Raw genomic sequence first — 230,127 nt, forward strand, 5'->3', positions numbered from 1 at the left:
ATACATCGGGCACTTGGCCGGAGCATCAATAAATGGCTTTAATTCCTCGTCCATTTTTAAAAGTGTGATAGAGCACCCTCGCATTTCCAGGGATGTACAATAATCCCCTACATAGGAAGTATAGATATTTATTCCTTTTTCATTCAGGAGGCTTTCCACCTTGTCGTACATGATGTAAAGCTCCATTCTGGTTGTGGACCCGAGGCCGTTAATAAGCACCGAGACCTCCTCCTCGGATGTAATATCCATTTCATCAATAATATTGTTTAAAATACGCTCAGTAACCTCGTTTGAAGTAGCCAGCTTGGTTTTTTCCACGCCCGGCTCCCCGTGGTGGCCAAGGCCGATTTCCATTTCATCCTCTTCGAGACTGAAGCTTGGCTGTCCGGTTTGCGGAAGTGAGCATGGGGAGAGGCCGACGCCCATGGAGCCTACATTCTGGTTGGCCTTTTCGGTTATACGGTACACCTCGTCGAGCGAAAGACCCTCCTCAGCGGCTGCTCCAGCCACCTTCGTCACAAAGAATTCTCCGGCGATCCCTCTTCGTTTTTCCGCTTCCTCCCTCGGTGCGGACGCAATATCATCCTTTACGATGATCTGCTTTACTTCTATGTTTTCTTCCATGTCTGCAATATCGGCTGCCATCCCGAAATTCATAATGTCTCCCTGGTAGTTCCCGTATAAAAGCAGAGCCCCCTGATCGGTATGCGTTGCTTTTATGGCCTCCACGATTGGATCCGGAGGCGGAGAAGAAAAGATATTTCCCACCGCGACACCATCAGCCATCCCTTTGCCTACATAACCCATAAAAGCCGGTTCATGGCCGGAGCCTCCTCCAATAATTAAACTGACCTTCTGCTTTAAGCCAGCATCTGTGCGGACGATCGTTCGCGAATGCGCCTCTATCCCCCTCACAAGATGAGAATGCGCTTTCAAATAACCATTAAGCATTTCTTCGACGACCATATCCGGGTCATTAATTAACTTTTTCACCGTTAAACCTCCTGAAATTTATTTTTTCATAAATTCTTTTTCTTTTTCTGAAATTTTATTGATTTTCCGCTCTGAATTGCCTCCCTGAAATTCTACACTTAAATACGTCTGTACAATTTTTTTAGCATGCTCTGCACCGATAACCTGGGCGCCCATCGTAATAATTTGAGCATTGTTGCTTAATTGGGCCCGTTCAGCAGAGTAGGCGTCATGGCATTGAGCCGCGCGAATGCCTGGGACTTTGTTAGCCGAAATAGCTACCCCAATACCGGTGCCGCAGATCAGAATTCCCCGGTCAGCTTTATTATCGTTAATGTCCTGCGCCACTTCAAATGCAACATCCGGATAATCCACCTCTGTACAGTTATAGCAGCCGTAATCAATGACCTCATGATTGAGCTCTTCCACGTGTTTTTTTACCGTTTCTTTCAAATCGTATGCGACATGATCACTTCCAATAGCAATTTTCACTATTTTCAATCCCCGTTTCTGTTAATATTTGATTAAATTTTCGCATTTCATCTTTTGTTTGTCAATTTTTATTTTTATTTACTTTCGAAAATGATCATTTATTCAAAAATAAGTGATATAAGGTGAACAAGACAAAATGAAATATTTCAGAGGAATTTATATTAAATATTTTGCTAAAAGTGAATTTTTCTTCTACTATTAGAAAGAGAATATGAGTCGAAGGGTGAAACGATGACTAAATTATTTGTAGCGGAACGCCGGCAAAAGATCCTCGAATACTTAAATGTTGACCGCCGTGTAACTGTCCGCGGTCTGGCAGAGAAAATGAAGGTATCAGAAGTGACGCTTCGCTCCGATTTGAAGGACATGGAAAACGAAGGGCTGCTTCGCAGAACTCATGGCGGGGCTGTTCTGCCTGAAGCAGAAGATAACGAAATTAACTTTTCATCAAGGGAAAAGAAAAACAAAACAGAAAAAATTACGATGTCCTATATGGCAATGTCGTTGATTGAAGACGGCCAATGCATACTTTTGGACGCCAGTTCAACGGCGCTTGAGTTTGCCCGGCTGCTGAAGGAAAGCCAGATGCGCCTTACTGTAGTCACCAGTGGTATTTACACTGCGCTGGAATTAAGAGAAAACCCTAATTTAACAGTCATTCTTTTAGGAGGGGTGGTCCGTCACGGTTCCAGTTCTTTAGAGGGCGTGCTGGGAATTGATATGTTAAATAAAATTCATGTTGATTTCATGCTTACTTCCGCCAGTGGTTTTACAGTAAATACAGGGCTTACGGACTTTAACGTCTACGAAGTCGATTTGAAAAAACATATGGTGTCCAAAGCCAGTAAAGTTGTCGCTCTTATCGACCATTCAAAAATCAACAAAAGCTCTATTTCTTCCTTTGCCTCTTTAAATGAGATTGATTATTTTATTTCAGACGAGCCCGTCTCGGGGGATATACTTACTGAGCTGGAGAAGCATAATGTTCAAACGCTTTTTTCCCTGGTGGATTACAGCTGACTTCCCCGCTCTTAAAACCACTACCATTGAAATGCAAACGAGCCGGCTCCTGAATTGCAGGAGCCGGCTCGTTCTGTTTAACCGTAATAGTAGTAATAGCTTTGATCCATACCTTTTTTCTGGTTCAGGATGCAGCCAAGAATGGGCACGCCGCTTACTTCCAACAGGTCCTTCGCCTTCCGGGCGGCATCGTTTTCGGTTTCTCCGGCTTTGACAACGAGAATGCTTCCGTCGCAGTGGCGGGAGATAACCTGAACGTCTGTCACTGCGAGCACCGGCGGCGCATCAAACAAAATCACATCATACTGCTCGCGGGCAAGCTCCACCAGGTGCGCCATTGAACGGCTGCCCAGAATCTCAGACGGGTTCGGCGGAATCGGGCCGCTCGGCAGAATATCGAGGTTCGGCACTTCGGTTTCCTGGACGTAGCCCGCGTATTCGCCGTGATTGGTTAAAGCATTAATCATTCCGTGGGTGTTCATCCGGCGGAATGTATAGTGCACGGTCGGTTTACGCAGATCAGCATCGATGAGAAGCACTTTCTTTTCCTGCTGGGCCATTGTTACCGCAAGGTTTGCCACCGTGGTGGACTTTCCTTCCCCCGGGCCTGCCGACGTGACTACTATTGCCTGCATTTCTTTATCCACCGAGGAATATTGAATATTAGTACGAATCGTGCGGTACTGCTCGGATACCGGGGATTTGCTATTCAGCCAGGTAATGAGCTTCCGCTGATTCGTGTTCGTCTCTTGCTTTCTTTTTCGTGCCAAACGCGCACACTCCTTTTGATTTCTGTTCGTTACTCCTTATATCGGCCGGGTACTGTATTCATTATAGGCGTAGTATAGCATATTCCCGCGTGCCCCGGTCCGTTTTTCCAAAAAGCAGGACCTTTTTATGACCCGCTTTCTGTCCACTGCTGCCAGATGCCGTCCGTCCAGGCTGTATGCCCCTGTTCCGTCGGTACCGGCGTGTCTTCGCCGACATAGTCAATCAGCTCTTCATCATCCACCGCGGGCCAGGCGCTCCAGTGATTCAGGTAGGTGACCCCGGCCTCGTCGGCATATCCTTCTACGGCGTCGAGCTGTTCTAAGTAGTACTGCGCCTCGTACCACGGCTGCGGCGCACTGATATAGTACGCGCTGTCGTTTTCCTGCACCGCTTCCGTAATTTCACGGGTAGCGTAAATGGTATCGTCGCTGCTGACCGTGCCATTATCACTCACCGCAAACGGCACAAAGATAAATAAATCGGCATCAGCACCGGCCATTTCCTCCGGCCCGCCTTCGTTCAGCACTTCAAGGGACGTGCTGTCATCATATGTAATCGTTTCTACTTCAGTACTGATTCCGTTCCAGTTCTCCTCGATCCGATCAGCCAGCTGCTGCGGAAAGCTGTTGTCGCCCTCTGACGTCACCGCACCTGGGCCGGCCACTACGAGCCGCAACGGATCGCCGGACTGCTTCGCTTCTTCCAGCTGGCTTTGCAGAGCACCGTCCAGCCCTTCGGCGTTAATCCCGCTTCCGGCTCCGCCCTCCGAAGAGGCGCTGCCGCTGTTCTGCTGTTCGCCGCTGCTTTCACCGGCTCCGCCAGCGTTATCGATGCGGTCCTGGTAATACAGCCATCCTGCTATCAGCACCACCGCCGTGATCAGGACGAGGATAAATAACCCAATTGATCGCTTCATGAGATCTCCCCTCGTTCATTATTCCATTCTTAAGTATTACGAAAATCCTTCAAATTGTAAAGACGAAATCCGAAAATTTCCATAAAAGAACATATACTTCAGCTTGTTTTAACAGCTAAAAATAAAACGTATACACAATACCGACAGTCATCACCATCGCAATGACCGTAAGCGGCAAACCGACTTTAATATAGTCGGAAAATTTATATCCGCCTGGCCCGTACACAATCAGGTTCGTCTGATACCCAATCGGCGTGACGAAGCTTGCCGAAGCGGCGATCGCAATAATGACGGCAAACCCCATCGGATCAGCATTCAGGCTTTCGGCAATACTAAGTCCGATCGGAATCATCAGCACGGCTGCCGCACTGTTTGTAATCAGCTCCGTAAAAAGGTTTGTCAGGGCGTAAACAAAAAACAGAACTACAATGATACCAAGCGGTTCCCCGAAGGCAAGCAGCCCCTTCGCTATCCAGGCGGCAAGTCCCGTTTCGGTCATGGCTGATCCTACCCCGAAGGCACTCGCAATTAACAGCAGCACCTGAAACTGCACATAGCGCTTCGCTTCCTCGGGTGTAATAATACGCGCCACTAAAAAAATGAGTACCGCAAGCGCCATTGCCTGAAACATACTGAGCCATCCGACTGTAACAATCGCAATCATCGCCAGCAGCACCCCGAGCGAGAACCATCCTTTCACAGGCTTCTCTCTGATGGAGCCCGGCGTCTCCAGGGCAGAAACAACGTAAAAATCATTCGAGCGCTTGTATTTCTGCAGAAAATCCGAACCGGCGAGAAGAAGAAGTGAATCCCCGGGACGCAGTCGGATGTCTCCGATTTTACTCTGGATCCTTTCATTGTTACGATGCACCGCCACTACACCTGCATCGTAGGACGAACGAAACTGCGCCTGTTTGATCGTTTTAGCCTGGAGTGACGACTGGTGGGAAACGACCGCTTCCACCAGCTGATTCGATCCGTTTTGCAGGTCATCGAGCGTCAGCTCGGTGCCCGTTTTCAGTGTAAGCCCAGCCGTCCGCTGCAGGTCAGCCATTTTCTCGAGTACCCCGGTGAAAATCAGACGGTCGCCCGCCTGCACAACGGTATTGGAGCTCACCGGCGATATCCGTTCATCCCGGCGGATAATTTCGATCAAAAACATCCCCTGCAGGTCCCGAAGCCCTGCTTCCTGAACGCTTTTCCGTACATATGGAAATGCAGACTCAACCTTCATTTCACACAGGTACTCCTTGGCCTCATCCTCCATCCGTCTCTGCGTTCCTTCATAGGCTGGCAATATACGGTAACCAATCGTAAACAGATAAATGAGCCCAACGACCGTAAGCGGCAGGCCGACGATCGCCAGCTGGAACATGCCGAACCCCGCCATATCGTAATCCAGAAGCATCCCGTGTACCACCAGGTTGGTCGAAGTTCCGATCAACGTAATTGTGCCCCCCATAATTGTCGCGTACGACAACGGGATTAAAAACTTGGAGGGAGCGTAACCACGATCTTCGCACCATTTTTTGATAATTGGGGTGAAGGCCACTACAATCGGGGTGTTATTTAAGAAGGCCGACATGCCGGATATTGGTACAAAGGTGCGTACCATTGATGACACCGGTCCGCGGCTCTTCTGCAGCCAGTGAGTCATAAACCTTTCTACGAGCCCGCTCTTCTGCACTGCTCCAGCGACAATAAATAAAAGCGCAACTGTCAGCATCCCTTCGTTGGAAAAGCCGATCAGGGCCTGTTCCGTCGTAAGGATACCGCTGATCAGAAGAATAACCAGCACAGTAAATACGATCATATCCGGCCGCGCGACTTCAAAAAACAGCGCCAAAAGCATCCCTACGATTAATACTAATACAACACCCATTTCAATGGTCATATGAACCCCTCTATTTCCTACCATTCTTATAGGGATGATTATACAGCAAAAGAGACCCACTGCGGGAGTCTCTTTTCATCAGTTTATAGTTTTAAAAAAATTATGATTAAACCAATTTTACAATAAACCAGCCGTTGGTCTGGTCTTTTCTATTATAATAGAACCTTTCATTGTCTTCGTATCTTACTACCGTTCCTCCGGCGGCTTCTACAATCGCCTGTCCCGCTCCTGTGTCCCACTCCATCGTCGGAGCGTATCGCGGATAAAAATCGGCCTTCCCCTCTGCGATCAGGCAGAATTTCAGTGAGCTGCCGGCGGACACCACGTCTACGGCGCTGTATGTTTCTTTTAGTTCATTAATGAATGCTTCCGTTTCCGTTGACATGTGTGACCGGCTTGCCACCACATGCGCTTTGTCTTCAGGCCTGGAAACGGCAAGCTTTTCGCCGTGCTGCCGGAGCAGCTCTTCGCTGAGGGGCAGCTTGGAGGTAACGTCAGTCACTTTATATGCCCCGAATGATTGCCCGCCGATGTACAGCACGTCCTGTGCAGGTACATAAATAACTCCTATAACCGGGTATTTGTTTTCAATTTTTGCGATGTTAACCGTGAATTCATCATTCTTTTTCACGAATTCCTTTGTACCATCCAGCGGATCCACGAGCCAAAACGAGTCCCAGTCTTTACGCTGCTCGTAATCTACGGTATTTCCTTCTTCGCTTATGACCGGAGTTTCCGGATCTGCTTCGTGAAGCCCTTTGGCAATAACGTTATGGGCGCGCTTGTCCGCTTCTGTCAGCGGGGAATCGTCCTCTTTATGCTCGACCGTAAAATCCCGCCCGTACACATCCATGATTTCCTGTCCTGCTTCTACTGCAACTGAAATGATTGCGCTTGTAATTATAGTTGGCATTTGTTTTCTCCTTTTTATTGCGGTTCCTTAAGGCCAGCCAGCTTCTCGTGAATCTTCTCTTAATTCCCTCAGTTCACTAGAATAAGCCGAGAAACTTTTTCTTGCTCTTGATCTTTAGCGGTTCGTCGAGCAGTGGATCTTTGTTTTCAATAATACGCCCGGCGTTTTCCAAAAAGGTATCCACGTATTCTGATCCCAACTGATCGCCGATGTACTCATAGGCTTCGCGCAGGTCAAACGGGCGCAGGTCAATGTTGTGAGCGTCCGTCGACACGATATGCGTCAGGTTATGGCTCACCATGTCTTCAGCAAACTGCTTGATGCTTTTATGGACTTTACCGGTAAAGCAGTGAGCGGTAACCTGCGTGAGGGCACCGTTTTTCACAAACTCATGCAAAAGGTCCGGCTGCTCGCGGAACGCCTTCGTCCGCTCGGGGTGTACGATGATCGGCACATAGCCCTCCACCTGCAGCTCAAACATCAGCTGCTTCGCGTACCGTGGCACCTGTGCGCTCGAAAATTCAACAAACACGTAACGGCTGTGATTCAGGCCGATCGAGATGCCTTTTTTCAAATCATCGACCAGCTCTCCGTTAATCCGGTTCTCCTGGCCCGGGAGCACCTTCACGTCAATACGGGCGCTTTTCAGCGACTCGTTGACGTAGTCCACCAGGTGGGGAATGTCCTGGCCGCTGTTATCCCAGGCGCCGTTTTTATGGTGAGGTGTAGCAACTACGGTATGTATGCCGTTCGCCTGCGCGGCTCTTGCCATTTCGATGCTGTCCTGAATGGTTCCGGCCCCGTCATCTATGCCGGGGAGTATATGTGAATGCAAATCAATCATAATCGTTTGCTCCTTTGCGTTTTTTCCATAACAACAGCTTATCATATTTTCGTAATTTTATGCATAAGGCTTGCGGCGAGGCCATAAAAAAGCCCGGAAGACATCATTAACCGAGGTCTTCCGGACTGTAAATTCCGTAATGTTCAAATTGTCAGCTTAATTGTTTTGAGCTCATACGGTTTGAAGTGGAGCTTTAAACTGGACCCGGCGGCGAGCGTTTTTTCCGGTTCTTCCAGCAGATTGCATTCCATGCAGGAGGAAAAGCTATGGGCACTTGTAAACGTTACTTCCCCGCGCATGCCCCCGTGCTCATGCAGACGCACGATAATTCCTTCATCATCCTCTGCCTGCTTGACGGCGTCCACGGTAATATTGGCTGCATCCGGCTGCAGAAAGCTGTATTCCTGCGCTTCCATGCCTCCGGAAACACTTTCTGACGGCACGTTCAGCTCAGTCGCTTCCTGAACGGTGCCTCCTTCAAACCAGTCTCCCTGGTGAGGGAAAAGGCTGTACGTAAAAACGTGCTCACCCTGATCCTGGGTCGGGTCCGGAGCTATCGCGGATTTTAACAGCGTCAGCTTCATGACGTTGTCTTTAATGTCATAGCCGTACTTGCAGTCGTTAAGCAGGCTGACCCCGTAATCCCGCTCCGAAAGGTCTGCCCATTGATGGCCCACTGTTTCAAACATGGCCATATCCCAGCTTGTATTCCAGTGGGTTGGGCGCGTGACATTGCCGTATTGAATATCATAGGTCGCTTCAGTGGCACGAATCTGTACTGGAAACGCTGCTTTCAGCAGCTGCTGATGCTCGTGCCAGTCAACTGTCGTTTCAAAATCGATTCTTCGTGAATGGCTGTATACGATCACCCTTTGATAAATCGCCGAAGACTGATAGCTCCATTCCAATTCGATGACTGCTCGAAGCGGTCCGTTTTCGATCAGGCGTATTGCTTTCAAGTCAGAGACGGTGTACTGTTTCTCTTTATAGAAAATATCAATATCCCAGGCATCAAATGCGAGCGGCTTATCCTCAAACACTTCGAGAACATTCGCCGGGCCGGCCAATGCTTCGCGCCTGGATTTTTTATCATACACGCTCACGAGCTGGCCATATTCATTAAAATCGATCGTATAAAAAGGCGTTTCCATCCGGTGGTTGTCGTATTGGAACGGCGTGCCCTTTCTTTTCTGAGCCGCCCCGGCGGAATAGATCACCTTGTACCCGAGCGCCGGCAGGTCCGGCACATGTACGAGCACTTCTCCTGATTCTGCTGTCTGCATATCCAACTGCTCACCCGTATGGTCGGTCCAGCTCTTTTCTGCATCCGGCACCTGGACCAGTGCCCCGCGCGAGTGGGAGGCTGGATTAAAAATAGTCTGCGCCTCTCCGGCATGTTCATGCTTCAGCAGCTCCGTCTTCGCTTCCTGTTCATTTGCTTCGACGAGCTCCAGTGCCTTTGCATATTCCTTTGTGCTGTCTTCATACACTTCCCGAATCGAAGAGCCCGGGATAATGTCATGAAACTGGTTGCGCAGAATGATTTTCCATCCCTTCTGCAGCCTTTCCTGCCGGTCCTTGTGCCACGAACCGTTCTGAAGATACGCGAGTGTGTCGAGCCATTCCGCCCGGCGGTAACGCTGCTCTGCGGTGCGGTTCATTTTTTTATTGTACGCCTGGCTGGTGTACGTGCCCCGGTGATACTCCAAATACAGCTCCCCGTCCCACGTATGAACATACTGATCGGTTTGCTCCATGCGTTCATGAAGCCCGTCAAGATACTCGTCGACCCTGCCCGTTTTTACATTCGGAAGTCCGGGCATTTCATCAAACCGGCGGATTTTCTCCAGCATATCCCGGTTCACCCCGCCTCCTCCGTCTCCGTATCCGTAGGACAGAAGCAGCTCATTATTAAAGGAACGGTCCCGGTACTGATCCCAGATCCCCTGGATGCTTTCGGCTTCAATTTCACCGTTGTAGGTATATTTATTTGACCCATCCGGCGTCGTAATAAAATGAGCAGCAATCTCAGTGCCGTCGATTCCGCGCCAGGTGAAGGTGTCATGAGGCATACGGTTGTACTGGTTCCAGCTGATCTTGGTCGTAATAAATGTGTCGATCCCTGCCTGCTTTAAAATTTGCGGCAGTGCCCACGAGTAGCCGAACACGTCCGGAAGCCACAAATAGCGGCACCGCTCCACCCCCAGCTCCTGTTCGAGGAAGCGCTGGCCGTACAGCAGCTGCCTGCTTAAGGATTCACCGGAAGGAATGTTGCAGTCAGCTTCAAGCCACATCGCTCCCCCGGCTTCCCAGCGTCCTTCAGCTATGCGCTGTTTGATCTGTTCGTAAATCTCCGGGTAGTCGTTCTTTATATATTCATACAGCTGGGGCTGCGTCTGCAGAAACTGGTATTCCGGATACTGGTCCATTAATTTCAGGACAGTGGAAAAGGAACGTCCCGCTTTTTCCCTCGTATGCTTAAGACGCCAGAGCCAGGCGACATCAATGTGAGTATGACCGACGGCCCGCACGGTCAGCGGATGCTCCTCCTGCAACGGCTTCAGGTCGTTATGAAGCTTGTCATTCGCTTCTTCCACCGACTCGTAAAACGCCCCGTTCCCCGGCACGCGCCAGTCGATCTGCTGAAATGCCCGGTCGATCGCCTGCAGCAGCAGTGCCCGTTTAGCATCCCGTTCGTCTAGCACAGCCACGGTTTCCAGCGCCGCTTCTGCTGTGTAATACAGATCATCCGCCGGCTCATGCAGGCAGGAGATAAAGGCAGTCTGCAGCCGGTGCTCCTGAATCTCCCGGTTTCCTTTAATTCCTTCGAGCCCGGACCAGAGCCGGAATTCCAGCGTAAGTTTCTGCCCGATCAACCGTTCTGGAAAAAACACCTCTTTGTGGTTCCCATCAACGGCCTGCAACGGCTCGCCGTTCACGTACAGCAGTGACTCAAATCCGGAATTGTGGCCGCCGCCCGTTTTCCCGAAGTCAAACACGCCGACGACCCTTTCTCCCTGCCACTCGCCCGGCAGCTCCACTTCTGCTTTCAGCCAGAGGTAGCGGTCCCTCCCTTCCCAGCGGTCGCCAATGTTCATTTCGGTCGTTTCCTGCTCCGGCATGGCCTGTATGATTTCTTCTCCCGTTTGTTCCTCCACCGTTTGAAAACGCTCGATCGACTGCTTTCCGGTATATCGGAACTGCTTTAATTCGCTTATCCGCTGTGCTAATTTTTCTTCTGTCCAAAACATGGTTCTCATCCTCTCTGAAGTAAATCCCTGCTATCCTTTAACAGCTCCGCTTGTCAATGCTCCGACAATGTAGCGCTGCAGCAGGACGAATAAAATGACTACTGGAATAATGGACATAATGCTTCCTGCAGCTAGCAGGTGGGTCGTAATCTGGGTCTGGGTGGACTGGAGATTCACCACGCCAACCGAGACCGGGTACAGCGACGCATCATCAATCAGAATGAATGGAATGACAAACTGCGACCAGCTCTGCACGGCGACAATAATCACGACGGAAACGATACCTGGCATGCTGACCGGAAACAGGACCCGGCTCAGCATCTGCCATTTGTTGCACCCGTCAATAATTGCCGCCTCGTCCATATCCACCGGGACGGTATCAATGTAGTTTTTCAAAAACCACGTGGTAAATGGAAGCACGACGGCGACGTATACGAGCACGACCAGCCACAGCTGGTTCAAAAGCCCCCAGCTTGCAAACAGCCGGTACAATGGGATGGTGATAACTACTGCTGAAATCATCTGTGTCATTAACACGGCGACCATCAGCTGATTTTTAAACTTCATCCGGTACCTTGATAAGGCAAACGCTGCCGGTACTGCGATGATCAGTGTCAGTATTACCGTTGAAGCTACAATCCGAAACGAATTCCACAAATATTGCAGCACCGGGGCTGTATCAAGCACCTCCCGATAGTTCCCGATCGCAAAGCTTGTCGGTATGATACTTGGAGGCACCTGCAGCACCTCAAACCTTGTCTGCAGGGACAGGGAAAGCACCCAGAGAAGCGGAAATAAAAAGCTGAGGACGACAAGCACATAGCTTGTATACAGCCCAATCCTTATCCATCGCTGTTTTTTCGCACCTACCATCATTTATTCTTCCCCCCTTCGGCCGAGTACCTTTAAGTACACAAGCGTCATCACTACGTTCACAACCAGCAGTACTACGGCGGTCGCGGCGCCTTCTCCGAGATTAAACTCCCTGAAAATAGCTGTGTAGATACTTAAAGCGATAACTTCTGTGCTGTTACCCGGCCCGCCGCCTGTGAGGGCCATCACCATATCGAACGTGTTAAAGGTATCAATCGAAATAATGATGAGGTTGACCAGGATAATAGGGGCGATCGCTGGAAGAATAACATTTTTCATGCGCTGCAGCGCACTTGCCCCGTCGATGACCGCTGCTTCCAGCACATCCTTTGAAACCGTTTTCAATCCTGCATACATTAAGATCATGCTGAACGCAGTACCCCGCCATATATTTGCAAGCGTCACGGACAACAGCGCCATGGTCGGGTCGGAGAGAAAGGAAACGGGCTCGAGGCCGACGGTGCTCAGGGCATAATTGATAATGCCTGCGTCTGTTTCGTTATACAGCATGCCCCAGATTACCCCGATCACGACGCCCGGAATGGCCCAGGCAACGAGGACAGAGGTACGCACGATAACCGTTCCCCGCAGGTTCATTTTTTCGCCCTGCACAATGAGAAGCGCAACGATAAAACCGGCAAAGAGCTGAAAAACAACGCTGAAAAACACGAAGAATGCCGTCGTTCCGATCATTGGGAAAAAACCCGGAAGCGTAAACATGCGAAGGTATGATTCCAGCGTATAGTCGTACCCCACCTGAATCATATTTGCATCAGTGAAGCTCAGCCGCACTATCTGGAGAATCGGATAAAGAAACACTGCAGCGAGCACCAGCAAGAGAGGGATCAGCCAGGGATACGGAGTGTCCCAAATTGTTTTTCTCGGCCTCCTCTTTTGCTGCGTTTGCTGAGGGGGAAACGCTTTGTCGTATGTGCTCATTCGCTCTCACCGCTTTCTCCAAAGGTGACAATCTCCCATGCATCATCGACCGCCTGTTCCGGCTCCTTGCTTCCGGATATTACCTGGGAAATAGCCGTTTGCAGCTGTACCGAAATTTCGTTATATTTTGAGGCTCCTGGGCGGGCTTCGGCCTCTGTTTCCAGAGATGTTAGAAACTCGTCATTGAAAGCGCCCGGATTGTAGGAATCAGATTCATATACCGACTCCCGGGCCGGCAGCGATCCCTGAATCGAAGTGAATTCACCCATTCCCTCCTCGCTGATAAAGGAGTTCACAAGGAAATCAAAGGCGGCCTCCTGCTTTTTTGGATCCTCCGCAAAAATACCCCATGCCCAGCCGCCGGCGCTTGATACGGTTGGATCATTTTCCTCAACAGTCGGGAGGGAAGCTACTTCCCAGTTCTCAAAATCATCACCAAGTATCTCCTCTATCGTGGCTGCCTGCCAGCTTCCACCTAAAAACATGGCCGTATCGCCGGCAGCAACTTCCCCGTTGGCATCATTTTCCTGTCCAGAGCTTGCCATGCGTTTGGAAACCGCTCCTTCCTCCTGGGCCCGGTCAAGCGTTTCAAACGTACGGATCATGGCCTCCCGGTTCTTTCCTTCGCCAAACGTCGGGTTGCCTTCCTCATCCACCAGCTCGCCGCCCTGCGACCAGAACAACGGCCATAACGACGTCACTGAGGTGCCTTCTCCAATTCCCAGTGGAAGCACAAGTCCTTCATAGCCTTCTTTTTGTACTTCATTGGATACTTCAATGACTTCGTCCCAGGTCGATGGAGGTTCTTCAATGATTTCCTTGTTATAATAAAGCATTCTCGTATCTGTGCTCATATACAGGCCGTAAATCTTTCCATCATCGCCCCGCAGCACCTTTTCCGCAAAGGGAAGGTAATCATCCGGATCGATGCCGCGCTCTTCCATCAGCTCATCCAGGGGCTGCAGGTATTCCTTGTAACGATCCAGCATATAGCCGTCAATCGCAGCCATATCCGGGGCCCGGCCGGTATTTGCCTGTTCAAGCAGCCTGGCCATTGCTTCATCAATGTTGCTCGATTGAAGACTTATTTGAATATCCATATCCGGGTGCTCTTTTTCAAACGACTGAATGTTTCCTGAAATATACTCTGAAGTTGCGGCTGATGGGGCTTCAGGTGAATACCCTGCTGTCGTATACCAGGTGAGCGTTTCTTTCTCTTCAGCGCTGGGGTTTTCGCTGCTGCAGCCAGTCATACCTGCTATTACCAGCATAGATATTCCGATTGGTATTGTTTTTTTCATGAGGCTCCGCCTCCGATCTGCAGTATTTTGTAGATCTTCACTTCTTAAAACAATTTTAATAAGTCTCTAAAAGCTAAAGGCTGCAGAAATTTTTTAGTGCAGCGCTCGTTTTAAAATCAGGGAAGCCGCTCCCATCGCTTCCGCTTCCTGCCCGAACTTGGACGAAATAAACTCCATGGCGCCTGCTGTTTCAGGATAGACGCATTCCCTGACTATTCTTTCCGCTTCTTCAGGAAAGTCCGGCACAGCTGTAATCAACCTTCCGCCAATGACGACCAGCTCTGGATTAAGAAAATTGACTTTATCTGCAATGGCACAGCTGACGTCCTCCATGCTTTCCTGAATGATCTCCTGTGCCAGCGGGTCCCCTTTTGCCAGGCCTTCAATGAATTCTTCTATGGAATGTAAATCTTTCGGCAGTGATGTTGAATCGCCTCGATGTATCCGGCCCTTGGTTTCTTCTATGATTGGAAGAATGGAGTATAATGCCTTCCCTGTTACATTGTTTTTCGGACGCAGTCGGCTGCTGTCGAATCCGACCTCCCCCGCCAGGTGGGTCGTCCCACGGAAAAGTTGGCCATTAATGATATAGCTGCTCCCGATACCAAAATCGATCATGAAATATAGAACGTTTTCCGCCTCCCGCGCATGACCGTAATGCCATTCCCCGAGCAGCATGCAGTTCGCGTCTTTTTCAAGGCAGACAGCTGCAGCAAACGCTTCTTCAAATAAAGAAACGACTTGGATGTTCCGCCATAGAGGCAGGTGTGGCGGGGATAAAATGGTACCTTTATCCGCATTGACCGGGCCGGGTGAACTAATACCGATACCTACCATTTTTTTTAACCGGAATTCGGGCGTATTTACGATTTTTTGTAGTTCATGTATCACTCTCCCTATTACCGTTTCAGGCTCTTCCGTCAGAGAAAAGGATTCTGTCTCCCGGTAAATTATCTCCCCCTTTAACGTAGTAATCACAAGCACGACCTCTTCAACCGAAATACTCACGCCAACCAGGTAGTGCCATTCGCCGTCCAATGTGTACAGTGTTGGTTTTCTTCCTCCGTTAGACAGCGCCTGTCCTGCTTCCTGAAGAAGTCGTGCTTTTTCCAGATCAACCAGAATATTTCCTACGGAGGCCACTGTTAAGCCTGTCGTTTTAGCCATTTCCTGCTGGGTCATCGGCTCTTCACTGCGGTGCAGCAATTCAAATACACGCCGTCGGTTTGCTGTTTTTAACATATTTGCGTTCGTTACCGTCATGATAGCCACCTATACTTTTTAAAATTGTTTTAATAAGTAACTAAATGTTAACGCTTTCATTTAAGAAAGTCAACATTTTCTTTTTTGATATGACTCTATTACAATAAACTCATCTGAACCATTGGAGTGATTATATGGACTACCGCCAGCTCGTCTATTTCATGGAGGCTGCCCGGCTTGAAAGCATCACACGCGCCGCTGAACACCTGTATGTTACCCAGCCCACTATCAGCAAGATGCTGCAGCAGCTCGAAGAGGAATGGGGAGTAACACTGTTTGACCGCTCGCGTAAAAAGCTGACCCTCACTGATGCGGGTGCTGTCATGCTTGAGCAGACCAAAAAAATACGGCACGCCTACCACGGGCTTGAGCATGAGCTTGATGCCCTGCGCGGCTTGAAGCGGGGACAGCTCCGTATAGGTCTGCCGCCGATCTTAAGCTCCTCCTTTTTCACGCAGGTGATCGCGCCTTTTCACGAAAGGTATCCGGAAATCACTCTGCACCTTGAAGAAAATGGATCGAAAAAAATAGAAGAAGCCTTGCTGCACGGCGATCTCGACATTGGCGCCGTGGTCCTCCCGACAGAGGAGTCGCTTTTTCATACGCACCCGTTTGTCGACGAACCACTCCAGGTCGTGCTTCCTGCCAGCCACAAGCTTGCGGCTCAGCCGTCTGTGAGCCTTGCCGGGCTCAGTCAGGAGCGCTTTCTGCTGTTTAACCAGGATTTCTCCCTGCGCCAGCAGATTATTACTGCCTGCCGGGATATCGGATTTATGCCCAATATTCTCTCAGAAAGCTCACAGTGGGACTTTATTGAGAAAATGGTTGCGAGCGGCCTCGGCATTACCCTCCTTCCTGAAAGCATCTGCCGGGAGCTTGGCGGCGAGGTCGTTATCCGCCCGCTTGCCGGAGAGGCGCTCCGTTGGAGGCTCGGCCTCATCTGGCACCGCGAGCACTACCTTTCGTTTATCGCTAAAGAGTGGCTCGATTTTTCCATTCCGGTGCTTTCCCAAATGAAGCAGGGCGATTAATGTATTTATCATAGACAGTGGTTATGATAATTATATTAACCATTCATTTTCATTATGATTATGTGTGGAGTATCCTTATAAATGAAAGGAGACTTCACTATGCAGGCACGGAAAATGCGTGAAAGCCGTATCGTCAACACTGACCAGGTACTGCTGAACGATTTAAATAACTATAATTCTCTTTTTGGCGGCGTTTTGATGAAAAAGCTCGACAGCTGCGCCACGCTGTCGGCCCGCCGGCATTCCCGCGCAAAGGAATGCGTTACCGCTTCGACCGATTCCATCGATTTTCTCTGTTCGATTTTCCAGACGGATTCGGTCTGCATTGAATCATTTGTGTCCTACACCGGCACAAGCTCGATGGAAATCTTCTGCAAGGTCATCGCTGAAGACATGATGAGCGGGGAACGCCGCATTGCTGCAACTGCCTTTTTAACCTTTGTCGCTCTCGGCGACCATGGCAAACCAGTGCCGGTGCCGGGGGTCATTCCGGAAACCGATGAAGAAAAAACACTGTTTGAAACTGGTAAAGACCGCGAAACGGACCGGAAGCACCACCGGCAGAAAAGCAAGGAGCTCGCAAAATTCATTACGCTGGAAAAACCGTGGGATGAACACGAGGAGGGTATGTACTATGATCACATTAACTAGTATCCAGACGCTCCGGAGCGTCGATGAAGAACGGAGCGCGTTCAGTCACAATAACGAAGAGCTGTATACGCTTTGGACACATGCGGTTCAGCTGACCCGCAAGCTGCAGCTCCGCTACCAAAGCCTTTGCTCGCTGCTCCAGCCGGCAGGAGAACTGCCGGCAGACGTCCAGGCGCTTCCTGATTCTGTACGCCGTCTTTATATCGAGGAGGTAGAGAAGCTGCGCAGGCAGGCGGATGACGAGCAGCTGCAGCAGTTTATCCAGACACTTTCTCCGGAAGAGCAGGAAGCCTTCTGCGCGATGACTGCTGGTGCCACGCCGGAATCCATTAAAGGGTTGAGCAAATAACGACACGAATCCAGGCAATTACATTGTCTGGATTTTTTTGTAACCTCCCTGTCTTTTAGACGACTATTATTTGTGGCAGCTATCATATAATTACAGCCTATTGAACTATTGCTGAATTAACTATAAAATAAAGCGATACTACATAATTAGGCAGACAGGAGAAATGAACACATATGAAAAAAGCATTGCTTATTATTGGCGGGCTGTTTCTGGCGCTTCTTATAGCCGTCGGCATTTACGCCTGGTATCTCTATGACTCCGTGGCAGATACCGCAGAAAATATTAACGAAGGCAATGACCGCCAGAGTGACCTTCGCGACGTGGACGTAGACATGGATTCGAGTGAGCCGATTTCCATTCTGCTTATGGGCGTCGACGCCCGGAATGGAAGCACCTCGGGCCGGACCGACACCATGATTGTGGCGACCATCAACCCGGAAACAGAGTCAACCAAAATGGTCAGCATTCCGCGTGACACATATACGGAAATCATCGGACGTGGAACGAAGGATAAAATCACACACGCCTACGCATTTGGCGGCGCCGACATGGCCATGAACACGGTGGAAAACTTCCTGAACGTACCGATTGACTACTATGCTACCATCAACTTCGAAGGATTCGAGGACATCGTAGACGCTGTTGGCGGTGTTACGGTGGAGAACGATTTTGCTTTCAGCGATAATGGATATGATTTCCCAGAAGGCGAAATTGAAATGGACGGAGAAAAAGCACTTACCTACGTGCGCATGAGAAAAGAGGATCCGCGCGGGGATCTCGGGCGCAACGAACGACAGCGCCAGGTGATTGAAGCTGTCGCAAATAAAGGACAGAGCGTGACATCCATTACGCGTATTGGTGACTACCTCGACGTCGTGGAGGAAAATGTGCGCACAAATATGACCTTCGAGGACATGAAGGATTTGCGTTCGAATTACTTCAGCGCCCGGAATGATATTGAAAACATTAACTTTGAAAACGGACAGGACCGGAACATTGACGGTATATATTACATGGAACAGGACCCGGCTGAAGTACAGGAAATCTCAAGCATGCTCCGGGAACACCTCGAGCTTGAAGACGGCGAAGAAGCGCCCGCAGAATAACGAAAACGGTGTCCTCGTTGAGGACACCGTTTTTTATTTGGCCTTGGAGCGGTTTGGCATAAACCACTTCCGCTTCTCTTTTAAGGGAGACGGTTCTTCGGTGCTGACATACCGGTTATTCAGTACGCAATCTGCATTGTCCTTCAGCATTTGGGCATACTCTCTGCCGGCAAGCTTTTCAATGCTGTCGAAAGCAGCTTCCATGGAAGGGTCCTCTACGGAATCAATGGTTACATTTGCCACAATATTTGCCCACCGGTGCTGAACCATTTTTTCAGCCAGATGCCTCCGCGGCTTTGGCGCATTTTTGCTGAGGCTTCCCGCGTTCACCTGTGCCAGTGATCCATTTTTAACCAATCGGTACAGCTCCTCTGGATGCTGCTGGAAGCCGGCATCCTTCTCCGGTTCTGCCAGGATCGGCATGTACCCTTCCATACGCAGTTCATGTAAATGCACATGCATCTGATGATAGGACAGCTCTTCGTTCCAGTCCACAAGCACGTACCGGCTTCCATTCAGCGTTAATGCCTCTTCCGTTTTTAATTCATTTACCAGTGTGCCCATCAGCCTTACGCACTGTCCTGGATGAATACGGACAGTGCCCAATTCACCGCGCCACTGCTTCTGAAACTGTTCAATTAAGAACGGAATCGTGTCTCCGGGATGTTTGTTGTTACCGTGCCATTGCTTTGGAGCAGCAATAATATCTGTCATTCCTGCCTGCTGGTACTCTGCGAGTAATTGCCTGACATTGTTCTCTTTCTCGGTCGTTTCGTCTTCATCATTTAAGATGTAGCTGTTAATGTCAATCAATTCTTCCACTCCTTTGGGCCGGCTCTAGGCCTTCATTATTTCTTCGGCATGGAAAACAGACTAAGTAATTTAAGTATAGCACACAACCCCTCAAACAAAGTAAAAATATCTTAGTTTCATATTCTCTGCCAAATACGACTTTTATCACAAAAAAGAGGCTGCAAGCAACTACTCTGCTTTCAGCCTCACGGATATTTATTTTATTTAGAAGCGGCCCGCACCAATATAACGGGATTTCCAGTAGGAGCTGTTCATGTCGGAAATAGTGACGCCTGTCGAGGCCCCGGCATGGAGAAACTTGCCGTTTCCAACGTAAAAGCCCATATGGGAAGGTCCGGTTCTTGTTTCGTAAAATACTACATCACCAACGCTCGGACTTGAAACTCTGGAGACCTGTGTCCACATCTGTGCGACCGTCCGCTTCGTTGTTACTCCGTGCTGCTTCATGACATACTGAACAAAGCCACTGCAGTCAAAGCCGCTTGGAGAAGTCCCGCCCCATACGTACGGAGTGCCCATATACTGCTTGCCTGTATTGACTACTGCTGACGAAGAACCTGTCGATACTCCGGCTACCGCACTGCCTGAATTTGAGGAAGAGTTTGAACTTCCCGACGAAGCTGTTATATTGCTGTTCAACGCCTTCCGGGTAACCGGACCGACAACTCCGTCCACTCCGATGCCAGCCGTACGCTGGAAGTTTTTTACGGCTGAATCCGTTACAGGACCGAACACTCCGTCCACAGAGCTGTTATAAAATCCTTTGCTTTTCAGTTTTCTCTGCAGACTGCTTACTTCACTCCCGCGATCGCCCTGGCGGAGACTTGAAGATACGCTCGAGCTTGAAGTATTCGAAGAGACAGTAGAGGAAGAGCTGCCGCCAAGGTTCATTTTACTGAACGTGATTGGCCCTGCGACACCGTCTACGCCGATACTCTTCGCACGCTGGAATGATTTCAGTGAACTCGCTGTTACCGGGCCGAATACGCCGTCAATGGATCCGGTGTGAAATCCTTCGCTTTGCAGATACTCCTGCAGTTCTTTTACATCGGAGTTCCGGTGGCCCACTTTTAATGTCTGGTCTCCGAGCGCTGCGTCTGCGACAGTCGGTGTGGCAAGAAGTCCTGCTGCAAGCGCAGCGCTGAATAAGAATTTTTTCATTATGTTTTCGTCTGTCAGGCCTCTTAATATCCGGAGTTTGTATGTTATGATTCTAAAGTTTCAGATAGAAGCATCTGAATAGAAATATATGTAATAAAAGGGATATTTTTTATTATTAAGAGTTTAAGACGATTACACCTCCTGTTATTTTATTTTTAAATTATTTAATATGTTTTTTCCGTTTTTATAAGCTACTCGTATTATATGTTGGCGGTTTAACTAATTCAATAGAACGAGCACTTTTGTTACACAAATGTAATTTTGCACATAAATCCGTAACTTTATTAGTGATATTGGACCTACGTAAAACTTTATACCCGTTATAATAGACTTATTAAATTGAAAATAGCTTCCTCCGCCGTAATGCAGGCGGAGGAAGCTATGCTTTATCTTTATATTACATCTGCAGTATTCTATGTTCTTTAATATAGTCGATGATCTCTTCAACGCTGATACCGTCTGCCAGAATATATCTGCTGCGCTGATGCACCTCCGGCTTCTCAAGAATATCAAGCTTTACACAATAGCGGAACAGAAGTGTTATAAACTGGCGCAGCGTCGAGGCCTGATAGGTGGATTTCTCTTTCAGGGAATCCCCGAAGGCTTCAAAGTAATCCTTGGAGGAAAAAGGAGACTTATTTTTCCAGGAAACCAGATTCTGCAAAAACGTTCTGAAAAAATCAACGCTTACAGCATATGTCTGTGGTGCTTTTTTAAATTTCAGCAGTCCTTCTTCTTCAATGTAGTATAAAAGGAGCGTTTCCCTGCCCCGTCCTGCAGAAATGCTGTTTCCGTTCACCCGGGGCTGCTCTCTGAAGGAGACTGTGGGAGCGGACAAGTCGACCAATCCGTTTTCTCCAGCACCTGCGGCCTCTACGGCGGTTCGCTCCGGGTAGCTGACGTCCTCCCCGGCGATAAAGGCCTCCATCCGATCGAGGTTACGCATATGGTGTACGGCCTGCTCGGCGCGGTCGTAGTTATGCTCCTGAATCGCCTCGTGCAGAATTTCCTGTAACTGTTCTTCATATTTTGCTGGCATTAAGGGTAAATCTCCTTTCTTCAGTGACGGGCTCCGTAATATTGATCGTTTTGCACCTGTATAGAAATTGATTCATTTTGCTGCACAAATACAAAAACAATTAAATATTTAAATTATACTTAATATATTTTTTCATATTGGCGCACCTGCGTCTATACCTTCCTGCTGTATAATTATAAATTTTACACGGATCCTCTTCTATCGTACTTTATTCTTCTATTACTTTCATCGGTCTTCATTCTCGATATTTACAGCTGCCTATATTAATTATTTTTATATGAATGTAAAAAGCCGGAAAAAAGCGTGAATACGCTCCTTTCCGGCTTATATATACAAAATTATGCACCTTACAGTTTAACGTCCACCGGACGGCGCTTCCGGAAAAACCTCCAGGAGCGGTAGCCGATCTGCTTCAGACGCTGCCGCACTTCTTCCAGATCGTCCCCGATCCTCTCCGGCACATGCGCATCGGAACCAAACGTCACAGGAACATTGTAATACAGGGCGCGTTCGAGCATATCGTCCGATGGGTACCAGCCCCCGCAGTATTTGGTCTTGCCGGAGGTGTTAATTTCAATGGCGGTCCCTTCTTCCCCGATTATCCGGAGAGTCTTCTCCACCTCCGGGGTCTCAATCTCTGCCGCATACGGAAAATAACCCTTCAGGGCATCGATGTGGCCCAGAATATCAAACATGCCGCTTTTGGCGGAAAGCGCAACCTGGCGGTAGTATTCCTCCTTTACCTGACGGATATCCGCATCATCCATGCCTTCCCATCTGGACGTTTCGAAAATGTTGACGCCGTTTACAAAATGAACCGAACCGATTACGTAATCCATCGGATATTTACCATACTGCTCCCGGTACGGTGCTTCCTGGTCCGGAAAATAGTCGGATTCCACACCGATCAGCACTTCAATATCGTTTATGTATTTTTCTTTCAGCTGCCGGATTTCTTCAATATAAGCCGGGAACTCCCCTTTTGCCATCGTAATGCGGGGATGCGGGCGCTCTTCGTCGCTTGCAAAGAACGGGGAATGATCGGAAATACCGATCACGTCGAGATTATTCCGGATCGCTGCCTGAATGTAGTCTTCAATTGTTCCTTCCGCATGGCCACAGCGATCGTGATGATTATGAAGGTCAAATTTCACTTTGATCACCTTTCTTTTTCTTTTTATCGTACCATCTTTGTGTTAAAAATCTATTGTAAAAATGGTATAGACATCTATATATAATATGTTACTATGTTTGTAAGCGTTACCTTATGGATGTCGTCAGATTCTTTAACAGAGTTTTTAAATTTTTAAGAAAATTGGTATAGACATCTATAACTAAAATAAGGTACATTTTCATCATACATTCTTTTAAAGGGGGATCTACTTATGCTTGGAAATCTTCAAATCATGGGCAAGTTCCAAAAGCTCGGGCGTTCATTGATGCTTCCGATCGCAGTCCTTCCGGCTGCTGCTCTTATACTGCGTTTCGGGCAGGAGGACCTGCTTGATATCGCCTTTGTTGCAAACGCCGGCCAGCTTATTTTCGACAACCTGGCACTGCTGTTTGCGGTAGGACTGGCGATTGGTTTTTCCAGGGACGGCAGCGGTGCCGCTGCACTTGCGGGCGTTGTCGGTTATTTAATTCTAACTGGAGGACTGGAAGGGATAAACGAAGATATTAACATGGGAGTATTCGGCGGCGTTATTGCAGGTATTACAGCCGGACTATTATATAACCGTTTTTATAACATTCAGCTGCCGCAGTTCCTCGGCTTCTTCGGAGGCAGGCGGTTCGTACCTATTATTACCGCCGTCACAATGCTTGTATTTGCTTTTATCTTCGGCTATGTTTGGCCTCCGGTTCAGACCGGAATTGATCAGGTTACCAGTGTTATTACAAATACAGGAGCTGCCGGGGCCGGATTGTACGGATTTTTGAACCGGCTTTTGATTCCCACCGGTCTTCATCATATTATCAACGTGTATATATGGTTTGATTTTGGTTCCTTTCAGGGCTATAACGGGGAAATCACCCGTTTCTTAAACGGTGACCCGGACGCTGGCGCCTATACAGCCGGATTCTTTCCAATCATGATGTTCGGCCTACCGGGCGCGTGTCTCGCTATGATTATGGCTGCGAAGCCGGCGCGCCGCAAAGAAGTGGCCGGCATGCTCGGCAGCCTGGCTCTAACTTCTTTTTTGACCGGCATTACAGAACCAATTGAATTTACATTCATGTTCCTTTCCCCACTGCTTTATGTCGTGCACGCACTTATGACCGGGCTTGCAATGATGGTAACATTCCAGTTGGGGATATTAGACGCCTTTGGTTTTTCCGCCGGCTTCATAGACTACCTGCTCAACTTCGGCATTGCGACCAAGCCTGTGCTGCTGCTCGGAGTCGGATTAATATTCGGTGTTCTTTACTTCGTGGTCTTCTCAGCGCTGATCCGGCTGCTGAATATAAAAACACCAGGCCGCGAGGATGAAGAAACGGTCACCACAGCCAATACGTTCAGCGGTGATGACAAATATGAATCCCTCGCCAAAAATTACGTGGCTGCCCTCGGCGGGTATTCCAATATTCAATCGATCGATAACTGCGTGACGAGGCTCCGGCTTCAGATGAATGATATGGATGAAGTCGATGAAGATGGGCTGAAGCAAAACGGGGCACGCGGCGTCGTAAAAGTAGATAAAACCAACCTGCAGGTCATTATTGGCACTGAGGTGGAGTTTGTCGCAGATGCCATGCGCTCCCAGCATCCTGATTCCAATGCAGAATAACCATTGCCCCCGCTTCAAAGGCGGGGGCTTTTTCTCTGTCAAAAAACAGGTATACTTTTAACGTGAAGAAAGGATGATATATATGATGATAGAGAACTATTTTTCCCAAATCCGCGAGCAGTTGAGCACTGTCGAAGCACAGGAATACAGCCAGATGGAGGCTTGCGCCAAAGCGATCGCCAACACGCTTACGCAGGATGGGGTCATTCACCTATTCGGATGCGGGCATTCGCACCTACTTTCACTTGAAGTCTACTACCGGGCCGGCGGCCTCGTGCCGCTCCGCCCTATTCTTCATGAACCGGTGATGCTTCATGAAGGGGCTCTGCGCTCCTCCAAGCTTGAGCGGACAAACAATTACGCCTCCACGTTTTTAGCGAACGAAAATATTCAGCCGGAGGACACTGTTATCGTTATTTCCACCTCCGGAAGAAACCCTGTACCCATCGATGTCGCCCTCCACGCCAAAAAAGCCGGCGCTGCGGTAGCCGGCCTGACATCAGTTGCTTATTCTTCGGGCCAGCCCTCCCGTCATAAGGACGGCTTCAGGCTGATGGATGTCGTCGATATCGTCCTCGATAACCATGCGCCGCCCGGCGACGCCCTGCTGACGCATCCGGATCTTACGACTCCTTTTGCCTCAAGCTCTACAGCAGTAGGAACCGCTATGCTGCAGGCAGCTATTGCCCGTGCAATCGAAATAACGGCGGACCGCGGAAAAACACCGCCTATTTTTGCGAGCGGCAATGCTGACGGCGGGGATGCCCAAAACGAACAGTGGCTGCAGAAATACCGGGACCGGCTTGGGTTTTAAAGACAGTCAGGGCTAAGGGACATTGAAGCCTCTTTCATGCCTTTTCACCACAATTTTCAGCCGGATGAAAAACCCGATGGCGGCACTTGTAAGCCCAACGGTGATACCGAGCCAGAGGCCAAACGGCCCGAGCGGCGTCGTGACCGCAAGCAGATACCCGGCCGGCAGACCGAGCGCCCAGTAGGAGACAAGTGCCGTGAAAAACGGAACGGTTACGTCTTTATAGCCCCGAAGCACGCCCTGAAGCGAGGCCTGGGCAGCATCTGAAATCTGATAGACGATCGCAAACAGGAAAAACTGGGCAGCAAGCTGCACTACTTCCTCATTGGTTGTGTAAATGTAGGCGATCGGCTCACGCAGGAGAAATATCCCTATGGAAGCGACGCCAAGTATGCCCATGGCTGAGGCTACCCCGAGGCGCGTATACGCTTTGGCCCCTTCAAGATAGCCGCCGCCGACTTCAAAGGCGACCACAATCGTCAGCGCAATGGAAATACTTAACGGCACCATAAATATCAGGGACGTGAAGCTGAGCGCCACCTGGTGGGCAGCGACCGTGACGGTGCTGAACAGCGACGCCATCAGAAGACTCACTGCCGAAAAAATACTCGATTCAAAAAACAGTGACATTCCCATCGGCACGCCGATCCGCAGCTGCTCCTTCCACACCTGCCAGGAAGGCCGGTACCAGTCCAGAAAGATACGGAACCGCCTCATCGATGGGATCCGGAACGTCATCAAAATGCTGAACGCAAAAATGATCCAATAGGAAATTGCCGTGGCGTATCCCGCGCCGATGCCGCCAAGCTCCGGAAAACCAAATTTCCCAAAAATTAATACGTAATTAAAGAACGCGTTAAACGGAAGCGTCCCGAGCATGATCACCATCGTAATCCGCGTATGACCCTGAGCATCAAAAAAGTTCCGTAGAACGATCGATAAGAAGAAAGGAATAATTCCAAAAGCGAGGCCGATTAAATAATGGGCCGCAATCCGTTCGACGCCAGGCTCGAGCGACATAAAAGAAAGAGCCGGGCTTAACGCCGCCGCTCCGAGCGTAATGACAAGCACCCCGAAAAGCACGCCCAGGTACAGTCCCTGCGTAATCGTGCCGGCAATTTTTCTTCCTTCCCCGGCCCCGAGCTGTTGGGAGACGATCGGTGTGATGGCGAGGAGGATGCCGTTCACCGCTGTAAATACCGGCATCCACAGATTCGCCCCGATCGCCACGCCCGCCAGGTCGTCTGTGCCCGCCCGTCCGGACATGATGGTGTCTATTAAATTCATGCCAAAATAGCTCAGCTGTGTGATCAAAATGGGTCCTAAAATAACCATAAACAGCCGCAGCTTTTCTTTAGTCGTTTCTGCGTGATACATATTCTGCCTCCTGCTGACATCCCGTCCGTTCTGTTCATCTGTATAGAATAACATCGATCAGCCAGAAAGGGCACCGTATTCATGCAGGCGGCTTACTCGCTGTCCATATTTCCATAGGTGACTTCCGTGCTGTGCGAATACAGCTCGATGATATTGCCGAACGGGTCCTCCATATACACAAGCCGGTACGGTTTTCCCTCCCGCGGTGTCCATATCCGGCTCCGCTGTTTTCCTCCCTCTGCTTCTATACGCGCAGCGGTTTCCCTGATATCAGCCACGAGCAGACAGAGGTGAAAAAATCGCTGCTGCCACGGCGGGCTCTCCTGCGGGGCAGGCCTGGGATCAACAAATTCAAACAGCTCAAGACCCACCTGGTTCGCTGTAGTCAGATGCGCGTTACGCATCTCTTTCACCTCTTCGCCGAGAAGATCCATCGTCATATTCGTGGAAGCATCGTCCGTCTCCTCAGCCTTCGCTGTAAACGGACCGGCCAGAAGCTCAAAATCTAGCACCCCCGTGTACCATTCGACAGCTGCGTCAATATCCGGCACGGTTAAACCGATATGGGTTATTCCAGTCATAATCTCCCTCCTTTGTCATACAAAAGCCGTTCCCATTATGGAAACGGCTTAACCCTGTACAAAAGGAACGTATAAGTGAAACATCCGGCCAAAAGCCGGAGAGTTATTCCATATAGCGGTATTTGCCTTCAAAATAAACGAGTGGTGCTTCATCCTGGACGGTTACGTTTTCCACGGAACCGATAAACAGCGTATGGTCTCCAGCATCGACTTCGTTATATTTCGTGCAGGCAAGCTGTGTGATGGCCCCTTCAATGACCGGGCGGTCTTCAAACCGCTCAAAGCTCACTTCTGCGTCATCTTCGGACTGGCGGGCAAAGTAGCGCGACACTGCCTCCTGGCCGTTCCCGAGAACGCTGATGGCAAACTGGTCCGACTCCTGCATATATTCGTGCATCGATGCCGTTTTCGAAACGGAAATGAGGATCAGCTTCGGCTCAAGTGAAACAGACATGAACGCGTTGGCCGTCATGCCGTGAACTGTCCCTTCATGCTCCGTCGTAAGTACCGTAACACCGGTCGTGAATTTTCCCATGGCTGCTTTAAACAATCGATCATCCATCTGTGCGGCCTCCCTCATTATCAGCTAATCGTTATCCTGCGAGCATTTTAACGTATATCAGCCCAGAAAACCAGGAAAGCTGCTTCGGCGCCCTTACCGCGGCATATGGATTCGGAATTTGTACCGATCCCCGCGGTAGGAGGAAATAACGTGTTCAAACGGTTCTCCGTCCGCAGTATAGGTAGTCCGGGAAATTAACAGAACCGGGGCTCCCGGGATGATGCCAAGAAGCTCTGCCTCGCGCTCCGAAGCAAGGGAGGCCTCCAGGGATTGGTCGGCGGATCCGATCGTGATGCCGTAATCCTGCTCGAGCCGGTTATAAATAGAGCCTGACGCCGCTTCTTCTCCAAGACCTGGAAACATATCTGCATGCAGATATGAATTTTCAAGCGCCATCGGCTTATGGTCCGCGAGCCTAAGCCGCTCCATCCGGTAGACCGAGCCGCCCTTCAGCTGAAGCAGCCTGGCAGTTGCTGCGTCCGCTTCCTCCATTTGAAACAGCTGCAGCTCGCTGCTTGCTTTCATGCCGCGCGCCTTCATATCTTCGGTAAAGCTTGTAAGGCCCTGGAGCATCTGTTCAATTTTAGGTTCAGCTACAAACGTTCCTTTGCCTTTTTCCCTCGTCAGCAGCTGTTCGCTTACAAGCTCTGTAACCGCCTGGCGGACTGTCATGCGGCTTACATCAAATTCTTCAGCAAAAATACGCTCGGATGGAAGCATATAGCCCGGAGGCCATTCGCCGCTCTCAAGCTTTTCGCGGATCATTTCCTGTATTTGATAATAAATGGGCAGCGGGGATTTTTTGTTAATTTTCATATACGGCATCCTCCCGTTTTCGCGTTTTCACCCGGCAAAGTGCTTCATCACTTCTGCAGGCACCTCCGACAGCGCTTCGTTATCAGCAATCACCGTTACGCTGGAGTGTTTTTTCAGTACGGAAGCCGGAAAGTCTTCCTGCACCTCTCCTTCAAGCAGACGAAGAAGTGCTTCCTTTTTACGTTTGCCAAATACAAGCAAAAGAATTTCACGGCTTTCCATAATGGTTTCAATTCCCATCGTTACTGCCTGCTTCGGCACGTCTTCGATACGCTCAAAATACCTGGAGTTGGCTTCTCTGGTTGACGGCTTCAATTGTATCACATGCGTCCGGCTCGAAAAGGAAGTGCCGGGTTCATTAAACCCGATGTGCCCGTTTTCGCCAATGCCGAGCAGCTGCATATCAATACCGCCGGCTTCTGCAATTTGCTTTTCGTAGCGCCGGCATTCCTGCTCCAGGTCATCGGCTGTCCCGTCCGGAAGATGCGTCTGTTCCGGACGCAGCTGCAGCGGCTGAAAGACTTTGTGCTGCATGTACGCGTGATAGCTTTGCGGATGGTCTTTCGGCATGCCGGCATATTCATCAAGATTAAAGGTCGTAACGAGGGAAAGGTCCAGGCCCCCGCGGTCATAGATATTCTTCAGCTGCTGGTACGTGCCCTCCGGTGTGCCTCCGGTAGCAAGACCGAGCACACTGTCCGGCTTCTGCTGCACCTTTTTGGCGATCATTTCCGCCGCATGCACATTCAATGCTTCTCTGTCAGTCACGCGGATAAGCTTCACGGCTTCACTTCCCCTCTCTTTTCAGGCACCGCAGCGCTCCCGCAGCACCACACCTTCTGTATATGCATACTGTCGTCCATCCAGACAATATCGGCGTCTTTACCGGCCTGAATGCTGCCTTTTCGCTCTGCAACCCCTATTTCATGAGCTGCGTTCCATGAGGTCATGCGCACTGCTTCCTCGCGGCTGCAGCCTGTAAACGCCTGAATATTGCGGAAGCCCTGATCCATAGCGAGCATGCTGCCGGCAATCGTGCCGTCTGCCAGATACGGCTTGTCTCCAGCTACCGTTACCTGCTGGCCACCGAGATCATACGTACCATCAGGCAGATTTTTGGCCCGCAGGGAATCCGTAATGACGCAGATTCGGCCCGCCCCGGCTGCCTGGTAGGCAAGCCGGACCATGTCCGGATGGCTGTGAACACCGTCTGCGATAATTTCAATTGTAAGACCCGGGTTTAACAATGCTGCGGCAGCAATGCCGGGCTCCCGATGATGCAGCCCGCTCATGCCGTTGTACAGATGGGTAATATGCGAAAGACCGTTCTCTGCCGCCTCGTCTACAAGCGCTTTGGAGGCATTCGAATGTGCTGCGGACGCGACGACGCCGATGCTCTGCAGGTGGCTGGTGAGCGTAAAGCCCGGATCATGCTCCGGAGCCAGTGAGACAATCCGGATCGCGTTGCCGGAAGCACGGCGCCATGCTTCGAATAAATCCACCGAGGCTGGAACCATAAATTCAGCCGGCTGGGCCCCTGCCTTGGAAGGTTCAAAAAACGGGCCTTCCACGTGTGCACCTGCAATTTCCGCCTGGCCGTCCGCCGGCATGGTTTGCCGGTGGTCAGCGACCGCCTCCAGGGCTCTTGTAATATCCTCGTTCTTCTGGGTAATCGTAGTGGGAAGAAATGTCGTGGTGCCTTCAGCCGGCAGCGCCCGGGCCATCGTTTCCAGTGCCTGTGTGCTGCCGTCCATCGCATCCGCTCCCTGGACGCCGTGAATATGCATATCAATCATTCCCGGTATAAAGAAGCCCCGGGAGCCGTCCACCATAACTGCACCGCGGCGTGTTTCCTCCGGAACCTCCTGCAGGCGCTCCATGCTTCCTGTCTGTTGGACTGCCTGCCCGCGGATCCAGATGAACTGCCCGGTTGAGGTATGATCTGCGTTTACAATAGTCGCTGAATATATAATAGTATCTTCCACTACGAGTCCCCTCCTTTTCTATATCGTACCAGTATAAAATATAGTTGTCTATACCAATTATGCTAAAAAAACAGGATAGCTTTTCTGTTTTAAAGCTGATCCTGAGGCTCCTGGCCATTTAACACCTGCAGCACATTTTCCGCCGCCCGCAGCGACATATTGTTTTCATTTTTTTCTGTAAAGGAGCCGATATGCGGAAGCGTCACCACGTGTGGAAACGCCAGCAGCGGATGGTCGGCAGGCACCGGTTCCTCCGAAAATACATCCAGACCGGCACTCCGTATCCACCGGTCCCGCAGCGCTTTGACAAGTGCCTCTTCATCCACAACGCCTCCCCGCGACCCGTTAATAAATACAGCAGACGACTTCATCCGGCGAAACGCTGCTTCGTCCATTAAATGGTGCGTTTCCTTTGTGAGCGGCGTCATCGTACAGACAAAATCCGACTGCTCGAGCAGCGGTTCAAGCGCTGTCCACCTTGCCCCGTATTTTTCCTCCGCCTCGCGCTTTCGCGAACGGTTATAATATAAAACGTCCATGTCAAAGCCAAAGCGGGCCCGTTTGGCAATCGCTTCCCCGATCCGGCCCATGCCGATAATACCGAGCGTCCGGTGGTGCACATCCACCCCGAAATAATCATCCGGGAGCGTGTTCTGCCATTTTCCGTCTTTCACGTAGCGGTCGGTTTCCGGAATACGTCTGGCCGCCGCCAGCAGCAGACCGAAAATAGCATCTGCGGTCGTGTCGTTTAACACCTCCGGCGTATTGGAAGCATACACCTCCCGGGCTTTTAAAGCCTCCAGGTCCAGATTATCGTAGCCAACAGAAACGTTGGCGGCAATACGGAGATGAGGAGCCTGCTCCAGAAACGCTGCATCGATTTCATATTCGATACCAATAATGGCTTCAGCCTCCGCCATCGTTTTGCGGAACGCCGGATCTTCGAGCGTTTCGCTTCGTTCAAAATACCGGACCTCACACTTTTCTGCCAATTTTTCACGGGCCTCTCTGCTCACCCGGTTGTAGGCAGCGACTAATGGTTTTCCCATACATAGTCTCCTTTCGCTCCATTTTCAGTGATTTTCACCGTTTGTTCAGTGATAGCTGCCTTATACACTCATTTTCTTTAAAAACGATGTTTTATCTTCGTTTTAACCTGGGAATAGCCCCTGTACAATATTCAAAGGAAAGGGGCATTTTCATGTTATTTATTGAAGCCCGCAAACGCATGCAGGAAGACGCTGTCAAAAACGGAGAACAGCAGGTAAAACAACCAAAGCACGCCGCGAAGCGGAAATTCCGTAAGCACAAAAGCAGCTGAAGCCGAACTTCATGATTACAACGTCCTTCAACAGGGTATTCGTTAAATAAGAATTTGAAGATGGAGGACGTTAAACTACTATGAGAAAATTAATTAAAATGGCTGTCAAAGTTGGACCTTTTGTTTATCCGTATGTACGAAAATGGTGGAAAAACCGCAAACAAAAGCGCTGAAGGTATAAAGCGCTCAAATAAACGCTGAAAAAGACAGCCGTTCTCGCATAAAGAGGGCGGTTCTTCTTATGTCCAAAAAACCGCCTCATCCATGTTCGACGCCTACTCTCTGCCTTTGCCCCAAACCTTTTTGTTGACAAGCGCTTCCGGTTTTTCTCCCGCCAGAGCCTTTACACACTGCCCGGCGGCCTCCATATACATTGCTTCCCGGGTTTCGGTCGTCCCGGTGCCGATATGAGGAAGCAGTGTCACTTCAGGCATCGTGAAAAACGGATGGTCCGAGGGGAGCGGTTCCTCTTCAAATACATCGAGGCCTGCCGCGAAAATCTCTTTTTCCTGAAGGGCGGTGATCAGTGCCTGCTCATCGACGACAGACCCGCGCCCACCGTTTAGAAATACCGCTGTTGATTTCATTTTCCGGAAGGCCTCTGCGCCGATCATATGCTTTGTTTCACTAGTTAATGGCAGCAGTACCATTACCATATCTGACGAAGCGAGCAGATCACCTAGCTGTTCATAGACGGCCCCGGTTTCTTTTTCTGCCTCTTCGTGCCGGGAACGGTTATAGTAGCTGACCTCCATCCGGAAGCCTTCCTTTGCCCGGCGGGCGATTTCTTTTCCTATGCCGCCCATGCCAATGATGCCGAGCTTTTTATGATGAACGTTCAGGCCGAACCACTCCTTTGGCGCGTTCCGGTCCCATTGTCCATTTTTCACAAGTTCATGCATCTCCATCAGACGCCGGGAAGCGCCGATCATCAGCCCAAACATCGTGTCTGCCATCGTATCAACGACCGCCGATGGAGTATTTGTGACCACAATGCCCTCCTCTGTAAGCAGGTCTACATCGAGGTTGTCCACCCCGGCTGAAGCATTACTTACTACCCGAAGCTCCGGTGCCTGGTCCAGCAGCTCCTGATTCACCGGGAGACCCGCTCCGATAAGCGCCTCCGCTTTCGGCAGCATTTCCATGAATTTTTCCCGTTCTTTGTTCGGGCGGATCACATGAAGCTCTGCATTTTCTTCCAGGTACTTCCGGACGTGCTCCGGGGGATTCGTATAGGCAATAATAACAGACATACAGGCATGCTCCTTTGCGTACGTATTTTTGTTGAATCATTTGTTTTATCCCAGGCTTCACCGGGAATGATTCCAGTAGGAACCTAAAACAGGAGGTATTCATTTATGGCAGATAAAAAAGGCTTCAGCGATAAAGTAAAGGGCGCTGTCAATAAAGTAAAAGGCGAAGCAAAGGATCAGGCAGGCAATGCCAAGGACGATCCGAAAATGCAGCGTGACGCCAAGAAGGATAAAGTAAAAGGCGAAGTGCAGAACAAAGCCGGCGACGCCAAAAGGCAGGACGAGGAAAAATAAGCAGCATTGGTGAAGCCGGAATCCTTAGCATTCCGGCTTTTTACGATATTCCGAGCTCTTGGAGCATTTCCTTCACCGTAGCTGCGGTCCGCAGATAGGAAAGCGAAATGTTCTGCGACGTAAACGCCATCGAAAGCTCCGGTCTGATGCCGGTTACAATCAGCTCCGAGCCAAGCAGGCGGAGAAGATGATGCAGATTCATAATGCCGTCGGCCACCTGTTCGTCATACTCGTCCATGCCGGAAAGATCAAGAATCAGCTTTTCATAATGAATATTTCCGTATGCTTCGGAAATTTTATGAAAAATCATTTCAAACCGTTCATAGGATAAATCCCCGACCACCGGAAGCACAGATATTTTCTCTGTGATTGGCACAATTGGTGTTGAAAGCCGGTCCACCTGGCGTTCGCTTTTGTCCAGATCGTCTTCGTATTTTTTCTGACGGGTAATGTCGCGCTGAACGCCAAGAAAATACAGGCGGCTTTCCATATAAATGGGCTCAATGTAAATTTCATTCCAGAACGGCGTGCCGTCCTTCTTAAAATTTTCGAGCTCCAGGACGCATTCCTCCCGGGCAGCCACCGCCCGTTTCATATTTTCTATTGCCTGCTCGTTTCTATTTTCCCCCTGGAGAAACCGACAGTTATGCCCTACGCTTTCTTCATACGTATAGCCGGTAACATCAGTGAAACCCCGGTTTACATAAACAATGGGGTTATCCTCCTTGTTCGGGTCTGTGATAACAAGCCCGACCTTCGAATGATCGATCGCTTTTAAAATTAACGAGTCTGTCAAAATATCATCGTTAAACTCATCCATGAGGCGTGCAATCCTTTCCTAATCCAATTGTTTATTATGTACCTCATATCTGCTATTCCTTTTTTCTGCTGCGCTGTAAACTTCCATTTTTTTCTCCCGGGTACATTCCTTTTCCATTATAATAGAGAGACGATTTTAAAGAAATTGCTCCCGTTGTAAGTTTTTAAAAAACGGGTATGCTGTGCGTAAGCAGCCTCTGTTAAAAAATTGTCGTTTAAAGGAGCTTCGATATGTACGATTATATCATTATCGGCGGCGGAATCGTCGGGCTTGCTGCAGCTTATGCGCTGCTTGAAGAAGAACCCGGCGCCGGAGTAGTCGTTTTAGAAAAAGAATCCCATCTGGCCTCGCATCAGACAGGCAGAAACAGCGGCGTTATTCATTCCGGCATTTATTACCGTCCCGGCAGCCTGAAGGCCCTGCTTACGGAAAAGGGGCGGAAATCGCTCGCTGCTTTCTGCGATCAGCACGGGGTCGACTATACGATTTGCGGAAAGATCATTGCCGCCAGAGACGAAAATGAATTACTGCAGCTGCGGAAGCTATACGAGCGCGGCAGGCAAAACGGCCTGCAGCCGCGTTATCTGTCGCTTGAAGAGCTTGCAGAAAGAGAGCCGTACGTAAGTGCCCAGCACGCACTGCTTGTGCCCGAAACCGGTATCGTCGACTACGGTGAGGTGGCCCAGGCTCTTTCGGCCGAAATCCGCCGGCGGGGCGGAGACATCCTGATCGGTCAGCAGGCCGGACAAATTCAGGAAATGGAAGAGAGCGTGAGTGTCACTACCCAGGACCAGACGTTTTCCGGCCGGAAGCTCGTCAACTGCGCCGGGCTGCAAAGTGATAAAATTGCCCGTATGGCCGGGTACCATACAGATGTCCGCATCGTCCCGTTCCGCGGGGAATACTATACGCTCGCTCCGGAGGCTGAACATAAAGTCTCCTGGCTCGTCTACCCGGTACCGGACCCGGCGTTTCCATTTCTCGGCGTTCATTTCACCCGGATGAGCCAGGGCGGCGTAGAGGCCGGCCCGAACGCCGTATTAAGCTTTGAGCGGGAAGGATACGGAAAAATGGCCGTAAACCCGGCAGATGCCTGGGAGCATCTTCGTTCCCCCGGACTAAGGAAGCTTGCTTCCCGGTACTGGAGGGAAGGAGCGCAGGAATACGTTCGTTCGTTTTCCAGGCAGGCATTTACCGCAGAGCTGCAGCAGCTGATTCCTTCTCTTGCAGCGGATGATCTAATGCCCGGCGAGCCAGGAATACGCGCCCAGGCCATTCAGGAGGACGGGACGCTGATGGACGACTTCTTTTTTATTACGGGATCCCGCAGCCTGCACGTATTAAATGCCCCGTCGCCCGCAGCAACAGCTTCGCTTGAAATCGGAAAAACGATAGCCCGAAAAGTGAAAGGATGACTCTCTTATGACATTGTTTACCGGGATTGATCACGTACAGCTTGCCGCCCCACCGGAAAGTGAAGAACAAGCCCGCCATTTTTTCCATACTATCCTTGGTATGCCCGAGATACCAAAGCCCGAGGATCTGGCCAAGCGCGGCGGTGTTTGGTTTGACTGCGGCGGCCTTGAGGTCCATATTGGCATTGAAGAGCCGTTTTCCCCGGCCCGAAAGGCCCATCCGGCGCTCCGGGTACACAGCCTTGAGCTTGCCAGAGAGCGCCTGCAGGAGTTTAACTGGCCTGTAAAGCCCGAAGAGCCGCTGAACGGCTCACCCCGCTTTTATACGGAGGACCCGTTTGGCAACCGCATCGAACTGATTGAAAGATAGTAAAAAGCCCCCGGCGGCAGATGCCGGGGGCTTCTAATATCAGCTTTACAGACTGAGCATTTTCACCGAGTTTGGATACAATTCTTCCTTCAACTGCTCATACATCGTCGTCGCACAGTCTTTTCCCTCTAAAATTAATTCTTCTTTTGCCTCCCGGCCCTTATAGTTCTTTAATGAAATCTCATGGCCGTCCTGGTCTACCGCGATCAGCATATACTTTTGCTTCATGGATGCTCCCCCTTTTTCACTTCCCTCTCTTTTTTCAGCCGTTGTGTGTTTCTTCTGCTCAGATATGCCGTTACTGGTACATTTCTGTTGGTTTAAATTACTGGTTGTTTGTTTAAGGTTAAATGGGCTGTCAGAAATATTATTTTCCCGCATACCGCCCGGTGTAAACTTTCCCCGCTTAATACTATCTGCTTACAGTCCATGGTTTTCTTTTTTGTTGTTCCGGGTACATAGTCTTTAAGTAAATTATTATATACCGCTCTTATTCATGATATTTATTATACGCCGAGGGAGTGAAATACGATGGACTACTCCATGTCGCGTCAGGTTATTTACTGCTCGATCACGAACCAGAAGGTGCTTCACGAATTATCCTACGTTTATAAAGACGGTGTGTTTGACTCTGTTGCTACGTGCACAGGAGTGTCAGAGGCCTGCACTGATTGTCCTCTGCTGGAATTCAACCGTGTATACGAAGCAGCACCCACCCCCAGGAAACAACTGGTCAGTGGATGATATCTTTGTTCATAAAAAATCTTCCTTTCCACTTGCGCGTGGTCAGGAAGATTTCTTTTGTTTATTTTTATAATAGCGCAGGGTCTTCTGGGTATCATTTAAATCCCGCATCAGCCGGTAGGGCTTGCTTGCCAGCCGGAACGGCATCCGTACGACAAACGGCGTCCTGCTTTCTTTGTATTCCTCTGTCAGGCGTGTGGGCTTGGTAGTCACGCGGTCATACACTTCGCTGTACCATTCCTTCATGATATCGCGGTTTAATGTGAGCTCCCGGCCGCACGTGCGGCACTCCATGCTGTACACGTCCCCATTAATATATTCCACGTTGTGGGGCGTCTCTTCCTTACAATGAGCACACTGTAAGTAAATAAGCTCCTTACGTTTTTTCATCGCTTCAGCCCCTCCTTTACTTATTACTCTTTTATTATACCACGATTTGAAGACGGAAAAAGAAGCGGCCGCTAATTTCGGCAGCGCTTCCTTCTCCTTTTATTTCCACTCATGATCCTGCATTTTCCTAAGACGCCAGATCGTTGATTCCACTGTCTGCTCGACATCCTGATACGTAATGATTTCTCCTTTTTTTACAGGGCGTGTCATTCGTACATTTTTGTCCACCAGGCCAATCGGAAGTGCTCCCTTCTCTTTTGCTTCGGGAGCTTCCATCACAGTACCGTAAATGGTAAAGCCGCCAATCGAATCCAGATGCTCATCCGCTTCCAGATCACGCTTCGCCACAGCCACTGTTTCAGCAACATGGCCCGCGTCGGGAGCAATCGTTGCCTGACCGTCCAGGTAAGCGCGTGCCACGGAAAGCGGCGTTTCCAGGCTTGTCAGGTGGTATGGCCGGTACAGTACGTAGTTCGGGCCGTCTCCCATTTTTAAATATTTCATTTCCGCATTCACTTCCTCCATGCCGGAAGCAACGATGGCAAACACGCCCGGGGCGATGCCGTTAATGTATTCCACAATGTGCTGCTTTGCGACTTTTCCTCCCTGCTCCCGCAGCTGGAAGAGCTCCGGCAGATCGGCGACTCCGGCTTCGAAGCCGTTCATGCCCGGCTTCTCCGGCACAAACCCGGTCGCGTTCGCTACGGCATTCATTTCCACCATCGTTTTTGTGCCATCCTGGAAGGAGGCAAGCATTTTCGGGCTTGATCCCTTCTCTTTGGCTTCCGCTGCTGCCGTGTCCGGATTCGCTTCAACATTTAACGGATTGTTTTTGCCCTTCCCAAGCGCCACCACCTCAAAGCCAATCGCATCGGCAAAATCATACAGCTCCATAATCGCTCCCGGCTCATCTCCTGCCGACCCGGTGTACACGACGCCGCTTGCATCCGCCATCCGTTTCAGCAGCGGCCCGACAGTAACATCCGCCTCGACGTTCAGCATGACGATATGCTTCCGGCTCAAAATCGCGTTCCAGGCAATTTCTGCGCCGATATTCGGTACCCCGGTCGCATCCACAATCACATCCACTTCATCGAGTGCGCATACGAGCAGTGCTTTGGTGGAAGCCACCACTTTGTTCATGCGGATAGCCTGCGAGGCTTCTTCTTTATCGTTAGTAGAAACAATATTTCCCCGCTCAATGCCGGCATGCCCGTACGCGTTAATGACGTTATCTTCATTTATGTCAGCGGTAATGACGACCCGCATGCCCTTCATATTTTCAATCTGCGCGATCATGCCGCGACCCATCTGGCCGGCGCCGACAAGACCCACCTTAATGTAGCGGCCCTCTTTTTCGAGCGCCTGCAGCTTTCGGTTAATTCCTATCATTGCTCTCCACTCCTATCCAGCTTTATTTTTTACGAAATACGATGGTGCTTCCCACCTGTATCGCGGGCAGCGGCTTGGCTTCTATACAGACCGTCCCCGGCAGATCTGAATTTGTCTCTCCGTTAAACTGGAAGGTCGCATGCCCGAGATCCCGCAGCGTTTCATTTGCTTTGCCGCCAACAAACGTCAGGGCAAACACTTCTCCATCAATGATCAGCTCATCCCCGGCTTCCAGATCCCCGTTTAACCCTTCGGCATTATGAACGAAGCTGATGTCGTACAAATCCTTCGGGGCTGTTTCGTTGAATAAAATCATCATGCCATCGTCCATCAGCATCTGGGCGTCCTCTCCAATGCCAACCACAGTGGCTGTAAATACCTCTGCTTTCATCTGCACGGTCACTCCTCCTAAGAAATACAGAGCGGGCAGCGCGTGCCCGCCGTTTTTATTTTTATGAATACAGGCCGAAGCTGAAAAGATAAGCGATCACAACGGCAAGCGGTCCGGTAATAACCCTCGAGAACAGGACGGCCGGTACGCCGACGGAAATGGTCTCCGGCTTTGCTTCTCCGAGTGTCAGGCCAACCGGTACGAAGTCTGCCCCCACCTGCGGGTTAATGGCGAAAAGTGCCGGAAGCGCCATTGCCGGCGGAATATTTCCCATGCCGATCTGAGTACCGATAAGCACCCCAACCACCTGGGCAATAACAGCGCCCGGACCGAGCAGCGGAGATAAAATTGGAATCGCACATATAAAGGATAAAAGCAGCAGCCCGAAAATATTGCTGGCGAGCGGCGATACAAAGTTTGCAATCAGATCCCCGATACCGGTAAATGTGATGATCCCGATAATCGTACTGACAAAAGCCATGAATGGAAGAATATTTCGGATGACGGTATCAATTGTTTCCCGGCCGGCCTGGAAGAATACGCTTACTACGTTGCCGACGGCGCGGCCGATACGTTCGATAATATTTGCCTTTTTCGGCCCGGATCCTTTGGCTTTCATTTTCGCGTCGTCTTTAACCTGCCTGGCCACGTCCCGGTCCATCAGGGAGTTGTACGGGGAGGCTTTGTCCTCTGCTTCCGCTTCGGCAGCCGGCACCTCGTCCTCGCTGATAGCCTTCATGTCCCTTTCAGCTACACCCGAGACAAAATTCTCTTCGTTAATATACTGTGCCAGCGGCCCGGCCGGTGACGTGCCGTGGATATTGACCGTCAGCACGCCCATTTTCGGGTAGACCCCGCAGCGTGCGGTGCCACCGCAGTCAATAACTGCTGCGGCGATATTTTCTTTATCATAGGAGGCTTTGAACCCGTCGACCGCTTCGCCGCCTGAAAGCTCCGCCAGGCGCTCGGCGACCGGGTGAATACCACCTCCGGTTACCGACATAATATACCTTTTCTGATCGTTTGGATGAATGACGAGCGGGCCTCCCCAGCCGCCTCTTCCCTTTGTTACCTCTACCGGTTTATATTCAGCCATTGTTCTTCCCTCGCTTTTTCTTTTAAATTTTCATTTATGCGCTGGCGCTTTTTTCCGTGGAATCATCCTCTGTATTGGCTGCCTGGCGTCTTAGCATGATTGCGGTAATCCATTCGGTCACAACGCCGCGAATTAAGATAACGATCAGGCCGACAATAAAGAAGCGGATGGCCAGTGGACCGGCAGACAGACCAAGCGTCGTAATGCCCGCTGAAATTCCTGTATAGACAAAAAGCTCAGCCGGGTTCGCGTGAGGAAACAATCCGGTAATCGGATGCACAAATGATACGGCGGAGTCGTAAAACGCCGGCTTCTGCCGCTCCGGAAGAAAGCGTCCGAACGTGTAGCACATCGGGTTGGTCAGGAAAAACACGGCCAGGACTGGAAACAGCGTATAGCGCAGAAAGAAATATTTGGTGCTTTTCTGGGCCAGTGAATAAATTCGTTCTTCGCCGATGAATTTAATCATGGCGTTAACAGCGAGAATTAAACATATAAGTGTCGGAATAATACCTGTTACGAGCCCGACGAACGTTTCGCCGCCTGCCTGGAACATTCCGATAAAGCCTTCTGCTAGCGTTACTAAGAAATCCATTTGTTATCCCCCTTTTTGTGTTTGCGTTTCTGTTCTGCAAGAATCTGCTGGGCTGCCATGAGATGAGCCCGCTTCGGATGCTTCTTCTTACCAGGAGCGCCTTCTGTTTCCCACTGCTTTTTTAATTCATGGATGTTTTTATCCATCAACTCAGGCGCTTCAGCGAACCTGGCGAACACCGTCACTCCTCTCATTATCTTGGCATCGATCACTGTGCCTGCTTCGTTGGTAACAAGCAGAATGACCGTGCCGATGCCAAGCAGGCGTTTATCAACACCTGTGCCGAGATAGCCCGAAGGACGCCTGCCCATTGAAGCAATCATGCCGTTATAGTATTTCATCTGGCGGAATGTCAGATAAAATTGCAGCAGCCATATTACGACGAACGCGGCGATAAAATAACCCCACATCCTCACTCCTCCTTTACATTTGTAACAACTTGTAACCTTTGTAATCATATTAAAGCGTTTTCATATAACCGTCAATCTATTTTTCAGATATTTTAAAAATTTATTTTTGTGGGGGGTTTTCCAAAACACATGTTAATTATTTCTTTTATTTTACATATGTTTTTATTTTCACATTTGTTCAAATATATATTAAAAAATATGCCAAAAGCTTCATTGGCATAAAAAAATGGCTCCTTCGAAAGGAGCCGTGCGTTATTCGGTTAAAGCTTCTGCAATTTGGTTATCCACGATCAGCACGTCCAGATAGCCGCCCTTCAGCGCAGCCTCGATGCCGAGCACCTTGTGGGAGCCCTGGGCTACGCCGACGACCTCAGGAATGCTTTTAATTTCCTCGAGAGTCAGACCGATGACCCGGTTGTTGATCGGGTGGTTTACGCCCTGGCCGAGAGCGTCGAAAAACTTCGAGCTGATATCTCCAACTGCTCCGGCTTTTCGGAGCGTGACGATATCTTCCTCCTGCAGGTAACCCATCGTTTCCATTGTGGAATGCTGCAGCGGGTTGCCGAGGCCGACAAGGGCAAGCTCTACGTTCCTGCCTTCCTCGAGCACCTGGGCGATGTCCCTGGACTGCACGAGCCGCTCCTTCAGGTCGTCGGTTTCGACCATCGCCGGAGCGTATAGATATGAACAGGAGGCGTTCATTTTCTGCGCAAAATGAAACGCCAGCTGATTGGAATGCAGATGCACGTATTTGTTTCCCATTCCTCCGATCAGCGGCGTAATCTGGATATCTCTATGCTCGACATACGGATATTCTTCAATCAGTGAACGAAGCGTCGACCCCCAGGAAATACCGATCCGCTTTACCTGCTCGGATCTCTTGGCCACATAAGAAGCGGCCGCTTTTCCGATCAGGCGTTTACCAAGATCAGGCGTGAACCCTGTCGTCGAAACGACCACCGCTTCTTTCAGTCCGTACTTTTTTTCAAGCTTCTGCTCCAGATCAACGGTATGCACACTTTCATCTTTAATATATATTTCAACGATGCCTTCATCCCGGGCCCGCTGCAGCATTTTGGAAATGACCGGACGGGAAACGCCCTGCTTTTTGGCGATCTGCGCCTGGGTCCATCCATCAAAATGATACAGCTTCGCTACTTTTACGGTTTCTCTTTTTTCTTCCCAGTTGAGCATAATTCTTCCCTCTATTCCATAAATTCATCTGATGCCAGTATATCACTCCCTGCCAAAAAACTATATACGCTTACATCGCTTTTTATTGATGAACCGGACGTCCGAAGAGAGCAGACGCCCCTTCAAACAGCGTCTCCGACAGCGACGGATGCGCATGCACCTGGCTGCTCCATTCTTCGATGGTGCCTTCCAGATGGATATAGGCCGCGGGCTCTCCAATCATTTCGGTAACATGCGGGCCGGCCATCACCACGCCGAGAATTTCGCCGAACATTTCCCGGGAAATGATTTTAATAAACCCCCGGGACTCTCCCATTGTCATTGCTTTCGCATTGCCACGCAGCGGCACAGTTTTTACTTTGATGTCGCTGTACGCTTCCCGTGCTTCCTGCTCAGACAGGCCGACGGAGGCTATTTCCGGAAAGGTGTAAATGCACCGCGGCACGAGCGAGAGATCCATGGAAGGAGAAGCTCCCGCAGCATGCTCTGCAGCAATAATGCCCTCGGCACTTGCCGCATGGGCCAGCTGCCAGCCGCCGACAATGTCGCCTGCAGCATAAATTCCCGGCACCGATGTCTGCATCGAACCGTCCACCTCCACAAAGCGGCCGTACATACGTAAATGGAGGTCCTCAGCAGCAGCGATGACAGGCGTACGCCCGGTGGAAATCAGCAGCAGATCTGTCGTTAGCTGCCGGCTGTTTCCGGAGGCGTCCTGCACATTGATGACCGCCTGCTCCCCCTGCTGGCGGACGGAAGTAACCGAGGTTCCTGCAAGAATAGTCACCCCAGCCTCTTCAAGTGCACCGGCCAGCATTTTCGCAGCGTCTTCATCCTCCTGGGGAATCAGCCGTTCCGCCGCTTCCACAACCGTCACCTGTACGCCAAGCGACTGATACAAACAGGCATATTCAGTACCAATGAAGCCGCCCCCGACGATCGTCATCGACGCCGGAAGTGAACGGCGTTCATAAATCGTATCACTCGTGTAGTAATCGGTCTCATCAAGACCAGGAATAGGAGGCACCGCCGGCACGGAGCCGGAAGCAATAATGACGGCTCTGCCGGCCACTATAGTTTCCTTTCCGTCTGTACCGGTGACCGTGACCTGTTTATTTGTATGAACCCTTCCCCGCCCGGAAAACACCTGGATCCGGCCTTTTTTCATCAGCGACTGGACGCCCTGGCGGAGCTGCCGGATCACCTGGTCCTTTCGTTCAAGCATTTCTTCGTAGCGCAGATGAAAGCCTTCAATCTGGATCCCGTATGCTGAAGCATTTCGTACACAGTTTACGGCTTCTGCGTTCTGGAGAAGCGTTTTAGACGGAATGCATCCACGATTTAAGCATGTGCCCCCAAGCTCGCGGTCCTCCACGAGGGCAGTGGACTGGCCCAGACCGGAAGCCCGGAGCGCAGCTACATATCCTGCCGGTCCGCCGCCGACAATTACCTGGTCAAACGTTTCCATCGGTCCGCCCCCTTCTAGACAAACAGCTGATACGGCTGTTCAAGCATTTGTTTAAAGTCTGTTAAAAACGCAGCCGCCGGAGCTCCGTCAATAATACGGTGATCAAAGGACAGGCTTACCGCCATCATCAGGCGTACCTTGATTTCCCCGTCTATGACTACCGGCTTGTCCTGCATGCGTCCCACACCGAGGATAGCCGCTTCCGGCTGATTGATAATCGGAGTAAAATGGTCAACTGCATACATTCCTAAATTACTAATCGTAAACGTGCTTCCCGAAAGGTCCCTGCCGGGCAGGGTTCCGTTCCGGGCTGCCGCCGCGGTCTGTTTAGTTTCAGCAACCAGTTCTGCCAGTCCTTTTGTTTCTGTATCGCGAATAACCGGGACCAGCAGCCCACGCTCTGTGGCTACAGCGACTCCCATATGCACAGACGACTGCTTTGTGATCCGGTTATCTGTTATGGAGGCATGTACGTCCGGATGCTTCTGAAGCGCCCGGCTGCCCACAAACATCAACAGCTCTGTCACCGACAGCCGCTGGCCGGTCTGCTTTTCAATAACCGGAAGCAGCTGGCTCCGTAAATCCATCGCAGCCTCCATATTAATTTCAGTGTGAAGCGTCACGTGCGGCACTTCACCCGCACTCTGCTGCATGCGCTCTGCAACCACTTTCCGGACGCCCTGGAGCGGCTCGGACCCAAGCTTCTCTTCTGCGGGCAGCGAAGTGACATCGGCCCGCATGACTTTGCCGTAGCTTCCGCTTCCTTTCACAGCAGACAGGTCCACATTATTTGCCTGTGCTTCTTTTTCCGCAAGCGGCGTACTGCGCACGTTCTCCTTGTCTGCAGCAGCGTGAACATCCGCAGCGTGAATACGCCCTTTCGCTCCGCTTCCCTGCACCAGGGAAAGCTCTACGCCGCTATCCCGTGAAAGCTTCCGTGCCGCCGGTGTGGCACGCACGCCTCCCTCTTTTTCAGTTTCCACTGTCTGCTCTGCCGCTGTTTGGGCCGGCGTTTCCGGAAGGCTTTCCGGCTCTAATTTATCTTCGGTTCCCGGTCTTTCCTTCGGTACCTGCTCGTCCTTTTCGCCAATATAGCCGACGATGCCGTTTACCGGTACCTCTTCGTCTTCATCGTAGTACCGTTTCAGCAGGACACCTTCTTCATACGCTTCCACTTCAATATTTATTTTATCAGTCATTACCTCAAGCAGCGGCTCTCCAACCTCCACCGGGTCCCCCTCCTGCTTAAACCACTGCAGAAGGGTTCCGGTTTCCATCGTGCTGCTTAATTTGGGCATAAATACTTCCTTCGCCATGAATGCTGCCCTCCTTTACCGGCGGTGGACGCTGTCGCGCGCCGCCTGCATAATGTCATCCACCTGCGGAACCATTGCTTTTTCGAGTGCCGGATTGTACGGCACAGGAATCGGCAGTGCCCCGAGCCGGCGAATAGGGGCATCCAGATAATCAAAGGCTTCGCTTTCTGCGATCATACTGGCAATTTCACCGCCGTATCCACCTCTTTTGACGGCTTCATGCACGACGATCACCTTGCCGGTTTTTTTGACGGAATCCACGATCGTCTGCTCATCGAGCGGTACGAGGGTCCGCGGATCAATCACTTCCACGTCTATGCCTTCCTCTGCCAGCTTCTCTGCTGCCTCGAGCGCTTTATGCACCATTACAGCGGTCGCAACGATCGTCACATCTGTCCCTTCACGCTTTACGTCCGCCTCGCCAAGAGGGATGGTATACGCTTCCTCCGGTACGTGTTCCTGCGTTTTGTACAATAATTTGTGTTCGTAAAAGATCACGGGGTTCGGGTCGGCAATAGCAGCCTTTAACAGCCCTTTAGCGTCTGACGCTGTCGACGGCTGCACCACCTTTAAGCCGGGAACGTGGGCCACCCAGGCTTCCAGACTCTGCGAATGCTGAGCCGCAGCTCCGGTTCCGGAGCCTGAAGGCGTCCGCAGCACCATCGGCACATTACCTTTGCCGCCGTACATATACCGAAGCTTTGCTGCCTGGTTGGCCAGCTGGTCCATCGCAATCGTGATAAAATCCGAAAACTGCAGCTCGACAACCGGCTTCATACCTGTAAGCGCGGATCCAATGGCAGCACCTGTGATCGCTGCTTCAGAAATCGGAGTGTTACGTACCCGTTCCGGACCGAACTCTTCAATCATTCCACGGGTAACGCCAAAGGCACCACCGTAAACCCCTATATCCTCCCCGAGAATGAAAACGTCCTGGTCCTCCCGCATTTCCTGCGACAGCGCTTCGCGGACGGCTTCAGCAAAGGTAATGCTCCGTGTCGTTTCCTTATTATTTGAAGAATTTACTGCGCTCGACTGCATCGTCAGGCACTCCTTTCTGTATTAAGCGTATACATCCTCAAGCAGTGTATCCGCAGATGGTTCGGGACTCTGTTCCGCAAATTCCACTGATCGTTCAATGCTGGCTTTAGTCGCTTTTTTTACCGTATCTGCTTCTTCTTCGGTAATGATGCCCCGCTCAATCAAGGCGTCCTGGAAAAAACGGATCGGGTCTTTGTCCTTCCATTCTTTTTCTTCTTCTCTTGTCCGGTATTTTTTAGCGTCGCTTTTGGAGTGGCCCTTCCACCGATAGGTCTTCGCTTCGATAAGCACCGGCCCGCTTCCGTTCCTTGTATACTCCACGGCTTCTTTCATAACGGTCATTACCTCGGGAAGGTTATTGCCGTCAACGACATGTCCCGGAATGCCATAGCCCAAAGCGCGGTCGGCAATATTTTCGATTTTTACCATATCCTTTACCGGGCCGGACATGCCGTACTGATTGTTTTCGCAGACAAAGATGACCGGAAGATCCCAGATGGCGGCCAGGTTCACTGCTTCGTGAAAGCTGCCTTCATTTGCCGCCCCGTCCCCGAAGAAACAGACGGTAATATACCCCTCCTGGCGCATTTTTGACGTGAGTGCCGCTCCTACGGCTAAAGGAATGCCGCCTCCGACGATGCCATTTGCGCCCAGGTTGCCTTTTTCGACATCCGCTATATGCATGGACCCGCCTTTACCCTTACAGTAGCCGGTCTCCCGTCCAAACAGCTCAGCCATCATCCGGTCCGGGTCTGCCCCCTTGGCAATGCAGTGCCCGTGGCCGCGGTGAGTGCTCGTAATTTTATCTTTATCTTCAAGCATCGCACATACACCGACGGCTGAAGCCTCCTGTCCCACGCATAGGTGGGTCGTACCGTGAATCATTCCTTTAGCAAAAAATTCATCTACTTTTTCATCAAACCAGCGGATGCTCCACATCTGCTCGAGCCATCCGACCAGCTTTTCCTTCGGCTCTTCCCACACCCAGTCTGCCTGCGTCACAATAACGCCTCCTTTTACATTTGTTCTATATTATAACCTTTGTAAACATAATAGCTTTATTTCATTCGTTCGTCAACTAAACATTTGTAAATTTTCATTGATTTCAAAATATTGTTTCCGTTTTCATGTTCAGGGCCATTTGTTGCAATTGCAGACTGGAGAGACATTTGTTTACTGCAAATAAAAAAAGAGACGCTGCTACGCCTCTTTTCCCTGCCGTTCTTTAATTTCTGCCTGGTGGCTGACAACGAGCTCCACCACCTGCCTCACATGTTCATCATCAAGGGAATAGTACACCGTTCTTCCTTCCTTCCGGAACTTCGTCAGCCCCAGCTTATGCATGTACCGGAGATGATGGGACGCCGTGGCAATGGAGGAGTCAATGATTTCGGCAATACTATGTACACTCAATTCCGGCGTCAGGGCCAGCGCCTGGGCGATCTGCATCCGCTTGCCGTCAGCGAGTCCCTTCAGCATGTCTGTCATAATATCAAGCGACCGCTCCTGAATCTGCTGCTGGATCCAATATACATTTGCCTGCGCTTCTTTGTCTTCGTTTGGCATTTCTGTTCACCTGCCTGATCGTAATCATTCTTATTTCAATTGTACGCTTTCTTCATCTGCTTTCAACCAATCTGCTTTATTTTCTCATATACCGGCTTGGCGTTTCCTATATTTTGAAAGCTTTGTTCTTTTCTATAATACAACGCATTCATCAGGATTTATCCATACATAGCGCCCCGGCAGCATTCCCATTCTTTAGATATGCTGAGTCTACCATGGAATAAACAAGAACCGCGCGCGGCTTCGCAGGAGAGACCATTGACTGATACAATTCCTGCTTCATTTGAAGAAGCATATGAAAAATATACTCCGCTCGTCAAACGAATGATTACACGCCTCCGCATTTATCAGCAGCAGGAGGAATATATGCAGGCCGGATACGTAGGATTATGGAAGGCCTATTCTACCTTTTCTCCGGAAAAAGGAGCTTTTCCGGGATACGCTTTTATGCTTGTGCGCGGAGAAATGCTGATGATGCTCCGCAAAGAGGTCCAGTTTTCCGAGCGGCATCAGCTGTTTGATGACCACCAGCCCTTCGAGCAGTCGTTGGAAATGGAGGACCGCTTTGAGCTTGAAGCTTACTTCCCCCTTCTTTCAGAACGGGAGCGAACCTGGCTCACTGATTTTTCCGTACATTCTCTTCCTATACGCGACATTGCTGCCAAACACGGAGTAGCTGCTTCTACAGTCAAATCATGGCGGAAATCCGCATTGCGCAAGCTGCGGGCACATGCTGAAGAAGAGCAGCCGGATTAATACGTCTTATTCTCCACTGGCTAGAGTTTTTTTCGCTGTCCAGCTTCCCCCCCCCACCGGCTCGGGGTTACATTTCATCCTTTCAAAAATAAAAGAGCTATTTTTTCCAAGGCTGAATTGTACCTGTCGCCGGTGAGCAGGTGGAGAAAGCTTTTCTACTTGTCCAGTTCTATCCACTGCCGGCTCGAGGTCGCTGTCTCCTTCATGCAAAATGAAAAAGCCATTTTCCAGAAGGCGGACAGCGCTTGTCGCCGGCTTGCAAGTGGATAGAACTTTTCTTTGTATGATACAATTTAAATGCTGTTACCAGTAGAGATATAAATGGAACGATAAATACATAGGAGTGATGTTATTGTGGCTGAGTCATTGACCATTGAACGTACAAAATCTCCGAAAACGAAGCCGGATTTCTCTCAGCTCGCTTTCGGGAAAAACTTTACCGATCATATGTTTGTCGTGGATTATGTAGAGGGAGAGGGCTGGATCGATCCGAGAATTGTGCCGTACCAGCCACTTACCATGGATCCTTCCAGCCTCGTATTTCATTACGGCCAGGCTGTATTTGAAGGAATGAAGGCCTATTATTCCGGCGGCAATATTATGCTTTTCCGTCCGGAAAAAAACTTCGAACGGCTGAACCAGTCCAACCGCCGGATGAGCATTCCAGAAATCGACGAGCAGTTACTGATAGATTCTCTAAAGGAGCTCGTATCACTTGAGCGTGACTGGATCCCGCGCGGCGAAGGACAGTCGTTGTATATCCGCCCATTTGTGATTGCGACAGAAGCAAGTCTCAGCGTAAAACCGTCCTCCTCCTACAAGCTCCTGATTATTTTAACCCCTGTCGGCTCTTACTATGGCAGCGGCGGCGATGCCATGAAGCCGGTTAGCATCTATGTGGAAAATGAGTTCGTCCGCAGCGTCCGCGGTGGTGTTGGGTTCACTAAAACGGCCGGTAACTATGCGGCCAGCCTGAAGGCCCAGGAGCAGGCCGGAAGCGCCGGGTACGACCAGGTGCTGTGGCTCGATGGCGTAGAGCAGCGTTACATTGAAGAGGTCGGCAGCATGAATATTTTCTTTAAAATCAGCGGGAAGGTTGTAACTCCTGCGCTGAATGGAAGTATCCTTGAAGGAATCACCCGTGACTCCGTCATTGAACTCCTCCATTACTGGGATATTCCTGTGGAGGAACGCCGCATCGATATGGAAGAAATACGTACGGCGTATGAAGCAGACACCCTGGAGGAAATTTTCGGCACCGGGACGGCAGCTGTCATTTCTCCTGTAGGTAAGCTGCGGTGGGACGCCCAGACCTACAAAATCAATGATGAAGAGACTGGTCCTCTCGCCAAACAGCTGTACGATACGATTACCGGCATTCAGACCGGGGACAAGGAAGACGTGCTGCACTGGACCCGCACAGTATAAAATTAATCAACCACGGCTCTCCATTACGGAGGGCCGTTTTTGTTCTGAATGAAATTCTTCCGTTTTTCTTATTGTATGCTAGAATGTACCTACACATGATTTCCAAGTGATACTGCACGGAAAGAGGAGGAGGGAACAGTTGAAACAATTAGCGCTTTCTTTACGCGATGGCCGTATGCTTAGTATTTCCCTGTTCGGTGATCCGGACGGAACACCTGTCCTTTATGTACACGGAGTCGGAAGCTCCCGGCTTGAAGCCGCCATTGGAGAAGAGGCCGCTGCTTCCAACTCCCTTCGTATTATTTCTGTAGACCGTCCGGGCTATGGCCTGTCCACTCCCGATCCCCACGGCACCTTTCTGCAGTTTTCCAAGGACATTGATGAAGTCATGAATCATTTTGAGATTCAGCGCTGTTCCTTAATCGGTGTCGGCTGCGGAGGCCCCTACGCAGCGACCAGCACCAGTCTTCTGAAGGGACGCATCAGCGAGCTCCATTTGGTTGGTTCGCTTGGTCCCACAGAGGACCCTGAATTGTTTCGTTTACTTGATACTTCGTTAAAAGCACCGCTGCAGACGATCCAGGAAGCACCGGATCTCCTCCGCACCCGGTGGGAACAGACGAATATGGAGGATAAGATTTTCCAGACGGAGTCCGAACAGCTTTCCAGAGAAGAACGCCAGTACGTGACTCCGTTTATTCTGGATAAATGGAGGTTTGCGGTTCAGGAATCTGCCCATTCTGCTGAAGGGTACCTCCGCGACCTTCAGACACTGATGACGCCCTGGGCCTATCATTTGGAGAACATCGACACGCCGACTTATATCTGGGCGGGAGAAGAGGACGAGATTATCCCCCTCCGGCACGCGGTCTATCTTGCCAACCATATCGAGAGCTCCAAGCTTGAAACATTTCCCGGCATGGGCCATATTGCGACAGAGGTCCTCGGCATCAATACAGCTCTTCAGCAGATCAGTAAAAACCGCGCCCTGTTATAAAAACGAAGCTGCCCCAATCAAAGGACGGCTTCGTTTATGGTTTAGCGGATCGCTTTTAAAATAAAAACTTAAAATGAATCAACGTCCCCCATCTTCACTCCCCAATCGGAAAAGTTCATTCCGGCAGTATTATCGTTATTACTGTGAACCACCAGCGGGTTTATCGTTTCCCTTTTATTTATATATAAATGTTTTTTCAAAACATTGTTTAATGTAGGATTGGCGGGCTCCCATATTTGAATAAACAATGCTTGTTTTAAATAGCTTTCTGTAATATTTAAAAGTTTTTCAAAGGTATAAGTATCTTCATTTTTCAATACATTCCAATCAACAATAAAACCTACAAATACTCTTTTATTAAATATTTTTTTAACTTCCATTTTTAACACTACGTACCCTTTTATCCGACCGAACTCGCTGATCGCAAAAATTTTGTATTCATTTGAAGGATTAATCATATAACGCCAGTTAAGAAAGTGATGGTTTTTTCTCAGTGTGACAGCCTCCGGATCTTCCTTTTCCTGCTCAAACTGATCGAATCTATCGTCAAACCAATGTATTTCTTCCAATACTTCGCCTCTGTTTGAAAAATGATAAGTAAAATTATTTTTCTTAATTAAATTCACTTTAATCTTTCTGGTAAGGTCTCCAAGATGCTCAGCTCCTGTGGACTTTACAAGCACATTTTTTGCTTTTTCTGCTGGCAGGCCGTATAAAAACGAAATGTCTTTTCTATGTTCCTTTACGTCCTTAAGCAGCATATTTGTAAGCCTTTGATATAATCCCCGGCCACGATATTCAGGATCTACCATCGTATCAATACGGAGCGCTACGTTTATGTTTTTATTGTTATATCTTGCAGGAAATATCAGCACTGCCACATGTCCCACTACCGTTTCGTTTTCTACAGCTACAAAAATTTTTGACTCCCGCGCTTCGCTTTCATCGCTATATTTCCATTGCCATACTTTTAAAGGCAGTTCTTTACCAAAAACCTTACGAAAAAGGGTAATGATACCTGCTTCATCACCCCTTTCATACTTTCTAATAAGCATCCAATTTTTCTCCTTCGATAAAATTTTCCAGGATGTTCAGCATCTGAGTATTATCTGCAGTGAACACTTGAGGAGTAAAGGTTTTTAATTGTTCAATAACGTTTTCGAGTCTGTCTTCTTCATAGCAGGGGAGTACATAACCGTTTCGGGAAAACGTCTCCGATAATTCGAGCTGATGATCATCATTATGTTCATTGAATTTTTGCAGACGGGGCACAATAATTACTTTTTTTCCAAGCTTTAAGCTTGTTGTTATTGATCCGGTTCCCGCATGGCTTATCACAAAGCTGCTGTTTTTAATGTAGGTTTCCATATCCTCCATAGACATAAACGGGATCAGTTGCAGATAATCGCTGCTAAACCTTGTATTTCCATTCTGTACGATAACTTCTTCTTGAATCTTTCCCTCTTTCTTCAAACCTTCCAGTTCTTTCAACAATCTCGTGAAATGCAGCTCATGTGTGCCAAGAGTTACGAAAATCAATAGATACTACCTCCATAGACTGCCTTGGGATAAAATTCCTTCATAGACTCCCACTGGACAATGAATAAATCCGCGATCGGATAAACCATTTTTCCAGCCATATTTGGAGAATGAGATTTGGCAAAGCTTTCGATATAAACTACCTTTTTTCGGAACAGTTTTGCTATATAACACATAGGCACTGCAGTATGGGTGCCCGTAGTAATTACTACATCTGGTCTATGCCTTAAAAAAAGAAAAAGGGACTTAAATATGTTGTAGGAGAATTTAAACATATACCTAAAAGGATAGTTTCGGGCCCCATAAGTTAAAAAGGAAATAGGATATTTTGCTTTTAAGCTTTTTGTCACGTCTGTTTTTTCAGTAACAATATGGTAGTTATATTTTTGGAATAATGGCTCCAGCTGAAGAAGCTGCGTCAGATGTCCCCCCACAGAGGAAATAAGCAGTATTTTTTTCATGTTTACCACTTTCTATCAATTTTTTTTGAATTAAAAACGGAGTACTCGTCGTTTTCTTTTTTTGAAAAGCCGACAAGGGCAGCGTATACTAAAGCGAGATATAAACCAGCGCCAGGGTAGGACAGCACGTGGCCGGCAATGAAGGCTGCACCGGTGCCCATGCCAGCGCATAAAAGAGAGGTAACTGCATACATATTGAATGCACTTCTTCCTGCCCTTACAATATTTCTAACATAAGCAGCGATCATATAGAAAAAAGGCAGGATTAAAATAACAAATCCGAGAATTCCAAAGTTGAAAAACCAGTCAAAAAAGTCCATTTCAATTGATTTTGCGGAGTCTGCCGATACGTAATTCCCACTCCTCCCCATGCCAAAGGCTTTTTGGGCTGTCGGAGCATTTACATACTGCTGCATCGATTCAGCCATAAAACCTACCCGGCCACTGAATAAAACCGAGTGCATAGGAATATTGCTTAAGCTTTCCTCGAACCTTTGTTTTGTGGTCTCGTCCTCTGATTCTATCTCCTCACTGCCACCACTGCCGCTGCTTTCGCTATCTTCCTCTTCTTGAGCTGCACTATCATTTTCACTTGTTTCAAGAGCAAGTCCTAAATTATTTCCAATAGGGGAAGAAGGGATAAATCCAACTAAGCCTATAATAAGTAGTATCATTAATATAAAATTTAACCATTGTTTATGACGCAGCCTGGCAATACTCAGGACCAGCCCTAATCCAGCCGATACTACCACACCAATTAACGTAACTTTGGTTCCGACAGTAAGCATCGCCCACATTGATAAAACTATGACGAAAAACACGATAATCTGCTGGATAAAATTAGTTTTTCTTAATAAATAAATGACCACAAAGGGAAGAATCATTGTCATAATTGCACTAAGTTCATTTCCTGAAAAAAACCAGCCTGTTTGCCCTTCTTTTTCTAAAAACCCGTATGTTCGTTTGCCTGTGTCTGTTACTCCTGCAAGGAAAACGATTAAGCTTATGAATGCTAAATTAATAGTGAATACTAACGGGAGCCATTGCTTTAATGAGGATTTTGAAAAATATTGTTTGAAAAATGTATAATATACAAACATTACTGTAGGAAAATAAATTGTTTTCACAATATTTTGGAGCTCGAACGTAATGGAAAAGGGATCTTTTAAATAATAGTTTAAAATAGTATGCATCCCAAAGTAGATTAGTAAAAGCACAAAATAACCGACGACGTACTTTTTTTGATTTCCTTTTAAGAAAAACAATATATAAAGCATGCCTGCGGGTATTACTGCAGCTCTCACCAAAGTCGAGACTGGCAAACCTATAAACACCAGTAAATCCAGTACAGGCTGTATTAATATATATGCTAATAATATTAATTGCATCACATTTGCCATTGGACGTCTTTCCTTGTTTATAAGCATAAAGCTCCCCCTACATTTACGTTAATCGGTTTTTTAAAGTTTCCTTCTTGTATTATAACCTATACAGCCTAGCACAGCTCTCCTATGAAAAATAGTGGCTTTGGAAGCAGTCACTTTCTCTTTCAGCCACTTCACTTATCCTTTAACTGTGCCTGAATGCTCGCATATGATATGCCTTCCTTATAAAGCTTTTCTTTGGCTTTTTTGTTTTGAAAATAAGCCCATAGCAAAGTTACTGTTTTATTTGCCTGTTTAAAAAGCTCAGGAAAATTTTCTTTTTTATTTTTTATATATTCAGCGAAGTTTATAAAATCTCCTGCCTCCTGCCCCAGAAAAACTTCTCCCGCTCCTATTGATCGATCTGCACTTAAATTGCTCTTTACTATATTTAGATTAATAAACCCGTCAAAATCTATAGCCTGTGAAGCGAAGACGTTGATTGTTTCTTGTTTTAAAGGCAATTCTTCTGTAATATCGATTAACGTGTTTATGTAAGCGACAGGAATTGGACAATTTATCTCGTACATATATATTTTCAATGAATCTTGCAGATTAAGCTTTTTTAACGATTCGGCTAGCAGCAGTGACGTATTTACATGATCCAAATGAGCATCCACTAACACATTTGTATAGATAACATCCGGCTGAAAATCCTTAACGATGTTAAGGACTTTTTCAATATTGCTTTCACTGATTTCTACATTGCCATCAGGGAGGGTTAAATATTCTATCGAATCAAACCCCAGCATATGCTGCACCTTTTCCATTTCACTCCTGCGCTGACTCGATAATTCCTCTCCCGGTAGAGAAGAGACACTTTTTGAACCATCCGTCACTAACACTACTTTCACTTCCGCTCCAAGAGAAGTGTATTTTTTAATCGTCCCTCCCAAACCAATAGTTTCGTCATCAACGTGCGGGACAAACACTAACACTTTGTTTGAGCTTAGAGTTTTTACAGGCACCTGCTTTGCCCGGTACTCGTTGTTTAATACTTTCAGCGTAACATTATTAATCGCCGGTTCCATGTATTTTATAAGATGCTTAAGCTGCTGTTTCAACATTTATGCCTTCTTTCTAAAATTAGTTATTAATACCTTAAGTGCCTTCACTTTAAAAAGCCAGATACATATTATATATATAAGTGCCCCTGCCAACGCGATGACTATAATAAGAAGAAAGTCGCTGAAATTGTGCAGCACCTGAGTTTTGAGTAAATAAGCAGCGAGGCCCATTATTACTACGCTTAATGTTATTTTGGTGAATTCTTTCAGAACATGCTTATGATCCAATCCATTAATCGTTTTTGAAAAGACAATATAGCAGGCCAGCGCGTAAAGCAAACCAACAGCAGAAGATGCTAAAGGAATGCCCACATAACCCATCCAGGTGGTAAATATATAATTAAACACGGCGTTCAGAACCACAGTAATTAAACCGATAATTAAAACGTAGTGACCTTTTTTTAAAGTATAAAGTCCTTTGTTAGATACGTTGTTCAAACTAAAAAACAGCACAGACCCAAAATAATAATACGCCACTTCACTTGTGTTTATTACTGCCTCTTCACTAAAGGCTCCTCTTTGATAAACCAGGCTTATAATATTAGGCATTAACACAAACATGCCGACAATAGCAGGAAGCACTACTAAGTACATCACGTTTAATCCGTTTTCTATCCCCCGCTTAAAGGAAGGTTCATCATTTGCCGCCATTGCTTTTGCCAGCATGGGAAACATGATCGTGGCAATGGTAATACCAAAGATTTGCTGAGGAAAGTGAACTAAGTTCTTTGCATAATTAATATATGTAACGACGCCTTCCTGAAAGTAGCTGGCAAACACATTATCTACTGCCAAATTAATCTGGCCCACCATCACAGTCATAGCAACTGGAATGAAAACCCGGTAAAAGGCTGAGAGTTCAGGGAAGTTTAATTTAGTGCCCAAATTTATCATATTCCGTTTAGATAAAACAGGGATTTTAAATATCAGTGAAATAATAGAACCCACAAGATAACCGAGTGCTAACGAATAGACACTTAGCTCTCCAGCAAAAAGCACTGCGCCTGCTATACTGGAAAGGATCACAATCATTTGTGAAAAAGCAGATAAAGAAAATAAATTTTCTGCATCCAGATATGCTTCCATCACAGAATTTATCCCTACAAACATAAGAGCGGCAAAGAGTATAATAGATACATTGACTGCGATGCTCGTAGCTTCACTATTAAAGGCAGGATATAAAACCCTAATAAGAACAGGCGACAATAGTGCTCCAAGGAGTCCAAACAGAATACCTATATACACAATACTTTTAAGGATCTGATTCAGATAATTTTTTCCCTGATTAGCATGCTTCGCATCAATATACCCCGGGACCAGAGCATTTTTCATACCATTAATCATAAACAAAAATAGCATGTTAGGAATGATAAAGGCCGCTAAATACGCATCGGCTAAATAAGAATCACCAAAATAGAAGGCTATGGTCATATCCCTTAACAAACCCGAAATTTTCAAAAAAAGTGTTACAGTAATAAAAATAAGACTTGTAATACCTAATTTTCTCGTCAATGGCTCTCCCTCTCTATCTGGATGTATTGCCACAGCAAACCTACCATTTATTTTACCATATGTGTTTTGACGGGTTTTCTCCCAATTCGCTTTACAATCCCTTCCCACTACTCTTAAATAGTATCAGACAATTATAAAAATGAGGTATCTTACACATGAGGATCGAATCTATTTATTATTTACGATTTGCAGCAATGCTTCTGGTGGTGTTCGTCCATGTGACAGGCACATTTTCCACCACCCTACCCCTGGAAAGCGGGGCTTATGAAAAATATCATTTCATTAACCGCATTGCCCGTATTGAAGCAGGCATTTTTATTATGATTACAGGGCTCGTATTCTTCTATAATTTATTTCCCAAAACATTAAATAAATTTACTTTAAAAGATTATTATAAAAAACGAGTCACTTTTATAATCATACCTTATCTTATTTGGGCCTTATTTTACGAGATGTATTCTGTCGCTACTGGCGATAGATCTCTGGCTATAACAGAAATACCTCAAAGAATTCTTACAGGGACCTCCTATTATCAGTTACATTTTATATTTCTTATAGTGCAATTTTACCTTTTTCTTCCTTTATTCGTTTATGCTGCTCAATCCAGCATATGGTTACGCAAATACCTTTGGCTCGTTGGCTTTGTAATTGAATACATATATTATTTTCTCAATTTAAAATTCGGCTTCGTCGAATTCAGTTTGTTTTTCAATAGTCTTTCGACTTTTCTTTTAGGCGGCTGGTTTGGCATTTATTATGTACAACAAAGAAAAAAAGCTTATTCAAATAGTAATTGGCTTTTAGGCATCGTAACGTTACTTTTTGGAAGTCTGGCTGCTGTCTACTATTACCAGGTCTACGAGATGAACAATTATTATTTTGCCTGGGATCCCTACAAGCTGATTTCAATGATTTTCTTATTTATAGGCAGCTTATTTTTCTTTCGTCTGGCAGAGTGGGCCGCTCAAACTGCTTCTAACAAAATTACTGAACACATAAAGAGAGTAGCGTTGTATTCCTTTGGCTTTTACTTAATTCATCCATTCATTTTAAAGGAAGCAGCAAGGTTTATCCCTATGCACAGCAATTATCTTTTTCATATTGACATCGTTCTTCGCTACATCACCGTGGTTGTTTTATGCTATTTAGTCATATTTACTGTTCATAAGCTCTCACCAAAAGCAGCCAGTCTGCTATTTGGAAAGATGCCTCCTGAAGCTGTATTTCTTCTTTCTCCCTACAGAAACAGATCAAAATAATAAACGTAATTAAAATCACAAAACTACTGGCCTTTATTGCTAAAGAGCCAGTAGTTTTTATTATTCTTTCGTTCCCCCAGAAATTTTTTTTAAAAACCTTAGGAACGGCTTATAAGAATTACTTACTAATCCTACACTTTCCGCTAAGATTTCAATAGCAATAATCATTACCAGCAATGCTACAATAGAAACCCATAGCGTTGAAAGTGTAAATACAACAGCAGCTACACTGCAGATAGCACTAATCAAATATATGATTAAAACTGTCTGTCTATGTGAATATCCCAGGCGAAGCAGGCAGTGGTGCAAGTGTGATTTGTCAGGTGTTGAAAAAGATTGCTTCTGCAATGCCCGTCTGATGATCGCAAACAATGTATCAGAAATAGGAACGGCTAAAATGAGCAGAGGGACAATTAGTGAAAAAACGGTTACGTTTTTAAAACCTAACAGAGCAATCACAGCAATCATGAAGCCAAGAAAAAGGGCTCCAGAATCTCCCATAAATAGCTTTGCCGGATGAAAATTGTGTACCAGAAATCCTAAAGTGCCGCCTAACAAAGCGATAGCCATAGCTACGATGAAAATATCACCCTGAACAATGCTCAGAGCTGAAATAGTGGCTAGCACAATCGCTGAAACCCCTGCTGATAAACCATCAAGACCATCAATTAGGTTTATCGCATTGGTAATACCAATAATCCAAAGCAATGTAATAGGAATGCTTAAAAATCCTAATTCTAAAACGCCACCAAATGGCAGGTTAATAAATTCTAACTGCACTCCGCCAACTATCACGATAATGGCAGCAGCAAGCTGAGCAATCAATTTCACTTTAGCTGATTGTTCTTTTATGTCGTCCAAAGCACCTATCAAAAATACTAAAGTTCCGCCTGCGAAGATAAAAGGAAGATATTCATTTTCTGGTTTCAAAATGAAAAGGCCCAATATAAAAGAAACGTAAATAGCCAAACCGCCTAAGCGCGCCATTTCACCTGTATGAACTTTTCTGTCGTTAGGATTGTCTGTAGCTCCTATCAAAAAAGCCAGCTTTTTAACCAAGGGAGTTAATATCAACGCCGTTAAAAAGCATGAAACCAGAGCAATCGCTGTAATCATTAGGAATCCTCCCCGATTTGCCTGCATAAGAAACTTTATAAAGATTTTGAGCTTAACCTATAAAATTATACCATTAAAACCGCAGTATAAATAGTTAGTTTGTGCTTATATTTAATTATAATAATTTATGACTTCTTTATATATATTTATAACCTTTTTATTTAAATTATTTACTTCGTTTTCCTCGACAAATATGAGTGCTTCCTTGATCATTGCCTCTTTTTCATCTTCTTTAAAGTTTAACATAGCAGAGATTTGTTCACTTAAGCTCCCGGGGCTGCCAGCATTGGCCATCAAGCCTCTGCCTTCTGCAGTTATGTACTTTAGCCCTCCAGCATCTGTAGTAACAACAGGTGTCTTGCAGGCCATTGCCTCTAAAGCCACTAAACCAAAGCCTTCATTTCTTGAAGGCACTACCAGCATATCTGCAGAGGAAAACCAATTTTTTAGTTCCGGCTGAGGTCTGGCGCCATGAAAACTGACCGAAGCCTCCATGTTTTCTGTATGGATTAAATCTGTTATTTTCGACTTGTAAGCCTCACTCTTGGCACTGCCCACTATATGCAGCTTTATATTATTCTCTTTTGCCACTATAGTTTTCCACGCCTTCAGCAAGTCTTCTATTCCTTTTTCTTCTACTAAATTCCCTACAAATAAGATATTTTTTTCATCTGAATTTAATTGCGTAACCCGCAGAGCTTCTTCCTTGGGGACTGGGTGAAACATTGCTTTATTTACACCCATACTTATTTGATTGATTTTATGGGAAGGTATTTCGTATTCGTTTTGAACCTTTTCCCGTAATTCCGGCCCCACCACTATTACATGATCCGCTTTTTTCAGAATAATCGAGGTAATACGTTTAAGATACTTATTTTTTTCTGCCATTTTATTTATATCACCCCCGTGGCAAGTAACTACGTAAGGAGTTTTAGTTAATTTTTTAAACATCAGCGCCAGCATACCGGAAGGAAAAGTATAATGCGCATGCACAATATCTACTTTTGGTTTTAAAGAGCCTAAAACCATCCGGCCCCACCTGTATCCCCACTGAAAATATTTATTTATTACTTTCTTTTTACTTGAGGACGGTTGATTAATACCCAGAACCAGTACTTTCTGGCCCTGGTTTGTTAAAGCTTTAACCTGGTTTTCAACAAATATTCCAAACTGCGGATGGTCTTTTGACGGAAACATATTTGTAATAAATAAAATATTCATGAGCGCCTCCAAATTTATGATTATAATTTATAGTTCTTCCATTATGTCACGTTAACTCAAAAATAAAACAGCCTTTGCTAATATAATTATTAACAAAGGCTGTTACTTTAAAGCTTACTTTTTAAATTCTAATGCACTATTGGATCCTACTGCTGCTGTTCCCCCTATTACATAAAGTTCACTTGCAGTAAAGGAGGATTTCAGATCCTTCGTTTCTGAAGGCAGACCATTCGATTTCGTCAGGAGCAGCGGTGCCTGATTCTTTGCTGCTAACACTGAACCTGTCAGCGCATCCGGGAAGTTCTCTCCATTCACCATAAAGGCATTGTCTTTATTAAAATCTAATTGTTTTACAATCTCAGATGCCGTTCCGTAACGAGTGGAACCGCTTATACGTTCAGCATTAGGGAGCTCTGAATACAGCTGCTTTGAAATTACTGCTGTGCCACCTACAGCTAATGTTTCATCTGCACCTTTTAATGTGTCTTCCGTTGACTGCGGAAGAGTTATCTCACGAGTGAGCAGAATAGGCTTTCCGGAATTAGCAGCATATGGTGCAACCGCCAGGGCATCCGCAAAAGAAAAACCATTAGCTACTACATAATCATTGCCTGGATTCTTTATTTTTTCCGAAATTTTTTGAGCTGTTTCGAAACGATCCTTGCCTGCTAGTCTTGTCGATTGGACACCAAGACCATTCAATTCATTCTCAACGCTGCTGGAAACTGCTGCTTCTCCTCCTAAAATAATAATTTCATCTGGAGAAAGTCTTTTAATTTCATTTAAAGTTTCTTCAGGCAGGCTTTCTTGTTTAGTTAACAGAATCGGAGCATTTTCCTGGTGGGCTAACGGTGTACCTGCCAACGCGTCTGGAAAATCTACTCCTGTAGACAAAACGACAGTGTCTGCCTGGTTCCATCCTTCTTTAGACACTTCCACAGCTGTTTCGTAACGAGTAGAGCCATCAACTCTATTATCGTCAATTTCGCCTGAGCGCACGTACCCACTTTTTCCACTCGGCAATTCTACATTGTACCAGCCAAAATGATGAAGACGATCAGAATCATACTGAATTGTATTTTTAATTTCTGCTACATCACTTTTACTAATGCCGCTTATAATCTCACCATTAATTCTATTGTATACAGGTGCTTCGCTTTTTGTGGAGATAATGTCTTCTTTTTCAAAATTATGCTTTGTCCGGGTCAATTTATAATCAAGATTATATTGTTTCTTTTCGTCGAAGGACATTAATGTAGGTCTGCTTTCATCCGGATAGGTAATGTTCAATTCTTCTGTAGGGAAGGATTCAACATTTAATTCTCCAAACGAACTTTTCATGTGCTGAAAAATAATATCCTGATAGGCTCTATTTGTTTTAGCAGGATCATTTCGGTCTGAGATACCATTGTAGGCCATAACTGCAAAATACCAATTATCAATAACTTCCTTCGAACCGTCATTCACTTGAGGCAGACGCCCCATATCCCACTTATTCAGTAAGATCTCTATACCTACTTCAATGTTAAACTCGATATCATTCTTTAATTTTTCTTGGAAAGCTGGATCATTTTCATTTGGCAAACCAGTATATCCTGGAGAGACCTGCATAATGCCGATTCCGATTCCGTCAAAACCAATTAATGGCTCTCCGCCTTCAAACTGACGCCAGGAGCTTTCCTGCCAGGCGATAGCTTTTAATATTTCCGGTGGAATATTATTTTCTTCTGCCTTTTGAGTTAACAATTTATTTATTTCTTCTGCAGAGGGATTACTCTGCGAAGAAAAGGTTGTTACTTCTTTTTCATTTCCAATTTTATCCTTAAAAGCCTCGTTCGATACTTCTTGTTCTTCTGTTTCTTTAAATCCTTCTTCATTTCCTTGTAATACTACCATATCAACAGTTGATGGTGACGCTTCGTTTTCTTCCCCACTGAATTCAGGCTCACCGTATATAATTTCTCCATCTACTACATCCACTAGTCCATGATTTAATGAACCGGATTCATAGAGCTTTTCATTACCCTCAGAAATGTTATAAACTTCGAAAATTAACTCATTAGCACTTCCGGGTAAACGATATTCTGTTAAAAGCAATGTTTGTTCATTTAAAGAAAGCTCGGTTACTTGAGAGGTTTTCAGAAATTCTTTATCAGTTATAGTCTCTCCCTCAATTGACACCTTCGTTTCTTCTGGACTGTTGCTGACCTCTACCGAAGTGCCGTCTTCTAAAGAAATAGAGTTGTTCCCACTTAAAGTCTCCGACTCCTGCTTTACTTCCAATCCAGACGCCTGCACAATTGTGGTGTTGAAGACAAAGAATAAACCTGCAACCGATAAAACACATAATAATTTTAATTGGGTAAGCATTTTTACGCCTCTTTCTTTGTTACCTTTTTTTAAGATCCGGGTTTGATAATCTATTCATGTAATAGCCTGGGTAAATGAGAGAATCCATCTGCCAGAGAACTGGACTGGTAATCGCAGCTTTTCCCCCAAGGGTGTAAAAATCGTCTGGGGTATTGGCTTCATATTGTTTATTAGCTACAAATGCTCTTACGGATTCCGGTATAGAATTGCTCCGTGATAAAAGCAAAGCATGATTTTCTCTTCCAGCTAATGCCCCGCCAGCCAGAGCATCAGAAAAGTTTTCACCGGTTGCCAGAAGATAAGAATCTGCATCCTCATTGAACCTCTTTATTACCTCCAGTGCTGTTTCATACCTGGTGCTCCCAGAAATTCTTTCGGCATTTGGCAGCTTATTCTTAACTGTATCGCTGATAACTCCTGTTCCACCTATTACATAAGCTTTAGAGAAATCGTATTCGTTTAAAAATTCTTGTGTAGCTTCTGGGATCATATCTTCTTTTACAAAGACAATTGGAATCTCTTGTTGATTAGCATATGAAGACACTGCTAAAGCATCCGGAAAGTTTTCCCCTGAAACTACAATGACCTCTCCATTTTTTTCTGCGCTGTAAGCATTCATTTCGGCTGCTGTGGAGTACCTGGTAGGTCCTGACAATCTTATTGGATTGAAATCATTTTCCGCCAAAGCTGCTTCTACTTTCCTGGAAACTGCTGCGGTGCCGCCAGCTATAATGACATTATCCACTTGCAGACGTTCTAATTCTGAAACTGTTTCTTCACTTATCCGGTTAGGAAAAGTTAATAATATAGGCGCGTCTAATTGTCCGGCTAAAGTATTGGCAGTTAATCCATCTGCAAAGTTAGAATTATTCGCAAGAATCGCAGTATTACCTGAAATATTTGTTAATCCCTCGCCATTGATTTCAGTGTCGGTGACTCCCTCTGGCCACCCTTTCATTGATATTTCGATTGAGGTATCTACAGAAGTTTCCCCAGATAAACGCGATTCCGTCTGATATTTACTAAGCGATGACAACGCATCGATGGTGCCAAACCTGACAGCGCTATTACTGATGGAAGATTCTTCAATCAAATACCTTATCTGTTCGTTCGTTAAAGAGGGGGTGTGCGATTTCATTAAAGCAGCATAGGAGGACACAACGGGAGCTGCCATACTGGTGCCGTTAGCTTCCACATATGGAGAGGAGCTTTTACAGTTGCTAAACGGCCATCGGTCTCCTTTTGTACATGAGCTCAATATACTGTCTCCAGGAGCCGTAACGTCTACCCAATCTCCGTAATTGGAGAAAGAAGCCAGCTTTTTCGTCGATTCTTCTACTGCGCCTACAGATATTACGTTTTTTAAAGCTGCCGGGTATTGCTTTGTCGTTGAAGAATCGTTTCCCGCTGCAGCCACTACTACTATGTCTTTTTCTACAGCTTCCTTTACAGCATTTTCGACAGCCAGCGAAGGATTGTCTCCTCCAAGACTTAAATTGATGACGTCTGCGTTATTTTCAGCAGCATAATTAATTCCTTTAGCAATATTTACACTGCTGATGCCTGTGGAATCGCCGACTTTAACGGGAAGAATATTCACATTTCTGCCAATCGAAGCTCCGCCTGTATTATTATCAGTGATTGCTCCTGCGATACCAGCCACGTGTGTCCCGTGTCCAACGTTGTCAATGACTTCATTACTTTTTTCTATCACATTGTATGGCTTGATAATGGCTTCTGAGAGGTCTTCATGCTCCTGATTGATTCCACTATCCAGCACCGCAACTGTTGGCTTATCTGAATGCGTATAGCTATCCCACACTTCCGGGAGATTGATGTTTTGAAAATAGCCTTGCTGCTGGCTATATAGTGGGTCATTTGGAGTTTCAAATAACTCATAAAACACTTCAAATTCTGCGTATTCCACTTCTGGATTTTCCTTTAATTCTTTCATCTTTTCTTCTGCTTTTTCTACTGGCACTTCGATAGTATTTATATCCTGATCAGTATTAGCAGAGAATGTTTTCTCTTTATCATTTTTAAATTCTACTATGATTGTTTTAGTCTCTTCTGCATACGTCATATGAGGAACAAATAAAAATACGAAAGCCCCTAAAAAAGCCAGAGAAATAAATTTCACATCATCAACTACTTTCTAACATGCATTATAGATATACTTAGAAAAAAGGAGCCCCAATTTGAAGGCTCCATTTTCTTATTTAATTCTCTTCGTGATATTTTTCGATTCCTTTATAAATTGCAGTCGCAGCTTTGTTTTGGAACTCGCTGGTTTTCATTAATTTAGCTTCCTTTTCATTAGTAATAAAGCCAAGCTCTACCAGGCTCGCTGGCATTGCTGTATTTCGGAGCACGGAAAAGTTAGCATCCTTAGTCCCTCTGTCATTTGAACCGACTGCTTTTATTAACTCACTCTGAATAGCTTCAGCTAACTCTTCTCCTTCTTCACTGCCAGGATAATAAAATGTTTCCTGACCGACTACAGAGTTGTTGTAAACGGCATTAGCATGAATGCTTACAAAGGAATCCGCATTAGCACGGTTGGCGATGTTTGCTCTTTCCCTAAGCTCCACAAAGGTGTCGTTAGAGCGGGTCATCACTACTTCTGCCCCGGCTGCTTCCAATTTGTCTTCAAGCCTTGAGCCCACACTCAATACAATATCTTTTTCCTGGATACCGTTCGCTGTAGCACCAGGATCTTTACCACCATGCCCTGGGTCAACAGCTATAAGCTTGCCATCTAAAGCACTTGAGGCACTACTTCCCGTATTAATATAGCTCATACTAATGTATCCATAACCGTCACCGTATTTGATTTTCGCCCAGTTATCACTGATTTCGTATATTTCTACAGTTTGGCCATTCAATAAATAACCGATACGCTCGTCGCTACCCGAAGGGCCTGAACGGACATTCAACGAATAGCTTACATCAACAGTGCCTGTTTCAATAACCTTCTCTTCTGCTTTTCCTGTGTCAATGTAACTCATGCTGACATAACCATACGAGCCATTATAATTAATTTTTGCCCAGTTATTACTTGTGATGTCGTAAATATCTACTTTTTCGCCTTTTGCCAGGGAACCGATCCAACCATCACTCCCGGAAGGACCATTACGCACATTTAAAGCACTGCTTACGTTTACGACAGTACCTGTTTCAATGACTTTACCATCGCTTGGCTTTTCCTGTTCTTCGCTGCTTGAATCATTACTGCCTGAAAGGCTCACTCCAAGATCACTCAGAGCACTATCTGATACTGCTGCGCTTCCACCGAGAACGTATACCGGCTTAGAACTGATATAATTTTTCACTGTGCTGTTAGAAGAATCCGGCGGTGTAAGAACAATCGGCGCCTGGATTTTGTTTCCAAGCCCTACCGCTGCTACTGCATCTGGATAATCTTCTTTGCTTGAGCTAGTGGAAGTACCCCGGGCTAATAGGTTAACTCCTCCAGATAATTTCGCCCATTTCGCCGCATTTACACTGGTTTCGTACCTTGTGCTTCCATTAATACGTTCGGTAGTGATTCCTTTACTTTTTAACGAAGATTCCAGGGAATCACTTATCGCTGCGGATCCTCCGAAAATGATAACCTTTTTAACACTGCCCGGGAGATCGGAGGGCAGGCTGGAATTTCTGGATAAATAAATAGGAATGTTTTTATTAGCGGCAATGCTTGAAGCGCTTAAAGCATCGGCCACTGTCTGACCGTTAGCGATAATAGCTGTACTCGAAGCAGACAATCCGGCTTGTTTATTTATCTCCGCTGCAGTACTGTAACGAGTATCGCCAGATACTCTTGTTACATTCAATCCATTGTTCGCCAACTGGCTTTTAACGTTATTGCTTATCGCCTTAGTACCACCTAGTATGTAGACATTTTTTGCATTAAGCCGTTTAATTTCCGATAAAACTTCTGTATCAATACTGCTGGTTTTTGTTAATAGGACTGGTGCATCTGTTTTTCCTACAAGCCCAGCTGAAGCTAAAGCATCTGCTGGTTCATCAGATCTGGCTAAGATAACCGAGTTACTTGAAGACCATCCTTCTTTGGAAAGCTCGACCGCGGTGCCTATTCTGGTATCACCTTTTATCCTTTTGGAACTCGCTGCCTCTGTATCTAAAGGCACGAGTGAAAACAATAAAACAAATATCAGAACAGGAAAAACTATCATACGAAAAATGTTTTTCATTCTTACCCTCTCTTTCTTAAATTTATTCTAGTTCAATAATACTAGAATTATTTAAGAAAAAATACACTGTAAAAAGGGTAAAAATGTATGCACAAAAATAAAACTTTCATTTTCTCTTTTTTACTTATTTATGCTCGTTTTTGCTTTTATATTAGTTAAAAGTTACTCAATTAAATTAATTCATTATTACTGTATGTTTTTTACACATTTGCACCTGTTATGAGGTTATATTTTCTTACTGCTTAACTTAAAATTGAGTATTATTAAAATGTATTCGGAGCGGCTTCGTTTACATGTGGTAAAATAATGTAGAATAAATAGAAAAAAGGGGCGGTTTGATAAGAGAATTAAAGAACAACTGTTAAGTACATAAAATAATTCATAGCTAACTGGATTAATGTTTCATTTATACTTAGAAAAGCTTAACGCATGGAGATGTTTATAATGAATGATTTGAGAACGCCCGAAAAGAGATTTCGGCCCGAAATCGAAGGCGTACGTGCTGTAGCTGCTTTATTAGTGGCTGTTTATCACATCTGGCTGGGCTCGGTCTCAGGCGGGGTGGACGTATTTTTCGTCGTTTCCGGCTACTTAATTACTACGTCGCTGCTATCGAGGTTTGAACGGGAAGGAACAATTAACCTCCCTGAATACCTGCTTGGCCTCGGTCGCCGGCTGCTGCCTCTTGCTGTAATCGTTATTTTATTTACAATGGCCGGCTCTATTCTGCTCCTGCCTCAATCCCAGTGGGACCAGATTGTTGGAGAGATGTTTGCTTCAGCGTTGTATTTTCAAAACTGGGAACTGGCTACGAGCGCAGTAGATTACCTGGCTCAAAATAACGATGCCAGCCCATTCCAGCATTTTTGGGCTCTTTCTATTCAGGGACAGTTTTATGTCTTCTGGCCTCTACTTATACTGGCTGCTTATTTTCTTGCCAGAAAATTATTTAAAACGCCTGTTCGTAAAACCCTGCTGAGTGTATTGGCTCTTGTATTTGTTGCATCTATTAGTTATTCCATCTACATTACTTCCGTCAATCAGCCATGGGCTTACTTTGACACATTTGCCCGGGTGTGGGAATTCAGTCTTGGCGGCATTGTCGCTTTGCTTCTCCCGTACCTGACAATGAGGAAATCAATTGGTTTTGTTCTTGGCTGGCTGGGACTGGCAATTGTCGCTTTAACAGGGCTTGTTCTTCCTGTGTCCACCATTTTTCCTGGATTTGCTGCTTTGCTTCCAACCACCGGGGCCCTGCTGATTATCACCGCAGCTGAAAACAGCAGCCGTTTTGGTGTGGATAAGCTGCTGGGATCCAGGCCGTTTCTGTATTTCGGCAGCATTTCCTACGGGTTTTATTTATGGCATTGGCCGATGCTTATCTTCTATTTCGCCTACTTCGACAATACGACAGTATCGATCAAGGGCGGCATCGCGATTATAGCTCTTGCATTCATCGCTTCGGCGCTCTCTGTCAAAATAATTGAAGCACCTATACGAAAAATTAATCTCAAACAATCGAAAACAAAAGTAGTAACCGCCCTTATTGTGTTTCTGCTTCCTGCCCTTGCAGCTGCCGGCGTGTGGGATAATTACGTCGAAAAAAGCCAGTCCAGTATCAGCGAGGATTATACAGTAACTGACTACCCCGGGGCCCGCGCAATATCAGAGGATATTGAACCGAACCCTGACATCGATCCCCTGGATAACGTGGCACAGGCTGAAAGCGAGATGCCGGAATTTTATTCTGAGAGTGAGTGCTATTCCGATCTTGAAGAGACGGAAATCAGCATGTGCTCATACGGGGACACGACCGATCCCGAATACACCATTGCTTTAGTAGGCGGCTCTCATTCCGGCCACTGGTTTCCGGCCCTTGAAAAAATGTCTGAGGAGCTGAGCCTGCAGATCGATGTGTTTAATAAAGACGGCTGCCGCTTTTCGACAGACGATTTCGATGGCACTTTGTCTGACTCGTGCATGCAGTGGAATGAAGATTCCATTGAACCGCTGAAGAAAAACGATCCTGATTTACTTTTCACTACCGCCAATGTAAATGCCGGAGGTACTATACCCGAAGGATACCTTGAGATTTGGAAAGAATTCGAAGGCGATACGGAAATATTCGCAATACGGGACAATCCAAGAATGCAGGAGGACATTCCTTCCTGCCTGGAGGAAAGCGAAGATCCGGCCGATTGTGCCGTACCAAGAGATGAAGTGTTATCTGAAAACCCTCCGTGGGAAAACACAGAAGAGGAAAAGATTCCGGACAATGTAACCTTTGCTGATATGTCTCCTTACTTTTGTGATGACGACACGTGTGACCCTGTGATAGGCAACGTTATTACTTTCCGGGACAACCACCATATTTCCACTCTCTATTCCCGCACAATGGGACCGGCGCTTAAAGAACACATTGAAGACGCGTTAGAAGAAAATGACGAATAACAGCATACAACAAAAAAGGACTGCAGCCCGCTCTGGCCGCAGTCCTTTTTACTATTGAATCGCAAACATCAGATCCGCTTCTGCAACGACCTTGCCGTCTACGGAAGCTGTTCCTTTTCCTTTCACAATGGAGCGTCGCTGTTTGGTGACTTCCATCTCGAGGCGCAGCTGGTCTCCCGGCATCACCTGGCCTTTAAAGCGGCATTCATCGATGCCTGCAAACAGGGCAAGCTTTCCCTTCATATCCTCCTGCTGCATCAGTGCGACGCCGCCAGCCTGGGCGATCGCTTCAATGATAAGCACTCCCGGCATCACCGGATAGTCGGGGAAGTGTCCGTTGAAAAATTCTTCATTGGCGCTGACATTTTTAATGCCTACCGCCCGCTCCCCGGGCTCTACCTCGATAATTTTATCGACAAGCAGAAATGGGTAACGGTGGGGAATAATCTCTTTGATTTGTTCTATTGAAAGCATTATTTTTTCCTCACTTTTTATGCTAATTTCCTCGAATTAACCGATAAATCTCCAGCCAGGTCGCCGGGTTTAAAGCCTGAAAAGGATTGCCTCCCCCGACCGCATAGCCAATCATCAGGCCGATAACCGAACAGATAAAAGCCAGAATTAAAATAATAATCAGCCAGTGCCACCAGAGCAGGTGCTGAAGACGCGCACGCACCTTCTGCGCTCCTCTTTTCAGCTGTTCTTTTCTATTCGGTTTGGAACTCCTTGTATGGTTGTCCTGATTGCTCATATGTACTATCTATGCTCCCTTAACCGCAAAGACTTATCGAATACTGTTAATTAATCCAAGCATCTGGTCTCCCTGCGTCAGTGCACGGGAATTAAACGAGTATTGTCTTTGGGCATTCATCATATTTACTAATTCATTCGATAAATCCACATTAGACTGCTCGACCATTCCCTGCTTTACGCTGGACGGGTCAGCTTCTATAACCATATCATTTTCCGCTGCCCCGAGTCCATCTAAATCCTCAAAACGGTACCGATTGCCTCCGACCGACGTCAGCGCCTGCGGACGCTCCACCTGAACCACGCCAAATGAACCAAGGTTCACGTTATCCCCGGCCGCCGTTACAGCTGTCAGCTCCCCGTTTTCCTGCATCGAAAATTCCGAAGCCCCTGCGGGAATATCAAATCTCCCTCCGGCTTCATTTAATACAAAGCCCCCATTTTGATCAACGAGCGTATAGCTTCCGGGAGCCTCCGGGTTTTCTGACAGATACAGCTGCCCGTCCTTCGTATATTCAACCGCTCCGTCTTCCGCCTCTATCTGAAAAAAAGCGTCCGGGTCTTCAAGCGCAAAATCCAGCTCACGCTCACTCTCCTTCAGTGAGCCCTGCTCCATCCGAAGTGCTGTCTGGCCGATGGCTGCACCACCCCCTGTCCGTATACCGGGCGGTGTAAGCCGTCCAGTACCGTTTTCCGGCATCGGCATATTGTCCTCCTGCTGATACATCATTTCACTGAACGTCGCCTGTCTTGATTTAAATCCGGCCGTTTCCGCATTGGAGAGGTTGTTGCTGATGGTGTCCATCTGCTGCTGGACTGATCCCATGGACTGAAATGGTATACGTAATCCCGAGTACATGCTGTGTTCCTCCTGAATTCAATTTTTTATATGGTCTAACCGAGGCGTCCCACTTCATTCACAGCCTTTTCCATGCTGCGGTCATACGTCTGCATCACCTTCTGGTTGGATTCAAACATCCGGTATGCTTCCATCAACTCCGTCATCGCCTGGGTGGAATCGGTATTGGACTGTTCGAGAAATCCCTGCTTCATCTGATAGCGGACGTTTTCGTTGTCCACTGCCGCACCAAGCTCCTCCTCCGCTTCAAAAAGACCCGCTTCGGTTTTGACTAAATCGTTAGTATCAGGAGCATACGCCACCCCAAGCTGTCCGGCTTCCCCGCCATTTTCAAGCCGTACTGTGCCGTCTTCGGAAATCTGAAAATTTTCGTTTCCGGTTTCTACCGGAGTTCCTTGGTTATTTAATATGTACTGGCCTTCCGCTGTTGTTAAAAACCCTTCTGCATCCACTGTCCAGTTGCCGTTCCTGGTGTAGGCCGTCCCGTCTTCCCCCTGGACCGTGAACAGCACTGCCCCGTTTTCATCCGGCACCTCTGCTTCAAGCAGAGCGACATCGGCTGGGGCCTTCGTTTCCTGCAGCTCTCCCGGAGTAAATGAAGGGGCCTGGTCCTGCATGTAGACGCCTGTTCCAAGTGAACCGATCGTGTGTGGGCCTCTCCCGGCATTCTCCGCATGCAGAAGCTGCTCGGGAAATGTCCGGATCGCACTTTGATCAGATTTGTAGCCCGGCGTGTTGGCGTTGGCAATATTATTGTTCAGCATATCCGTTTTTCTCTGCTGGGCTGTCATCCCCGAAGCAGCGTTATAAAAACCCCTCAGCATAATTGTATTCCCCGTTTCCGTAAATGCAGGCCGGACGCAAGCCGGCGAGCACACTTTTCTCTTCAAATTGTCCACATTTATAATTAGTTCTATTTTACCACATAAGCCTTTACCGAGGAATATAAGTCAGCATTTAGTGATGTATATCCTATTTTGTCAGATACTATATACCCACTATTGCCATATAAAAAAGACCACCACTGAATAGTGATGGCCTGCGTCATTGAAAAACTAGGAGCGCTCAGCTGTTTTTAGGGACGTATCTGATTGCTCGTCTGCATTCACACGCTTTATATTCGCGCCGAGACCCTGCAGTTTTTTATGAAAGTCTACATATCCACGGTCCAGATGGCGAAGCTCTGTTACCGTTGTTTCTCCCTCTGCTACGAGACCGGCAACGATTAAAGCTGCGCCTGCGCGGAGGTCGGTAGCCGACACTTCAGCACCCTGCAGTTTTTTCGGACCGCTGATGATTGCGGTGCGTCCTTCGATCTTGATGCTTGCGTTCATACGCTGGAATTCCTCTACGTGCATAAAGCGGTTTTCAAAAACCGTTTCTGTAATAAGGCCGGTTCCCTTTGCCTGGGTTAGAAGCGCCATAAACTGCGCCTGCATGTCTGTTGGAAAGCCTGGATGCGGCATCGTTTTAATATCCACCGGCTTTAAAATGTCCGGGCCGGTGACAAGCATGCCTCCGTCGCTTTCTTCAATCTTTACGCCCATTTCGCGCATTTTCGCTACAAGCGGACGCAAGTGTTCATGCATTGCACCTTCGACGAATACTTCCCCTCCGGTAATGGCAGCAGCAATCATAAAGGTGCCTGCTTCAATCCGGTCCGGAATAATCGTATGCTCCGCTCCGGTTAATTTATCTACACCCTCAATGCGGATAGTGCCGGTTCCGGCGCCGCGTACTTTGCCGCCCATCGCATTAATAAAGTTGGCAAGGTCCACGATTTCCGGTTCCTCTGCTACATTTTCAAGCGTGGTAGTACCTTCTGCAAGAGCAGCGGCCATCATGATATTTTCAGTTGCGCCGACGCTTGGAAAATCGAGATAAATGCGTGCTCCCTGCAGGCGTTCCTCCACCTTCGCTTCGATATAGCCATTGCCGATTTCAACGTGAGCGCCCATCGCTTCAAAGCCTTTTAGGTGCTGATCGATCGGACGTGAGCCAATTGCACATCCCCCCGGAAGCGCAATATGGGCGATCCCTTTTCTCGCCAGAAGCGGACCCATGACAAGAAACGAGGCCCGCATCTTGCTGACATACTCAAACGGAGCTTCTGTGGAAAGGTCACCCGTGGCGTCAGCCGTCCAGCGGTGGTTCTCGTAATTAACTTCTGTTCCGACGTGGCGCAGAACATTCGAGATCGTCTCTACGTCTGCAAGCGGCGGTACATCATAAAGTGTACTTTGTCCTTCTTCTGCCAAAAGTGTAGCTGCAATGACAGGCAGAACTGCATTTTTTGCTCCTTCTGCTTTGACGGACCCCTTTAGGCGTCTGCCTCCCTGTACAATAATTTTATCCAATTTAATTCCCTCCGCTATACTTATGCATATTATCTTTTTGTGCTGCGTACTTTACCTAAATAGCTGTGCAATTCTTTCGTCCACTTTGTCTAACCTTTTCATTAGTCGCTTCCCGTCTCAAAACGTTACAGCGGGAAAGAAACAGTTTTTCCGTGTCAATTCCGGCAGCATCGATGATTTTCATACAGAATCCTTTACCCGCTCCCGCATTTTCATAATCTTTTATGCCAAAAGTGTGAAAAACAGGTAACGGAGGTACAAAGAAAAATCAAAATAATCGATAAAGAAACTGCTTACAGAGTAGCTGATTGCAATAGCGAACAATATAATCAAAAGTCTCCCCTTCAGGCTTTCCGGTCTCCGGATAAAAACGTCAAACCGAAACGCCTGCAGACACCACCAGGTCAGGATAAAAAAAGAGAGATGGAGCAGGATATGTATTAGTGCTTCCTGGCCGTCCGGATTCATGCCATCATGCCTTTCTTTGTTGCCGTACAACGTTCTTTGCAAATTTTGGGCCACGTTTCAGAATAATCAAATGCATCTGGGAAGACAAGAGACCAAGGTTCTGCTACTATGTGCGGCGGTCGTTGGGTTCATGGAGTCCTGTACTATTATTATAAAAATTTGTATAACTATAAGCATATTTTATTATAAAGGATTCGTAATCAAACATCTATAGTTCTATCTTCTATAGAAAAGCAGATACTGCTGTTGTTTAATTTCACTATTCCCCCTGCCGTATACAATACAATTTAAAAAAGAACCGTTTCTCCGTTGGGAAAAACGATTCTTCGGATGTTTCTTTATGAGCCTTCGGAAACCTTCAGGCGGGTGTTTGCCCGTTTTAAGGCAAGGCGTGCCCGCATGACGTCAATTTCCTCTTCATTTATCCGGTCCAGTCGTTCCTCTGCCCGCTCTTTGGCGATGCGGGCCCGTTCCGGATCGATCTCTCCTGGAGTTTCTGCAGATTCCGCCAAAATATTAACGGCGTCAGAGCGGACTTCTACGAATCCTTCACTCACGGCCAGTAGCTTTACTTTGTTTTCGTACTTAATGCGGACTGCATCGATTTTTAGAGGAGCCACGGTTGGAACGTGGCCGGGGAGAATCCCCATTTCGCCACTTTCCGCACGAACACTGACCATCTCTACTTCTCCATCAAAGACGGACCCGTCCGGAGTCACTACGCTGAGATGCATCGTTGCCATCTGTGTTCTCCCTCCCCCGTGTCGTCCTTAGGACATAGATTTTGCTTTTTCCACTACATCTTCAATCGGGCCGACAAGGCGGAAGGCGTCTTCCGGCACGTCATCGTGCTGCCCGTCAAGAATTTCCTTGAATCCACGTACTGTATCCTTCACGGATACGTACGTACCCTTCTGGCCGGTAAACTGCTCTGCCACGTGGAAATTCTGTGAAAGGAAGAACTGAATGCGGCGGGCACGGTTTACCGTGAGCTTGTCTTCTTCGGAAAGCTCTTCCATCCCGAGGATGGCGATAATATCCTGGAGCTCATTATATTTCTGGATCGTTTGTTTTACCTGCTGGGCGACATCGTAATGCTCTTCGCCAACAACCTCTGGTGCAAGCGCACGTGATGTGGAAGCGAGCGGATCCACAGCCGGGTAAATACCCATTTCTGTTAACCGGCGCTCCAGGTTGGTGGTGGCATCCAGGTGGGCAAACGTTGTTGCCGGTGCCGGGTCCGTATAGTCATCGGCCGGCACATACACTGCCTGAATCGACGTAACCGATCCTTTTTTCGTGGAGGTGATGCGCTCCTGCAGCTGACCCATTTCTGTCGCAAGCGTCGGCTGGTACCCAACGGCGGACGGCATCCGGCCGAGAAGGGCGGATACTTCCGAGCCTGCCTGCGTGAAACGGTAAATGTTGTCGATAAAGAGAAGCACATCGGCCCCTTCTTCATCACGGAAATGCTCTGCCATTGTCAGGCCGGTCAGGGCTACGCGCATCCGGGCACCCGGCGGCTCGTTCATCTGGCCAAACACCATGGCTGCTTTGTTAATAACACCGGAATCGCTCATTTCAAAGTAAAGGTCGTTCCCTTCACGGGTACGCTCCCCTACTCCCGCAAACACGGAAATCCCGCCGTGCTCCTGGGCAATGTTGTTAATGAGCTCCTGGATAAGTACGGTTTTCCCTACGCCGGCACCGCCGAACAGGCCGATTTTTCCGCCTTTTACATAAGGGGCAAGCAGGTCTACGACTTTAATGCCTGTTTCAAGCACCTGCGTCTCTACGGCGAGCTCGTCAAACTTCGGCGGCTTGCGGTGGATCGGCTTGCGCTCCACGCTGTCTGCCACCTGCTCTTTCATATCAATCGGCTCCCCGAGGACGTTAAATACACGACTTAGTGTATCGTTTCCGACAGGAACTGAAATCGAGCCTCCTGTGTTGCTCACTTCGGTTCCGCGAATAAGACCGTCTGTCGAGGACATGGCGATTGTACGCACGGAGTTGTCGCCCAAATGCTGCGCAACTTCGAGGGTGACTTCTATTGCTTCTTTATTTTCAGTTGCCGGCTGTGATACGCGGAGCGCGTTGTTTAGTTCCGGAAGCTGGCCGCTTGGAAACTGAACATCAATAACCGGTCCCAAAATCTGAGTAATTTGACCGTTTTCTTCACTCATGGTAATCGTTCCCCTCCTTACTGTCCGGCAGGGCCGGACGAAATGATTCTTTTATTCAAGCGCAGCTGCACCGCCGACGATTTCGGTAATTTCCTGCGTAACTGCTGCCTGGCGGGCACGGTTGTAGGAAAGTGTTAAATCATCGACCATGTTGTTGGCGTTATCGGTCGCTGCACTCATCGCTGTCATCCGGGCACCAAACTCACTCGCTTTAGCATCGAGGAGGGCACCGTAGATTAAGCTTTCCGCGTACTGCGGGAGAAGCTGCTTTAAAATCGCTTCTGGTGACGGCTCGTACTCATACTGGGCACTGCCTTTATTTTCCTCTTCACTTACTTCCTCCGTCAGCGGCAGCAGTTTCTTCTCTGTCACCTTCTGCTGAATCGGATTAATAAAATGGTTGTACCAGATATACAGCTCGTCCACATCTTCGTTTGCGTACAAATCGACCGCAAGACGCGTGACGTTTTTAATATCGTTAAAGGACGGCTGGTCCGGCAGGCCCGTGATTTCGTCGAACATTGGAATACCGTAGCGTTTTAACAGGTCTCTTCCTGTCCGGCCAATCACAATGACGCTGTACTCGTCCTTTGACTGGTGGCGCTCCCGAAGCTTTTGCATTAAGTCCCGAAGAATATTCGAGTTGTATGCCCCCGCAAGCCCCTGGTCTGTAAATATGGCAATATAGCCGGTCTTCTTTACAGGCCGTTCTTCAAGCATAGGGTGGGAGATACCGCTGCTTCCGGCAGCGATGCCGGAGACAACATCTTTGATTTTTTTCGTGTACGGCTCATACCGCTGAGCATTTTGCTGGGCCTTATTCAGCTTCGACGCAGAGACCATTTCCATGGCACTTGTAATCTGCTTCGTTTTTTTTGTCGACTGAATACGGCCTTTAATTTCTTTTAAGGAAGCCATCTGTTCACCACCTTTTGAACCTTTTTACGTTCGGCAATCTTTATTTTGAAGGGTTAAATGACTTCTCAAACGACTGAATCGCCTGTTTGAACTCTTCTTCATCCGGAAGCTTTCCAGTGTCACGAATACCTGCGAGAAGCTCTGAATGACTCGATTCAAGATACGCAAGCAGTTCTTTTTCGTAACGGCGGATGTCGTCTGTCGGGATGTTGTCCAGGAAGCCTCTTGTCAGGGCAAACACAATTGCTACCTGCAGCTCCATGCGAAGCGGCTGGTGAAGCCCCTGTTTGAGCACTTCTACTGTTCTTCCCCCACGGGCCAGCTTGTCCTGTGTCGCTTTGTCCAGGTCGGAGCCGAACTGGGAGAAGGCTTCGAGCTCACGGAACGAGGCCAGGTCCAGACGGAGCGTACCGGAAACCTTTTTCATTGCCTTTGTCTGGGCCGAGCCGCCGACACGGGATACGGAAATACCCGGGTTGATGGCCGGACGGACGCCGGAGTTGAAAAGGTTCGCCTGCAGGAAGATCTGGCCGTCGGTGATGGAAATCACGTTTGTTGGAATGTAGGCACCTACGTCCCCTGCCTGGGTTTCAATGATTGGAAGAGCGGTCATTGAACCAGCGCCCCTCTCATCACTCAGCTTTGCTGCACGTTCGAGCAGACGGGAGTGAAGGTAAAAGACGTCCCCTGGGAAGGCTTCACGGCCTGGCGGGCGGCGAAGAAGAAGGGAAAGTTCACGGTAGGCGTTCGCCTGTTTTGTTAAGTCATCATACACAATAAGCACGTGCTTGCCGTTGTACATAAACTCTTCGCCCATGGAAGCTCCGGCATACGGCGCCAGGTAAAGCATTGGTGCCGGCTCGGAAGCCCCTGCGTTTACGACGATTGTATAATCAAGCGCGCCCTTCTGGCGGAACGTATCCACGACCTCTGCCACGGTGGAGTCTTTCTGGCCGATGGCTACATAAATGCAGATAACGTCTTCGTCCTTCTGGTTCAAAATCGTATCGATCGCAACAGCCGTTTTACCGGTCTGGCGGTCGCCGATAATGAGCTCACGCTGGCCGCGGCCGATAGGGATCATCGTGTCCACGGCTTTAATGCCGGTCTGAAGCGGCTCGGATACCGACTGACGGTCCATAATGCCGGGCGCTCCGCTTTCAATCGGACGGGATTTGGTCGTGTTTGTGGAGCCGAGGCCGTCCACAGGCTGGCCGAGGGCGTTAACTACACGTCCGAGCAGTTCTTCGCCGACCGGGACCTCCATGATGCGGCCGGTCCGTTTAACCTGGTCGCCTTCACGAATTTCTTCGTAAGCACCGAGAATAATAATACCTACGTTGCCTTCTTCAAGGTTCTGCGCCATACCCATGACGCCGTTTTCGAATTCCAGAAGCTCGCCGGCCATAGCGTTGTCCAGGCCGTAGGCACGGGCGATACCGTCCCCCACCTGAATGACGATGCCGACTTCTTTGGACTCTGTCTCCGCTTCAAACTGTTCAATCTGCTGTTTAATTAAAGAACTAATTTCATCGGGTTTGATACTCACCAGGATTCACCCCATTCATGATAAATTCGTTTGCGTTATATTACGCTGCAATCGGTCTAGCTGACCTTGAATGCTTCCGTCAAAAATTGTATGTCCAACGTGCACCTTCATGCCGCCAATGAGCGAAGGATCCACTCTGTTTTCAATATAAAGCTCGCGCTTGCCGACCCGCTGGGCAAACTTGCGGGACACTGCCTGCTTCTCTTCCTCTGATAATGGTTTCACGGTATAAACGACCGCGTTGGCAATGCCGAGACGGTCGTTAATCAGTGCAATAACTTCCACTGCCACTTCATCAATCAGGTGAAGCCGTTTCCGGTCAAGCAGCACACTCAGCATGGAACGGCTGCGTTCACTCCAGGAACCAAAAGTACTTGCTATGAAGGACTGTTTTCTTTCGCGGCTGATGGACGGGTACCTGAAAATCTGAGCAATATCGGGATGAGCGTGGAACACTTCGAGCATCGCTTCCCATTCCTGCTTGGTTTCTTCAAGAGCCCCGTGTTCTTCCGCACTTTTTAAAAGCGCGCGGGCGTAGCGTTTTGCCAGGGTTGGATTACTCATAAGCGACCGCCGCTTTCCTGTACGTATTCCTGAATCAGTTTTTCCTGTTCTTCTTCATCCAGTTCTTTTTCAATAATTTTCGTTGCAATCAGCACAGAAAGCTGGCCGACCTGGGCACGAAGCGCTTCCACTGCCTGCTCCCGCTCTCTTGTAATATCAGCGAGGGCATTGTCTTTCATACGGCTGGCTTCTTCGTGAGATTCCCGGATAATTTCCTTCGACTGCTCCTGAGCCGTTTTACGGGATGTTTCGATAATGGACTGCGCTTCTTCACGCGCTTTCTCCATTTCCACCCGCTGCTCTTCTAAATATTTTTCCGCTTCCTGACGGTGATTTTCCGCTGTCTCTATTTCATTGGAAATGTGGTTTTCACGTTTTTTCATCTGTTCCACAATTGGACCCCAGGCGAACCGGCGAAGCAAAAGCAGTAAAATGACAAACGTAAAAAGTGAGAAAAGCACATCTCCGAACGCAAATGTAGATGGCAAAAGATTTCACTCCTTTCTTAGATATACAAAAGGAATGGCGAAGCCAGTTCCCCCACTCCGCCATTTTGCTTCCCTTTCCAAAACGTATGTTTATTGGAAAAGCGTGATAAAACCAACAACGACTGCGATGATCGGAACTGCCTCAACAAGACCGATACCAATGAACATAAGTGTCTGCAATCTGCCGCCAAGCTCCGGCTGACGGGAAGTACCGTCGATCGCCCCTTTGATTACGATTGCGTTACCAATACCTGCACCAATTGCTGCTAAACCTGCTGCGATTGCAGCTGCTAAAAGACCCATGTGCAAATCCTCCTTAAATTAGTTTAAAACTATATTGTTGTTTCGTTGTTTCTGCAGATGCTGTGATTAATGCTCTGTTTCCACTTTATGCGAAATATAGACCATGGTCAGTACCAGGAAGATAAACGCCTGGATGAAGCCGATAAATATGCTGTATCCCTGCCAGGCAACCATTGGGATAATGCCAAGTGCGGTCCCGATGGGAAAGGTTGTCCCTACCGTGGCGAGAAGCGTCAGCAGTATTTCTTTGGCATACAGGTTGCCGAAAAGCCGTGCTCCGAGTGTCAATGTGTTGGTAAACTCTTCAAGAATGTTAATCGGGAAGAGAAATTTCTTTGGACGGAAGTAGTTCTTTCCGTACTCTTTCACTCCGCGGATCTTGATGCCGTAGAAGTGCGAAAGCACAATGACCATTACGGCAAGCGTCATCGTTACGACCGGATCCGCTGTTGGTGATTTCCACCAAAGCACGTGTGTCTCATGATTAATCAGCATGAACGGAATCCCGAGCATGTTCGATACCAGAATGAACAGGAATATCGTAATTCCAAGTCCGAAGAAACGCTCTCCGGTTTTCCAGTCCATGGTACTTCCAATCATGTTGCGGACGAATTCTATAACCATTTCAAACACGTTCTGCAAGCCGGTTGGTCTCATCGAGAGACTCCGCGCACTCACCACACCAATGATAAATACAATGACTGCTGCAATAGTCAGCATCATGACATTGGAAAGATTAATGTGGAAGCCGGGTATACCAAACAAATCATAGATATACGGCGATTCGTGCTGTATATTCAAGTCTCAGTCACCCCTTTACTATGTTAGTCGATTGTGCGCTGCAGCTAAAAAACTACTTTTCTTTGCTGAAGTGAACGGATAAAGCATAAAGCAGCAGGTAAGGACTGAACAATCCAATCACAAGGTAAAGCAGACGGAATTGTTCCGGAAACCGGACATAGAGCATGGCAATGACTACACCTACTGCAAGCCTTGTGGCCATCCCGAACGGAAAAATCTTTTTTTCCTCGAGTACCGCCTTCTGGATTCGTTTTGTCTCCCGGTGGGCGTGCCAGATGTTAAAAGCTCCTCCGCACGCTCCTGCAAATAAGCTCACTGCTTCCTGCCGGAACGTTGGAATCAGCGCCGGAGCTATGTACAATACAAGCATTCCAGCCAATCCTATAAATAACGAGCGGAGATACAAGCCTGTATCATTCATGCGCGGGCCACCTTTTCCTCCAAAAACAGACTGGTTAGTCCGTTAATACACTACGAGATCCATTGAGAGAATTTTTACACAACTTTACGTAGCAATAGTTGTCCCCTTACATGTTTTAGGCAAAAAAAAGAAACAATTGCGTGACTCATGCCTTTTATGTAGGAATTCCAAATTTCTCCCATATGTAAACCTTATCATACGTTCTTCATCATCGTACAATAGCCGCCCCATGATGTCAATGCACGAAAATTAATAAAATCCTTTATTGTCGCATGTTTCAGGCATTTTTTATTTTGTGTCTATTAAGTGACATTTTCCTCTCCTTACGTCAAGAAAAAAGCTGGGCAAAAAGCATGAACTTCAGGCATTCAGCCTATGCATAAATGTAATCTGACTGCCCCCGTTTCCTTAGCCGGACCTGATTTTTACAGACCAGAGGGCTTTTCCACTCACACGGGAAAAGCCCTCCTGTCTATTATTTCGTGCCGAACAACCGGTCACCGGCGTCCCCGAGACCCGGAACAATGTAACCTTTGTCATTTAACTTTTCATCCATCGAAGCCAGGTAAATGTCCACGTCCGGATGTGCTTCCTGAACGAGTGCCACACCTTCGGGCGCTGCGATTAAACACATGAGCTTAATATTTTGGGCTCCGCGTTTTTTCAGACTGTTCAACGCTTCAATAGCAGAACCGCCTGTGGCAAGCATCGGATCAATCACGATAAATTCCCGCTCTTCGACATCACTTGGCAGCTTCACGTAATACTCCACCGGCTGCAGCGTTTCCGGATCCCGGTACAGTCCGACGTGCCCAACCTTTGCTGCCGGGATCAGCTTGATGATGCCATCGGTCATACCAAGTCCCGCGCGTAAAATCGGCACCACTCCGAGCTTTTTGCCTGCAAGCGTATAGGATTTGGCCGGCCCCACCGGCGTTTCCACCGTTACTTCCTGAAGCTGCAGATTTCTTGTAATTTCAAAGGCCATCAGGGTGGACACTTCATCGACAAGCTCCCGGAATTCCTTTGTTCCTGTTGAGACGTCCCGGATGAATGTAAGTTTATGTTGAATGAGCGGATGATCCAGTACATGTACATTTCCCATAAGTATAGTCGGCTCCTTTTTCCCCGGCGCCAGCCGGTGCTTATTAACCCATGTCCCTATCGAACATATTCTTTAGAAATTCTACCTAAAAAGCGTGAGGGATTCAAGGCTATATAAAATGACAGAAATATGCCGCAACTTCTGCGTTCTGCTGAAAATAACAGCAGCGCCCGGATGCACTGCTGCAGACGTTTATTTTAAATTTTCTTCAATATACTTTACTGTTTTGCGCAGCTCCTTCGGGCCCGGCCGGCCGAATGGGTTTGTCTGGCGGTGCTGGTATAAAAATCTGCCTTCTTCGTCGAGCAGAAAATATGCCGGCTCCCCGTGCGCTCCGTGGTCTTCATACGGCGCTTCCGAGCTGTGGTAAAAGACACCGTAATCGTCGAGTACCTTCAGCGCTTCGTCGACGAGTACCGGGAACGTAAGCCCGTATTCCCCGGTCATTGCGCTCAAATCCTCCGGGTTGTCCGTAGAAATCGCTGTAATATTTACGTTATTGTTTTCAAAATAACTGCGGTGCTCTTCCCAAGCCTGCAGCTCTTCTTTACATACCGGGCACCATGACCCCCGGAAAAATATGAGCAGCTGCCAGCCCTTCCCTATTTTATCCTCGAGTTTAAATTCTTCGCCGTTCACATCAGCAAGCGTGAACATCGGCGCTTTTTCATTTAGCGCAAAAACCATTTGAACTCCTCCTTTTCCAATCTATATATACCCTAACACACTTGCATTCACCCCGGAAAAACAAAGGAGTCTTTTGAAAATGATAAAGAAAAACAGCTGCCTCCCTTAAATAGGAAAACAGCTGTATCCATGCCCCTTGTTTGATCGGCAGGCTGCCGGCTTACAGGTAGTCGTAAATCGGGAAGCGTCCCGTTAAAGCTTTCACGCGGTCCGCCGCTTCTTTTAATGTTTCCGCATCTTCATGGTTTTTCAGCGTGTAGGCAATGATGGCGCCTATTTCCTTCATTTCTTCTTCGCCAAAGCCGCGGGACGTGACGGCTGCAGAGCCGAGACGGATGCCGCTTGTGACGAATGGCTTTTCCGGATCATACGGAATCGCGTTTTTGTTCGCTGTGAGGCCGACCTCGTCCAGCGCTTTTTCCGCAATTTTCCCTGTCAGCTCCAGGCTGCGGGTATCCATCAGCACGAGATGGTTGTCGGTGCCGCCCGAAACAACAGTAATTCCTTCATTCTGCAGCGAGTCGCTTAAGCTGCGGGCATTTTTCACGACGTTTTCGGAATACGTGACGAAATCCTTCTGCAGCGCTTCGCCGAAGGCCACGGCCTTTGCCGCAATCACGTGCATGAGCGGTCCGCCCTGCAGACCAGGGAATACGGCTTTATCAATCTTTTTGCCGAATTCTTCTTTACACAGCACCAGTCCTCCACGCGGTCCGCGCAGCGTTTTGTGTGTGGTTGTCGTAACAAAGTGTGAATGAGGAACCGGGTTTTGGTGCACCCCTGCCGCTACAAGTCCGGCAATATGCGCCATATCGACCATTAAGTACGCGTCCACCTCATCGGCGATTTCACGGAATTTTTTAAAGTCAATTTCACGCGGGTACGCACTTGCGCCGGCGACGATTAATTTCGGCTGCGTTTCCTTCGCCACGCGAAGCACTTCATCGTAGTCAATCATCTGGTCTTCTTTAGTCACACCGTATTCCACAAAGTTGTACTGCACACCGCTGAAGTTGACAGGGCTTCCGTGGGTTAAGTGGCCCCCGTGGGAAAGGTTCATGCCAAGCACGGTGTCGCCGTGATTTAAAATCGTATAGTAAACAGCCATATTTGCCTGGGCGCCGGAGTGAGGCTGCACGTTCGCATATTCTGCCGAGAATAATTCCTTCGCCCGGTCAATGGCGAGCTGTTCTACCGTATCCACGTGCTCACAGCCGCCGTAATAGCGGCGGTTCGGGTAGCCCTCCGCATATTTGTTGGTAAGCACGGACCCCTGCGCTTCCATTACTGCACGGCTCGTGAAGTTTTCCGAAGCGATCAGTTCAATCTTATCGCGCTGGCGCCCCAGCTCCTTCTGCATTGCCTCAAATATGGCCGGGTCCTGCGTTTGTACACTTTCTGCGTTTACCTTAGTTTCCATCTGTAAATCTCCCTTCCCTTTCGGTGCGATAACGAACGATTATCTCTTCCACTAATATTTCGTTCGTTATTTTTCTCTCCGTGTTGCTATGTTTTTCATTGTAACACGTATTTTTTACGAATTTCCGTACCTTACGAAATTTTTTCGGATTTCTTTATTTTTTAATCGGCATGGGAAGAAAAAAGAACCGCAGTATGCGATTCTTTTTCCGGCGGCTATTCGTAGCGCGCACGCTCGCCGCCGATCAGCTTCGGCCGTGTTTTTGCCATCGTTACATAGGCAGCGCCAATCTGCTTCTGCGGGCCGCGAACAGGAACCGCCACCGGCTTCAAATGCATGCCGATCAGGGTGGATCCGATATCAATGCCGGCATCTGCTTTTACCGCTTCGATGACGACCGGCTCATTCATGTGTTTATACGCATACGAGCTCATCGATCCGCCGGCTCTTGGGTGAGGTACCACACTTACTGCTTCCAGTCCGTAAGCGTCCGCCGTTTCCCTTTCCACCGTGAGCGCACGATTAATATGCTCACAGCCCTGAAAAGCAAGGCGCACGCCGGTTTCTTCGCGGAACTCCTGAAAGACATCAAACAATGCTTCGGCGACCTCCTCAGAGCCTGCCTTACCGATATGCTCCCCGAGTACTTCACTTGTGCTCGTGCCAATCACAAGCACCTGGCCGCTGCGAAGCGACGCCTGGTCCTTTAATGAAGCTAACAATTCCCGTAAAGGCTGCTGCCATTCTGCTTTGTTCACCATGACAACCCATCCTTTCTTCGTTCCTTATTGTTCAATTGCCGCTACTTTTTGGATACGGTCGGCGTGCCGGCCGCCTTCGTGCTCTGTACTGATCCAGGCTTTGACAATTTCGCCGGCGAGGCCGGAGCCAATGACTCTCGCGCCCATGGCCAGTATATTGCTGTCGTTATGCGCCCGGGTCATTTTTGCGCTGAATACGTCATGGACAAGCGCGCAGCGGATGCCGTTAACTTTATTCGCAGCAATCGACATGCCGATGCCCGTGCCACAGACAAGAATCCCACGGTCCACTTCGCCGGCCGTTACTTTTTCAGCCACCGGAACCGCGTAGTCGGGATAGTCCACCGAGTCACTGCAGTCACAGCCCAGGTCCTCGTATTCCACCCCTGCTTCGTCCAGTACAGATTTAATTTCCTCTTTTAACTCATACCCGCCGTGATCGGCACCCAATGCTACTTTCATGTCAACCTCTCCTCCGTTTGATTATACTGTTTTCAGTCTCTCACGTATCCATCAGCCTGTAAATCTCCAGGCTCAGTCCAGCGACTTTTCCTTCATATACCGCTCCCAAGCTGCCTGCAGCGCCTCTTCCATTTCCTCTGCCGTTTCGTGGTAGACCTCCCGGCCGCCGCCGATAGGGTCTCCAATGTCCCTGTCCCCATTGGTTCCGGCATATTCCTTTAAGAGCACCGTTTTCTTTTCCGCATCCGGAAACATCCGCTTCATAATATCCTTGTGTCCCTGGGTCATCGCAAAGATAACGTCCGCCCAGTCGATTAGTTCCTTCGTCAGCGGCTGGGACTCATGGTCAATCTCCACCTGTCTTTCATCCATCGCCCGGACGGCTTCTGCCGCTGCCGGCTCTCCATTTGCAGCCATCACACCGGCTGAAGCCACCTCCACCTCCGGGTAGTGATGCTTCATTAGTGCAGCAGCCATTGGGCTCCGGCATGTGTTTCCTGTACAAATAAACAATACGTGATAACTCATTGCCATCGACTCCTTGCAGAAGTTTTCATTGTTCTGAAGATGCTGCTTTTTCCAGACGGTTCATGAGCGCGGTTCCGATTCCTTCTTCTGAAAAAACTTCACAGAACGCAGCGTCTACTTCCATTGTATCTAATTCGCGGAGAACAGCGTACAATTTTGCTGCCGTTTCTTCCGGTGCCCGGCGCGAGCCTAAACTAAGAAAGGCGTCCGCCTGTGTCCACGCTGATTTGTTCTCTTCCACGGCAAGTACCGCTACTTTCTTTCCGGCCTCCTGGAGGGCCCGGAGCTTTCTCTGCCATATATCCTCCGGTCCTTTCATTAAATAGAGGGAGGTCGCCGGCGAATAGTGGCGGTATTTCATCCCCGGTGCTGCCGGGGCATCCTCTGAAGAAGCAGCTTGCGAATAGCGGACGGTGTCAGGGCCAAGCACCTGCTCGATCTGTTCCTTTGTTACTCCTCCCGGTCGCAGAATCCAGCAGAGCTCTGACGTACAGTCCACGACAGTGGACTCTACCCCGTATCCACACGGGCCGCCATCGATCACCGCATCAATTTTCCCATTCAGGTCACTGTAGACGTGCTCCGCCGTCGTCGGACTCGGGGAGCCGGAACGATTGGCACTTGGTGCTGCGACCGGTACGCCTGCGTAGGTCAGCACCGCCCTTGCCACCTCGTGCTCCGGAATTCGTACAGCCACTGTGGATAATCCCGCCGTTACAAGAGGTGACAGCGGCGTTTCTTCCGTCAGTGGGAATATAAGCGTCAAAGGTCCCGGCCAGAACGCGTCCATCAGCTTTTCCATGTTCTCTGTCCACGTTACCCCGAGCTTGCCTAGCTGAGTGCGGTCAGCAATATGAGCAATCAGCGGATTATCCGGCGGCCGGTTTTTAGCTTCGAAAATCGCCCGGACAGCTTCGGTGCATACAGCGCTTGCTCCGAGGCCATATACGGTTTCTGTCGGGAGGGCCACTGTTTTTCCCTGCGTTATCCACAGCCCCATTTCCTTTAATACAGACTTCTCCGGGGAAGCTTCATTTATTTTATCCACATTTTTTATAACCGTCTGTTTATAACTCATGCAGCTTTCGTTCCTTCCGAAAAATTAAAATGCTTTCATATCAGGGATTATTTTGCTTTATTTTTGGTTTTTCACACTATCAACAGGCTATGATTTTCTGTGGATAACTATGATTTCTGCCGTTAATTCAGCTTTTAAATTTACAATTTTTACGATAAATTAATGTTTTCCACATATATGGGGGTATCTGTCTTTTTTTATCCACAGAACGTGGATAACTTTCTTACTTATTCACAACTGTAACGATTCGGTCGTTCCCATTCAAGTCCTTTATTACCTGAATTCTTTTTTCCGGAAAAGCTTTTTCAGCTGCCTGCCTCACAGCTTCCCCCTGCTGCCAGCCGATTTCAAAGGCAAGCAGCCCGCCCGGAGCCAGAACTTCGGCAGCACGGCTGATAATTTCTTCATAGCTGTGGATTCCCTCTTCGCCTTTACCGATCAATGCAATGGCAGGCTCTTTCTCCCGGACGAGTGGATCAAGCTGCTCCCATTCCTCCTTTGGAATGTAGGGAGGATTGGACACAATAACATCGGCCCGCTCCTTCCGGGACGCCATGCCTTCAAGAAACGATTCCTGATGAAAGACGACCGGTGCGTTTAGCCGTCCGGCGTTTCTTTTCGCCGTCTCAAGCGCCCGGCTGTCAATATCCACAGCCTGCACCCGTGCCGACGAAAGCTCCAGGGCGAGCGTGACTGCGATAATGCCGCTGCCTGTGCCAACGTCGATAATCCTTGGGGCTTTCAGCTCTTTATTTTTTCGCACCCAGTCGATCACGTACCAGACAAGCTCCTCGGTTTCCATCCGGGGAATCAGCACGTCCGGATTAACGTGAAACTCGCGGTCGTAAAAAAAGCTGCTGCCCGTTAAATGCTGCACCGGCGTCCCGGCTGCGTGAAGGTGCACATCCTGCTGGAAATGCTCCCACGTCTGCAGCGCCATCTGCTCTCTCGAAGCGGCCAGCAGCTGGGCCCGGGAGAGCTGAAGATGGTGCTCGAGAAGCCAGTCCGCTGCCATCTCTTCTCTACCATGCTCACTCAAAAAAGAAGAAGCCCATCTCCGGGCTTCAAATACAAGTGGTTCTTCCTTCATTACGCTTCGCCTGCTTTTTCCATCAGCTCGGCCTGCTCTTCCATTACAAGCGGCTCGATAACCTGATCGAGCTCTCCCTGGAGAATCTGGTCAAGCTTTTGCAGCGTCAGGCCGATTCGGTGATCGGTTACGCGCGTCTGAGGGAAATTATATGTCCGGATCCGTTCGGAACGGTCCCCGGTTCCCACCGCCGATTTCCGGTTTTCGTCATATTCGGCCTGGGCTTCCTGCTGGAATTTATCGTACACACGGGCACGAAGAATTGTCATCGCTTTTTCTTTGTTTTTAATCTGCGATTTGCCGTCCTGACAGGAAGCGACAATACCTGTCGGCACGTGAGTCAGCCGTACCGCCGACATGGTGGTGTTTACGCTCTGGCCGCCGGGACCGCTCGCTGCAAACGTATCGACACGGATATCCTTATCGTGAATATCCACTTCCACTTCCTCGGCCTCCGGCAGGACAGCCACCGTAGCTGTTGAGGTATGCACGCGTCCCCCGGATTCCGTGCTTGGCACCCGCTGAACCCGGTGGGCCCCGTTTTCATATTTCATTTTCGAATACGCCGAATCGCCGTTAATCATAAAAATGATTTCCCGATAGCCGCCAAGGTCGCTTGCAGTCGATTCCACGATTTCTGCTTTCCACCCCTGTTTTTCTGCGTAACGGGTATACATTTTGTATAAATCAGCAGCAAACAGCGCCGCTTCTTCACCGCCCGCGGCTCCCCGTATTTCAATAATGACGTTTTTGTCATCGTTTGGATCCTTCGGCAGAAGGAGCCTCCGGAGCTCTTCCTCCTGGCTTTCAATACGCTCGCTCAGCTCTTCGACTTCCGATTTTACCATGTCTTTCATTTCCGCATCGTGCTCATCCTCAAGCATCGACTTGGCTTCATCAAGCTGCTGCCGGGCTTCTTTGTATTCCCGGTAGACCTCCACGGTCCGCTGCATCTGTGCCTGCTCCTTGGACAGCTCCTTGATTTTATTCGGATCGTTTGCGATTTCCGGATCGCTCAGCTGTTCGTTTAAATATTCATAACGGTCTTCTACCGTCTGCAGTCGCTCTAACACACCGTTCACCTCTATTTTTCAAATTTTATCCGACGGAAATATATTTCGTTACTTTTTACACGTTTCTCGTTCTCCTTTACAGTATACTAATTATAATACAGGGGCATAGGGGCGTCAAAATACCACCGCATCTGTAAATTTCGTTTGACCAGTGCGGGAGCGGGGAACCGCCCTGTAGATGCCTATTGTTTCAGCAGAAGGGGGAAAAACAATGAAATACGTTATTATCGGCGGAGACGCCGCCGGCATGAGTGCAGCCATGCAGATCTACCGGCAGGATGAGAACGCAGAAATTATTACACTTGAAGCTGGGGAAATATATTCCTACGCCCAGTGCGGCCTTCCTTACATACTCGGGGGCGAAGTCGAAGACAGCGCGAATTTAATCGCCCGCGACGTCGACACATTTCGGGAAAAGTACGGCATTGATGCCCGGGTCAACCACGAGGTAACCGGCGTTAATGCGGATAAAAAAGAAGTCACCGGGATGGATAACAATACTGGACAACCGTTTCAGGTTACGTATGACAAACTGCTCGTCGCCTCCGGCGGGCGTCCGCTTCTGCCAAACTGGCCGGGGCGGGAGCTTGAAGGCGTTCATACACTAAAAACGATTCCGGACGCCGAAACGATCAAAACAGATCTGGCGCACGTTAACCATGTCACTGTCGTAGGAGGCGGTTACATTGGCCTGGAGGTGGCGGAAAACTGCATTCATGCCGGAAAGAAAGTGACGCTTCTGCAGCGCGGTGATCAGCTTGCGGGCATATTTGATCCTGACATGGCAGAATACATCGCCGAGGAAGCGGAAGCGAACGGCATTGAGCTGCTGTTTGGAGAGAACGTTCAGCATTTATCAGGCAAAAGCCGGGTCGAAGCTGTCCATACCGACCGGCGGGTAGTTGAAACCGATGCAGTGATCGCCGGCGTCGGTCTGCGCCCGAACACGGAAATGGTGTCCAAATGCGGACTGTTCCGGCACGGCAACGGTGCCCTTCAGGTGAACCGCTATATGGAAACCAACGTCCCTGATATATATGCCGCCGGGGACTGCGCTACCCAGTTTCACCGGATCAAGGAGATCGATGATTACCTTCCGCTCGGAACCCATGCCAACAAGCAGGGGCGGGTCGCCGGCCTGAACATGGCTGGAAGCGTAAAGTCCTTTAAAGGAGTAACCGGCACCTCTATTCTCCGCTTTTTCAGCCTGACGCTTGGAAAAACCGGCATCTCCGAGGCGGAGGCTGCGGACATGCGCTTTCCGAACCGCAGTGAGATGCTTACTACATCAAGCCATGCCGGCTATTTCCCGGGAAATACCAGACTTCATATTAAAGTCACGTACTGTCCGGACACAGGTATTATACTTGGCGGTCAGCTTATCGGCGGCGACGGCACAGACAAACGGCTCGATGTGCTGGCAACCGCCCTATTCCACCGTATGACGATCAGCGAGTTTGAGGATTTGGACCTGAGCTACGCACCGCCGTACAATAAAGTGTGGGATCCGCTCCAGCAGGTGATCCGCCGGGCGAAGTAGCTGTCCACCTGCAATAGATAAAGCCAGCCGGGGCACTGCTCCGGCTGGCTTGTTTTTTGTTTACAGGGCAATAGGCGGGTTCGCGTGACACCTCCGGCATACCGGATAATACGAATCATTGCCGCCGATATGAATCTGATCACCTGTATAAATCGGCCGCCCCTCGCCGTCGAGCCTTAAATTCATGACCGCTTTTTTATGACAGAACCAGCAGATGGTCTTCATTTCCTCGATTTTGTCCGCGTAGAGAAGCAGATGCTTGCTGCCTTCAAACAGTTCATTTTGAAAATCGTTTTTCAAACCGAAGCTCATCACCGGAATATCAAGGTTATCAACAATTTCCGCCAGCTGAATGATGTGCTCCTGGGACAGAAACTGCGCCTCATCGACGAGGATGCAGAACGGACGCTCTTCTTCCTGACGGACGATATCGTAAATGTTTGTTTCTTCAAATACTGGAACAGCCTCACGCTCCACTCCGATTCTGCTTGCTACAAATCCGACACCGCGCCGGTCATCCAGGCCGGAGGTGAAGATAAGCACCGGTTTATTCTGCTCTTCATAATTGTGGGCCACCTTTAAAATTTCGATGGACTTGCCGCTGTTCATTGTGCCGTATTTAAAAAATAACTGCGCCATATTATTCTCCCCTGCTTATCGGTTTCGGTTCATGATATAAAAAAGACGGAAGCCGCAGCTTCCGCCTTTCCCCAACCATTGTGATTAGCGGTTGTATTTTCTTTTGAACTTGTCCACACGGCCGCCGGCAGTGTTCTGCTTCTGCTTGCCGGTATAGAACGGGTGGGAGTCGGAGCTTACCTCAATTTTGATTACTGGGTACGTGTTTCCGTCTTCCCATTCGATAGTTTCAGATGAGCTTTCTGTCGAACCGCTCAAAAACTTGAATCCCGTGCTTGTATCCATAAACACAACTTTATGATATTCCGGATGCACTTGTTGTTTCATAGCTGGTCACTTCCTTTCAATTCTTCTCTTTTTCACACATAACGAGATTATAACAATTCCCCCGGAATTTATCAATCGTTCATTTCGTTTATTTCTTTCCGGTCGTTACTTTTCCCTGCTTGTCCTTTTGAAGCTCCTCAAAGAATTCCTCGTTCGTTTTGGTCTGCTTAATGCGCCGGATAAAGTGATCCACGAAATCCGGAGAATCGTTCATCGTCTTGCGGATTGCCCATAAATTATCCAGATGCTCCTTGGAAACGAGCAGCTCTTCTTTCCGGGTGCTCGAGCGGCGGATGTCGATCGATGGGAAGATACGGCGTTCGGCCAGACGGCGGTCAAGATGAAGCTCCATGTTGCCTGTGCCTTTAAATTCCTCATAAATCACATCGTCCATTCGCGAACCGGTTTCTACAAGGGCCGTCGCAAGAATGGTCAGGCTTCCGCCTTCTTCAATATTGCGGGCCGCCCCGAAGAAGCGCTTCGGACGGTGAAGCGCTGCCGGGTCAATACCGCCGGAAAGCGTCCGGCCGCTTGGCGGCAGCACCAGGTTATACGCCCGTGCAAGCCGGGTGATGCTGTCGAGCAGAATGACGACGTCTTTCTTGTGCTCCACGAGCCGCATCGCCCGTTCAAGCACAAGCTCAGAAACTTTAATGTGGTTCTCAGGCACTTCATCGAATGTAGAGCTGGCTACGTCCCCGTCTACAGAACGTTCGATGTCAGTGACCTCCTCCGGACGCTCATCCACAAGCAGCACAATCAGCTCGGTTTCCGGATGGTTTTCAGTAATACTGTTGGCGACTTCTTTTAACAGCGACGTCTTTCCGGCTTTTGGCGGAGCCACAATGAGTCCGCGCTGGCCGAAGCCTACCGGGGTGATCAGGTCAATAATCCGTGAAGACGCGCGGTTGGGACGGGTCTCCATCTGCATTCGCTCTTCCGGATACAGCGGCGTCAGCGCCGGAAAATGCGGGCGTTCCTTCGAGGAGTCCGGGTCTTCCCCGTTGACTGCTTCCACCTGAAGCAGACCGTGGTACCGCTCCGAATCCTTCGGCGGCCGTACCTTTCCGGAAACCTTGTCCCCGTTTCTCAAGTCAAAACGGCGGATCTGCGAGGCAGAGATGTAAATGTCCTCCGTGCTCGGCAGGTAGTTAATCGGGCGCAGAAAACCGTAGCCCTCTGTCTGGATAATTTCAAGCACGCCTTCCATAAACATCAGGCCGTCTTTTTCCGCCTGCCCCTTTAAGATCGCAAAGACGAGCTCCCGTTTGTTTAATTTGCTGTAATACGATACCTTGTATTCCTTGGCGAGCCGGTACAATTCTTTCAGCGTCATTGTCTCAAGCTCTGCGATGTTGACTGCCAATGCGGTCACCACTTTCTTTTTCTTTTATGAATGTAAAAAAGTAATCATGTATATTAGTTACGTCAACGTGAAGAAACACTTACACTTTGTGAATGTAAGCCGTCTTTTTTATTTCCGTTATGGCTTTCCGGCAAAACGTGTTGGGATAGTTGGAAGATAAGAAAAGGAACGGATGCCCTGCATTCTTTGGAGCATTGAAGCAGATGCGCCTTCGCTTCGCATAAAGGAGAGGAGTACTGTTGAATGGCAGTAAACGTTTTACGAATACGGATTGTTCTTCATCATTTTAACTTTGAACGACTCTGTCTGCAAGTGAAATTATCAGCACGGGAGACCTCCGGCATGAAAACGGGAAAAGGACAGGTGCCCCCTGTCCTCTGCCTGTGCTATTCGTCTCTGATGACAAAATCCGGTTTTTTCTGAACGTTGTGCTTGCCGTCGACAAAACGGACCGTCCCTGATTTCGCCCTCATGACCAGGGACTGGGTGGTCGCCTTGGAGCTTTTAAAATTCACGCCCTTCAGCAGCTCGCCCTCCGTTACGCCGGTAGCAGCGAAGATGCAGTCCTCCCCGCCGACCAGATCCGACATAAGAAGCGGCCGGCTGACGTCATCAATGCCCATTTCCGTGCACCGGGCCAGCTCATCGTCATTCTGTGGAAGAAGCTTGCCCTGCATTTCCCCGCCCAGACACTTGAGTCCGACCGCGGCAATAACGCCCTCCGGCGCTCCGCCGGAGCCAAGCAGTATATCCACACCTGTTTCATCAAAGGCGGTATTAATTGCACCCGCCACGTCCCCGGCGGGAATCAGCTTGATGCGGGCTCCGGTGTCGCGGACGTCCTGAATCAGTTTGGCATGGCGCTCTCTGTCTAAAATAGTGACTACAACGTCTTCAATATCCTTGCCCTTTGCCTTTGCTACAGCATGCAGGTTGTCTGCAACCGGCGCATCGATATCAATTGTCCCAATCGCTTCAGGTCCTACGGCAATTTTATCCATATACATATCCGGAGCATGGAGAAGTCTTCCATGGTCAGCAATGGCAAGCACCGCGAGGGCGTTCCAGGAGCCGCTGGCGACGATTTCTGTACCTTCAAGCGGGTCTACCGCCACATCGACTCTCGGGCCGAAGCCGGTACCGAGCTTTTCCCCAATGTAGAGCATCGGCGCTTCGTCCATTTCCCCTTCGCCGATGACCACGGTCCCTTTCATCGGGATCGTGTCAAATACATCGCGCATTGCGCTTGTAGCAGCATCGTCGGCCTCATCCTTTTTTCCCCGGCCCATCCAGCGTGCAGACGATAATGCCGCTGCTTCTGTCACTCGTACTAACTCCATCGATAGACTTCTTTCCATTGTTATACTCCCCCAAGCTTATGAATTTTTAATTTCCTGCATCTCCTGCTCACTGATGGTCTCTAAACGAATATCAGCGCCTAAATAACGCAATTTGTGCTCAATCCTTTCATAGCCCCGGGCCACATGCTCAAAGCCGGTAATAACGGTACGGCCTTCGGCCATCAGCCCGGCTACGATCAGGGCAGCTCCGGCCCGCAGGTCGCTCGCTGCCACCTCTACACCCTGAAGCTGAGCGGGCCCACGCACAATCGCAGTGCCTTCACTGGTGGTTACATCCGCTCCCATGCGCGACAGCTCATCCACATGCTTGAACCGGGATGGATAGATGGTGTCGTGAACAATCGTTTTTCCTTCCGCTTTTGTCATCAGCGCTGTGAACGGCTGCTGCAGATCGGTAGGAAAACCGGGATAAACGAGTGTTTTTAACTGCACGGCCTGCAGCCGCTCCGTCCCGGTGACACGTACCGAATTATCATACCATTCCACGCCTGTCCCTGTTTCCCGGAGCTTGGCCGTTAATGCTTCGAGATGGTCCGGAATGACGTTGTCTATTACTACTTCGCTTCCCGCAGCTGCCCCGGCAATCATATAGGTTCCCGCCTCAATCCGGTCCGGAATAATCGAATGAGTGCATCCATTTAATTCTTCCACGCCGTCAATACGGATCACGTTTGTACCCGCGCCTTTAATATTTGCCCCCATATTTGTTAAAAGTGTGGCTACGTCGATAATCTCCGGTTCCTTCGCGGCGTTTTCGATGACTGTCCGGCCCTTGGCCATGACTGCCGCCATCATAATATTAATCGTCGCCCCAACACTCACCACATCCAGGTAGATGCGGGCTCCTTTCAGCTCTTTGGCATGGATATGAAGCGCTCCGTGTTCATTTTCGACGGTGGCACCAAGGGCTTCAAAGCCTTTGATGTGCTGATCAATCGGCCGCGGACCAAGATAGCAGCCGCCCGGCATGCCGATAACCGCTTTTTTAAACCGGCCGAGCATTGCCCCCATCAGATAGTAGGAAGCGCGCAGCTTCTTTACTTTTCCGTTTGGCAGCGGCAGCGGACGGACATTCTTCGCGTTAATTTTCATCCGGTGATTCTCTGTTTTTACATTCGCTCCCGCGCCCTGCAAAATCTCAGCCAGCGTGTCGATATCGTGAATATCCGGAAGGTTCTCGAGAGTCACATGGCCATTTGCCATCAATGCCGCCGGTACAAGCGCCACCGCGCTGTTTTTCGCTCCGCTGACCGATACCCGGCCTGCTAAGGGCCTGCCGCCTTCAATAATCATTTTCTGCATGCAATCATCCTCTATAGTCATTATCCGGCTTATTCAGCCAGCCTGTATGGACCGGTATGAAAAAGCTTTAGGCCGGGCCCGAATTCAGGCAGGGAATGCCTTTTTATACTATTTGTGTCCTACTAATCGTTAAAAGTGTTTTCTTTTTTCAGCATAGATGTTTTTCCACTTATTAGCAAGAGAATTTGGCTGAATTTTCATACAAAAAAAGCTTCTGCAGAAACCCTGCAGAAGCCTTTGCTGTTTTATTTTACTGCTTACGGTTTTCCCAGTCGCTCAGGAATTTTTCAATGCCCTGATCTGTCAGTGGATGCTTCAGAAGGCCAGGAACAACCTTAAACGGAATGGTCGCGATATGGGCACCGCGGGCCGCTGCTTCTGCCACGTGGGTGGAATGGCGCACGGATGCTGCAATAATATTCGTTTCAATGCCGTGAACGTTAAAGATCTCAGAAATTTCACTGATCAGGTCCAGACCGTTATGACCGATATCGTCCAGACGTCCGAGGAATGGGGATACGTATGTCGCGCCTGCTCTTGCCGCAATTAACGCCTGTACGGAAGAAAAGACGAGCGTAACATTCGTTTGAATGTTTTCTTCTGTAAAGACCTTTACGGCTTTCATGCCTTCAAGTGTCATTGGAACTTTAACCGTAATATTCGGAGCGATTTTTGCGAGCTCCCGGCCTTCTGTGATCATGCCTTCCGCTTCCGTCGAGATAACCTCGGCACTGACGGAGCCGTCAACGATAGCAGTAATCTCTTTTAAGCGTTCATGAAAGTCAACGCCTTCTTTGGCGACGAGACTCGGATTCGTGGTGACGCCGGCGAGAATCCCGAGGTCATTTGCCTCTCTGATTTCATCGATATTCGCTGTATCTACAAAAAACTTCATACATGTTCCCTCCTGTTATTTAGTACTCTTTATCCAGCTCAAGCAAACGTTTGCAAATCATTTTACTATGAAAAGAAGAAGGTAAGGCGGAGAAACAGGCGGCCCGTTGCCGGGCCCCTTTTCTTCGCTTTATGCCCTTTAATTACGCCTGGTTGGAAGAACCAAATTCCTGCATTTTGAACTTCACTGTTTCTTTGACAGCATCGCGTGCCGGGCCGAGGTATTTACGAGGATCATACTGGTTCGGCTGCTCTGCCAGTACTTCGCGTACCTTCGCCGCAGAGGACATCTGGCTTTCCGTATTTACGTTCACTTTGGCGTGACCGTAACGGATCGCTTTTTTCACGTCTTCTGTCGGAATGCCTGTACCACCGTGCAGAACGAATGGAACGTCCACAAGCTGCTGTATCTCTTCCATGCGGGTAAAGCTGAGGTTTGGCTCGCCTTTGTACGGGCCGTGTACAGAACCAAGCGCTGCTGCGAAGCAGTCAACACCAGTCTGCTCTACAAGCTCTTTACACTCTGCAGGAATAGCATAAGCTTCTTCCGCTTCAGAAACGACCAGGTCGTCTTCCTGTCCGCCTACACGGCCAAGCTCGGCTTCTACAGATACGCCGATCGCATGTGCGGCATCTACAACGCGCTTAGTCATTTCGATGTTGTATTCAAGCGGGTGGTGGGACCCGTCGATCATTACAGAAGTAAATCCAGCTTTCATTGCCTTCATGCAGTTTTCAAAGCTCGAGCCGTGGTCGAGGTGAATAGCTACAGGTACTGTTACGTTGTATTCTTTCATCAACGCTTTTACCAGGGTAACGACTGTTTCGAAGCCGCCCATGTAGCGGGCCGCGCCTTCAGAAACACCGCAGATTACTGGAGATTTTTCCTCTTCAGCCGCCTGAAGAATGGCCTGGGTGAATTCCATGTTGTTCAGGTTGAACTGTCCTACGGCATACTGATTTTTCTGTGCTGTTTTCAGCATTTCCGTCATTGATACCAATGGCATAAAAATATCCTCCCTCTTCGTTTCAAGCAAAATGTTTGAGCAGCTTCCATACATAGTAAACATATTTAAGCACACGAAAGTATCTGCAGCTTTCACTCAGGCTGCATTGAATAGTGGGTATTAAAGCGAAATAACGATGTGATCAGGGCGTCTTCACTGTCAGATACTTCCGCTTGAAAACAAACCGACTATGCTATGTAGATCTTACTCAAATTCTTTTTTCATTATAGCATATCGAGTCCAGTTGTCACCCTTCTCGTGAAACTTTGCCAATGACGCTCTTTAAGTTTTCAATGTCAAACGGCTTGGTGATATAGTAGGCAGCTCCGTTTTGTCTGGCCGCCTCCACCTGTTCCTTTTCGCCAAAGGCAGTCATTATAATCATGCAGGCACCTTCAAGGCGGGAGATGCTTTGAAGCTCTTTAAGCAAGGTGAGCCCGTCGATCCCCGGGAGTCTCATATCGATGATAAAAATTTCCGGCGTCCATTCATCCACCATATGTAAAGCAAGCTCGCCGTTATGTGCTTCCTTGACGGTGTACCCCTCTTCTTCGAGCACCTCTTTTAAGAGAAGCCGGATTCCCATCTGATCATCTACGATTAACACCCGTTGCATTGCATGAATTCCTCCTTCTCTACTTTATTCTCTCTGCAGTATATATTACTATGAGATTTATGACCATGATGTTTCAGCCAGGCATCAATTTTAAAGCAGAAAAGAGGATTTTCATGAAAATTTTTTCTACCCAGCTCCAGGGTAAATTTCAAAGCATCATGGACCAGGAGGAAGAATTTGAAGATGCGGCACGTCTGGGCGTACAGGCTGTAAGGGGGCTCGGCAGGCTCTGGGTAGCGGGATCGCCGTCCGCCCATTCCATTGCTCTCGCGCTGGCCAGCCACCCGGATGCCCCGGCAGGAACGACAGCCATTATCCCCTCTCCCGAGACCGAGGCCCTGTCTGAGGTCGACCGTTTGTTTTTAATCATTCATCCCGACGAGCAGGAGGAGATGCTTTCGTTTATCCAGACATGCGAAAACAGCGAAACACCTTTGATTATTTTCACGCAGGATGATGCCCGTATCAACGAGCTGCTCGGGCCGTTAAACTGCCATATTTCAGCACCGTCGGCCGATCCCGTCATTCCGGACGAAACGGGAGAGCGCTACGGGTATCCATTTGACCTGTCTGCTTTCTTCGCCGGCCAGCTTTTATATTTATATATCAAAGAATTATCCGATGAACTCGAATAAAGCAGAGTTATTCTGCATAAAGAAGCCTGGATGGTCTATGCCATCCAGGCTTACTTTTATTTATTCTCCTGCAGAGTGACGGATAAATTCGCGGAATAAAGGCTGTGGGCGGGTCGGACGGGATACAAATTCCGGGTGGAACTGTGAAGCAACAAAATAAGGATGGTCTGCTACTTCGATAATTTCCGCCAGACGTCCGTCCGGGCTCGTACCACTGAAGATAAATCCGTTGTCTTCCAGCTGTTCTCTGTAAGCATTGCTGAATTCGTAGCGGTGGCGGTGACGTTCATAAACGATTTCCGCATCATCATAAGCTTCCTTTGCCCGGGAGCCTTCTTTCAGCTTGCAGGGATAAAGGCCGAGCCGGAGCGTACCGCCAAGATCCTCAACATCCTTCTGCTCCGGAAGCAGGTCGATTACTGCATTTTTAGCATCAGGATGGAATTCTGCCGAACCTGCATCCTCTATACCGGCCACGTTTCTTGCAAATTCCACGCTTGCCAGCTGCATGCCAAGACAGATTCCGAGAAACGGAATCTTCTGTTTACGGGCGTAGCTGATTGCTTCAATCTTGCCCTGAATGCCGCGGTCTCCGAAGCCTCCGGGGACAAGAATTCCATCGGCATCCTTCAGGCGCTCTGCCACATTATTTTCATCCAGGTCCTCCGACTGCACCCAGTCGATTTCAATGTCTGCATCAAAGTGGTAGCCGGCGTGCTTAAGCGACTCTGCCACTGAAAGATACGCGTCCGGAAGCGCTACATATTTTCCTACGAGGGCAATACGTACCGTTTTGCTTAAGTTTTTCACCCGGTCGACGAGCGCAGTCCATTCCGTCATTTCTGCCGGTGGCGCTGTCAGCTTCAGGTGATCGCAGACAATCTGGTCCATATGCTGGCGCTGCAGTTCAAGCGGGATCTGGTACAACACTTCTGCATCCCCTGCTTCAATAACCGATTCTGAAGGCACGTCGCAGAACGAAGCAATTTTTTCCTTCATGTTTTCCGGTACCGGCTTTTCTGTCCGGAGTACAATGACGTTCGGCTGAATACCGATGCCGCGGAGCTCTTTGACGCTGTGCTGCGTCGGCTTGGATTTCATTTCTCCTGCTGCAGATAAGTATGGAATTAACGTACAGTGCACATACATTACGTTGTCGCGCCCGACATCGCTTTTGATCTGGCGAATGGCTTCAAGAAACGGCAGGCTTTCAATATCGCCGACCGTACCGCCGATTTCTGTAATTACCACGTCAGCCCCTGTTTCTCTTCCTGCACGGTAGACCCGTTCCTTAATCTCATTTGTGACATGCGGAATAACCTGTACAGTACCGCCGAGATAGTCGCCGCGACGTTCTTTGCGAATAACGGATGAGTATACTTTTCCGGTCGTGACATTGCTGTTTTTGCTGAGGTTAATATCGATAAAGCGTTCATAGTGCCCGAGATCCAGGTCTGTTTCTGCTCCGTCGTCTGTAACGAAAACTTCCCCGTGCTGATACGGGCTCATCGTTCCCGGGTCCACGTTGATATATGGGTCAAACTTTTGGATAGTAACACTAAGTCCTCTGTTTTTAAGCAGTCTTCCAAGGGAAGCTGCTGTAATGCCTTTACCTAACGAAGATACAACGCCGCCAGTAACGAAAATATATTTACTCGCCATATACCTATCTGCCTCTCTTTATATAAATGTTCTTTAAAATAGTTCTTTCAGGGCCCGCGCCGCTCAACAGACCCCCGCGCTTTTCTTTGTCCAGCTTCGAAGCCTAACCGCTCGGGGTTACTTTCCCAGCCGACTCCGGGCAGCAGGCTGCCCTGCACGTCTGGGAAGTACCTGTCGCGGTTGAGCAAGGCTTCTGCGCTTTTCTTTTTGTCCAGCTACGGGTGTTACCAGCTTAATCCATTCGTGATTTCAGCTCGTTTGTGACTTCGTCTCAAGCCGACTGAAACCGACGAGCCGTTTAAGCTGGTGCCCAAACACCCTCCGCTTTTCTTTGTTCATAAAAAAAACAAAAGTGGCGCCCTGCCACCATATGGAGGGGGCACACTTTTGTTTGTCGTTCATGCTTATATAGGTATCATTTTCACCTTTACGTCACAGCCCAAAAATGATTGTACCTATACGAGTTTCGAAAGTCAAGATATCGCCACAATAAAATTACCGGCTCTCTTCTTCACTTTCCTCTGTATTGTCGCTTCCACTGTCTTCTTCGTCTTCATCTTCGTCTTCGTCGAAGCCTGGACCGGAATTGCCTGGCTCAAAGCCTTCGAGATCATTATCATCAAACGTGTCTTCACCGGCATCGTCTTTTTTAGAGATCGCGTCCAGATCGTCGGAAATGTCCACCAGGTCATCATCATACGTTTCTTCTTCCGGATCGATTTCATCGGCAAGCTCATCAGACCCCTGTACGGTATGACTCAGTTCTTCATCTGACTGATCGAGAGGATACCATCCGCGAAGACCCCAGTGGTTTTCGCCCAGGTGCACAAACCGTCCATCCAGGTTCATGGAGGTAAACAGCTTGATCATCCGGCTTTTTCTTTCTTCTTCCGTGTATCCTTTTAATTCTGTCAGACGGTCCATAACTCTCGTATAGCCTGATGCTCCGCCCTCTTCTTCGAGTATCATATACGCCAGTTCCATCGAAGACATTTCCCGTACTTTTTCTTCGCTCAACTCGTTTATTTTCACAGCCTCATCGCTCCTTTTCACGAACATGCCCTTATGCTGATTCTTTTATATTAATCGCTTCATCGCTACGAAAATTCATACCTAAAATTATAAACATATTTCGAAGGAAAATTCCATAATTATTATTTAATTCTTCCTGATAGAATTTACTGCCTGTGTGTTTAATGGTTTTCCAGAGGTGCCCATTCGTTCTGCTGCCGGTTCGTGAGAAGGGAGACGAACACAAACGCAGCAAGTGAAAACAGAACGGGCATAGCCACTTCGTGCATCCCGAGCCATCCCGGAAGCCAGATGGAAATAATCATGTATGAGGCGATACCGGTGACCATTGCTGCAAGCGCTCCCCATCCGTTTGCCTTTTTCCAGTACAGTCCCAGAACGATGGGCCAGATGAACGCTGCCTCCAGTCCTCCAAAGGCAAACAAATTCAGCCAGATTAAAAACTCCGGCGGACTCCACGAAATAGCTACAACGATAATGCCGACGGCTGCCGTAACAATCAGGCTCAGCAGGCGTATTCTGTTTTCCGAAGCGTCCGGCTTGATATAGTTAATGTATACATCTTTTACTACTGAGGAGCTGATCATCAGCAGCAGGGAATCCACGGTGCTCATGATGGCTGCCATCGGCGCTGCCAGGACGACACCGGCCAGCCATCCGGGAAGAACAGTCATGGTAAGCTCCGGCATAACGGTATCGGCCACTTCAATGCCCGGGACCACGACACGGCCCATAACCCCGGCCATATGCATTCCAAACATCATAAAAGCAACCACTGCCGTTCCGATCAGAAGCGCACGGTGCATAGCAGCCGAGCTTTTATACGACATTGCCCGTACCGCCACCTGAGGCAGCCCAACCACTCCCACACCGACTAAAATCCAGAATGACGATACATAGAGCGCGGTTAAATCCCCATCCGCGCCGAACGGTGTAACGAGGTTCGGGTTCTCCTGATACAGGGAGGTCATAATATTGTTCATGCCGCCCCCCGCTATCAGCGTAGCGGTAAAAATAATCAATGTTCCAACTACCATAATAATGCCCTGCACTGCGTCTGTAACCGCTACTGCCCGGAAGCCCCCGATGATCACATAAAACAGGACTGCCGCTGCAAACAGGAACAGGGATGCCTGATAGCTCATGCCTGTGACCGATTCGATGAGCCTCGCGCCACCTACCCACTGGGCGGCCATGGCAGAAAATAAGAAGATGACAATGCTGAATGCCCCTAAAATAACAACAAGTCCGTTATTATAGCGGGAGCGGAGAAAATCCACGAGCGTTACAGCCCGGTACCGGCGGGCCATAACGGCAAACCGCTTGCCAAGAATCATCAGTGTAAAATAGCCGGTAACCACCTGGGCCATGGACAAAAGCACCCAGCCAAGCCCCCGGTCGTAGGCAATGCCGGGGCCTCCGACAAAGCTGCTCGCGCTTCCGTACGTCGCAACCATTGTCATGGCTAGCACCAGCCCGCCAAGTTCACGGCTGCCCAGATAATAATCATGAAGAAAAGAAGCGGCTCCCGTCCTTTTTTTAGCGGACCAGATACCGATTGCAAACGTAAGAAGTAAAAAAAAGATTAATGGCACAATCACTTCTATATTCATTATTCTTCCTCCTGATCAAGAGGAATATCACGGAGGACAAACTTCACGACAAACCACAAAGTGACGAGTAAAAGCACCGGCCCGAGCACGCAGCTGTAAAACAGCCAGTCGGGCATACCAAGTATGTACTGATAATCCTGGGGGTCTCTGCCTCCAAGACCATAAGCAAAACCAAACCACCAGATAAAATGGCCCACAGCAATAGCAACACCAAGAAGCGCTTCCTTCGCTGTGAGCTGCTGCAGCTTTCTCTCTTTTTCTTCCAGGCTCATGACCATCCTCCATTTTTTCGTTCCTTCAAAAACTTCAATTAGTTTAGCTGATTTACCGGTCTGCTGCAACCTTATTGACAAATCGTTCCTGTTTCACGAAAATGTACGTATTGTGTCTGTAATTCCAAGCGACGTTTAATCATTATAAAAAAGGGTATTATATTTTAATAAAGTTAAAGGTGTTGATGTATATGGCTGGCGAAAAGCAATTTGACCAATTCGAACCTGGAGAAGTCGTTCATTACGAAGGCTATGAAATGAAAGTTATTTCTGAATTTGAACGCACGGTTATTGTAGAATTCAGTGATTATCCAATTGTGGGAAAAGAAGAAGAATTTCCTTACCATCGCATCGTCCTATTAAAAAATGAAGTAACCCATTAAAATAATCATCTATCAAGTGCAAAGCTGCTTCCTCACACAAGAGGAGCAGCTTCAGAATTTGGCCAAAGGCCTCCGAAATCTCTTTTCGGAGGCCTTTGTTTATGAGGTAAAAATAAAAAAGTGCTCCAGAGGGCTGGTGCCTCCACCATCAGAGTTAGTCTTGCTTTTTGACTTTCACTTATTCATTTTCCGGCTGTATTGGTTCTGCCGGTCTCTCGTTCCCTCGTTCATTCATCCAACGAAGCGTTTGCGTTATTTCTTTAATTTATCATTTGGTCAATTTCAGCCTTTTTGCCAAAGGCGTCAATGTATAGCCATGGATGACTACCGTAATAAACACAAGTGCCAGCGTCATCGGAAGTATACGCTCCGCCTCCGTAAATCCTGCTTCCACCAATATTGTCTGGAAATACCCGCTAACAGTTAAAGCCACAACACCGCGCGGGGCAATCCAGCCAATAAAGGTTTTTTCTCTCAGAGTCACTTCAGTGTTCGCTAAGCCTATCCAAACGGACAATGGCCGCACAATAAGCATCATCAAAAGTACGAACCCTATAATCCGTATATCCCATAATTCAATTAAATCCGTACGCGTAAGGGAAGCTGTCAGCAGAACAAAGACAGCACTGATAAACAACGTTGATATGTTCTCTTTAAAATGGCGTATGTTATCTAAAATAGGAACATTCAGACCCCTGTTGGCCAGAGTAACACCCATGGCTGTCACCGCCAGCAGTCCACTCTCTTCCATGATCAAATCCGATACCGCAAAGATAAAAATAACCAAAGCGAACATCATAGGTGCCTGCATATCTCTGGGAATTATGTTTCGTTGAAACGCATAGCTGGTCCCGGCCCCAGTTCCGATTCCTAAAACAAGAGCTGCAACTGCTCCCAGAAAAAAGGAGCCCAGGGCAGCAGAATCTATGACGCCGCTCGCCGCAAGGCCAATTTGAAGAGCAAATAAAGCCGCCAGGGCGCCCATGGGATCGACAATAATTCCCTCCCAACGGAGCATCCTATCAGGTCTTTCTTTTAAATTGGCATTCTTTAATAACGGGGTGATAACAGTAGGACCTGTAACGATAAACAACCCCCCGATGACAAAGGCGGTCACCCAGGACAAGCCAACCACCAAGTTGGCAATGACTGCTGTTAAAAGCCATGACATTAACGGCACTAACGTATACATCCGCCTAACCGGTTCTTTAAAATGAAAAACTTCCCTGCGGTCCAGGCTTAGACTTCCTTCGAACAGAATAATCGCCACAGCTAAAGAAATAATTGGCTCAAGCAAATCCCCAAACAGTTGATCCGGATAAATCAGGTTTATTCCCGGGCCAATAAATAACCCCATCAGAGTCATTCCAACGATAGCAGGTATCCCCCACCTCCATGAAAGCCATTGGGCAATCATACCAATCAGCAGTACCAGTGAAATTCCTAAAGTTATCAGTTCGATGGAAGACACCCCCTCCGCTTTTCAGGCCCGCACAACGCGGGTCAGTTCGACGTTGCTACAGGACGTAGCGGTTTTAGTCGACCGCGTTTCTCTGTCCAGCTCCGGAAGCCAGCGATGTCGCATCCCTTCAGATCTTTGTCAAAGTGAAAAAGCCACTTTTCCAAATCCCTTCCAGGGTCCGCATCGCTGGTCAGGCTTCCTCCGCTTTTCTTTTACATATCCTTCTCCATAATCAGCATCGGGATCTGATAGCCGCCGAATTCTCCCTGCAGCTTTTCTTTTTTCTCGAAGCCCTGGGCTTCGTAGAATTTCTGTCCGCGTGTATTTTTTTCCTCTATATACACCCGGATCTTTTTAGCGTTTGGCTCTTCTAACAGCGTTTCGTCAAATAATTGCTTTCCAATCCCCCGGCTCTGGTGTCCGGGAAGCAGGTATAAAGCTGACATTTTACAGGTTCTTTTGTCATCGATCGGGCCTAGATCGGAAAAGCCAATAACTGTTCCATCCACTTCAGCTACTTTAGAGGTGTGCTTGGATATACGGCGCATTAACATTTCATCATTGTAGGCCTGGCTTAAATACATTTCCTGGGCCGGAAGCGGAATAATGCCCTCATAGGCATCGTACCAGCATTCCCTTGCAACTTCCCGGATTCGGTCCAAATCTTTGTACTTCATCGGGCGGATAATAACAGCCATACTTTTTCCTCCTTTTGCATCGCAGCATGTCTTCCTGTCCTTCTTCTAGGTCTACCATTATTTACCCTTCCTGTTTGCAATAAAAACCGTAGGGCCCGCTTCATTTTTCTGCTTGACGTTTATCATTTCCAATTGTATAACTAATTTGTAAGCGTATTCAAATTATCAGGAGGACGACATCATGATTACTTTTATCATCGCAGTAGCATTACTGATTGTCGGCTATTTTACATACGGCGCTTTTATTGAAAAATTATTTACTGCAAACGACAAGCGGGCAACCCCCGCCTTCACTAAACAGGATAATGTCGACTACCTACCCATGGGAACGAAAAGAAACTCCATGATTCAGCTGCTGAACATTGCCGGCGTCGGCCCAATCTTCGGCCCGATTATGGGAGCTCTCTACGGTCCGGTTGCTTTTTTATGGATCGTGTTCGGCGCTATTTTTGCCGGTGCGGTGCATGATTACTTAACCGGAATGATTTCCATCCGGAACGGTGGCGCCCACCTTCCGCAGCTGGCCGGCAAATTTCTCGGCAAGTCGATGAAGCATATTGTGAATGGCTTTTCCGTGCTTCTTTTATTATTAGTTGGAACCGTTTTCGTCACCGCTCCCGCGGAGCTGCTGAATGGAATTCTCCCTGGATGGATCGGCCTTGCTGCCATTATTACAGTTATTTTTGCTTACTATACGCTCGCGACACTTCTTCCGGTGGATAAAATCATCGGCAAAATCTACCCAATTCTCGGGGCGCTGCTTCTGCTGAGCGCTGTCGGTATCGGCGGTGGGCTGATTGTGCAGGGGCAGCCGATTCCCGAGCTTTCGTTTCAAAACATGCACCCGGACCAGGCACCTATTTTTCCGCTGCTCTTTTTAACTATTTCCTGCGGGGCTATCTCCGGCTTTCATGCCACCCAGACACCGATTATTTCCCGCACCACCCAGAGCGAGGGCAGCGGAAGAAAAATCTTCTACGGGATGATGATCGCAGAAGGCATCATCGCCATGATCTGGGCCGCTGCTGCCATGAGCATTTTCAACGGGGTCTCCCTGAATGAAATCATCGCTGCCGGCGGCCCCGGGGCTGTGGTCAGCGAGGTTTCAATGACAATGCTTGGTGCTGTCGGCGGTACACTTGCCGTTCTCGGGGTCATTGTACTTCCAATCACTTCCGGCGATACGTCGTTTAGAAGTGCACGGATGATTATTGCCGACTACTTCCGGATCAATCAAAAGAAAATGCCGAACCGGCTGTGGATCGCGCTTCCATTGTTTGTCGCCTCGTTTGCTTTAACGAACATGGACTTCACCATTTTATGGCGGTACTTTTCCTGGGCCAATCAATCCACCGCTATGATCGCCCTGTGGGTCGGTGCCATGTATCTCGTGCTCGCCGGGAAAAACCACTGGGTCGCTTCAATTCCGGCCACGTTTATGACCATGGCCACGTTCACCTACATTTTAAACGCGCCGATCGGCTTTGGGCTTCCGATGGAATTAAGCTATATTCTTGCAGCCATCGGTACGCTCATTGTGATCGCCCTGTTTGTTAAACGGGCCCGCGCCTACGTGGGAACCAGGTTCCCGGTCGACGAACAGATCGAATCGACATATGAAAAAGCACCTGCCAAAGCATAATAAAAAGGCACCGCCCATCCCGGGTGGTGCCTTCGTCGTTATTACATCGTTTCCGGCGCGTTTACGCCAATAAGGTCCAGACCGTTCTGCACCGTCGTCTGGACTGCCTTCGCCAGTACGAGTCTTGCCTGGGTTTTCGGCTCATCCTCAGCGTCCATGACGCGGTCTGCGTTGTAGAAGCTGTGAAATGCAGACGCCAGCTCATGAAGGTAGGTGGTCATGCGGTGCGGAGCGTATTTATCCGCTGCAATGGCCACTTCTTCCGGGAATTCACCGATTTTTTTCAGCACGTCCAGCTCCTTTTCACTATGAATTGGCGTCAAATCTGCCTGGGGATCAAACGTAATGCCGCGCTCCTCCGCCTGACGGAAAATGCTGCAAAGCCGGGCGTAGGCGTACTGCACATAATATACCGGATTTTCGTTCGACTGCGATTTGGCCAGACTCAAATCAAAGTCCATATGTGTGTCCGGGCTTCTCATCGCAAAGAAATACCGGGTAGCATCGATGCCGACTTCTTCCATGAGGTCCTTCAGCGTTACCGCCTTGCCGGTCCGTTTGCTCATTTTCACTCGCTCGCCGTTTTCAAACAGATTCACCATTTGGATAATCTGCGTTTCGAGCTGTTCTTTGTCATAACCAAGCGCCTGCACGGCTGCTTCCATCCGTGGAATATAGCCGTGGTGGTCCGCCCCCCAGATATTAATAACCTTTTCAAAGCCGCGGCCGAATTTGTTCCGGTGATACGAAATATCCGGCAGCAGATACGTATAGGTGCCGTCATTTTTCACGAGCACCCGGTCCTTATCGTCCCCGTAACGGCTCGAGCGGAACCATACCGCTCCGTCTTCTTCATACGTTTCACCCTGGTCATGAAGGTACTGCAGAGTTTCTTCCACATTGCCATTTGTGTAAAGAGAGGTTTCCGAATACCACACGTCAAAGCGGACTCTGAATTGTTCAAGATCCTGCTTCAGCTTTTCGACTTCACGCTTAAGGCCGTACTCGCGGAAAAACTCGAGCCGTTCCTCCTCCTCGACGTGGACAAACCGGTCGCCCTGCTCGCTGGCAAGCTCTTCACCGAACTGGCGCACGTCTGCTCCCTGATAGCCGCCTTCAGGCATTTCCATATCCATGCCAAGCGCTTCAAAGTACCGGCTTTCGACCGATCTGGCCAGGTTTACGATCTGGTTGCCGGCATCGTTAATGTAATATTCACGCGTCACGTCGTAGCCGGCAAAGTCCAGAATATTACAGAGCGAGTCCCCCACAGCCGCACCGCGGGCATGACCGAGGTGGAGGTTGCCGGTTGGATTCGCTGATACAAACTCCACCTGAACCTTCTTCTGCTTTCCAACATCAGAACGGCCGTAGTCCGCTCCCTGGTTGAGCACTTCCGGAATCACGTCGATCAAATAGCGGTTATCCATAAAAAAGTTAATAAAGCCAGGCCCCGCAATTTCGATGTTTTTAACGGAGGCCTTGTCTGTGTTTAAGTGATTGACGATGTCCTCGGCGATCGCCCGTGGAGCCTTTTTTGCCACACTTGCGAGCTTCATCGCTGCATTGGACGCAAAGTCTCCGTGGCTTTTTTCCTTCGGGGTTTCAAGAACAATTTCCGGGACGTCCTCCCCCCGGGCAAGTCCTGCCGCTTCAATTGCCGCAGCAACTTCTGTTTTCAGCTGCTCTTTCACCTGATCCATTATATTCATATGCTCATACGTCCTCCTCAATAACGATCGAAATTTCGTAACGCCCTACCGGCGTCCCCTGCAGTGCCAGCCGGTAATGAAAATCAATATGCATCATCCAGCCGGGGTTGGCCCTGGTCACAGCCAGATGGTCTGTTACCGCTTCTGTATGAAGGCGGCCGTAGCCCATATCGTAGGTGCCTTCGGTACGTTCGCCGTACGCATAGACCTGACGCATGGCCACGGCCCCGCTTCGGAGCACCATAACCTCTGCATCTCCGATTTTCAGCGTTGTCTGTACTTTCCCTATGCCCTCAAGCTCTTCTTCAAACCGGACATAGGTCCATTCCTGTTTTTCGTACATTTCGCCGTCTGCGTTCAGTTGGATGGTTTCACGTTCATCCTCCTGCTGCATATTGGTTGTCATAGCGACTTTTACCGGGGTCTTTGCTGTGTCTGCCACGATGAGCCACCTTTCTCTATGCCTGCACATACTCGCTTTTAACGTTCCGGTTAATCACTGTCTTATTTTAACACGACTTCGCGCATTGAGAAGGGAAAATTGATCAATTGAAAAGCCTGCAGACAAAAAAGCTCCCCTGCCGGAGCAGGGAAGCTTTGATCACCCTTTGACCGAGCCGGCGAGCAGGCCGCGGACAAAGTATCTTCCTAGTACAATATAGACAATCAGCGTCGGCAGGGCGGCAAGCATGGCGCCGGCCATCTGCACGTTCCACTGCACGATCTGGCTGCCGGATAAATTCTGCAGCGCCACCATAACCGGCTGGCTGTCTGCGTTTGTGATTGTTACCGCAAACAAAAATTCGTTCCAGATGTTCGTAAACTGCCAGATAGCCACCACGACAAACCCCGTAATGGAAAGAGGGATGATGACACGCCGGAATATCTGCAGAAAACCTGCTCCGTCAATTTTCGCTGCCTCAATCATCGTATCAGGAATATTCGCATAAAAGTTTCTAAACATCAGGGTCGTAATTGGCAGACCATACACGACGTGGGTCAGAATCAGTCCCGGAATCGAGTTGTACAATTCGATGGTTCTGAGAAATTGAATGAGCGGAATGAGGATACTCTGATACGGAATAAACATCCCAAACAGCAGTACGGTAAAAAGAATTTCCGACCCTTTGAACTTCCATTTGGACAGCACATATCCGTTCATCGCCCCGAGCAGCGCTGATAAAATCGTCGCCGGGATAACCAGATAAAAGCTGTTCGCCAGGTTCGGGGCCAGGGCAGTAAAGGCTTCCGCGTAGCTTGAAAAATCGATCGCTGTCGGAAATGCCCACATCGTAGCGAGACTCACTTCATCGAGCGGCTTCAGGCTGGTTACTACGATGACGTAGATCGGTGATAAAAACAGAAGCGACATGAAAATAGCCAGTGCGTATTTGAATACCGGCGTTAATCGAATGGCCATCAGCCTTCCCTCCTTCGATTGGCGAGTAAGTACGGTACGATGAATACAGCGACCAGGATGAGCATCACCATGGCAATGGCTGCCCCGTTTGCATAGTAGTTGGCCCTAAACGTCGTTTCAAACATATACACCCCCGGAACGTCGGTCACAAAATTCGCCCCCGAGCCGGTCATGGCATAGACAAGGTCAAAGATTTTCAGCGAGATGTGAGCCATAATGATAACGACACTCACGGTAATTGGCAGAAGCAGCGGAATGACTACCTTCATGTATACCTTCCACTCCGACGCCCCGTCGACCCGGGCAGCCTCCCGGAGCTCTTCGGGAATGCCACGCAGACCAGCCAGGTACATGGCCAGGGAAAAGCCGGTCATCTGCCAGACAGCTGCAATAACAAGCGCGATGATGGCGACCGGGAGACCGAATTCAATACTTCCCCACTGAAAGCCGCCCAGAATAGTCGTATCAGTGTACCAGAGCGGTTCGATACCGAAGAACGCCAAAAATGTATTATAGCCGGTGGACGGGTTTAACAGCCACTGCCAGACAACACCGGTTACGACAAAGGACAGCGCCATTGGAAAAAGAAAAATATTACGAAAAAGCGCTTCGGCCTTTAGCTTCTGATCGATGAGCACAGCCAGGCCCAATCCACTTACAATTACGAACCCGATAAATAGCACTGTGAAAAAAAAGGTGTTCCTTAAATCCGCCTGAAAACGGAAGTCCTGGAACAGGTATATATAGTTTGCAAATCCGGCAAACGAAAAGTCCGGTGTCAGGCTGTTCCAGTTGCTGAGCGAGACGTACCCCGTCCATCCGATAAATCCGTATACAAATACAGCCACCAGCAAAAACGAGGGGACGATAAACGCCACGGCCCACCAGCGGTCCTTGACTGCCTTTTTACGCTTCACCCGATCTTTTGATGCTGTTTTGTCCATTACTTCATCGGCCATCTTTTATCCCTCCTTTGAACAAAAGAAGCCCGGCACCGCTTGCATCGGCACGGGGCTTTTTTCTGTTAACCTTCTTATTTTTGCTCTTCATCCATTGCAGTCTGCATTGATTCCATCAGCTTCTCTTCGTCGCCCTGCGTAACAAAGATATTTACTGCCTGGTTCGCTTTTGTCACGAAGCCTTCAGAGGCAGCTGAACCGTGCGCAAGACTTGGCGTAAGCGATGTTTCCTGGAAGTCCTCCATCGTGTCCTGGCCGTATTCGTCATATTTGGACTCATCTGCGTCCACCCGCGCCGGGATCGAACCTTTTAACGGGTTGAACGTGTCCTGTCCTTCCTTCGAACCGAGCACGCTCAGGAATTCTTTTACCTGTTCCGGATTTTCAACTCCCTTTGGCAGACCGAACGTATCAGTGATAACCATGAAATCTTCCGAGGTGCCAGGGAACGGGGTGTAGCCGAAGCCTTCATTTACTTCGAGGCCAAGATCATTTACAAAGTAGCCCTTTGCCCAGTCGCCCATGTTAATCATGGCAGCTTCGCCGTCTGCAACCATCTGCGCCGAATCCTGCCAGTTTCTCGAAGCGTGGTCCTCATTGACATATTCAAGCATCTGTCCGAACTGCTCGGTAGCTGTCGCTACACGCTCATCGTCAAAGCCAACTTCTCCTTCAAAGAGGGCTTCATAGTCCTCTGGACCGAGGTTGGCAAGCAGCAGGTTTTCGTAAATCTGCGTAGCCGGCCACGATTCTTTATCACCCATCGCAAGCGGTGTTACGCCTGCTGCCTCGAGCTCCTCTGCGACTTCAAAAAACTCATCAACATCAGTTGGCGGCTCGATGTCGTTTTCTTCAAAAACTTCCATGTTGTAAAACATGACGTTTCCGCGGTGAATATTGACCGGTACGGAATAAATATCACCGTCCGAGCTGACCATATCGATTAATTCCTCCGGAAACTTGTCATTCAGCTCTTCCTCTTCGTAAAAATCATTCAGCGGCTCCATTTTGTCTGCCGCCACCCAGCTGTCATTCAGCTCAGCTCCGCCGTGCACCTGGAACGTGGACGGCGGGTCATCACCCTGCATTCTTGTGGCAAGCACTGCTTTAGCATTCGTACCGGCACCGCCGGCTACAGCTGCGTTTTCCACCGAAATATCGGGATTTTCCTCTTCAAACATATCGATTAAAGCCATCAGGCCGTCTTCCTCGCCAGCGCCTGTCCACCAGCTGAAGATTTCTACTTCAGCGTCGCTTCCGCCTTCTCCCGAGCCTCCGGAGCTGCCTTCATTTTCCGAACCCGATCCGGAATCCGAACCGCCTCCCCCACAGGCTGCCAAACCGAACAACAGCAATGAACTTCCTACCAGACCAACACTCTTTTTCAACATGAACCCTCCCCCTTGCAGGAATAATATGATTTTATGATAACGCTTACAATTTTGATTATAGGTCAGGATCCTGCGTTTGTATGGAGGTATTTTCTATACAATCTTTTGATTGTCTGCATTATTTTTAGGTTACTTTATCCTATTACCTTTTGCCCTGCTGATATTGTTTTGGAGAGCATCCCACCTGTTTTTTAAAGACACGGCTGAAATAGTTCGGGTCTTTGTACCCGATACTGATGCTGATTTCCTTTAACGGCCGTTCGCGGTCCTGAAGCATCCGCTTTGCTTCCTGCATCCGTACACGCGTGACGTAATCAACAAATGATACTCCGGTTACTTCTTTAAACTGGTGGGAAAAATAGGCAGGGCTCCATTGCACATACCCCGCTATATCCTCGAGCTGGAGCGGTTTGGCATAGTGCTCCTTTACGTAGGCCTTCACCTTTTCAATCTGGTGATGCTCCCGAAAGTGAAGCCCTCTGTATGCCCCCACCACATGAAGGAGCCGCTTCCACTCCGCCGCATCCGACGGCATATCTTCTTCAAGCGTCCCGTTCATTTCCTTAACCAGTTCTTCAAGCTGAAGCCACAAATGCCTCCTCGATGATTTTTGGGGGCGGGTATGCCACCATTCGCTCCAATAATAGATGGCGGATTTTTCTTCCCCGGTCCGCAGCGCATTCACAATGGAGGAGACCCACTGGCTGCTCTGTTCCGGCAGCGCATCCTGATCTTTTTCAAGACCGGACAATGCTTCCACATAAGCCTGGAACAGCTGTTTCACGTCGTGTTCCTTTTCAGAAATTCCTATGGATGCTTTTTCCCCAAGTTCAAAATGCATGCGGCGGCGGAGACGTTCAACCTCTTCAGAGCCTCTGTTTTTACCCGTGTGGAAGAAAAAAGTCCGAAACCATCCGTCCGGCTGACGGTCCGTAAGAAAAGCGTCGTTAGTCCACCGGTTCATTTTTTCTTCTATATCCTCCGGCATATCCTCTTCGCGCATGACCACTGCAAAACCGTAGGAGGCTTCCGGCACTGCTTCTATGAGAAGATCTGCATGGTTTTCATACGGTTCTCCGTGACAGACGCTCTGGAAAAGAAGCTTTTGCAGCCTGTGGCTGTACTGTTTCCGCTCCTGCCTGCTGCGGTTTACTGCCGTCTGCACACGCATGAGTGTCTGAATGGTCTCTTCTTTTTTGCCCGGCTTTAACAAATACTCCTTTACACCCAGCCCGAGCGCCTCCCGGGCATAGTCGAAGGAATCGTAGGCGGTGACCATAATAAAATGGATGCCGGATGCTGCCTGCTGAATGCGCTGTATGGCTTCAAGGCCGTTGCACCCCGGCATTTTAATATCCATCAGCATAATGTCCGGGCTTTTTTCGATAGCCAGCTCCACTGCCTCGGGTCCGTTCTCTGCCTCTCCGATTACTTCAATTTCCGGTAAATGAGCCGCTATCAGCTTTTTCATCGCTTTACGCTCAAGCCATTCATCCTCTGCCATCAATAGTCGTATCATCCTGCCTGCCCCCCTGCTTTCTGCCATTCTTTAACCGGCATACGGAGCTTTACCGTAGTGCCCTGCGCCGGGACAGATTCCACATCCACGAGCTCCCCGGTATGAAAGAATAATTCCAGACGCCTCCGGACATTCTGCATGCCAAGGCCAGTGGAATGACCAATGTGCGCTTCCTGCTTTTCGCCCGCACCAAGAAGCTGCTGGCGCTGGCGCTCATTCATTCCTTTGCCGTTGTCCATTACCCGGACGACAATCTGACTGTCCTCCAGGCGCACCTGCACACGCACTTCGGCATTCTCTTCCATCCCTTCCACCCCGTGAATAAAGGCGTTCTCGATGACCGGCTGCAGCGTCAGCCTCGGGATAGGCACATCCAGCTCGTCTGTTCCGATTTCAATATGTGTAGATAAGCGGTTCCGAAACCTTGTTTCCTGAATATGAAAATAACTCCGGATCACATCCAGTTCGTCCCGGAGCGTTACTTCTTTTTCGATGTTCCCTAAGCTGTAGCGCAGCAGAGAAGAAACAGATTCTATCAATTCCGACGTTTCTTCCGCATCTTCCAGATAAGCCATTTTTGAAATCGTGTTCAGGGTGTTGAATAAAAAGTGCGGGTTGATCTGATTCTGCAGATGCTTCAGCTCCAGCTGCTTCATCAGCTGATCCATTTCTGCCTTTTTTTCCATTTCGCCGACGTACGTATGAATATCTGTCCGCATACGGTTGAACGTACGGCCCAGAAGTTCCAGTTCGTCTCCCGAACGAATGCGGAGCGGCTCCCCCTGAAAATGGCCGCGCGATACCTCCCCTGCTGCCCGGGACAATTCGTCGACCGGCTTTGTAATGCTTGAAGAGAACCGGAATGCAATAAAAGCAGCAATCAATAGCGACGTAGCAAACAGGCATATAATAAAATAGCGGAATGAGGTATTACGCTCCTGAAGCTGGGCATACAGGTGCTGATACTCTGTCAGGGACTGATCGATAAGAGTCAGCGTGCTTTCCTGTATATAGGCGTTCGATTGTTCGGTTTCTGCGAGATTGCTTCCGTATTTTTCGATATCGCCCTGCAGCACAAACCCAGCGGTTGTTTCACTGTTTTGTTCGAGTGAATCGAGCAGCTGCATGTAGCTCTGCATTTCGACCGACCCCGGCTGGCCTTCTTCATTACCGAGCTCTTCTGCCAGTGCCTTCATTTCCCCGGATGCCTGATAATAAGCGGCCCACGTTTCCTGTGAAGGGTTGGTCGCAATCTGCTGCGTCGCTGCCGTCCATTCTTCGGCCTGCCGGGAGATGGAATTCAACAGCACAAAGCGGTCGAAGCTCGTACTGTATTCATTAGTAATACGCTCTGAGCTCCAGTAAATACCAATCGCTACAGCGTTAAAAAGCAGAATAAAGGCAAAGGAGAAAAACACCATTTTCGAACGGATAGATCGTATCACCGCTCCCCGCCCCCTTCCCGTGCAGCATCAGAAGCTCTCCAAATAACCGTCTCGGTGTGCTGTACCGAAGGCACGTACTGCTGTTGATTCAGCCGGGCCACATCATAAACCGCCTGCTCCCCCATTTGTACGGGATGCTGACGGACCGTGGCATCAATTGTACCCTCCTCAAGCAGCTGTACTGTTTCAGGCAGTGTATCAAACCCGATTACATACAGCTCACCGGCTCCTTCAATCTCTTCCATCCCCTGGGCTATGCCAATAGCGTCCAAAGCACTCGTGCCGTACAGCGCTGTGATGTCGGGCTCCTCCTTCAATAAACTGTAGGTGGCCTGTGCGGCCCCAATCTCAGAGATTCCGGAATACCCGATATCCTTAATTTCCACGCGGCCGCTTGCTTCCACAGTATCCCGGAAGCCTTCCACCCTTTCCTTCTGATTGACCGTGTCCGCACTTCCAGAAACGATGCCGACATGCTGCATTCCTTCCGTATTTCGGAGCAGCTCTTCCCCTGCCGAAACACCGGCTTCGTAATTGTCTGTGCCGATATAGGCACGCCGCCCGCTCTCCGGCACGTCACTGTCTACCGTGATGACCGGCACCCCTTTTTCCAGCGCTTTTTGCACCAGCTCCTGGAAAACAGGATCATCAATGCCCTGAGTGATAATAGCGTCTACATTGCTCTCGATCATCCGGTTCATCGTTTCAAGCTGCTCATCTTTACCTGCTTTGGACGGTCCGTACGTTTCGATATAAATGCCCGCCTCTTCGCCCGCTGCAACAGCGCCTTCTTTAATTTGTTCCCAGTAAGGATTGCCTGCTTCTTCCATAATGAGCGCTGCCCTCGTCTGGTACGTTTCGTTTTCCTCTGAATTGACCGGTTCCACGTAAAAAGCCTTTGTGCCAAAATAAACGGTTGCTGCCAGACTGGCCAGGCAACCGAGAAAGAAAACAGCAAACAACCAACGCTTCCTTCGTTCGCCCACCATCATAGCCCCCTTTTAATGAAATCGTTTACAAATAATTATATAACTTTTTCCATAAATCACCACCCCTCCCCCCGAAAAAAGCAAAAAAAGCACCAGATCATTAATCCGGCGCTTTCTGTTTATTCGTCCTCTGTTATTTCAAGTCCTTCTCCGGAGACCTTAAGCTGATCGTACGTGTAGACCGCAATTGCCGTGTCCTGCACCCCGGTGCCTGTCAGGTCGCAGAGAGTTATCTGTTCCATCGTTTCCCGGCGGGACGCCTCTCCACTGATAATCGCCCCGAGCTCCACGGTGCTGCTTTCATCGATGATTCCTGCTTCTTTCGCCGTCCGGTGTTCTCCGATGGAAAATACCTGGGAAGAGGCGTCGCAGGCAAGAATGTCCACTGCCCCGAGTACATCCGGCTCGATTTCATTCTTTTCCGAGGCATCTGAGCCCATCGCTGTAATATGAAGCCCAGGATGCAGCCATTCTTTTTTGATGAACGGCTCTGTCGCCGGGGTCGTCGTGACGAGCACGTCGCAGTTTCGTACGACCGTTTCAAGATCGGCAGCTTCTGTCGTAACGCCAAGCTCATGCTCCATTTCACGCTGGTACGCCTCGATCCGTTCTTTTTTGCGCCCATACACATACACTTTTTCAATCGACGGCCGCACCATTTTCAGCGCACGCAGCTGAAAGCGCGCCTGCGTGCCAGTTCCGACAATACCTGCAATTTTTGCCTCGTCTTTAGCCAAATACCTGGCTGCCACAGCTCCGGCAATTCCTGTGCGCACATCGGTCAGGTAGCCGTTGTCCTGAAGTACTGCTGCCGGGAAGCCTGTATCCGAGTGAAATAAAAGCATCATTCCGCTGAGGCTTGGAAGCCCTTTGTCCGGGTTATCAAAAAAACCGGTCGAAATTTTCAGGGCAAACTGATCCATACCTTTGACGTAGGCCGTTTTTGCATCCATCTCCCCATTTTTGTCGGCAATGGGCATGCTGAGCACAGGGGGCATGGTTACTTCTCCTGCCTGCAGGCGCCGGAAGCCGTCTTCAATGAGGGAAAGCGCCTGCTGATTGACATCAATTGTATTTCTGATCGATTTTTCTTTAAATAAATACAAGGACTCCGCCTCCTTTAAAATGAACTGCTTTTATTATAGGAAACATTACACTAAATCAAAACCATTAATCATGAGAACGCTTAAATATTTACAGAACGGGAATAGCCTACCATACTTTGATTAAAAGGCAGGTGGACGGTATGAAATATCGTCAGTTGGGAAATACCGAATTAGAAGTAAGTGAACTGAGCTTTGGCACATGGGCCATTGGCGGCGCGTGGGGAGCAACAAACGATACCGAAGCGCTTAAGGGCCTTGAGGCTGCCATGGATGCAGGCGTGAATTTTTTCGACACGGCCGACGTCTACGGGGACGGCCACAGCGAAGAGTTAATCGGAAAAGCGACAAAGGGAAAAGAAGACAAGATTCACGTTGCCAGCAAATTTGCGCGCGGCGGCGATATTAATGACCCAAATACTTATTCCAGGGAAAGCGTCACGAACTACCTGGACGCTACGCTGAAGCGTCTCGGACGCGAACGCCTGGACCTTTATCAGATTCACTGCCCGCCGATTGACGTTTTAAAAGACGGCTCGGTGTTTCAGGTACTTGATGAGCTGCAGGCGCAGGGAAAAATCCGGCACTACGGCGTCAGCGTGGAAACAGTGGAGGAGGGCATGGAATGCCTGCATTACCCGAATGTTAAGGCGCTTCAGGTGATCTACAATATTTTCCGCCAAAAGCCGGCAGAACGGCTGTTTCCGCAGGCCAAAAAGCAGGGCGTCGGCATTCTGACCCGCGTGCCGCTCGCAAGTGGGCTGTTAACGGGGAAATATACAAAAGAAACGACATTTGCTGAAGATGACCACCGCAATTTCAACCGGGACGGCGACGCCTTCAATGTCGGAGAAACATTCGCCGGTCTTCCTTTCCAAAAGGGCGTGGAGCTCAGCACCTCCCTCCAGTGGATTAAAGAAGAGCGGGGAACCATGGCGCAGGCAGCGCTTCGCTGGATTCTCGATAATGACGATGTCACCTGCGTCATACCAGGATTCCGGAATAAAAAACAGGTGTCTGACAGCCTCGAGGCAGTCAGCGTGCCTTCCTTCTCCAGGGAGGAGCAGGAGAAGCTGACGAAGTTTTATTTAGAGGACGTAGAACCAAATATCCGCGGCGGATATTAAATCGTATGATTAACATCGTTTCTTCCCGGGTAACTGTACTAGTGGACAAATTATAAAGCAAAGGAGCGATTATATATGGGAAGCCAATCCGTTTCCGAACTAACTGCAGGTACGAACTATAAAGCGAGTGAAATTGACAGCTTTGTAGAAAACAATCATGTTACAGTTGTTTCTAACAACGAAAACCAGTTGTTTACAGAGCCTGACCGGGAATACAAAGTCGTCTATAAATTCGGCGGCTACTTCGATCATTCCGAAGAACTCGGCGGTAAAAGATTCGTTGAAAAACCAACGTACGTTGTAGAAAAAGTCTAAAAGCAGATTGATTCTGCATTAAAGACGAAGAAAAGACCGGCACCCTTTACGGGAGAGCCGGTCTTTTTTAATGCTTTTGATCCATTGCCTGGGCAAGCGATGAAGCAATTGGCACGTCCTGAAAGCTGATGCCAAGATTGACGGAGGTCTGGGCGATTTCGGGACGCATGCCCGCCAGAACAGGCTGCACGCCGATAAGCTTTAACGAACGGATCAGCCCGAAAATCTGATGAGCGACGTGGGTGTCGATGCCGGCTACGCCGGACAGATCGATAAACAATTCAGAAACCTGTTTTTTCGCGCATGCCTCGAGCGAATGCTCGAGTATCACTGCGGCCCGTTCTTCATCAATTTCACCTATTAACGGAAGAAGGGCAGAGGATTTATTCAGCGAAATGATTGGAGCGCTCAATTCATTAATAATGCTTTCCTTAGCTTCCAGTTTCTGCAGGAGCAGCCGGTTGGATTTTTCCACGTACGAAAGAATAATCTGATCCATGCCGTTTGTTACGAGCTCCCGCAGCTGTTCTTTCATATTGGCGGAAAGCTCTGCGTGCTCTTCCGCATAAAAACGCTTCAGATAGGCTGTGTACTGCTCCCGGTATCTCATCATTTCCCGGACGACCCGGGCATCCTTCGTCCGGAAGTACTTGGGATCATTTATAACGCCGTCTATCCATACTTCAAAGGTATTCTCCCACGTATTCCGGTCCTCGACAAAAATGCTTGAAAAGCATAAATGAAACTCGTACGTCTGAGACTTCAGCTCCTCAATTTCTTTTGGATCCGTCGTTGCGTAAGCAGACTCTTTGTCTGATTCCTCCAACGTTTCGTACCATGTATTCGCCATCTCCGCTGCATGATTGACAAAATAGTCACGGATCAACTGGTTGGTGCTCATACGGCACCGTCTCCCTTCTGTTTGCAGACTGCCTCTATCCTTTTATATCTTCCTTAAAAAAGCTGGAGATAAACAAGAAAAATTATGACTCCGGCTGGAGCTGGCGGGATCTTCTTAACGTCCACTGATCTTTTTCAAGATGTGCTTTAAAGCGGTTCATGATCCAAAGATGAATAAATGCCTGAGTATATTGATAAAAGTACCATGGCATAGCCGGAACGTAATCATGCACCGCTACAATGCACTGATTCGTATGAGGTATTTTGCGAAATTCCAACCGCCCCCGCTCTCCTTCGTTTACCTGGGCAAGCAGCCCCCCGGTAATATAGTAAAGCGCACGGTCTTCTTCGCTGCGTTCCTTAGAATAAGAAAGCTCAAGAAACGTTCTTTTCATGAAAGCAGGCCGCAGGCCGTACAGATAACGATCCGTCGTTTCCACCTTTACGAACGGGCGCAGAAGCTTCGGGAGCCACTTAATATAATAACGGGCCGTCCAGTCCGCGTTTCTTCCACTTGGAATTGTCACGCGCTGGACCGAGCGGACATTGCGTTCCACAGGCGCTGGCTTCAGGCGTGCCAAAATGGATGACTGCTCCTTCCTGCTTTCCTTCAGGGAGTTTTCTGCAGCCTCCTCGAATGAAATTTTCCCATCACTAATACCTTTCACACTTTTTGCGGGATCAGCCACCATTGGATGAATCAGGCTTTCAATTAAGGGATAGACCAGGCTTTTCGGTGTCCCCGTAGTCACACTCACCCACAGTCTGGAAAGACGCACGGTGAAAAAAGGCACGGTGACTGCATACCGTTTTTTCCCCATCACCTTTGAGGTGATACCCATCATTTTCCGGTAGGTCATTACGTCCGGGCCTCCGACATCGATCGAACGGTTGTAGAGCGATTCTTCCCCGATACTCTTCTGCAGACTGTTTAATACGTCGGCCAGGGCGATCGGATGGGTCTTGGTCTGCGTCCATTTCGGAAGAACCATGACCGGCAGCCGCTTCACCAGCTTTGCGAGAATAGGGAATGAGGATCCCTGTGGGCCGACAATTAATCCTGCCCGTATAGCGGTTACCGGCGTCCGGTATGATTTCAGAATGTTTTCCACCTCAAGCCGGCTGCTTAAATGGCGTGACAGGTGCTCAGCTTCAGGGATAATGCCGCTCAAATAAACGACCTGCTTTACCTGCTTCTGCTCGGCGGCACGTGCGAAATTATCCGCCAGGATAACATCCATGTCCTCAAACCGCCCCTGGGTCAGTTTGGACGTCGGCATCATCGAATGGACTAAGTATAGAGCGTAATCTGCGCCTTCGAGTGCCTCTTCTGCATCCTTTAATGAAAATAAATCACACGAGCGCCACGTTACATGCTCCTCGTTTTCCTTTGTATCTATGTTTCTTGAGAGAGCAATAATATCTGCATGCTTTTTCAGCTCCGCCATGAGATTTCTTCCAATGTAGCCGCTTGCTCCGGTAATCGCTATGACCGGCCGACGATTGTCTGTCGCTTCCATTCTCACACGCTCCTTCTCACTTTTAAACTTTACATACACCATTCCCTAATTTCTCCGGTACTAATTACATATTTATTTTAGAAATAATCCACTGCGCCATTATCACTGTAACAAAGCTGACAAGAAATCCAAAAATCACGAAAGCAAGCACCCACAGCCAGCCCCTGTCGAGATTCAGCCCGGCGAGCAGGCCAATTACCGCCCACGTCAACGCCGTCGGGAGCGCGTATTTTAATGCATTTTTCATCGGGTCATCCCTCCTATTCTGCTCCTTTCCCGTTTCAAATTCCTCCCAACACTTAAGTTCATCATTTGTTCACAACTATGTGTTGCCCACACTTGCATCATTTTGTGAAATAGTGCACAATATAGATAAATAAAGATTGTTCAATCATTCACATGATTTACATTCGAAAGGGGTTTTTATATATGAAAAGAAATCACGTCCACCGGGTTGTTGTTATCGGAGCCGGCGCTGTTGGAAGCGGTTATGCGTTCTCATTAATTAACCAGGCCGTCGTTGAGGAGCTTGTGATCATCGATTTGGATGCACGCAAGGCTGAAGGGGACGTGATGGATTTGAATCACGGCAAAGCATTTGCCCCGCATCCTACGAAAACCTGGTTCGGCACGTATGAAGACTGCCGGGATGCCGATATTGTCTGCATTACTGCCGGCGCCAACCAAAAGCCCGGCGAGACCCGTCTCGACCTTGTCGGCAAAAACACAGCGATATTTAAAAATATCGTCGGCCAGGTGATGGATAATGGCTTTGACGGAATATTTCTTATCGCTGCCAACCCTGTGGATATTCTGACGTATGCCACCCAGCAGTTCAGCGGGCTTCCGAGAGAGAGAATCATTGGAAGTGGCACCATTCTTGATACCTCGCGCCTTCGGTTTATGCTGAGTGACTATTTCGACACTGCCGCCCAGAATGCCCATGCCTATATTATTGGCGAACACGGTGACACGTCGCTTGCTGTCTGGAGTCAGGCAAACGTCGGCGGCCGAAACGCCGTAGAGCTGGCGGATGAAAAAGAAGATAAAAATGTGGAGGAAATGAAAGACATGATTAAAGACGTACGCGGGGCTGCCTATGAAATCATTGAACGAAAAGGCGCCACCAGCTACGGGATTGCGATGGGGCTTACCCGTATTACAAACGCGGTTCTTAAAAATGAAAACAGCGTCCTGACCGTCAGTGCCTATCTGGATGGCCAATACGGGGAAAGCGATCTGTGTATCGGGGTCCCGGCCGTGATTAACCGCGAGGGGATCAGGGAAGTAATCGAACTGCCGCTCGACGAAGATGAAGCCCGGAGCTTCCACCACAGCGCAGAGACACTCCGTAACGTATGGGAAAATGCGAACGGGCAGGGAACCAGTTAAACGAACCTATTATTGTACGAATAAAGCCCTGAAGAACCCTTCCACTGCGAAGGGTTTTTTCACGTCTCCCTCCCCCCGAAGCGCAGGGATTCCCCATTTCAGGGCAATGTATGTTAGAATTTGAAGGAATAGTAACATACTAGTGAGAAGGAGCCTGAATGTATGAGTATTTCACGTAACGATCCGTGTCCTTGCGGCAGCGGTAAAAAATACAAAAAATGCTGCGGCGATCCCGCCAACCAGCCAGCTTATACGACTGAAGAAGTAACCAACATACAGCTGGATCTTGCAGCCGCTGCAAACAAAGACAGCCGGAAGGATTTCAGCCATTATTACCGCCGGGTCTACCGGCCGAACTATTTCCCTTATGCCTGGCATAAATTTGTTCAAAATCTGGCGCTTGCTGACTTTTTACTGCACGGCAATGAGCGCAGGGAATGGATGAATATTCATCAGCAGATAGAGCACAACAGCCAGCACCCGCGGCTTCAGCGGCTTTATTCCAACTGGACCGGGCATAACCTGTCACTGTTCCGCCTGAATAAAATGACCGACGACTGGTACGAGGTCACCGACCTGCTGAGCGAGGAAGTTCACCATATTGAACCACTGTCCTTTTTCCGGGACCTGCAGGAAAACATTGTGTTTCTCGCCTTTTTAGTCCCTGTAGAGGATAAATGGTATCCAATGCTTGGCCTGCTGCCGTTCCATCCGGATTTCGCCGATGACGTTATTAAAAGCGTTACCGGCTCTGTTCCGGACAACGAAGCGGATAAAGCCGGATGGATCACGCATCACCTGCCGGATGTGCTTCGCACACTAAAGGATGATCTTCAGGAGAAATACCAGGAAGCAGATAGCGCCTCCACCCGTTCTGAAGCAGGTTCAGATGCTGCGGCCGATACTTCAAACCTGAACGAGGATCAGCAGAAAGTAGTGGAGACACTCGAAAGCTCCGATCAGCTGTCCCAAGAAGCAGTATCTTCAGCTGCAGAGCTGTGGACCCGCTTTTGCGAGCAGGAAAACCCTGTGATCCGCAAACCGGAGGCCCAGGCAGCAGCTCTTGAATACGCAGTGGGAGGCGGCACGCAAAAAGAAATCGCCGAACGCTACGGGGTGGCCTCCTCCACTATTCGTACGCAGTGGAAAAAGATGGAGCCCTATACGTCAAATGAAAATGCATAAACAATAAACGGCCTGCGGGGAATTCATCCCTGCAGGCCGTTTGCTTTTTCAGAAAGAGCGTTTCTTTTTTCGTTTTTTCAAGGCAAGCATACGGCTTCCGGTTAGTGCCAGATGGATAGAGGCAGCCATCAGCAGGAGATCAAGCTCAAAGCCTCCAATCAGCCCCTGCTGCCATTTGACCATTACAATCGCCCCAAGCATAATGAGCGCAAACAGACCCGCAACCACACGCGTCAGCAGCCCAAGAATAAGCAAAATTCCTCCAGCAGCTTCGATGACTGCTACAGCGTAAGCAGTGCCGTCCGGCATACCCATGCTGCCAAACGATGCAGCCGAGGCTCCCATTCCGTTCAGTAATTTATCAGCCCCGTGAGCTAAAAATATTACGCCCGTCACGATCCGGAGAATCAGCAGGCCGGCTTCCATATTTTTCATATAATTTCCTCCCTTTTCTTTTTCACCAGTATGCCCAACACCTATGAATTTGAAAAGGTACTATCATAAGTCTGGTGGCTTATGCCTATAAAAAAGAGGCCAAACCGGCCTCTTCTCACAGTTTTTTCTCCAGCCAGACACGTTCATCTGTTAGCTCCTCTTTCACCTGAAAGCCTGCTGCCTGCAGCATATCAATAAATTCCGGGTGCTCGTTGGCCAGCTTGGTCTGCACGACCTGATAGCCCTGTTCACGGGCATGAATAAGAACGTTGCCGACAAGACGGCTTCTCCATCCGTCATCTTCAAACGCTTCTTCCATCCCGTTCAGCCAGCTGTACCATACGCTGTCATCCTTTGCGTAGCTGATGTCGTAGCCGAGAATTTTTCCTTCCTCCCTTGCCACCTGCACAAGGGATGCCCCTGCCTGTTCCAGGGTCTGGTGCATTGGTTCCATTTTTTCAAAAAGCTGAGCATGTAAATATAGGATGCCCTGAAGCACTTCACTTGGAGGCATGCCTTCGTATTTTTCTATCTGCATCGTAATTGTTCCTTCCTTCCATCACTAACTTCTAAGGCAAGTGTAGCATATGCGGGCACGGTTTATCTTTCCTACCGCCTCTTCCCTGTTCATGTTACCATGTAAAGTGATATGAAAAGACGTCCCGTCGTACGTATACATACCAGAATGTAGTTGAGGAGATCGATGAGTCATGGAACTAACGTTAAATCTGTATTACCTGTTATTTATCGGCCTGGCGTTAAATGCCGTTATTTACATTATTGCACGCATTAAACAGCATGGCCGCAGGCACCGGTTCGCCGCAGCGAATGTAACATTTATAGCTTTTTTCTCTGTTTTAATTTTAAGTATTGTATTCACCCGCTGGATCGGCCCCGACTTGTTTGCCGTGAGCGTCGGCATGATTTTTATGTTCGTTATCGCCGCCCTTTTGGATAAAAAAATGGGAGCGGATTAAACACAGCCAGGGGGCAGCGCCCCCGGCTGTATTTAGTCTGTTAAAATCCCCTTACCAGGCATTCAGTCACCCCGCGGATTTACTCTGGAATTTTTGAATCTCCTGCATTAATAAATTAAGCTCGGCCTGGGCGCTGTTTATGGAAGCTGCCAGCCTGCCAAGTTCAATATTAGCCGTCTGATACAGGCATTTTGTAAGTTTATCAATGGAATCGGAATTGGCAATTTTAGCATTATCTATGGATGGGGACTTACAATTTGCAGCTATTTTGAACAGCCTCCTTGAATCACTTTTAAATTGGAGAAGCATCTATCAAATGCATTCGAACTATTATATTGTACCTACAAACCTCTATTTATTATAGCATAAATCAAGAAAATTCATAGTCATATAGTAATGAACCGGATTCAAAATCAATTTTTCTGTCATACTGAATAAAAAATCAGGCAGAGCTGCTTAAGCCCTGCCTGATTTTATTATGAAATCTTCATCCGCTGCAGGCGCAGGGCATTCAGTACAACAGAAACTGAACTGAACGCCATGGCTGCCCCGGCCACCCACGGAGCGAGCAGGCCGATGGCGGCAATAGGAATGCCGACGGAATTATACACAAACGCAAAGAATAAATTTTCTTTAATGTTTTTCATCGTTGCGCGGCTCATGAGTACAGCATCTGCTGCGCTGTTTAGATCCCCTCGCATCAGCGTAATGTCCGCTGCCTCCACGGCGATGTCTGTGCCTGTGCCAACAGCCATACCGATATCAGCGGTCGCAAGCGCCGGTGCATCGTTAATCCCGTCTCCGACCATGGCGACGCTCCGCCCTTCACGCTGCAGCTGTGTTACTTCGCTGCTTTTCTGTTCAGGGAGTACGCGCGCAATCACACGGTCAATCCCTACCTCTGCTGCAATAGCGCGGGAAGTTTTCTCGTTATCACCGGTAATCATAACGACTTCAAGCCCTGCCGCCTGCATGCGTTCCACTGCCCGTCTGGATGTCTCCTTCACTGTATCAGCGACGGCAATCCAGCCGGCAAAGCGGTCGTTTACCGCCACTGCCATAACTGTTTTACCCTGATCCTCCAGCGTTTCGTTTTCTGCTCCTTCCGGAACACCTTCCACACGGCGCTCCGCCAGCCAGGCACTTGTCCCAACCGCTACAGTGCCGGCCTCTGTGACTGCGAGCACTCCTTTGCCGGGTACTGCTTCAAACGAAGAAGCAGGCTGCAGCGTAAGATTTTTCTCCGCCGCATCCTGGACAATCGCCTGGGCCAGCGCATGCTCGGAGGACTGCTCCGCTCCGGCAGCGTGCATCAGCAGCTGCTGCTCCGTCCAGTCCGGAGCCGGTACAATATCTGTCACTGCCGGCTCTCCTTTTGTAATCGTACCGGTTTTATCAAGCAGAATGGTTTCCACTGCCCCGGTGCTTTCCAAGTACTGCCCGCCTTTAAACAGCACGCCATTTTCAGCAGCTCTGCCGGAGCCTGCCATAATAGACGTCGGCGTTGCGAGCCCGAGCGCACATGGGCAGGCAATGACAAGAATGGCGATGGTTGGCAGCAGTGCCGCTTCAAGCGATCCGGGCTGCACAAAAAGAATCCAGGCGAGAAAGGTCAACAGTGCGATGCCAATTACAATCGGTACAAACACTCCGGATACACGGTCGGCAAGGCGCTGAATCTCCGCCTTTCCGCCCTGGGCTTCTTCAACGACCCGGACAATCTGGGACAATGCCGTGTCCCTGCCGACCCGGGTGGCGCGCATGCGGATACGCCCGTTTCCATTCACCGTCGCACCAATCATCGCGTCTCCCGCGTCTTTTTCCACCGGAATGCTTTCACCCGTAAGCATGGATTCATCCACAGACGAGCGGCCGTCTATAACTTCCCCGTCCACCGGCACCCTGGCTCCCGGTTTCACGTGGACCACGTCGCCCTCCTGGACGTCTTCGCTTTTTATTTCCGTTACTACACCGCTTCGCTCCACGAGGGCGGTTTCCGCTTTTAACGAGAGAAGTGATTTAATGGCGCGCGAGGTGCGTCCCTTCGCTTTCGCTTCAAACCACTTACCAAGGAGGATAAGGGTAATGATCACTGCTGACGTTTCAAAATACAGCCCTTCGGATGCATTGCCTGTCAGCACAAAATACAGGCTGTAAAAATAGGCAGCCGAGGTACCAAGGGCGACCAGCACATCCATATTGGCGCTGCCGCTCCGCAGTGATTTATAGGCGCTCCGGTAAAACGTGGAGCCGATGATAAACTGAACCGGCGTCGCAATGCCTAACTGAACCCAGGGGTTCATCAATACTTCCGGGGACCAGAGACAGGACAGAAACCCGAAATGGGAGACCATCGTCCATACAAGCGGAAGGGTTAAAAGCGCAGAAATCAGCAGCTGCCATCCTTTTTTCCGCTGTTCTTTTTCTCTCGGATCCTCCGTCTCTTTCTCGGTGCGTTCGGTTAACCCGTACCCTAATTTGTCTACTTCCTGTTCCATGTCCTCTACAGAAACTTCTCCGTCCAGATAGTGGACCGTGGCACGCTCCATTGCCAGGTTGACGGTGGCTTCCGACACTCCGGGAAGTTTATTCAGCTTCTTTTCCACTCGGTTGGCACAGGCAGCACATGTCATTCCGGTGACGTCAAACACCGCTTCGCTGCGGCGGACGCTATAGCCCATCTGTTCTACTTTTTCTTCCATGTCATGCGGTGCTACCTCACTGGGATAATACTGTACCGAAAGCTGTTCGGTCGTTAAATTAACGGAGGCTTCTGAAACCCCGTCCATTTTCCCAATCTGTTTTTCAATGCGCCTCGAGCATGCTGCGCAGGTCATTCCCTCTATGGAGGCGTTCCAGTGAGCAGGACTATTAGCTGTCTGATTTTCCATCATGGCACCTCACTTTCCCTCCAGGCTTTCTTTCAATATTATACCCCCGTATAGTATTTTGCAAACAAAGAGTGCGTAAAAAAGCGGACCGTGCCGTCACGATCCGCTCCTTCTTATTATTTACGCGGATACAACATCGTACCCCTGGTCATCTATCGCTTCATCGATATCCTTTCGCGAGGTTACTTCAGGATCGTATTCTACATCTACGGCTCCAGTATCAAGGTTTACTTTTACATTCGAAACGCCCTGCAGTTCGCCAACGCCGCCTTCTACCGCAGAAACGCAGTGACCACAGCTCATTCCTTCCACCTGGATCGTTTCTTTTTTCATTTCAACCATCCTTTCTATACCCTCATTGTATAATACACCTCAGGGGTATTGTCAAAAATCACTTCATCATCCGCCGCATAACAGCCATCAGCTCTTCAATGGATTCTTCGCCCTCGCCGTCTTTAATTGCATTTGCCACGCAGTGTGAGGTGTGGTCCTCCATTAATGCCAGCGACACTTTGTTGGTCGCCGACTGAATAGCTGCAATCTGGTTTAAAATATCCACACAGTAGCGATCGTTTTCCACCATATCGTGAACGCCGCGCACCTGTCCTTCAATGCGCTTTAATCGATTCAGCATTTGTTGTTTATTAGGTTGGACGGTCCTTTTGTTGCCTGAAGCATGCTCCATACTGTCCACTCCTTCTTATCGCTTATTTACCGCTAGTTTACTAGGTTGCACGGCGTTAATCAATTTTTATGATTCATAGAAAAGCACTGTTTTTTATGATAATTTTTAAAAATTTTCAATTTAGGGTTGCGTTAAATGAAAGCGTTTTCTATAATGAAGTCATTCTTCCAAAACGTTTCGGAGGCTGATCATGAATACTATCAAAGATATCGCTAAAGCAGCCGGCGTTTCGGTCACTACTGTTTCAAGAGCCCTAAATGGATACAGCGACGTCAATGAACAAACGCGTCAACGTATCCAGGAGATCGCTGAACAGCTGGACTATGCGCCAAATCATATTGCACGCGGCCTCGTTATGAATCGTTCGAAGACAATTGGGCTCTTAACCTCCCAATCCTTTCCTTCCAATTCGAAGGATACGTTCACACTTGATATTCTGGCCGGCGTAAACGAATACGCCAACGAATACGGTTATGACCTCATCTTATTTCAATCCCGTCCTGCCGGAGACCGCACGTATTATCAAATGTGCCGGGAGCGGCAGCTCGAAGGAGTAATCACCCAGAACCTTCCCCACGATCACTCCGCCACTGAGGAGCTGGCGGCTACCGGACTGCCGTGCGTGTTTATCGACAACCAGGTGGAAAGTGGTACCGCAAGCTTTGTTACCACCGACAACGCAGACGGCGCCCGTCAGGCGCTCGTACATTTGATCAGCCTCGGTCATGAACATATCGCATTTATGAACGGCCATCATTACGCCTACGTATCCAAAGAACGCCTGAAAGGCTACGAAGAAACACTCCGGGAGTTCAACCTGCCTTACCGGGAAGAATACATCCGGGAGGCGTCCTTCGATGAAAAACTGGCAGAGGAAGAAGCGCTTGGACTGCTGCAGGCCTACCCGCACATTACAGCCGTCTTTTGCGCCAGTGACCTGATGGCTCATGGTGTCATGCGGGCAGCTCACCAGCTGGGCTATGTGCTGCCGCAGGACCTGTCAATCATTGGATTTGACGATCTTGTGCTCGCAGAGTATTTTTCACCCCCGCTTACGACCGTGCATCAAGACAGGTACACGTTAGGCCGCAAAGCCTGTGAATTACTTATTGAGAAGATTGAAGGGAGAAAAACTCCTGATAGTCTGGTAATTCCTGCGTCACTGACCGTCCGGGAATCCACCAGTCCCCCGGGGAGCAAGTAAGTTTTCTTTACTTTTCTCCGGAATCCGAAACGTTTCGGATTTTTGAAACCGATTTCATTTAAGGAGGAATTTGCATGAAAAAAGCTGCAGCTGTAACAGGAGCGTTTATACTGCTCGCCGGATGTTCAAACGCGGACATCTCTCCCGCTGCTGAGGACGAAGTAACGATTACGTACGCCCGAGGTGTGGATACAACCAACGCGACAGAGGCTACCATTAAAGCCTTTGAGGAGGAACACCCGAATATTAATGTCGAGGTAAGAGAAATGCCGCCAAGCAGCAGTGAGCAGCATAACCAGTACGTGACAATTTTGAGCAGCGGCAGTGATGAAATCGATGTGTTCGCAGCCGACGTCGTCTGGCCGGCAGAATTTGCGCAGGCTGGGTACGCCCTCCCTCTCGACCGCCTGATCGAACGGGATGATGTCGATATAGACGCACACTTCCCGGCCCCTATTGAAGCCACTTCTTATAATGGAAGACAATATGCCATGCCAGTGTACACAGATGCCGGCCTCCTCTTTTACCGGGACGATATTGTAGATGAGCCGCCGGAAACATGGGAAGAGCTTGAAACAAAAGCTTCAGGGCTCCAGGGCGAAGAAGGAACTTCCTTCGGCTACACCATGCAGGCCTCCCAGTATGAAGGCCTTGTCACAAACGCCATTGAGTTTATCGGTGCCTATGGCGGCCAGATTATTAACGAAAATCAGGAGGTAGTCGTCAACTCCCCTGAGGCCATTGAGGGCATTCAAAAAATGATCGATATCACCCAGTCTGATTTTGTGCCTAATAATATTTTAAACTTCCAGGAAATTGAAACGGAGAATGCTTTCAATACCGGTAATACTGTTTTCGCCAGAAACTGGCCTTATATGCTGTCCACATCGACCGATCCGGAAATTTCCAGTATTCCTGATAACGTCAGCTTTACTACACTTCCGGAAGGAAGCGAGGGCAGTGCATCCGCGCTGGGTGGGTGGACCACCATGATCAACAAAAACTCTGAAGAAGTCGAAGCTTCATGGGAATTTGTGAAGTTTATGTCCAGTAAGCAGGGGCAGAAAATTGGTGCCCTCGAAGGCAGCCGGGCTCCTACTATTGAATCCTTGTATGAGGATGAAGAAATCCAGGAAGCAAACGCTTTGTTTGCGGATGAAGCCTTCGTCGAAACGCTTCAGAATGCCGTACCGCGTCCGGTGACAGCAGATTATCCGGAAGTATCGGATATTATGCAGATTGAACTTTCACGGGCAGCAGCCGGAGAAATTACTGCTGAAGAAGCCGCCGCCAACATGGACCGCAAATTGAGCGCTGTTTTGAATGAAGAATAATACGGATTCGAAGGAGGAACCCGCATGGCTGGAAAACCTAAACGTAAATTTCAATTAAACGAAAAACAATTAGGCTACGCAATGGTCGCCCCGGCGCTCATTCTGATTCTTCTTGTCGTTATCTGGCCGGTACTGCTTTCCGGCTGGAACAGCCTGTTTGACTACCGGCTGAATGATCCCAGCAAATCAGAGCGTATTATGACCGAGAGTCTGAATCTTGAAGAGTATGCCGATAACCGGTATCTCATCGAACAAAACATCAACGAATTAAGCGAAGCCTATCCAGAAGGAGAGGAAACGTTTAACGAAACCTGGGCTGTCGTCCAGGAGCATCATGAAGAGCTCGTGGACGATGAGGGGATGGCTTCAAGCTATCAGGAAGTCAACAGTATGCTGAATAACTACGAGCCTATCACAGACGATAATTTACGCATTCAATCGATCGACGGGTCGTGGGGCAGTGAATTTGAAGCTGCGATGGATGAACAGATTGAAGCTGTCAATTCCGTGCAGCAGCAGGCGGAGGGCGACATCGCAGTAGAAATTGGCTATCTGGCCGCCCAGCTCGACAACCTGCAAAGCTCGGTGCTGTCTTCGAATTTTGTCGGCCTGCAGAATTACACCGATTATCTGTTTAATGGCAGGACATGGACCGCCTTAACGAATACGACCTTCTTTACGATCGTTTCCGTTGGAGCTGAGCTGATTATCGGCCTGGGCGTCGCCCTGTTAATCAACCGGGCCTTCAAGGGACGCGGAATTGTGCGGGCTTCGGTTCTCGTGCCGTGGGCTATTCCAACAGCCGTGGCTGCCATGATGTGGAGCTATCTGTTCGACGGCCAATCCGGGATTGTCGCCCACTATATGGCTGCCATCGGATTGATTTCAGACCCCGGGACGCTGTTAACAACTGCTTCGGGCTCCATGTTTTCTATTATATTCGCAGACGTCTGGAAAACGACGCCATACATGGCCCTCCTTCTGCTTGCCGGGCTGCAGACTATACCAAACACGCAGTATGAAGCGGCTGAAGTTGACGGGGCAGGCAGTATACAGAAGTTTTTCTTTGTGACCCTGCCACTGTTAAAATCAGCGATTCTCGTCGCCCTGCTGTTCAGAACTCTGGACGCCTTCCGCGTATTTGACCTGATTTATGTACTGACCGGCGGCGGACCGGCGAACGCCACGGAATCAATTTCTGTGTTTGCCTACAAAATCCTGTTTGAACAGCAGAACTTCGGTGCCGGCTCCGCCCTTTCCGTCATTGTGTTTGTCTGCGTAGCCATTATCAGCTTCATTTTCGTCAAGCTGCTTGGCTCGGACCTGTTCCCGGAAAAAGTGAAAAAATAAATGGAAGGAGTGACTGCCCATGTTTAAAAAACAAGCCGGTATCCGATTTTATATTTTCCTGATTATCTTCGTGTTTCTCGTAATGTTTCCGTTCATCTGGGTGTTTTTAACCTCCCTGAAGCCGCAGGATGAGCTGACATCGTTCGCCTGGTTCACGTCCAATGCCACACTCGACTCCTATGCGTCGGCGATTACCACGAGGCCGCTGTTCCGTTACATGCTCAACAGCTTTGTCGTTTCCGGACTGACTACGGTTTTATCGCTCTTGATTGCTTCGTTCACGGCCTATGCGGTGACGAGGCTTCCCATCCGCGGCAAGACCCTGATTTTAGGACTGGTGCTGGCTTCATCGATGTTTCCGCCAATCGCGATCCTGTCTCCTATCTTTAACTTTGTGACAGACACGGGACTTCGCAACAGCTATATCGGTCTCGTGATTCCGTACATCACCATCAGCCTGCCGCTTGCGATTTGGATTCTGGCTACCTTTTTTCAAAAGATCCCCTGGGAGCTCGAAGAATCGGCCAAGCTGGACGGTGCTACGCCGTTTCAGACATACCGCCAGATTATCCTGCCGCTCGCTACACCGGGCATTTTCACTACGGCGATTCTCGTTTTTATCGCAGCCTGGAACGAATATCTTTTCGCCCTGGCTATCAATACCGCTGATGCCTGGCGGACGATTCCAGTCGGCATCTCCTTCTACCAGAGTGAATATACAGTACCATGGGGCGACATTTCTGCCGCTACCGTTATCGTCACCATCCCGATTGTCATTCTCGTTCTGATTTTCCAGCGCCGGATTGTTTCCGGACTTACGAGCGGGTCAGTAAAGGAATAATCAACGTATATAAAAAGGAGTGGAGCTCACATGAAAATAGTAAATATCGGCGTCATCGGATGCGGAAGCATCGCAAGAAACCGCCACATACCAGAATACGAAGCAAATCCGCATACCACCATCCGGGCGGTCTGCGACCTCGTAAAGGAACGCGCCGAGGAAACGGCCTCCCATCTCGGAGCTGCGGCGTACACAGATTATCATGAGCTGTTAAAGGACGAATCGATCGAGGCAGTGAGTGTCTGCACGTCCAACCATATGCATGCCCGCATCAGCATCGACGCTCTCGCTGCCGGTAAGCACGTACTCTGTGAAAAACCAATGGCAACAAGCGAACAGGAAGCCGAAGAAATGATGGAGGCCGAAAAGCGCAGCGGCAAAAAGCTAATGATTGCCCACAACCAGCGTTTCGTCCCCTCTCACGTGAAGGCAAGGGAGCTGATTGCAAACGGCGAGCTTGGCAAAATCTTCAGCTTCCGGACGACGTTTGGCCACGGCGGTCCCGAGGGCTGGAGCATTGACGGCAAGGACAGCTGGTTTTTCCGCAGGGAGGAAGCCTTTATCGGTGCCATGGGAGACCTTGGGGTGCACAAATCCGACCTTATTCAGTTTCTGCTCGATGAGCCGGTAACCCAGGTGGCTGCTTTTGTGGAAAACAATGCAAAGGAAAATATCACGGTGGATGACAACGCCGTCTGCCTGCTCAGAACAGCGGGAGGCCTGATTGGAACTCTCACGGCCAGTTGGGCGTATGTGCCCGAGGAAGACAACTCGACAATCATTTACGGTGAAAAAGGGACGCTCCGCCTTGAGGATGATCCGGTCCATTCACTGACTGCCCATTATACCAACGGCCATACGGTCCGCTACGAGCTGGGAGGCATTCAGACAAACGATGCCGGCGGCCAGGAAGGCTCCGGCGTGATTGATGCTTTTACTCATAGCATTGTTTCAAATACGGAGGTTCCAGTATCCGCTGCAGACGGAAAGCAGGCTCTCGACGTTATTCTGGCAGCTCTTGCGTCCAGCGAACGCGGGCAGTTTATTACTATCGGAAAAGAAGGTGTTCAATAATGAAGATCGGCGTTTTTACTGTTCTTTATGCTGATTTGGCTTTTACAGACATGCTCGACAAGGTGAAACGTGCCGGAGTGCAGGCGGTAGAGCTTGGCACCGGTGGCAACCCGGGCAGCGCCCACGCAAATGTGGACGAGCTTTTACACAGCGAGGATGCACGCAGACAGTTTCAGGAAGCCCTGGACTCCCGGGGCTTAACCGTCAGCGCGCTCAGCTGCCACGCCAACCCAATTTCTCCGGATCCGGCTGAAGCGAAGGAGGCGGACGAAACATTCAAAAAAACCGTACAGCTTGCGAGCCTCCTGAATATTCCGGTCGTCAATACATTTTCCGGGGTTGCCGGAAGCGACGAGAGCGCCAAGCATCCAAACTGGCCGGTCGCGCCGTGGCCGAGTGCGTATTCGGACATTTACAACTGGCAGTGGGAGCAAAAGCTTATTCCTTATTGGAAGGAGGCCGGGAGCTACGCTAAAGAACACGGCATCAAGGTCGGTATCGAGCCCCACGGAGGCTTTCTGGTTCATACGCCGTATACGGTATTGAAGCTGCGGGAGGCGACCAATGATGCCGTGGGCGCCAACCTTGACCCGAGTCATATGTGGTGGCAGGGGATCGATCCGGTCGCCGCGATCAAAATTCTCGGAAAAGAAGGAGCGATTCACCACTTTCACGCCAAGGACACGTACATTGACCAGGATAACGTCAACATGTACGGCCTCACTGACATGCAGCCGTACAGCAGCGTTCAGACCCGGGCCTGGAGCTTCCGTTCGGTCGGCTTCGGCCACGGCATGAAGGAATGGAGCGACATGATCAGTGCGCTCCGGACGTTCGGCTATGACCATGTTGTCAGCATCGAGCACGAAGATCCAATCATGTCACTCGATGAAGGCTTCGAGCGGGCTGTACAAAACCTAAACTCCGTAAATATCTCTGAACGCCCAGTCGACATGTGGTGGGCATAGCCCTCCACATCAAAAAAGCTGCTCCCCTTTACTCAGGGCGGGCAGCTTTTTAAAATAGGCGATGCTTGTACGCATAAACGACTGCCTGGGTACGGTCCTGCACCTGCAGCTTATGAAGAACACTACTCACGTGCACCTTCGCCGTTTTCAGGGCAATAAACAGCTCTTTGGCAATTTCCATATTGGTTTTCCCCTCCGCAAGCAGCCGCAATACCTCGAGCTCGCGTGCGGTCAGTTCCTCATGCAGCTCCCTCTGATCCCGCCGTTTCATGTTCGCCATCAGATTCCCCGCCACCTCCGGCTCCAGAATCGACTGGCCGTCGTGCGTTTTCCGGATCGCCGCTGCGATCTCCCCGGCCCGGGAGGTTTTTAAAATATAGCTTACCGCGCCCGCTTCAAGCGCCGGATATACCTTTTCGTCATCGATAAAGCTTGTGACGATAATAATTTTGGCTGCCGGCCATGCCTCCATAATTTTTGCTGTCGCCTCAATGCCGTTCATATCATCCATCACAAGATCCATAAGGATAATATCCGGCCTGAGCTCAAGCGCCAGCCTGACCGCTTCCCTTCCGCTTGAAGCTTCAGCGGTTACTTCCATATCCGGCTGTGTTGATAAATACGAGGTCACCCCAATACGCACCATTTCATGGTCATCTGCAAACAGGATGGTGATCATACCTCTTCCCCCTTCGACAGCCAGGGCACTTTGACGTCGATGCGGCTGCCTTCTCCCGGCAGACTCACCAGATGGAAATGCCCGCCGATTTCCTCTGTTCGTTCCTTCATCGTACTCAGGCCGTAGCTGTCTGGTTTTTCTTCCTCCATATAAAACCCGACACCATTATCCTGGACGCGCAAAATAATAAATTCTTCGCGCTGCAGCAGAGACACCTTCAATTCAGTCGCCTTCGCGTGACGCAGCGTGTTGGAAATCGATTCCTGGCTGATCCGAAACAGCTGATCCTCCACTCCCTTTTCAATCGGAAATGGCTCAATCACCTGCTTAATCTGCAGCGGCACCTTCGTCGTCAGATCGTTCAGCAGCTGAGCAATTCCTTCCTGCAGTGTTTGCTTATTCAGTGCGGCCGGCCGCAGATGAAGAAGCAAAGCCCTCATTTCGAGCTGGGACTGGTTGATCATCCGCTCGATGGTCTGCCATTCCCGGGAGACCTCCCCGGCGCCAGCCTGTTCATTAACCGCAGATATCATCATGGAGGCCGCGAACAGCTGCTGGCTTACCGAATCATGGAGCTCACGGGCGATTCGGTTTCTTTCCTGCGAAATAACTTCCTGCAGGCTCTTTTCCCGGTCTTCGGCCCGTTCCGTCGCCAGCTTCTGCCCCCGCTCGGCCTGTCCCTGCAGCTGGCGCTCCACCATTTCAAGCTCCGTACGCAGCTCTTCTACTTCCCGGTACACCTCTGCCGGCCAGATTGTTTTAGAGCTTCCTCTGCCCAGCCGCTCCAGCACAGCCTGCAGCTGCTGCCAGCGGGCGTTCCAGGCCCGGAGCACCAAAAAACCGAGAGCGGTGCCAAGAAGAACAATCAGAACCACGAGCAAAAATACATACGGAAGCCCGCTCATCGTTTGCCCCGTCAGTACGTCCCACATGTCAAAAGGCAGCATCAGCAGAAGCGGAATCACGGCTGCGGCGCTTATAAGGAGGGCTGCGGCAATTCCCCACCCAGCCGCTTTCACAAAGCTGTTCATCGCCGCTCCACCTCCAGATCCCCACTGAGAAGCGAGGTGAAAATGTAAAGCGTGGAGGCTTCTTCGTCTGCCGCAGGCGAATGGTAGGTAACCGTCTGTTTCCAGCGCTTTGCTTCTTCTTTGCCAAACAGGCGCACGCGCCCGTACAGCGTGCTGTGCCGGATGATCACGTTCACCTCGTACGGAACGTAGACGGTCACTGAACCCAGGCCGTGGCGGACGATAATCACCGCCTGCTGCGGCAGCACCGTGTTGGTGGCATCAACAATTTTATCGCCGACGCCGCCAATCACGTTAATATCCTTCCAGTGAAATGGCTTCCGTCCGACCTTCTCCCGCCCCCACAGGCGGTTGCCGAGCAGCTCGTCCCGTTCATAATTCTCCATTCTGCCGCTCAGCTCCTCCACCTCTGCCTGTTCTTCGACGGGCTCCCGGCCTGAGCGGCGCATCTGCAGAAGCAGCAGAACGAAAAAGGCGATCACCCAGAACTGGACGGCCCAGAGAGTGACCGCTGTAAGACCCAGTCCGATCCACCCGGTCCACCAGAAAATGGCCGAGAGTGTCCGCCTTTTCGTCCGTTTTCCGATAAATATAAATAGGCCGAAGAAAAACAGTATGGGCAGCAAACCCGCTCCGTCCGAAAAAAATTCCAGTATAAACAGGAGGATTCCCGTAAAAAACACGAATTGGATCGTCTTCGTTGATATGTGGGAAAACATAGGAACCCTCCTTTGCTGTTTTTATGTAAGTTAAAAATAGAGACGCCCTGGTCAGCGTCTCTATTTTATCACGCTTTTTCCTGCTCCGCCTCTGTCTTCCGTTTTTCCAGACGGGCTACCCGTTCGTCGAAGGTGGAATGCTCATACTCCTGCTGCTGATGGTGCTCCATACTTTCCAAATACTGTTCCACTTCTTTAAAACGGGACTCCGGGTCGCGGCCGTTCTCCTGATACAGCTTAGAAATATTGTGATTGGCCCGGGCTACATTTTCCCGCCCCATCCACTCCATCCGTTTCAAACGCATATCCTTCAGCTTGTACACCATTTCCTGATGCCGCCGTTCAAGCGTCTGGAGCTGTTCTTCTGCTTCTTTTTTCATTGAAGCAAGCTTTTGCGCCCGCTCACCGTACTGTTCAATTTCCCCGGCGGCAATATCATACAGCTCGTTCTCTTCATAATGCTTTACTACCGCGGCCTGCTGCTTGCGTTTATCCAGCATGCTTTCTGCTTCGTCCTGTTCGTGCTGAAATTCTTCAACCAGCCGGCGCTGGCGGTCTGTCAGCCTGCTTACCTTTTCCGTCTCGCGCTCTGCCTCTTTAATATAGCGGTTGAGCGAGACGATCGGATTGTCTGTTTCTTTTTTCATGTTCCACCGCTCCCATTCGTGTTCGACATCCTCCTTGAACTGCTGCCAAATGCCTGCCATGGACTATTCCTCCTTTTTTTATCTGCGCTTGAGCTTTTTCCATTCCTCTTCAAAGCCTGTAAACGGGTCTTTCGTTCTTGTATGGCGGTCGATGTCCACCTCATCACCATTCCATTTTTTTACGCTCCAGTATATTGCATACAAGCCGAGAAGCGCGATTACTGCATAGATATTGGTGAGCGCAAGCAGTATGGCTGTGATACCCACGATCACCCAAAAAACCCTCGCCGCGGTGGATGTGCTTTCCTGAAACTGGCGGTAGACGATATACGCAAGCGCCACTCCGGCTGCGAGCAGCAGCAGCGGCCCAAGGTTGGACAGAACGACAATCGCTGCGACTGTAATCACTGCTGTTAATCCGATTTTTTTCCACATGGTGTTTCCCCCTTCCTGTACTTCTATCTTACGCCGGTTCCCCGGATTCCGGGAGCAGCCCGGGGTCTATCTTTTCTACGCCTCAAGACGTATTTACCATAAAAAAACACCCTTTCTGTATAAAAGGGTGCTTACGTCTGGATCTGCTGCCCTGCATTTTCAAGGGCCCCGATCGTCTTTTTTTTAAATACATCGTCGACCGGACGGCCGTCCGGACTCGCATAATTCAGCTGATTTTTTTTCGGGAGGTAAACATATCCCAGTGCTTCAAGCTCTCCGCAAAGTCCGGCCGGCAGCTCCCCGGACCCCGTCTGCCGGATAAAATGCTCTGTTACCGAGACAGTGACCTCTGTATCCGTAGATCCAGTGTTCAGCACAAACATATCATTTTCGTTCTGCTTGATCCATTTTCCTTTGGAAAAGAGCGAAAACGTCGATGCTTCGAGGGCGGAAATGCCGCTGAGGTTCACTCGGTAAACGTCATTAATGATCTGTCGCACCATTTCGCCGGACAGACTGGCCGGCAGCCGGGCAAGTGCATAGTCAAGCAGCTCCTCTTTGCCGGCGGCCTGCCATTGCTGTTCAGTCCATGCTGCGAAAACGGGATGCGACCTCCGGGCGCCAGGCGCTTTCGGGTCTGCTGCAATACTCTGCAGTGAGATATCGAAAATGGTAAAAACAATGCACTCCACCAAAGCTGCGGTAAGTTTATTTTCATTTTCCACTCTTTCATCCATCTGTTCTGCTTTTGTACTCATATCAGTTCCTTCTTTCAACTTGATATGTAAACCGTCCACCGTTCTCTGTTCACTCGTTTCTGACCAGCCGGAATCCAATAGACTTCAGCGCCGTTTCCAGGCTCTTTTCGATCATAATATTTTCGCCGAGGATATCTTTGCGGATGTCCTGAACAGCCATGTCCGGCCGCATCCCGGTCAGGATAGGATCGATGCCCATCAGCTTCAGTGCCTGAATGACCTGGGAAATATACGTTGTAAACGTTTCGTTAAATGCGGAAACACCTGACACATCGATCATAAAATAGTCGTATTTTCCGCCGTAGACTTCCTGCAGCACCGTTTCCATCAAACGGTTGGATCTGCTTTCATCCATCGCCCCGACGAGCGGGAGCACGGCAATTCCTTCGCCTATCGGCACAATCGGATACCCGAGGACTCCTATTTTTTCATTCATCTGGTCGACACGGATCAAATAGCTTAATAAATTCCCGAACGTCTGAATCAAAGAAATTTCTTCCTTCTTAAATTCGCGAGGCTCGCGGTTTAATACGCAGAGCGTGCCAAACGGGCCGCCTTCCTGATTCTTGATATACACGCCCAGAAAGGTATGTATATCGAAATTTTTCGGCATCAGCAGCTCTTTCGTTTCTTCATCATTCACGGCATCGGAAAAATGAAAATACTCCTGTTCGTCACTTTTCAGTACATACTGGCAAAACGAGGCTTCATGCTCCACCTTCATTCCCGGGGATACAAGCTCCTCCCCGTGGTTATTGTAAGCACTCAGCACGTCCATGTAAGTATCTTCTTTCTTTGCAATATAAACAGAGTCCACGTGAAGGGACTCAGCGATTACGCTCATGATTTCTTCAGCCATCTCTTCAATGGAGAAAGTGTATCTGCTTGACGGCCCTGATGTTAAATTCACTTTTTCCCCTCCTGTTACAAAAATCTAATATTTTCATATTCCCTCTTCTGTTTTTAAGTAATCTTTTTGTAAACACATTATGCCACCAATGAGTCTTTTTTAACAGGACTTAACCTGTAAATTTTTTTAATTTCAGTATTTTCTTGTTTACAGGAAAAGCGTTCGTATAAAATATAAGAACAAACGTTCGTATTTATGGTTTACTTTTTATCTGTTGGATGTCTTTTATAAACAACAGGGGTAAGGAGAGGAGGCATCTATGACACATTCATCATACGCTGATTCAAAAAGAGAAACGTGGGAGACCTTCCGGGAGAAGAATCATTCATTTCTGCGCACCCGGCTTATTCGGGAATTTCTGGAGGATTCTGTGCACCAGCAATTATTAAAGCAGGCCCTGAACGAAGAGACGGCCTGGGCTTATAAAGCCGTCGATTTGTCCTTTAAACGATTCTATCAGGACGTGATCTGGCGTTCCTATATGTTAAAAACCCTGCACTGGGACGCAGTCCGCTATGACCGCTATCATCGCCGGCGCCAGCAGCGGACACCTTTATCCGATCAGGAGGAGATGTTTGAAGAAGCCGGGAATTTTTCCAGCCGGGTCGAAGAACAGAGCCTCGAGGAAGAGCTGCACCATTATTCCATCTGGCTGGGGTTTCGTTCGCTGACGCCGTACCAGCAGTGGATTTTTTCTAAAAAATACAGCTCCGGGTGGAAGGATACCGACATTGCCAGTCATCTTCAAATCAGCCGGCAGGCAGTGTCAAATGCCCACCGGAAAGGACTGAAGACCCTTCGTTTTTATGCCGGAAAATAGGAGGAACGGTAATGCATATTATTGATTCCAGTGCTGTCGTCGAACTGCTTGCCAATGTCGGCTTTCCTATCGTAGTAACATTCTATCTGCTTTTGCGGATTGAACAACGCATTGAGCACCTGCGCCGGGAAGTAACACGCCTGGCATGCTCTTCATCAAAAAAAGGAGGTCGCGATGCATGATGACTAACAATCGCACAACAAAAACCCAGCGCATGAGTGAAGAAGCGCTGTATGAAGAGCTTCAAAAATTCGAGCCTTTCATCCAGCAGGCCCTGCGCCAGACGTCCTATCAGGAGCGTGAGGATCTTCAGCAGGAGCTCCGTCTGAAATGCATTGAAAAAATACTCACGTACGAGCCGCCGGAGGTGCCCGGCTTCTGGGAGTACAAACGCCGCTATGATAAGCAGGCAGACGAATAAACCGGCCTGCGCCATAAAAAAAGCAACCGGTCCGGCTTTTGGCCGGACCGGTTGCGTATGTGCTACTCCATGTTGGAATGACGCCTGGCCATCTGTTCATAGTCAGCGTTACCGCCTGCGTGAACAGCAGCAATAATCAGGCCGTCCAGTATTAAATGCAGACTCTGGTCGAATTGGTTTCCCAGCGGCTGAATCGTTTCCGGCTCGTGCTCCAGCCGTTTTTTTGTTGCTGCCGGAATTTCAATAAAGGCACTACTAATCTTTCCGAGGGATGACGCTCGGTTGGTGGAGCAGACGAGAAGCTCTGCTCCGCTTTTTTTTGCCTGTTCCGCCGTGTGAACGAGAATCGGAGTGTTTCCAGATCCGGATAACACTACAAGTAAGTCCCCCTCACTCACGGAAGGGGTGATGGTTTCCCCGACGACAAACACATTATAGCCGCTGTGCATGAGACGCATCGCAAACATTTTTCCAACGAGACCGGAGCGCCCCTCGCCGGCTACAAAAATTCTTGGTGCCCGGTTAAGCCTTGCAGCAGCCTGTTCTGCTTCTTCTGCGTTCACGCTGCCAACAACCTCTGTTATTTCCCGGGAAATAGTATTTAATACTTGTTCTGTATTCATAGCCGATCTGCCTCCAATCGTATTTGCTCGGCCGCCTGCCGTGGGTCTTCACTTTTGGTAATAGCGCCTCCGATAATAATGACATCCGGACGGGCATCCTTAATTTTATAAAGGGTATCTGCCTGCAGTCCCCCGGCCGCCGACACCTCCCAGTGCGGGAATGCCTGCAGCAGCTTGTAATAATCACTATCGCCGCTCCCCTCCTGCTGCATGTCTTTGCCTATATGCAGCGAAGCGCTTCGGATGCCAAGCTTGTCGAGTTCCTTGAGGCGTTGTTTTTCCCGGACATTCAGCAGATCCACAAAAGCTTTTTTCCCGTATTCTTCAGCGGTCTCGAGCACAGCCTGAATCGAAGCATCCGACGCGAAAGCCATTACCGTCGTTACGTCTGCACCTGCCCCGAAGGCCTGGATTGTTTCTGCCCTGGCGGCGTCACATGTTTTCATATCTGCCACCAGCACTTTATCCGGATATTCCCGCTTCATCTGCCGGACGATGTCCATGCCGTATTCCTTAATAACTCCCGTTCCTATTTCAATCCAGTCAATATATGCTTCGGTTTGATGAACGATCTTAAAGCAGTCGTTCCATGGCAACCGGTCCAGCGCCAGCTGTATATTCATCGCTTCCTCCTTTAACGCTTCAGGCGTTCTTCGTTCCCAAGCACTGCTTCCACTTCCTCTAAAAGCGGCAGTCCTTCATTATCGCCTGCTACCTGCACCACTTTTGCTCCCCCTGCCGAGCCGATTTTCAACGCTTTTTCAAGTGGATATCCCTGCAGCAGTCCGTATAAAAAGCCGGCATTAAAGCCATCCCCTGCCCCTACGGTGTCGGCCACCTTTTCTACTTTTTCCGCCGATTGATGCACGGTTTCACCGCTTCCGCTTTTTCCCGCTGCTCCTTCACTGCCATTTTTAATAATGACACGTTCGATACCGTACGATTGAAAAGACGAGATGTGTTCTTCTAAGGACTGGACGCCAAACAGCATATCCGCTTCGTCTCTTCCACTCAGCATAAGATCCACATACGGAAGAAGTGAGCGGATGGCCTCTCCGGCCTCCTCCCTGCTCCAAAGGCGCAGACGGATGTTTGGATCCATAGCTGTAAGCACTCCCTGTTCTCTTGCAAAGCGTAAGGCCTCCCGGAGCATTTCCACGTTTTCCGGGCGGAGTGAAGCAAACACCCCGGTAATATAAAACACCTTCGGCTGCCCGCTCAGCTGCTCTTTAATGTGCTGTAGCGTTATTTCTTCCGTCGGGGACGGAAAACGGTAGTAAAACGTACGTCCGTTTCCGTTTTCGAGCGTTTCTTTAAAATTTACGGGAGTAGCGTAGTTGTCTTCCAGGGCTATTCCCGAAACGTCAATTCCCTCTCCACGCAGATTATTGAAAATGTGGCGGCCGAATTCATCGCGGCCAAGACGGCTGATCATGCCAGTCTGAAGCCCGAGGCGGGCGCAGCCAATGGCCACGTTCAGCTCGGCCCCGCCGATTTTACGTTCAAACTCAGTCGTAAAGCGCATCGGCCCCCGCTGCTTCGGATTCATTGTAATCATTGCGTCACCAATTGTAAGGACGTCCTGCATCTTTGCTGCCTCCATTCTTATTCAAATGCATTCGGCAGCCACATGAAAATGCCCGGCACGAATGCAATTACTAAAATCACAACCAGAATCATGCCAATGTACGGAATCGTCGCTTTAAAGGACCTGCTGATGGAAAGCCCGCCAATCGCGCTTGCAAGCAGCAGGCACAGGCCGTATGGCGGCGTTACCAGTCCTACAGCCAGGCACATAAGAACGACAATCCCCACATGAATCGGGTCGAGACCGAGCTCTGATGCCGCCGGCAGCACAATAGGCACAAACAAAATGATCGAAGGCACGGTATCCATAAACATGCCGACAAATAAAAACAATAAGATAATAAGAATAATCATCAGCCACGCGTACGGCACTGATTCCTGGAAAAACGATGAAATATGGGCCGGAATATTGTTATAGCTGATCAGTCTTCCGAGCGATGTAGCGGTCGCCAGCGCAAACAGGGTAAGCGAGCTGAGCTTCAATGTTTCAATAACGATGTCCGGCATGTCCCGCAGACGGATGCTTTTGTAAAAAAAGAACGCCAGAATAAATGAATAAATGCAGGCGATGATCGACGCTTCGGTCGGTGTCACAAAGCCACCCATAATACCGACGAGAATAATAATCGGCGTAAGCAGCGGTGGAAAGCTCCGGATGCCGTGTTTGACAATTGCTTTTGTGTCGAGCCGGTCATGCTTCGGATAATTATTTTTCTTTGAGATGATTGATATAAACACCATTAAGCCAACGCCGATTAATAGTCCTGGAATAATTCCGCCGATAAACATCTGACCAATCGACACTCCGGCCAGGCTTCCGTAAATAACCATTGGAATCGATGGAGGAATGATCATGCCCATCGTGGAGGATGCGGCGGTTACAGCCACTGACGTTTCTGTGCTGTACTTTTCTTTTTTCATGCTTGGGATCAGAATCTTTCCCACTCCGGCCGTATCAGCCGTGGACGCTCCGGATATGCCTCCAAAAAACATGGAAACGACAACGTTGGAATGAGCCAGGCCCCCGCGGATATGACCGACGAGTGACACCGCAAACTGGATAAGCCTCTCGGATATTTTTCCCCGGTTCATGATGTTTGCCGCAAAGATAAACAGTGGCACAGCAAGTAAAATAAACGAGTTCAACCCGACAAACATTTGCTGAATAACGGCTTCAAGCGGCACCGTTCCCATAACGAGAAAGCCGATATAGCTGACAATACCAATCACAAAGGCAATAGGAATGCCAAGAACCATCAATATTAAAAAGAGCAGTATAAGTCCAATAGCGGTTATCATTTTTTATTCACCTCCACAATATTTTGGTAGTGGCGCCAGTGATCCATTGCATTCTGAAACGCAAACAGCATAATCCCCGCCCCGGCAATTGGTACAGGCAGCCAAATGAAAAACTGGCTGACTCCAGGCAGGTAATTCAGCGTCCAGCTGCTGAACTGCGCTGTAATCTGGATCCCATGGATCACAAACGCGAGACCGAACAGGATTAAAAAGAAATGAATAACTACCTGGAGCGCGAGCAGGTACTTGCCGGACAGCTTCTCCAAAAGGATGCTCACAGTAAAATGCTGGCGTTCCCTAACCATTGCCGCCGCCCCGAGCAGTACCATCCATATAAAGGCATATGTGGCCACCTCGGCTGACCAGAGAAAGGCTATTCCTGGAATATAACGGGTCATTACCTGCAGCGCTACGCATATAAAGAAAATAGAAAAAGCGGCTGCGCCTCCCCACAAAAACATTCGCTGTATTTTATCGATAAATGCTCTCATCTTCTCACCCACCTATTCATCCTTTAATTCCTGGACTCTCTCATATTCCTCTTCCATTCCAAGGCTTTCGACCGCTTCCCTGCGTACGTCTTCCGTCTGCTCTGTGAAGGCTTCTTTATCCACTTCGTTGATTTCCATGCCTTCCTCCTGCAGCTTTTGTTTGTACTCACTGGCCAATTCCTCATCAGTTGCACGAGCGGTTTCAGTTGCTTTCTGTACCGCTGTATCAACTGCCTCCTGCTGTTCTGCATTCATACTGTCGTACGCTTCCTGTGTGGTGAAAAATACCCGTGTTGTAACGTCGTGCTCCGTGAGTGACAGATGATCCGCTACTTCGTAATGACTGGCTAAATAAATATTGGTAAAATCATTTTCTGCTGCATCCGTCAATCCGTTCTGAAGCGCCTGGTACATTTCATTCCAGGCTACGCTCGTCGGCTGTGCACCGAGCGCCTGCCACGTATCCGTCACTACCGGTGAATCCTGAGTCCGGACGGTCTTATTTTCTAAATCCTCCGGTGTTTCCACCGGCTGCGTTCCGTAATAATTGCGTGTGCCTGCTGACCAGTAATCAAGTACTTTGAAGTTTGATTCTTCTTCCGTTACGCGTGCCACTTCATCGCCTACCTCGCCGTCTACCACTTTCGTCCAGTGCTCCCGGTCTTCAAACAAATACAAAATGGAAAAGAAATCTACTTCTTTTACCTTTTGGGCCAAATACCCGGGAGAAGCGACCACCAGATCCACCGATCCGGTCTCCGCGCTTTGGGCAAGCTCGGCTTCACTTCCGCCAAGCGAGCCGTTCGTGTGTACCTCCACCGTAACGCTTCCATCGCTTTCTTCTTCTACAACCTTTTTAAATTCTCTCAGGCCGACAGCGTAGGGACTCTGATCATCAAGCTGGGTGGCGGCAACTAAATGAACATTTTCTTCAGCCCCGGCTGTGTCTTCTGTACTGCCGCTGCTGCAGCCTGCCAGCATTCCAGCGGCGACCGCCGCTATGGTAACGCTTACTTTTTTCATCATTCAAAACCTCCTTTTATATTTTTGCTCCAGTGGAATCCCGTACATGAAAGGTTGTCTGATACACATATTCACGGCTCAATTTCTCTGCCGGCACGCCGTTGTTCACCTGTTCCAGCAGAAGCTCTGCTGCTTTTTCACCCATTTGATAGGCCGGCTGCTCAATGGTCGTCAGTGATGGGGAAAAGAAATCAGCGTACTCCACTTCATCAAACGTCACCAGAGCAAGGTCTTCAGGAATATTGAGCTGATTTTCTTTGGCAAATGTCAATGCTTCTACGAGCATGCGGTCGTTAGAGATAAACAGTGCATCCGGGGGCTGCTGCTCTTTCATCATGACCTTTAATGCTTCCCGGGCGCCGCTCACTTCCCCGTGATATGCAAGCCTTTTGTTTTCAGCGATCCCCTCTGCCTCCAGCGCGTCCTCAAAGCCGCGGAAACGGTCTTTTCTGGTATTCATTTTCAGCTCCGGACCGATAAAACCAATTCTTCGGTAGCTCCTGTCGGCTAAATGCTTTACCGCCTCGTAGGAAGCCTTGTAATTATTCACCACCACAGAAGGAGCATCTGACTGATCCACTGTTCGGTCCAGAAATACTAATGGAATTTGATAGCTCAGAATGTCTTCATAATTTTTTCGGTCCTGGCTGCTCGGAATAATAATCATTCCATCAATCTGCTTTGCCATCAGCATATCGATGTATTGTTTTTCCTTCATTTCGTCGTCATCGGCGTTACAGATAATGACATGATAATTGTATTTAATGCACATATCTTCAATAGCCCTGACCACCAGGGTGGAAAACCGGTGCACCACATTTGCGATAATAACGCCGATCGTCGTCGTTTTTTGCTGCTTCAGCCCTCTTGCAATCGCATTCGGCCGGTAATTTAACTGGGCGATGGCCTGCTCGATACGTTCTTTTGTTTCTTCGCCCATATATGTAAAGCGACCGTTCATAAACTGGGACACGGTGCTGGTGGAGACATTTGCTTCTTTTGCCACATCACGCAGCGTCACATTTTTTCGCATAGCTTCCCTCCTGATAAAACGTTTTAGTAAAACGATTTATTACATTCTAAAATATCCAACTCCAAATTGCAAACGCTTTATTATTTTTTTTGCTTCCTGTAATCGTTTCCAGTGTTTACCTTTATTCAAATACTTCGTATACTGGTAAAGCTGTAATTAGTTAGCATGCTAATTAAATCAAAAAGGAGCTTTCTTTTCTATGGAATCAGATCAGCTTATTCATATGATCCATCAGCGGTCGCGTACGCTCTCGAACACACTAAACGAAACACTCGCCCCGTTCGGCCTCTCCCATGCGCAGTATATGATTATGTATGTGCTTGATACCGGCGGCCCGGCCACCCAGGTGCATATGCGGAAATATCTGCAGGTGGAAGCGCCTACGATTACCCGTACTATTGCGACAATGGAGCGCAACGGCTGGATTGAAAAACGCCCCGGACAGGACCGGCGCACGCAGATCATTCATCTTACCGACAGCACGAAAAAAATGCTTCCCGGGATTAAAGAGCGGGTGGCAGAAGCAGAAAATCATTCGCTTGCGCAGCTGTCAGATCCGGAACGGGAAGCTCTGCATGAGCTGCTCGGAAAAATTACGAAGGAAAGGAGCGTGGAACAGTGAGCCGTCATGACCACCCTATCTGGACGAAGGATTTTATTAGTATCACGATTACCAATTTCATGGTTTTTACCGTATTCTACTCTCTTTTAACCACACTGCCCCTTTTTGTTACCGGCAATCTCGGCGGCACCAGCGCCCAGGGCGGGCTTATCGTCACGATTATGCTCGTTGCCACCATCATCACCCGGATATTTGCCGGTAAAATTATGGAAAAAACCGGACGTAAACGCGCAATGGTCTGGGGTGCTGCTGTGTTTGTCCTTTGCACTTTTTTATACCTTTTTATTGATACGTATACCGGCCTGCTTCTGCTCCGGTTTGTACATGGCATTCCTTTTGGCATTTTAAGTACAGCTACCGGCGCAATCGCTGCAGATGTTATCCCGAATGAACGCCGCGGAGAGGGCCTCGGTTATTTCACGACCTCGATGAATGTCGCAGTCGTGATCGGGCCGTTCATCGGACTGACGCTGATACAGTTTGCTCCTTTTGCCCTTTTATTTGTACTGCTTGGCATTTTTATGATTGTCGGCGTCTGGTGTGCGGCCATTGCCCGGGACCCGGGGACCCCTGCCGCGCCGAATACCGAAAAACAGAAGCTCTCCATTCATGATTTTATTGAACTGCGGGCGCTTCCAATTGCATCTATCGGCCTGCTTGCTTCTTTTTCCTACGCAGGTGTTATTTCATACATGTCCTTATTTGCTGAAGCAATGGGGCTGATCCAGGTATCCAGCTTCTTCTTTCTTGTATTCGCAGTTGTCGTCATTGCTTCACGTCCGGTCGCCGGACCGTTGTTTGATGCCAGGGGGCCGGGGGCTGTTTTGTATCCTTGTCTTCTGATTTTCGCTATCGGTCTCGTAACGCTCAGCTTCACTACTGCCGGGTGGATGCTCCTGTTGGCTGCCGCGCTGATCGGCCTTGGCTACGGCACGCTTCTTCCCGGTTTTCAGACGATGTCCATTCAGGCGGCTGAGCCGCACCGAAGCGGACATGCAACAGCTACATTTTTTATCATGTTCGACTCCGGCATCGCTCTCGGCTCTTTTTTTCTCGGACTTTTAGTGAACGCTGTCGGCTATCAGTATCTGTATCAAATTACGGCAGGCATTATACTGCTGACGATTGGGGCATTGTTTTTATATTTCCGGACCTCGTCAGTTTATGCCTATGAAGAAAAAAAGGCGTAAGCCCCTATAATATTCTGTATATAAAAAAAGCAGGCGCGCGCCTGCTTTTTTGCATTACATCTGATGATCACGCATTTTTTTGTATAACGTCGTCCGATGGATTCCAAGCTTTTTGGCAGCTTCTGTTTTATTACCGTTTGCTTCTTCAAGCGCCTGCTTGATCATGGTCTGCTCCTGAGCTGATTTCTGGTCCTTCCAGTTGGCTGCGCTTGCGCTTTCGGTCCGGGTTTCCTGGACGGGCTCTGCGGTTTCACGCGCTGCTGCAGAAGAGATGGGAAGATCCTCTGTACGTATTTTCCCGCCGTCGTGCATAGCAGCAAGCTGTTCAATAACATTCATCAATTCCCGGATATTTCCCGGCCAACTATACTGCTTCATGGTCTCCATGGCTTTGTTTGTTATTTTTAGCGGCTTCACGCCCAGTTCAGTGGAAAAGTGCGTGTTATAGTATTCCACCAGGAGCGGAAGGTCTTCGGACCGTTCACGGAGCGGCGGCAGACCCACGGGTACCACGTGCAGACGGTAGTACAGATCCCTGCGGAATTTCCCATCCTCCACCAGCTGTTCGATGTTTTCATTAGTGGCAGAAATGATCTTCATATTTACCGGAATTGGGGCCGCGTTGCCGATCTTGCGTACATATGAATCCTCAAGCACCCGCAGCAGCGCTGCCTGCATCGCCATAGACATATTGCCTACTTCATCGAGAAACAGCGTACCTTCATGAGCTGCTTCGAGTAAACCGACAGAGCCCTGCTGGGGCTGCATTGGGACTTCCTTTCCGAATAATTCTTCTTCAAGATGAGTGTCCGGGATAGAGGCGCAGTTTACCGCTACAAACTCTCCGGTTCTTCCACTTTCCTGATGAATCGCCTGGGCAAACAATTCCTTGCCTGTCCCCGTTTCCCCGGAAAGCCAGACAGGGGTTTTCGTTTTAGCGGCCCGCTTCGCCGTCTGGATCGCCCGGTGCACCTCTTCATTTTCCCCTATAATGCGCCGGAAGGAGGCGATGGAGGGACGGAAGGTAGGAGAAGAAGCCGTTTCAGATGTATGTAGCTCCTTTAACGCTTTTTCCGTCCAGACACCGGTGACTCTTCCCTTTTTGTTTACGACCGCGATTGGCGGGTACTGCTGCTCCCATGATTCCGGAACCTGTCCTTCAGTAATCTGGGACACTTCTAAAATCCATCCGTCCTTAATCTTTTTATCAAGGCTTTTTTCCTTGTAGATATGGTTCCACACCTTTGTTTCATCGAGAATACCTACCGGCCGGCTGTCGTCGTCCACCATCACGATTGCATCCTTTTCCCCGTTCTTCCAAACCTTCAACACGTCAGACACTTCAGTTTTTGACGCTTCGAGCATACATGGCTCTACTACAAACTGTTTCCAGTATTCTACTTCTGCCATTCTCCATCACCCTTCCTGTTTATGAATTATTACCCCACTATTCCCTTCCGGTCCCCGAAAGAAACAACAGCTTTGATGCAAAAACATTTTTTTGTTTTTTATATACCAAACGCCCTTTCCTATTCCGGAAAAGGCGTCAGCTGTTTCAGTTAAATAGTGAACAGGGCAGTGTCTTTATCATCAAGAAGGTCTACAGCTTTGGCATTGCTTACGAGCTGTTCCGGTGTTTTACAGCCGGGAATGACCGCGTCCACACTTGAATTGGACAGGCACCAGGCAAGTGCCCACTGGGCAAGCGGCACGTCGTCCGGCAGATTCTCCTTGAGCCGCAGGGCTTCCTGAAGAGCCGCTTCCTGCTCGTTTTGCGGATGGCGGTGCCGGACATCATTTTCTTCAAAGGAAGCCCCAGGTGTATATTTTCCACTTAAGTAGCCGCTCGCCATCGGCACTCTCGCGATAACGCCGAGATTTTGGCGGTCACATTCCGGAAAAGCTTCTTCAGCGTTTTTACGGTCCAGACGATTATACACGAGCTGTATCGTTTCTGCTCCAACAGCTTCTGCCTGCCTGATCTGATCCATGTAGTCCTGTTTTTTTACGGAAAGACCGAGGTGGCGAATCTTGCCGGCTTTTTTCTGTTTATCGAGCATCGTCCACAGCTTATCATCCTGAAACTCTTCGTCTGTCCCGGAATGAAACTGGTAAAGGTCAATATAGTCCGTCTTAAGTGCCCGCAGGGACGCTTCGAGCTGCTTTTGCACATCCTCCGGATCATAATGCCGGGTCCGATCGTTCGGCCCGTGAAAATGGTGGCCGAACTTGGAGGCTACAAACCACTGATCACGGTCCTTTTGAATGGCCGCGCCGGTCAGTTCCTCCGCGAGATGATCTCCGTAGCATTCGGCGGTATCAATAAAATTAAGATTTTCCGTTCTTGCTGCTTCAAACAGCCCGTCCACTTCCTTTTGAGTAAAGGTTTTGCCCCATTCACCGCCGAACTGATACGTTCCAATACCTACGACAGAGACCTCTTCGTTTGTTTTTCCAAGCGTATTATATTTCATGAGCTGGTAACATCCCTTTCTGCTTCTTTTATGCCTGCGGTCGTCTTACGTACGTGCAGCTCCGGATTTAAAATAACAGTCCGTGTCGTTTCGTTTTTGCCGCCGATCCGGTCCACCAGCATCTGTGTCACCAGCCGTCCCATTTCAAGGATAGGCTGCGCTACTGTAGTCAGCGGCGGATCGCTAAGCGTAGCAATAAATGTATCATCAAAGCCGACAACAGACAAATCTTCAGGAACCTGCCGCCCCGCTTCTTTGCCTGCCTGAATACAGCCGATCGCCAGAAAGTCATTTAAAGCAAACACTGCAGTGATCCCGGGATCATTCTGCAGAGCCTCAAGCATCGACTTTTTGGCATCATCAATCGAATGATTGTCTTTTACCAGTACCGCTTCCTCCCGGCTTACTCCATACTCATCATACGCTTCATAAAAGCCTTTCAGCCGTTCCGTATCACTCGAGTTATTCATCTCGCCTACCACAAAAGCAATCCGGGTATGTCCTGCCTGGAGCAGATGCTTTGTAGCCTCGTAGCCGCCCCGGTGGTCATCAACGAGCACGGTGTCTACATCAATTGCGGAAGCGTCTCTTGCCACGAGCGCGAGCGGAATGTTCTGTTTCATAAAATCCTGCAGCGCTTTCGTGTTTTGTATTCCTGTTCCCAGAATAATGCCATCCACTCTTTTTTGATTCAGCCACCATAAATATTGAATTTCCTTTTCCGGATTGTTGTCGGTATTGCATATAACAACATTGAATCCGCCGGCGTGTCCTGTATCTTCCACGCTTCTCGCAAGCTCGGCAAAAAAGGAGTTGGCAATATCAGGAACCAGCAGGCCAATCGTGTTCGTCTGCTTTCCCGTTAGGGCCGAAGCCACCGTGCTCGGCTGATAATCGAGTTCATCCATAATGGCGAGCACCCGCTGTTTGGTTTTCTCTCCTATTTTTCCTTTGTTGTTAATCACCTTTGACACTGTAGCGATTGAAACCTCCGCCCGCTCAGCGATGTCGTAAATTGTCGTTCTCATTTTATCTTCCTCATTTTTGTCGTTTCGTTTATTATAAATCCTCCGTTCCTTCCTATCCACCGGGAGAGTCTTTTCTTTTCAGCTTTTTCACCCAGGACGAAACAACAGTCTTTGCGGGCCTCCCCGCGTTCAGGCTCTTTATAGAAGAAAAAGACATTTCGATATTCACTCGAAATGCCCTAGTTCGTTTATCTGCCGGCTTTTTCCCCGTATTTTTCCAGAACCTTTTCCATTGTTTCATCCAGATGATCCTTTGCCATTTTTGCATATTTGTACGGCGGGGCGACGTCCGGGTCCTGCTCTGCTTCTACCACTGTCCATCCCTGGTAGCCCCGTTTCATCAGCTCTTCGAGGACAGGTTCAAAATCAATGCAGCCGTCCCCCGGCACGGTAAACAGTCCTTCAAGCACGGCTTCCCGGAAGGTCAGGTTTTCTTTAATTGTTTTGTTCCAGATGTCTTCACGGACGTCTTTGTAGTGTACATACTTAATGCGGTCGTAGTACCGTGTCAGCTGATCCATTGGGTCATAGTTGCCGAAAAAGGCATGACCGGTATCGTACAGCAGTGACACAGCATCCTCGTCGGTTTCTGCCATCAGGCGGTCGACGTCTTCGCGCTGTTCTACAATCGTTCCAGCATGCGGATGGTACACGAGCTCGAGCCCATATTTATTCGCGATGCGCCCAGCCTCGTTTAAGCCGTCCACCATGCTTTTCCACTGTGCTTCCGACGGTGCTGTGATTCTTGCTTTATCCGGATCATCCTTATCCCAGTGCATCGAGTTGCCCATTTCACAGACGATCACGTATTCGCAGTCCATGTCTTTTAAAAACCGGACCCATTCTTCGAAATCGCGGATCTCCTGATCCTTATGCTGCAGGTTGGAAAACTGCGTTCCGACGAATTTACTGGCAAGCGTAATATCGTGCTTTTCGAGAATCGCTTTTAACTCCTCGAGGTTACGCGGAAATGTCCGCCCCATTTCAGTCGCCTCATACCCAATTTCCCGCATTTCTCCTAAAATATGATCCAATGAATAGTGGTCGCCCAATCCCGGAATATCATCATTCACCCAGCTGATAGCTGCAATTCCGAGATGGAACTCGTAGTTTCCAAGTCCCGCCATATGCTGCACCCCTTTTCTTATAGTTTCCGCCTCTGCTTTAGTCGGTATAAACCTTATCCTGATGCACGTCTTTCATATAAATGCGTTCCCCATTGTTTTTAAACGATTCGGTGGCTGCAAGTGCTACCTGCATATTGATTTTGGAATCCAGTGAAGTGACCCGCGGCTCTTCGTCTCCTTTGACGCATTTAATAAACTGTTCAAGCTCAAGGATATACGCTTCCCGGAACCGCGTCTGGAAATTCGGCACTATTTCGTGATTGCTCCCGGCACTGCTTTGCACCGTCACATCACTGTTTCGCAGCGAACCGACAAAGATGGCTCCTTCGGTACCGATAATCTCTGCCCGGATGTCGTGGCCGTACGGGGACGTTCTGCTTGCTTCTACGTCTCCGGCTCCTCCGTTTTCAAACTCCAGATACGTAATCGCCTGATCGACATCCCCGTATTCTTCCATGAAGGAATTGATCAGAATGCGGCCATGGCCGGACACAGAAGAAATTTCCGAGCCCATTAAATACCGGGCCATATCATAGTCATGAATGGAGCAGTCCAGAAATATCCCACCGCTGTTTTTAATAAAGGAGGCAGGCGGGGAACCGCTGTCTCTGGAGAATCCTTTAAAATAAATCGGCTTGCCGATTTCGCCGGCTTCAATGCGCTCCCTGGCATCATGGAAGCCAGGGTCGTACCTTCTCATGAAGCCGACCTGGCAGACAACGCCGGTCTCTTCCACGACCTTAATCACCTCTTCAGCTTCTGCCACGGTGGAGGTCAACGGCTTTTCCACGAAGATCTGCTTGCCGCTGCGGGCCGCTTTTGTAATCATGTCAGCATGCGTACTGGTCGGCGTTACAATCACCACGGCGTCCACTTCCTGATCGGCAAACACTTCTTCAGGGTTGGACGTCCAGCGTTCCACCCCAAGCTGTTCAGCCACCATTTCGGCATGCTCGGCGAGTGGATCGCATACCAGCACCAGCTCGGCTCCCTTTACTTTGTTCATCATATTGCTTGCATGAAACAGCCCAAGCCGCCCGAGTCCAAGCACTGCTACCCTTATATCGTTCTGTGCCATTCGTACACCTCCTGTGTTTTCTTGCCCGCTCTCTTCTATCGTTTTTTCCACTCCTGCTTTCTTTATCTTAAGAAAGTACCTTATTTAACTGATCGGCAATATTTATTTCTTTACCGGTTTTAGCGCTTTCATAAATGCTTGTCAGCAGAAAGGTGGATTTGTACGCTTCCTCCGCATTTACCGGCGGTTCTGTGCCATTGACCATAGCCTCAATGAACAGCCGGTCCTCCTCTTCATAGCCCCATTTTTTGCTGACAGGCATGAGGTGGTAATCCGACGAATCAATTTCCCCTTCAAGGCCGCAGGCAATTTTCACCGTTTCGAGTTCAGCGGTCGATGCTGTGCTGTATTTCCCGTAGATTTCAATTGCTTCAAACGGAAAGCTCCACCCGGAATGGGCAAAGGTATTAAACGTCATAATCATGCCGGATTCAAAGGTCAAAAGTATCGCAAAGTTATCGGGTTCGCTGTCTGATACAGCCTGCGTTGCTTCGCATTTCACCTTCTTTACTTCTCCGAAATAATAGCGGCAGAGATCCATCAAATGAAAAGGCGTTTCGTATAAAAAGCCTCCGGTCTTCGCCGGATCAGACGTCCAGGCAGGATGCAGCAGCTCTCCCCGGTTCATTTTGAAATGGGCGGAATACGCATCAAGCTGTCCGGAGTCCATGTAGCTTTTAATTTTTTTGTATACATAGGCGTAGCGGCGGTTCATACCGAGGTTGTAGAAGGCTTTGGATTCCCGTGCGGCATCGCGTATCTGTCTTGCTTCTTCTTCCGAGGTTGCCATCGGCTTTTCGCTGAATACGTTTACATTATTCTTTAAACAATGAAGAACCGGACTAACATGCATCGTGTTTGGCGTAGTTACATAGACAGTGTCCACGCCTAGCGCAATCAGCTCTTCGATGGACCCCGCTGTGCGAACGTCCGGGCCTGCTTCTGCGGCCAGTTCCTTCGCTTTATCCTCAAAAATGTCAGCAATCCCAACAATTTCAGCACGCTCGTCCTGCTTTAAAAGGGCAGCATGAACAGCGGCTATGTGCCCCGCTCCCAGTATTCCAACCTTAACTTTATTCACGTTCCAGAACCTCCTGCACTGTTTTTTATAGTTATTATAATTGTTTTTGAGTAAGCGCTTAACTTATGTTTATACTATCGTTTCCTTCCGGGTAATTCAAGGGGTAAACGGAAAAAATGTAAGCGATTTATCAAAAAGATAATCTCCCATTACAAAAAACGTCCAAAGCCGGGGCTCTGAACGCTTTTGACTATTTAATATTTCCGGGCCTGCTGCAGCTGCTTTTCTTTGTCTTCAAAGGACTCCCGTACGCTTTCGCGTTCAGAAACCTCTGAAACGCCGACATTCCACCAGGATTCATAATCCCCGGTCATCGTCTTCGGCAGCACCTTTACGTCAATAAGCGTAGACACTGTCTGCTTTTTCGCATCAGCGATAGCTTCCTTCAATCCCTCCTCCGTGGTCACCCGGTACGTTTTCAGACCGTAGCCTTCGGCTACCTTCGCATAGTCAATGTGCATCACGCTGCCGCACATTTCATCCTTTGCTTCATCACGATGACGGAATTCGGTTCCGATGCTCTGCATGCCATTACCCATCTGCAGGTTGTTAATGCACCCGTAACCGGAATTATCAAACAGCATCACGTTAATCTTTTTGTTTTCCTGCACGCTTGTAATCATTTCCGAGTGCAGCATCAAAAAGCTGCCGTCCCCGACCATGGCGTATACTTCCTTGTCCGGCTCCGCAAGCTTGGCCCCGAACGCTCCGGAAATTTCATAGCCCATGCAGGAATAGCCATACTCCATGTTGTACCGGTACTTCTGACTCGATTCCCACAGGCGCTGCATGTCACCGGGCAGGCTTCCGGCTGCTCCGACGGCTACAGCATCTTCATCGATTTCCCGGTTTACAATACCGAGCGCTGTCGTCTGGGCCAGATCTGTCCCAAGCACTTTGCGGTATTCCTGCAGCTCCTCGTCGAGATGACCGGCAATTTCCGGTGTAAATCCTTCCTCCGTATAACGAATGGAATAAAGCCGCTCTTTTTCCCTGGCCCACGCAGTCTTTGCTTCTTCGGTCTCTTTTTTAAACTCGGACGTGTAGTCCCCGGTCTCGTTTACAAGCGCTTCAATCACGGCCTGTGCGTCCCCGATTAACGGCGAGGCGTCCATTTTCACTCCGTGAAATTCCGACACGTTGATCGAAATAAATTCGACGTTTTCATCCCGGAACAGCTGCTTCGAGGAGGTGGTAAAGTCAGCCAGGCGCGTGCCTACCGCAATAATGACATCCGCCTTTGGAGCGAGCGTGTTCGCTGCCAGGTTCCCGGTTACACCAAGACCTCCGACATTCCACTCATGCGTGCTTTCCACCGCGCTTTTTCCGGCCTGTGTTTCTGCGATCGGCACGTTCCAGGCTTCAGCCATTCTTTTCAGGCTTTCTCCTGCCTCTGAATAGCGGACGCCTCCGCCGCAAATGATGAACGGACGCTTTTTGCTCCGGATCAAAGCTGCTGCTTCCTTCACTGAACGCTCATCCGGCACTTTTCTCGAAACGCGGTGAACCCGTTTCTGGAAAAACGATTCCGGAAAGTCATAGGCTTCCCCCTGGACGTCCTGCGGCACGGACACGGTAACTGCACCGGTTTCCGCCGGATTTGTCAGTACACGCATCGCCTGGATTAAGGAAGTCATCAGCTGTTCGGGTCTTGTAATACGGTCCCAGAACTTACTTACCGGACGGAACGCGTCATTAGTGGAAAGCGTTAAGTCATGAGGCTGTTCCACCTGCTGCAGCACCGGGTCCGGCTGGCGGCTTGCGAAGATGTCTCCCGGAAAAAGGAGCAGCGGGATGTTGTTTACCGTTGCCACGCTCGCCGCTGTCACCATGTTGGCAGAGCCAGGTCCGACAGAGGACGTGCAGGCGATGATGCGTTTACGATTATTCTGTTTGGCATACGATATGGCTGCATGTCCCATGCCCTGCTCATTTTTTCCCTGGTACACCCGGAGACGCTTTGCTTCAGAAAGAGCCTGGCCGAGGCCGAGTACGTTACCGTGACCGAAGATCGTAAACATTCCATCTACAAACGGAATTTCTTCGCCGTCCCATTCAATATACTGCTGCTCCAGAAAACGTACGATTGCCTGTGCTGTTGTTAATACGGGCATAAAAATCCCCTTCCTGTTGTCGTTTTAGAGAAGAAAAAAACTGCCTTCTCCTCTCTCAGAATAGAAAGGAAAGAGAAGACAGTCCTGGGGTTGTGCTATTGTGCTGAAGCTGTACGGTTACCAGCGGGCAGTCACCACTTTTTTGCGGGTGTAGAATTCCACCCCGTCCTTGCCGTTCGCATGCAGGTCGCCGTAGAAGGAATCCTTCCAGCCGGAAAACGGGAAGAACGCCATCGGGGCCGGCACGCCGACGTTGATGCCGAGCATCCCGGCGTCAATCGTTTCCCGGAATTCGCGGACGCTGTGCCCGGAGCTCGTAAACAGGCAGGCGCCGTTCGCAAACCGCGATTCGTTCGCCCAGGCAATGCCGGCCGCGAGGTCCGGCACCCGGACAATGGATAACACCGGCGCGAAGATTTCGTCCTGCCAGATCGTCATCGTCTGCTGCACGTGGTCAAAGATCGTCGGCCCGATAAAGTAGCCCTCTTTGGCGACCTCGTCCTGGCGGCCGTCGCGCACGAGCGTCGCGCCTTCTTCCACGCCTTTGTCAATGTAGGCCTTCGTTTTCTCGAGGTGGCCTTCGCGGATTACCGGCCCGAGGAACACGTCCTTTTCGCGGCCGTTGCCGATAGTGACGTCGTCGGCATACGCCTGGATCTTTGCCACCAGCTGATCGGCGACGCTTTCCTGCACGGCGACGACGGAGGCGGCCATGCACCGTTCGCCGGCGGAGCCGAAGGCGGCGTTTAAAATCTGCCAGGCCGCGTTATCAAGATCCGCATCCTCCATCACGAGGGTATGGTTTTTTGCCCCGGCGAGGGCCTGGACGCGCTTGCCGTGCGCCGTGCCGTTTTTATACACATAGTCCGCGACCGGCTGGGAGCCGACAAAGGAAATCGCCGGCACATCGTCGTGCTCCAGCAGGCCGTTCACCACGTCGTGCGCGCCGTGCACCACGGACAATACGCCCTTCGGAAGCCCCGCTTCCTCAAACAGCTCCGCGAGCCGGTTCGCGAGCATTGGGGTCCGCTCGGACGGCTTCATCACGAACGTGTTGCCGCAGGCAATCGCGAGCGGAAACATCCAGCACGGCACCATCATCGGGAAGTTGAACGGGGTGATCCCGCCGACCACGCCAATCGGGTAGCGGTACATCCCGGACTCGATGTTGGTGGCAATGTCCGGCAGCTGGTCGCCCATCATGAGCGTCGGGGCCCCGGCGGCAAATTCCACGCACTCGATGCCACGCTGCACTTCCCCTTTGGCCTCCTTCAGGTTTTTGCCGTTTTCAAGCGTAATGATCCCGGCGAGCTCGTCCCAGTGGCTGATGAGCAGCTGCTGGTAGGCAAACAGGATACGGGCGCGCTGCGGGACGGGCTTTTTCGACCAGTCGCGGTACGCCGCTTTGGACGCCTTCACCGCCTCGTCCACTTCGTCCTTCGAGGAGAGCGGCACATGGGCGATCACCTCACTGGTCGCCGGGTTGTATACCTTGTCGGTCGCGGACCGGGATGCTACCCATTCCCCGCCGATAAAATTTTTCAGGGTCGTTACTGCTTGTTCCTGCATATCTTCATCTTCCTTTCTATATAAACGGATTGTAGAATTGCTTTTTGAAGTACTTCATATGATTATACCTGAGCACCTTGGCCTCTTAGGACTTTATGGTACCTTTTCTCACACTTTCATCAATGAATTCCTGTACTTCTTTTGCATTTGGCATCGCTTCCGAGCAGCTGTGCCTGGAAATGACAATGGCAGCGGACGCGCCGCCAAAATCCATCGCCCGGTCAACTTCCCAGCCCTGCATCAGACCATAAACAAAGGAGGAGGCGTAGGCGTCTCCGGCCCCGAATGTTTTCAGCACTTCGGTTTCAAAGGTTTTCCCGGTGAAATAGTCCCCGTCCTTCGTGTAGGCAAATGACCCTTCGGCTCCGTGTTTTATCAGCACAATCTCTGCCGAATGGTTAAACCATTTTGCGGCGGTCTTATCGTCGCTTCCGTCCATTTCAGATTCCATGTTTTCCATCATATTGAACTCGTCTCTTGTTCCAATAATTAGATGGCTTTTTTCAGCCAGCAGGTTGTAATACGTCGCCGTTTCTTCCTTTGATTTCCACGTCGCCGGACGAAAGTCAATATCAAACAGCACCTTCGTTCCGTGCTTGTGCGCGTATTCTGCCGCCAGAAAGACCGCTTCGCGGGAAGGGCTTGCGGCAAGCGCTGTACCGGAAAACATTACCGCGGATGTATTTTTAATGTATTCCTCGGAAATTTCGAGCGGACTGATTTTCAGGTCCGCCACGTTGTCTCTGTACAGAAGTATACTGCAGTCCTCTGGACTGATAATTTCCGTGAAGGCAAGCCCGGTGACCGCGCCCGTGTCATCTGTTTTTACATTTTCCGTATTGATGTTGTTTTCTTCAAAGTATCCCCGGATAAAATTACCCATCTGATCGTTTGCCACTTTGCCGATAAAGCCGGTACTGAGGCCAAGTCTCGATGCTCCGATCGTAATATTGGCCGGAGAGCCTCCTACATATTTCGTAAACGTCCGCGTTTCTTCCATAGGACGGTTGATTTCATTCGCGTTCATGTCAATCGTCAGCCGGCCCATGCCAGCCAGATCCCTTGAACGGTTTTTTGGAAATTCCATTAAAACATAACCACCCTTCGTTATTTTAATCGATTTATGGTTAAGCGCTTTCCTTTTCTATACGTTTGATTCTAAAGAAAGCGCATTCAGATGTAAAGTATTTTTTTGATTTTTCTTTAATTTCTATGTAAAAGTGTTAGACTAATGTATGTTTTCTGAAAAATTTTATTCTCCGATTGATGTAAGCGATTCATTAATGTATAATTCACATTAAAGTTAAGCGCTTTCTTCAAAATACATTTTATGGAGGCTCCGTCTATGGTTAATATAGGTGTTATCGGTGCCGGGCGCATCGGCCGGCTGCATATAGAAAACCTTCATCGTCTTCCTGCCGCTGTTCTCCGGGCGGTCGCAGATATAAACGCCTCTGCTCTTGAAACGGTTGAGCAGGCCTTTTCTCCGAAGTACGTAACATCCAGCGCCGAAGATATTCTTCATGATCCTGAAATTGATGCCGTTTTTATCTGCGCTGCCACCTCAGAGCATATCTCACTCATTGATACGGCCATTCAAAATAAGAAACATATTTTTTGTGAAAAGCCAATCAGCTTTGATATTGAAGAATCTCGCCGGGTCGTTAAGGCGGCCAAGGAAGCAGGCCTTGTTTTTCAGCTCGGCTTCAACCGCCGCTTTGATCCTTCTTTCCAGCAGGTGCGGAAGATGCGCGTAAACGGCCAGATCGGCACCCCCGAGATGCTGCAGATTATCTCCCGCGACCCTTCCCCGCCTCCGATGGAATACGTGGCGAACTCCGGCGGACTGTTCGTGGATATGACTATTCACGACTTTGATATGGCCCGCTACATTATGGGAGAAAATATCGCGGCGATCTCTGTGCACGGCGGCGCGCTGACCGATAAGCGGTTTAATGATTACGGTGATATTGATACGGCCGTTATCTCTTTAACGTTTGAAAGCGGGGCCGTCGGTGTGATTGAAAACAGCCGGCGGGCAGTCTACGGCTATGATCAGCGTCTCGAGCTGTTTGGCTCCAACGGGGCAGCCACGGTACCAAATCAGCCGATTCATCAGGTGGAGTGGTGGCAGGAGGACTTTATTAAATCGGAAAAGCCGGTGCACTTCTTTCTGGAACGCTATCAAACAGCGTTCGAGCGCGAGATTGCGATGTTCGCTGAATCCGTGCAGTCCGGCACCCCGGCTGTCTGCACCGGCGATGACGGCATTGCCGCCCAGACGGCTGCCCTCGCTGCTGCAAGAGCCTGGAAGGAGAAGAAAACTGTGTATGTCGCTGATGTTGAATCCGAAATGATTGAACTCTCTTAGAAAGGATGTTTATGTATGCCAAATTTAGTTGTGAAACCAGATACCACCGCACAAAAAATCCATGATGTTACCCCGGAGAGCGCCGGCTGGAAGTATGTCAGCTTCCAGGTGTACCGTGTGCAGGAGGGCGAAAGCATTCAGGCCGACACAGGCGATAACGAAGCGTGCCTCGTCCTGTTAAGCGGCAAAGCAGACATTCAGACCAGCAATGACTCCTTTGAAAATCTCGGCAGGCGGATGAGTGTTTTTGAAAAAATACCGCCGTACTCAGTATACGTGCCGGCCAGGGACCGCTTTGAGGTAAAGGCGAATACAGATATTGAACTCGCCGTCTGTAAGGCTCCGGCAACCGGTAAGTATAACGCCCGCCTGATCGGTCCGGATGATGTAGGCACAGAAGACCGCGGCTCAGGCTCCATGTCCCGGAGAGTGCATAATATCCTCCCGGATTCCGAGGAAGCCGAGAGCGTGCTGGTGGTAGAGGTGTATACACCGGAAGGAAACTGGTCGAGCTACCCGCCGCACAAGCACGATACCGAAAATCTTCCGCATGAGTCCTATCTTGAAGAAACGTATTTTCATAAGGTGGACCCGGAAGAAGGCGGGTTTTTGATTCACCGCGTTTACGACGATCCAAGAGACCTTGATGAAACGATGGTCGTAAACAGCAACGATGTCGTGATGGTGCCTAAAGGCTATCACCCGGTGGCGGCTCCTGCAGGCTACCAGGCTTATTATTTGAATGTGATGGCCGGACCGGTGCGCAAATGGAAGTTCCATAATGACCCGGATCACGAGTGGCTGCTGAAATAAGCTTTTCCGCTGCCAGGCCTCCAACTGAATATTCATTTGGAGGCTTATTTTTGTGCAAATACGGATATATACAATACAAAGATTGTTTCACGGAAAGGAGTGTTCAGATGGCTTTTCAAAAGCTCGCACGTACGATTTTAAAAGCAAACCGTGTTTCCGGTGATGTAAAGGCAGCCAAAAACGGCTCACTGGGAAAGCGCCTCGCACGCCGGTCCGCCAACCGTACAGCACGTAAATTCATCAACCGCCTTCTGCGCTGAAAAAGTGGCTGCCGGATCATTATTCCTGCAGCCACTTTCCTTTTCTGTTTGTAAATGTCTCCGTTTTTCCGTTATAAATTTCTGTGCCCCGCTGCCAGACTGAATGGATCCGGTGCGGAAAACGATGCCCTTCAAACAGACTGTGCTTGTGACGCATATGCATTGTTTCACGTGACACTGCCGTTTCTTCATGAAGATCGACCAGCACAAGGTCTGCATCTTTCCCTTTTTCCAGGCTCCCTTTCTGATGAAGCCCAAAGCGCTCCGCCGGCTTCTCTGCAGTCCACGCTGCTGCCTGCTCCCACGGCAGGCCGTGCTCCGCCGTGAGTTCGAGCACGCTTAACAGCGTGTATGGGCCGCTCGAAATACCTCCCCACGCCTGCCACAGTCCGCCTTCTTTCAGCTCCTCCGGACATGGTGAATGATCGGAGGTCACCATATCGATGTCGCCCTGCTTCCATCTGGACACAAGCTCCTGCTGTACCGGGGCCTCCCGTAACGGAGGCGCGCATTTTGCTTCGGCGCCGCGCGTTCGCAGTGCTTCGTGGTCAAACATTAAATAATGGGCACAGGTTTCGAGCGTAACGTCCTGCCCGGCTGCTTTTGCGCGCTGTATCACCTGCACCGCCTCAGCAGAGCTGATATGTACAAAATGCAGCGGACAGCCTGTCTGCTTTGCAAAAACGAGGGCGCGCTGCACTGCTTCGAGCTCTGCTTCCACCGGCCTGGAGGCTAAATAATCATCCGCTTGCGTACGCCCCTCTTCCTCAAGCTGCCGGCTGAGCGTACTCACTACCGGCGCGCTTTCTGCATGAAGACCGAGCAATCCTCCGTGTTCAGCAATCACCTGCATGCCCCGGAACAGCGTTTCATCATCCGCCCGTTCAAACTCCGGATTCCCGCTAGGCGACATAAAGGCTTTAAATACGCGTATGCCCCGTGCTGCCATAGCCGGAATATGCTCTATCCCCCCGGGCACGAGACCGCCCCAAAGCCCAAAGTCCAGGACGGATTTCTTCCGGCCGAGCGCCGCTTTTTCTTCTGCATTTTCGCTGGTGATCGTAGAAGGAATACCGTTTAACGGCATATCCATATAAGTAGTGATGCCGCCTGCTGCAAGCATCCGGGCCCCTGTTTCAAAGCCCTCCCAGTCCCGGCCGGGCTCGCTGAAATGAACGTGAACGTCTACCGCTCCCGGCATGACGAGCATGCCAGCAGCGTCTACTACGCTTTGTGCTTTGGTTTCATCAGATACGCCAAGGGCTGCTATTTTTCCGTCCGTGACTGCCACCGTGGTTGTTTCTGTGCCGCCGGGGCGGACGACGGTTCCGTTTTTAATCAGCAGATCATACATTCTTTATGTGTCCTCCTATACTTCAGCCGCTGCTTTTGTATCTTCTTCCTGCATGTAAAAGGACAGCGCTGCCTGCTGGGAAGTGCCTGGATTCACTGGGGCACCGGCGTATAAAAGCACTGATTCGAGCGCTCCGAGCACGGCTAGCACGTTTTCCTTCCGGCAGCTGTAGCCCATGGAGCCGATGCGCCAGATTTTCCCGTGCAGTGGTCCAAAGGACGAGGCAATTTCAATTCCAAACTGCCCGAGGAGCATTTTTCGGACTTCATCTGCGTCAATGCCCTCCGGTACGTTGATGCAGGTAACGACCGGGAGCTTCGTTTCGCCTTCTACAAACAGGGACAGACCCATTGCCTGTAAACCGGCCATCAGTGCTTCCTCGTGGTAGCGGTGCCGGGCGAAACGGGCTTCAAGCCCTTCGTTGACGATCAGTCTCGCGCCTTCATGAAGCGCATAAACCATCGATGTCGCTTCGGTGTGGTGGTTCAAACGACGCGGGCCCCAGTAGTCCTGCAGCTGGCTGAGGTCGAAGTAATTACTCCGGATCATCGGTGCCTCCGGCTGTTTGTCTGCCTCTGTCGCAATCCCCCGCTCCACTTTTTTACGTGCCTGAAAGCGGCGCTCGAGACGGTCATTGTACGTCAGTGGAGCCATGCCGGACGGAACGCTGAAGCATTTCTGTGTCCCACCGATAACCGCATCGAGACACCATTCGTCTGTTTTGACCGGCACTCCGCCGATCGTCGCCACCGCATCCACTACAATGTAGATTCCGCGCGCCCGGCAGGCGTGCCCGATTTCTTTAAGCGGCTGAATGCAGCCAGTCGACGTTTCCCCATGTACCATCGCAACGATATCCGGCTGCACACGATCCATTTCCTCTATGACCTCTTGCGGGGAAAAGACAGTGCCCCATTCCTTTTCAAGCGTGTGGATCTCTGCGCCGTACCGTTCAGCGATCTCGGTCAATAAATATCCGAACCGCCCGTAAATAGGCACGAGCACCCGGTCCCCCGGGTGAATCGCACTCGCAAGGACTGCTTCAATACCTGAACGGGAGGTTCCGTCCACCGGAAAGGCCCATTCATTTTCAGTTTGAAAGATGCGGCGCAACAGCTCCATCGTTTCATTCATAATACTCGTAAAGGCCGGATCAAACTGGCCGACCACCGGGGTACTCATGGCACGGAGCACCCGGGGGTCCGCCTCCACCGGTCCCGGGGTCATGATCGTGCGGAGCGGCGGCTGGATTTCCTGTTGATAGCCCATATTTACTCTCCTTTCTAATACGCTAAACGAAGCAGTGTTTCTTGAAGCACCTTTACTCCCTGCTCCAAATCACTGGATTTAGTATATTCCTTCGGCGAGTGGCTCACGCCGGCCTCGCTTGGCACAAACAACAGTGCAGTCGGATAATAGCTGCCCATGACCTGCGCGTCATGCCCGGCTCCGCTGATCATCAGCTGGGAGGGAATATGAAGGCTTTCAGCAGCTTTGTACATCGTTTCATATACCTCTTTGCTCATCGGCACCGGCTCCACCTCCATCCAGCAATTCGAAGAAACGTTCATGCCATGCTTTTCAGCCTGCACGGTGTACAAATTTTCAAGCTCCTGCTCAATTTCTTCGAGCAGCGCCTTGCTGTGGTGACGGACATCCAGGCTGAAAACGACTTTAGAAGCTATCACGTTCGGTACATTTGGCGTAATTTCCATTTTGCCTACCGTGGCCACCATGCTTTCATCCTTGCGTCTGGCCATGGAGGTGATATTTGTAATCAGTTCACTTGATAATACCACTGCATCCTTGCGCTCCGGCATCGGAGTGGTTCCGGCGTGATTGCTTTCTCCTTCCACGGTAATGTGGTACCTGCGCTGCCCGACAATATCTGACACTACTCCCACAGAAGCATTCGTCTTTTTCAGCGTCCCTCCCTGTTCCACATGAAGCTCAATGAAGGAGTCTATATCTTCACGCTTGAGCGGAAGCGAGGCAGGAGCTTCAAATTCACATGCCCGCATTGCCTGACCAATGGAAATGCCGTCTGTATCCTTCAGGACGTCTGTTTCGCCCTCTGACAGCCTTCCGGTAATATGACCCGACCCCCAGAACGTGACTGGAAAACGACTTCCTTCCTCCTCACAGAATGATACGATTTCAATGCTCTGCTTTGGCCGACCGTAAGCCTGCTTCAGCCTTTCTACAGCGAGCATGGCTGCAGCTACTCCGTATGCGCCGTCATATTTACCGCCGTTTACGACAGAATCAATGTGGGAACCGGCCATAACGACCTTGTCCGTTTTTTCTGTCCCTTCCAAGCGTCCAAATACATTTCCAACAGCATCATAGCGGGATTCAAGGCCCATTGCCTCCATTTTTGCCTTTACTGCTTCCTGTGCCTGCTGCCACGATTCATCATATAAAAGCCTTGTTACACCGCCATCCTCTGTTTTTCCAAAGCCGGAAAGCCATTGCAGCAGCTGGTCGATTTGATCCTGAATTATGTTTGAAGAATGAACAGCCATACGTTTCCTCCTTTGCCTGGCTTTTAATCAGCTTCCCCGATATGTTTGATAGCCGTAGGGAGATAACAGCAGAGGAAGGTGGTAGGACGTTTCCTCCGCTGAGAGTGTAACCCGGAGAGCCACCGTTTCCAGAAAATGCGGCTCCTCCTTCGTCCATCCCTTTTGCCGGAGATATTCTCCTGTTTGAAATTCCAGCTCATATGCTGCTGTTTGAATGGCCTCTGCCTGCAGCAGTGGTGCATCCACCCGCCCGTCTGCATTGGTTATCCGTTCTGCTTCTTTGATTCTCCGGCTGCCGTCCAGGCGGTACAGCGTCAGAGCTATACCATCCCCTGGACGTCCCGAAGCCAGATCCAGCACATGTGTTGTGAGTCCCATTTATGCTTCTCCTTCATGATCCAGATCTTCCCGGTGCACCGAAAAGCGCTGGAAGCCGTATGGACGGCGCGGCTCTGTATATACCTTTCCATCACTTCCGGGAATATCTTCAACCACAGTGTCCCACGTATGGTTCTGCGACTCGAAGGACACCTCCTGAAGCTGCGGGAACCGCTCCAGCACCCGGCGGCCGATATAATAGATCAGCTGCTGGATGGAGGCCGTCTGTGTTTCGTGGAAAACGGCAGCTGCAATATCCTTCACCTGCTCAGCGGCTACGTAGCCTTCCCCGTTCTGTCCGAAGGCGATATGCGGTGCTTCATAGGTCCAGCCGATATTCAAATAAATAAATAACGGACGATTGGAGTCCTCGGGGAGCGTTGTGTATTCATCCCGGATAAAGCCGACAAATGAATTATCAACTACTTTCACGAGCTGGACATCCTTTACATAGCTTTCCTGCTCGATAATTTCCGGAGCCCCAAACGAGGTCCGCCCTACTTTTACCATCGCTGCAGGATTTTCATTATGCGACTTTTTAAACACTACACCGCTTTTGTATCCCGTATTATCTACATTTACTTTTTCGAAAGGAAGATGGTCGGCGTATACCTCTGCGGTTTCGACGTGATCATATTTTTCGAGAAACGCTTCTCCGACATAGGCAAGAAATCCTTCCACTGTTGCCCCTTCATAGCTGCCCAGGTGACGCTGGATAAAGTTTTTCATGGAATCCGTCGCCACCACCATGCTGTTGTCGCCCTCGGTAAAGCTCGGCAGGAAGGCCTCCCCGGTAATATTGACAGACACATTTAAGCCAAAAATCGTGTTGTTGGTGCCTTCATAAGGGGACTCCGGTATTGGGGTGATATCTGTAAATGGTATGGAAAACGTCCGGTAGGCAAATACATCGCCTTTGCCGTAGCTCATCGTTCTTCGTTTTTTACTGCTTGTCCTTGTCGCTGTCTGCGACAGGCGGGCTGGCTCTGCCGCAAGCGCTGCAGAAGCTTCCTGCTCTCCGGCTGCGGGACTGCTGCCTGTTTCCACGCTTTCGTCGTTTGATTCAGTTATCGTTTCCGGCCGCTCCTCTTCAATGATGGCCTCGAGCCGCAGGAGAGCTATCCGGTGTATTTCCCTTACAGCCTGGCGCTCTTCTTCCTCCTGGGTATGTTCCATCCGCACCCGGACTGCCTCTAAGATATCCTCTGCGGTCTTTCCTCTTACCGCTATAATAAACGGCATGCCAAACTTATCCTGATAACGCTCGTTCCATATACGCAGCTCTTCCTGCTGCTCCTCTTCCATCTCCGTCAAACCAGCGCTTTCCTGCTCGGAAGCAGATTCCCCGCTCATCGGCTTCTTTTCTCCAAGAGAAGGGTGCGCCTGGATCAGGGCCCGCCGGTTCTCTTCCCCGGACGTCATAACTACGCCTGCCATCCGCTGGTGCAGGTCTTCAACAGAATCTATCGGCCTCACCGGTTCGACTGCTTCGGCCACCCACGGAGAATTCTCATACACCCCTCCGAAAGTGTCGATAAATTCCCGGCGGGATAATTGGTTTACTTGTTCAATGGTCAGCATACACTACTCCTCCTTCAGGCTTTGCTTTGTTTTTCTTCATTATATACATGTTCCCCCTTCCACTGTGTGTTAAATAGGAGATTAATAAAAATTGCGGCTAAACTACCAGTAATAATGCCGTCCCCGAAGATGATGGCGAGCCCTTCCGGAAGGCTTGAAAACAGCTCCGGCACTACTGTGGCACCGAGTGCAAGCGACACGGAGCACGCAACCACCAGCTGGTTCGACTGTTCATTAAAATCGACGTCGCGGAGCATCTGCAGACCTGCAACGACAACCATTCCAAACATGACGACAGTGGCCCCGCCAAGCACCGGTGTTGGAATGATGACAACCAGGGCAGCAACCTTTGGAATCAGCCCCAGAACGATCAGGGTCATTGCCGCCGAGAAAATAACGTTTCTCGTTTTTACTTTTGAAAGCTCGAGCAGACCTACATTCTGTGCAAACGTACTGTAGGGAAAAGCGTTGAATAAGCCGCCGATAATGACTGCGAGCCCTTCGGAACGGTAGCCCCGGACCAGATCGTCCTCGTTCAGCTCACGATCCGTAATGCGGGCGACTGCGTAGTAAGCACCGGTCGTTTCAACGACGATCACGCTGCACACAATGATCATCGTGATAATCGGCCCAATTTCAAATGTCGGCATGCCGAAGTACAGCGGCTGAGGAAAATGAAACCATGAGGCTTCCATCACTTCTCCAAAGGAGACCCGGCCCATTACGGCTGCAGCTATCGTTCCGCCGGCAATACCGATCAGGACAGCGAGCGACCGCATAAACCCGGTAAACATCCGGAATAAAAGAATGATCACTGCAAGTACCCCAACTGATAAAAGCAGGTTGAAAAGGGAGCCAAAGTTTTCGCTTCCTTCTCCGCCGGCCATGTTTCTGATGCCGGTAGGAATAAGCGAAAGTCCGATAATCGTTACAACTGTGCCGCGCACAATCGGCGGGAACAGCTTTTGTAATTTTCCAAAAAATCTGGCGAAGATAACGACAAACAGCCCGGCCACAAGAATCGATCCGTAAATAGCTGTCACGCCGTAGTTGGTGCCAATGCTGATCATCGGTGTCACTGCTACAAATGATACGCCGAGCATGACGGGCAGCCCGATGCCGATATGTTTTCCCCTCCACAGCTGCAGCAGAGTTGCTACACCGCAGGAAAGCAGGTCAATTGCCACTAAGTATGCCAGCTGTTCTGCTGAAAGCTCCAGGGCGCGGCCTACAATAAGCGGAACGAGTATCGCTCCGGCGTACATTGCAAGCACGTGCTGAAGTCCCAATGAAAAAGTCCGAAGCCCGTTGGTTCCGTTAGCCATGATTAGGTGTTCCTCCTTTTATTATTACCTTACTATCCATCTTATAGGAGGCCCGGACATGATTCATTAGATGTTTTATATAAAATTTCCAAAATATTTTAGGCATTCTGTCTATAATCGTTAGAAAAATGAAGGGCTCTGTGCAGATTATCTTACATCACTCCGAGGAGAGAACATTCTGCACCCGCAGCGCCAGGCGCAGCCGCATCGTCGTTTCAGGATTTTTCAATGAAACCCCTAAGCGCTCCTCGCATTTTTCCAGGCGGTAGAGCACCGTATTACGGTGAATGTAAAGCCGTTTTGCCGTATCAGCCACGTGACAGTGCGACTCGAGATAGACAGATAAGGTCTGTACAAGCCCCTGTTCCTCCTGGCTCCCCTCTGTCAGCTCCTGCAGCACCGAGTGGCTGAACGAGGCCAGCTCTTCGGTGGGCAGCAGCCGGAGAAGCTGGGCGATGTCCTTTGTATAATAGGAGCGTATAAACCCGCGTTCGCCGGTAAGCTGGCTGTTGTACAAGGTGTTTTCCGCCTCTTTATAGGAAGCCGGGGTATCAAGAAACGACCGCGCCGTGTTTCCAATGCCAAAGGATATCGAGCGGCCAAAAAACAGCTGAATCCCTTCCTGCAGCTGCCGCAGTGCCTCCACCGAAGCTTCATCTGCCTCTGCCTGCAGCTGTTCCACCTCCCATAAAATAATACACTGCCGCTCTTTTTTGAAAAACCAGGCCGGCGTGCGCCATTTGTCCAATTCACCTTCAATGTATTCATACATGTGGTCCATTTCCCGCTGCTGCTGGGTATAGGTGACCGGAAGCCTTGGCTCGGGGTCAAGCATGCCTACTGCGCAGCCGTAATTTCGGCTGTTTGGCAGCCCCATCTCTTCTGCCCGGTTTCGTGCTTCTTCATCGGATGAATAGCCTTCATTGATGAAATTTTGAAAAAATTCATCGCGGGCTCTTCGTTCATACTGAGCGATGGCGCTCTGTTTCATCCGTTCGAATCCGATTACGTTCACAGCCTGGTCAATGATAAGCACAAGCCCGTTGTCATAAATCGGAATTTCGCCGCCAATCACCAGACAGCCGCTGCGTGTTTCGTGTGTCCGTACCGGAAACAGTGTGTACGTCTGCGCTGTTTCCCACACGCAGAAGCTGCTGTAGGTACTGCCGGCTAAAAACAGATCCCGTTTCGCCCGACGGTGCGTTTCAAGCACCGTCTGTGCTGTTTCCATTCCTTCGCCTGCATAGATCGGACGGTCATATGCATCCAGCAGCAGAACCGGAAAGCCAATGTAGTCGCATACTTCCTCAAGCAACGCTGTGAGGCCTTTACCGTGCATAACATGATCGGTCAGCCGCTGGTGGATGTTTAACGCTTCGCGCAGCTCTCTTGTCCGCACCGAAAGCATGTCATTGAGCATATCATTGACCATCGCTCCAAGACCGATATCCTCCGGCAGGGCAATAATAGGAAACTGCAGCTCGTCCGCCTTTTCGATGACGCTCTCCGGCAGCTTCTGCAGAAAACGTTCGATTTTAAGCCCAATGCCGGCGCACCCCACGGCGTCCATCCGCTCGATGAGCACGCTTAATTCCTCAGGGCGGTCCTTGTAATGGTACCCGGTCGTCACCAGCAGGTCGTCCTCCTGCAGATAATCAACAATATCCGGCGCATCCATCATATTCACCTGCCGGATCTCCCGGATCTCTCCGTCTTTTCCCGCAAGCAGTCTTGCATCCTTCCAGACCGGGCGCTGCAGCGTTTCTCCTATGTTCACCGTTTCCGCCTCCTTGTGATACATCTCCAATCTTTTCTAACATGATTGGTTATTTTAACTTTTACTGTAGCAGAAAAAGTAATGCTCCCGCCAGTGGGAATTCCACCAGCCATAAAAAAGCCGCCGACGGCCGGCAGCTCTTCTGCTTATCTTTTAACGATACCGTACAAAAACAAATCATAAAAATGTGTCTGGTATTCTTCAAGCGTTATACTCCCCGGCACATCCTCCCCCTGCTGAATCCGATAGGCGACCATCTGCCGGAGCGAGATCGCATATGACATGAAAAAATCAATATTTATATTTTCCCGGAGAATGCCCTGCTCTTTTGCCAGCTCCACCAGCTCCCGGAACGCCGGCATCACTATTTTCTCGCCCCGGCTGCTGTAATCGGCCAGTACATGCGGATAATCCTGCATTAATTCCGTGAGAAAGCTCGATTGAAAAAACGATTCGTATTCCTTCATATCAAATATCTTCAAAAGCATCTCTTCAGTCATTCCATGCTTTCTGCTTTGCTCGATCAGCTCTTCCATCTTGTCTTTGGATTCCTGCATCACGCCGTCGAGCATTTCGCTTAAAATGCCTTCTTTGTCTGTAAAGTATTTATAAAATGTGGCCTTGCTTGCACTGGCTTCCACGCACAGCTGCCCGATGGTGACCGCTTTAATCCCCTCCTGCAGAAACAGACGGTGCGCGGTTTCGACCAGGTCCTTCTTTTTTCTCGTTGTTCGTCGTTTTTTATTGTATGCCACCGCTTATTTCCCCATTTCTTTCCTTTCTTTAAATGATCAAGTCTCTTTTTCTAATCGTATACATTCCGACGACTGTAAAAACAGCGAATACTGCCAGAAGAATGACGGTCGACCAGGCTGTCCACTCCTCTGCAGGCACGTCCGGAATCTGCGCGTATGGTGAAAGATCGCTTACCCATTCCGGCAGCTGCAGCAGCGGTCCAATAAGGCCGATCAGGTTAAACGCTGTATACACAAGCCAGACGAGTGACAGCGCCTTAGGCCACAGGCCCATCAGCAAAGCCGCCAGTCCAATAAACACCCAGACAGCCGGTGTCTGGGCGATGGCAGCGAAAAACACCTTCCATGCCCCATCTGCACTGTCCGTGTAGTAGCCGTAAAGCGCCCCGGCGCCTATGCCGCTGATCACAAGCAGCATAAGGCTGCCCACGCAGGAAATCAGGAGATAATCAAGCATCCACCGCGGACGCGGCACAGACTGAACCAGCAGAATTTCTCCCCGGCCGCTCTTTTCCTCCCGAACCATTTTGGTCATCACCTGCAGGGCATAGCCCGCTGCAAGCATGGCAAGAAAGGCCATATAGGTGGCAAATAGTGATTCTGCAAGCGTCGCTCCCTCGGCCTGCACAAGAAAATCTTCCCCAATTGGGTTATCCGCAAAAAAGTCAGCAGCTTCTTCACTTACGGCCCCCATTGCCACTCCGTAAAGAGCCGCTCCGGCTGCCCAGCTCAGAAAAACCCAGCGAAATAAGAAGCTCTGCAGCCCAAGCAGGCGGGTCAGACCGCCCCCGGCCCGGGCTTTTCCACCCTGTACCCGCAGCACGCCGGCCCCGTCGTCCCGGCGATAGTCTACATAAATGGCCGCCACTGCGAGTAGTATAATACCCGCGCCAAACAAGCCGAGCGGCCACCAGCGCTCGTCCACGAAGGCGCGCATCGCCTGCCCCCACCCAATCGGAGACAGCCACCGCCACGCATCTACAGAAGCCACATCGCCGACAGCCCGGAACAAAAATGCCAGGCCAAGCAGCGCAGAGCTGATGCCGGACGCTGCTCCGGCACTTTCACTCACCTGAGCCATCAACAGGCTGATGGTCCCAAACATGATTCCGACACCGGCAACCCCGAGTCCGAAGGCTGAGGCGCCTTCCCAGCTGAGTCCCTCTATCGTATAAGGCATGCCTGCGATAATAATGACGGCGATGAAAAGATTCGCGAGCACCATCAGTAAAAAAGCGGCTGTGGACATACTGACCCTGCCAATGACCCCTGCTTTCACAAGCTCTGAAAGTCCGCTTTCCTCTTCTGCTCTTGTATTGCGGACAATCATAAAGATGCTCATAAACGCAGCCGCGATCCCCACGTATAAAAACATCTCATTTGTAATCATCGCGCCGAACGTATAATTCTCAAGCCCATAGCCTGGACCGGCCATCGCCCGGAGTGCCGGACTTTCCAGAAGAAGTGCCCGGCCCTGCCGGTCTTCCTGCGTCGGATACGTTTCCGGAAAGCTGAGAATACTGAGCAGAAACAGCACCGAAATTGACACGATCCAAATAGGCAGCCGTACTCTTTCTTTCCGGAGCATTAGCCGAAACAGCCTGCCTGTTCCTGTGAACACTGACATGTTCATCCCGCTTCCCCTGCCTTCGATTCATAATGACGAAGAAAAATCTCTTCAAGCGTCGGCGGCCTTGACTCCAATGAAACCACACCTGCTGCTGAGAGCTCCTGCATGACCGGCGCCAGCCCTTCCGCGTCCACATAAAAGTGCACCTTTGAACCGTCTGCCTTCCACTGGTGGACATCGGTTCGTTCCGCTAAAGAGGCCACCGTCTCCTCCGTTTCTGCCGTAATGGAAATACGCGTTAAATGCCGCAGCTCCTCAAGCGTACCGGACTCAATAATTTTTCCTTCTTTAATAATGCTGACCCGGTCACACAGCTCCTCCACCTCTGCGAGTATGTGGCTCGAAAGCAGTACGGCCTTTCCTTCGTGCTTAAGCTCCCGTACGCATTCCCGGAAGATGGAGGCCATTAACGGGTCCAGGCCCGAGGTCGGTTCGTCAAAAATATACAGGTCCGCTTCCGAGGCGAACGCCGTGATGAGCGCGAGCTTCTGCCGGTTTCCCTTCGAATACGTTTTGCTTTTTTTCCGCGGGTCGAGCTGAAAGCGTTCAATCAGCTGCTGGCGTTTCTCCTCATTAAATTTACCGTGCAGCTTACCTAGCACATCAATCACCTGACCGCCGGTTAAATTCGGCCAGACGTTCACATCACCCGGTACGTAAGCCACCCGTTTATGAATGTCTACGGCCCCGGTCCACGCATCTTTGCCAAACAGCTCCACTTCACCGCCGCTTTTTTTCAGCAGACCGAGCATTACCCGGATCGTGGTGGACTTTCCTGAACCGTTCGGACCTAAAAATCCTACCGTTTCTCCGTTTTGGATCGTCAAATCCACATGCTCAAGCGCTGTGTGCTTCCCAAAATATTTTGACACGCCCTCTAATTTCACCAGGTTATTCATGTTTACACCTCCCTAAATTGAACGTTTTTATTATTATCGTTTAAACTATTTTATAATATTCGTTCAATTAATTCACGATTTATTTTTCATGTTCCTTTCTTTGAAGACTACGGCCGCTGATTTTTGGGTATGTGTAACAAAGATCTGAAATTGGAGGCATTATGTATGATGACTTTACGACTCGGATACGTATCTCAGGCTCTCGCTCTCTGGAACGCTTCTCCGGGAAAAACAATGACACTGACGCGCTGGCAGAAGATGGATCCCGAAAGCCGCGAGAATAAGCTGCGGGAGGTCACCCGTTTAAATCTGGAGCATACGATCCGCATGCTTCATTACAATATCGCCCACGACATTCCGTTGTACCGGTTTTCTTCCTCGCTTGCGCCTCTTGCCACTCATGACGAGGCCGCCTGGGATTACATAACGCCTTTTACGGATTTATACAAGGAAATCGGCAGACTTGTGCGGGAGCACAATATCCGCCCGAGCTTTCACCCGAACCAGTTCACGCTATTTACAAGCGACAAGCCTAATGTCACCACCAATGCCGTGCAGGACATGGAGTACCACTACCATATACTTGAAGCGATGGGCCTTGAACAGAGGGCGTGGATCAACCTGCACGTCGGGGGAGCCTACGGCGATAAAAAAGCGGCTGTGGCACGGTTTCACGAAAACCTTCAGCAGCTGCCCGAAAAAATTAAGGCACGGATGACGCTCGAAAATGATGATAAGACGTACACAGCAGGCGACGTGCTCGCTGTCTGTGAACGGGAAAACATTCCAATGATGTTTGATTATCATCACTTCGAGGCCAACCATTCCGATGATGAACGTCTGGAGGAGCTGCTGCCCCGGTTTATTAATACATGGGCCCATACCGACAGCCGGCCGAAAATCCATCTTTCCTCGCCGAAATCACCCGAGGCCTTCCGCAGCCATGCCGATTACGTGGATCCGGAGTTTAATCTTCCGTTTCTGCAGGCCTTAAAACAGATCGGCGAGCCTATTGACGGGATGATTGAAGCAAAGCAGAAGGACTACGCGCTGCTGCAGCTTGTCGAAGACCTGGCTTCGCGGCGGAACGTGACAAGGACCGGCGGGGCAGAGCTCCAATGGAAATAAAGAGCCATAAAAAAGAGCCTGAACCCAGGCTCTTTTTTTCTACCATTCCAATATGATTTTTCCGATGTTTTTATTGTCCTGCATATGCCGGTGCGCATCCGCGATTTTTTCAAATGAAAACACCGTGTCTACGATAGGACGAATGGAGCCGTCCTCAAGGTGCGACATCGCATGCTTCACAAAATCCCTGCTCAGCTCGGCTTTATATTCGTCGCTCCGCGGCGTAAGAAGCGTCCCGGTCAGCTGCACGCGCTTCATTAACAGCTTCATCAGGTTCACGTTCGGTACGTTCGCCCCGCCAAGCACGCCAATCAACACCCATCGGCCGTCAGTCTGAATGCTTTTCAGGTTCTGTTCCCAGTAGGAGGCCCCGACAAAATCCAAAATCACATTTACGCCTTTATCATCGGTAGCCGCAAGCACCTCTTCCTCAAAATTCTGTTCTTTATAGTTAATGCAGACATCTGCACCGAGCTTTTGGGTGAATGCCAGCTTTTCTGCTGATCCGGCGGTGGTAAGGACACGGGCTGACGAAAGCTTGCTGGCCAGCTGAATGGCCGCTGTGCCTACACCGCTTCCCCCGGCATGAACCAGGACAGATTCATGCTGATTCAGGTGCCCGATCCAATAGAGCGTCTGGTAGGCCGTTAAGAATACCTCCGGAACGGCCGCTGCTTCGGCATACGTGAACGCCTCCGGTATCCTCATCACCCGGTCGGCCCGCATAACAGCATATTCTGCGTAGCCGCCGCCATTCACGAGCCCCATTACCCGGTCGCCCGGCGAAAACGGGTTCTCAGTGCCTGCTTCTTCCACCACGCCAGCCACTTCAATGCCGAGCACCGGGTTTTCGATGTATCCGGCCTTGCCCTCCCGGTTTAAAATGTCGGTCCGGTTCACGGCTGCTGCTTTTACCCTGATCAGCACCTCGTCCATCTCCGGCTTCGGAGCCTCACGATCCTGAATCTGCAGTACCTCCGGTCCGCCGGTTTCTGTAGTAATTACTGCCTTCATTGCTATCACTCACTTCCCTTTATCTTTCGTTTCCAGTATTCGCTTCCTTGCAGAACCTGTCAACTCGTACATTTATCTGTCATTGCCACAGTTGTTTATTTCCCGGGAAATAGCTTTTTTAAGAGTAATTTTTCGATAACGGAAGATAATACCTTTATACTGAAAAAAAAGCAAAAACTGAGGTGCAGACAAATCATGACCAATGTAGAAGCATTAAAACAGGATGCATATGCATTTTTAGAGCAGTATTACCGGGAAACAGGCCAGCCACTGGCCGTTTTTGAGGAACGCTGGGAAAACGTAGAGCAGGAGATTGAAGCTTCCGGGCACTATGAGCATATGTTTGAAGAATTGTCATTCGGAGCGAAGGTCTCCTGGCGCAACAGCAACCGCTGTATCGGGCGTTTTTTCTGGAAAAGCCTGCAGGTTATCGACTGCCGGGACGTGCGTACCGAAGAGCAGGCAGTCGAAGCGCTCCGCCACCATATCCGCTACGCAGAAAACGACGGCAAAATTATTCCCACGATCTCTGTATTTCCTTCGGTCAAAAACGGGAAGGAGCGGATGCGCATATGGAACTACCAGCTGATCCGCTACGCCGGCTACGAGCGGGACGGGGAAATCATTGGCGACCCACAGTCTGTTGCTTTCACAAAGTACTGTGAATCACTGGGATGGAAGGGCGAAAAAACATCCTTTGACCTTCTTCCCCTGGTCGTTCAGGTAAACGAAGGTGCTCCCCAGTGGTTTCCGTTGAAAACCGAAGAAGTACTAGAAGTTCCGATTAACCATCCGGATAGCGATGCTTTTTCCACGCTCGGTTTAAAATGGTACGCCGTGCCGATTGTTTCGGATATGAAAATGGAAATCGGCGGCATCACGTATACGGCCGCTCCGTTTAACGGCTGGTACATGGAAACGGAAATTGGCGCCCGGAATCTCGCAGACGAGGACCGCTACAATATGCTCCCGCAGGCTGCAGACGTGCTTGGCATCGACCGGACGTACGCGGGAAGTTTATGGAAGGACCGGGCGCTTGTCGAGATGAACCGCGCCGTGCTGCATTCGTATAAAAAAGCAGGCGTCAGCATGGTGGATCATCACACGGCCGCCTCGCAGTTCAGACGGTTTGAGCAGCAGGAGCAAAAAGCAGGCCGGGAAGTAACCGGTGACTGGACGTGGCTGATCCCGCCGGTATCGCCGGCCGCTACTCATATCTTTCACAGCTCCTACCGCAATATCATGCACACGCCGAATTTCTTTTACCAGCAGCATCCTTATAAATAATGATACAAGAAGCAGGTGGAGCCTGCCGAAAGCTTGCCGCATCATAATTTCTGCGCTAAAAGCCCCCTCCTAAAAAATGGAGAGGGCTTCTTTTTTTATGAAAATTTCACCGGTACACCGGCTGCTTCAAACAAATCATAGAAGGTCGGACACGTTTTCGACACGCATCCCGGATCTTCAATATAGATTCCGGGCACCTTCGCTCCAATCAGCGAAAGGGCCATAGCCACCCGGTGATCATCGTAGGAATGAAGTGACACGCCAACCGGCGTCCCCGGGTATATTTTCAGACCGTCCGAGTATTCATCCACCCGGATGCCCATTTTCTGAAGCTCTGTGCACGCTGCGTGAATGCGGTCTGATTCGTGATGACGAATATGCTCCACTTCCCGGACCGTAATCGGGGCATCGGCAAACGGAGCCAAAGCAGCAACGGTCAGCGTCTGATCGGACATTTCCTTCATGCTGAGCTCAAATCCGCCCGAAAGCTGTTCCGGACCTGTGACTTCAATGTAGGTGTCACCCTTTTCCACGCGGCAGCCCATTTTTTCGAACACATTCACCATTCCTATATCCGGCTGATTGGTGTCCATTGTTAAATTATTAATACGGACCGTTCCGGCCGTGAGTGCCGCCAGTGCCATAAAATAACTGGCTGTCGACGCATCTGCTTCAAGCGCCATGCTACGGCCCTGAAAGCTCTTTGCCGGCACCTGCATGTCAGTTAAATCCTCGTTGTACGTAACCGGCACCCCGAACTGATTCATTAAATCGAGCGTAATGTGTACATAGGCGTGCTGCACGATGTAATCCGGAATCCGGATACGCAGGCCTTCCTCTGTATAGGCACCCGTCAGCAGCAGGCCGCTGATAAACTGGCTCGATAATTTGCCGGAAATGGTCACTTCTTTACCGGGGAGCCCGCCCGCATGAACTTCAAGCGGATAAAACCCTTTTTTATCTATGTAATGAACATCGGCTCCGAGCGTTTCCAGGGCTTCCATTAACGGCTCCACCGGACGTTCACTCATTCGTTTGCTCGCTTCCACCCTGTAAACTCCGCTACCGGCTGCTGCAAGCGGCCCCGGAAGGAAACGGGCCGTAGTACCGGCTGCTCCTATGTAAAGCTCTGCGTCCTCCTCCGGCCACCGGCCCCCGCATCCGTGGATCGTCACCGTATCGCCCTCCACTTCGGACTTCACGCCGAGCGCACGCAGAGCGCCAAGGCACCAGTACGAGTCATCGCTTTTTAAAATGCCTGAAAGGGTGGAGGTGCCTTCCGCCAGTGCTGCCATAATCAGGGCCCGATTCGTAAAGCTTTTGCTTCCAGGCACCGTCAAAGAGGTCTGAATCGATCCCGGCGAAACTGGGGAAACGTGTACTTTGTCTACATCTGTTAATGATGCCCACGGCGAGCGGGCCCGAAAATCTGGTGTACTCATTAAACATCCGTCCTCTGCATCGTTTTCTACATTACACCATGAACCAGTATTGCGCGCAACCAGCGTTTTTTGAAGATTTACACTACACCGGTAAGTGCCGGGCTGACCATAAACCAGAGCAGAAGCACCGCCATAATAATCCAACCGCTCAGCTTCATCCATCCCGGCTCACTGCGCGAAAAAGCAATCATGCTCATGAATGCACTGAGCGCAAGCAGCAGAATGCCGATCGTCAGCAGCGACCCAAATAATGGCACAAAGGGACTGCTGTCGGGAAGAGAAAATACGGCAGACACAATGATAGATACAGCAATCAGCCCGACACCTCCCAGGGAAGACGTTAAGGAAATTCTGCTGAATTTTTTGTCCTTCATTTCATTCGCTCCCTTTTGGGTTCTTTTCTTGCCTTTCTTTCCCTCAGGTATATTTTAAAAACATGCTTTTACGTCTCCAGGTCCATAATGTCCTGCACACCGATATGCCGGACGTCCCCGCCTGCTTCTATTTTAATTGTTTTGTTCAGCTCGTCCAGATGCAGAATTTTTCCGGTCATCTTTATTTCTGCATAAGGATCAAACACATGAAGCGTTACTTCCACTCCAGCCGCCGCAGCTTCGTGAAGGCGGTGGGAAAACTCCTCAAGCTGCTGCTCGTCCCAGAGGGGCCTGAATTTCATCCGGTCCTCTTTTTGGTGACGCAGCCACATTTCCCGGTGCTCCGGCAGAATCATCCGGCTGGATTCCCATCGCATATTCGACCCCGGGGTTAATTTGTTTTCTTTCATCCGTAACGCCCCCTTTCGCTTTAGTATACACGAACATTTGTTCTTTTTGTGGTTTATTTTAAAATTTGGCAAAATTTTTCTAACAAAAAGGCCTCCTGATTTAGGAGACCTTCTTTGTTTTAAGCCTTTTCTGTCTGGAAAAACTGCGGCAGATGCTCCCGATGGGCTTCGAGCATGTCATCGAGCATCTGTTTTGCTTTTGTGTCAGACGGAACGAGAGGATTAATAGTCATCGCCAGAAGAGCCGTCCCGTAGTTTCCCGTCACCGCTGCTTCAGCAGTTACCCGTTCAAACGACTTGATCTGCTGCACGAGTCCCTGGACTGCCACCGGAAGCTCTCCGACAGCCACGGGCCTCGGACCGTCCTTTGTGATAACGGAGCTGATTTCCACCGCCGACTCCGCCGGGATCCCTGCAATGGCACCGCGGTTTCTCGTATTAACCGGCTGGATGTCCCGGGTGTCATTGTATATCGAGTTGATCAGGCTGCAGGCCGCTTCGCTGTAATAAGCCCCGCCGCGCTGCTCCAGCTGCTCCGGCTTCGACCGGAGTGTTTCATCGCCGTAGAGGGCAAAAAGCTCCTCCTCCACCCCCTGTACGACCTCCGCACGGGTGCCGGTTTCCTGGGCTGCCGCCTGTTCCTCGGCCAGCATTTCTTCTGTTTTATAGTAATACCGGTGATACGGGCAGGGAAGCACCTTCAGAGCCCGTATGAAATCCGGCTCCCATCCGAGCGCTGCGATATTTTTCATCGTGGAGGCATTCGCCGGATCTGCCACCGCTTCAAGCGCCTGCTGTTTTACATCTTCACCGTCGAGATAAATGTTCAGCCCGTACACCATATGGTTCAGTCCGGCAAAATCAATACGGACACGGCTGCCCTCTACTCCAAGCGCTTCGGCCACACCCATCTGCATTCCCACCGGCACGTTGCAGAGACCGACAATGCGTTCATGATTCGTATAGCGCAGCACCGCTTCTGTCACCATGCCGGCCGGGTTTGTAAAGTTTACAAGCCACGCGTCCGGACACAGCCGCTCGATGTCATGCACAATGTCAATAATAACCGGAATGGTCCGCAGTCCTTTAAACAGCCCGCCCGGTCCATTCGTCTCCTGACCGATCACGCCGTAGGAGAGCGGAATCCGCTCGTCCTTCGCCCGCGCTTCAAGCATACCAACCCGAAACTGAGTGGTGACAAAATCCGCTCCCGGCAGTGCTTCCTCCCGGCTGTAGGAAAGATGCACGGTCATATCGACACCTGCTTCGGCTGCCATACGCTGGGCGAGCTTTCCCACGATCTCCAGCTTTTCTTTTCCTTCCGGAATATCTACGAGCCACAGCTCCTTCACCGGCAGTTCGTGATGTCTTTTAATAAAGCCCTCCACGAGCTCCGGCGTATAGCTCGAGCCCCCGCCGATCGTTACAATCTTAATGCCTTTCTTCATCGTCTCACTCCTTTTTCTGCGTGTATTTATACAGACCAGGCCGTCTGCAGATAGACAGACGGCCCGCAATGCTATTTTTCAAATCCGTTATTTTTGCTAACATCAGTGATCCAGTACGCACTCTTTTTCGGCGTGCGTTCCTGCGTATCGATATTGACGGAAAAATAGCCGTAGCGATTTTTGTAGGCGTTCGCCCAGGACCAGTTATCGATAAATGACCAGAGATGGTATCCTTTGGCGTTCGCGCCTTCTTCGATGGCCCGGTGCAGCCATTCGAGATGGTCCTGAATGAACTCAATGCGGTAATCATCCTGAATCATGCCGTCTTCCATAAATCTGGCTTCGTCCTGAACCCCCATGCCGTTTTCAGAAATGAACGACGGGATATTGCCGTAGTTATCCCGGAGATTGATCATAATGTCGTAGACACCCTTCGGATAAATTTCCCATCCGCGGTACGGATTCATCTTCCGGCCGGGCATTTCGTAATGATCGAAAAACCACTCGGGCAGTATTGGAGCGCTTGGATTCGGAAGGTTTTCCTTCGCTTTGACCCGGCGCGGCTGATAGTAGTTCACACCCAGCAGGTCGACTTTTCCTTCTTTGATCAGCTCTTTATCCCCGCCTTCTGTGTCCGGAAGCATGCCGTGCTCCCCGAGCAGGTCAATCAGCTCTTGAGGATACTCCCCGAGCACCGTTGGATCGAGAAAGCTCCGGTTAAAAAATAAATCAGCAATCCGGGAAGCCTTCAGATCTGCCGGATGGCTGCTTCTTGGATAAGAAGGGGTCAGGTTCAAAATAATGCCAATTTCCCCGCCGGCCCGGTCCTTTTCACGAAAGGCTTTCACCGCGAACACGTGGGACAGGAGGGTATGATAGCCCACCTGGGCCGCCCGCTTCATGTCGACGACGTTAGGATAATGAAAGTCGTACATGTAGCCGCCCTCCACCGGAACAATCGGTTCGTTGTGCGTAAACCATTTTTTCACCCGGTCGCCGAACAGATCAAAGCAGATGCCGGCATAACGGCCAAAGCATTCCGCTGTCTCCCTGTTCTCCCAGCCGCCAATCTCCTGCATCGCCATCGGCATATCGAAATGATATAAACAGACAAATGGCTCCACGCCCTGTTCAATCATTTCGTTGATAACATTGTTATAAAAATCAACAGCTTCCTGGTTCACTTCCCCAGAGCCGTCCGGGATCAGCCGGGACCAGGAGATCGACAAGCGAAAGGAATTAAAATTAATGTCCTTCATCCGGGCAATGTCTTCTTTGTACTGGTGATAAAAATCGGATGTGGTGCCAGGACCGACTCCGTTAAAAAAACGATTCGGCTCTTCTTCAAACCATTGATCCCAAATATTTTTCCCTTTGCCGCCTTCATTCGCGGCGCCTTCAATCTGAGTGGCGGATGTGGCCGCCCCCCACCAGAATCCTTTTGGAAACGTGAACTTCTCTGCCATAGATGGTACCTCCTAAAATGGTTGTGCCTGTATATGTTTTACAACAAGCAGGGCCCCGGCCTGTTTTTTTCTTTCGGCCGGGTCCCTCTTTATGCTTACCGGGTGCGGTACACTTCCACGATCTCTTCAGCCAGGTCTCTGACCGTCATAGAGGTCATCAAATGATCCTGCGAATGAATAAGCATGACATTAACGGAAAAATCCTCGCCGCTTGCTTCTTTCGTGAGCAGGTTGGTCTGGTAGGAATGTGCTTTCCCGAGCTCTTCTCCTGCTTCCTTGATCAGCTCTTCGGCGCGGTCGAAATTTCCGGCCTTCGCTTCCTGGATCGCTTCCATGGCGTTTGCCTTGCCGTTACCAGCGTATAATATAATCTGAAACGCGGTTTCTGTTAACGCTTCCATATTCTCCACTCCTATTCTGATTTAACCGCTTTTTTGCTTGTTGTCTGCATTTGTCGTTTCTTTTTCTCCTTCTACTTCATTCCGGACATACTGACGGTCCAGAATCCGCAGGAACGGGAACCAGATGATAAACACCACGGCCAGGTTAAACAGCTGCAGGACAGCTCCCTGCCAGGCGTTCCCGGTAGCCAGAAATCCGCTTAAGAAAATCGGGGTGGTCCACGGAACGATGATTCCTGCCGGCTTTGGCACCAGACCGATCGACATCGTTACATACGTTATGACTGCAATCACGACCGGAGCCACCAGCCACGGAATCAATACCAATGGATTCATGATGATCGGCAGGCCGAAAATAATCGGTTCGTTGACGTTAAAGAATCCCGGGGGACCGCCAACCTTGCCGAGCTGCTTCGCCTGTTTGCTGCGTGCGAGCATGAACAGCCAGAGCACAATCGCAAGCGTCATACCGGAGCCGCCCATCCCTACAATAAATGTATCAATAAATTGTTTGGTGACAACATTCGGAAGCGCTTCTCCTGCCTGGAACGCCTGAAAGTTCTGGTCGTTCAGCGCGTACCAGATCGGGTCGAACACGGAGTTAACCAGAATCTGCCCGTGCAGGCCGAAAAACCAGAATATCTGAATCATAAGAACAGCTATGATCGTAGCCGGAAGCCCGCTGCCAAGCGCTGTTAATGGCTCCTGTAAAACGGTATAAATAAAGTTCTGGGCAGATTCAAACGGGGTAAGGCTGAACAAAATACGGATAGCGAGAAATACCGATAAGGTCAGGGCGATAGGGATCAGCGCACTGAAGGATCTCGAGACCGCGTCCGGAACCCCGGCCGGCATTTTAATTGTCAGGTTTTTCTGTACGAAGTAGCGGTACAGCTCGGCCGCGAGAAACGCGGTCAGTATACCGACGAACATGCCCTCGGCCCCGAGAGTGGCCGTTGGAATAACTCCTTCCACGTCCTCGAAGGTCTGCGGGGTTAAAATGATGAAACCCGCCAGGGCGACCATCCCGCCGTAGAGTGCTTCCACGCCGTACGAGGCAGTTAATTTATACCCTATACCGACGATAACAAAAAGCCCCATAATACTGAGCGTTGATGCTGAAGCCGGACCAAGCGCTGCCTGATAGGCTGCATAGGCGTCTTCGCCAATCAGCTGGTCCAGAAAAGGAAAATTGGCGATAACAACAAAGATGGAACCAAAAATGATTAACGGCAGGGCAATCAAAAACCCGTCGCGCAAAGCCGTCAGATGACGGTTGTTATTTAGTTTTTCTGCAATCGGCATTAGAATATTTTCCAATACCTCCATAAATCGATTCATGTGTCTCCCCCCTATTTTTGCTCGTTTAACAGCTTCATGGCGTGATCAAGTACCGCTTTTCCGTCTACACGTCCGTAAGCAACGGAATCAATAATATCAAGCGGAATTCCCTGCTCGTCGGCTACCTTGCCAAATTTTTTCTTCATAAAGCGCATCTGCGGGCCGATCAAAAGTACATCAGCCTTTTTGATTTCTTCCGGTGCTTTATCCTGGGCTGCTGCCCATATTTCCGCCTGGACACCCTGTTCATCGGCTGCTTCTTTCATTTTTGAAACAAGAAGACTTGTCGACATTCCGGCGGAGCATGCTAATAAAATATTCATTGATATTCCTCCAATTAAAATAAAATGATGTGCGGTTGATATATTCAATATAATAAAATAGCGCTTTCATAGATAGAGAATGTTCTTCCGTTAGGAAGCGGAAATGATTTGCACTTCTTTCCTGCTTCTTTTGTGCTACTTTTATAGTATCCCTAATTACGCACTGTAGACTATGCATTTTTTCTACAGCGCTTACATACGTGTTCACCTTTAAGGGGGGAAGAGATATGACTACACGGAGCAACAGCATTTTAAGAGAATTAGTTGCGAGCGGCGTCCCGGTGACCGGAAGCTATCTGGCGTCCTTGCGCCAGGTGTCGAGCCGGACCATCCGGGAGGACATCAAAGGACTTCAGACAACGCTTCAGTCGCACGGGGCAGAAATTGAAGCTATTAAAGGAAAGGGATACCAGCTGAAAATCATCGACAATGATAAGTTCCGGGCATATGTGAAGGAGTATCTGCAGCCGGCAGCCCCTGATTCCCAGGCTCTTCCCAGCCTGCCCGAAGAACGGGTTTCGTATCTGATCCAGCGGCTGCTTCTTGCCAGTTCCTTCATCAAGCTGGATGAACTTGCCAATGAGATGTTTGTAAGCCGCTCCACAGTACAGAACGATCTGAAAAAGGTAAGGGAGATTTTAAAGGAGTATAATATTGCTCTTGAACGGACCGCCAATGACGGCCTCCATCTCCAGGGGAGCGAGATGCAGATGCGTTTTTGCATCGCTGAATATATTTTCGACCGGCAGAATGAGCAGCCGCGCCACGATCAGTCGCTGCCTTTTCTTCACCTTTCCGAACAGGAAAGAAAAAGCATCTGGAACACTATTTTAAGGCAGATTAAAATTCAGCATATTTCTTTATCCGATATTGCCCTGCACAATTTATTTAACCATATTCTGATTGCCTATCAGCGCATTCAGGACGAGTACTACGTATCAATGTATCACGCAGAATTTGATGAACTGATACAAAAGCGTGAATACCAGGTAGCCAAAAATATCGTTGAAGAAATCAATAAGACCTGGCAGGTGTCGTTTCCGCAGGAAGAAATTGCCTATATTACGCTTCATCTGCTTGGCACCCGACTGTTCGACAACGAAGATGGCACCGTTGAAACGGTAAGGAACTCTCTCGATACCGATACGTACGATATGGTCACTTTTTTGCTCGCTCATATCGACAAGGAGCTGCATCTGAAGCTTCAAAACGATCAGGAGCTTATCGTTGCCCTTGCTCTTCATCTGCAGCCGGCCATCAGCCGGTTCCGGTACAATATGAACGTTCGCAATCCTATGCTTGCCGATATTAAAGCCAACTATCCGCTCGCCTTTGAAGCCGGGGTCGTCGCCGGCATCGCTCTTGAAGAGCATTACGATATCCGTATTGATGAAAATGAAATAGGCTACCTGGCTCTTCATATCGGTGCCGCGCTTGAACGCAGTAAAATGGAAACGACGCCTGCCCGATGCCTGATTGTCTGCGCCTCCGGCCGCGGAAGCGCCCAGCTGCTCTACTACCGGCTCCAGGCCAAATTCGGAAGACGGCTTCACATTCAGGGAACAACAGAATATTACCGTCTGCGGGAGATGAATTTTGATCATATCGACGTCATTATCAGCTCGGTCCCGATTTACGATGACCTGCCTGTCCCGGTGCTTCAGGTAAATACGATTCTAAGCGAAACTGACCTTCGCACCATCGAGGGCTTTATTTCCAGAGAGCCTGCTGTTCGTACGTATTTACGGGAGTCTCTCGTTTTTTTACACCAGCCTTTTTCCACTACTCGGCAGATACTCACGTTTTTCGAACGGGAGCTGTCTGCCCGGCACTTAATTGATGATGGTTTTCTCGATTCTGTCCTTGAACGGGAGAATGTGGCTTCGACTGCCTTTGGCAACCTTGTCGCCATCCCCCATCCGGTCACGCCTAAGACAGAGGAGACCTTTTTAGCCTTTTGTACGCTCGATAAACCTGTTCGCTGGGGGGAACGGCCTGTTCAACTGGTGTGCCTGTTGAATGTAAAAAAAGACAGCACCGAAGACCTTCAGGAAATGTACGAGCTGCTCGGGCGAGTGATTGAACAGCCGAAATTAATTCAAAGGCTGTTAAAAGCAGAAACCGCTGAAGGGTTTCTCCAGCTCCTCGCATCCTCCTGATTTGATCAGGCAGAGAGAATGAATCCTCTCTGCCTTTTTCCTTCCTGAAAAACGATTTTCGTAAATTATTCACATCCTTTCCTCCTTTTCGAACGTATTCTTTGGTATAAAGGAAGAAGACGTCTATAATTACGTTCTCGTTCATATAAAAGGAGGAAAAACCTATGCGCCGTTTAATCGCCTGCTTAGCCGCCGGCTTTCTGCTTTCGCCCGCAGTGGCTGAAGCACATACACACCTCGAAGGCTCCGATCCTGAAGACGGAGCCACAGTGGAAGCACCCGAAGACATCATGTTTTATTTTGACGGTCCTATTGAAGACTACAACGGGGTTACGGTCAAAGATGCAGAAGGAAATGACGTGGAAACCGCTGATGTTTCCATCGAGCCTGAAGACCAATTGAATGTGACAATGGAAGAGCCGCTTGAGGCTGGAGAATACGAAGCCTCTTTTGATATTGTCAGTGAAGACGGCCATATTATGGAGGACAGCTCTTCCTTTACTGTAGAAGAAGCAGCCGAAGAAGAAGCAGCGACCTCCAACGACAACTCCTCTTCTGAAAACAATGCGGAAGGAGCGGAGGAAAACGCCGACGGTGAAACCGAAAGCGCCATTAATGAAGAAGAAGCCGGCTCCGGGTTCGGCATAACCATTGGAGTGATCGGCCTGGGTCTCGTCGTCGCCATTGTGGCCCTGTTCCTGTTCCGCCTTAAACGCCGGACATGATTCTTGCAGCAGGTAACGCTCTGCAGTATTTGTTTTTCGCTGTACTCGCCGGTACGCTTTTGCTTCAGCTTATCCCGGCAACGCACCGGCCGGCTCTTTCCATCCCGTTTTTCGTTCCTGCAGCCACCGCAGCCCTCCTGCCCGTCGTTTCCTTCGTGCCCATCGCTCAGCTCACACGCACGATAGCTTCGGGCAGGGACATGCCTTTTTTCGGCGCCCTTGAGCGCATATTGTTCCAGTACGAAGTAGGCCAGAGCTGGGTAGTGCTGTTTGTGCTGAGCTTTTTTCTGCTCGGGATATTTATTCTTTTCTTTCATTCCACCGGCATGCCGCGCGCTGCCGCCGTCGTCGGCCTCGTTCTTGTCATGGGAAAGATTGGTGCTCTGGGAGCATCCGGCCACGCTGCCAATGCGATTCCGCTCATCGGCGGAACTCTTCATTTTTTCCATCTGCTTGCCGTGAGTCTTTGGATCGGCACGCTGTTGATGGTCAGCTGGTTTGGTGTTTCCTATAAGCAATGGGCTTCTTTTCTGGAGTGGTTCACTCTGATCGCCGTCATGTGTGTCATTATTATCGCCTTTACCGGCATAATTATGGGGCAGCTGCTGACAGACCCATTTATCGGTTCATGGGCTCTTCCATACGGAGAAGCTCTCATATGGAAGCATTTGTTTTATATTGTTATCCTTACGTTTGCACTTTTTAACGGAATATTCATCCGCAGGCGCCTGCAGCAGGTCACGGATTACAACCCGCGGCAGTGGCTTCGGGCAGAAAGCCTGACCGCCGTACTTATCTTTGTCATTACCGCTTTTATGACCGAACAGGAGCCAGGCGGCAGTCTGAATTATGAAAATCCGGCCTTTTTGTTTCATGTGCTCTACCCTGCCTCCATACCGGACAGCGCTTCCTTTCAGCTGCAGCTGCATCCCATCACCATTTTAAGCGTGCTGTTATCCTTTGGGTTTCTATACCTTATGGTGCAGAGCTTTCATCGCGGACGCTCGCCGTTCAGCGTTTTCATTCTCGGCTGTATGTTTGTGCTGAGTGCCTACACCGGTCTTGTGTATATTCTCGATTTCGCCTGAGCAGGCATTCTGCCCAAGCGCTCATGGAAATGTTCATGAGTGCTTTTTTATTTTCCTATCGATTATTTCCGGGGTTAACCCTGTGACAGCGATCGGCTATCAGATCGCTATTCTTCTGGGCATTACCGGAGCTGTCGCTCTCAGCGTTATTTTATTTACCCAACTCGGCTGCAAGACGTATTTTAACGAACGCATGCAGCTGAAGGAATAACAGGAAGACTCCTTTACCTGCATGGCAGCGACCGATATTCCTTCAGGCTGCTTTCCTGAAAAGCTTCACTTTTTTTCCATTTATCCGATATGAATAAAAGAAGGTATTCGTTTACATATTGGGGAGTGGATGAACGTGAAAGAAAAATTATTACAGCCAAATCTTCGAAAAAAATTACTCATATGGTTTTTAGTGATTGGCCTGCTTCCGGCTGTGGCTGTCGCTTTTTTTGTCTTTCAGGAAAGCAGCAGTGTCGTAGTGGCCGAAGAAGAAGAAAAACTGACCATGGCATCTGAAGCTGCGGCGAACGAAATGGACCGCTGGCTCGTCAAACGGCTTGATGAAATTGTACTCGCTGCGGGCACGCAGGATATGAGCAGCGGTGATACCGATACCCGCCTCAGCCTGATGAATCAGATCATTGAACGCGATGAGACATTTGAAACCGTCGTATTTACCGGCACAGATGGAATCGTGGAGGCACATACCACCGAAGAAAATATCGGGGAACTCGACCTCGGCGACAGAGACTATTTTAAGAACGGGATGAACGGCGAGACTACAATCTCCGACGTCCTTAACTCCAACTCTACCGGAAACCGCATCGTAGTCGTGGCGTCTCCGGTGACCGCCTCCAATGGGGATATCACCGGCGTCATGTCTGCGTCTGTTAATTTTGATGCTTTAATGGAGCGCTATACAGGGGGTGGAGAGGAAAACAGTGCTGTACCTATTCTCGTGGACAACCAAAACGTGATTCAGCTTCATCCGCAGGAGGATCTTATCGGCCAGCCGGTGGGCCAGGCTGATATCAGCGGTGAATGGCAGGGACTGCTTGCCCAGGAGCAGGAGGAAGCCTCCTCCACAACAATCGATAACGGCAGTGAACAATTGCTCGTCTCCGCCTCCCCGGTTCAGGAAGCAGGATATAAAATTTTCTTTCTGACGCCAATGGAGGAAGTCCTCGCAGCAACAAACAGCCTGAAGTGGACAGTGCTTACCATTATCGGCGTGGCAGCCCTGCTGATTATTGGTGCTGCCATTCTGATCGCCGGGCGTATTACAAAGCCAATTCGCTTAATCACCGCCCGGGTGAAGCAGGTAGCCGATGATGATTTAACCGGTGAGGACATTCGGCTGAATCAGCGGGATGAAATCGGCCAGCTTGCCATGCATTTTAACCGGATGAGCACCAGACTGAAGGAGCTGATTGGCCAGTTTGATATGAGCTCCCGTCTTCTTCAGGACTCATCTGAACAGCTTCTATCAAATTCCAATAAATCCAGCCGGGCCATTACCGAAGTCAATGCCTCCCTGCAGCAGGTAGCCTCAGGCTCAGAGCAGCAGTCAGTAAGCATTAAAGAAAGCGCCGGTGCCATGGAGGAAGTCTCCAAAGGCGTCCAGGAAGTGGCGGGCAGTACGACCTCTATTTCCGAGCATGCAGCCTCGACGACAGAAAAAGCGAACGGCGGCCTCGTAACGATGAGCGAGGCGCTGGAAAAAATGCGCTCCATCCATACCTCCGTCGAACGTTCCAATGAAGTGAACCAGACGCTGAGCGCCCGCTCCCGGGAAATTGAAAACATTTTAAATGTCATCACGGCCATTTCCGAGCAGACCAATCTGCTCGCCTTGAACGCTGCTATTGAAGCGGCGAGGGCAGGAGAGCACGGGAAAGGATTTGCTGTCGTCGCCGAAGAAGTCCGCAAGCTTGCCGAGCAGTCCAGGGATTCTTCCTCCCAGATCGCTTCGATTATTACTACGATTCAAACAGAGATTCAGGACTCCGCCGTCTCCATGGAACAGGTCACCGGCGAGGTTCAGGATGGCCTGAAGATGACCGGGCAGGCTAAGGCTGCCTTTCAGGAAATTTCAGATTACACGAACGAAGTCAGCTTGCGCCTTGAAGGCGTGGCAGCAACTTCGGAGCAAATGGCGGCAAGCTCTCAGGAAATCACTGCCTCCTTCGACGAGATTTCGGCAATTTCTGAACACAATGCCGGCACCTCCCAAAACGTAGCCTCAGCCTCGGAAACGCAGCTTCACGCGGTAGAAGAAATCGACGCTCTCGCAGAAGCGCTGAATATGATGGCCAGGGAATTGAATACTATCGTTTCCCATTTCCACACGGAAGAAGACCAGTAAAACAGCACAAAGATCCCGGCTCGATACGAGAGCCGGGATTATTTTTATGAGCTTCCGAAAATCAGTCTTAATGAAACGATGACGAGGCTGATGGCCAGCACACGCAGAATAATAGCTCCCGGCAGCTTCGCCGCAAGCGCAGAACCAATCTGGCCGCCTACTACAGCCCCAATCGCGAGCCAGAGCACGCTATCCCACTGAACGTGGCCGAACCAGGCATGCGCCGCCGTTCCGACCGCAGCCGACAGCACCATCAAAAACATCGAGGTCGCCGTCGCAATATGGGGCGGGAAAGCAAGCAGCATCACCATGGTCGGCACCATGACAGAGCCTCCCCCAACACCAAACGACGTTGAAATAACGCCGACAGCCAGCGCAATCGACAGGCCAATCCACCGATTGTATGAGTACTCATATGTATGGCCGGTAAGATCTGTAAATGTCCGCCTGGTGGTCGGTCTGCCGGCACTTTGCTGTTTGTTTTTCGGCCGGAACAAAAGGAACAGGGCCATGCAGAATAAAAAGATGCCAAAGGCGGTATAAAATGTATCCGTATCAAAAAACTGGGTCAGCCACGCGCCAAAGACTGCACCCGGCATCATGGCAAGCGCAAAATAGATGCCGCTTTTATAATCAATCCGTTTTTGCTTCGAATACGTCCACGTGCTTGAAATAGCGGTAAACAAAAGAACAGCCATCGAGGTTCCTGCAATATCCGAGGCTGGCATCGGAAAAAAAAGCGCGAGGATCGGCACAATAATAAACGCCCCGCCGAGGCCGACCAGCGAACCGCACGCAGCGGCAAAGATGCCTGTAAGCAGCAGTAAAACAGCTTCTGTCATTTCCAGTCCTCTTTTCTTCTATGTAATCCATCACCATTTTAGCATGAACAGCTATTAAAAAAAGCCGGCCTGAACAGCCGGCCGGCTCGAACCCCGTCCTACGTTGTTACCGGGGCATCGTTCACCTGTTTCACGAACTCCCGCATAATGGCAGGCAGATCCGGCCATGCGTGCCCGGAAACCAGGTTTTTGTCCACATAATCCATTTCATTGATATATTCTGCGCCCATGCTCTCCACTTCCGGCTTGCAGGCCTGGTAAGCGGTCATTTTTCTTCCCTTTGCCACCTCTGCGATCGGGGTCAGCACGAGACTTCCGTGGCACATAATCGCAATCGGCTTATCCTTTTCAAAGAAATGCTTCACGATTTCAAGCAGGTCATTGTTCATCCGGATGTGCTCGGGTGCTCTTCCTCCCGGAATAATCAGCGCATCGTAATCAGAAGCATTTACGCCTTCAAAAGCGACATTCGCTTCAATGCCATACCCCGGCTTCTCCGTATACGTTTCCCAGTCCTCAAAGTCGTGAATTACCGTATGCAGCTTTTTGACACTGGCTGCTGCAAGATCCACATGAAATCCTTCCTCCATGCACCGAAAATACGGGTAATACACCTCCAGCGCTTCCACGGCATCACCGGCCACGATCAATACTCTTTTCGCACTCATCGTACACGCTCCTTTTCTGATTGATGGAAAGCTTACTTATATTTTATACCCCTTTTGAGGCAATAGAAATATGTTTTCTGCATAAAAAATTTAAGCCCTGCCGCAGCTTTCTCTTTTCTTCAGTTCAGTCGCCACAAGCACCGTTTTGGGAACCGTTCTCCGGCCATCAAGCCGCTCAAGCAGAAGATCCACTGCCGTTTCCCCCATCACCTCTGTGTAAACCTTCACCGACGTAAGCGGCGGATAAACAAATTTCGCCACACTGACGTCATTGACACTCGCTACACTCATATCGTCCGGCACTTTGATCTGCGCTTCATGAAGCGCACGCAGACATCCGACGGCCATCGTGTCATTTGCCACAAACAATGCTGTCGGTCTCGTTTCTTCGGCCTCAGCGGCCAATTCATTCTTTGTTAATTCGTAGCCGTCCTGAACAGTAAACCGGCCCGTTCGCATCCACGGGGAAGCGTCATCGTTTTTTTCAGCCATCAGCCGGCGGAAGGTCTCTTCCCGCGCATCCGCAATCGTCGTTGTTTCTGACAGGTAGGACTCCCTCCCGCCAAGATAGCCGATACGTGTATGGCCAAGCTCCCAGAGATACGAAAGGACTTTTTCCGTCACACGCTGAAAGTCGGCAATAACAGAGTCAAAGGTCTCTCCATCCGGACTGGAATCCACAAAGACGAGCTGCGTGCTCACATGCTGCAGACGCTCCGCCTGTGCCGGGCTGAATTTGCCTACGGCAATGACCGGCTGGCTTTCGGCATTCTCCTGCTCGAGAAACTCCTCGAGCAGCAGGCGCCGGACCCGGATGCCCAGCTCATCGCAGCGCTTTTCAATACCCAGGCGGATCGACAGATAATACAGGTCCTCGAGCTCTTCCTGTTCGGTATACCAGTAAACGATGGTAATCGCCTGCACAGCCTGCTTGCGTTTTGCATGCTTTGTATAGTTCAGCGCTTCGGCAGTCTGAAAAATGCGCTGCTTTGTGCTTTCCGCTACCGACAGCGTGTCGTCATAGTTCAGTACCCGGGAGACGGTCGCTATTGACACGCCGGCTTCTTTTGCGATGTCCTTTATCGTTGCCATATCATCAGCTTCCTTTTATTTTTCTTTGAGCCCGAGGGGCAACGAGTCCAAAAACCGGCGGAATCCGCGGTGTCCGGCGGCGTCCTGCTTGAACACACCCGCATGATGTAAAACCTCCATAAATTTTTTGCCCACAGCCTGTTCGACTTCCTGCCGCGCTTCAGCCTTCGGCTTTCCCTGAAGCTTACTGCGCAACTCTTCAGCCCACTCCTCGTGCTGGGCGGGGACCTTCTCTTCAAGCCCGGCGGCAAATTCAGTGATCTGATCGAGTTCACCGAGCAGCCTTGCCGGAAGAACCGCCAGTCCCATGACTTCAATCAGCCCAATGTTTTCTTTTTTGATATGATGCACTTCCTCGTGGGGATGAAACAGGCCGTACGGGTGCTCCTCTGTCTTCCGGTTGTTGCGCAGCACTATATCCATTTCCCAGCTCCTCCCGTTTTTCCGTGCAATCGGTGTTACCGTGTTGTGCGGTTCTCCGCCGGAGTAAGCTTCGATCTCAAGCTCCGTATCGGTATAATTCTGCCACGTTTTCCGGACCGATTCTGCAGCCTCAATAACGCTTGTCTGCTCCTCTGAGCGAATCCTCAGAACGCTCATCGGCCAGTGAACAATTTCCACAGTTAAACCCGGATAATCCGGCACGTCAAAAACGGTTTCCGGCTCTGCCTTTTCCAGGGCAAAGGTATACCTTCCCCCCTGGTAGTGATCATGGGACAAAATGGACCCGCCCACCACCGGAAGATCGGCATTGGAGCCCATGAAATAATGCGGAAACTGTTCTACAAATCCAAGCAGCCGGATAAAGGTTTCCCGGTTGATTTTCATATCCCGGTGGTATTCGCTGAGAAGAATGGAATGCTCCGGGTAATATATATACGGAGAGTACTGCAGATACCAGGTTTCCCCTTCAAGCTCTGTCCGGATTAACCGGTGATTCGACCGGGCCGGATGGCCGATACGCCCTGGATAGCCTTCATTTTCTTTACACAGGACGCATTTCGGGTACGACACCGTGGTACTCTTCTGCTTTTGCGCTTCAATATCACGCGGATCTTTTTCCGGCTTGGATAAATTAATCGTAATATCGATCGTCCCATAGGAAGACGTGTACGGGAAATGAATGTTTTTAGCCACCCGGTCCATCTGAATGTAATTGGAGGACCGGCTCAGCCAATAAAAATAATCGGTTGCTTCAACCGGATCCCGGCGGTATTTTTCCTCAAAGGTCCGCTGGATGTCAGAAGGCCGGGGAAGGAAAATATTCATAAGGTCTGCCTTAGCCTGCTCCCGCTTGTCGAGCAGATCCTCCAAGATCCCTGTCTCCACCATATAGGAAGTAAGCTGCCCGAGCAGTTCCTCAAACGGCTTTGATTCGACAGCTGCATTTTCGTCCATCGCTTCGAGATGAAGCTCCCGCAGCAGCTGATTGCGTGCATACATCTTATCCTCTGCATGAATTAATTTATTTTCTTCTGCCCAGTCGACGAGCGACATGAGGACTGTATCCACCTGCATGGCCATAGCACCTCTCCTTTCCTTTACTTTTGCCCTGCCCGTGCCAGCTCCCGGGCTCCCCCGCCGGCGGTAGCTTTGTAGAATGAAGGCTTGAAGCCTGTCGCTTTTTCATAAACTGCTGCAACACTCTTCTCTGCCTCCTCCGCCTGTTCATGCTCCACAAAAGCAATCGCGCAGCCGCCAAAGCCCGCTCCAGTCATTCGGGCGCCAATCACGCCGGGCTGCTTTTGGGCGGTTTCGGCCAGCGTGTCGAGCTCAAGGCCGGTCACCTCATAATTTTCCTTTAACGACCGGTGTGACTCATTAAGCAGCCGGCCAAACGCTTCATAATTTTCCGCTTCCAGCATTTTTGCTGCCTGCTTTGTCCGGTCGTGCTCGTAAATCACGTGCCGGGCTCTTTTCCGGACCGTTTCATTATTAATCTCCCCGCTGAGGTCGTTCCATTCCTCCACCGATAGCTCACAAAGGCTCCTAATGTCCCGGTGCTGCTGCATTTCTGCCAAAGCTTCTTCACATTCGGCCCGGCGCTCATTATATGCTGAGCCGGCGAGCTCCCGGGATTTGTTTGTGTTCATAATCAATATGGTATATTTTTCTGTTGGAAGCGGTGCGTATTCATATTCAAGCGTTCCACAGTCAAGCAGCATGGCGTGTCCGTCTTTGCCAAATCCAATCGCAAACTGGTCCATGATACCGGTCTGAACGCCAATGTATTCGTTTTCCACCCGCTGGGCATACCGGACAAGGGTTTTAATGGAAAGCCCCCACTCTTCCCATTCGTTTAGCAGCACAGCTGTCGCCAGTTCAATCGAAGCTGATGAGGATAAGCCGGCCCCGTTTGGGATATTGCCGGAAAAATAAATATCATAGCCGGTTTCGCATTGATAGCCTTCTGCTGCCAGAATAGCAAATACCCCCTTCGGATAGTTCGCCCAATCATGCTCCTGCCGGAACGACAGATCATCCAGTGACAGCGTTATCATTCCTTCGTTTAAAAAATTACCGCTCACAAATCGCAGCTGCCGGTCGCTTCGCCCTCCCGCTGCTGCATACGTCCCGTTTGTAATCGCGCACGGAAAAACAAATCCACCGTTATAATCTGTATGTTCACCAATGACGTTAATACGGCCGGGGGCGAAAAACAGTCGTTCCGCCTGCCGGGAAAACTGTTGTTCAAACTCCTTCATTACCACTGCATCCATGGCACAGCCTCCTTCACTCTTTTCATCAGTATAGTGGAAAACCAGACATAAATAAAGTTTTTACTAAAATTTTTACCTTGAAATTTTGGATTTTTAACGCTTTAAGATGGGTAATAGTACTTTAGCAGGAAGGGGGCGCGGGATGTTTTTTAATAAGCTGTTTGAACGTCTGGTTAATGTGAATACAGCCGTTATTTTTATGATTACTGCCCTGGTGATCGGAGGGAGCTCCTTTGCCATTTACTACATAGAGCCTGAGGAATTCGGCAGCCCCTTCAACGGCTTCTGGTGGGTGATGACTTCTGTAACTACTGTCGGCTTCGGCGATTACGTGCCGGATACCGTACCCGGGAAACTGTACGGCATTTTTCTTTATTTAGTCGGCATCGGCCTGATTTCGATTGTGATCAGTAAAATTATTGATTTTATATATGTGTATAACCGCCGAAAGGAGCGGGGAAAATTGGAGTATAACGGAAAAGATCATATTGTAATTGCGGACTGGAGCAAGCACGCGAAAATTGCGATTCAGGAAATTTTAAATACAGAAAAAAATATTGAGATTGTGCTTATTGACCAGTATGAAGAAACCCCCTACCACCACGACCGCCTGTTTTACGTTCGCGGCAACCCGGTCGACAAAGAGGTACTGGAGCAGGCAAATATCAGTGAAGCCCGGGCGGTATTTATTTTCCCTAATGAAATTACCATCAACGGTGAATATATCCATGACCCTTCTTACATCGACGGCAAATCATTATTAATTGCCACCAGCATCCAGCGACACTTTAAAGACATTTACACCATCGTAGAGGTCAAAGAACGAAATAATATTCACAACTTTACCCATGTGGAGGTGGATGAATTCATCGTCAGCTCAGAAATGATTTCACAGCTTGCCGTCCGTTCCGCCTTCAGCCGCGGCACCTCAAGGATTGTGTCCCAGCTTTTGTCGAAGAGGCACGGGGAGGATTTGTATGAAATACCTAAGCGCCCCTCCTGGGGGACGTACCGCGAAGCTTATATGGATCTGCTTGAAGAAGGAGCCACTCTCGTATCAGACCACGATGATTTAAACATCAATCATAAGCTCGACGAACGTATTCCGGAGGATGCGCAGCTTTTCGTCATATGCCAGGAGGATACGTATCATAAAATCAAACAGAAGCAGGCAAAATAACATTCTCCTGTCCTGTTCAAATTGGAAATTATCCCCTTATAATTCGCCGGCTGGGGTATAATAGCCGGGTAAGCTACTAAATGAAAAGGTGTGACGCATATGAGCTTTAACTGGGGCATTATCGGCACCGGCAATATCGCCGGAAAATTTGCTGAAGCATTAAATGATGAGCACGGCGGAATTCATTCCGTCTGCTCCCGCGCGATGGATAAAGCCGAAAGCTTTGCACGTGATTTTAACGCCGGGCATCCGTTTGACTCGCTGGACAAATTCCTCGAAGACGAAGCACTTGATATCGTCTATATCGCGACTCCCCATACGAATCACTATGACATTGCCAGGCAGTGTCTCGAAAGCGGGAAGCATGTGTTCTGTGAAAAGGCTATTACCGTTAACAAGCAGCAGCTCGATGAACTGACGGCGCTTGCCTCAGACCGGGACCTGGTGCTGCTTGAAGCAGTGACGCTGTATTATCATCCGCTTCACCGAATGCTGCAGCAAAAAATCGCGGACGGGGTAATCGGCAGCGTGCGCTCTATTAACGTCACATTCGGTACTGTTAAAGAGTATGACACCACCAACCGCTTCTTTAACCCGGACCTTGCCGGGGGCGCGATGCTTGATATTGGCGTCTATGCCCTGTCGTTTGCCCGTTTTTTCCTTCAGGAGCAGCCGCAGGATGTAACAACCATTGGAGAAATGGCCGAAAGCGGTGTCGACGACCAGTCGGGCATCGTTTTAAAAAACAGCCGTGGCCAGATGGCGACAGTCCAGCTTTCCTTCAGCTCCAAACTTCCTAAAAAAGGGATTATTGCCGGCGATAAAGGATCAATTACGGTCGACAACTTCCCCCGCGCCGATGAAGCACTCATCGAATACACTAACGGAGAAACCGAGCGCGTTGCCGAGGGCGAGACGGCAAAGGCTCTGCATTATGAAATCCGGGAAATGGAAAGGTGCGTTTCCAGCCGGGACTATGCCTCTCTTTTGCAATACTCTTCTGATGTGATGGCACTGATGGACGAATCCCGGCGGCAGTGGAATTTCCGCTATCCGTTCGAATAACCCGGATTTCCCGGGAAATAAAAGTAAAGCCTTTATTCCGGACGGAATAAAGGCTTTTTGCTTAACGGGATTGCAGCAGTACGTTATTGATTGCCTCTGCCACTCCGTTTTCATTGTTTGTGGATGTAATAATATCAGCTGCTGCCTTGATTTCCGGAATGGCATTTCCCATCGCCACCCCGCACCCCGCTGCCTCTATCATAGATAAATCGTTGCCGTTATCCCCAATGCACATCACTTCCTCCCGGACGATGCCGAGCCGTGCCGCCAGATCCATCACTGCGCTGCCCTTGCTTGCTTTTGGATGAAGAAATTCCAAAAAATGCGGCGTACTGCGCATGATTTCATTTCTGGCTTTAATTTTCTCCGGCAGTAAAAGCTCTGTCCGGTCAATGTCTTCTTTATCGCCGACAAACATCACCTTCGCAAGTGCCACAGAGCGCCCGACCTCTTCAAGCGTACGCACGCGCAAAGGGATATTATTCAGGTAAGCGTCGAGTACCGTATATTTATCAATATCTCTTTGCGGAGTATAAATATACTTTTCACTAAAGTACTGCATCGCTATGGGCAGCTCCCGGCTCAGATACTCAAGCTCCCTAACATCCTCGTACAGCATATCGAGCTGGCTGACGACCCGGCTGGTGAATGTCTCCTGGACAAGCGCACCGTTAAATACAGCAATATAGTCCCCCTCCTCCCGAAGGGACAGCTGATCAACATAACGCTGGACCCCTGGGAGCGGCCGACCGGTGCACAGTACGATTTTGATGCCGGCTGCTTTTGCTTCCCGGACCGCGCGAATCACCTCCGGCGTCAGGGCATGCTGGTCATTCAGCATCGTTCCATCCATGTCTATGGCTATTAGTTTGTACATACCAATCCTCCTGCTGTAATTAAATATGTCCTGCCGGCCCCCACAGGAAATGCTCCTCCATATAGGCGAGCAGTTCTTTTTTCCTGTGCTGAAGGGCTCTGCATATCTGCTGGCCCACCGGCACCTGCAGCACCTTTTTCCCGCACTGGCTGCATACATCTTTTTCAGCAAATGTATGAAGAACATTTAACGGAAATAATGGCTTCCCGTCTGCTATTAAAAATTGAAAGCGCTGGCCGTGGATCGAAAATAAAATGGTATATCCCTGGAATTCTGCTGCTTTGTGCACAATCACATTTTCCACTTCGGTCATCTCTGTGTTTTTCCGCACGACGGACCTCCTTTTTAGCAGGATCTGACTTCTTCTTTATTAAACGTAATAACATTCCTGTTTTTCACAGAAAAATATCCGGTCATGCTTTCAGTATAACTTTTTGCTTAAAATCCCGCCCGTCTCTTTTAAAAAATCGCTCCCCAGGGAATGAACAGTAAGGAGTCCAGACATTTAAGGAGGCTATACAATGGCACCAGCACAAAATCGGGCTTTTCGGCTTCGTGAGCCGAGAAGCATAGAAAATTTAGAAATGACCGAAGAATCTATGCCGCAGGTGCAGCGGGGAGAGGTGCTTGTCCGCGTGAAAGCCACTTCCTTAAACTACCGGGACCTCGCTATGATCGAAGGCGGTTATCCGGGGGAGCTGCGGGAAAATCTCGTGCAGCTGTCAGACGGCGCCGGGGAAATTGTTGAAGCAGGCGAAGATGTACGCCGCTTCCGTGTCGGAGACCGGGTTGCCGGCAACTTCACCCGGGAATGGTTCGGCGGCAAGCGTCCTTCCTATATGCAGCCGTATGGCACGCACAGCGACGGGTGGCTGACGGATTATAAAGTAATCAATCCGGAGGAGCTTGTTCGTCTGCCTGACCATCTTACGTACGAGCAGGGAGCAACGCTTCCATGCGCGGCGGTAACTGCCTGGAACGCTCTGCACGGTCCTTCTCCGGCCGGCCCGGGAGACACGGTGCTGACGCTTGGCACAGGGGGCGTTTCCGTTTTCGCCGTGCAGCTCGCTAAAATTCTCGGCCTTCGCGTTATCTCCACTACTTCGAGCAGCTGGAAAGAGGACAAGCTGCAGGAGCTCGGATCTAACGACATCATCAACTACAATGATACACCGGAGTGGGGAAAACGGGCGGAAGAGCTTTCTAACGGCGGCGTAAACCGTGTCGTTGAAGTGGTCGGTCCTGCTTCGTTTCATCAATCGATTCAAGCAGTCGCCCCCGGCGAGGAGGTAGCTTTAATCGGCGTGCTCACAAGAACCGGGGACAAAATCGATTACTACGATCTCTTCGGAAAAGCTTCCACAAGAACGATTGGTGTCGGCAGCCGGGATATGTTCGAATCCATGAACCGCGCCATCGCTGCCCACCAGCTGACACCGGTGATCGACACGGTCTATCCATTTGAACAGGCCCAGGAGGCTTACCGCCACCTGAAAAGCCAAAACTTCTTCGGCAAAATTGTTATTTCCCACGGCCAGTAATAAAACAAGCGGAGCGCTTCTGTTACGCGCTCCGCTTCATTTTTTTCTTCATCCATCCGGAGAGTAAGGAGAGGATCACGTTGACAGACATCACTACCGCTTCCCCGTTTACATTACATAATAAAAATGTAACATTTAAAAACCGCTTCGTTAAATCAGCCATGAGCGAAGGACTCGCCACAAAGGCTCATATGCCGGACGTTGACATCTTCCGGCTTTACCATACCTGGGCCAAAGGAGGCGCGGGGTTACTCATTACCGGGAACGTGATGATCAACCAGCAGGCGCTTGGGGAGCCGGGCAATGTCGTGCTTGAAAGCGAAAAGCAGCTTGGCCTGTTCCAAGCCTGGGCCCGTGCCGGCACACATAATGACACCCATTTATGGATGCAGATCAATCATCCGGGCAAGCAGGTGCCAAAAGGCGTTGCACGTGAAGTCGTCGCCCCCTCTGCTGTACCTTTTGAATCAGGGCTCCAGCGCTTCTTTCCCAGCGCCCGGGCGCTAACCCATCCAGAAATAGAAAAGATCATCCGGCAGTTTGCCCATACCGCATCCCTGGCCAGGTGCGCCGGCTTTACCGGCGTCCAGATTCACGCCGCCCACGGCTATTTAATCAGCCAGTTTCTCTCCCCCCGTCATAATCAGCGCACCGATGAATGGGGTGGCTCGATTAAAAACCGCTTCCGCTTTTTACGTGAAATTTTTTACGCTGTCCGCGAAGCCGCAGGGCCGGAATTTCCTGTTGGAGTAAAAATTAACAGCGCAGATTTTATGAAAGCCGGCTTCTCCGAGGAAGAATCCCAATATGTAATTAAAGAGCTCGAACGCCTTGGAGCCGATATGATTGAAATTTCCGGGGGCACTTACGAACGCCCGGAATTATTCGGAAAAAATGCTTCTGCTTCTACGCTTCAGCGTGAAGCTTATTTCCTGGAATATGCTGAAAGCCTGAAGCAGACTACAGAAGTACCGGTGATTTTAACCGGAGGCTTCCGGACCCGCCCGGCGATGGACAGCGCGCTCCAGTCAGGGGCAGCCGATTTCATTGGTCTGGCAAGACCAATGGCTGTATACCCGGACTACCCGGCCAGGCTTCTTTCAAAGGCCCCGGTTCCCCGGACTGAACCTGCCAAAACCGGTCTTCCGCTTATTGACAATCTGGGGGTTATGGAGCTTGCATGGTACAACCACCAGCTCGTCCGGCTGAGCAAAGGCCGGAAAGCTGCGCCCGGTTTTCCGGCTGTTTTCTCTTTAGGGCTTCTTCTGATGAAAAATGGCCTAAACATTATCCGGCAGCGAAGAGGATAAACTTTTTCGCTTTACAGAGCCTTTATCAGGCCGCCATCCACGAGCAGTGTCTGGCCGGTCACATAGGTGTTGGCAAAGGAGCCGTAAAAAACGACCTGAGCCGCAAACTCCTCCGGCTGCCCATAGCGTCCAAGCGGGATCGCTGCTTCTGATTCACTGCGCACCTCCTCAGCGCTCTTATTTATTTGTTCAGCCTTTCTTCCATCGAGCTCTGTTACCCGGTCTGTCGCTATTTTTCCGGGCCCAATGGAATTAATGAGAATACCGTGCGGAGCAAGCTCCTGGGACAGACCTTTGGCAAGGCCCATCAAGCCGGCCCGGAATGTATTCGATAAAATCAAATTATCCAGCGTCTGCTTCATCGAAGAAGACGTAATATTAACAATCCGGCCGCCCCCGCTCTGCTTCATTGAAGGCAGTACTGCACGTATGGCACGAACAAAGCTCATCAGGTTTAAGTCAAACGCCTTCTGCCAGTCCCCGTCATCGAAATCATCAAACGTGCCGGCAGGAGGACCACCGGCGTTATTAACGAGCACATCGACCGGACCGAACGCTTCCACGGTATATTCAACAAGCGCCTTTACCTCCACTTCTTTCGTAATATCGCACACATAATAGCTCACCCGGCCGCGGCCGCTCAAAGACAAAAGCTCTTTTTCCGCCTCTCTAAGGCTCTCCTCCGAGCGGCCCGTAATCACGATGTCAGCACCTTCCTTTGCAAATGCGGCGGCCGATGCTTTTCCAAGCCCCCGGCTTGACGCCAGTACAAGCACTGTTTTTCCTGCAAGCTTCAAATCCATGCTTTGCTCTCCTTTCTTCTGCGAACCGGGTGTATTTATACCGGCGGCTGCATCTGTTTTGTTTCTTCTATTAGCTCTTCGGTATCAAATTCGTCCTCAATTTTTCGTTTAAGTACGTAGCCGAGCACAGCTATCATCAGCGCTACCGACCCCAGAATAATCATTTTCACTGGTTCGAAGGAAAGAATACTCGAGCCAAAAAAGCCAAGCAGAATGGCTCTTGGTATGGTTCCGAGCAGAGTTGCACCCAGGTACTGCCGCCAGCCTACGTCCATCCGGGCGCTGAGGGACGTTAATAAATCGTAATGAAGCACCGGAATGAGCCGGAGCATTAATAAAAATTTGAAGCCGTGCTCCTCAAGCTCTTCCTTGATTTTGTCCAGCTCCTCCATATTTTTCTTATCTAAATTTAAATCTCCCGCCTTGCGTCTTTTTGTAAAAAAAGAAACAGAAGCGCCGAGAACGGCTCCAAGAAAAATAAGGAGGGCGCCCAGCCAGTGTCCAAACAAAAAACCGGCAGCTATGGCGACCACGGGCAATGGAATCAGCAAATACGGCCGGATCGCAAATAACAGCAGCAGAACAATCGGTCCTAAAAATCCGATGCTTTCCATCCATCCTTTCACATCCTCGGGGTTGAGGTGCAGGTAAAAGCGGGAAAGCATCAGAATCAGGAACGCGGCACTTACCGTAATTGTCAGCCGTAGAGCATAGTGTTTTAATTTTGCTTTCATCGAGCCTTCCTCCTTATTATCTATCTTTATTATAACGGAGAAGCGGGATCATACACCTTATTTCCAAAAAAATTATACTTGTAAACATGGTCTATTTTTACGAGTATGGGCAAAAAACTTTCCATCTCTTCTTTTTTTAGTTAAGCTGAAGCAGGTTTAAGCTTTTCCTTCAATCATACCTTCGCTTAGAAAGGCGGTCTACATATGAACCAATTAACCGGATTCAAGCGGGCCCGTTTTGTTATCCTGCTTGGAGCACTTGCAGCACTTATTCCTTTGACTATTGATATGTACCTCCCCGCCCTGCCTGATATTACCGACTCCTACGAAACCAGTGCCTCTACCGTACAGCTGAGCTTGACAGCCTGTCTGCTCGGGCTCGGGGTTGGCCAGCTCGTTGCCGGAGCTCTCAGTGACGTGTACGGTCGGCGCCGGCCGCTGATTATCGCTCTAATCGTTTATATTGCTGCGTCAGCCGCCTGTATTTTTGCGCCGAATATTTTCATCCTGATCGCCGGTCGTTTTATACAGGGCTTTGCTGCGTCAGCCGGACTCGTTATTTCCCGGGCAATTGTCCGGGACGTCAGCAACGGGGCTGAACTCACAAAGCTGTTTGCCCTGCTGATGCTCGTCAATAACCTTGTGCCGCTGCTCGCCCCTTCCATAGGGAGCGGAGTGCTCCTTTTCACCAGCTGGCCCGGAATCTTTTTGACCCTGTCTGTACTAGGTACTATTCTGCTGCTGGTCACAGTGTTCCGTTTAGGCGAGACGCTTCCTGTGGAAGAACGGGTGCCGAGCAATCTCAGCACTACCTTCAGTAATTTTCTATCTCTTCTTAAAGACCGGCAGTTCTCAGGGTACGCTCTATCCCAGGGCTTTATGATCGGCGGTATTTTTGCCTATGTGGCCGGCACTCCGTTTATTTATCAAAATATATACGGTGTATCCCCACAGGTGTTCAGTATTCTGTTTGGGTTAAACGGACTCGGTCTTCTGCTTGGCACGTTTATGGTTGGCCGCTTTGCTTCCGTCATTCCTGAAAAAATATTTCTTGAATCCGGACTTGTGATGGCTTTTGTCGCCGGACTCGCTTTGCTTGTGGTCGTTATTTTTGAAGGACCGCTCTGGGGCATTGTACTGCCTATTCTGTTTTTTGTTACCTCTATCGGCTTTGTCGCCACCTCGTCGTTTTCTCTTGCGATGGAAACCCAGAGCCATATTGCCGGCAGCGCTTCAGCACTCTTAGGTCTTCTTCCGTTTGTGCTCGGTGCTGTTACCGCCCCTATGGTTGGGATTGCCGGCGAAGATACGGCCATTCCCATGGGGCTGACTATCTTTTTGATGAGCGCGTTAGCCCTTGCAACGTATTTCTTCATGGCTAAACGTGGCGGACCGGCAGAAAAGCCGGCTTGATAACCGATAATAATTTTCCATTAATTTATTTATTGGAGTGATATTTATGCTTCAAAAACTTTATTCTCTGGGATTTTCACTCATTATTATCAGTCTCGTGCTTTTTGGGTATCTATTAATCCGACACGAAAATGGTTATATTTTCGCTGTCTTAATATTTCTTATTGGTTTACTGCTGCTTTTGTTCATTTCTAATAAAAAGAGCACAGAAAGAAGCTTACTCTGCCGCATTCAACTGCATAAATACCAGGCCATTGGCCGGGACCCGGATATCAATTCCAAATTTATCTATGAGTGCATGAGGTGCGGGCAGCGTAAAAGTGTATTTCGGGCAAATTGATTTTTTACTGGTTTACTTTCTCCGTTGATCATGCCTTTTCATAACAGGAAACGCTATTACATCCTGATGAGGAGGCATTATTATGAGTTATGTATCTTTAGTTCCGTTCCGAAAAGAAAGCGATGCTTCTGTCACATCTTACGTACCGGCTGGTGTAGAAATGATCGAAGCACCGCTGCAGTGGGAAGAAACATCTCAGGGCGCAGGCAATGTTGTCGCGGTCATTGATACCGGCTGCCAGACGGATCACCCTGATCTGCAGCATCAAATTATCGGCGGGCTCAACTTCACCAGGGATTACCTGGGGGACCCAGCAAATTTTGAAGACAATAACGGACATGGCACTCACGTGGCCGGCACTATCGCCGCTGCCAAGAATGGCCTTGGTATTGTCGGCGTTGCCCCTAAAGCCGGACTGCTGATTTTAAAAGCACTGAACGGATCAGGAAGCGGGAGCATGCAGGGAATTATCGAGGCTGTCCGCTACGCGGTTTCCTGGCGGGGCACTAACGGAGAACGGGTACGTGTAATCAGCATGTCCCTCGGCGGTCCCAAGGACGTCCCTGAGCTGCACGAGGCCATTAAAGAAGCCGTTGCGGCCGATATTGCTGTTGTCTGTGCCGCTGGAAATGAAGGAGACGGGAACGTCGATACTGAAGAGTTTGCCTATCCGGGTGCTTATAATGAAGTCATTCAGGTCGGGGCGGTGAACTTTTCCAGTGAGTTGACCCCGTTTACAAATACCAACGACGAAATTGATCTCACAGCGCCAGGGGCTTCGATTTTATCTACGTATGTGGGGAGCTCCTACACCAGGCTGAGCGGCACTTCCATGGCAGCTCCTCACGTTTCCGGCGCTCTTGCCCTTGTAACCAACTGGGCGGAAGAAGGCTTTGGCCGGCGCATTTCCGAACCGGAGATGTATGCCCAGCTGCTCCGCCGCACTGTTCCTCTCGGCTATCCATTGAGCGCAGAGGGCAGCGGCCTGCTGATGCTCGGTACTGTTAAACGTCTAGCCCGGGGAGCCCAAAGTGAAACCGTCGTCCGCTGACCCGGCGGGTATACAAAAAAGCCAGGCCGGATGCCGGTCTGGCTTTTACATAACCTATAAAGCTATTCTGCCGCTGATACGGGGTCCGTAACAAATACTACAACGCTTGTATCGTTATAAAAATCCCAGTCCACGAAAATATCATGTACCTTCGCTCCAAACAGCTTATCAAAGCGTATCTCGTTTAACAATTGCTTTTCCAGATGGCGCTTCGCGGTTTTCAGGTTTGCTCCATGCCCCAGGCTGATTAATTCTTTTTCGATCAGAATTAAGATGCCTGTCCGAGCCGCAATCAATGTCCGCTCGTTAATTTGATACATTGCAATATCGTCAGGAATTTTTTCTGTTTTGGCACTGACATCGTTCACTTTTCTTTTAATGTTTTCGATATATTCCGGACGTTTCTTTTCATTTTTGGTTTTCAATTCCTGTGAATTTAAGGCAGTAATCATGCCCGAGCGGTTTTCGATATTCCAGTCAAAGTAAAACTCCCAGCCCTCTATATCTGCAATCCTTGAAAGATAATGCTTTACTTCCGGAAGGATCTGCTCCATCATGGTCTCCCGAAGCTCTTCCACAGCTTCCTGGTTTCTCTGCCCCATGATCACCTGTTCCATCGGGGACAGAAATTTGCGGATGTGCATTACGATGCAATGAGGATCAATGCTGACGTAGACCGATTCAGGCCCCTTCCCAAAGTGATCCCGTAATAATTTTCCGAGGTAGCTTCCCAAATGCTTCTGTTGTTCCTGGAGATCTTCACCTGAGTGATTTTCCGCCATTGTCCTCTCCTCCTCATAGTGTGTACACCGGTTATATTCAAAGACCCTGGAAAAAGATCTATGTATTAATTGAAAAATAAAGGCCTACCTCCCCGGGAAGGCCGGCCGTTGTGCCCACAAATATCACCTTGACAAATGATATCCTATTATTACATTCCCATTCCGGCGCTTCGTTCAATCATTTAATTTTAATAATCTGCGTTTAACCTGCGTGTTTATTAAAAAAGCCCAGTTAAAAAGCCGGACACTTTTTCAGCGCCGGCCCTTCTCCTGTATCTACCTCATACTCCGTACATCAAAACGATTTCTGCGTTCCCTGGCGAGCAGCCGGTGAACAGCTTGCTGCCGACCTTGCACACGCATGGTCCGCCGTGTTTTTATGAAGAAAATCACGGAAGAAAAAACAGCTCCAATCAGCAGTCCAATCAAAAAACCAAGCATGAAACCCCTCCCAAATAGTGGTAAAATGTCAGAATTACCATAACAAGGACGTAGAGGTATTAGTCTTAGCAGCTGTTTCCTGTTATGTACGAAGTACTATAATTTTGGTTCGTAGAATTCTACACGGAGACCTTCAAGCGTCAGTTCCTCCGGCTTCCATTCCCCTTCTTCAAGCAGCCCTTCCCGGGTAAACACAAGGGAGTCCTTGTCCTGAAAATCTTCAAGCTCCCAGTAAAACATCCGCTGTTCTTCCTGGTAGATCTCAAGATAAGCGGCATTCGAATTTTCCTTTGCATGGCCTTTAAATAAACCAAAAGGGAATGTTTTTTTGGACCGGTTTGCCATTTTTCTGAACGTGAACTTATGTGTTTCATCAACGGTGCCGTGTATTTCATCTTCATATATATTAATTTCTATCGTTCTCAATGTATCGCTCCCTTTCTGTATTTATTTCCGACTGATGATTACTTATCAATAAAGAGCTCTGTATTCTTTAACGTTATGCAGAGCTGTAGAGAAATAACATGTCTACCATACTTCTTTACTACCCTCATTTTTTCCCATGTAATCTTTCTTTAAGGAATTACCGCAACCTTCTCTCCCTCTGTACGTAGTTTTGATATACTGGATCCAGTTTCTACGAAGGAGGACATCAGATGGCCCAGGCAGTATCTCTACAAGAACGTATACATACTATCGACATGCTAAGAGGCTTTGCCCTGCTCGGCATTATACTGGCAAACATGGCTGCCTTTAAAGCTTTAGGCTTCAGCCAGTACGCAGACATGGTAAATACCAGCCTGACGGAGACCAAAGCGGCCGGTCAAACGATTAATACGCTGCTGGACTTTTTTGTGATTGGAAAATTTTATCCCCTGTTTTCTTTTTTATTCGGGCTCGGATTTTATATGTTCTACAAACGGCTTGTGGAAAAAAACCTTCCCGCTGACCGGATTTTTCAGCGCCGGCTTCTTTTTTTGCTGTTTATCGGCTTGATTCATCTCGTTTTTTTATGGTCAGGCGATATTCTTCATCTATATGCAGTGACCGGCTTCTTTCTGCTTATGTTCACCCATAGAAGCAGTAAAGCAGTTTTAGCGTGGGCTCTTGGACTGATCCTTGCCTCGGGCTTCTTTATGACGCTTCTCTTAACTGCAGCCTCCGCGGGCACCGCCTCAATGAATCCCGGGTCTTCTGCCCGGCAGTCCGTTACCTCCGGCATTTCTGTCATGGCAAACGGCTCCTACGGCGATATTTTATCCTACCGGCTGAGTAATGAAGTCATATTCGTCCTGCTCCAGCTTCCGTTTTCTCTCCCCTTCATTCTTGGGTTATTTCTTCTCGGCTTCTATTTTGGACGCCGGAGCATGTTTACAGAAGCTGAAGCTCATTTGAAGTCATGGAAGCGTCTCTGGCTGCACAGCCTGTGGCTTGGCATTATCCTGAATGTTCTGGTCACAGCATTTAAGCAGGAATGGATAACCCTGCCCGGCGGCCTCAGCACCGGACTCGGAGAGGGCCTGAATTATTTGGCCGGACCGGTGATGATGCTGTTTTACGTGTCGTCCTTTGTGCTGGCTGCAAAAAAACCAGGCCTGTGCCGCTTTCTGCTTCCTTTCGCTCCCATGGGGAGACTTGCTTTAACGAACTACCTGCTGCAGACGGTTATTGCTGTTCTCCTGTTCCATGGCTACGGTCTGGGGCTGTTCGGAGAGATTTCTGTTACTGGCGGTTTTACTGCAGCGTTACTCATTTACTTTATTCAGCTCGCCGGCAGCCACTGGTATCTGAAAAAATTTTCCCAGGGGCCCATGGAATATCTGTGGCGCAAATGGACCTACGCCCGTACAGCGTGAACCTAAAAGGCAGCCGCTCAAGCGCAGCTGCCTTCATTGCTCCGGTTCTTTAGCAATGTTTTTATTCCACCAGTCTGCTGCCTGCTTGCGAAACACGAGCAGCGTGCACCCAAACAAACATAAAATCGCGGGAATCCAGTTCGGCACACTGGCTAAAATAAATAATAATACGCCAATGCCGTTAATAAGCGTGGCCAGATTCATCACTGTTTTTGGTTTCAATGCGTCTCCCCCGTTTGGCTATGTTAATTTTTCCGTTGGATAAAACTCAATTTCCCGGCTTTCCCCAGTTTCCAGGTTTTCTTCACAAAAATGCTCCACAATGTCCTTTAAGGAATCGGAATCAGATGCAGCATAGCGTTCCTTTAAATAGCTGTTCACTTTTTTCTGTTGCTTCCGGTGTGCCTTGGGCACCATCAAAAAACCAATCATTTCACCGTCAGGCGTACGATCCAGTCTATCCGCCAGTTCTTCATAGGTCATTTCAGCCCTCTGCCTCCTTACACGGTGCGCGCTTTTATTATTTCCATTATTTTCTATATCATTTATGATGAATGTGTCTGTTCATCTGCCCACAGCATATCATACAAAGGAGGGCCCGACATGCATGATTCTCCCGCAGTAGAAGTCAACCAGCTGACAAAACACTTTAAGAACTCCATTGCGGTCCACCCACTGAATTTCGAGGTCCATGCTCACGAAATATTCGGCTTTCTCGGACCAAACGGGGCCGGGAAGACAACGACGATGCGAATGCTCGCCGGTCTGCTTGAACCGAGCAGCGGGGATGGCTATATTCACGGCAAATCGATTAAAAACCAGTCACTTGAAGCAAAGCAGCAGATTGCCTATCTGGCCGATAAACCAGATATTTATCCAAAGCTCACAGGGTGGGAATTTCTTCAGTTTATTGCTTCTGTGTTTAACCTCGATAAAAACATATGGATAGAACATGCAAACATGCTGCTGCACCGATTTGATTTAACAGAAAGCGCCGGCAGGTTAATGGAGACATATTCACATGGCATGAAGCAGAAAATAGCTTTAACCGGAGCCCTGATCCACCAGCCGGCTGTTATTTTTCTCGATGAACCTACGGTCGGGCTCGATCCGAAGAGCTCACGCGACCTTCGGGCCATTCTGCGCGAAACAGCGGCAGACGGAACTGCCGTCTTTTTTTCCACTCATATGCTCGACGTTGCTGATCAGCTCTGTGACCGGGTTGGAATCATTCACCAGGGAAGGCTTCTGCAGACGGGCACCCCCGGGGAGCTTAAACAGGAGCACGCCAGTCACGCCGGAGGCTCTCTGGAGGATGTCTTTCTCCGCATGACAGAGCAGCACGAAGCCGAAGATCCTGAAGGAGAGGTTCCGTGATAAAAACGCTCTGGTATTATCAGAAAAAAACCATGCGCCATCAGTACGAGGCTCTCCCTTCCGGGCGCAAAATATTATACATCACTCTTACAGCACTGGCCCTATTTATGATAATTCCCTTTGGCCTCGGCGCAGCTTCCGCTGGGGATGTTTTCTCTGCGGAAAGCTTACGTACAGCCGTCGTTTACCTGCTGCTGAGCACCCTTGCTGTTATCACTTTTGTGACCATGCCGCGCACCTTTCAATTACTGTTTGGTTCAAAGGATATTGAGTTTTTATTCACTCTTCCCATCCGTTCGAGGCACCTGTTTGCCATGCAGTTTTTCACCGGATGGGCCGGATTTCCCCTGCTTTCCTTTTTATTATTAACCGGTCTGAGTATTATTATCGGGGCCGTTTCCGGAGCTCACCTTCTGTTTTTTCCCGCCGCTGCTCTTCTTTTTTTGGGACTGTCTGTTTTTGGAGCGGGCCTCGCATTTCTATTGAATCTGTTTCTTGTTTATATTCTGCCGGCCCAGCGTGCCCAGCAGCTGACTACGATAATCAGTTTCATATCTGCAGCCCTGTTTATTCTGGCTGCGCAGATGCCAAATATCATTATGCAAAACGACAGCACCTCCCTTACTATTGAAGAAGCTCCACGCTGGCTCCCCACGCAGCCCGTGGCAGCCGCTCTTTTCGCTTCCTTTCAGGGGGAAGGCGCCGGTATCATTTATACAGCTTCCTGCCTTGGGGCTTTGGCAATTATAAGCCTCGCTTCTCTCTGGTTCGTGGAGAAACACTATTTCTCCTCCTGGCAGCGGGCCACCGAACCCGTGGGAAACAAAATCAAATCGACCCGGCCCGGGGCAGCCCGCCCTGTTCCCTATGCCATTGCCCTTAAAGAATGGCGGGCCGTGCAGAGAAACCCTAAGGAATGGACCACCTGCTTCACGTTCGCCCTTATTCTTATTTTAATGTTCATTAATTTTTTTGGAAGCGACTCGGCTCTTGCTTCCCCATGGGCAAATCCCGCCTCTGCCTGGAGCAGTGTACACGTGATGCTCGGCCCGGCCATCCTGCTCGGCCTGCAGCAGTTTGCCGCAGCTGCGTTTGGGCGGGAGGGGGACTCCCGCTGGATGCTGCGGGCGCTTCCTATAGATCCCCGGCAGATTGTCCTGGGGAAGTTTCTGGCTCACTGGGTTATGACAGGAGCGGCCATTGCAGCACTTGAGCTGATCGCCTTTCTGCTCTTTGGGTGGAACATTGTACTATTTTTCGCCGGACTTGTGCTGACGCTTTCCCTCACGGCTGTTGCCGCGGCTTCAGGCGTCTGGGCCGGGGCAGCTGGCGGAACATACGACGAAAAAAACCCGCAAAAGCGGGTGCGGTTCGACACAGGCGTGGTATCCTTCTTTCTCAACGTTCTGTACCTTCTGCTTTTTTTCGTTCCCACCTGGATGCTTCTAAGTGCCGGCCTCTCCCTTCAGTCAAAATGGGCCAGCCCCGAGCCGGCTTTTCTCCCCTTATGGGACACAGCCCCCTGGCAATGGATCGGCCTGCTGGGGGCCGGAGGGATTCTGACTGCTGCGGGGCTTGCGCTGCTGATCGTATATCTTCATCTGCGCCGTGGTACAAAAGAGCTTACAGAGCGTGGTGTCGATTATTTAGACACATAAACCTGCCGGACTGCCGGCAGGTTTTTTTATCAAAATCTCTAAGCTCATTACTTGATTCTCTACATGGCAAATGCTACGATACTCCTTGTGACTAAACGTTCACCAAAAGTAACCACAGAGTCAAAAGGAGGCCAAAAACTGCATGACAGAGCGTAAGGATGAGCTTTTGGAAGCAGCTCTGCAGCTGTTTGTGAAGCAGGGGTTTCACTCCACTTCCATCCAGCACATCACAGCGGCCTGCGGTATCTCCAAAGGCGGCTTCTATAAGCATTTTGATTCCAAGGAAACGATGCTTTTAGAGCTGCTCCGCAAAGTGCATGAAAACATGCTTCACGAGGCCGAAAACTATCAGGGAACGCAGCATGAGCCGGAGCTCAAGCGGCTTGAGGGGAAAATACGCATCGAGCTGGAGAAATTCACGGAGTACCGCCCGCTGTTTCAGATGCTTTTCACAGAATTTCCTCCTCATACGGAAAACAAAATTTCCAACTACTTAAACCGTATGCGCCGCTTTTTTCAGGAATGGCATGAACAATCGCTACTGGAAGCCTTCGGCCCCCGTGTGCGCCCTTACGTCAGTGATCTGGCTGTTATTCTCGAAGGAATCATGCATTCCTATTTAACCCTTATGACCTGGCATATTTCCGCCCTGCCGTTGAACCAGTTATCTGCATTCATTGTCGAGAGGCTTCATTCCATTGTTAAGGATGACAGCGATCTACATCCCCAGCTTCCGAGAGGATGGGCTGGAGGAGACGAGCCCATACAGGGTATGGAAAGCATCCGCTGCGAAGCCGAAGCACTGCTTTTGTTTGTAAAAGCCCGGCACACGCAGGGCGACCTGCCTGAAAAAACGCTCCAGACCACGGAAATGATTTACGAAGAGTTCAAGGCAGAAATACCAAGGGAATTTTTGATCGATGCTTTACTGCATCAGCTGCAGCACCACGCGGATCTCCATACGCACACGCAGAAGCTGAGTGCAAAATGGAGCGCATGGAAAGGAGAGAAACACGTACTATGAGTTCTTCATCTTGGGACATCCCCACTGGGCAGAAGGCAGCTATGATTATTGCCCTGCTGCTTGGTGCCTTTATGGGAATTATTAATGAAACATTGCTTGCCACCGCCCTGCCTTCCATTCAGGACGCCCTCGGGGTTACCCAGGGAACCGTTCAGTGGCTGACAACAGCCTTCTTAATGACAAACGGTATTATGATTCCAATCTCTGCATTTTTAATTGAACGCTTTACAACCAGAGGGCTGTTTTTGACCGCTATAGGCTTATTCGGTATTGGTACCGCTATCGCTGCCATTGCTCCCTCATTTCCCGTGCTTCTTTTTGCACGCGTCATCCAGGCCTCCGGCTCCGGCATTATGCTGCCGCTGTTAATGACCGTACTTCTGGCCATTATTCCGGTGGAACGCCGCGGCACAGCGATGGGCATGATCGGGATCGTTATTTCATTTGGTCCCGCTATCGGCCCGACGCTATCGGGTTTTCTACTCGAGCATTTTCCATGGAGAGCCCTGTTTATTACGGTGCTTCCAATCGTCGCACTGACGATCATTACCGGGGCTATCTTTTTGAAGAACGTAACCGAACTGGGCAGCCCGAAGATTGATGTATTGTCCATCATTCTTTCTTCCTTTGGCTTTGGCTCCTTTTTGTACGGCTTCGGAACGGCTTCAGAAAGCGGCTGGGGCAGCCCGGTCGTTCTTACTGCCGTGATTGCCGGCGCCCTGATTATCGGATTGTTCATCTGGCGTCAGTTCACGTTAAAGTCGCCAATGCTCGAATTCCGGGTGTTTAAGTTTAAGATATTCAGCCTCGCCATCGGTATCACTATGGCTGTGTTGGTTTCATTAATAGGAGCAGAAACGCTCCTGCCGCTGTTCATGCAGAACGTGTTAGGCTTTACACCGCTGGAATCCGGCTTAATGCTTTTGCCGGGAGCAATTGTGATCGGGATTATGTCGCCGATTACAGGCCGTCTGTTTGATGCCTTTGGCGCAAAATGGCTCGCAATTACCGGCCTTTCCATTGTCACCATCACTACCTTTATGTTTACGAACCTTTCGCTTGAAACGTCGTTTACGTATTTAACCATTATATATGCAATCCGTATGTTCGGGCTCGCCTGCGCGCTGATGCCGGTCATGACATCAGCATTAAACCAGCTGCCGATGAAATGGTACGCCCACGGCTCGGCTATGGCAAATACGCTGCAGCAGATTTCCGCTTCTATCGGTACGGCCCTTTTGGTGACATTTGTCGCCTTAGGTGCCCAGCAGTATCAGCCTGATGCATCGACCACCGCAGAAGCCGCGCCACAGATGGCGCAGGTAGTCGGATTTGAGTGGGCCTTTATGGGAAGCACTGCTCTTGCCTTTGTAGCCTTGATTCTTTCCCTTTTCCTGAGCTCTCCGAAAAGAGAGAAGGAAATGACCCGCCAGGCAAACGAAGAACAAAAGAGCAACGCCCCCGCTAAATAGTAAAATACCCCGAGAGGCCATTTTTTCAGGCCTCTCGGGGTATTTTTTATTCGCTTCCTTTGGAGAGCAGCTTATATACAGCCGCAAAATCTTCATCACCCATACCGTACTGCTTCGCGAGCGCATACGCTTCCCGTACGGAGCCGGTGACCGGCAGGGAAATTCCCGCCTGGTAGGCTGATTCTTCGAGCAGGTGTAAATCCTTGTAGGCATGCTTCAGTGGAAACTGGGTTACGTAGCTGCCGCTCAGAAGCATGTCCCGCTTTCCTGCCACCGCAGGAGCCGTCGTCGGCACCTGAAGCAGCACATCAAGCGCCTGCTCCTTATCAAGTCCCAGTCCTTCTGCTGCGTGCAGCCCTTCCGACAGACTGGTCATGGCATGCATCAGCGTTAGGTTGACGGACATTTTCATCGCAGAGCCGCTTCCGCTGCTTCCCATATAGTGCACATTTTTGCCCATAATTTCGAGAAGCGGCTGTACTGTTTGTACATCCTCCTCACGGCCGCCGGCAAGAAATACCAGCTCGCCCTTTTCAGCAGGTCCTTTAGACCCGGACACCGGTGCGTCCACCAGGCGCATTTCCTTCATTTTTGCAGTTTTGGCCATTTGCCGGGTAAAGCCGGGATTGACTGTGCTCATATCCACCCAGATTTTCCGGCTCGTTTCGCCGGCAAACAGGCCGTCCACGCTGTTTGCGATCTCCTCTACTGCTTCAGGGTTCGACAGCATGGTGAATACGACATCCACCTTGGACACCAGCTCTCTCGGCGTTTCCCTCCATCCAGCTCCTGCATCGAGCAGGTGCTGCGCCTTCTGCTTGGTCCGATTATAAATCGTAACCTTTTCTCCGGCATCCATTAAATTTTTTACCATGTTTGAACCCATAATTCCCGTTCCAATAAACCCAACTCTCACACTCATTCATCCTTTCTACGCACGCTTCTATTTGGGTGTTCCCTATCCGCAATCTGGCAAACGTCCGCCAGAGCGTATTGTTTTCGCTTCTCCGCTTATGTTTAAATAAGTATAATTATTAATTTTGCTGCAGCAGGAGATGATTCTATGTTAACACTTCAGGATGCCTGGGAAGCAAGACAGCGTTTACGTCCGGTACTTCCGGAAACGCCGCTCCTTTTTTCCCAGCCACTGACAAATATTGCCGGCCATCCCGTGTACTTAAAGCTCGAGCAAATGCACGTCACCGGCTCCTTCAAGCTCCGGGGAGCAACTAACATGATTCGTTCCCTGACTCCGGAGCAGCGGGACCAGGGCGTCGTCACATTTTCCACCGGTAATCACGGTTTTGCCGTAGCGACAGCAGCAGCCCTGCTCGGCATCCGCTCTGTCGTGTGTGTTTCAGAAAACGTACCGGCAAATAAAGTCGAGGCGCTCAAAGCAAGCGGCGCTGAGCTGCATGTAGAAGGAAGCGGCCAGGACGAAGCCGGAGAAGTCAGCGCCCGCCTCGTCGAAGAGGAGGGACTGACTCTTATCCCTCCCTTTGACCATCCTTCGGTCATCGCCGGACAGGCAACGATGGGACTCGAAATCATCGAGCATCTGCCCTCCGTGAAGCACGTGCTCACCGGCCTTTCCGGCGGCGGCCTGCTATCTGGCCTCGGTCTTGCCCTGAAGGAACAAATTCCTGATCTTGAGCTTATCGGTCTGTCCCTCCGGGAAGGAGCTGCTATGGATGAGAGCCTGAATATCGGCAAGCCAACGATCGTTCCGGAGGCACCAACACTTGCCGACAGCCTGCTCGGAGGTATCGGTCTCGAAAACCAGTATACTTTTTCCATGGTCCAGCGCTACGCTGATCAGCGCCTCCGGCTGCATGAGGACACAATCGCCCGGGGCATGGCCTTTTTATACGATAAGCACAAAATGGTCGTCGAAGGAGCAGCCGCTGTCGGCACCGGTGCCCTTTTGGATGGACTCGTGACCGTTAACGGTCCTGCTGTTCTCATCGTTTCCGGCAGCAGCGTAGACGTGCAAACACACCGCGAAGCAGTCGTGCCGTATATTTAAAGACGCTGCCTGCTGCTATATTTTCTTTTCTTCCCGCTGGCGCGACCGGTATGGAGAGAGGGACAGCAGATCCATGGCGTCCTGCTTCTTTGTTTTTTCCCATTCCTTTCGGCGCTGTGCGAACCATTTATAGTAGTTTTTATTTCCCATCTGCTTTTTCAAAAAAGAAAGGCTCTGAAGCGGCCCCTCTTCGGTACAAAGCGTTGTCAGCTGCAGCTGATATGCTTCTTCCTTCTGCAGCCATGCATCCATCTGCCGCGTGGACATTAATACATACGGCACCCTGCCTTCATACAGACGACGGTAAAGCAGCAGCCGGTAATCTGACCGGATGAGACGGTCGGCTGCCTCCTTCTGCTCCCGGAATTTTTCCGGAAAACGACGCGTGAGCACTTTCGCTTTTTGCTCTTCCGCGGCAGCCCGCTGTTCAATATAGCGGGGTGTATCAGCAACATAAAACGCACGGCTGCGGTAGCTTTTAAAAAACGGCAGCTCCCGCTCCCAGGCAATATATCCGTATTTATCCTTTTCTAAATCATCGTTGCGGTATAGACGGTGGCATTCGAGTTCGTTCCATTTACGATTCCATTCATGATAGATCATATTTCGCTATACCTCCGCAAGGGATGGATTTTCCTACATTCTAATTGTTTCTTCTTCAAACAACAATGATGACGCTTTCGAAAAAACGGGAATATCATTAACCTGTCCCCCGTTTCTTAAAATGTACGGGTACTTCCTTGTCAAGCCTACTATAAAGGAGCCGATTACCATGAATAATGAGTTCAGCAGCAAAGATGCCGGCTTATTCACCCACGCCTTTAACCAGAACCCGTACCCCGCCTTTCACTCTCTACAGCAGCACGATCCGGTGCACCAGGCCTTAATGCCCGATGGCCATTACGCCTGGATCGTCACCCGGTACGAGGATGCTGTTGCGGTACTGAAGGACACTCGCTTCATTAAGGATTTCACTGTCTTTTTAAATGAAGAAGAGCGTGCCAAAGCACAGAAAAATATTTTTTCCCAAAATATGCTTTTTGCGGATCCACCGGATCATAAAAGGCTGCGTGGCCTCGTTCAGCAGGCGTTTACACCGAAAATGATTGAAGAGCTCCGGGGCAGGATTACAGAAATTGCAAATGAGCTGATCGATGATATGCAGGACCGCTCCCGAATTGATATTATCGATGATTTCGCCTTCCCGCTTCCTATCATTGTTATCTGCGAAATGCTCGGGGTCCCAAGCGAGGACAGAGATAAGTTCCGCACCTGGTCCAACACTCTCGTGGAAGCGTCCAATGACCCCGGAAAAGCCGAAAAAATTCAACAGCACACGGAGGAATTCACCGCCTACCTCCGGGAGTGGATAGCCACGAGGCGGGAGCAGCCGGAGGATGACATGGTGAGTAAGCTCATCCAGGCAGAAGAGGCAGGCGACCGTCTGTCCGAGCAGGAGCTTTATGGTGTCGTTTCACTGCTCATTATCGCCGGCCATGAAACGACGGTAAACCTCATTGCAAACGGCCTGTTTGCTTTGATGACTCACCCGGAGCAGATGCGCACGTTACAGCAGCAGCCGGACCTCATCCGCCCGGCTATTGAAGAAATGCTCCGTTTCGAAGGACCGGTGGAATTCAGCACCGACCGCTGGGCCGCTGAAACACTCGAACTCCAGGGGAAAACGATCAACAAGGGAGATCATGTCCTCGTTGCGCTTGATGCGGCTAACCGCGATCCGGAAGCATTTGAAGACCCCGACGTTTTCGACATCACCCGCGGCCAGAGCAAACACCTTGCTTTTGGCAAAGGCATGCATTTCTGCCTCGGGGCCCCGCTTGCCAGAGTCGAAGCTGAAGTCGCCGTGAATACGCTGCTCGAACGCTTCCCCGGGCTGCAGCTGGACTCAGCTTCCGCTGATCTGGAATGGCGGCCCGGCATGCTCATGCGCGGCCTCACGGAGCTTCCCGTTCGACTGACGTAAATAAAAGACCGGAAAACCTTTTGAGGCTTTCCGGCCTTTTTCATGGCCAAAGCTTTTATTTTGTCCAGCCAAGCAGCATTTCCCGAATGCATTTTCCAGCTACAATTGCGGTCTGGTCGCCGCTGTCGTACGGCGGTGAAATTTCTACAATATCGGCCCCGATCACGTTAACCTCCGAGGCGGCAATCGCGTGAATGGCTTCCAGCAGCTCCTTTGACGTTATGCCCCCGGCTTCCGCCGTGCCTGTGCCCGGAGCGTACGCCGGATCTAAAACATCAATATCAATCGATACGTATACTGAACGTCCCTTCAGCTCTTTCAAATCCCGCTGCAGCGGCTCCGCCACTTCAAACGGGGAGAAGTGCATGCCGGACGTCCGGGCATAGTCAAATTCTTCTTTTTCTCCGGAGCGCACTCCGTAGGAATACACATTTTCCGGTCCTATTTTTTCACAGATTTTCCGTACCGGGGTGGCGTGGGATAATGGCTCTCCTTCATAGTCTTCGCGCAGGTCCGTATGCGCATCAATATGAATAAAGGCCACGGAAGGATCATGGGCGCAAGCCGCCTGCATAATCGGCCAGGTCACAAGATGCTCTCCGCCTATCCCGAGAGGGAATTTGCCATCCGCAAACAAACGCGCCGCCGTCTCCTGAATAATCTCTACGCTTTTGCCTGGATTTCCGAACGGAAGCATCATATCCCCGGCATCGTGATACGAATAATCCTCCAAATGTTTGTCCAGATAGGGACTGTATTCCTCGAGACCGATAGATGTCTCCCGGATCCGGTTCGGACCAAAACGGGAGCCCGGCCGGAAGCTGACCGTCCAGTCCATCGGCATGCCGTACAGCACCACGCTGCTGTCCTCATAGGAAGCAGAACTCCCGATAAATACCTTTCCTGTATAAGCCGGATCAAAGGCGTCCATCGTCAATCCTCCTTCCGTTCAAGGCCCCGCTGCACAAAAGCCGGAAGCGCAAACGCCGCCTCATGTATATCTGCCGTATAGTACTGAGTATCCAGTGCTTCTGCCCTGTGGCGGTGAACCTCCTTGGGCCTGTAATGCTTCGAACCGATGGTAAACGTCCACAGACCGCTCGGATACGTAGGGATATTTGCGGTATAGACATCGGTATGGGTAAATATTTCCTTTACGTCATTGTATACGGTCCGAAGAAGGTCCGCGTGAAACCACGGATTGTCTGTCTGGGCGACAAAGATGCCGTCCTCCTTTAATGCCCGGTGGATGCCTTCGTAAAAGCCTTTTTCAAACAGCTTCACCGCCGGACCGACCGGCTCCGTGGAGTCAACCATAATTACGTCATACGCGGCTTCACTTTCCGCGATATGCATAAACCCATCGGCCACCTGCACGTCCACCCGCGGATCATCAAGCGCCCCGGCGATGGAAGGCAGGTATTTTTTTGAATACTTCACCACCTGGCCGTCGATTTCCACAAGCGTGGCCGCCTCTACCGAAGGGTGCTTCAGCACTTCACGGATAACGCCGCCGTCGCCGCCGCCGACAACCAGCACATGCTTTGGTTCGGGATGCGCTGCAAGCGGCACGTGGGCCATCATTTCATGATAGACGAACTCATCCTTTTCTGTTGTCATAACCATGCCATCCAGCAGCAGCATGTTCCCGAACTCCGCCGTTTCCACTACGTCGAGCTGCTGGAAATCGGTCTGCTCTGAATGCAGCGTTTTCGTAACGCGTGCAGTAATACCGAAATGCTCCGTTTGTTTTTCTGTAAACCACGTTTCCATAGCCGTTCCTCCTCTTTTCACAGACGAAACGTGCGGGAAATTTTCCCGCACGTCCCTGTTTTTTATTGCTCCGCCGCTCCGCGGAAGGCCTCATACAGCTCTTCTGTCGAATTGTTCCACATGTCCTGGTTAAATGCTTTTAAATATTCCTGCAGAATGTAGCGGGAATGCTCATCCATGTGCGCAATGGCTATGCGGCCTTTAATTGCTTTATCCAGATTGTTCACATGCTCCGGCATACTTTTGTACGCACGGCGGGCTTTTTTGTCTACGAGCATTTCGCAGGCACCAAGACCGGCGTAGAACGCACCGTTTTCTCCCTGCTCCGTCGATACCCATACGAGCCAGTACAGCTTGCCATCCGGTACGCTGCTTTTATCCGGGCCGAATTTCACCCGTTTTTCCGGTTCGGATCTGGCGTGCAGTGCTCCCATGTCAATAAATGCCGCGTCTTCGGCCGGATCGATGAAAACAGGGGTTACATTGTCCAGACTGAGGGCGCCGGCGTTAAAGCCACCGTCCCCTTTCGTAGCGTCCCCGCTTAAAATATTGAACTGGCTGCCGCGTTTCTTTTCAGCGCCTTTATTATTATCTTTACTGAATTCACTCATTCGTAAAAAGCTCCTCCTTTAATCGTTCCTTATTCTTATCGTACCTGTTTTCTTACTGATTCTGCAACGATTCGATATATTCCCAGCCTTCTTCGAATTCTTCCGGGCGGTAATTCTGGCTTTTTTTCAGCTCGGCCACCCGGGATTCCACCGCTTCTTTGGACAGATGATCGAAATAAAGCATCGTGGAAACAAGCTCCAGAAACCGGGCACTCTGGCTGTTCAGACTCTGAAGAACAGGCTTTGCCCGCTCCGTTGGCCAGTCGAGCGGAAATTTCTCCAAAAACGAAGTTCCGTCTTCGGAAAGCTCATACCGGTACTGATAGTAGCCGGATTTTGTTTCTTTGCACTCGGTAATAAGGCCGAGGCCGCACAGTTCTTCGAGCCGGAGCGTCAACTCCTCTGAATAGGGACCGTACATACGGAACGTATATTTTTCCTGAAATGGAAGGTTCAGCTTTTTTCCAATGTATACGATTTTCTGCAGTTTTTTTCGTCCAACAATTTCTCTGGTATCCTCAAGCAGAGCCATAATCTTAGCGTGATCCGGTAGCATAATGCCGCTCCCCCTCCCTTTCTGCTGCTTTCTTTATGTATCTTCCGGCTTCGCCCGGAAGGACGGCGGAATTACCGTTCTACTTTCCCCAATTTTAAATGAAGGATGTCCTTAATCTGCTGCTTTGTATCTTCCTGCCCGGGCTCCTCGAGAATTTCTGACGGATAGTATAATTTATGGTCGGTCCGCTTTTTACCCGAAATCGCCTCTACCACATCTGACTCTCTCGACAATTCGCGGAGACGGCGGTCCGGCATCAAAAGATGAATAGGCACCCGGTCCTCTTCCTCACCGGGCCGGTAGAAATCATACGGCAGATCCGACGAAGAATCGACGACCAGATAATATGCAGGATCCACACCAAGATCTGCAAACAGCTGCTGCAGTCGCAGCCATTCATTCATCATAAAGTGCTGGTCGAATTCCACATATTTAAACAGACGCCTGTTCATGAAGCGGCGGCACAGATCCTGCAGAATTGTATCTTCTTCCTTCTGCCACATCAAAAAATAATACATAACGACCGATTCGTCGAGGTCCAGATAATCCTCAAGCGTAATGGCCCCGCGGAAAAAGCTTTCAAAATGGTGCGGAGGGTATTTAAACGGATAATCCTCGTTTTTAAGATCTTTGACGCGCTGCAGGATTTTTGTCAGTATCACTTCCGCACTTCTTGTTACCGGATGGAAATACACCTGCCAGTACATCTGGTACCGGCTCATAATATAATCCTCGACCGCATGCATGCCGGTTGCCTTAATAACCACCTGATCTTCGGTCGGCCTCATGACTCGGAGTATACGCTCCATATCAAAATGACCGTAGCTGACCCCGGTATAAAAGGCATCCCGCTGCAGATAATCCATCCGGTCCGCATCAATCTGGCTGCTGATCATACTGACAATCAGCTTATTCGGATGGGTTTTTTCAATTACATCTGCGACCTGCTGAGGAAAATCCCCGCCCATCCGGCGGAGCACGGTGTTTACTTCAGTATCTCCCAGAATAATATGGCGCGTCCATTCTTCGTGGTCCGTGTTAAACACTTTTTCAAACGAATGGGAAAATGGCCCGTGGCCGATATCATGAAGAAGCGCCGCACTCAGGCAAAGCAGTCCTTCGTCCCCATTCCAGTGCGGACGACCTTCAAACACCTCGATAATCCTGCGCATGATTTCATACACGCCCAGGGAATGGTTGAAACGGGTATGCTCCGCTCCGTGAAACGTCAGAAACGTCGTTCCAAGCTGGCGGACGCGGCGCAGCCGTTGAAATTCTTTTGTTCCCACCAGATCCCATATGAGTTCATCGCTGATATGAATGTAGCGGTGGACCGGGTCCTTAAATACTTTTTCTTCTGGAAGCTTCTTATTTCCAACCGGCATGGTCATTGCGTTCCTTTCCGTCTCTGTTTCAGCGGGCCCGCTGATCGTATATTTCAATACTATTATTATAGCAAGTTCTTTCCTGGCTTAGCAAAAAAAGCAGCCATAAAAAATACCGGCAGCATATGCCGCCGGTACTTTTAAAATCATTCTTTTCCCATATGCTCTACTTCTTCTCCACGTTTTCGTTTCTCTGAACGGTCAATTACAAACGCACATACGGCGTCGCCTGTCACGTTCAGGGAAGTCCGGAGCATATCAAGCAGACGGTCGATACCGATAATCAGAGCAATACCTTCTACTGGCAGCCCGACCTGGGTAAGTACGAGCGAAAGCATAATCAGTCCCACGCCTGGAACGCCGGCAGTACCGATGCTTGCCAGAGTTGCCGTCAGGATAATGACGATTACCTGGGTAAAGGAAAGATCGATGCTGTACGCCTGCGCAATAAACACCGCCGCCACGGACTGCATAATGCCGGTACCGTCCATGTTGATCGTCGAACCAAGCGGCTGAACAAAGCTTGATACCGGTTTGCTTACCTTCAGTCGTTCCTGGGCCATCCTCATCGAAATCGGCAGCGTTCCACTCGAGCTCGATAAACTAAAGGCCACGGCCATTGCCGGGAAAAACTCCCTGAAGAACGTGAGCGGATTGCCCTTGCCGAGCAAAGAAATGGCAAGAGTGTAAACTATAGCCGCCTGAAGCACGAGAGCAAGAATAACTGCGAGAGCATACATTAAAATGGACTGAAGACCATCCAGCCCCGCTTCGCCAATGGCAGAAGCAATCAGGGCAAAGGCACCGAACGGCGCAGTGTACATAACAATCGTAACCAAAAACATGAGAATATCATTCAGCTGTTCAAAGAATTTCGTTACCATTGAAACTTTACTTCCAAGCATGGCAAGGGAAATACCGATAAAGATCCCAAAGGCAATAATCTGCAGCATGTTCGCCTCTGCCATCGCCTGTACCGGATTGTCCGGAATAATGCCAAGCAGGGTGTCAGTGATGGAAGGCGCTTCTTCTGCGTTATAGCTGGCGTTTTGAATGTCAAAGTCCCCGCCGGCTCCCGGCTGAAGTACATAAGCAACAATCACGCCGATGGTGAGCGCAATCGCCGTAGTTGCAAGGTAAAACACAATCGTCTTACCGCCGATCCGTCCGAGATCTCTCGGATTCAAAGCCGCTGCCCCGAGCGTAATCGAAACGAACACAATCGGTACTACGAGCATCGTAATTAAATTAAGGAAAATTTCGCCGACAGGATACAGTAAGTATGTATCTATTGGATTGTAGACGCTGTCCGGTCCAAAGCTTAGAATGATTCCTGCAATCACACCTGCGACAAGCGCGATTAAAATCCAAATCGTCAATTTCTTGTTCATGTTAAGGTCCCCCTTTTCAAATATAAATATTATGAATATTCTCTCTATGTTGTTTTTCGGGCCCCTCCACTTAAAAACTCTCTCAGGCAGATACCGTAATTATACTGTTCATTATTCTGTTTGGAAAGGAAAAATCCTGGTTTCTTCTATTATTTAGTGCCGTGCAATGTCCCACATAGAAATGGCAGTGTTATAATAAGACCGGTCAAAATGAAAATGAATAGAATCGGGGTACATAAAATGGAAATGAAAAATATTTTTGCCAATAAGGAATGGCGGTGGATCGATCATTCAGTCACAGGAATTAATATGGATCCATTGCAATCCTTTGCCTTTGATGATAATTTCTGTGTGAGTCTGGGAGAGGGTTCTTCCCCTTCTGTAATGCGTGCCTGGGTTCATGCTCCCACCGTTGTCCTCGGTATTCAGGATACCCGGCTGCCCGCTGCGGCCAACGGGCTTGAATATCTCCGGGAGCAGGGATACGAAGTTATTGTACGCAATTCCGGCGGCCTTGCTGTCGTGCTTGATGAAGGAATTTATAATCTATCCCTCATTTTTAAAGAAGAACGCGGGACTTCTATTCATGCCGGCTATGAATGGATGTGGTCATTTATTCAGGAGGTATTTGACGACAGTCCAGGGTACATTGATGCCTATGAAATCGTTGGCTCCTACTGTCCGGGGTCCTACGATTTAAGCATCGAAGGGAAAAAATTTGCCGGAATTTCGCAGCGCCGTATCAGAGGCGGGGTAGCGGTGCAGATTTATTTGGCCGTTACCCGGAGCGGAGCTGCCCGTGCCGAGGTTTTACGGGAGTTCTACGAGCGTGCCGCCGCCGATCAGGCAGACACAAGGATCGCCTGGCCGGCTGTTGTTCCTTCTGTGATGACATCTCTCGAAGAGCTGTATGGCACCGCCTTTTCCATTCAGGATATCAACCGGCGGATCCAGCAGACGGCTGAGCGCCTGGGCGCTTCTGTATATGAGGATCAGCTTACAGAGGATGAACAGTCCCGTTTTGCCCATTTCTACGACAGGGTGCTTGCAAGAAACAAAAAGGCGACCCAGCCACGCTCATAGGAAAACCTTACACAGCCCAAAACTGGTATTGTTTGCGGCTGTTTTCTTATGATTTTATTGAATGGAAATGTTTGGGATGCTCTCAAACGTGGAAGAATCCTCTCAGGACAAAAAATAAAGGTGGGTATACTATGTCTAACGGCTTAAGCAAGGGCTGGATATACTTTTTTGGAGCCCTTGGCGGCTTATTGTACGGTTATGAAACCGGTGTTATATCCGGAGCTCTCATTTTCATTGATCAGGACATTCCTCTTTCAAGCTTACTGCAGGGTGTCGTCGTCAGCTCGCTGCTCGCAGGGGCTATCGTTGGTGCCGGACTTAGCGGCTATGTATCGGATAAATTTGGCCGAAGACGGGTCGTATTTGTAATCGCTCTCGTTTACTTAATTGGCTCTTTGACTCTTGCATTTTCTCCAAACGCAGGTGTACTTATTACCGGCCGTGTTATTCTCGGCCTTGCAGTCGGGGGGTCAACGGCGCTTGTGCCAGTGTACCTCTCGGAAATGGCTCCAACCAGTCAGCGCGGTGCTCTCTCGTCTTTAAACCAGCTAATGATCACTCTTGGTATTCTGCTTGCCTACATCGTCAACTACGCCTTCACTCCGATTGAAGGATGGCGTTGGATGGTCGGGCTCGCATCCGTGCCGGCGATTCTGCTTATGATTGGTGTAATCTTTATGCCTGAAAGCCCGCGTTGGCTGATCAAACGGAACCGCGAACAGGAAGCCCGGAATATCATGGGCTTAACACGCGACCAGTCAGAAATCGAAGATGAAATGAAACAAATGAAGGAAATTGAAAATATTGAAGAAGGCACCGGCGATCTCCTGAAGGCAAAATGGCTGCGGCCAATGCTGATAGTCGGCTGTCTGCTCGCTGCCTTTCAGCAGCTGATTGGTATAAACTCCGTTATTTATTATGCACCGACTATTTTCACGGAAGCAGGACTCGGTAACGCCGCTTCAATTCTTGGTACAGTCGGTATCGGTACAGTAAACGTGTTAATGACTCTAGTAGCGATCGCAACGATCGACAAACTGGGACGGAAAAAGCTGCTTCTGATCGGAAACGTTGGTATGGTCAGCAGTCTCGCAGTGCTTTCCATAATTCTGTTCAGCGTCGAACTCACTACCTTCGTTGCCTGGCTGATCGTGGTTTTCCTTGGCGTATTTATTATGTTCTTTTCCGCCACGTGGGGGCCGGTCGTATGGGTTATG

Annotated in this window: 228 protein-coding genes (2 of these 228 only partly in view); 61 read left to right on the top strand and 167 right to left on the bottom strand. The window is 49.5% G+C overall.

The window, feature by feature from the left end; all coding sequences use genetic code 11:
- Window positions 1–993 carry the 5' portion of a dihydroxyacetone kinase subunit DhaK gene (locus SIC45_RS13805; protein WP_319632599.1) on the bottom strand. 12 nt of this gene lie to the left of the window's left edge, so the window shows 993 of its 1,005 coding nt (coding positions 1–993); its start codon is at window positions 991–993; its stop codon lies beyond the left edge, outside the window.
- An 18-nt stretch (window positions 994–1,011) separates the two neighbouring features.
- Window positions 1,012–1,464: a ribose 5-phosphate isomerase B gene (gene rpiB, locus SIC45_RS13810; RefSeq protein WP_319632600.1), complete on the bottom strand. Its 453-nt coding sequence runs from the start codon at window positions 1,462–1,464 to the stop codon at window positions 1,012–1,014.
- Between the two features lie 231 nt (window positions 1,465–1,695).
- Between rpiB (SIC45_RS13810) and SIC45_RS13815 the strand changes: the two genes are divergently transcribed.
- Complete coding sequence (locus SIC45_RS13815) at window positions 1,696–2,484, top strand: DeoR/GlpR family DNA-binding transcription regulator (RefSeq protein ID WP_319632601.1); 789 nt, start codon at window positions 1,696–1,698, stop codon at window positions 2,482–2,484.
- A gap of 77 nt (window positions 2,485–2,561) precedes the next feature.
- Here the strand turns inward: SIC45_RS13815 and SIC45_RS13820 are convergent, their stop codons facing one another.
- From SIC45_RS13820 to SIC45_RS13865, 10 genes are all read right to left on the bottom strand, one after another.
- Entirely contained in the window at window positions 2,562–3,254 is a 693-nt protein-coding gene (locus SIC45_RS13820; RefSeq protein WP_319632602.1) for a CpsD/CapB family tyrosine-protein kinase, read from the bottom strand.
- A 125-nt stretch (window positions 3,255–3,379) separates the two neighbouring features.
- On the bottom strand, window positions 3,380–4,171 hold the full coding sequence (locus SIC45_RS13825) for a hypothetical protein (protein WP_319632603.1): 792 nt from the start codon (window positions 4,169–4,171) through the stop codon (window positions 3,380–3,382).
- Window positions 4,172–4,286: 115 nt separating this feature from the next.
- The gene (locus SIC45_RS13830; protein WP_319632604.1) at window positions 4,287–6,065 is read right to left on the bottom strand and encodes an SLC13 family permease; all 1,779 of its coding nucleotides are present in this window, start codon (window positions 6,063–6,065) and stop codon (window positions 4,287–4,289) included.
- A gap of 106 nt (window positions 6,066–6,171) precedes the next feature.
- Complete coding sequence (gene cysQ, locus SIC45_RS13835) at window positions 6,172–6,978, bottom strand: 3'(2'),5'-bisphosphate nucleotidase CysQ (protein WP_319632605.1); 807 nt, start codon at window positions 6,976–6,978, stop codon at window positions 6,172–6,174.
- Between the two features lie 76 nt (window positions 6,979–7,054).
- Complete coding sequence (locus SIC45_RS13840; protein ID WP_319632606.1) at window positions 7,055–7,822, bottom strand: tyrosine-protein phosphatase; 768 nt, start codon at window positions 7,820–7,822, stop codon at window positions 7,055–7,057.
- A 143-nt stretch (window positions 7,823–7,965) separates the two neighbouring features.
- Complete coding sequence (locus tag SIC45_RS13845; RefSeq protein WP_319632607.1) at window positions 7,966–11,073, bottom strand: alpha-mannosidase; 3,108 nt, start codon at window positions 11,071–11,073, stop codon at window positions 7,966–7,968.
- 30 nt (window positions 11,074–11,103) lie between these two features.
- Window positions 11,104–11,949 (bottom strand): carbohydrate ABC transporter permease, encoded by an 846-nt coding sequence (locus tag SIC45_RS13850; protein ID WP_298786190.1) that lies wholly within the window; start codon window positions 11,947–11,949, stop codon window positions 11,104–11,106.
- Window positions 11,950–12,885, bottom strand: coding sequence for a sugar ABC transporter permease (locus SIC45_RS13855; RefSeq protein ID WP_319632608.1), 936 nt, complete (start codon window positions 12,883–12,885; stop codon window positions 11,950–11,952).
- A complete protein-coding gene (locus SIC45_RS13860) occupies window positions 12,882–14,186 on the bottom strand; it encodes an extracellular solute-binding protein (RefSeq protein ID WP_319632609.1) in 1,305 nt (434 codons plus the stop codon). The genes SIC45_RS13855 and SIC45_RS13860 overlap by 4 nt, the downstream gene beginning before the upstream one ends.
- Window positions 14,187–14,279: 93 nt before the next feature.
- Window positions 14,280–15,449, bottom strand: a complete 1,170-nt coding sequence (locus SIC45_RS13865) for an ROK family transcriptional regulator (protein ID WP_319632610.1) — start codon at window positions 15,447–15,449, stop codon at window positions 14,280–14,282.
- 134 nt (window positions 15,450–15,583) lie between these two features.
- On the opposite strand from SIC45_RS13865, the gene SIC45_RS13870 reads away from it, so the two are divergent.
- The 4 genes from SIC45_RS13870 to SIC45_RS13885 all read left to right on the top strand — a co-directional run bounded on the left by SIC45_RS13870 (window position 15,584) and on the right by SIC45_RS13885 (window position 18,586).
- Window positions 15,584–16,480, top strand: coding sequence for a LysR family transcriptional regulator (locus SIC45_RS13870; protein WP_319632611.1), 897 nt, complete (start codon window positions 15,584–15,586; stop codon window positions 16,478–16,480).
- Between the two features lie 99 nt (window positions 16,481–16,579).
- Window positions 16,580–17,131, top strand: a complete 552-nt coding sequence (locus tag SIC45_RS13875) for an acyl-CoA thioesterase (protein WP_319632612.1) — start codon at window positions 16,580–16,582, stop codon at window positions 17,129–17,131.
- On the top strand, window positions 17,115–17,480 hold the full coding sequence (locus tag SIC45_RS13880; protein ID WP_319632613.1) for a hypothetical protein: 366 nt from the start codon (window positions 17,115–17,117) through the stop codon (window positions 17,478–17,480). Before SIC45_RS13875 ends, SIC45_RS13880 begins: the two co-directional genes overlap by 17 nt.
- A gap of 173 nt (window positions 17,481–17,653) precedes the next feature.
- The gene (locus tag SIC45_RS13885; protein WP_319632614.1) at window positions 17,654–18,586 is read left to right on the top strand and encodes an LCP family protein; all 933 of its coding nucleotides are present in this window, start codon (window positions 17,654–17,656) and stop codon (window positions 18,584–18,586) included.
- Between the two features lie 33 nt (window positions 18,587–18,619).
- Here SIC45_RS13885 and SIC45_RS13890 read toward each other — a convergent pair whose 3' ends face one another.
- The 4 genes from SIC45_RS13890 to SIC45_RS13905 all read right to left on the bottom strand — a co-directional run bounded on the left by SIC45_RS13890 (window position 18,620) and on the right by SIC45_RS13905 (window position 22,753).
- Window positions 18,620–19,399, bottom strand: coding sequence for a CpsB/CapC family capsule biosynthesis tyrosine phosphatase (locus SIC45_RS13890; protein WP_319632615.1), 780 nt, complete (start codon window positions 19,397–19,399; stop codon window positions 18,620–18,622).
- A gap of 204 nt (window positions 19,400–19,603) precedes the next feature.
- Window positions 19,604–20,560, bottom strand: a complete 957-nt coding sequence (locus SIC45_RS13895; RefSeq protein WP_319632616.1) for a peptidoglycan-binding protein — start codon at window positions 20,558–20,560, stop codon at window positions 19,604–19,606.
- A gap of 397 nt (window positions 20,561–20,957) precedes the next feature.
- On the bottom strand, window positions 20,958–21,599 hold the full coding sequence (locus SIC45_RS13900) for a hypothetical protein (protein WP_319632617.1): 642 nt from the start codon (window positions 21,597–21,599) through the stop codon (window positions 20,958–20,960).
- A 347-nt stretch (window positions 21,600–21,946) separates the two neighbouring features.
- Window positions 21,947–22,753, bottom strand: coding sequence for a histidinol-phosphatase (locus SIC45_RS13905; RefSeq protein ID WP_319632974.1), 807 nt, complete (start codon window positions 22,751–22,753; stop codon window positions 21,947–21,949).
- Between the two features lie 231 nt (window positions 22,754–22,984).
- Between SIC45_RS13905 and nagE the strand changes: the two genes are divergently transcribed.
- On the top strand, window positions 22,985–24,385 hold the full coding sequence (nagE, locus tag SIC45_RS13910; protein ID WP_319632618.1) for an N-acetylglucosamine-specific PTS transporter subunit IIBC: 1,401 nt from the start codon (window positions 22,985–22,987) through the stop codon (window positions 24,383–24,385).
- Between the two features lie 85 nt (window positions 24,386–24,470).
- Window positions 24,471–25,199 (top strand): SIS domain-containing protein, encoded by a 729-nt coding sequence (locus SIC45_RS13915; RefSeq protein WP_319632975.1) that lies wholly within the window; start codon window positions 24,471–24,473, stop codon window positions 25,197–25,199.
- Between the two features lie 12 nt (window positions 25,200–25,211).
- Here SIC45_RS13915 and SIC45_RS13920 read toward each other — a convergent pair whose 3' ends face one another.
- From SIC45_RS13920 to SIC45_RS13955, 8 genes are all read right to left on the bottom strand, one after another.
- On the bottom strand, window positions 25,212–26,576 hold the full coding sequence (locus SIC45_RS13920) for an MATE family efflux transporter (RefSeq protein WP_319632619.1): 1,365 nt from the start codon (window positions 26,574–26,576) through the stop codon (window positions 25,212–25,214).
- Window positions 26,577–26,668: 92 nt separating this feature from the next.
- Complete coding sequence (locus SIC45_RS13925) at window positions 26,669–27,157, bottom strand: VOC family protein (protein ID WP_319632620.1); 489 nt, start codon at window positions 27,155–27,157, stop codon at window positions 26,669–26,671.
- Window positions 27,158–27,260: 103 nt separating this feature from the next.
- A complete protein-coding gene (locus SIC45_RS13930; RefSeq protein ID WP_298786216.1) occupies window positions 27,261–27,719 on the bottom strand; it encodes a flavin reductase family protein in 459 nt (152 codons plus the stop codon).
- 93 nt (window positions 27,720–27,812) lie between these two features.
- Window positions 27,813–28,535 carry a GntR family transcriptional regulator gene (locus SIC45_RS13935; protein WP_319632621.1) on the bottom strand — a complete coding sequence of 241 codons (723 nt, stop codon included), beginning with the start codon at window positions 28,533–28,535 and terminating at the stop codon, window positions 27,813–27,815.
- 27 nt (window positions 28,536–28,562) lie between these two features.
- Window positions 28,563–29,318, bottom strand: a complete 756-nt coding sequence (gene nagB / locus SIC45_RS13940; RefSeq protein ID WP_319632622.1) for a glucosamine-6-phosphate deaminase — start codon at window positions 29,316–29,318, stop codon at window positions 28,563–28,565.
- The gene (gene nagA, locus SIC45_RS13945) at window positions 29,315–30,520 is read right to left on the bottom strand and encodes an N-acetylglucosamine-6-phosphate deacetylase (protein ID WP_319632623.1); all 1,206 of its coding nucleotides are present in this window, start codon (window positions 30,518–30,520) and stop codon (window positions 29,315–29,317) included. The genes nagB and nagA overlap by 4 nt, the downstream gene beginning before the upstream one ends.
- A gap of 89 nt (window positions 30,521–30,609) precedes the next feature.
- Window positions 30,610–31,569: a D-glycerate dehydrogenase gene (locus SIC45_RS13950; RefSeq protein ID WP_319632624.1), complete on the bottom strand. Its 960-nt coding sequence runs from the start codon at window positions 31,567–31,569 to the stop codon at window positions 30,610–30,612.
- 547 nt (window positions 31,570–32,116) lie between these two features.
- Window positions 32,117–33,094: a D-glycerate dehydrogenase gene (locus SIC45_RS13955; RefSeq protein ID WP_319632625.1), complete on the bottom strand. Its 978-nt coding sequence runs from the start codon at window positions 33,092–33,094 to the stop codon at window positions 32,117–32,119.
- A gap of 105 nt (window positions 33,095–33,199) precedes the next feature.
- Between SIC45_RS13955 and SIC45_RS13960 the strand changes: the two genes are divergently transcribed.
- On the top strand, window positions 33,200–33,388 hold the full coding sequence (locus SIC45_RS13960; RefSeq protein WP_298786233.1) for a CsbD family protein: 189 nt from the start codon (window positions 33,200–33,202) through the stop codon (window positions 33,386–33,388).
- A 40-nt stretch (window positions 33,389–33,428) separates the two neighbouring features.
- On the opposite strand, the gene SIC45_RS13965 is transcribed toward SIC45_RS13960, so the two are convergent.
- A complete protein-coding gene (locus SIC45_RS13965; RefSeq protein WP_319632626.1) occupies window positions 33,429–34,208 on the bottom strand; it encodes a PAS domain-containing protein in 780 nt (259 codons plus the stop codon).
- A gap of 230 nt (window positions 34,209–34,438) precedes the next feature.
- On the opposite strand from SIC45_RS13965, the gene lhgO reads away from it, so the two are divergent.
- Together lhgO and SIC45_RS13975 are read left to right on the top strand one after the other, a co-directional pair.
- Window positions 34,439–35,623, top strand: a complete 1,185-nt coding sequence (lhgO, locus tag SIC45_RS13970; RefSeq protein ID WP_319632627.1) for an L-2-hydroxyglutarate oxidase — start codon at window positions 34,439–34,441, stop codon at window positions 35,621–35,623.
- Between the two features lie 7 nt (window positions 35,624–35,630).
- Window positions 35,631–35,993, top strand: a complete 363-nt coding sequence (locus SIC45_RS13975; RefSeq protein ID WP_298786239.1) for a VOC family protein — start codon at window positions 35,631–35,633, stop codon at window positions 35,991–35,993.
- Window positions 35,994–36,038: 45 nt separating this feature from the next.
- Here the strand turns inward: SIC45_RS13975 and SIC45_RS13980 are convergent, their stop codons facing one another.
- Entirely contained in the window at window positions 36,039–36,221 is a 183-nt protein-coding gene (locus tag SIC45_RS13980) for a hypothetical protein (RefSeq protein ID WP_319632628.1), read from the bottom strand.
- Window positions 36,222–36,524: 303 nt separating this feature from the next.
- On the opposite strand from SIC45_RS13980, the gene SIC45_RS13985 reads away from it, so the two are divergent.
- Window positions 36,525–36,737, top strand: coding sequence for a hypothetical protein (locus SIC45_RS13985; protein ID WP_319632629.1), 213 nt, complete (start codon window positions 36,525–36,527; stop codon window positions 36,735–36,737).
- Window positions 36,738–36,779: 42 nt separating this feature from the next.
- On the opposite strand, the gene SIC45_RS13990 is transcribed toward SIC45_RS13985, so the two are convergent.
- From SIC45_RS13990 to SIC45_RS14045, 12 genes are all read right to left on the bottom strand, one after another.
- Window positions 36,780–37,127, bottom strand: coding sequence for a hypothetical protein (locus SIC45_RS13990; RefSeq protein WP_022793490.1), 348 nt, complete (start codon window positions 37,125–37,127; stop codon window positions 36,780–36,782).
- A gap of 99 nt (window positions 37,128–37,226) precedes the next feature.
- Window positions 37,227–38,519 carry an SAF domain-containing protein gene (locus SIC45_RS13995; RefSeq protein ID WP_319632630.1) on the bottom strand — a complete coding sequence of 431 codons (1,293 nt, stop codon included), beginning with the start codon at window positions 38,517–38,519 and terminating at the stop codon, window positions 37,227–37,229.
- A 22-nt stretch (window positions 38,520–38,541) separates the two neighbouring features.
- Window positions 38,542–38,910 (bottom strand): PTS glucitol/sorbitol transporter subunit IIA, encoded by a 369-nt coding sequence (locus SIC45_RS14000; RefSeq protein WP_319632976.1) that lies wholly within the window; start codon window positions 38,908–38,910, stop codon window positions 38,542–38,544.
- Between the two features lie 61 nt (window positions 38,911–38,971).
- Window positions 38,972–40,006, bottom strand: coding sequence for a PTS glucitol/sorbitol transporter subunit IIB (locus SIC45_RS14005; RefSeq protein ID WP_319632631.1), 1,035 nt, complete (start codon window positions 40,004–40,006; stop codon window positions 38,972–38,974).
- A 34-nt stretch (window positions 40,007–40,040) separates the two neighbouring features.
- Window positions 40,041–40,601, bottom strand: a complete 561-nt coding sequence (locus SIC45_RS14010; protein ID WP_298786256.1) for a PTS glucitol/sorbitol transporter subunit IIC — start codon at window positions 40,599–40,601, stop codon at window positions 40,041–40,043.
- The gene (locus SIC45_RS14015; protein ID WP_319632632.1) at window positions 40,589–41,011 is read right to left on the bottom strand and encodes a transcriptional regulator GutM; all 423 of its coding nucleotides are present in this window, start codon (window positions 41,009–41,011) and stop codon (window positions 40,589–40,591) included. The genes SIC45_RS14010 and SIC45_RS14015 overlap by 13 nt, the downstream gene beginning before the upstream one ends.
- A 252-nt stretch (window positions 41,012–41,263) precedes the next feature.
- A complete protein-coding gene (locus SIC45_RS14020) occupies window positions 41,264–42,205 on the bottom strand; it encodes a sugar-binding transcriptional regulator (RefSeq protein ID WP_319632633.1) in 942 nt (313 codons plus the stop codon).
- Window positions 42,206–42,287: 82 nt separating this feature from the next.
- A complete protein-coding gene (gene lpdA, locus SIC45_RS14025; protein ID WP_319632634.1) occupies window positions 42,288–43,673 on the bottom strand; it encodes a dihydrolipoyl dehydrogenase in 1,386 nt (461 codons plus the stop codon).
- A gap of 14 nt (window positions 43,674–43,687) precedes the next feature.
- Window positions 43,688–44,989: a dihydrolipoamide acetyltransferase family protein gene (locus SIC45_RS14030; RefSeq protein WP_319632635.1), complete on the bottom strand. Its 1,302-nt coding sequence runs from the start codon at window positions 44,987–44,989 to the stop codon at window positions 43,688–43,690.
- A 15-nt stretch (window positions 44,990–45,004) separates the two neighbouring features.
- Entirely contained in the window at window positions 45,005–46,030 is a 1,026-nt protein-coding gene (locus tag SIC45_RS14035) for an alpha-ketoacid dehydrogenase subunit beta (protein WP_319632636.1), read from the bottom strand.
- A 21-nt stretch (window positions 46,031–46,051) separates the two neighbouring features.
- Entirely contained in the window at window positions 46,052–46,969 is a 918-nt protein-coding gene (locus SIC45_RS14040) for a thiamine pyrophosphate-dependent dehydrogenase E1 component subunit alpha (protein ID WP_319632977.1), read from the bottom strand.
- A 261-nt stretch (window positions 46,970–47,230) separates the two neighbouring features.
- Complete coding sequence (locus SIC45_RS14045) at window positions 47,231–47,596, bottom strand: metalloregulator ArsR/SmtB family transcription factor (RefSeq protein ID WP_319632637.1); 366 nt, start codon at window positions 47,594–47,596, stop codon at window positions 47,231–47,233.
- Between the two features lie 258 nt (window positions 47,597–47,854).
- On the opposite strand from SIC45_RS14045, the gene SIC45_RS14050 reads away from it, so the two are divergent.
- The 3 genes from SIC45_RS14050 (at window position 47,855) to SIC45_RS14060 (ending at window position 50,777) form a co-directional block, all read left to right on the top strand.
- A complete protein-coding gene (locus SIC45_RS14050) occupies window positions 47,855–48,352 on the top strand; it encodes a sigma-70 family RNA polymerase sigma factor (RefSeq protein WP_319632638.1) in 498 nt (165 codons plus the stop codon).
- 351 nt (window positions 48,353–48,703) lie between these two features.
- On the top strand, window positions 48,704–49,780 hold the full coding sequence (locus tag SIC45_RS14055; RefSeq protein WP_319632978.1) for a branched-chain amino acid aminotransferase: 1,077 nt from the start codon (window positions 48,704–48,706) through the stop codon (window positions 49,778–49,780).
- Window positions 49,781–49,919: 139 nt separating this feature from the next.
- A complete protein-coding gene (locus tag SIC45_RS14060) occupies window positions 49,920–50,777 on the top strand; it encodes an alpha/beta hydrolase (protein ID WP_319632639.1) in 858 nt (285 codons plus the stop codon).
- 68 nt (window positions 50,778–50,845) lie between these two features.
- On the opposite strand, the gene SIC45_RS14065 is transcribed toward SIC45_RS14060, so the two are convergent.
- The 6 genes from SIC45_RS14065 to murJ all read right to left on the bottom strand — a co-directional run bounded on the left by SIC45_RS14065 (window position 50,846) and on the right by murJ (window position 56,780).
- Window positions 50,846–51,832 carry a GNAT family N-acetyltransferase gene (locus SIC45_RS14065; RefSeq protein WP_319632640.1) on the bottom strand — a complete coding sequence of 329 codons (987 nt, stop codon included), beginning with the start codon at window positions 51,830–51,832 and terminating at the stop codon, window positions 50,846–50,848.
- Window positions 51,822–52,316, bottom strand: a complete 495-nt coding sequence (gene pssE, locus SIC45_RS14070) for a PssE/Cps14G family polysaccharide biosynthesis glycosyltransferase (protein WP_319632641.1) — start codon at window positions 52,314–52,316, stop codon at window positions 51,822–51,824. The genes SIC45_RS14065 and pssE overlap by 11 nt, the downstream gene beginning before the upstream one ends.
- A complete protein-coding gene (gene pssD, locus SIC45_RS14075) occupies window positions 52,313–52,777 on the bottom strand; it encodes a PssD/Cps14F family polysaccharide biosynthesis glycosyltransferase (RefSeq protein WP_319632642.1) in 465 nt (154 codons plus the stop codon). The genes pssE and pssD overlap by 4 nt, the downstream gene beginning before the upstream one ends.
- A gap of 2 nt (window positions 52,778–52,779) precedes the next feature.
- Window positions 52,780–54,204: an O-antigen ligase family protein gene (locus SIC45_RS14080; RefSeq protein ID WP_319632643.1), complete on the bottom strand. Its 1,425-nt coding sequence runs from the start codon at window positions 54,202–54,204 to the stop codon at window positions 52,780–52,782.
- 131 nt (window positions 54,205–54,335) lie between these two features.
- Complete coding sequence (locus SIC45_RS14085; protein WP_319632644.1) at window positions 54,336–55,265, bottom strand: PIG-L family deacetylase; 930 nt, start codon at window positions 55,263–55,265, stop codon at window positions 54,336–54,338.
- Between the two features lie 3 nt (window positions 55,266–55,268).
- Window positions 55,269–56,780: a murein biosynthesis integral membrane protein MurJ gene (gene murJ / locus SIC45_RS14090; protein WP_319632645.1), complete on the bottom strand. Its 1,512-nt coding sequence runs from the start codon at window positions 56,778–56,780 to the stop codon at window positions 55,269–55,271.
- Between the two features lie 155 nt (window positions 56,781–56,935).
- Between murJ and SIC45_RS14095 the strand changes: the two genes are divergently transcribed.
- Window positions 56,936–58,039 (top strand): acyltransferase, encoded by a 1,104-nt coding sequence (locus SIC45_RS14095; RefSeq protein ID WP_319632646.1) that lies wholly within the window; start codon window positions 56,936–56,938, stop codon window positions 58,037–58,039.
- Between the two features lie 60 nt (window positions 58,040–58,099).
- On the opposite strand, the gene SIC45_RS14100 is transcribed toward SIC45_RS14095, so the two are convergent.
- The 5 genes from SIC45_RS14100 to SIC45_RS14120 all read right to left on the bottom strand — a co-directional run bounded on the left by SIC45_RS14100 (window position 58,100) and on the right by SIC45_RS14120 (window position 66,960).
- On the bottom strand, window positions 58,100–59,155 hold the full coding sequence (locus SIC45_RS14100; RefSeq protein ID WP_319632647.1) for an MraY family glycosyltransferase: 1,056 nt from the start codon (window positions 59,153–59,155) through the stop codon (window positions 58,100–58,102).
- Between the two features lie 111 nt (window positions 59,156–59,266).
- Window positions 59,267–60,376 carry a glycosyltransferase gene (locus SIC45_RS14105; protein ID WP_319632648.1) on the bottom strand — a complete coding sequence of 370 codons (1,110 nt, stop codon included), beginning with the start codon at window positions 60,374–60,376 and terminating at the stop codon, window positions 59,267–59,269.
- Window positions 60,377–60,490: 114 nt separating this feature from the next.
- Window positions 60,491–62,746 (bottom strand): cell wall-binding repeat-containing protein, encoded by a 2,256-nt coding sequence (locus tag SIC45_RS14110; RefSeq protein WP_319632649.1) that lies wholly within the window; start codon window positions 62,744–62,746, stop codon window positions 60,491–60,493.
- Window positions 62,747–62,765: 19 nt separating this feature from the next.
- The gene (locus SIC45_RS14115) at window positions 62,766–64,886 is read right to left on the bottom strand and encodes a S8 family serine peptidase (protein ID WP_319632650.1); all 2,121 of its coding nucleotides are present in this window, start codon (window positions 64,884–64,886) and stop codon (window positions 62,766–62,768) included.
- 79 nt (window positions 64,887–64,965) lie between these two features.
- Complete coding sequence (locus SIC45_RS14120) at window positions 64,966–66,960, bottom strand: N-acetylmuramoyl-L-alanine amidase (RefSeq protein ID WP_319632651.1); 1,995 nt, start codon at window positions 66,958–66,960, stop codon at window positions 64,966–64,968.
- A 444-nt stretch (window positions 66,961–67,404) separates the two neighbouring features.
- On the opposite strand from SIC45_RS14120, the gene SIC45_RS14125 reads away from it, so the two are divergent.
- The gene (locus SIC45_RS14125; RefSeq protein WP_319632652.1) at window positions 67,405–69,411 is read left to right on the top strand and encodes an acyltransferase family protein; all 2,007 of its coding nucleotides are present in this window, start codon (window positions 67,405–67,407) and stop codon (window positions 69,409–69,411) included.
- 51 nt (window positions 69,412–69,462) lie between these two features.
- Here the strand turns inward: SIC45_RS14125 and fabZ are convergent, their stop codons facing one another.
- From fabZ to prfA, 24 genes are all read right to left on the bottom strand, one after another.
- On the bottom strand, window positions 69,463–69,885 hold the full coding sequence (gene fabZ, locus SIC45_RS14130; protein WP_319632653.1) for a 3-hydroxyacyl-ACP dehydratase FabZ: 423 nt from the start codon (window positions 69,883–69,885) through the stop codon (window positions 69,463–69,465).
- 22 nt (window positions 69,886–69,907) lie between these two features.
- The gene (locus SIC45_RS14135; RefSeq protein WP_298786292.1) at window positions 69,908–70,162 is read right to left on the bottom strand and encodes a DNA-directed RNA polymerase subunit beta; all 255 of its coding nucleotides are present in this window, start codon (window positions 70,160–70,162) and stop codon (window positions 69,908–69,910) included.
- A 33-nt stretch (window positions 70,163–70,195) separates the two neighbouring features.
- Entirely contained in the window at window positions 70,196–71,020 is an 825-nt protein-coding gene (locus SIC45_RS14140; RefSeq protein ID WP_298786294.1) for a flagellar hook-basal body protein, read from the bottom strand.
- Between the two features lie 35 nt (window positions 71,021–71,055).
- Window positions 71,056–71,844 carry a flagellar hook-basal body protein gene (locus tag SIC45_RS14145; RefSeq protein WP_319632654.1) on the bottom strand — a complete coding sequence of 263 codons (789 nt, stop codon included), beginning with the start codon at window positions 71,842–71,844 and terminating at the stop codon, window positions 71,056–71,058.
- A 231-nt stretch (window positions 71,845–72,075) separates the two neighbouring features.
- Window positions 72,076–73,377, bottom strand: a complete 1,302-nt coding sequence (murA, locus tag SIC45_RS14150; RefSeq protein WP_319632655.1) for a UDP-N-acetylglucosamine 1-carboxyvinyltransferase — start codon at window positions 73,375–73,377, stop codon at window positions 72,076–72,078.
- A gap of 222 nt (window positions 73,378–73,599) precedes the next feature.
- On the bottom strand, window positions 73,600–73,887 hold the full coding sequence (locus tag SIC45_RS14155; protein WP_319632656.1) for a DUF1146 family protein: 288 nt from the start codon (window positions 73,885–73,887) through the stop codon (window positions 73,600–73,602).
- Window positions 73,888–74,183: 296 nt separating this feature from the next.
- On the bottom strand, window positions 74,184–74,588 hold the full coding sequence (locus tag SIC45_RS14160; protein ID WP_298786301.1) for a F0F1 ATP synthase subunit epsilon: 405 nt from the start codon (window positions 74,586–74,588) through the stop codon (window positions 74,184–74,186).
- A gap of 27 nt (window positions 74,589–74,615) precedes the next feature.
- Window positions 74,616–76,031 (bottom strand): F0F1 ATP synthase subunit beta, encoded by a 1,416-nt coding sequence (gene atpD, locus SIC45_RS14165; RefSeq protein ID WP_319632657.1) that lies wholly within the window; start codon window positions 76,029–76,031, stop codon window positions 74,616–74,618.
- 51 nt (window positions 76,032–76,082) lie between these two features.
- Window positions 76,083–76,949: an ATP synthase F1 subunit gamma gene (atpG, locus tag SIC45_RS14170; protein ID WP_298786304.1), complete on the bottom strand. Its 867-nt coding sequence runs from the start codon at window positions 76,947–76,949 to the stop codon at window positions 76,083–76,085.
- A 40-nt stretch (window positions 76,950–76,989) separates the two neighbouring features.
- Window positions 76,990–78,498: a F0F1 ATP synthase subunit alpha gene (gene atpA / locus SIC45_RS14175; protein ID WP_298786306.1), complete on the bottom strand. Its 1,509-nt coding sequence runs from the start codon at window positions 78,496–78,498 to the stop codon at window positions 76,990–76,992.
- A gap of 15 nt (window positions 78,499–78,513) precedes the next feature.
- Window positions 78,514–79,062: a F0F1 ATP synthase subunit delta gene (locus SIC45_RS14180; RefSeq protein WP_298786308.1), complete on the bottom strand. Its 549-nt coding sequence runs from the start codon at window positions 79,060–79,062 to the stop codon at window positions 78,514–78,516.
- Complete coding sequence (atpF, locus tag SIC45_RS14185; protein WP_298786310.1) at window positions 79,059–79,550, bottom strand: F0F1 ATP synthase subunit B; 492 nt, start codon at window positions 79,548–79,550, stop codon at window positions 79,059–79,061. Before atpF ends, SIC45_RS14180 begins: the two co-directional genes overlap by 4 nt.
- A gap of 90 nt (window positions 79,551–79,640) precedes the next feature.
- The gene (atpE, locus tag SIC45_RS14190) at window positions 79,641–79,853 is read right to left on the bottom strand and encodes a F0F1 ATP synthase subunit C (protein WP_022794575.1); all 213 of its coding nucleotides are present in this window, start codon (window positions 79,851–79,853) and stop codon (window positions 79,641–79,643) included.
- Window positions 79,854–79,919: 66 nt separating this feature from the next.
- On the bottom strand, window positions 79,920–80,648 hold the full coding sequence (atpB, locus tag SIC45_RS14195; RefSeq protein WP_413645957.1) for a F0F1 ATP synthase subunit A: 729 nt from the start codon (window positions 80,646–80,648) through the stop codon (window positions 79,920–79,922).
- Between the two features lie 58 nt (window positions 80,649–80,706).
- A complete protein-coding gene (locus SIC45_RS14200; protein WP_298786314.1) occupies window positions 80,707–81,075 on the bottom strand; it encodes an ATP synthase subunit I in 369 nt (122 codons plus the stop codon).
- 475 nt (window positions 81,076–81,550) lie between these two features.
- Window positions 81,551–82,180, bottom strand: coding sequence for a uracil phosphoribosyltransferase (upp, locus tag SIC45_RS14205; RefSeq protein WP_091613161.1), 630 nt, complete (start codon window positions 82,178–82,180; stop codon window positions 81,551–81,553).
- A gap of 192 nt (window positions 82,181–82,372) precedes the next feature.
- Window positions 82,373–82,867, bottom strand: a complete 495-nt coding sequence (locus SIC45_RS14210; RefSeq protein WP_319632658.1) for a peroxiredoxin family protein — start codon at window positions 82,865–82,867, stop codon at window positions 82,373–82,375.
- 160 nt (window positions 82,868–83,027) lie between these two features.
- Window positions 83,028–84,287 carry a serine hydroxymethyltransferase gene (gene glyA / locus SIC45_RS14215; RefSeq protein ID WP_319632659.1) on the bottom strand — a complete coding sequence of 420 codons (1,260 nt, stop codon included), beginning with the start codon at window positions 84,285–84,287 and terminating at the stop codon, window positions 83,028–83,030.
- Window positions 84,288–84,502: 215 nt separating this feature from the next.
- Window positions 84,503–85,048, bottom strand: a complete 546-nt coding sequence (locus tag SIC45_RS14220; RefSeq protein WP_319632660.1) for a TIGR01440 family protein — start codon at window positions 85,046–85,048, stop codon at window positions 84,503–84,505.
- Between the two features lie 24 nt (window positions 85,049–85,072).
- Window positions 85,073–85,510 (bottom strand): ribose 5-phosphate isomerase B, encoded by a 438-nt coding sequence (gene rpiB / locus SIC45_RS14225; RefSeq protein ID WP_319632661.1) that lies wholly within the window; start codon window positions 85,508–85,510, stop codon window positions 85,073–85,075.
- A 72-nt stretch (window positions 85,511–85,582) separates the two neighbouring features.
- The gene (locus SIC45_RS14230; protein ID WP_319632662.1) at window positions 85,583–86,038 is read right to left on the bottom strand and encodes a low molecular weight protein arginine phosphatase; all 456 of its coding nucleotides are present in this window, start codon (window positions 86,036–86,038) and stop codon (window positions 85,583–85,585) included.
- A 25-nt stretch (window positions 86,039–86,063) separates the two neighbouring features.
- Window positions 86,064–87,116: an L-threonylcarbamoyladenylate synthase gene (locus SIC45_RS14235; protein WP_319632663.1), complete on the bottom strand. Its 1,053-nt coding sequence runs from the start codon at window positions 87,114–87,116 to the stop codon at window positions 86,064–86,066.
- A gap of 223 nt (window positions 87,117–87,339) precedes the next feature.
- Complete coding sequence (gene prmC / locus SIC45_RS14240; RefSeq protein WP_319632664.1) at window positions 87,340–88,206, bottom strand: peptide chain release factor N(5)-glutamine methyltransferase; 867 nt, start codon at window positions 88,204–88,206, stop codon at window positions 87,340–87,342.
- On the bottom strand, window positions 88,206–89,279 hold the full coding sequence (gene prfA, locus SIC45_RS14245) for a peptide chain release factor 1 (RefSeq protein WP_298786332.1): 1,074 nt from the start codon (window positions 89,277–89,279) through the stop codon (window positions 88,206–88,208). Before prfA ends, prmC begins: the two co-directional genes overlap by 1 nt.
- Window positions 89,280–89,490: 211 nt before the next feature.
- On the opposite strand from prfA, the gene SIC45_RS14250 reads away from it, so the two are divergent.
- Window positions 89,491–90,819: an FAD-dependent oxidoreductase gene (locus SIC45_RS14250; RefSeq protein WP_319632665.1), complete on the top strand. Its 1,329-nt coding sequence runs from the start codon at window positions 89,491–89,493 to the stop codon at window positions 90,817–90,819.
- Between the two features lie 60 nt (window positions 90,820–90,879).
- On the opposite strand, the gene SIC45_RS14255 is transcribed toward SIC45_RS14250, so the two are convergent.
- The 8 genes from SIC45_RS14255 to SIC45_RS14290 all read right to left on the bottom strand — a co-directional run bounded on the left by SIC45_RS14255 (window position 90,880) and on the right by SIC45_RS14290 (window position 98,331).
- On the bottom strand, window positions 90,880–91,458 hold the full coding sequence (locus SIC45_RS14255) for a thymidine kinase (RefSeq protein WP_298786336.1): 579 nt from the start codon (window positions 91,456–91,458) through the stop codon (window positions 90,880–90,882).
- A gap of 84 nt (window positions 91,459–91,542) precedes the next feature.
- Window positions 91,543–91,785, bottom strand: a complete 243-nt coding sequence (locus SIC45_RS14260; protein WP_022794589.1) for a type B 50S ribosomal protein L31 — start codon at window positions 91,783–91,785, stop codon at window positions 91,543–91,545.
- Between the two features lie 88 nt (window positions 91,786–91,873).
- A complete protein-coding gene (gene rho, locus SIC45_RS14265) occupies window positions 91,874–93,151 on the bottom strand; it encodes a transcription termination factor Rho (protein ID WP_298787008.1) in 1,278 nt (425 codons plus the stop codon).
- A 386-nt stretch (window positions 93,152–93,537) separates the two neighbouring features.
- Window positions 93,538–94,509, bottom strand: coding sequence for a class II fructose-bisphosphatase (gene glpX, locus SIC45_RS14270; RefSeq protein ID WP_319632666.1), 972 nt, complete (start codon window positions 94,507–94,509; stop codon window positions 93,538–93,540).
- 18 nt (window positions 94,510–94,527) lie between these two features.
- Complete coding sequence (locus SIC45_RS14275; RefSeq protein ID WP_319632667.1) at window positions 94,528–95,814, bottom strand: UDP-N-acetylglucosamine 1-carboxyvinyltransferase; 1,287 nt, start codon at window positions 95,812–95,814, stop codon at window positions 94,528–94,530.
- Window positions 95,815–96,064: 250 nt separating this feature from the next.
- The gene (gene fsa, locus SIC45_RS14280) at window positions 96,065–96,709 is read right to left on the bottom strand and encodes a fructose-6-phosphate aldolase (protein ID WP_298786345.1); all 645 of its coding nucleotides are present in this window, start codon (window positions 96,707–96,709) and stop codon (window positions 96,065–96,067) included.
- 142 nt (window positions 96,710–96,851) lie between these two features.
- Complete coding sequence (gene fba / locus SIC45_RS14285) at window positions 96,852–97,715, bottom strand: class II fructose-1,6-bisphosphate aldolase (RefSeq protein ID WP_319632668.1); 864 nt, start codon at window positions 97,713–97,715, stop codon at window positions 96,852–96,854.
- Between the two features lie 247 nt (window positions 97,716–97,962).
- Window positions 97,963–98,331: a response regulator gene (locus SIC45_RS14290; protein ID WP_319632669.1), complete on the bottom strand. Its 369-nt coding sequence runs from the start codon at window positions 98,329–98,331 to the stop codon at window positions 97,963–97,965.
- Window positions 98,332–98,444: 113 nt separating this feature from the next.
- Here SIC45_RS14290 and SIC45_RS14295 point away from each other — a divergent pair, with 113 nt between their 5' ends.
- Window positions 98,445–98,966 (top strand): DUF2529 family protein, encoded by a 522-nt coding sequence (locus SIC45_RS14295; protein WP_319632670.1) that lies wholly within the window; start codon window positions 98,445–98,447, stop codon window positions 98,964–98,966.
- A 60-nt stretch (window positions 98,967–99,026) separates the two neighbouring features.
- Here SIC45_RS14295 and SIC45_RS14300 read toward each other — a convergent pair whose 3' ends face one another.
- The 4 genes from SIC45_RS14300 to SIC45_RS14315 all read right to left on the bottom strand — a co-directional run bounded on the left by SIC45_RS14300 (window position 99,027) and on the right by SIC45_RS14315 (window position 103,545).
- Entirely contained in the window at window positions 99,027–100,628 is a 1,602-nt protein-coding gene (locus SIC45_RS14300) for a CTP synthase (protein ID WP_298786352.1), read from the bottom strand.
- Between the two features lie 495 nt (window positions 100,629–101,123).
- Entirely contained in the window at window positions 101,124–101,660 is a 537-nt protein-coding gene (gene rpoE / locus SIC45_RS14305; RefSeq protein WP_319632671.1) for a DNA-directed RNA polymerase subunit delta, read from the bottom strand.
- A gap of 161 nt (window positions 101,661–101,821) precedes the next feature.
- On the bottom strand, window positions 101,822–103,273 hold the full coding sequence (panF, locus tag SIC45_RS14310; protein ID WP_319632672.1) for a sodium/pantothenate symporter: 1,452 nt from the start codon (window positions 103,271–103,273) through the stop codon (window positions 101,822–101,824).
- Complete coding sequence (locus SIC45_RS14315; RefSeq protein WP_298786358.1) at window positions 103,273–103,545, bottom strand: YhdT family protein; 273 nt, start codon at window positions 103,543–103,545, stop codon at window positions 103,273–103,275. Before SIC45_RS14315 ends, panF begins: the two co-directional genes overlap by 1 nt.
- 191 nt (window positions 103,546–103,736) lie before the next feature.
- Between SIC45_RS14315 and SIC45_RS14320 the strand changes: the two genes are divergently transcribed.
- On the top strand, window positions 103,737–103,928 hold the full coding sequence (locus SIC45_RS14320; RefSeq protein WP_022794603.1) for a hypothetical protein: 192 nt from the start codon (window positions 103,737–103,739) through the stop codon (window positions 103,926–103,928).
- Window positions 103,929–104,196: 268 nt separating this feature from the next.
- Here the strand turns inward: SIC45_RS14320 and SIC45_RS14325 are convergent, their stop codons facing one another.
- Both SIC45_RS14325 and SIC45_RS14330 read right to left on the bottom strand, forming a co-directional pair.
- On the bottom strand, window positions 104,197–105,399 hold the full coding sequence (locus tag SIC45_RS14325) for a sodium:proton antiporter (RefSeq protein WP_319632673.1): 1,203 nt from the start codon (window positions 105,397–105,399) through the stop codon (window positions 104,197–104,199).
- Between the two features lie 203 nt (window positions 105,400–105,602).
- Window positions 105,603–106,088 carry a GNAT family N-acetyltransferase gene (locus tag SIC45_RS14330; RefSeq protein WP_298786361.1) on the bottom strand — a complete coding sequence of 162 codons (486 nt, stop codon included), beginning with the start codon at window positions 106,086–106,088 and terminating at the stop codon, window positions 105,603–105,605.
- Between the two features lie 181 nt (window positions 106,089–106,269).
- On the opposite strand from SIC45_RS14330, the gene SIC45_RS14335 reads away from it, so the two are divergent.
- Window positions 106,270–107,730 carry a carbon starvation protein A gene (locus tag SIC45_RS14335; protein ID WP_319632674.1) on the top strand — a complete coding sequence of 487 codons (1,461 nt, stop codon included), beginning with the start codon at window positions 106,270–106,272 and terminating at the stop codon, window positions 107,728–107,730.
- 41 nt (window positions 107,731–107,771) lie between these two features.
- Here the strand turns inward: SIC45_RS14335 and argS are convergent, their stop codons facing one another.
- From argS to SIC45_RS14380, 9 genes are all read right to left on the bottom strand, one after another.
- The gene (argS, locus tag SIC45_RS14340) at window positions 107,772–109,442 is read right to left on the bottom strand and encodes an arginine--tRNA ligase (RefSeq protein WP_319632675.1); all 1,671 of its coding nucleotides are present in this window, start codon (window positions 109,440–109,442) and stop codon (window positions 107,772–107,774) included.
- A gap of 4 nt (window positions 109,443–109,446) precedes the next feature.
- Window positions 109,447–109,884, bottom strand: coding sequence for a DUF1934 domain-containing protein (locus SIC45_RS14345; protein ID WP_298786367.1), 438 nt, complete (start codon window positions 109,882–109,884; stop codon window positions 109,447–109,449).
- A 159-nt stretch (window positions 109,885–110,043) separates the two neighbouring features.
- Window positions 110,044–110,862: a carbohydrate ABC transporter permease gene (locus tag SIC45_RS14350; RefSeq protein WP_319632676.1), complete on the bottom strand. Its 819-nt coding sequence runs from the start codon at window positions 110,860–110,862 to the stop codon at window positions 110,044–110,046.
- Complete coding sequence (locus SIC45_RS14355; protein WP_413645959.1) at window positions 110,862–111,806, bottom strand: carbohydrate ABC transporter permease; 945 nt, start codon at window positions 111,804–111,806, stop codon at window positions 110,862–110,864. The genes SIC45_RS14350 and SIC45_RS14355 overlap by 1 nt, the downstream gene beginning before the upstream one ends.
- A gap of 89 nt (window positions 111,807–111,895) precedes the next feature.
- Window positions 111,896–113,212: an ABC transporter substrate-binding protein gene (locus SIC45_RS14360; protein WP_319632678.1), complete on the bottom strand. Its 1,317-nt coding sequence runs from the start codon at window positions 113,210–113,212 to the stop codon at window positions 111,896–111,898.
- A 142-nt stretch (window positions 113,213–113,354) separates the two neighbouring features.
- Window positions 113,355–114,731 (bottom strand): response regulator transcription factor, encoded by a 1,377-nt coding sequence (locus SIC45_RS14365; RefSeq protein WP_319632679.1) that lies wholly within the window; start codon window positions 114,729–114,731, stop codon window positions 113,355–113,357.
- On the bottom strand, window positions 114,728–116,176 hold the full coding sequence (locus tag SIC45_RS14370; protein WP_319632680.1) for a sensor histidine kinase: 1,449 nt from the start codon (window positions 116,174–116,176) through the stop codon (window positions 114,728–114,730). Before SIC45_RS14370 ends, SIC45_RS14365 begins: the two co-directional genes overlap by 4 nt.
- Complete coding sequence (locus SIC45_RS14375; RefSeq protein ID WP_319632681.1) at window positions 116,173–117,162, bottom strand: substrate-binding domain-containing protein; 990 nt, start codon at window positions 117,160–117,162, stop codon at window positions 116,173–116,175. Before SIC45_RS14375 ends, SIC45_RS14370 begins: the two co-directional genes overlap by 4 nt.
- A gap of 122 nt (window positions 117,163–117,284) precedes the next feature.
- Window positions 117,285–118,271, bottom strand: a complete 987-nt coding sequence (locus SIC45_RS14380) for a cyclodeaminase (RefSeq protein ID WP_319632682.1) — start codon at window positions 118,269–118,271, stop codon at window positions 117,285–117,287.
- A gap of 140 nt (window positions 118,272–118,411) precedes the next feature.
- On the opposite strand from SIC45_RS14380, the gene SIC45_RS14385 reads away from it, so the two are divergent.
- Together SIC45_RS14385 and SIC45_RS14390 are read left to right on the top strand one after the other, a co-directional pair.
- Window positions 118,412–119,395, top strand: coding sequence for an aldo/keto reductase (locus SIC45_RS14385; RefSeq protein WP_319632683.1), 984 nt, complete (start codon window positions 118,412–118,414; stop codon window positions 119,393–119,395).
- A gap of 75 nt (window positions 119,396–119,470) precedes the next feature.
- Window positions 119,471–119,710, top strand: coding sequence for a hypothetical protein (locus SIC45_RS14390; RefSeq protein ID WP_319632684.1), 240 nt, complete (start codon window positions 119,471–119,473; stop codon window positions 119,708–119,710).
- Between the two features lie 67 nt (window positions 119,711–119,777).
- On the opposite strand, the gene SIC45_RS14395 is transcribed toward SIC45_RS14390, so the two are convergent.
- The 3 genes from SIC45_RS14395 to SIC45_RS14405 all read right to left on the bottom strand — a co-directional run bounded on the left by SIC45_RS14395 (window position 119,778) and on the right by SIC45_RS14405 (window position 122,377).
- Window positions 119,778–120,611, bottom strand: a complete 834-nt coding sequence (locus tag SIC45_RS14395) for an STAS domain-containing protein (protein WP_319632685.1) — start codon at window positions 120,609–120,611, stop codon at window positions 119,778–119,780.
- A gap of 82 nt (window positions 120,612–120,693) precedes the next feature.
- Entirely contained in the window at window positions 120,694–122,130 is a 1,437-nt protein-coding gene (locus tag SIC45_RS14400; RefSeq protein WP_319632686.1) for an NAD(P)H-binding protein, read from the bottom strand.
- Between the two features lie 64 nt (window positions 122,131–122,194).
- Window positions 122,195–122,377: a hypothetical protein gene (locus tag SIC45_RS14405; RefSeq protein ID WP_298786388.1), complete on the bottom strand. Its 183-nt coding sequence runs from the start codon at window positions 122,375–122,377 to the stop codon at window positions 122,195–122,197.
- 182 nt (window positions 122,378–122,559) lie between these two features.
- Between SIC45_RS14405 and SIC45_RS14410 the strand changes: the two genes are divergently transcribed.
- Entirely contained in the window at window positions 122,560–123,522 is a 963-nt protein-coding gene (locus SIC45_RS14410) for an L-lactate dehydrogenase (RefSeq protein WP_319632687.1), read from the top strand.
- A gap of 162 nt (window positions 123,523–123,684) precedes the next feature.
- The gene (locus SIC45_RS14415) at window positions 123,685–124,707 is read left to right on the top strand and encodes an SEC-C metal-binding domain-containing protein (protein WP_319632688.1); all 1,023 of its coding nucleotides are present in this window, start codon (window positions 123,685–123,687) and stop codon (window positions 124,705–124,707) included.
- 48 nt (window positions 124,708–124,755) lie between these two features.
- On the opposite strand, the gene SIC45_RS14420 is transcribed toward SIC45_RS14415, so the two are convergent.
- Both SIC45_RS14420 and SIC45_RS14425 read right to left on the bottom strand, forming a co-directional pair.
- A complete protein-coding gene (locus SIC45_RS14420; RefSeq protein WP_319632689.1) occupies window positions 124,756–125,142 on the bottom strand; it encodes a DoxX family protein in 387 nt (128 codons plus the stop codon).
- Between the two features lie 115 nt (window positions 125,143–125,257).
- Complete coding sequence (locus SIC45_RS14425; protein ID WP_319632690.1) at window positions 125,258–125,680, bottom strand: hypothetical protein; 423 nt, start codon at window positions 125,678–125,680, stop codon at window positions 125,258–125,260.
- 172 nt (window positions 125,681–125,852) lie between these two features.
- On the opposite strand from SIC45_RS14425, the gene SIC45_RS14430 reads away from it, so the two are divergent.
- Entirely contained in the window at window positions 125,853–126,119 is a 267-nt protein-coding gene (locus SIC45_RS14430; protein WP_319632691.1) for a hypothetical protein, read from the top strand.
- A gap of 476 nt (window positions 126,120–126,595) precedes the next feature.
- Here SIC45_RS14430 and SIC45_RS14435 read toward each other — a convergent pair whose 3' ends face one another.
- The 3 genes from SIC45_RS14435 to SIC45_RS14445 all read right to left on the bottom strand — a co-directional run bounded on the left by SIC45_RS14435 (window position 126,596) and on the right by SIC45_RS14445 (window position 129,704).
- The gene (locus SIC45_RS14435; RefSeq protein ID WP_319632692.1) at window positions 126,596–129,010 is read right to left on the bottom strand and encodes a heavy metal translocating P-type ATPase; all 2,415 of its coding nucleotides are present in this window, start codon (window positions 129,008–129,010) and stop codon (window positions 126,596–126,598) included.
- Window positions 129,011–129,130: 120 nt separating this feature from the next.
- Entirely contained in the window at window positions 129,131–129,343 is a 213-nt protein-coding gene (gene copZ / locus SIC45_RS14440; protein ID WP_022793956.1) for a copper chaperone CopZ, read from the bottom strand.
- Between the two features lie 58 nt (window positions 129,344–129,401).
- A complete protein-coding gene (locus SIC45_RS14445) occupies window positions 129,402–129,704 on the bottom strand; it encodes a metal-sensitive transcriptional regulator (protein WP_371862273.1) in 303 nt (100 codons plus the stop codon).
- A gap of 181 nt (window positions 129,705–129,885) precedes the next feature.
- Here SIC45_RS14445 and SIC45_RS14450 point away from each other — a divergent pair, with 181 nt between their 5' ends.
- From SIC45_RS14450 to SIC45_RS14475, 6 genes are all read left to right on the top strand, one after another.
- Window positions 129,886–130,899, top strand: coding sequence for a LacI family DNA-binding transcriptional regulator (locus tag SIC45_RS14450; RefSeq protein WP_319632693.1), 1,014 nt, complete (start codon window positions 129,886–129,888; stop codon window positions 130,897–130,899).
- 74 nt (window positions 130,900–130,973) lie between these two features.
- Window positions 130,974–132,233, top strand: coding sequence for an ABC transporter substrate-binding protein (locus SIC45_RS14455; RefSeq protein ID WP_319632694.1), 1,260 nt, complete (start codon window positions 130,974–130,976; stop codon window positions 132,231–132,233).
- A gap of 24 nt (window positions 132,234–132,257) precedes the next feature.
- Entirely contained in the window at window positions 132,258–133,583 is a 1,326-nt protein-coding gene (locus tag SIC45_RS14460) for a sugar ABC transporter permease (protein ID WP_319632695.1), read from the top strand.
- Between the two features lie 19 nt (window positions 133,584–133,602).
- Window positions 133,603–134,424: a carbohydrate ABC transporter permease gene (locus tag SIC45_RS14465; protein WP_319632696.1), complete on the top strand. Its 822-nt coding sequence runs from the start codon at window positions 133,603–133,605 to the stop codon at window positions 134,422–134,424.
- Between the two features lie 30 nt (window positions 134,425–134,454).
- Window positions 134,455–135,498 (top strand): Gfo/Idh/MocA family oxidoreductase, encoded by a 1,044-nt coding sequence (locus tag SIC45_RS14470; protein WP_319632697.1) that lies wholly within the window; start codon window positions 134,455–134,457, stop codon window positions 135,496–135,498.
- On the top strand, window positions 135,498–136,466 hold the full coding sequence (locus tag SIC45_RS14475; protein ID WP_319632698.1) for a sugar phosphate isomerase/epimerase: 969 nt from the start codon (window positions 135,498–135,500) through the stop codon (window positions 136,464–136,466). Before SIC45_RS14470 ends, SIC45_RS14475 begins: the two co-directional genes overlap by 1 nt.
- 49 nt (window positions 136,467–136,515) lie before the next feature.
- On the opposite strand, the gene SIC45_RS14480 is transcribed toward SIC45_RS14475, so the two are convergent.
- The 7 genes from SIC45_RS14480 to SIC45_RS14510 all read right to left on the bottom strand — a co-directional run bounded on the left by SIC45_RS14480 (window position 136,516) and on the right by SIC45_RS14510 (window position 141,645).
- Window positions 136,516–137,145, bottom strand: coding sequence for a response regulator transcription factor (locus tag SIC45_RS14480; RefSeq protein ID WP_319632699.1), 630 nt, complete (start codon window positions 137,143–137,145; stop codon window positions 136,516–136,518).
- A complete protein-coding gene (locus SIC45_RS14485; RefSeq protein ID WP_319632700.1) occupies window positions 137,142–138,176 on the bottom strand; it encodes a sensor histidine kinase in 1,035 nt (344 codons plus the stop codon). Before SIC45_RS14485 ends, SIC45_RS14480 begins: the two co-directional genes overlap by 4 nt.
- A complete protein-coding gene (gene liaF, locus SIC45_RS14490) occupies window positions 138,173–138,895 on the bottom strand; it encodes a cell wall-active antibiotics response protein LiaF (protein WP_319632701.1) in 723 nt (240 codons plus the stop codon). Before liaF ends, SIC45_RS14485 begins: the two co-directional genes overlap by 4 nt.
- 68 nt (window positions 138,896–138,963) lie before the next feature.
- Window positions 138,964–139,602: a PspA/IM30 family protein gene (locus tag SIC45_RS14495; protein WP_319632702.1), complete on the bottom strand. Its 639-nt coding sequence runs from the start codon at window positions 139,600–139,602 to the stop codon at window positions 138,964–138,966.
- A gap of 18 nt (window positions 139,603–139,620) precedes the next feature.
- Entirely contained in the window at window positions 139,621–139,977 is a 357-nt protein-coding gene (locus SIC45_RS14500) for a flagellar basal body rod protein (protein WP_319632703.1), read from the bottom strand.
- 131 nt (window positions 139,978–140,108) lie between these two features.
- A complete protein-coding gene (locus SIC45_RS14505) occupies window positions 140,109–140,735 on the bottom strand; it encodes a hypothetical protein (protein ID WP_319632704.1) in 627 nt (208 codons plus the stop codon).
- Between the two features lie 49 nt (window positions 140,736–140,784).
- On the bottom strand, window positions 140,785–141,645 hold the full coding sequence (locus SIC45_RS14510) for a GAF domain-containing protein (RefSeq protein WP_319632705.1): 861 nt from the start codon (window positions 141,643–141,645) through the stop codon (window positions 140,785–140,787).
- Window positions 141,646–141,904: 259 nt separating this feature from the next.
- Here SIC45_RS14510 and SIC45_RS14515 point away from each other — a divergent pair, with 259 nt between their 5' ends.
- Genes SIC45_RS14515 through SIC45_RS14525 form a run of 3 tightly spaced genes read left to right on the top strand, consistent with a single transcriptional unit; the run spans window position 141,905 to window position 142,886 of the window.
- Window positions 141,905–142,465 (top strand): RNA polymerase sigma factor, encoded by a 561-nt coding sequence (locus SIC45_RS14515; protein ID WP_298786434.1) that lies wholly within the window; start codon window positions 141,905–141,907, stop codon window positions 142,463–142,465.
- 11 nt (window positions 142,466–142,476) lie between these two features.
- Window positions 142,477–142,647, top strand: coding sequence for a YvrJ family protein (locus SIC45_RS14520; RefSeq protein ID WP_298786436.1), 171 nt, complete (start codon window positions 142,477–142,479; stop codon window positions 142,645–142,647).
- The gene (locus SIC45_RS14525) at window positions 142,647–142,886 is read left to right on the top strand and encodes a helix-turn-helix domain-containing protein (RefSeq protein WP_319632979.1); all 240 of its coding nucleotides are present in this window, start codon (window positions 142,647–142,649) and stop codon (window positions 142,884–142,886) included. The genes SIC45_RS14520 and SIC45_RS14525 overlap by 1 nt, the downstream gene beginning before the upstream one ends.
- 62 nt (window positions 142,887–142,948) lie before the next feature.
- Here the strand turns inward: SIC45_RS14525 and hxlB are convergent, their stop codons facing one another.
- The 7 genes from hxlB to SIC45_RS14560 are packed head-to-tail and all read right to left on the bottom strand — an operon-like array spanning window position 142,949 to window position 148,942.
- Complete coding sequence (gene hxlB, locus SIC45_RS14530; RefSeq protein ID WP_319632706.1) at window positions 142,949–143,509, bottom strand: 6-phospho-3-hexuloisomerase; 561 nt, start codon at window positions 143,507–143,509, stop codon at window positions 142,949–142,951.
- On the bottom strand, window positions 143,506–144,132 hold the full coding sequence (hxlA, locus tag SIC45_RS14535; protein ID WP_319632707.1) for a 3-hexulose-6-phosphate synthase: 627 nt from the start codon (window positions 144,130–144,132) through the stop codon (window positions 143,506–143,508). Before hxlA ends, hxlB begins: the two co-directional genes overlap by 4 nt.
- Window positions 144,133–144,143: 11 nt before the next feature.
- Window positions 144,144–145,097 carry a sugar kinase gene (locus SIC45_RS14540; protein ID WP_319632708.1) on the bottom strand — a complete coding sequence of 318 codons (954 nt, stop codon included), beginning with the start codon at window positions 145,095–145,097 and terminating at the stop codon, window positions 144,144–144,146.
- Between the two features lie 17 nt (window positions 145,098–145,114).
- Window positions 145,115–146,395 (bottom strand): TRAP transporter large permease, encoded by a 1,281-nt coding sequence (locus tag SIC45_RS14545; protein WP_298786446.1) that lies wholly within the window; start codon window positions 146,393–146,395, stop codon window positions 145,115–145,117.
- Entirely contained in the window at window positions 146,392–146,886 is a 495-nt protein-coding gene (locus tag SIC45_RS14550) for a TRAP transporter small permease (RefSeq protein ID WP_319632709.1), read from the bottom strand. The genes SIC45_RS14545 and SIC45_RS14550 overlap by 4 nt, the downstream gene beginning before the upstream one ends.
- 12 nt (window positions 146,887–146,898) lie before the next feature.
- On the bottom strand, window positions 146,899–147,912 hold the full coding sequence (locus tag SIC45_RS14555; RefSeq protein WP_319632710.1) for a TRAP transporter substrate-binding protein: 1,014 nt from the start codon (window positions 147,910–147,912) through the stop codon (window positions 146,899–146,901).
- Window positions 147,913–147,925: 13 nt separating this feature from the next.
- Window positions 147,926–148,942, bottom strand: coding sequence for a LacI family DNA-binding transcriptional regulator (locus SIC45_RS14560; RefSeq protein WP_319632711.1), 1,017 nt, complete (start codon window positions 148,940–148,942; stop codon window positions 147,926–147,928).
- 199 nt (window positions 148,943–149,141) lie between these two features.
- On the opposite strand from SIC45_RS14560, the gene SIC45_RS14565 reads away from it, so the two are divergent.
- Both SIC45_RS14565 and SIC45_RS14570 read left to right on the top strand, forming a co-directional pair.
- Entirely contained in the window at window positions 149,142–149,564 is a 423-nt protein-coding gene (locus tag SIC45_RS14565; RefSeq protein WP_319632712.1) for a MarR family transcriptional regulator, read from the top strand.
- Window positions 149,561–150,754, top strand: coding sequence for an MFS transporter (locus SIC45_RS14570; protein WP_319632713.1), 1,194 nt, complete (start codon window positions 149,561–149,563; stop codon window positions 150,752–150,754). The genes SIC45_RS14565 and SIC45_RS14570 overlap by 4 nt, the downstream gene beginning before the upstream one ends.
- Before the next feature lie 54 nt (window positions 150,755–150,808).
- Here SIC45_RS14570 and SIC45_RS14575 read toward each other — a convergent pair whose 3' ends face one another.
- The 9 genes from SIC45_RS14575 to iolC form a co-directional block, all read right to left on the bottom strand.
- Entirely contained in the window at window positions 150,809–152,164 is a 1,356-nt protein-coding gene (locus tag SIC45_RS14575; RefSeq protein WP_319632714.1) for a sigma-54 interaction domain-containing protein, read from the bottom strand.
- Window positions 152,165–152,313: 149 nt separating this feature from the next.
- The gene (locus tag SIC45_RS14580; protein ID WP_298786461.1) at window positions 152,314–153,228 is read right to left on the bottom strand and encodes an aldo/keto reductase; all 915 of its coding nucleotides are present in this window, start codon (window positions 153,226–153,228) and stop codon (window positions 152,314–152,316) included.
- Window positions 153,225–154,256 (bottom strand): LacI family DNA-binding transcriptional regulator, encoded by a 1,032-nt coding sequence (locus SIC45_RS14585; protein WP_319632715.1) that lies wholly within the window; start codon window positions 154,254–154,256, stop codon window positions 153,225–153,227. The genes SIC45_RS14580 and SIC45_RS14585 overlap by 4 nt, the downstream gene beginning before the upstream one ends.
- 188 nt (window positions 154,257–154,444) lie before the next feature.
- On the bottom strand, window positions 154,445–155,383 hold the full coding sequence (gene iolE, locus SIC45_RS14590) for a myo-inosose-2 dehydratase (RefSeq protein WP_319632716.1): 939 nt from the start codon (window positions 155,381–155,383) through the stop codon (window positions 154,445–154,447).
- Window positions 155,384–155,420: 37 nt separating this feature from the next.
- Window positions 155,421–156,461: an inositol 2-dehydrogenase gene (gene iolG / locus SIC45_RS14595; RefSeq protein WP_298786467.1), complete on the bottom strand. Its 1,041-nt coding sequence runs from the start codon at window positions 156,459–156,461 to the stop codon at window positions 155,421–155,423.
- A 67-nt stretch (window positions 156,462–156,528) separates the two neighbouring features.
- Window positions 156,529–157,542, bottom strand: coding sequence for a Gfo/Idh/MocA family oxidoreductase (locus SIC45_RS14600; RefSeq protein WP_319632717.1), 1,014 nt, complete (start codon window positions 157,540–157,542; stop codon window positions 156,529–156,531).
- 194 nt (window positions 157,543–157,736) lie between these two features.
- The gene (gene iolD / locus SIC45_RS14605) at window positions 157,737–159,656 is read right to left on the bottom strand and encodes a 3D-(3,5/4)-trihydroxycyclohexane-1,2-dione acylhydrolase (decyclizing) (protein ID WP_319632718.1); all 1,920 of its coding nucleotides are present in this window, start codon (window positions 159,654–159,656) and stop codon (window positions 157,737–157,739) included.
- A gap of 117 nt (window positions 159,657–159,773) precedes the next feature.
- Window positions 159,774–161,225, bottom strand: coding sequence for a CoA-acylating methylmalonate-semialdehyde dehydrogenase (locus SIC45_RS14610; protein WP_319632719.1), 1,452 nt, complete (start codon window positions 161,223–161,225; stop codon window positions 159,774–159,776).
- Between the two features lie 85 nt (window positions 161,226–161,310).
- On the bottom strand, window positions 161,311–162,312 hold the full coding sequence (gene iolC, locus SIC45_RS14615; RefSeq protein WP_298786475.1) for a 5-dehydro-2-deoxygluconokinase: 1,002 nt from the start codon (window positions 162,310–162,312) through the stop codon (window positions 161,311–161,313).
- 258 nt (window positions 162,313–162,570) lie between these two features.
- Between iolC and iolG (SIC45_RS14620) the strand changes: the two genes are divergently transcribed.
- From iolG (SIC45_RS14620) to SIC45_RS14630, 3 genes are all read left to right on the top strand, one after another.
- Window positions 162,571–163,596 carry an inositol 2-dehydrogenase gene (gene iolG, locus SIC45_RS14620; RefSeq protein WP_319632720.1) on the top strand — a complete coding sequence of 342 codons (1,026 nt, stop codon included), beginning with the start codon at window positions 162,571–162,573 and terminating at the stop codon, window positions 163,594–163,596.
- Window positions 163,597–163,611: 15 nt separating this feature from the next.
- Window positions 163,612–164,409: a 5-deoxy-glucuronate isomerase gene (gene iolB, locus SIC45_RS14625; protein WP_319632721.1), complete on the top strand. Its 798-nt coding sequence runs from the start codon at window positions 163,612–163,614 to the stop codon at window positions 164,407–164,409.
- A gap of 107 nt (window positions 164,410–164,516) precedes the next feature.
- Window positions 164,517–164,669, top strand: coding sequence for a hypothetical protein (locus SIC45_RS14630; protein ID WP_176967760.1), 153 nt, complete (start codon window positions 164,517–164,519; stop codon window positions 164,667–164,669).
- A gap of 19 nt (window positions 164,670–164,688) precedes the next feature.
- Here the strand turns inward: SIC45_RS14630 and allB are convergent, their stop codons facing one another.
- The 10 genes from allB to SIC45_RS14680 form a co-directional block, all read right to left on the bottom strand.
- Window positions 164,689–166,023, bottom strand: coding sequence for an allantoinase AllB (gene allB / locus SIC45_RS14635; RefSeq protein ID WP_319632722.1), 1,335 nt, complete (start codon window positions 166,021–166,023; stop codon window positions 164,689–164,691).
- A 15-nt stretch (window positions 166,024–166,038) separates the two neighbouring features.
- A complete protein-coding gene (locus tag SIC45_RS14640; protein ID WP_319632723.1) occupies window positions 166,039–167,292 on the bottom strand; it encodes an alanine--glyoxylate aminotransferase family protein in 1,254 nt (417 codons plus the stop codon).
- Window positions 167,293–167,306: 14 nt separating this feature from the next.
- Window positions 167,307–168,548 carry an allantoate deiminase gene (gene allC, locus SIC45_RS14645; protein ID WP_319632724.1) on the bottom strand — a complete coding sequence of 414 codons (1,242 nt, stop codon included), beginning with the start codon at window positions 168,546–168,548 and terminating at the stop codon, window positions 167,307–167,309.
- Window positions 168,549–168,575: 27 nt separating this feature from the next.
- The gene (uraH, locus tag SIC45_RS14650) at window positions 168,576–168,926 is read right to left on the bottom strand and encodes a hydroxyisourate hydrolase (protein WP_319632725.1); all 351 of its coding nucleotides are present in this window, start codon (window positions 168,924–168,926) and stop codon (window positions 168,576–168,578) included.
- Window positions 168,927–170,507 carry a factor-independent urate hydroxylase gene (gene pucL / locus SIC45_RS14655; protein WP_319632726.1) on the bottom strand — a complete coding sequence of 527 codons (1,581 nt, stop codon included), beginning with the start codon at window positions 170,505–170,507 and terminating at the stop codon, window positions 168,927–168,929.
- Window positions 170,508–170,521: 14 nt separating this feature from the next.
- The gene (locus tag SIC45_RS14660) at window positions 170,522–171,832 is read right to left on the bottom strand and encodes a nucleobase:cation symporter-2 family protein (protein ID WP_298786489.1); all 1,311 of its coding nucleotides are present in this window, start codon (window positions 171,830–171,832) and stop codon (window positions 170,522–170,524) included.
- Window positions 171,833–171,989: 157 nt separating this feature from the next.
- Window positions 171,990–173,609: a PucR family transcriptional regulator gene (locus SIC45_RS14665; protein WP_319632727.1), complete on the bottom strand. Its 1,620-nt coding sequence runs from the start codon at window positions 173,607–173,609 to the stop codon at window positions 171,990–171,992.
- 146 nt (window positions 173,610–173,755) lie between these two features.
- Complete coding sequence (locus SIC45_RS14670; protein ID WP_319632728.1) at window positions 173,756–174,364, bottom strand: TetR/AcrR family transcriptional regulator; 609 nt, start codon at window positions 174,362–174,364, stop codon at window positions 173,756–173,758.
- Between the two features lie 28 nt (window positions 174,365–174,392).
- On the bottom strand, window positions 174,393–175,997 hold the full coding sequence (locus tag SIC45_RS14675; protein WP_319632729.1) for a hypothetical protein: 1,605 nt from the start codon (window positions 175,995–175,997) through the stop codon (window positions 174,393–174,395).
- On the bottom strand, window positions 175,994–176,893 hold the full coding sequence (locus SIC45_RS14680; RefSeq protein WP_319632730.1) for an ABC transporter ATP-binding protein: 900 nt from the start codon (window positions 176,891–176,893) through the stop codon (window positions 175,994–175,996). Before SIC45_RS14680 ends, SIC45_RS14675 begins: the two co-directional genes overlap by 4 nt.
- A 168-nt stretch (window positions 176,894–177,061) precedes the next feature.
- On the opposite strand from SIC45_RS14680, the gene uvsE reads away from it, so the two are divergent.
- A complete protein-coding gene (uvsE, locus tag SIC45_RS14685; protein ID WP_319632980.1) occupies window positions 177,062–178,021 on the top strand; it encodes a UV DNA damage repair endonuclease UvsE in 960 nt (319 codons plus the stop codon).
- Between the two features lie 39 nt (window positions 178,022–178,060).
- Here the strand turns inward: uvsE and SIC45_RS14690 are convergent, their stop codons facing one another.
- A complete protein-coding gene (locus tag SIC45_RS14690) occupies window positions 178,061–179,035 on the bottom strand; it encodes an NAD(P)H-quinone oxidoreductase (RefSeq protein WP_319632731.1) in 975 nt (324 codons plus the stop codon).
- 195 nt (window positions 179,036–179,230) lie between these two features.
- On the opposite strand from SIC45_RS14690, the gene SIC45_RS14695 reads away from it, so the two are divergent.
- The gene (locus SIC45_RS14695; RefSeq protein WP_319632732.1) at window positions 179,231–180,322 is read left to right on the top strand and encodes a nitric oxide synthase oxygenase; all 1,092 of its coding nucleotides are present in this window, start codon (window positions 179,231–179,233) and stop codon (window positions 180,320–180,322) included.
- A gap of 95 nt (window positions 180,323–180,417) precedes the next feature.
- On the opposite strand, the gene aroA is transcribed toward SIC45_RS14695, so the two are convergent.
- From aroA to SIC45_RS14735, 8 genes are all read right to left on the bottom strand, one after another.
- Entirely contained in the window at window positions 180,418–181,764 is a 1,347-nt protein-coding gene (aroA, locus tag SIC45_RS14700) for a 3-phosphoshikimate 1-carboxyvinyltransferase (RefSeq protein ID WP_319632733.1), read from the bottom strand.
- Between the two features lie 77 nt (window positions 181,765–181,841).
- Window positions 181,842–182,138: a hypothetical protein gene (locus tag SIC45_RS14705; protein WP_319632734.1), complete on the bottom strand. Its 297-nt coding sequence runs from the start codon at window positions 182,136–182,138 to the stop codon at window positions 181,842–181,844.
- A 68-nt stretch (window positions 182,139–182,206) separates the two neighbouring features.
- Window positions 182,207–182,548, bottom strand: a complete 342-nt coding sequence (locus tag SIC45_RS14710; protein WP_022794174.1) for a YolD-like family protein — start codon at window positions 182,546–182,548, stop codon at window positions 182,207–182,209.
- 119 nt (window positions 182,549–182,667) lie between these two features.
- Complete coding sequence (locus tag SIC45_RS14715; RefSeq protein WP_319632735.1) at window positions 182,668–183,996, bottom strand: 6-phospho-beta-glucosidase; 1,329 nt, start codon at window positions 183,994–183,996, stop codon at window positions 182,668–182,670.
- Between the two features lie 71 nt (window positions 183,997–184,067).
- A complete protein-coding gene (locus SIC45_RS14720; RefSeq protein WP_319632736.1) occupies window positions 184,068–185,462 on the bottom strand; it encodes a glycoside hydrolase family 1 protein in 1,395 nt (464 codons plus the stop codon).
- A gap of 95 nt (window positions 185,463–185,557) precedes the next feature.
- Window positions 185,558–185,863: a PTS lactose/cellobiose transporter subunit IIA gene (locus tag SIC45_RS14725; RefSeq protein WP_079474600.1), complete on the bottom strand. Its 306-nt coding sequence runs from the start codon at window positions 185,861–185,863 to the stop codon at window positions 185,558–185,560.
- 21 nt (window positions 185,864–185,884) lie between these two features.
- On the bottom strand, window positions 185,885–187,204 hold the full coding sequence (gene celB, locus SIC45_RS14730) for a PTS cellobiose transporter subunit IIC (RefSeq protein WP_319632737.1): 1,320 nt from the start codon (window positions 187,202–187,204) through the stop codon (window positions 185,885–185,887).
- Window positions 187,205–187,215: 11 nt separating this feature from the next.
- Entirely contained in the window at window positions 187,216–187,527 is a 312-nt protein-coding gene (locus SIC45_RS14735; protein WP_022794169.1) for a PTS sugar transporter subunit IIB, read from the bottom strand.
- Window positions 187,528–187,754: 227 nt separating this feature from the next.
- Between SIC45_RS14735 and SIC45_RS14740 the strand changes: the two genes are divergently transcribed.
- From SIC45_RS14740 to SIC45_RS14760, 5 genes are all read left to right on the top strand, one after another.
- Window positions 187,755–189,686, top strand: coding sequence for a BglG family transcription antiterminator (locus SIC45_RS14740; RefSeq protein WP_319632738.1), 1,932 nt, complete (start codon window positions 187,755–187,757; stop codon window positions 189,684–189,686).
- A gap of 164 nt (window positions 189,687–189,850) precedes the next feature.
- Complete coding sequence (locus SIC45_RS14745; RefSeq protein WP_298786532.1) at window positions 189,851–190,411, top strand: copper resistance protein CopC; 561 nt, start codon at window positions 189,851–189,853, stop codon at window positions 190,409–190,411.
- Complete coding sequence (locus tag SIC45_RS14750) at window positions 190,408–191,499, top strand: copper resistance D family protein (protein ID WP_319632739.1); 1,092 nt, start codon at window positions 190,408–190,410, stop codon at window positions 191,497–191,499. Before SIC45_RS14745 ends, SIC45_RS14750 begins: the two co-directional genes overlap by 4 nt.
- On the top strand, window positions 191,459–191,710 hold the full coding sequence (locus SIC45_RS16530; protein ID WP_413645863.1) for an ABC transporter permease: 252 nt from the start codon (window positions 191,459–191,461) through the stop codon (window positions 191,708–191,710). The genes SIC45_RS14750 and SIC45_RS16530 overlap by 41 nt, the downstream gene beginning before the upstream one ends.
- A gap of 135 nt (window positions 191,711–191,845) precedes the next feature.
- The gene (locus SIC45_RS14760) at window positions 191,846–193,855 is read left to right on the top strand and encodes a methyl-accepting chemotaxis protein (protein ID WP_319632740.1); all 2,010 of its coding nucleotides are present in this window, start codon (window positions 191,846–191,848) and stop codon (window positions 193,853–193,855) included.
- Window positions 193,856–193,899: 44 nt separating this feature from the next.
- On the opposite strand, the gene SIC45_RS14765 is transcribed toward SIC45_RS14760, so the two are convergent.
- The 5 genes from SIC45_RS14765 to SIC45_RS14785 all read right to left on the bottom strand — a co-directional run bounded on the left by SIC45_RS14765 (window position 193,900) and on the right by SIC45_RS14785 (window position 199,177).
- Complete coding sequence (locus SIC45_RS14765) at window positions 193,900–194,697, bottom strand: sulfite exporter TauE/SafE family protein (protein ID WP_298786542.1); 798 nt, start codon at window positions 194,695–194,697, stop codon at window positions 193,900–193,902.
- Window positions 194,698–194,795: 98 nt separating this feature from the next.
- Window positions 194,796–195,365 carry a DJ-1/PfpI family protein gene (locus tag SIC45_RS14770; protein WP_298786544.1) on the bottom strand — a complete coding sequence of 190 codons (570 nt, stop codon included), beginning with the start codon at window positions 195,363–195,365 and terminating at the stop codon, window positions 194,796–194,798.
- Window positions 195,366–195,455: 90 nt separating this feature from the next.
- Window positions 195,456–196,457 (bottom strand): LacI family DNA-binding transcriptional regulator, encoded by a 1,002-nt coding sequence (locus tag SIC45_RS14775; RefSeq protein WP_319632741.1) that lies wholly within the window; start codon window positions 196,455–196,457, stop codon window positions 195,456–195,458.
- 15 nt (window positions 196,458–196,472) lie between these two features.
- Window positions 196,473–197,981 (bottom strand): UDP-glucose--hexose-1-phosphate uridylyltransferase, encoded by a 1,509-nt coding sequence (locus tag SIC45_RS14780; protein WP_319632742.1) that lies wholly within the window; start codon window positions 197,979–197,981, stop codon window positions 196,473–196,475.
- A 17-nt stretch (window positions 197,982–197,998) separates the two neighbouring features.
- Window positions 197,999–199,177 (bottom strand): galactokinase, encoded by a 1,179-nt coding sequence (locus SIC45_RS14785; RefSeq protein WP_319632743.1) that lies wholly within the window; start codon window positions 199,175–199,177, stop codon window positions 197,999–198,001.
- Between the two features lie 142 nt (window positions 199,178–199,319).
- On the opposite strand from SIC45_RS14785, the gene SIC45_RS14790 reads away from it, so the two are divergent.
- Together SIC45_RS14790 and SIC45_RS14795 are read left to right on the top strand one after the other, a co-directional pair.
- Window positions 199,320–200,357 carry a potassium channel family protein gene (locus SIC45_RS14790; RefSeq protein WP_319632744.1) on the top strand — a complete coding sequence of 346 codons (1,038 nt, stop codon included), beginning with the start codon at window positions 199,320–199,322 and terminating at the stop codon, window positions 200,355–200,357.
- A 99-nt stretch (window positions 200,358–200,456) separates the two neighbouring features.
- Window positions 200,457–201,422, top strand: coding sequence for a Gfo/Idh/MocA family oxidoreductase (locus SIC45_RS14795; protein ID WP_319632745.1), 966 nt, complete (start codon window positions 200,457–200,459; stop codon window positions 201,420–201,422).
- A 61-nt stretch (window positions 201,423–201,483) separates the two neighbouring features.
- Here SIC45_RS14795 and yidA read toward each other — a convergent pair whose 3' ends face one another.
- A complete protein-coding gene (gene yidA, locus SIC45_RS14800) occupies window positions 201,484–202,299 on the bottom strand; it encodes a sugar-phosphatase (RefSeq protein ID WP_319632746.1) in 816 nt (271 codons plus the stop codon).
- A 19-nt stretch (window positions 202,300–202,318) separates the two neighbouring features.
- On the bottom strand, window positions 202,319–202,630 hold the full coding sequence (locus SIC45_RS14805; RefSeq protein ID WP_298786556.1) for a hypothetical protein: 312 nt from the start codon (window positions 202,628–202,630) through the stop codon (window positions 202,319–202,321).
- A gap of 190 nt (window positions 202,631–202,820) precedes the next feature.
- Here SIC45_RS14805 and SIC45_RS14810 point away from each other — a divergent pair, with 190 nt between their 5' ends.
- Both SIC45_RS14810 and SIC45_RS14815 read left to right on the top strand, forming a co-directional pair.
- Entirely contained in the window at window positions 202,821–203,840 is a 1,020-nt protein-coding gene (locus tag SIC45_RS14810) for an NAD(P)-dependent alcohol dehydrogenase (RefSeq protein ID WP_319632747.1), read from the top strand.
- A gap of 80 nt (window positions 203,841–203,920) precedes the next feature.
- Window positions 203,921–205,150: an NADH:flavin oxidoreductase/NADH oxidase family protein gene (locus SIC45_RS14815; RefSeq protein WP_319632748.1), complete on the top strand. Its 1,230-nt coding sequence runs from the start codon at window positions 203,921–203,923 to the stop codon at window positions 205,148–205,150.
- Window positions 205,151–205,161: 11 nt separating this feature from the next.
- On the opposite strand, the gene SIC45_RS14820 is transcribed toward SIC45_RS14815, so the two are convergent.
- Window positions 205,162–205,953: an SDR family oxidoreductase gene (locus SIC45_RS14820; protein WP_319632749.1), complete on the bottom strand. Its 792-nt coding sequence runs from the start codon at window positions 205,951–205,953 to the stop codon at window positions 205,162–205,164.
- A 35-nt stretch (window positions 205,954–205,988) separates the two neighbouring features.
- Window positions 205,989–206,687 carry a TVP38/TMEM64 family protein gene (locus SIC45_RS14825; protein WP_319632750.1) on the bottom strand — a complete coding sequence of 233 codons (699 nt, stop codon included), beginning with the start codon at window positions 206,685–206,687 and terminating at the stop codon, window positions 205,989–205,991.
- 204 nt (window positions 206,688–206,891) lie between these two features.
- Between SIC45_RS14825 and SIC45_RS14830 the strand changes: the two genes are divergently transcribed.
- Both SIC45_RS14830 and SIC45_RS14835 read left to right on the top strand, forming a co-directional pair.
- Complete coding sequence (locus tag SIC45_RS14830; RefSeq protein ID WP_319632751.1) at window positions 206,892–208,100, top strand: multidrug effflux MFS transporter; 1,209 nt, start codon at window positions 206,892–206,894, stop codon at window positions 208,098–208,100.
- 422 nt (window positions 208,101–208,522) lie between these two features.
- A complete protein-coding gene (locus tag SIC45_RS14835) occupies window positions 208,523–209,491 on the top strand; it encodes a S8 family peptidase (protein ID WP_319632752.1) in 969 nt (322 codons plus the stop codon).
- Between the two features lie 62 nt (window positions 209,492–209,553).
- On the opposite strand, the gene SIC45_RS14840 is transcribed toward SIC45_RS14835, so the two are convergent.
- Window positions 209,554–210,273, bottom strand: a complete 720-nt coding sequence (locus SIC45_RS14840) for a Na-translocating system protein MpsC family protein (protein WP_319632753.1) — start codon at window positions 210,271–210,273, stop codon at window positions 209,554–209,556.
- Window positions 210,274–210,810: 537 nt separating this feature from the next.
- The gene (locus SIC45_RS14845) at window positions 210,811–211,140 is read right to left on the bottom strand and encodes a hypothetical protein (protein ID WP_319632754.1); all 330 of its coding nucleotides are present in this window, start codon (window positions 211,138–211,140) and stop codon (window positions 210,811–210,813) included.
- A 230-nt stretch (window positions 211,141–211,370) separates the two neighbouring features.
- Here SIC45_RS14845 and SIC45_RS14850 point away from each other — a divergent pair, with 230 nt between their 5' ends.
- Window positions 211,371–212,570, top strand: a complete 1,200-nt coding sequence (locus tag SIC45_RS14850; RefSeq protein ID WP_319632755.1) for a DUF418 domain-containing protein — start codon at window positions 211,371–211,373, stop codon at window positions 212,568–212,570.
- Window positions 212,571–212,603: 33 nt separating this feature from the next.
- Here the strand turns inward: SIC45_RS14850 and SIC45_RS14855 are convergent, their stop codons facing one another.
- Complete coding sequence (locus SIC45_RS14855) at window positions 212,604–212,792, bottom strand: hypothetical protein (protein ID WP_298786577.1); 189 nt, start codon at window positions 212,790–212,792, stop codon at window positions 212,604–212,606.
- An 18-nt stretch (window positions 212,793–212,810) separates the two neighbouring features.
- Window positions 212,811–213,053, bottom strand: coding sequence for a hypothetical protein (locus SIC45_RS14860; RefSeq protein WP_298786579.1), 243 nt, complete (start codon window positions 213,051–213,053; stop codon window positions 212,811–212,813).
- A gap of 120 nt (window positions 213,054–213,173) precedes the next feature.
- Between SIC45_RS14860 and SIC45_RS14865 the strand changes: the two genes are divergently transcribed.
- The 4 genes from SIC45_RS14865 (at window position 213,174) to SIC45_RS14880 (ending at window position 218,101) form a co-directional block, all read left to right on the top strand.
- Window positions 213,174–213,947: an ABC transporter ATP-binding protein gene (locus SIC45_RS14865; RefSeq protein WP_319632756.1), complete on the top strand. Its 774-nt coding sequence runs from the start codon at window positions 213,174–213,176 to the stop codon at window positions 213,945–213,947.
- Complete coding sequence (locus SIC45_RS14870; protein WP_319632757.1) at window positions 213,944–215,605, top strand: putative ABC transporter permease subunit; 1,662 nt, start codon at window positions 213,944–213,946, stop codon at window positions 215,603–215,605. The genes SIC45_RS14865 and SIC45_RS14870 overlap by 4 nt, the downstream gene beginning before the upstream one ends.
- A gap of 142 nt (window positions 215,606–215,747) precedes the next feature.
- Window positions 215,748–216,629 carry a TetR/AcrR family transcriptional regulator gene (locus tag SIC45_RS14875; RefSeq protein WP_298786585.1) on the top strand — a complete coding sequence of 294 codons (882 nt, stop codon included), beginning with the start codon at window positions 215,748–215,750 and terminating at the stop codon, window positions 216,627–216,629.
- Window positions 216,626–218,101 (top strand): MDR family MFS transporter, encoded by a 1,476-nt coding sequence (locus tag SIC45_RS14880; RefSeq protein ID WP_319632758.1) that lies wholly within the window; start codon window positions 216,626–216,628, stop codon window positions 218,099–218,101. Before SIC45_RS14875 ends, SIC45_RS14880 begins: the two co-directional genes overlap by 4 nt.
- A 46-nt stretch (window positions 218,102–218,147) precedes the next feature.
- Here the strand turns inward: SIC45_RS14880 and SIC45_RS14885 are convergent, their stop codons facing one another.
- A complete protein-coding gene (locus SIC45_RS14885; RefSeq protein WP_319632759.1) occupies window positions 218,148–219,017 on the bottom strand; it encodes an NAD(P)-dependent oxidoreductase in 870 nt (289 codons plus the stop codon).
- A gap of 147 nt (window positions 219,018–219,164) precedes the next feature.
- Between SIC45_RS14885 and eutB the strand changes: the two genes are divergently transcribed.
- A complete protein-coding gene (gene eutB / locus SIC45_RS14890) occupies window positions 219,165–220,127 on the top strand; it encodes a hydroxyectoine utilization dehydratase EutB (protein ID WP_319632760.1) in 963 nt (320 codons plus the stop codon).
- A gap of 15 nt (window positions 220,128–220,142) precedes the next feature.
- On the opposite strand, the gene SIC45_RS14895 is transcribed toward eutB, so the two are convergent.
- Window positions 220,143–220,730, bottom strand: a complete 588-nt coding sequence (locus SIC45_RS14895) for a hypothetical protein (protein WP_319632761.1) — start codon at window positions 220,728–220,730, stop codon at window positions 220,143–220,145.
- A 169-nt stretch (window positions 220,731–220,899) separates the two neighbouring features.
- Between SIC45_RS14895 and SIC45_RS14900 the strand changes: the two genes are divergently transcribed.
- Window positions 220,900–222,111, top strand: a complete 1,212-nt coding sequence (locus SIC45_RS14900) for a cytochrome P450 (RefSeq protein ID WP_319632762.1) — start codon at window positions 220,900–220,902, stop codon at window positions 222,109–222,111.
- A gap of 55 nt (window positions 222,112–222,166) precedes the next feature.
- On the opposite strand, the gene speB is transcribed toward SIC45_RS14900, so the two are convergent.
- From speB to SIC45_RS14930, 6 genes are all read right to left on the bottom strand, one after another.
- On the bottom strand, window positions 222,167–223,042 hold the full coding sequence (gene speB / locus SIC45_RS14905) for an agmatinase (protein WP_319632763.1): 876 nt from the start codon (window positions 223,040–223,042) through the stop codon (window positions 222,167–222,169).
- 2 nt (window positions 223,043–223,044) lie between these two features.
- The gene (gene speE / locus SIC45_RS14910) at window positions 223,045–223,884 is read right to left on the bottom strand and encodes a polyamine aminopropyltransferase (RefSeq protein WP_319632764.1); all 840 of its coding nucleotides are present in this window, start codon (window positions 223,882–223,884) and stop codon (window positions 223,045–223,047) included.
- A gap of 62 nt (window positions 223,885–223,946) precedes the next feature.
- Window positions 223,947–224,495 carry a YwhD family protein gene (locus tag SIC45_RS14915; protein WP_298786601.1) on the bottom strand — a complete coding sequence of 183 codons (549 nt, stop codon included), beginning with the start codon at window positions 224,493–224,495 and terminating at the stop codon, window positions 223,947–223,949.
- Window positions 224,496–224,547: 52 nt separating this feature from the next.
- Window positions 224,548–225,051 carry a YwgA family protein gene (locus SIC45_RS14920; protein WP_319632765.1) on the bottom strand — a complete coding sequence of 168 codons (504 nt, stop codon included), beginning with the start codon at window positions 225,049–225,051 and terminating at the stop codon, window positions 224,548–224,550.
- A gap of 71 nt (window positions 225,052–225,122) precedes the next feature.
- Complete coding sequence (locus SIC45_RS14925; protein WP_298787020.1) at window positions 225,123–226,436, bottom strand: HD domain-containing protein; 1,314 nt, start codon at window positions 226,434–226,436, stop codon at window positions 225,123–225,125.
- Window positions 226,437–226,582: 146 nt separating this feature from the next.
- The gene (locus SIC45_RS14930; RefSeq protein ID WP_319632766.1) at window positions 226,583–227,827 is read right to left on the bottom strand and encodes a dicarboxylate/amino acid:cation symporter; all 1,245 of its coding nucleotides are present in this window, start codon (window positions 227,825–227,827) and stop codon (window positions 226,583–226,585) included.
- A 240-nt stretch (window positions 227,828–228,067) separates the two neighbouring features.
- Here SIC45_RS14930 and SIC45_RS14935 point away from each other — a divergent pair, with 240 nt between their 5' ends.
- Together SIC45_RS14935 and SIC45_RS14940 are read left to right on the top strand one after the other, a co-directional pair.
- Window positions 228,068–228,910, top strand: coding sequence for a lipoate--protein ligase family protein (locus SIC45_RS14935; protein ID WP_319632767.1), 843 nt, complete (start codon window positions 228,068–228,070; stop codon window positions 228,908–228,910).
- A gap of 131 nt (window positions 228,911–229,041) precedes the next feature.
- Window positions 229,042–230,127, top strand: the 5' portion of a protein-coding gene (locus SIC45_RS14940) for a sugar porter family MFS transporter (RefSeq protein WP_319632768.1). Its footprint extends 261 nt past the window's final position; only the first 1,086 of its 1,347 coding nucleotides appear in the window; it begins with the start codon at window positions 229,042–229,044; its stop codon lies off the right edge, out of view.

The organism is Marinococcus sp. PL1-022, from assembly GCF_033845285.1.
Lineage (GTDB): Bacteria > Bacillota > Bacilli > Bacillales > Marinococcaceae > Marinococcus.

Bases quoted from the DNA above. Each gene is read 5' to 3' on its own strand.
- SIC45_RS13815 (WP_319632601.1), top strand. From the start codon at position 1,696: ATGACTAAATTATTTGTAGCGGAACGCCGGCAAAAGATCCTCGAATAC.
- SIC45_RS13825 (WP_319632603.1), bottom strand. From the start codon at position 4,171: ATGAAGCGATCAATTGGGTTATTTATCCTCGTCCTGATCACGGCGGTG.
- SIC45_RS13830 (WP_319632604.1), bottom strand. From the start codon at position 6,065: ATGACCATTGAAATGGGTGTTGTATTAGTATTAATCGTAGGGATGCTT.
- cysQ (WP_319632605.1), bottom strand. From the start codon at position 6,978: ATGCCAACTATAATTACAAGCGCAATCATTTCAGTTGCAGTAGAAGCA.
- SIC45_RS13840 (WP_319632606.1), bottom strand. From the start codon at position 7,822: ATGATTGATTTGCATTCACATATACTCCCCGGCATAGATGACGGGGCC.
- SIC45_RS13845 (WP_319632607.1), bottom strand. From the start codon at position 11,073: ATGTTTTGGACAGAAGAAAAATTAGCACAGCGGATAAGCGAATTAAAG.
- SIC45_RS13850 (WP_298786190.1), bottom strand. From the start codon at position 11,949: ATGATGGTAGGTGCGAAAAAACAGCGATGGATAAGGATTGGGCTGTAT.
- SIC45_RS13855 (WP_319632608.1), bottom strand. From the start codon at position 12,885: ATGAGCACATACGACAAAGCGTTTCCCCCTCAGCAAACGCAGCAAAAG.
- SIC45_RS13860 (WP_319632609.1), bottom strand. From the start codon at position 14,186: ATGAAAAAAACAATACCAATCGGAATATCTATGCTGGTAATAGCAGGT.
- SIC45_RS13865 (WP_319632610.1), bottom strand. From the start codon at position 15,449: ATGACGGTAACGAACGCAAATATGTTAAAAACAGCAAACCGACGGCGT.
- SIC45_RS13870 (WP_319632611.1), top strand. From the start codon at position 15,584: ATGGACTACCGCCAGCTCGTCTATTTCATGGAGGCTGCCCGGCTTGAA.
- SIC45_RS13875 (WP_319632612.1), top strand. From the start codon at position 16,580: ATGCAGGCACGGAAAATGCGTGAAAGCCGTATCGTCAACACTGACCAG.
- SIC45_RS13880 (WP_319632613.1), top strand. From the start codon at position 17,115: ATGATCACATTAACTAGTATCCAGACGCTCCGGAGCGTCGATGAAGAA.
- SIC45_RS13885 (WP_319632614.1), top strand. From the start codon at position 17,654: ATGAAAAAAGCATTGCTTATTATTGGCGGGCTGTTTCTGGCGCTTCTT.
- SIC45_RS13895 (WP_319632616.1), bottom strand. From the start codon at position 20,560: ATGAAAAAATTCTTATTCAGCGCTGCGCTTGCAGCAGGACTTCTTGCC.
- SIC45_RS13900 (WP_319632617.1), bottom strand. From the start codon at position 21,599: ATGCCAGCAAAATATGAAGAACAGTTACAGGAAATTCTGCACGAGGCG.
- nagE (WP_319632618.1), top strand. From the start codon at position 22,985: ATGCTTGGAAATCTTCAAATCATGGGCAAGTTCCAAAAGCTCGGGCGT.
- SIC45_RS13915 (WP_319632975.1), top strand. From the start codon at position 24,471: ATGATAGAGAACTATTTTTCCCAAATCCGCGAGCAGTTGAGCACTGTC.
- SIC45_RS13920 (WP_319632619.1), bottom strand. From the start codon at position 26,576: ATGTATCACGCAGAAACGACTAAAGAAAAGCTGCGGCTGTTTATGGTT.
- SIC45_RS13925 (WP_319632620.1), bottom strand. From the start codon at position 27,157: ATGACTGGAATAACCCATATCGGTTTAACCGTGCCGGATATTGACGCA.
- SIC45_RS13930 (WP_298786216.1), bottom strand. From the start codon at position 27,719: ATGGATGATCGATTGTTTAAAGCAGCCATGGGAAAATTCACGACCGGT.
- SIC45_RS13935 (WP_319632621.1), bottom strand. From the start codon at position 28,535: ATGAAAATTAACAAAAAATCCCCGCTGCCCATTTATTATCAAATACAG.
- SIC45_RS13950 (WP_319632624.1), bottom strand. From the start codon at position 31,569: ATGGGAAAACCATTAGTCGCTGCCTACAACCGGGTGAGCAGAGAGGCC.
- SIC45_RS13955 (WP_319632625.1), bottom strand. From the start codon at position 33,094: ATGTCTGTTATTATTGCCTATACGAATCCCCCGGAGCACGTCCGGAAG.
- SIC45_RS13960 (WP_298786233.1), top strand. From the start codon at position 33,200: ATGGCAGATAAAAAAGGCTTCAGCGATAAAGTAAAGGGCGCTGTCAAT.
- SIC45_RS13965 (WP_319632626.1), bottom strand. From the start codon at position 34,208: ATGGATGAGTTTAACGATGATATTTTGACAGACTCGTTAATTTTAAAA.
- lhgO (WP_319632627.1), top strand. From the start codon at position 34,439: ATGTACGATTATATCATTATCGGCGGCGGAATCGTCGGGCTTGCTGCA.
- SIC45_RS13975 (WP_298786239.1), top strand. From the start codon at position 35,631: ATGACATTGTTTACCGGGATTGATCACGTACAGCTTGCCGCCCCACCG.
- SIC45_RS13980 (WP_319632628.1), bottom strand. From the start codon at position 36,221: ATGAAGCAAAAGTATATGCTGATCGCGGTAGACCAGGACGGCCATGAG.
- SIC45_RS13985 (WP_319632629.1), top strand. From the start codon at position 36,525: ATGGACTACTCCATGTCGCGTCAGGTTATTTACTGCTCGATCACGAAC.
- SIC45_RS13990 (WP_022793490.1), bottom strand. From the start codon at position 37,127: ATGAAAAAACGTAAGGAGCTTATTTACTTACAGTGTGCTCATTGTAAG.
- SIC45_RS13995 (WP_319632630.1), bottom strand. From the start codon at position 38,519: ATGATAGGAATTAACCGAAAGCTGCAGGCGCTCGAAAAAGAGGGCCGC.
- SIC45_RS14000 (WP_319632976.1), bottom strand. From the start codon at position 38,910: ATGAAAGCAGAGGTATTTACAGCCACTGTGGTTGGCATTGGAGAGGAC.
- SIC45_RS14005 (WP_319632631.1), bottom strand. From the start codon at position 40,006: ATGGCTGAATATAAACCGGTAGAGGTAACAAAGGGAAGAGGCGGCTGG.
- SIC45_RS14010 (WP_298786256.1), bottom strand. From the start codon at position 40,601: ATGGATTTCTTAGTAACGCTAGCAGAAGGCTTTATCGGAATGTTCCAG.
- SIC45_RS14015 (WP_319632632.1), bottom strand. From the start codon at position 41,011: ATGTGGGGTTATTTTATCGCCGCGTTCGTCGTAATATGGCTGCTGCAA.
- SIC45_RS14020 (WP_319632633.1), bottom strand. From the start codon at position 42,205: ATGCTCAACTGGGAAGAAAAAAGAGAAACCGTAAAAGTAGCGAAGCTG.
- lpdA (WP_319632634.1), bottom strand. From the start codon at position 43,673: ATGGAAACGTTTGACCAGGTAATTGTCGGCGGCGGACCGGCAGGATAT.
- SIC45_RS14030 (WP_319632635.1), bottom strand. From the start codon at position 44,989: ATGGCGAAGGAAGTATTTATGCCCAAATTAAGCAGCACGATGGAAACC.
- SIC45_RS14035 (WP_319632636.1), bottom strand. From the start codon at position 46,030: ATGCAGTCGAGCGCAGTAAATTCTTCAAATAATAAGGAAACGACACGG.
- SIC45_RS14040 (WP_319632977.1), bottom strand. From the start codon at position 46,969: ATGTGGAGCATCCGCTGGTTTGATGAAAAAGTAGATGAATTTTTTGCT.
- SIC45_RS14045 (WP_319632637.1), bottom strand. From the start codon at position 47,596: ATGCCAAACGAAGACAAAGAAGCGCAGGCAAATGTATATTGGATCCAG.
- SIC45_RS14065 (WP_319632640.1), bottom strand. From the start codon at position 51,832: ATGCTTATTAGAAAGTATGAAAGGGGTGATGAAGCAGGTATCATTACC.
- pssD (WP_319632642.1), bottom strand. From the start codon at position 52,777: ATGAAAAAAATACTGCTTATTTCCTCTGTGGGGGGACATCTGACGCAG.
- SIC45_RS14080 (WP_319632643.1), bottom strand. From the start codon at position 54,204: ATGCTTATAAACAAGGAAAGACGTCCAATGGCAAATGTGATGCAATTA.
- SIC45_RS14095 (WP_319632646.1), top strand. From the start codon at position 56,936: ATGAGGATCGAATCTATTTATTATTTACGATTTGCAGCAATGCTTCTG.
- SIC45_RS14100 (WP_319632647.1), bottom strand. From the start codon at position 59,155: ATGATTACAGCGATTGCTCTGGTTTCATGCTTTTTAACGGCGTTGATA.
- SIC45_RS14105 (WP_319632648.1), bottom strand. From the start codon at position 60,376: ATGAATATTTTATTTATTACAAATATGTTTCCGTCAAAAGACCATCCG.
- SIC45_RS14110 (WP_319632649.1), bottom strand. From the start codon at position 62,746: ATGCTTACCCAATTAAAATTATTATGTGTTTTATCGGTTGCAGGTTTA.
- SIC45_RS14120 (WP_319632651.1), bottom strand. From the start codon at position 66,960: ATGAAAAACATTTTTCGTATGATAGTTTTTCCTGTTCTGATATTTGTT.
- SIC45_RS14125 (WP_319632652.1), top strand. From the start codon at position 67,405: ATGAATGATTTGAGAACGCCCGAAAAGAGATTTCGGCCCGAAATCGAA.
- fabZ (WP_319632653.1), bottom strand. From the start codon at position 69,885: ATGCTTTCAATAGAACAAATCAAAGAGATTATTCCCCACCGTTACCCA.
- SIC45_RS14135 (WP_298786292.1), bottom strand. From the start codon at position 70,162: ATGAGCAATCAGGACAACCATACAAGGAGTTCCAAACCGAATAGAAAA.
- SIC45_RS14140 (WP_298786294.1), bottom strand. From the start codon at position 71,020: ATGTACTCGGGATTACGTATACCATTTCAGTCCATGGGATCAGTCCAG.
- SIC45_RS14145 (WP_319632654.1), bottom strand. From the start codon at position 71,844: ATGCTGAGGGGTTTTTATAACGCTGCTTCGGGGATGACAGCCCAGCAG.
- SIC45_RS14160 (WP_298786301.1), bottom strand. From the start codon at position 74,588: ATGGCAACGATGCATCTCAGCGTAGTGACTCCGGACGGGTCCGTCTTT.
- atpD (WP_319632657.1), bottom strand. From the start codon at position 76,031: ATGAGTGAAGAAAACGGTCAAATTACTCAGATTTTGGGACCGGTTATT.
- atpG (WP_298786304.1), bottom strand. From the start codon at position 76,949: ATGGCTTCCTTAAAAGAAATTAAAGGCCGTATTCAGTCGACAAAAAAA.
- SIC45_RS14180 (WP_298786308.1), bottom strand. From the start codon at position 79,062: ATGAGTAATCCAACCCTGGCAAAACGCTACGCCCGCGCGCTTTTAAAA.
- atpE (WP_022794575.1), bottom strand. From the start codon at position 79,853: ATGGGTCTTTTAGCAGCTGCAATCGCAGCAGGTTTAGCAGCAATTGGT.
- SIC45_RS14200 (WP_298786314.1), bottom strand. From the start codon at position 81,075: ATGAATGATACAGGCTTGTATCTCCGCTCGTTATTTATAGGATTGGCT.
- upp (WP_091613161.1), bottom strand. From the start codon at position 82,180: ATGGGAAATGTACATGTACTGGATCATCCGCTCATTCAACATAAACTT.
- SIC45_RS14210 (WP_319632658.1), bottom strand. From the start codon at position 82,867: ATGGTTTTTGCGCTAAATGAAAAAGCGCCGATGTTCACGCTTGCTGAT.
- glyA (WP_319632659.1), bottom strand. From the start codon at position 84,287: ATGGAAACTAAGGTAAACGCAGAAAGTGTACAAACGCAGGACCCGGCC.
- SIC45_RS14220 (WP_319632660.1), bottom strand. From the start codon at position 85,048: ATGGTGAACAAAGCAGAATGGCAGCAGCCTTTACGGGAATTGTTAGCT.
- rpiB (WP_319632661.1), bottom strand. From the start codon at position 85,510: ATGAAAGTAGCATTGGGTGCCGATCACGGCGGGTATGAGTTAAAAGAG.
- SIC45_RS14230 (WP_319632662.1), bottom strand. From the start codon at position 86,038: ATGAGTTATCACGTATTGTTTATTTGTACAGGAAACACATGCCGGAGC.
- SIC45_RS14235 (WP_319632663.1), bottom strand. From the start codon at position 87,116: ATGAGTTATAAACAGACGGTTATAAAAAATGTGGATAAAATAAATGAA.
- prmC (WP_319632664.1), bottom strand. From the start codon at position 88,206: ATGAAGGAAGAACCACTTGTATTTGAAGCCCGGAGATGGGCTTCTTCT.
- SIC45_RS14250 (WP_319632665.1), top strand. From the start codon at position 89,491: ATGAAATACGTTATTATCGGCGGAGACGCCGCCGGCATGAGTGCAGCC.
- SIC45_RS14255 (WP_298786336.1), bottom strand. From the start codon at position 91,458: ATGGCGCAGTTATTTTTTAAATACGGCACAATGAACAGCGGCAAGTCC.
- SIC45_RS14260 (WP_022794589.1), bottom strand. From the start codon at position 91,785: ATGAAACAACAAGTGCATCCGGAATATCATAAAGTTGTGTTTATGGAT.
- glpX (WP_319632666.1), bottom strand. From the start codon at position 94,509: ATGGAAAGAAGTCTATCGATGGAGTTAGTACGAGTGACAGAAGCAGCG.
- SIC45_RS14275 (WP_319632667.1), bottom strand. From the start codon at position 95,814: ATGCAGAAAATGATTATTGAAGGCGGCAGGCCCTTAGCAGGCCGGGTA.
- fsa (WP_298786345.1), bottom strand. From the start codon at position 96,709: ATGAAGTTTTTTGTAGATACAGCGAATATCGATGAAATCAGAGAGGCA.
- fba (WP_319632668.1), bottom strand. From the start codon at position 97,715: ATGCCATTGGTATCAATGACGGAAATGCTGAAAACAGCACAGAAAAAT.
- SIC45_RS14290 (WP_319632669.1), bottom strand. From the start codon at position 98,331: ATGCAACGGGTGTTAATCGTAGATGATCAGATGGGAATCCGGCTTCTC.
- SIC45_RS14295 (WP_319632670.1), top strand. From the start codon at position 98,445: ATGAAAATTTTTTCTACCCAGCTCCAGGGTAAATTTCAAAGCATCATG.
- SIC45_RS14300 (WP_298786352.1), bottom strand. From the start codon at position 100,628: ATGGCGAGTAAATATATTTTCGTTACTGGCGGCGTTGTATCTTCGTTA.
- panF (WP_319632672.1), bottom strand. From the start codon at position 103,273: ATGAATATAGAAGTGATTGTGCCATTAATCTTTTTTTTACTTCTTACG.
- SIC45_RS14315 (WP_298786358.1), bottom strand. From the start codon at position 103,545: ATGAGCCTGGAAGAAAAAGAGAGAAAGCTGCAGCAGCTCACAGCGAAG.
- SIC45_RS14320 (WP_022794603.1), top strand. From the start codon at position 103,737: ATGGCTGGCGAAAAGCAATTTGACCAATTCGAACCTGGAGAAGTCGTT.
- SIC45_RS14330 (WP_298786361.1), bottom strand. From the start codon at position 106,088: ATGGCTGTTATTATCCGCCCGATGAAGTACAAAGATTTGGACCGAATC.
- SIC45_RS14335 (WP_319632674.1), top strand. From the start codon at position 106,270: ATGATTACTTTTATCATCGCAGTAGCATTACTGATTGTCGGCTATTTT.
- argS (WP_319632675.1), bottom strand. From the start codon at position 109,442: ATGAATATAATGGATCAGGTGAAAGAGCAGCTGAAAACAGAAGTTGCT.
- SIC45_RS14350 (WP_319632676.1), bottom strand. From the start codon at position 110,862: ATGGCCATTCGATTAACGCCGGTATTCAAATACGCACTGGCTATTTTC.
- SIC45_RS14355 (WP_413645959.1), bottom strand. From the start codon at position 111,806: ATGGACAAAACAGCATCAAAAGATCGGGTGAAGCGTAAAAAGGCAGTC.
- SIC45_RS14360 (WP_319632678.1), bottom strand. From the start codon at position 113,212: ATGTTGAAAAAGAGTGTTGGTCTGGTAGGAAGTTCATTGCTGTTGTTC.
- SIC45_RS14365 (WP_319632679.1), bottom strand. From the start codon at position 114,731: ATGATACGACTATTGATGGCAGAGGATGAATGGCTTGAGCGTAAAGCG.
- SIC45_RS14385 (WP_319632683.1), top strand. From the start codon at position 118,412: ATGAAATATCGTCAGTTGGGAAATACCGAATTAGAAGTAAGTGAACTG.
- SIC45_RS14390 (WP_319632684.1), top strand. From the start codon at position 119,471: ATGGGAAGCCAATCCGTTTCCGAACTAACTGCAGGTACGAACTATAAA.
- SIC45_RS14395 (WP_319632685.1), bottom strand. From the start codon at position 120,611: ATGAGCACCAACCAGTTGATCCGTGACTATTTTGTCAATCATGCAGCG.
- SIC45_RS14400 (WP_319632686.1), bottom strand. From the start codon at position 122,130: ATGGAAGCGACAGACAATCGTCGGCCGGTCATAGCGATTACCGGAGCA.
- SIC45_RS14405 (WP_298786388.1), bottom strand. From the start codon at position 122,377: ATGAAAAATGCATTAAAATACGCGCTCCCGACGGCGTTGACGTGGGCG.
- SIC45_RS14410 (WP_319632687.1), top strand. From the start codon at position 122,560: ATGAAAAGAAATCACGTCCACCGGGTTGTTGTTATCGGAGCCGGCGCT.
- SIC45_RS14415 (WP_319632688.1), top strand. From the start codon at position 123,685: ATGAGTATTTCACGTAACGATCCGTGTCCTTGCGGCAGCGGTAAAAAA.
- SIC45_RS14420 (WP_319632689.1), bottom strand. From the start codon at position 125,142: ATGAAAAATATGGAAGCCGGCCTGCTGATTCTCCGGATCGTGACGGGC.
- SIC45_RS14425 (WP_319632690.1), bottom strand. From the start codon at position 125,680: ATGCAGATAGAAAAATACGAAGGCATGCCTCCAAGTGAAGTGCTTCAG.
- SIC45_RS14430 (WP_319632691.1), top strand. From the start codon at position 125,853: ATGGAACTAACGTTAAATCTGTATTACCTGTTATTTATCGGCCTGGCG.
- SIC45_RS14435 (WP_319632692.1), bottom strand. From the start codon at position 129,010: ATGGAAAATCAGACAGCTAATAGTCCTGCTCACTGGAACGCCTCCATA.
- copZ (WP_022793956.1), bottom strand. From the start codon at position 129,343: ATGAAAAAAGAAACGATCCAGGTGGAAGGAATGAGCTGTGGTCACTGC.
- SIC45_RS14450 (WP_319632693.1), top strand. From the start codon at position 129,886: ATGAATACTATCAAAGATATCGCTAAAGCAGCCGGCGTTTCGGTCACT.
- SIC45_RS14455 (WP_319632694.1), top strand. From the start codon at position 130,974: ATGAAAAAAGCTGCAGCTGTAACAGGAGCGTTTATACTGCTCGCCGGA.
- SIC45_RS14460 (WP_319632695.1), top strand. From the start codon at position 132,258: ATGGCTGGAAAACCTAAACGTAAATTTCAATTAAACGAAAAACAATTA.
- SIC45_RS14465 (WP_319632696.1), top strand. From the start codon at position 133,603: ATGTTTAAAAAACAAGCCGGTATCCGATTTTATATTTTCCTGATTATC.
- SIC45_RS14470 (WP_319632697.1), top strand. From the start codon at position 134,455: ATGAAAATAGTAAATATCGGCGTCATCGGATGCGGAAGCATCGCAAGA.
- SIC45_RS14475 (WP_319632698.1), top strand. From the start codon at position 135,498: ATGAAGATCGGCGTTTTTACTGTTCTTTATGCTGATTTGGCTTTTACA.
- SIC45_RS14480 (WP_319632699.1), bottom strand. From the start codon at position 137,145: ATGATCACCATCCTGTTTGCAGATGACCATGAAATGGTGCGTATTGGG.
- SIC45_RS14485 (WP_319632700.1), bottom strand. From the start codon at position 138,176: ATGAACAGCTTTGTGAAAGCGGCTGGGTGGGGAATTGCCGCAGCCCTC.
- liaF (WP_319632701.1), bottom strand. From the start codon at position 138,895: ATGTTTTCCCACATATCAACGAAGACGATCCAATTCGTGTTTTTTACG.
- SIC45_RS14495 (WP_319632702.1), bottom strand. From the start codon at position 139,602: ATGGCAGGCATTTGGCAGCAGTTCAAGGAGGATGTCGAACACGAATGG.
- SIC45_RS14500 (WP_319632703.1), bottom strand. From the start codon at position 139,977: ATGTGGAAAAAAATCGGATTAACAGCAGTGATTACAGTCGCAGCGATT.
- SIC45_RS14505 (WP_319632704.1), bottom strand. From the start codon at position 140,735: ATGAGTACAAAAGCAGAACAGATGGATGAAAGAGTGGAAAATGAAAAT.
- SIC45_RS14515 (WP_298786434.1), top strand. From the start codon at position 141,905: ATGACACATTCATCATACGCTGATTCAAAAAGAGAAACGTGGGAGACC.
- SIC45_RS14520 (WP_298786436.1), top strand. From the start codon at position 142,477: ATGCATATTATTGATTCCAGTGCTGTCGTCGAACTGCTTGCCAATGTC.
- SIC45_RS14525 (WP_319632979.1), top strand. From the start codon at position 142,647: ATGACTAACAATCGCACAACAAAAACCCAGCGCATGAGTGAAGAAGCG.
- hxlB (WP_319632706.1), bottom strand. From the start codon at position 143,509: ATGAATACAGAACAAGTATTAAATACTATTTCCCGGGAAATAACAGAG.
- hxlA (WP_319632707.1), bottom strand. From the start codon at position 144,132: ATGAATATACAGCTGGCGCTGGACCGGTTGCCATGGAACGACTGCTTT.
- SIC45_RS14540 (WP_319632708.1), bottom strand. From the start codon at position 145,097: ATGCAGGACGTCCTTACAATTGGTGACGCAATGATTACAATGAATCCG.
- SIC45_RS14545 (WP_298786446.1), bottom strand. From the start codon at position 146,395: ATGATAACCGCTATTGGACTTATACTGCTCTTTTTAATATTGATGGTT.
- SIC45_RS14550 (WP_319632709.1), bottom strand. From the start codon at position 146,886: ATGAGAGCATTTATCGATAAAATACAGCGAATGTTTTTGTGGGGAGGC.
- SIC45_RS14555 (WP_319632710.1), bottom strand. From the start codon at position 147,912: ATGATGAAAAAAGTAAGCGTTACCATAGCGGCGGTCGCCGCTGGAATG.
- SIC45_RS14560 (WP_319632711.1), bottom strand. From the start codon at position 148,942: ATGCGAAAAAATGTGACGCTGCGTGATGTGGCAAAAGAAGCAAATGTC.
- SIC45_RS14565 (WP_319632712.1), top strand. From the start codon at position 149,142: ATGGAATCAGATCAGCTTATTCATATGATCCATCAGCGGTCGCGTACG.
- SIC45_RS14575 (WP_319632714.1), bottom strand. From the start codon at position 152,164: ATGGCAGAAGTAGAATACTGGAAACAGTTTGTAGTAGAGCCATGTATG.
- SIC45_RS14580 (WP_298786461.1), bottom strand. From the start codon at position 153,228: ATGAAATATAATACGCTTGGAAAAACAAACGAAGAGGTCTCTGTCGTA.
- SIC45_RS14585 (WP_319632715.1), bottom strand. From the start codon at position 154,256: ATGAGAACGACAATTTACGACATCGCTGAGCGGGCGGAGGTTTCAATC.
- iolE (WP_319632716.1), bottom strand. From the start codon at position 155,383: ATGGCGGGACTTGGAAACTACGAGTTCCATCTCGGAATTGCAGCTATC.
- iolG (WP_298786467.1), bottom strand. From the start codon at position 156,461: ATGGCACAGAACGATATAAGGGTAGCAGTGCTTGGACTCGGGCGGCTT.
- iolD (WP_319632718.1), bottom strand. From the start codon at position 159,656: ATGCCCGTATTAACAACAGCACAGGCAATCGTACGTTTTCTGGAGCAG.
- SIC45_RS14610 (WP_319632719.1), bottom strand. From the start codon at position 161,225: ATGCAGGAACAAGCAGTAACGACCCTGAAAAATTTTATCGGCGGGGAA.
- iolC (WP_298786475.1), bottom strand. From the start codon at position 162,312: ATGGAATTTCCAAAAAACCGTTCAAGGGATCTGGCTGGCATGGGCCGG.
- iolG (WP_319632720.1), top strand. From the start codon at position 162,571: ATGGTTAATATAGGTGTTATCGGTGCCGGGCGCATCGGCCGGCTGCAT.
- iolB (WP_319632721.1), top strand. From the start codon at position 163,612: ATGCCAAATTTAGTTGTGAAACCAGATACCACCGCACAAAAAATCCAT.
- SIC45_RS14630 (WP_176967760.1), top strand. From the start codon at position 164,517: ATGGCTTTTCAAAAGCTCGCACGTACGATTTTAAAAGCAAACCGTGTT.
- allB (WP_319632722.1), bottom strand. From the start codon at position 166,023: ATGTATGATCTGCTGATTAAAAACGGAACCGTCGTCCGCCCCGGCGGC.
- SIC45_RS14640 (WP_319632723.1), bottom strand. From the start codon at position 167,292: ATGGGCTATCAACAGGAAATCCAGCCGCCGCTCCGCACGATCATGACC.
- allC (WP_319632724.1), bottom strand. From the start codon at position 168,548: ATGGCTGTTCATTCTTCAAACATAATTCAGGATCAAATCGACCAGCTG.
- uraH (WP_319632725.1), bottom strand. From the start codon at position 168,926: ATGGGACTCACAACACATGTGCTGGATCTGGCTTCGGGACGTCCAGGG.
- pucL (WP_319632726.1), bottom strand. From the start codon at position 170,507: ATGCTGACCATTGAACAAGTAAACCAATTATCCCGCCGGGAATTTATC.
- SIC45_RS14660 (WP_298786489.1), bottom strand. From the start codon at position 171,832: ATGGCTAACGGAACCAACGGGCTTCGGACTTTTTCATTGGGACTTCAG.
- SIC45_RS14675 (WP_319632729.1), bottom strand. From the start codon at position 175,997: ATGAACATGTCAGTGTTCACAGGAACAGGCAGGCTGTTTCGGCTAATG.
- SIC45_RS14680 (WP_319632730.1), bottom strand. From the start codon at position 176,893: ATGAATAACCTGGTGAAATTAGAGGGCGTGTCAAAATATTTTGGGAAG.
- uvsE (WP_319632980.1), top strand. From the start codon at position 177,062: ATGACTTTACGACTCGGATACGTATCTCAGGCTCTCGCTCTCTGGAAC.
- SIC45_RS14690 (WP_319632731.1), bottom strand. From the start codon at position 179,035: ATGAAGGCAGTAATTACTACAGAAACCGGCGGACCGGAGGTACTGCAG.
- SIC45_RS14695 (WP_319632732.1), top strand. From the start codon at position 179,231: ATGACCAATGTAGAAGCATTAAAACAGGATGCATATGCATTTTTAGAG.
- aroA (WP_319632733.1), bottom strand. From the start codon at position 181,764: ATGAGTACACCAGATTTTCGGGCCCGCTCGCCGTGGGCATCATTAACA.
- SIC45_RS14705 (WP_319632734.1), bottom strand. From the start codon at position 182,138: ATGAAGGACAAAAAATTCAGCAGAATTTCCTTAACGTCTTCCCTGGGA.
- SIC45_RS14710 (WP_022794174.1), bottom strand. From the start codon at position 182,548: ATGAAAGAAAACAAATTAACCCCGGGGTCGAATATGCGATGGGAATCC.
- SIC45_RS14715 (WP_319632735.1), bottom strand. From the start codon at position 183,996: ATGAAGAAAGGCATTAAGATTGTAACGATCGGCGGGGGCTCGAGCTAT.
- SIC45_RS14720 (WP_319632736.1), bottom strand. From the start codon at position 185,462: ATGGCAGAGAAGTTCACGTTTCCAAAAGGATTCTGGTGGGGGGCGGCC.
- SIC45_RS14725 (WP_079474600.1), bottom strand. From the start codon at position 185,863: ATGGAAGCGTTAACAGAAACCGCGTTTCAGATTATATTATACGCTGGT.
- celB (WP_319632737.1), bottom strand. From the start codon at position 187,204: ATGAATCGATTTATGGAGGTATTGGAAAATATTCTAATGCCGATTGCA.
- SIC45_RS14735 (WP_022794169.1), bottom strand. From the start codon at position 187,527: ATGAATATTTTATTAGCATGCTCCGCCGGAATGTCGACAAGTCTTCTT.
- SIC45_RS14740 (WP_319632738.1), top strand. From the start codon at position 187,755: ATGACTACACGGAGCAACAGCATTTTAAGAGAATTAGTTGCGAGCGGC.
- SIC45_RS14745 (WP_298786532.1), top strand. From the start codon at position 189,851: ATGCGCCGTTTAATCGCCTGCTTAGCCGCCGGCTTTCTGCTTTCGCCC.
- SIC45_RS14750 (WP_319632739.1), top strand. From the start codon at position 190,408: ATGATTCTTGCAGCAGGTAACGCTCTGCAGTATTTGTTTTTCGCTGTA.
- SIC45_RS14765 (WP_298786542.1), bottom strand. From the start codon at position 194,697: ATGACAGAAGCTGTTTTACTGCTGCTTACAGGCATCTTTGCCGCTGCG.
- SIC45_RS14770 (WP_298786544.1), bottom strand. From the start codon at position 195,365: ATGAGTGCGAAAAGAGTATTGATCGTGGCCGGTGATGCCGTGGAAGCG.
- SIC45_RS14775 (WP_319632741.1), bottom strand. From the start codon at position 196,457: ATGGCAACGATAAAGGACATCGCAAAAGAAGCCGGCGTGTCAATAGCG.
- SIC45_RS14780 (WP_319632742.1), bottom strand. From the start codon at position 197,981: ATGGCCATGCAGGTGGATACAGTCCTCATGTCGCTCGTCGACTGGGCA.
- SIC45_RS14785 (WP_319632743.1), bottom strand. From the start codon at position 199,177: ATGGATGCAGTGGTAATGAAGGAGTTTGAACAACAGTTTTCCCGGCAG.
- SIC45_RS14790 (WP_319632744.1), top strand. From the start codon at position 199,320: ATGTTTTTTAATAAGCTGTTTGAACGTCTGGTTAATGTGAATACAGCC.
- SIC45_RS14795 (WP_319632745.1), top strand. From the start codon at position 200,457: ATGAGCTTTAACTGGGGCATTATCGGCACCGGCAATATCGCCGGAAAA.
- yidA (WP_319632746.1), bottom strand. From the start codon at position 202,299: ATGTACAAACTAATAGCCATAGACATGGATGGAACGATGCTGAATGAC.
- SIC45_RS14810 (WP_319632747.1), top strand. From the start codon at position 202,821: ATGGCACCAGCACAAAATCGGGCTTTTCGGCTTCGTGAGCCGAGAAGC.
- SIC45_RS14820 (WP_319632749.1), bottom strand. From the start codon at position 205,953: ATGGATTTGAAGCTTGCAGGAAAAACAGTGCTTGTACTGGCGTCAAGC.
- SIC45_RS14825 (WP_319632750.1), bottom strand. From the start codon at position 206,687: ATGAAAGCAAAATTAAAACACTATGCTCTACGGCTGACAATTACGGTA.
- SIC45_RS14830 (WP_319632751.1), top strand. From the start codon at position 206,892: ATGAACCAATTAACCGGATTCAAGCGGGCCCGTTTTGTTATCCTGCTT.
- SIC45_RS14835 (WP_319632752.1), top strand. From the start codon at position 208,523: ATGAGTTATGTATCTTTAGTTCCGTTCCGAAAAGAAAGCGATGCTTCT.
- SIC45_RS14840 (WP_319632753.1), bottom strand. From the start codon at position 210,273: ATGGCGGAAAATCACTCAGGTGAAGATCTCCAGGAACAACAGAAGCAT.
- SIC45_RS14850 (WP_319632755.1), top strand. From the start codon at position 211,371: ATGGCCCAGGCAGTATCTCTACAAGAACGTATACATACTATCGACATG.
- SIC45_RS14860 (WP_298786579.1), bottom strand. From the start codon at position 213,053: ATGACCTATGAAGAACTGGCGGATAGACTGGATCGTACGCCTGACGGT.
- SIC45_RS14865 (WP_319632756.1), top strand. From the start codon at position 213,174: ATGCATGATTCTCCCGCAGTAGAAGTCAACCAGCTGACAAAACACTTT.
- SIC45_RS14875 (WP_298786585.1), top strand. From the start codon at position 215,748: ATGACAGAGCGTAAGGATGAGCTTTTGGAAGCAGCTCTGCAGCTGTTT.
- SIC45_RS14880 (WP_319632758.1), top strand. From the start codon at position 216,626: ATGAGTTCTTCATCTTGGGACATCCCCACTGGGCAGAAGGCAGCTATG.
- eutB (WP_319632760.1), top strand. From the start codon at position 219,165: ATGTTAACACTTCAGGATGCCTGGGAAGCAAGACAGCGTTTACGTCCG.
- SIC45_RS14895 (WP_319632761.1), bottom strand. From the start codon at position 220,730: ATGATCTATCATGAATGGAATCGTAAATGGAACGAACTCGAATGCCAC.
- SIC45_RS14900 (WP_319632762.1), top strand. From the start codon at position 220,900: ATGAATAATGAGTTCAGCAGCAAAGATGCCGGCTTATTCACCCACGCC.
- speB (WP_319632763.1), bottom strand. From the start codon at position 223,042: ATGGACGCCTTTGATCCGGCTTATACAGGAAAGGTATTTATCGGGAGT.
- speE (WP_319632764.1), bottom strand. From the start codon at position 223,884: ATGGAAACGTGGTTTACAGAAAAACAAACGGAGCATTTCGGTATTACT.
- SIC45_RS14915 (WP_298786601.1), bottom strand. From the start codon at position 224,495: ATGAGTGAATTCAGTAAAGATAATAATAAAGGCGCTGAAAAGAAACGC.
- SIC45_RS14920 (WP_319632765.1), bottom strand. From the start codon at position 225,051: ATGCTACCGGATCACGCTAAGATTATGGCTCTGCTTGAGGATACCAGA.
- SIC45_RS14925 (WP_298787020.1), bottom strand. From the start codon at position 226,436: ATGCCGGTTGGAAATAAGAAGCTTCCAGAAGAAAAAGTATTTAAGGAC.
- SIC45_RS14930 (WP_319632766.1), bottom strand. From the start codon at position 227,827: ATGAACAAGAAATTGACGATTTGGATTTTAATCGCGCTTGTCGCAGGT.
- SIC45_RS14935 (WP_319632767.1), top strand. From the start codon at position 228,068: ATGGAAATGAAAAATATTTTTGCCAATAAGGAATGGCGGTGGATCGAT.